The organism is Luteimonas suaedae, from assembly GCF_008312895.1.
Classification (GTDB): Bacteria; Pseudomonadota; Gammaproteobacteria; order Xanthomonadales; family Xanthomonadaceae; genus Luteimonas; species Luteimonas suaedae.
In genome coordinates this window covers 1-204,629 of sequence record NZ_VSSP01000008.1, presented here as the reverse complement: position 1 = coordinate 204,629, position 204,629 = coordinate 1, and the positions used below count along the sequence as shown (strand labels likewise).

The window sequence follows — 204,629 nt, the reverse complement described above, 5'->3', positions numbered from 1 at the left end:
GATTCGTGATTCGTGATTCGTGATTCGTGATTCGTGATTCGTGATTCGTGATTCGTGAAAGGCTGGACGGCCTGTCATCCCGGCACAAGGTGCCGGGATGACGGACTTTGAGTTTTCCCAGAATCCAGGCCCCTCAGAGCCGTTTCCAGATGAACCCTTCGCCGCGGCGGTGGTACACCGCGATCGCGCGCCCGTAGAACTCGCGCTCCGGCACCAGCCCGAAGTAGCGGCCGTCGGCGCTGCGTCCGCGATGATCGCCGAGCACCAGCACCATGCCGTCGGGCACGACCGTCGGCACGATGCCGGGGCCGCCGCCGTGGCGCAGGTCGAGCGCCACCTCGCGCGCACCGAAACGCTCCACGTCGACCAGACCGCCCGGTTGCAGGGCGGCGCCATTGATGCGCAGGCGACCATCGACCAGCTCCACCGTGTCGCCGGCCACCGCCACCACCCGCTTGATCAAACGCGTGCCGTCGGCCGGTGAGTCGAATACCACCACCTCGCCCGGGCGCGGCCCGCCGCGCGGCACCACGTCGAACAGGGTGAAGGGAATCCGCACGCCATAGGCGGTCATGTCCACGGCGACCCGGTCGCCGGGCTGCAGCGTCGGCTGCATCGAACCGCTCGGCACGTGGTAGTGGTTGGCGAACGACGATCGCGCCGCCAGCATCAGTGCCGCGAGCACCAGCAACGGCAACACGTCGGTGCGCAACCGGTCCAGCGTCCTGCGGGTCCTGCTGCGTTCGGGTTCGGCGATCTCCATCGAAGTCTCCATGTGCAGGGAAGCTGCGGCAACCGCCGCGGCAGCTCTTCGGACCGCTGCGCACCGGCGGAGTTCGCGTTCGCGCCGCCCGCCCCCCCGGCGCGGTGACTATTCCACAGCCCGACGCCGTGCCTGCTGCTCGGCCAGGGTGAGGGCGACCCGGTCGCGCAGGTAGGCCGGCTCGACCCGCTCCGGCGCGAGCGTGCGGCCGGCCGCGAACTCCGGCGCCGCGAGTCGCGCGACATCGCCGGCCCGCGGCAACGCGGTGCGATCGATGGCGATCATCCGCGACGCCAGATGCGTGGTCAGCGCTCCCTCGGCGGCGGCGAAGCCGGTACCCACTCCCCACCACCCGGATGCATCGCCGGGCAGCACGACCCCGTCGGGAGCGGCGACCGATTCGGCCGAGAGCGCCGTCAACGCCCCGTCGACACGCCGGAAGGCGCCGCTGTAGACCTCGCCCATGCGCGCGTCGATCGCGGCGAGGATGTGCACGGGTCCCGGCCGGTCGGGCGCCGCCCGCATCGCCAGCGCGGCCAGGGTCGACACCGGCACCACCGGCCGGTCCAGCGCCAGCGCGATCCCCTGCGCCAGCGCGATCGCCAGGCGCACGCCGGTGAAGGCGCCGGGCCCGCGACCGACCGCGATCGCATCGAGCTGGGTGCGGGCGATTCCGGCCTCCGCCAGCAGCGCCTCCGCCCACGGCAGCGCCAGCTCGGCATGCCGTCGCGGCGCGATCTCGAAGCGCTCGCAGAGCTCGCCGTCGCTCCACACGGCGACCGAACACGCTTCGGTGGCGGTTTCGAAGGCAAGCAGCTTCATCGGAAAGACGGTGAGTGGCGCATGGTGGCGGGAAAGCGTAACCGCTTTTTGTCGCCGCCCCGGCACACGTGCCGGCAAGGGCCGTCAGCGCACCAGGCCGATGCCGGCCGTGCGCGAATCGATCTCACCAAAGTCGACCTTGCCCGAAGGACTCTGGTAGCAGGGCGTATTGAAGAAGCCCACGACATACGCGTCCGGTGCCGGTTCGAAGCCCGAGTCCAGCGTGTAGCCGTTGCCGGTCGCCGGATCCGTGGCGGCCAAGTTGACGCCGCCGTTGTCGAGGCGGCGGTAGCGCGTGATCGTCCAGCCGGCGTCGCGCCAGCGCGCGTGCAGGCCATCCAGGATCGCGGCGACATCGTTGCCCGGCGCGACGCCGCGCAGCCCGACCCAGATGTGGTAGATGTCGTCGCGCTGCTCGCCTTCGGTGCCGTCGCAGCGATTGACGCGGATCGAGAACTTCTCGCGGGTGATCGGCAGCGCGCCGAGGAAGGCCTCGACCTCGGGCACGAAATCGCGCGCCGCCTGCTGGCTTTCCTTCAATTCCATGGCGTCCATCTGTACCCCATCGCCAGAGGCGTGACAAGCGGAGGCCAATGCCAGCACGACGGCCGCCAAGGCGATCGTCTTCGATGCCTGCGGGCATCTGTGCGCTACCTGCGGACGTACATGCGTCACACGCAGCACCGTGTCACCCGACGCGCCGCCCCGTCGTCTGGACCTGGTCGTAGTTGCCGGTCAGGATGTAGGCCTGGTTGCGCAGCGCCTCGGTGCCCGGCGTCCAGTACTCGGAATGTCCGGAAGCGCCGTCGGTGGTGATCCGCTGCCCGCCGAAGCTCCAGTCCACCGGGCTGTTGCCATGCACCTCGGTATAGGTGACCGGATCGTTGCTCGCGGCGCCCGCCCAGAAGTGGTTCTCGCTGATGTGCATGTCGCTGACGTCGTCGACCAGTGGGCCGTCGACCCGGAACGGGCCCCAGCCCGGGCGACGCGACTCGTGCTCGTAGCCCATTCCGGGGCTGCCCATGGCGATGACGTCGTTCGCGGCCAGGCCCCTGCCCTCCAGCGCGTCGGCGGTGCCGACGACGGTGGATCCGTACGAGTGCCCGATCACCGTGGTGCGCGCGTCGGGACTGGTGCTGGATTCGCGCAGGCCTTCGGTGAATCCCCTCAGGTCCGCTGCGCCCTCGCGCGCATGGCTGCCCTGGGTGGCGGACAGCAGGTTGTCCGGGGCGTCGTAGCCCAGCCACACGATGGTGGCGGTGTCGCCGGAACCGGGGATCATCTCGGCCTGCGCGCGCAGGTCGTCCATGCGGTCGATGGAGCCGCCGACGTTGCCCAGGTCGGTGCCGGTGCCGGGCACGTAGACCGCGACGTTGTCGGCGCTGTTGGGGTCACCGATGCTGGCGATCACCTTCGCGTCCGGCGAGCCGTTGCGTCCAGGCGCCTCGTAGCCGAGCAGGTAGATGTTCTCGGTGCCCGGATCGCTCCAGGACTGCTCGACGCGGTCCAGCAGCGCCTGGGCGTTCTCGCGGTCGTGGCCGTTGGCCGCGTCTTCGCGCAGGCCCAGCAGGTTGGCCTCGTGCCGGACCTCGGCGGGAAGGCCGTCCATCTTCGCCAGGTTGGCCGGCTGGTACAGGGCATAGGCCTGCTGCTCGCCGGCCGACAATCCGCTCCACCATTCCGCGGCCGCCCGTGCGTCCATGCCCTGCGGCGGCGGCGACGGGCAGTACGGCGGCAACTGGGCCGATGACGGGGCGTTGAGCTGGACGGGACTGTTCATGGACCGCTCCCTGCACACGGACATGGTTGTCCACGGCCCATGCTATACAGCCCGATCCGGCCGCGTCAGCTGGGGTAAACCCTTGATTCCAGGTCCGCGAAAAACGCCTCGACGCGGCCGATCTCGCGCGTGACCGGGAACGGCGGCATCGAGCCCATGAACACCCGGCCATAGCCCTTGTCGGTCAGCCGCGGATCGCACAGCACCAGTACGCCGCGATCGCTCTCGCTGCGGATCAGGCGGCCGACGCCCTGCTTGAGCGCGATCACCGCCTGCGGCAGCTGCTCGTCCGGGAACGGGTTGCCGCCGGCGCGGCGGATCGCCTGCAGCCGCGCCTCGAACACCGGGTCGTCGGGCGCCGCGAACGGCAGCTTGTCGATGATCACCACGCTGAGCGCGGCGCCGACCACGTCCACGCCCTCGCGAAAACTGGCGGCGCCGAGCAGCACGCCGTTGCCGGATTCGCGGAAGCGCTGCAGCAGCACGTGGCGCGGCGCCTCGCCCTGCACGAACAGCGGCCATGGACCACCGCGCAGCAGCGCCGCGGCCTCGCGCAGCGCGCGGTGCGAGGCGAACAACAGGAAGGCGCGGCCGCCGGAGGCGTGCAGCACCGGTAGCACTGCATCGATCACGGCGCCGGTGTAGTCGCGTGCCGACGGCTGCGGCAGCCGCGGTGGCAGGTAGCACAGCGCCTGCGTGTTCCAGTCGAACGGGCTCGGCGCCAGCAGGGTCTCGGGCGCATCCAGCCCCAGGCGCGCGGCAATGTGGTCGAAGCGGCCGTCGACCGCCAGCGTCGCCGAGGTGAACACCCAGGCCGCGCGCGACTGTTCGCGGTGCTGGCGCAGCGGACCGGAGACGTCCAGCGGCGTGCGCTGCAGGCGGAAACCGCGCGGCGACAGCTCGTACCAGCGCACGTCGTCGGCATCCTCCGCCAGGTCGTGCGACGCCGGCGCATCGTCGGCGTCGTCTTCGGCGGCGGCGCCCTCGTCGTCCTGCCACCATCTCGAAAGACGCCTGCAGAACTCCAGCGTGCGCGCATGGCAGGCGTCGAATCCCGGCGCCGCCTCGCGCAGCGGCGCCACCGCCGCGGCGAAATCGCGCAGCGCCGCGGCCAGTGCGGCGAGCGCCTCGTCCACCGCCGCGTCGTTGCGTGCACGGTCGCGGGTGCCGCGCGGCGGCAGCGTTTCCATCGCCGCGCGCAGCCCGCGCACCGCCTGCTCCAGGTCGCGCGCCGGCATCTGCAGCATCGCCAACGATCCCTCGACCTCCTTGCACTCGCCCAGCGCGTCGCGCGCCAGTTCGACCAGCGGGCGGGCGCTCAGTCCCTCGCCGAAGAACTGCGCCGCGAGCTCCGGCAGCTGGTGCGCCTCGTCGACCACGAACGCCTGCGCCCCGGGCAGGATCTCGCCGAAGCCTTCCTGCTTGAGCGCCAGGTCGGCCAGCAACAGGTGATGGTTGACCACCACTAGGTCGGCGGATTGCGCGCGCTGCCGCGCCTGCACCACGAAGCATTCGTTCCAGAACGGGCATTCGCTGCCCAGGCAGTTGTCGACGGTGGAGGTCACCATCGGGATCAGTGGCGAATCGTCCGGCAGCGCTTCCAGCTCGGCCAGGTCGCCCATGCGCGTGCGCCCGGCCCAGGCGACGACGCGCTGGAACAGCGCCACCTGTTCGCGCGAGGCGAACGTTCCGGTCGGCAGCCGCGGCTCGCCCTTGGCGCGCTCGAGCCGGTAGAGGCAGAGATAGTTGGCGCGTCCCTTCAGCAACGCGCTCTTCAGGCCGACGCCGAGCGCGTCGCGCACCCGCGGCAAGTCGCGGTGGTAGAGCTGGTCCTGCAGCGCGCGGGTCCCGGTGGAGACGATGGTCTTCAGGCCCGAGAGCAGCGCCGGCACCAGATAGGCGAAGGTCTTGCCGGTGCCGGTACCGGCCTCGGCCAGCAGCGTGCCGCGCCGGTCGAAGGCGGCGGCGATCGCGACCGACAGCTCTTGCTGCGAGGGCCGCGGCACGAACGCGGCGATCTTGCCCGCCAGCGCGCCGCCCTCGCCCAACGCGGCGCGGCCGGCCCCGGCCAGCGTGTCGTCGGCGACGACCGCTGCTGCGGGATCCGGACTCATGCCACTCGCCCGCGCGACGACGACGGGCGCGGGAGCGCGCTCCCGCCGCGGAGTCGATGCCGCATGCTCAGTACCGCACGGGACCGGCGACCTTGCAGCCGTCGATCTGTTCCCTGGCCGACGCAGCGCCGGCGGCATCCCCGGCACGCAGCCGCAGCTGCTCCAGGGTGGCCCAGTGGCGGCGGCACAGCGGCCCGACCTGTGCGCCGAGCGCATAGGCGCGCTGGGCCAGCTGGTCGGCGGTGTCGTAGTCGCCCAGCAACAATGCGATTTCGGCGCGCTCCTGCAGCAGCGCCGGATCGCCGTCGACGATCTGCAGCGCGCGGTCGAGCGCGGCCGCGGCGCCGGCGTAGTCGCGCTGCGCTTCGAGCCGCGCCGCCTGCTGGCGCAGGTCCTCGACCTGTGGATCGCGCAACGGCTGCACCGCCAGCTCACCCTCGCCATCGCCAGCGGCCGCACGAATGCTGGCGATCATCTGTTCCGCCGGGACCTCCGCCACCCGCGCAGCGGGCGCATCATCCGCAGGCGCACTGGCGCAGGCCGCCAGACCGAGGGCCAACAGGAGCGCTGCCGCGTGCGGCAGCGAGATGACGAGGCGTTTGCTCATGGTTCGTCTTCGGATTGCGGAACGGGCTGGGGTTCTGGTTCGGCGACGGGCGGGGCCTCGGCCGGCGGCTCGCGGTCTCCGAGCCCGAACCAGCGCCGCCAGCCGCGTGCCGGCGCCTGCTGCTGCGCCGGCTGTCCCTGCTGCGGAACCTGCGCGCCCTCGGACTGGCCGTAGGCACTGTAATAGGGATCGGGCTGACCATAGTCGCAGGGCTGGTAAGGCGGCGCGAATCCTTCGACGAAGGGGAAACGACGCGCCTGCGGACATCCGGATTCGGTACTGAAGCCCTGCACCACCCACTGCCAGTCCAGGCCGCCGTCGCCGACCTCGAGCGGCGCGCTGGGCAGCCGCGCGAACAGGTCCGACCAGGCCCGCATCGCGCCGGTGGCGCCGTACAGGCCGGTGGTCTCGTTCTGATCGTTGCCGATCCACACCACCGCCAGATGGTCGCCGGTCCAGCCGGCGAACCAGCTGTCGCGGCCGTCGTTGCTGGTGCCGGTCTTGCCGGCGGGCTTGAGCCGGCCGAGGCCGTCGTTGACCAGCTGGCGGCCGGTGCCGGAGGTCACCGCATGCTGCAGCGCCAGGGTGACCAGGCGCGCGGCCACTGCGTCGCCCTCCTGGGCATCGGCGGGCGTCTGGTCGTAGCGATTGACGGTGCGCCCGTCCGGATCGAGCACGCCGCGCACCAGGCGCAGCGGCTGGATCTCGCCGCCGGAGGCCAGGAACTGGTACAGCTGCGCCATCGCGTACGGGCTCTGGTCGACCGAGCCCAGGATCAGCGACGGATTGGGATTGGCCTCGATTCCGGCGAGCGTGCGCAGCAGGTCCGCCAACCGGCGCGGATCGACCTGCATGCCGATGCGCACCGTGGCCTGGTTGTAGGAGCGCGCCAGCGCGTCGATCAGGCGCACGCTGCCGTGGCTGCGCTTGTCGGAATTGACCGGCGTCCAGCGCTTGCCGTTGGGCAGGGTGACGGTGATCGGCGCATCGTCGACCCAGGTCGCCAGCGAATAGCTGGCCGGCTGCGCCAGCGCCAGCAGGTACACGAACGGCTTGAGCAGCGAGCCAACCGGGCGGTGCGCCTCGATCGCGCGGTTGAAGCCGTGCTGGGTCGGCTCGCGGCTGCCAACGACCGCGACCACCTCGCCGTTGTCGACGTCGGTCAGCACCAGCCCGGCCTGCAGCGGCGGTCCCTTGCCCTTGCTCAGCGCCTCGATGGTGCGCCGCACCGCGCCTTCCGCATAACCCTGCGCCGCAGGCGACATCGCGGTCATCACGCTCAGGCCCGCGCCCTGCAGGGCGTCGGACGGGTAGTCGCGCGCCAGCTGCCGCCGCACCAGGTCGACATAGGCGGGAAAGCGGTTGGCCGCCAGGCTGCCAGGCGAGCTGCTGATGCCCAGCGGCGCGGCGACGGCGCGCTCGAACTCGGCGGCGTCGATCAGGCCGCTCTCGTGCATCTGCGCCAGGGCGAAATCGCGCCGCTGCCTGGCGCGCTCCGGGTGCCGGCGCGGATCGTAGTACGAGGGGCCGCGGATGATCCCCACCAGCAGCGCGATGTGCTCGGTCTCCAGGTCGGCCAGTTGGCGCCCGAACCAAAACTCGGCGCCGGCGGCCACGCCGTGGATCGCCTGCGCGCCGCGCTGGCCCAGGTAGACCTGGTTGAGATAGGCCTCGAGGATGGTGCCCTTGTCGTAGCGCGCCTCGATCAGCAGCGCGTAGAGGATCTCGTTGAACTTGCGCGCATAGGTCTGCTCGCGGCCGATGCCGAGCAGCCCCGAGCGCGCCAGCTGCTGGGTCAGCGTGCTGCCGCCCTGTTTCGCCTCACCGGCGCGCAGGTTGACCCAGGCGGCGCGCAGCATGCCGCTGAGGTCGATGCCGTGGTGGTGGGCGAAATCGCGGTCCTCGACCGCCTGCAGCGCGTCGGTCAGCAGCACCGGCACCTCCTCGATCCGCACCAGCCGCCGCTCTTCCTGCTTCTGGCCGTAGAGGGTGGCGATCCGCGCCGGGTCGAGCCGGGCGCGTTCGACCGGCTTGTCGCTGTCGGCATCGCGCAACCGGGAGATCCGGCCGCCGGACAAGGTGACCTCGAGCCGCGACGGCGCGACGGCACCGTCCACGTCCTGGAAGCCGCGGCTGGCGATCGTCCATTTGCCTTCGCCGCCGGACCAGGTGCCGGCGCGTTCGCCGTCGCCTTCGCGATAGGCGGCCGATTCGAGCTCGACCTGCAGCGTCCGCGCGTCCATCGCCAGCCCCGGCACCAGTTGCAGCGGCCGAGCGTAGACGCGGGTCGGCACCTGCCATTGCAGCTCGCCGAAGTGCCGGCTCACCTGCTGGTTCAGGTACAGGGTATAGGGGATCAGGAAGCCGAGGCCGAGGCCGATCGCCGCCAGTCCCCAGGTGAGGATCCGCCGCCGCCAGTCGGGGCGCACGCGGTCGTCCTGATCGTCTTCGTCGTAATCGATGCGGGCCATGAACCTGGGGTCTAGGGCCCGACGCGACCTGCTCCGCACGGGCGAACGGGATCCGATACGACGCATGCGCGGGATGCGACAATGGGCATTCCCGCGAGTCTAGCGCAGCGGCGCCGGCACGATTGCGCCGCGGGTGGCCGACCATTCAGATTGCGAACGACAGCCGACGCCGTGTTTCCACACCTGATGTATCACTGGCGCCGGTTGCGCGCCCGCCTACACCGGCTGCGCCTGGCGCTGCACGCGCGCGGATGGCGCGGCATGCTGGCGCGGCTGAAGGCGCCACGGACGGTGCCCTCCCCGGTGCCGCGGCCCCAGGGATCGGGGGGGGCAGGTGGCGGGCGCCGCATCCTGTTGATCGACGTTGCCACACCGCGACCCGACCGCGATTCCGGCTCGCTCCGGGCCTTCAACCTGATGCGGCTGCTGCGCGCCGACGGTGACCGGGTCGATTTCCTGCCCGATGACCGCGCCGAGGCCGGCGAACATACGGAGGCCCTGCACGGCCTCGGCGTGACCGTGCATGCAAGCGCCGAGCCCTACCCACACTGGTTCGCGCGCCACCTGCGTGACTACGACGTCCTGATCGTCAGCCGCTATCACCTGGCCGAGTTCCTGATTCCGTTGGCGCGACAGATCGCGCCCGCGCTGCACGTGGTGCTCGATACCGTGGACCTGCACCACCTGCGCGAGGCGCGCGAAGCCGATCTGCATGGCGATCGTCGGCTCAGGCGACTGGCGGCGATCACCCGCAAGCGCGAGCTACAGGCCGCGGCGGCCGCGGACGTGACCTGGGTGGTCAGTCCGGTGGAAGCCGAATTGCTCCGGGGGGCGCTGCCGACCGCACGGGTCGAGGTCCTGCCCAACCTGCACGAGGCCGAGGATGCGCCGGCGCCATTCCTGCGGCGCAGCGGCCTGCTGTTCGTCGGCGGTGCACGGCATCCGCCGAACGTGGACGCGGTGCGCTGGCTGCTGGCCGAGATCTTTCCGCGGGTCCACGCCCAACTGCCCGGCTGTGCGCTGCACATCGTCGGCGAAGGCATGCCCGAAGCCGTGACCGGAAATGCCCCCCTCGTCGACGGCGTGCAACTGCACGGGCACGTGCCCGACCTGGGACCGCTGCTGGCGCAATGCCGGGTGGGCCTGGCACCGCTGCGCTTCGGCGCCGGAGTCAAGGGCAAGATCAACCTGTGCATGGCCGCCGGCATGCCGGTGGTGGCGACCTCGTGCGCCGCCGAGGGCATGCACCTGCGCGACGGCGACGACCTGCTGGTGGCCGACGCCGCCGAGGCGTTCGCCGACGCCGCCGTCCGCCTGCATGGCGATGCGGCGCTGTGGATGCGGCTGGCGCGCGCCGGCAGCGACAACGTGCGTCGGTATTTCTCATTCGAGGCCGCACGCGCCACCATCGCCGCCTCCCTGCCACCCGTCTCCCGCTGATGCGCCTGCTGCTGATCGCCTACGAATTTCCGCCCAGCCCGTCGCCGCAGTCGCTGCGCTGGACCTATCTCGCGCGCGAACTCGCCGCGCTCGGGCACGAGGTGCACGTGCTGGCGCCGGACCTGGGAGGCGAGACGCCCGGACTGCCGGCGTTGCCCGACAGCGTGCGCATACACCGCACCTTTCCGGGGCCGGTGCGGGGCATGCTTGCGTTCATCCGCAAGCGGCGTCGGCGCCAGGCGGTCGCCATCACCACCACCGATCCCGGAACACCGAGCGCGGCCCTGCGTCCTCCGCGCAACTGGAAACAGCAGGTATCCGAGGTGGTGCAGACGGTGGCGCAGCGCATCTGGTTCCCCGATGTCCGCGGCGAATGGCGGTTCTGGGCAGGGCGTGCGCTGGAGCCGCTACTGGACCGAATCGCTCCCGATCTGGTGATCAGTTCGCACGAGCCCGCCACTACGCTCGAACTCGGCTTATCGGCGCAGGCACGGGGCTTCCGCTGGGCAGCCGATCTCGGTGATCCGGTGCTTGCCGGCTATGTCGCGCCGCACTGGCGGCACCGCGCCGAACAACTGGAAAAGATGGTCTGCGATCGCGCCGACCTGGTCACGGTCACCAACGCCGGCGCCGCTGATCTGCTGCGCCAGCGGCACGGCCGTTGCGCGGATATCGGCATACTGCCGCAGGGATTTGACGACCGGCCTCGCGCGCGGGCAACCGCGGCGACTGGCATCTTCGATCGCGACCGGCTCGAACTGCTATACACCGGCAGCTTCTACAGCTTCCGTCGCGCCGATGCACTGATGCGGGCGCTCGATGCGCACCCAATGCTCCGGCTGAGCATCGCCGCGGTGACGGTGCCCGAGGCGGTCGTTGCCGCCGCGAAGGCCACGCCGGAGCGGATCCGCCTACTCGGTTTCCTGCCGCACGACGCGATTCTCGACCTGCAGCGGCAGGCCGACGTGCTGGTCAACATCGCCAATGACGACGCCACCCAGATTCCGGGAAAGTTCTACGAATACCTGGGGGCTGGTCGGCCAATTCTGCACCTGAGCAACGGCGATGATCCGGTCGCCAACACGATCGTGCGCCTGCGCAGCGGCTGGACCTGCGCGAACACGATCGAGAGCATCGGTGCGCAGCTGGCGGTGCTGGCGGAGGCGAAGGCACGGGACCGGCTGGACGAAGGGCTTTCGCTCGGCGCCGACGCTGTCGGCGAATATGGTTGGCGACAGATCGCCGCGCGCCTGGACGGGCTGTTGCGCGGCGTCGCCTCTCCCAGGCAGTAAACCTCGACCTACTCCGCTGCTTCGGCGCCGGCACGCACGGCAATGCCCCGCCGATGCGTCGCGTCTCAATCCCCGGATGCCGAAGCCGCGCGCAGTCGTTCGGCGAACTCCGCCAGCCCGGGCACCGCGGCGTCAACCTCGCGGGCGAAACGCAATGCCGATCGCGCCGGCGGCAGCTCGCCCGCGGCCAGGCGTTCGTCGCCGACCGCGAGCCAGCGCTGCGCCAGGCGCCGCCGCGCCTGCGCCAGGGCATCCTCCTCGTCGGCCAGCGCGGACCGGGCGTCCAGGCACGCGCGGGCGCGGCCGAGACTGTTGTTGCGCAATTCGCGTTCGAAGCAGTCGCGCGCGAACGGCAGCAGCCGGTCGCCGGCCTGCCGCACCCGCGCATCGTCCGGTGCGATGGCGCGCGCCGCGCGCAATTTGTCGTAGGCGCTGTCGCCCGGCGGTGCCAACAGTTCACCCCGCTGTTCGGCTGCGGCGGCCTCGCGCAACAACACCGCGACACGCTGCTGCCGCTGCCGTGACGGCGCGGGCTCCAACTGCGCCTTGAGACGGCGCGACCGCTCGATGCGTTGCGTCGCGGCGCGCACCGCCGCGTGCTCCGGCGCCAGGACCCGGGCCCGCACCAGGGCGGCGTCGGCATCGGCAAAGCGGAAATCGGACGCCAGTCGCTCGGCACGCCGAGCAAGCGCCACGCCGACCTGGACCAGCCCGGCACGGGCATCGGGCGCCTCGGCATCGATGTCCAGCAACTGGCGGTAGCGTTGCTCGGCCGACTCGAGGCGGTTTGCCTCCAGATCCTGGTGGGCGTTGCGCACTGCGGCATCGCGCTCCTCGGCCAGCCGCGCCTCGGTGTCGGGCAGATCGACATGCCCGGGATCGTATTCGCGCGCCACGGCGATCGCCGCGGCCGCCGGCGCGAATTCGCCGCGGCGCAGGCCGGCGCGTGCGTCCTGTAGCAGTTGTCCGATGGCGTCCTCGCGCGCGCGCAGCACATCGTCGTTGCCGGGGTCCAGCTGCAGGATGCGGCGGTACTGGGGCAACGCGGCGTCTTCGGCGCCATGCAGGCGTCCGGCCGCGTGCGCCTGCTGCGCGCGGACCCACATGCGATCGAGCCCGGCATGGGCCGCCTCGCGCACGCGCAGGGCATCGGCGGTGGCCCGGGTCGCCTCGCGCGGCGCCGAGAGTTCACGCGCCAGGCGTAACGCCCGGTGGGCGTCCTCGAAGCGGTTCTGCCGGGTGGCGTTGTCGGCCTGCGCCAGGGCGGCCAGCGCGACCTGCGTCAGTCCCTCGCTCGCCTCGTTGCGGTCGGGTTCCATCGCCAGCGCGGCCTCGTACAGTTCGCGGGCACCGCTGCCGTCCGCCGCGCTCAGGTGGCCGCGCTGCAGCGCGGCAGCTGCCTGCTCGCGCAGCTCTTGGGCGGGCGGCTCCGGCCACAGGCGATCGGCAAGCGGCTCGCGCAACACGAGCAACAGCAGCAGGAAGACGCCCAGCGCCGCCGCCAGCCACGGCCAGTGACGTTGCCATCCGGTCTCGGTGCCACGTCCGCGATGCATGCGGCGCCTGTCGGGGAGCCACGCGCGGAGCTCGCCGAATACCGGCTCACGCCGGCCATCCGGCCGGCGCGCCGGCGTTTCGGCGGGAGCGGGCGGAATCTGCGGATCGTGGTCGCGGCTCACGCACGCAGCATAAGAGAAGACGCGCGGGAATGGCGGTTCGGCGGCGGCGTAACGCCATTTCGCCGCGGATCTATACGGATCAACACCGATAGAACGACGGGAACAGCAACGTGCCGCACCTGGCCTTGATCCGCGTTCATTCGCGCGAAACCGCGGTAAAAACCGCTTCTACCGGCCCGGCTCTGGATCAGGAGCAGTTCGAAACCTAGACACGATAGGCGCGCTCCACCCCGGCGATGCCCTCGATCTTGCCCAGCAGCCGCGACAGCTGGCCGTAGTCCTGCACCCGCAGTTGCAAGCGCAGCCGCATCCGGCCGAGCCCGCGGCCGCCGTCGCTGCTGATCGCCAGCACGTGCGCATCCTCCTGCGCGATCAGGTTGGTCAGGTCCTTGAGCAGGTGCTTGCGGTCGACGCCCTCCACGGTCACGTCGGCGTCGTGGGCGCCGCCGGTCCGCCCCCACTCCACCGGCAGCATGCGCTGCGGCTGGCGCGCCGCCAGGCGCTGCAGCACGGCGCAGTCGGCACGATGCACGCTGACGCCGCGCGAGCGGGTGAGATAGCCGGCGATCGCCTCGCCCGGCAACGGCCGGCAGCAGCGCGCGGTCTGCACCAGCAGGTTGTCGACGCCGACCACGCTGAAGGCCGAGCTCGGCTGCGGCGGCTTGCGCGGCGCCCGCGGCGCGGCGACCGTCGCCGGCTCCGGCGGTGCCGCGTGCTCCAGCAACGCACGCGTGACCTGGTGCGGGCCGACGTCGCCGAGCGCGACCAGCACATGCAGATCGTCGAGCGTGGCGACGCTGAACTTGCGCAGCGCCGGCGCCGGGTCGGCGTGCTGCAATCCCAGCCGCTTGAGTTCGCGATCGAGCAGCTCGCGCCCGGCCTGCAGGTTGCGCTCGCGGTCGAGCTTGTGGAACCAGGTCCGCACCTTGTCGCGCGAGCGGCCGCTGGCGAGATAACCATTAGCGGCGAGCAGCCAGTCGCGGCGCGGCTCGGCGGTCTTGCCGGTGAGGATCTCGACCCGGTCGCCGCTGTGCAGGCGGTGGTCGAGCGGCACGATGCGGCCGTTGACCTTGGCGCCCCGGCAGCGGTGCCCGACCATGGTGTGTACGTGGTAGGCGAAGTCCAGCGGCGTCGCACCGCGCGGCAGGTCGATCACCTCGCCCATCGGGGTGAGCGTGTAGATGCGGTCCTCGACCAGTTCGGTGTCCAGTGCGCCGGCCAGCGCCGCCTCGTCGCCGCCGTCCTGGTGCGACTCCAGCAGCTTGCGCATCCATTCGATCTTGCGCTCCAGCGCGGCATCGCCGCTGCCGCCCTCCTTGTAGCGCCAGTGCGCGGCTACGCCGAGCTCGGCCTGTTGGTGCATCTCGTGGGTGCGGATCTGCACCTCCAACGTTTTGCCCTCGGGGCCGACCACGGCGGTATGCAGTGAGCGATAGTCGTTGCGCTTGGGCCGGGCGATGTAGTCGTCGAATTCGCTCGACACCGGCACCCACAGCGCGTGCACCACGCCCAGCGCTGCGTAGCACGCGGGCACGTCATCCACCAGCACCCGCACCGCGCGTAGGTCGTACAGTTCGCCGAAGGGCACGTCCTTGCGCTGCATCTTCCTGTAGATGCTGTAGATGTGCTTGGGCCGGCCCGCGACCTCAGCCCGTATGCCCTGCGCCGCCAGCACGCGCTCGAGGTCGCGCTTGACCTGCTCGATATAGCCTTCACGGCCGGTGCGCTTGTCATCGAGCAGGCCGGCGATGCGGCGATACGTCTCTGGATCGAGGTGGCGGAAGGCGAGGTCCTCGAGTTCCCACTTCAGCTGCCAGATGCCAAGGCGATTGGCGAGCGGCGCGTGGATGTCGCGGGTCAGTCGCGCCAGCGCCGCCCGCTCTTCGGGTGGCGCCTTCGCCGCCGCGCGCAGGTGCGCCAGCTGCCGTGCCAGCAGGATCGGCACCACGCGCAAGTCGCGCACGATCGCCAGCAGCAGGCGCCGCAGGCCCTCCTGGTTGCCGCGCCCGCCGCGTTCGGCGTGCAGCGCCCAGACCTGGTGGGCGGCGCGCTGGCCATCGAGCAGGGCGGCGATCGCCGGGTGTCGTTGCGACAGGTCCGCCTCGATACGGCTGGCCCAGTCCGGCGCCGCGTACAGGATCGCGGCGGCGATGACCTCGGCATCGGCGTTCAACAACGCCAGCGCCTGCAGCGTGTCGATCAATAGCGGCAACGGCTCGTCCGGCGCGGCCGCCGTCCCGCTGCCCGAGGCGGCACGCGCGAGCAGGTCGCGCAGCACGGGCGTCAGCGCAGCCGTGGCCGGCAACGCGAGCAGGGTCTCCAGCGGAGTGCGGTCGGAGGCCGCCAAGGGTGGTCACGACTATCGGGACAGTGGGTCTACACTACACAAAGTTGTCCAGGCACCCAGAAGCCACCGATACAGTGCGGCTTCCGCTGCCGGCCTAATCAACGATCACCATCACGAGGAATCCATCATGCGCATCCTTCGCCTCCTGTCCGCCGCCGCACTGCTGGCGTGTGCCGCATCCGTCGCCGCACAGCAGCCGCCGCTCGAGCAGCAGATGACGCATCAGGAATTCGTCGACGCCGGCCTGAATAAGCTCAGCTCGCAGGAGCTTGCCGCCCTGAACGCCTGGTTGCAACGCCGCGGCGGAGAAGGCAGCACCGCCGCGATCGAGCAGGCGCGCGAGGAAGGCCGGCGCGAGGCCGCGGAGCAGCAGCAAGGCCGCGGGTTCTTCAGCGGCGGCGACAACGAACCGGTCGAGAGCACCCTCACCGGCGAGTTCCGCGGCTTCGGCAAGGGCAACCGCTATACGCTCGCCAACGGCCAGGTCTGGGAGCAGATCGACGGCGCCAGCCTGGCCGGCGTGCGCAAGACCGATCCCAAGGTGACGGTCCGGCCGGGCATGCTTGGCGCCTGGTGGCTGCAGATCGACGGCTACAACACCCGCGCCAAGGTGCGGCGGATCGAGTGACGCACCGGGCAAATCCTTCCGTTGAGGCGAGCGGAGCACCATCGCCACGGGTGCTGTCCATGAACAGCCGGAGGCGTCTCGTTGATGCCTCGAAAGCCCATGGATCCCGGCTTGTCCAGCCATTCGGCTGTTGAAAACCGCCGGGATGACGACGTGGTGTTTCAACTCGCTGCTCGACCCACCTTCCCCCGCAACTCTGCCAGCCGCCGCGCCAGCTTCTTCGGCGAGACATTGCCACGCGTACCTAGATCCTGTGCGTGCAGCGACACGCGCAGTTCCTCCAGGTCGCGCCGGAACGCCTGCCAGCCCGGTTCGCCGTCTTCGCCTTCGACGGCGGCCTGCTGCAACGCCTCGACGAACGGCTTGAGTTCCAGCATCCGCTGCTGATCGCGCAGCGGATCGCGCAGCGCACGTTCGGCGCGCAACGCCAAGGCCTTGAGATAGCGCGGATACTCGGCCAGCAGCGCCTCTGGCGTATCGCGCAGGAATCCGGGCGGCGCCAGGGCGGCCAGGTGCGCCTGCATGTCGTCGAGGTTGGCGCGCGCCCAGCCCATCAGGCCGGAATCGAGCCGCGCACGGATCTCGGCGATGCGGTCGAGGATCTCCTCGGCCAGCCGCAGCCGCCGCGTCGCCTCGCCGAACAGCGTGCGGGCAATCGCGTCACGGCGCTGCGCGAACGCATCGGCATCGCGGATCGCATCCAGCCCTTCGGCGGTCAACGCCGCCCAGGCGCCATCGACCAGGTCGGCACGCAACAGGTCGCCTTCACGCGCTGCCGTCGCCCGCGGCGCGGTGGACTCGATCGCGACGTACAGCAGCGCGGTCTTCGGCGGCACCGGCAGCTGCTTGCGCGCCTGCCGCAGCTTGCCGTCCAGGGCGATGCGCAGCAGCCGGCACACGCCGGCGGGGTGGCGGCGCCGCGCCTCCACGGGATCGGCATGTACCGCCAGCGACGCGCTGTCGCCTTCGTCGTCCAGCGCCGGGTACGCGGCAACCCCACCCGCGCCCGGTACCGACACCGGGATCGGCGTGTCCGGAAAGTCCTTCAATCCCCGCTGCGCCATGCCTTCGGCCGCGCGCGCGGCGAAGGCACGCGCGGCGCGGTCGCCGAAACGCGTACGCAGTTCGTCCAGGTCGCGCGACTCGGCCAGCACCTGACGTCCGTCGGCATCGAGCAGCCGCAGGTTCATGCGCAGGTGCGGATCGAGCGCCGACTCGTCGAAATCCGTCGCAGTCACCTCCGCGCCGGTCAGCCGCTGCAGGAACCGCGCCAGCGCGCCGGCGAACGCGTCGGCCTCCGGCTGCGGATGCGCTTCGGCGAAGGCGCGGGCGAAATCGGGCGCCGGCACGAAATTGCGCCGCAGCGCCTTGGGCAGCGAGCGGATCATCGCCGCCGCCTTGTCCTCGAAGAAACCCGGCGCCAGCCAGGTGAGTCGCGCCGGGTCCAGTGCATTGAGCAGGTGCAGCGGCACGCTAACGGTCATGCCGTCGTCGGGTGCGCCGGGCTCGAAGCGGTAGCGTACCGCCAGTCGCGCCTCGCCCAGCGCCAGCACCGGCGGGAAGCGCACCGCGTCGCTCTCGTCGCCGACCAGCAGATCCTCGCGCGACCACTCCAGCGCATGCCGTGCCGCCTCCGGCGCCTTCTTCGCCCAGGCATCGAGCGAACGCGCATCGACGATCTCCGCCGGGATGCGCTCGTCGTACCAGCGCAGCATCCACTCCTCGTCGACCACCAGGCCGACGCGCCGCTGCTTGGCTTCTTCCTCGCGCGCGCGCTCGAGCGTGGCCAGGTTGCGCGCCAGGAACGGACTGCGCAGGTTGATCTCGCCGCTGACCAGACCGTCACGCAGGAACAGCGCACGCGCTTCCTGCGGATACAGGCGGCCGTAGTCGACCGGTTTCTTCGGCGCCAGCACCAGGCCGAACAGGCTGACCTGTTCGCTGCCGAGCACCCGCCCCTGCGAACGCGACCAGCGCGGATCGTGATGGCGCCGCGCCAGCAGGTGCGGCAGCTCGGCGATCGCCCATTCGGGCTCGATCGCGGCGTTGGTCAGCGCCCACACCCGCTCGGTCTCGATCAGGGTCGCCGACAGCACCCAGGGCGGCGGCTTGCGCGCCAGCGCCGAGCCTGGGAACAGCTGGAACTTGCGCCCGCGCGGACCGTCGTAGAGACCGCGGTCGGCGCGCTGCCCGAGCTGGGTCGGCAGGCCGGCGATCAGCGCGCGATGCAGGCTGGCATAGGAGGCGGCGCTGCCGATGCCTTCCCCTTGCGTGGAAGGCGGAGCGTTGGCGCTTTGCTCCTGATCCCGGGGTTTCGGCTGCAAATCCCCCCTGCCCCCCTTTTTCATAGGGGGGAGTGCACCTGACTTTTCCTTGGGCGGGGCAGGCAGATGCCGCCGGCCCTTGCCCTGTCTTGGCGGCGGCGGCGGCGACGGACCCACGGCCGTGTTCCAGTCCAGTTCGTCGCACTGCAGCTTGAGCTGCCGGTGCAGCTCGCGCCATTCGCGCATGCGCAGGAAGCCGAGGAAATGCTGTTCGCACCAACGCCGCAGCTGCGACTGGGTCGACTCCTCGTGAGTCTGGCGGTAGGCCTCCCAGAGCTTGAGGATGCCGACGAATTCCGACTTCGGGTCGGCGAATTCGGCGTGTGCGTTGTCGGCGGCGGCGCGCTGGTCCGCAGGCCGTTCGCGCGGGTCCTGGATGCCGAGGAACGACGCGATCGCCAGCATCTCGCGCAGGCAGCCGTGCTGCTGCGCGGCGACCAGCATGCGCGCCAGCTTCACGTCGACCGGCAGCCGCGCCATCGCGCGGCCGGTGGCGGTGAGCCGGCGCTGGTCGTCGACCGCGCCCAGTTCGGTCAGCTGCTGCCAGCCGTCGGCGATCGCGCGCGAATCCGGCGGCTCGACGAACGGGAAGTTCTCGATGACCCGCGCATCGCCGTCCCGCGGCCGCCCGCGCCCACGTTTCGGCGCGGCCGAAAGGCCGCTGCCGATCTCGCTCAGTCCCAGCGTGAGCATGCGCAGGATCACCCCGGCCAGCGCCGCGCGGCGGATCTCCGGGTCGGTGTAGGGCGGGCGCGACTGGAAGTCCGCCTCCGGATAGATCCGGTAGCAGATGCCAGGCGCGATGCGCCCGCAGCGGCCCTTGCGCTGCTCGGCGCTGGCCTGGCTCACCGGCTCGATGTGCAGCCGGTCGAGCTTCTGCCGCGGGCTGTAGCGCTTGACCCGCGCCAGCCCCGGATCGACCACGTAGTGGATCCGCGGCACCGTGAGCGAGGTCTCGGCGACATTGGTGGCCAGCACGATGCGCCGCTGTGGCCCGGGATTGAACACCCGGTCCTGGTCGCGCGCCGACAACCGCGCGTACAGCGGCAGCACCTCGGTGTGGCGGTACTTGCGCCGCTCCAGCGCCCGGTGGGCGTCGCGGATCTCGCGCTCGCCGGGCAGGAACACCAGGGTATCGCCGGTGCCCTTCTCGCGCATGATCTCGTCGCAGGCGGCGGCGATGCCGTCGAGCACGGAAACTGTCCCGGCATCCGGGTTCCTCGATTCCCTTCCGGACGCCTGCTTTCCCCCCCTTTGAAAAAGGGGGGCAGGGGGGATTTGCTCTTGCCCGGCCCGCCCTTCTTCTTCAAAGGAGGAAATGGCATCCCCGCCCAACGGCCGGTAGCGCACCTCCACCGGATGCCCGCGCCCCTCCACGTCCACCACCGGCGCGTCGCCGAAGTGTTTCGAGAACCGCTCGGTATCGATCGTCGCCGAGGTCACGATCACCTTGAGGTCGCGTCGACGCTCCAGCAGGCGCTTCAGATAGCCCAGCAGGAAGTCGATGTTGAGGCTGCGCTCGTGCGCCTCGTCGATGATGATGGTGTCGTAGGCCGAAAGCCAGCGGTCGGAGGCGATCTCGGCCAGCAGGATGCCGTCGGTCATGAACTTCACCACCGTGCGTTCGCTGACCCGGTCGCTGAAGCGCACCTGGTAGCCGACCGCCTCGCCCAGCGGCACCTGCAGTTCCTCGGCCACGCGCCGTGCCACCGCGCGCGCGGCGATCCGCCGCGGTTGGGTGCAGCCGATGGTGCCCGCCGCGCCGCGGCCGGCCGCAAGGCACAGCTTCGGCAGCTGCGTGGTCTTGCCGGAACCGGTCTCGCCGGCGATCACCAGCACCGGATGCGCGCGGATCAGCTCGACGATGCGCTCGGCCTCGGCCGCGATCGGCAACGAGGCGTCCACCTGCGCGGCGGGCAACGCCGCGGCGCGGGCCTCGCGCGCGGCCAACGAGGCCTCCAGCGCGGTCTCGAACGCGGCCTGCGCCGCGATGTCGCCGGGCGCGGCGCGCCAGCGCGACCACAACCCGTGCAGCCGCCCGCGGTCGCGCGACAGCGCGCCGTCGATGGCGCCCCGTGCCCGTGTCAATGCCGCGTTCGCCGCGTGGCCGCTCGAATCCGTCATGGCGCTTGCATATCTTCCCGGAAGTCACATATTCAGAACGAAAGCCGCCCTATTGTGGCGGCAACGTCCCGACAGGAGTCCCGCACATGGCCAAAACCAAGACCAGCAAGCCGAAGAAGAACGCCCGCGCCACTCGCGCGCCAGCCGAGCCCGCGGCCGTGGCATCGCCCGGTCCGCAGTCCAGCGCCCCGGCAATCGATATCGGGATCGGCGATAAGGATCGCAAGCGCATTGCCCAGGGTCTGTCGACGTTCCTGGCCGACGCCTACACCCTGTACCTGAAGACCCACAACTTCCACTGGAACGTCACCGGGCCCATGTTCAACGCCCTGCATGCGATGTTCGAGGAGCAGTACACCGAGCAGTGGAACGCGCTCGACGAGACCGCCGAGCGCATCCGCGCCCTGGGCTACAACGCACCGGGCTCCTACGCCGAGTTCATCGAGCTGTCCTCCATCAAGGAGGAGCCGGGCCTGGAGAAGGCGCCGGAATGGCGCGAGATGGTGCGCCAACTGGTGGTCGGCAACGAGGCCGTCTGCCGCACCGCGCGCAGGGCGCTCAAGACCGCGGACGACGCCGGCGACGATCCCAGCGTCGACCTGCTGACCCAGCGCCTGCAGACCCACGAGAAGTACGCCTGGATGCTGCGTTCGCTGCTGCAGTAAGGCCGCCGGGGCCGGCGGCTGTGCATCTCGTAGGAGCGCGCCATGCGCGCGATGCCCCCGATCCCGACTGCTGCCGCGCGTCCGCTCCCCTGCGCACCCAAGCCGCGCCGGCATCGCGCGCATGGTGCGCTCCTACGGGCTGGCGTAGCCCGCGGAGCTGAGGGGAGCGGGCCACGCCCGCGATGAACGCCTGGCGAGATCTGGCGAAGTTCGGATGCGCAGCGATCGCGCGCATGGCGCGCTCCTGCCGCCGGGGAAATCCTACGGCTCCAGGCGCGGCCGTCCGACACCGCCGTCGGCCGTTTTCCGTTTCGGCGCCCGGGTCACAGCGGCTATCCTGTTCCCATGCAAACCTCCGCACGGGACGCCCTGCAGCGTGTCTTCGGCCACGCCGCCTTTCGCGGCGAGCAGGCCGCCATCGTCGAACATGTCGCCGCCGGCGCCGATGCCCTGGTGCTGATGCCCACCGGCGGCGGCAAGTCGCTGTGCTACCAGCTGCCGGCGCTGCTGCGCGACGGCGTCGGTATCGTGGTCTCGCCGTTGATCGCGCTGATGCAGGACCAGGTCGAGGCGCTGCGCCAGCTCGGCGTGCGCGCGGCATTCCTCAACTCGACGCTCGACGGCGAGACCGCCGCGACGGTGGAGCGGCAGCTGCTGGCCGGCGATCTCGACCTGCTGTACGTCGCCCCCGAGCGCCTGCTGACGCCGCGCTTCCTGTCGCTGCTCGAGCGTGCCTCGCTGGCGTTGTTCGCGATCGACGAGGCGCACTGCGTCTCGCAGTGGGGCCATGACTTCCGCCCTGAATACCGCGAGCTGACGATCCTGCACGAACGCTGGCCGCAGGTGCCGCGGATCGCGCTGACCGCCACCGCCGATCCACCAACCCAGCGCGAGATCGCCGAGCGCCTGCAGCTGGACCGGGCGCGCCGCTTCGTCAGCTCGTTCGACCGGCCGAACATCCGCTATGCGGTGACGCAGAAGGACAACGCCAAGCGCCAGCTGCTGGACTTCGTCGACGCCCACCGCGGCGACGCCGGCATCGTCTACTGCCTGTCGCGGCGCAAGGTGGAGCAGACGGCCGCCTTCCTGGCCGAACACGGCCACACCGCGCTGCCCTACCACGCCGGGATCGACGCCGGCATCCGCGCCGCCAACCAGCGCCGTTTCCTGCGCGAGGAGGGCGTGATCGTGGTCGCCACCATTGCCTTCGGCATGGGTATCGACAAGCCGGACGTACGTTTCGTCGCCCATATCGACCTGCCCAAGTCGATCGAGGGCTACTACCAGGAAACCGGCCGCGCCGGCCGCGACGGCGAGCCGGCCGACGCCTGGATGTGCTACGGCCTCGGCGACCTGGTGCTGCTGCGGCAGATGATCGAACAGTCCGAGTCCGGCGAGGAGCGCAAGCGCCTGGAGCACCGCAAGCTCGACGCCCTGGTCGGCTACTGCGAATCGATGCGCTGCCGCCGCCAGGTGTTGCTGGCGAACTTCGGCGAGGAATACGCACCCGGGGAAAGCGGCGCGAACGGCGCCGGACGGGCCTGCGGCAACTGCGACAACTGCCTGCAGCCGCCGGAGGCCTGGGACGCGACCGAGGCCGCGCAGAAGGCCCTAAGCTGCGTGTACCGCAGCGGCCAGCGCTTCGGCGCCGCGCACGTCATCGACATCCTACGCGGCAGCGACAGCGAGAAGATCCGCCAGTTCGGCCACGACCGGCTCAGCACCTACGGCGTCGGCACCGACCTGGACGCGCGCACCTGGCGCGGGGTGTTCCGGCAACTGGTGGCGCACGGCCTGCTCGAGGTCGATGCCGAGGGCTATGGCGGCCTGCGGCTGACCGAGGCCAGCCGCGCGGTGCTCAAGGGCAGCCAGCCGGTCATGCTGCGCAAGGTGGCCGCCCCCCGCGAGCGCACGCGCGCGCTGCGCACCGCATCGGCGGCGGCCGAGCTCGCACCCGCCGACCTGCCGCTGTTCGAGGCCCTGCGCGAGCTGCGCGCGCAACTGGCGCGCGACCAGAACGTGCCGGCGTACGTGATCTTCCACGACAGCACGCTGCGCGAGATCGCGGCGCGGCGGCCGTCGAGCGAGGACGAGCTCGCCGGCATCGGCGGCATCGGCGCCGGCAAGCTGTCGCGCTACGGCAGCCAGGTGATCGCCACGGTGGCGACGGCGGGTTGATCGACCGCCCCACCGGCGGTCAAAGACAGTTCTTCTCCAAACGGGCGGGCCGACACCGCACGCCTCCGGCGGCCTTCCGTAGGAGCGCGCCATGCGCGCGATGCCGCGGGTATATCCGGCCCCGCGATCGGCGACCCCGCCGCGAGCCGGAAGGCGCGCCAGTGGCCGGAATCCCCTGGCGGCGAAATGCCCGCGGCATCGCGCGCATGGCGCGCTCTTACGGGTTCGTGGCCGGTTCGTCTTCGGCCGGCATCGGCGCATCTGCGTATGTGCCGAAGCCCGGCGGCGCCGGCTCGCGCAGCAGGATCCTGCGCGCGGCGCTTTCCTCGCCGGGCGCCAGCTCCGCCAGCAGCGCAACCTGCCCCGCGACCAGCGAGGCCACCGGTGAGCCGTCGCGGTAGAGCACGCGCGCGCCCGGCAATCGCGGAATCCGGTCGCCGGGCAGCAGCGTGCCGACCAGGTTGAGCGGGTCCATCGCCGACAGGCAGACGAACTCGCCCGCACCTGGCTTCTGCCGGATCCGCCGTAGCAGCCCGATCGCTTCCGGCAATGCGAACTGTTCGCCCGACAGGCCGGCGATGAAGCGCCCGCCGCGAATTTCGCCGCGCGCCTCCAGGCGGCGATAGACGCGCGACAGTTCGCGCCAGGGCGGCAGCCAAGCCGCCTCGCGCTCGAGCAGCCGCCAGCAGACCACGCCGTAGCGGCGCAGCAGCACCCGGGCGACGTGTTCCAGACTCTCGGCGGTCGCGAGCGAAGCGGCGCGGACATCGGCTTCCCCAGCGGACGTATCCACGCCGGCGCGCTGACCGCACGGGGCCCAGCGCCCGGCGTCCTCGATCCCGAACAGCGCCGCACGGCGCCGGCCGCGACCGCGTGCGGACGAACGCTTCGATGCCGGCACCAGCAACGCACGCAGCCCGGCGAAACTGTCGCAGCGCGCGCGGCCGCGGGCGACTAGCTCGGCCAGCGCGTCCTCCAGCTCGGTCTGTAGTAGCCGCGTGCCGGTCGCGATCTCGTCGAAGAACGAGGCGCCGTTGGCGGCCAGGTGGTCGGCGACCCGCTGCGCGCGCGAGGACAGCGCCGCGTCGCCGGCGGAATCCGGCGCCAGCCGCAGCCAGTGCGCGGCCGTGCGCCGCGGCAGCAGCACCACCGGCGTCGTGCGCACCGTTCCGCTGCCGCGCCCGGCACCCGCCTCGGCATCGCTCGCGCGCAGCCGCGTCCACAGGGTGCGGCCGGCGGTGCACAGTTCGTCGAGCCAGGAGATGGAGTAGTCGCGTACGCGCGCCGGCAGCAACTCCGACTCCCAGGCGGCCGCCGGCGCCTCGAAGCCTTCCAGCTGCGACAGCACGCCGGCCAGCGCCTCCGGTCCGCTGGCACGCGCATCACCGGACACGCGCTGCCAGTCGAACAGGAAGCGCAGGAAATCGCGCGTCGGCACCGGCTCGATCTCGCGGCGCAGCCGGCCGAGCGTGTAGCGATGGATGCGCGCCAGCAGGGACCGCTCGCACCACTCGGTCTCCGTGGCGCCGGGGGTGAAGCGGCCCTGCATCGCATAGCCTTCGTTCTGCAGCCGCAGCAGCGCCACGTCGGCGTCGAGCGGCGGCAGCGACAGGCTGCGCGCGAGTTCCGCCGCAGGCGCCGGCCCGAGCCCGGACAGGCGCGCGCGCAGCAGCTCGGTCGCCGCGTCCTCGGCGGCCCAGGGCTGCGCCGCGTACTCCGCCGGCGCCTCGATGCACGGTTGCAGGAACGCCTGCGGGAACAGCGCGCGCAGCTGCGGCAACCGCTCGGCGGCCACCCACAGCTCGCCGCGCCCGGGCGCCGGGCGCAGGCGCGTGGCGCGATGGCCGCGGGCGAGCGTCTCGAGCCAGCCGTCCCAACCGGCATTCGCGGCGGCCTCGTCGGCGCTCACCACGCCCAGGCCCATCAGCGCATCGTGCATCTCGTCGGCACCGCGTACCTCGGGCCAGGCCTGCACGCGCACCTCGGCGATGGCGTCGGCGTCGAGCCGGCCGAGATCGTCGGCGCTTTCCGGATCGGCATAGCGGCGCGTCTGCACCGCCTGGGTGCGGCGCTCCTCCAGCGGCGCGTCGTCGAGGAAGGCGTAGGGCCGCGCGTTGATCGCCTCGGCCGCCAGCGGCGACGGCGCGGCCAGGTCGCAGGCGCGCACCTCCACTTCGCCCGCCTCCATGCGCCGCAGCAGCCGCAGCCAGCCCTGCGCGTCCATCGCCTCGTCCAGGCAGTCGCGCAGCGTCTGCGCCACCAGCGGATGATCCGGCACCTCGCGCTCGCCGACGATGTTCTCCAGGCAGGCCACCTTGTCGGGGAACACGGTGGCCAGGAAGTCCTCCGACTTCATCCGCTGCAGTTGCGGCGGCACCTTGCGCCCGCCCTGGAAGCGCGGCAGCGCCAGCGCGGTGGTCGCGTTCCAGCGCCAGCGCGCGCCGAACAGCGGTGCATCCAGCAGCGCCTGCACCAGGATGTCCAGCGCGGAGGCCGAATGCAGGTACTGCGAGACCTCGATCAGCGGGAAGCTGTGGCTGGTCGACAGCGACAGCACGATCGCGTCCTCGGTGGCCGCCGCCTGCAGCTCGAAGTTGAACTTGCGGCAGAAGCGCTTGCGCAGCGCCAATCCCCAGGCGCGGTTGATGCGGCTGCCGAACGGGGTGTGGATCACCAACTGGGTGCCGCCGGACTCGTCGAAGAAGCGCTCCAGCACGATCCGCGACTGCGTCGGCAGCTCGCCGAGCGCCGCCTGCGCGCTTGCCAGGTAATCGACCAGTTGGCGCGCGGCGTCGGCGTCGAGGCCGAGTTCGTCGCGCAGCCAGGCGATGGCATTGCCGTGGCCAACAGCAAATCCCCCCTGCCCCCCTTTTTCAAAGGGGGGAACAGCAGATGCAGGTGCCTCGGCGGACTCCGCCGGCCGGGGAGCAGCGTGCGGTTCGGCGGATCCCGCCGATTGCGGCGCAACAGACGTTTCAAAGGGCTTCGCCGGATATGGAGCAACATCCGCCAGGGATTTCGCCGGTTCCCGCGATGGCAGCGCCTCACCAGGCGTTGGCGCTTCACGAGGCAGCGCCCCGTCCGTCGCCGGCGACGATTCCGCACCGACGCCCGGCTCCCCCCTTTGAAAAAGGGGGGCTGGGGGGGATTTGCTTTCGGCGCCAACGCCCGGCCCAAGCCGCGCAGCGACCTCCTCGCGCAACCGCGACACCCCGGCCGACAGCTCGTCCGTCCGTCCCGGTGCCTCGCCGATCCAGAACGGAATGCTCGGCGGCAGGCCCTGCGCGTCCTCCACTCGCACCCTCCCCGGCTCCACCCGCAGGATCCGGTAGCTGGCGTTGCCGAGCTGGAAGATGTCGCCGGCCATGCTCTCGACCGCGAAATCCTCGTTCACGGTGCCGATGTTCTGCGCCTCCGGTTCCAGCACCACGGCGTAGTCGCCGGTGTCGGGAATGGTGCCGCCGGACATCACCGCGGTCATGCGCGCGCCCTTGCGCCCGCGCAGCTTGCGATTCACCGCGTCGCGGTGCAGGTAACCGGCGCGCGGGCCGCGACGGCTGCTGTAGCCCTCCGCCAGCATCCGCACCACCGCGTCGAAATCCTCCCGCGCCAGCTGCGCGTACGGCCAGGCGCGGCGCAGCCAGTCGAACAGCGCGTCCTCGTCCCATTCGCGGCTGGCGACCTCGGCGACGATCTGCTGTGCCAGCACGTCCAGCGGCGCCGGCAGGATCCGCAGCGCGTCGAGTTCGCCGCGACGCACGCAGTCCAGCAGCGCGGTGCATTCGACCAGCTCGTCGCGCGTGGCCGGGAACAGCCGCGCCTTCGGTACCCCGCCCACCGTGTGCCCGGAGCGGCCGGCGCGCTGCAGGAAGGTCGCGATCGAGCGTGGCGAACCGAGCTGGCAGACCAGGTCGACGTCGCCGATGTCGATGCCCAGTTCCAGCGACGCCGTCGCCACCAGCACCTTCAGCTCGCCGCGCTTGAGCCGCTGCTCGGCCTCGAGCCGGTGCTCCTTCGCCAGACTGCCGTGGTGCGCGGCCACGTGCTCCTTGCCCAGCAGCTCGCCGAGGTGGCGCGCGGCGCGCTCGGCCATGCGCCGCGTGTTGACGAACACCAGGGTGGTGCGGTGTGCCTCCACCAGTTCGACCACGCGCCGGTACACCTGCTCCCACTGGTCGTTGGACATCACCACCGACAACGGCGTGGGCGGCAGTTCCAATGCCAGGTCGCGCTGGCGGGTGTAGCCGATATCGACGATGGCGCAGTCCGGGGTGCCGTCGGCCGCGACCGCGGCGGCACCGACCAGGAACCGCGCCACCTCGTCGATCGGCTTCTGCGTCGCCGACAGCCCGACCCGTACCAGGCGCCGACCGCACAGCGCTTCCAGCCGCTCCAGCGACAGCGCCAGGTGGCTGCCGCGCTTGTCGTCGGCAACGGCGTGGATCTCGTCCACGATCACCGTGCGCACCGGCGCCAGCATCGCCCGCCCCGACTCCGAGCCGAGCAGTACGTACAGCGATTCGGGCGTGGTCACCAGGATGTGCGGCGGCCTGCGGCGCATGCCGGCGCGTTCGGACTGCGGCGTGTCGCCGGTGCGCACCGCGGTGCGGATCTCGATATCGGGCAGGCCCATCTGGGCCAGTTCGGCACGGATGCCGGCCAGCGGCGCCTCCAGGTTCACGCGGATGTCGTTGGACAGCGCCTTCAGCGGCGACACGTAGACCACCAAGGTCTCGTCCGGAAGCCCTGCCAGCCCCGCGGCCGGCACCTGGTCGCCGAACAGCCCCGGCGCGGTGCCCTGCAGCCCCTGGCGCACCAGGCCGTCGATCGCGGTCATGAACGCGGTCAGTGTCTTGCCCGACCCGGTCGGCGCCGCCACCAGCGTATTGCGGCCGGCGCGGATCGCCGGCCACGCGGCCGCCTGCGCCTCGGTCGGCGCAGGGAACGCGCCGCGGAACCAGGCGGCGACGGCGGGATGGAAGGCGTCGAGGGGCATCGTGAACGGGGGAGAGAGGGAGGGCGGGCAAGAAAGCAATGAGCCTGCGCAACGGGCGTCGCAAGGGATGAGACCGGCCGGCGGTGGGCGGAACCGGGCCGGCACCCATTCGCTGAACGGCACGTCGCGGAGCCCGACAGGCGGCCGTACCGAACCCAATATGCGCCCGCGGATCCCGCGATTCAACGCCGGCCGTCACTCGTGACCGAGCACCCGGTGCGGCTGATAAGGCGCCTCCAGCTCCGCGCGTTCGTCGTCGCCCAGCGACAGCGAGACGGCGGCGACGGCCTGTTCCAGATGCGACAGCTTGGTCGCGCCGATGATCGGCGCCGTCACCCCCGGCTGATGCAGCAGCCAGGCCAGGGCCACCTGCGCCGGCGCCACGCCGCGGCGGGCGGCAACGGCCGCGGCCCGCTCGGCCACCTGGAAGTCGGTCTCGGCGTAGTACATCCCGTGCGCGAGACGATCGCTTTTCGCACGGGCGGTCTCGCCGCCACCGGGCGCACGACCACCGGCGAGAAACCCCCGCGCCAGCGGACTCCACGGCACCACCCCAATCCCTTCCGAGCGGCACAGCGGCAACATCTCGCGCTCCTCCTCGCGATACACCAGGTTGTAGTGGTTCTGCATGGCGACGAACCGCGCCCAGCCATTGCGTTCGGAGAGCGCGAGCGCCTTCATGAACTGCCAGGCGTACATGCTCGATGCGCCGATGTAGCGGACCTTGCCCGCGCGCACCACGTCATTCAGGGTCTCGAGCGTTTCCTCGATCGGCGTTTCGTAGTCCCAGCGGTGCAGCTGGTACAGGTCGATGTAGTCGGTATCCAGCCGGCGCAGCGACGCGTCGACCGCATGCAGGATGTGCTTACGCGACAGCCCGCGATCGTTCGGATCGTCGCTCATCGGGAAGTAGACCTTGGTGGCGATGACCACGTCCTCGCGACGGGCGAAGTCGCGCATGGCGCGCCCCAGGATCTCCTCGCTAATGCCGCGCGAGTACATGTCGGCGGTGTCGAAGTAGTTGATGCCGAGTTCGAGCGCACGACGGATGAACGGCCGGCCCTGTTCCTCGGTCAGGATCCAGTCCTTCGATTCGGGCGAGCCGTAGCTCATGACGCCCAAGCACAGGCGCGAGACCTTGAGGCCGGTACGTCCCAGATTCACGTATTGCATGATGCTCTCCTGGTTAAAGCCATCTGATCGTTCACGCGCGACCGCATGCCCGCGGCTGGCGGTGGAGCGCGATGCCGAAGACGACGAGGGCGACGCCGAATGCCTCGAACGGCGTCGGGATCTGGCGCAGCACGACGATCCCGACCACCACCGCGGTGGCGGGAAGAAGCGCGACGAACAGGGCATAGGTCGCCCGGGGCAGGCGGACCATGGCGAGTTGGTCGAAGACGTAGGGGATGACCGACGAACTGATCCCGACGCCGATGCCCGCGGCCAGCGCGACCGGGTCGCCCAGTGCCGGCGTCGCCGCCATGAACCCGAGCGGCGTGATGACGATGCCGGCGACCAGCAGGGCGGCGCCGAGGCGGTCGATCGGGCTGGTGCCCGGATCCGCACGCGCGACCCGGTGCGCCAGCACGATGTACAGCAGGAACAGGGCGGCATTGGCGAAGGCCCAGGCGAACGCCAGCGGATCGCCCGCGAGCCGCACGTCGGTCAGCAGCCAGACGCCGGCGACCGCGAACAGCAGCGCGGCGACATTGCGGCCCGAGCGACTGCCGGCCAGCGCCAGCACGATCGGGCCGAGGAACTCGATCGCCGCCACCGTCCCGAGCGGCAACCGGTCGATCGCGACGTAGAAGCTGTAGTTCATCAGCGCGAACACCACCCCGAGCGCCACCACCGCGCGTCGCGTGTCGCGACCTGCCGCGAAGAACGACCGCCAGGGCCTGCGCCACAGCGCGAAGACCGCGGCCGCCGAGACGATGCGCAGCCAGGCCACGCCGGCCACCGGCATGCGTGCGAACAGCAGCACGGCGAAGGACGGACCCAGGTAATGGAAGATCGCGCTGCCGACGAAATACGCATGGGCCGGCACCCGATCCGCGAGGCGGCCGGGGCTGGCGACTTCTTTACCATCAAAATACGTCATGGAGGTAAGAATCCTGCGCCGCGATTTCTTACCTGTCAACCTAGTTTTGATGGTAATATCCGGCCATGCACGCCCTGGCCCTGGATCCCGGCGACTATCGCGGCAGCTACAAGCTGGTCGGCGGCCGTCCGTCGCTGGACCTGGTGAACACCGTCAGCTGGCCCGCGACCGGGCACGCCCACGACTGGCTCGATTCCACCGCCAATCTGCAGCGCTGGCTGAAAGCCGTCGGGCTGCCGTCGCCGCCTGCAAGGAACTGCGAACTGCGCACCGCGATCGAGATCCGCGAGATCCTGACGGCGGTATTGCGCCCCCTGGCGCACGGCGAGCCGCCGCCGCGCGGCGCGGTCGAGCGCCTCGACGACCGGGTCGCCGCGGCCGCCGCGCGGCGCACCATCGATCCCGCCACCCTGGCCTGGCACTGGAAGAAGCCTGCGGACACCGCCAACGGCCTCGCACCGGTGCTTCTGGATGCCGCCGACCTGGTCACCGCCGGCGACCGCGAGCGCCTGCGCTTCTGCCCGGCCTGTGAGTGGCTGTTCGAGGACCAGACCCGCAACGGCCGGCGGCGCTGGTGCGACATGGCCGACTGCGGCAGCCGCGACAAGGCGCGCCGCTACTACCGCCGCACGCAGCAGTGAGCCTGTTTCGAAGGGGAAATGTGGGTCGTGTTGGATTCGAACCAACGACCAGCGGATTAAAAGTCCGATGCTCTACCGACTGAGCTAACGACCCGTTGTCGAACGATCAAGCTGCCGCGCACGGCGCGGCGGTCTTGCCCCTCCCGCGAGCGGGAGTGCGCAGTGTCAAGGGCGGCCCGTTGTGTCGCCCGTGCTGCGCAGGCTGCGCATTCTAGCGCAACGCCCCGGCCCGACGCAGGCAGGCACCGCCGGCGTTGTTCAGGCGTAGCGCGTCGGGTCGGCCACGCCGGCGGCGGCGAAGCCTTCGGCGCGCAGGCGGCAGGCATCGCAGCGGCCGCAGGCGCGGCCGTCGGCATCGGCGCGATAGCAGGACACGGTGGCGGCGAAATCCACGCCCAGACGCATGCCCTCGTGCACGATGTCGGCCTTGCCCAGGCGCAGCAGCGGCGCATGCACGCGGATGCCGGCACCCTCCACCCCGGCCTTGGTGGCCAGGTTGGCGAGCCTTTCGAACGCCTCGATGAATTCCGGGCGGCAATCCGGATAACCGGAGTAGTCGACCGCGTTGACGCCGCAGAAGATGTCGGCCGCGCCCAACACCTCGGCCCAGCCCAGCGCCACCGACAGCATGATCGTGTTGCGCGCCGGCACGTAGGTCGCCGGGATTCCCTCGCCGCCCGCCTCCGGCACCTCGATATCCGCAGTGAGCGCCGAGCCGCCGATGCTGCGCAGATCCACCTGCACCGTCTTGTGTTCGGCCGCGTCCAGCGACGCAGCCATGCGCGCCGCAGCGGCCAGCTCCGAGGTATGACGCTGGCCGTAGGCCACGCTCAATGCATGCGCCGCAAAGCCCCGTTCGCGGGCTATCGCCAGGACGACCGCCGAATCCATTCCCCCGGACAGAAGCACGACGGCCTTGGAGCCGTGATTCGTGATTGGTGATTCGTGATTGGTCAAAGCGAGGGCTCGTGATTCGTGATTCGTTAGGCAGGATTCTGGGTTTGGTCGCCGATCTGGGCTCGCGAAAACATGGATCCCGGCCTACGCCGGGATGACGATGATATCGGCACGCTTTTGCGAATCACCAATCACGGCTCTTCTCACCTTCCCGGCTCGTCGTTCCACAGCAGCTTGTGCAACTGCATCTGGAACCGCACCGGCAGGCGGTCGGCGACGATCCAGTCGGCGAGCGCGCGCGCGTCCAGCTGGTCCTTGCTGGGCGAGAACAGCACCTCGCAGCGCGCCGGCAGGTCATGCTCGCGCAGCATCTCTCGGGCCCACTCGTAGTCGGCGCGGCCGCACAGCACGAACTTGACCTGGTCGTGCGCGGTCAGCAGCGGCAGGTTCTCCCAGCGGTTGCGGTGCGCCTCAGCCGAGCCGGGCGTCTTGATGTCGAGCACCCGCGACACCCGGGGATCGACCGCACCGATATCCAGCGCACCGGAGGTTTCCAGCGACACCCGGTAGCCGGCATCGCACAGCCGCCGCAACAGCGCGACGCAGCGCTTCTGCGCCAACGGCTCGCCGCCGGTCACGCAGACGTGGCGCACGTCATGGCCGGCGACCTCGTCGAGGATGGCGTCGATCTCCCACCATTGCCCGCCGTGGAAGGCGTAGGCGGTATCGCAGTACTGGCAGCGCAGCGGGCAGCCGGTCAGGCGCACGAACACGGTCGGCCAGCCGGCGTCGCGCGCCTCACCCTGCAGCGACAGGAAGATCTCGGTGAGCTTGAGCCGGTCCGCCGCCGCGGCGACGGCCGCATCGGAAGAAACGGCGTTCATCGGGGAAATTGTAGGGCGGTGTGCGCTCCGCCGCTCGCGTGGACGCGATCCGGGCTGGAGGCGGGGAAGGGAAATGGAAACGAACGACGCGTGGGAGCGGCTATTTCGGCGCCTGCCCGTTTCTCCGCATTCGTTCTACTCCCGGGGCAGCCGGGGTCGGATCAGATCAGCGCAGCCGGCCCAGCTGGATCGCGCGCAAGCGGTCGTCGGCGGTGCGTGCGGCATCGGTGCCGGGGAATTTCGAGCTCACCTGCGACAGGGTGGATTCGGCCGCGTCGAGCTCCTGCTGGCCGTACTGCGACAAGCCGACCTTGAGCAGGGCGCCCGGCGCCTTGTCGTGGGTCGGATAGCGGTCGATCAGCGCCTGGAACTGCTGCTGCGCCAGTTCGTAGTTCTGGGTGACGTAGTAGCTCTCGCCGAGCCAGTACAGCGCGTTGGGCGCATACGAGCCGCTCGGGTACTGCCGCAGGAAATCCTGGAACAGCTCCGCCGAGCGGGCGTATTCCCCGGAACGCAGCGCGTCGAAGGCGGTTTCGTAGGTGCCGCGCTCGTCGGCGCCCTGGGCGAGCAGGCCGGGATCGCCATGGATCGACGGCGCATCGTCCGCCGGCGGCGGTACCGGCAGCGACGCGCCGGCATCGGCCGCGGGCCCCGCGGCGGGCAGCCCACCGCCCTGCTCCAGCCGGTTGAGCCGGCCGTCGATGTCCAGGTACTGGTCGCGCCCGGCGGCCTTGAGCTGTTCGTTCTGCTGCTGCAGCTCCTCGACCTGCGAGCGCAGCGCAGTCACCTCCCGACGCAGCTGCTCGAGCTGGTTGAGCAGGTCGACATTGCCGCGGTTTCCCGCCGCCTGCTGTTCCAGCGCCGCCACGCGGTCGGCGAGGCTGGCGCGCTGCGCGGAAACGGGTGCGGCGGCCACCAGGGCCGCCGCAACCACGATTGGAGCGATCAATCTACGCATGCGATCCGATCAACGTGCGGTGTAGACGATCTCGACGCGACGATTGCGCGCCCAGCAGTCCTCACTCGACTCGGTGCAGGTCGGGCGCTCTTCGCCGTAGCTGACCACCGTCAATTGCGCACCGTTGCCGCCGTTAGCCTGCAGCGCCGAGGACACCGCGTTGCCGCGACGCTCGCCCAGGCCGAGGTTGTACTCGCGGCTGCCGCGCTCGTCGGCATTGCCTTCCAGGGTGATGCGGGACGACGGACGGTCGCGCAGGTACTTGGCGTGGCAGCCCATGATCGACTGGAACTCCGGACGCAGCGCGTCCTGGTCGAAGTCGAAGTAGACCACGCGCTGGCGCAGGCAGGCATCGCTGTCGAGGTCTTCGGGACCGAAGGCGCCCGAGGTGGGCTGCTGCGGCTGCGTAACGGTGCCGGTGTCGGTGCTCGGCGCCGGCGGCTCTTCCTTGACCTTCTTGGAGCAACCGACGACGGCCACGCACAGCGCGGCGGCGATCAGGACTCGGGTGGTGGTGTTCATCTCGTCGATCCCTAGTAATTGAAAGGGTGGTTCAGGTTGATGGTAACAATGTGCAGACCGCGTCAGCGCTGTTCCCGATAAGGACCCCAAGCCGGCTCCCGCACGTCACCGTCGGCCAGCACGAGGCGCTGACGCACCCGGCCATCCGCGGAAACGGCGTACAACACCCCTCGTCGCCCCTCACGTGCCGCGTACAGGATCATGCTGGCGTTGGGCGCAAAGCTCGGCGATTCGTCGAGTGAGCCCGGCGACAGCGTGGACCAGCGCGGCGAACCGAGACTGCGATCCAGCACCGCAATACGGTACACGTTGCCGGCGCCCTGCGCTACGGCGATCTTCTGGCCGTCGAACGAGACGCTGGGGTCCGAGTTGTAGCTGCCCTGGAAGCTCACCCGGGTGGCGCCGCCGCCGCTGGCCGGCACCTGGTAGATCTGCGGCCGACCGCCACGGTCCGAAGTGAAATAGATGCTGCCGCCATCCGGGCTCCAGGTCGGCGCGGTGTCGATGCCGAAGTGGTTGGTGAGCTGGGTCAGCGCCTTGCTGCCCAGATCCATGACGTAGATCTCGGGATTGCCGCTGCGCGACAGGGTCAGCGCCAGACGGCGGCCGTCCGGGGAGAACGCCGGGCCGCTGTTGATGCCGCGGAAGCTGGACACGAGCTCGCGGCCGCCGGTAGTGACGTCCTGGATGTAGATCGACGAGTTGCCGCGCTCGAAACTGACATAGGCCAGCTTGCTGCCGTCCGGCGACCACGACGGCGACAGCAGCGGTTCGTTGGAGCGGACCACGGTCTGCGGGTTGTAGCCGTCGGAATCGGCGACGATCAGCGCATAACGCGCGCCCTGCCCCACGCCGGTCTGAGTGACATAGGCGATCCGGGTCCAGAACGCACCGCGCACGCCGAGGATCTTCTCGTAGATGGCGTCGGCCATCTGGTGGGCGACGTCGCGCATGGCGCTGGCGCGGCCGGTCATGGCCATGCCGATCAGCCGCTCCTGCTTGGCCACGTCGAACAGCTCGTACTCCACCCGGTAGGCGCCGTCGCCCGCATCGAGCACGCGGCCGATCACCAGGAAGTCCTGCCGCAGCATGCGCCAGGTCGGGTACTGCACCTCGCTGCCGCGCGTGGGGCGCTCGACGATGTCGCGCTCGGGCAAGGTGCGGAACTGGCCGGAACGGTCGAGGTCGGCGCGGATCACCGCGGCCACGTCAGTCTCCGGCGCGCCGGCGGAGCCCTGGTAGGGCATCGGCACCACGGCGATCGGCAGCGCCGAGGCATGGCCGCCGACGATGTCGATCTCGAGCCCTTGTTGTTGCGCCGCAGCAAACAGCGGCAGCGTCAATGCGACCAGGGCGAACAGGATGCGGGCGATTCGTTTCATCGGGTCACCGGTTGGGAGGGCATATGGGGCGCCAGCTTGGCGGTTGCGCGGCGCGGGGAGATGAATGGCGGCGTACTTATCGGTCCTGGGCCGTGAAATTGAGGTTCAAGCGCCGCGCGAAGACCGGCTCGAAGCCGCGATAGGGCAACGGCTCGGCCTTGCGTACCGCCGCCTCGACCGAGCGCCGGCCCAGCGCGTCGTAGGGACAGGACGGATCGAATTCCACGCTCATGACCTGGCCGCCGGGCAGCTGGGTGATGTACAGGCGGCAGCGCTGGCCCAGCTGCACGTTGTCCGGCCGCGACCAGTTGCGGGCGATGGCCTCCTGCAATGCGGCCGCGTAGCGCGCCGCGAGATCGCTGTCGCCGTCCGGCTGGCCGGGCGGCGGCGCCGCGGACTCGGCAGCCTGGTCGGACGCCTGGCGCGCACGGGCGTCGGCGATCTGCTTGAGCTTCTGTTCGGCCAGTTCCGCCTCGCGGCGGATCTTCTCGCGCTCGGCACGCAGCTTCTTCAATTCCTCCTCGCGCTGCTGCTGCGCCAGACGGCGCTTCTGCTCGGCTTCCTCCTGCTGCTTGCGCTCGGTCAGGTCGATCTGCTCCTGGCGCCGGCGCTCTTCCTGCTCGCGCTCGGCGGTGAGTTCCGACTCCGCCTCGCGGCGGGCGGCGTCCTGATCGATCGTGTCCGGCTCGGGCAGTCGTTCCTGCGGCTGCGGCTGCGGCTCGACCGGCGCATCCTCCGGCACCGGCTCAGGCAATTGCTGCGGCAGCGGGACGGCCTCCTCCTCCACCGGCTCGGGTTCGGGCTCCGGCAGCGGCGGTTCGGGCATCGGTTCCGGCGGCGCCTCGAGCGCGCGCCGCTGCGCCGCCGACAGCGCCTCGGGGTCGAACAGTTCGGCGCTGACCGGCGAGCCGTACGCCGGCACTGCGTTGCTGCGGGTCCAGGTCAGCCCGAACACCAGCAACAACAGCAGGACGACGTGCAGCCCCAGCGCAAGGACGACCGCACTGACCGTATCGGCACGGCGTTGCTGCATCAATCACCCGCCTCGAGCGGCCGGCTGAGCAGGCTCACCTTGGTCACGCCGGCTTCGTTGATGATGCCGATCGCATCCATGATCCGCTGGTAGCTGGCGGCGCCGTCACCGCGCACCAGGACCGTGGCCTCCGGATTCTGGCTGTGGATCGCACGCAGGCGCGTCAGCAGGTCTTCGCGGCCGATCGACTGGTTCTGCTGTTCGATCATCAGCGCCATGGCGCCGTCGGGGTAGACGCTCACCACCACCGGATCCTTGGGCGTGGCCACCGAACGCGCATTGGAGTCGGGCAGGTTGACGTCGGTGCCGAGATTGAGCAGCGGCGTGGTGATCATGAAGATGATCAGCAACACCAGCATCACGTCGATGTAGGGCACGACGTTGATCTCGTTCTTGAGCTTGCGGCGCTTGCGGCGGCGCAGGACGGCGGCGGTCATGGCGATCCTCGGGAAGTCTGCGGGGTCAACGCGCGGGACGGCGGCGCGGGGTCACTCGTCGCCGTGCGCCTGGCGCTCCAGGATCGATGAGAACTCCTCGGCGAACGCGTCGTAGCGGCCGGCGATGCGCTCCACCTTGGTGGCGTAGCGGTTGTAGGCCCAGACCGCGGGGATCGCCGCGAACAGGCCCATCGCGGTGGCGATCAACGCCTCGGAGATGCCCGGCGCCACGGTGGCGATGGTGGCCTCGCGCACGTTGGCCAGGCCGTGGAACGAGATCATGATCCCCCAGACCGTGCCGAGCAGGCCGACGTAGGGCGCGATCGAACCGACGTTGGCCAGGAACTCGAGGTTGTGCTCGAGGCCGTCCAGCTCACGGGCGCTGGCCACGCGCATGCCGCGTTGCGCGCCTTCGAGCTGAGCGCGGGTGTCGGGATTGCGGCGCCCGCGCGGGCGCGAGTACTCGCGGAAACCGGACTCGAAGATCGCCTCCAGGCCCTCGATCTCGCGGTTGCGCTCGGTGGACGCGGCATAGAGCTTGGTCATGTCCGCGCCCGACCAGAACCGCTCCTCGAAGCGGTCCGCTTCGCGCGCGGCGCGATCGAGCATGCGCTTCTTGCGGAAGATGATCACCCACGAGGCGACCGAGGCGAACAGCAGCAACAGCATCACCAGCTGCACCGGGATCGACGCATGCAGCACCAGCTGGAGCATGTCGAACTCGTTGCCAAGGGGCGCCGCCGCCGCGGCGCCGGCGTCGTTGGCGAGTTCGGTCGCGCTGGCCGCGGCCTCCTCGGGCAGAGGCTCGACCTGCGTGGCCTGCAGCAACATCGAAAGTGGGGTCATGCATCCGCTCCTGGGTCAGCAATTCGACAATCGCGACCGGTGCCGTGCACCGACCGCCAACGAAACGCCCTGCCCCGCCGCGGCGGAACGGGCACCAATGGAATCTCCGGCCTGGACATCCTTGTTCAGTCCGCCTTGTTCAGTCCGGCAGGACCTGCAGCGACTGCAGCTCCTGGTACAGCGTCGCCGGGATCGCGCGCGGGCGGAACCCGCCGGCGTCCAGCGCGGCCACCCGCACCTCGGCGTCGAGCAGCCGCACGCCGTCGCGCTCGATCGCCTGGTCGATCACCAGGCTGGCGCGCCGGCACTCCCGCAGCGCCACCGAGACCTGCAGCGCATCGTCCAGCCGTGCCGGCTTGCGGAAATCGATCCGCATCGCCCGCACCGCGAACACCAGATCGTGGGACCCGCGCAGAAGTTCCTGACCGTGCCCCAGCGCGCGCAGCCACTCGGTCCGCGCGCGTTCGAGGAACGCCAGGTACTGCGCGTGGTACACCACGCCACCGGCGTCGGTATCTTCCCAATAGACACGTGTCGGCCAACTGAATAGCGTTGAAAGCGGTGATTGGTGATTCGTGATTGGTGATTGGGAGATCAAAAGCGGGGCTCCGGGGGCAATCTAGGCACGTCAGGCATCAGAACAGCTCTTTCGAATCACCAATCACCAATCCCGAATCACCCACCTTGGGCGCCAGCCCAAGGTGCCGATACGCCTTGTGCGAAGCCATGCGTCCGCGCGCGGTGCGCACCAGGAAGCCCTGCTGGATCAGGTACGGCTCGATCACGTCCTCCAGGGTGCCGCGCTCCTCGGAAAGCGCGGCGGCCAGCGAGTCGACGCCGACCGGGCCACCGTCGAAGTTCTCGATGATCAGGTTCAGCAGGCGGCGGTCGAGGTCGTCGAAGCCTTCCGGGTCGACCCTGAGCATCTGCATCGCCGCATGCGCGACTTCGGGGTCGATATGGCCGCCGGCGCGCACCTGGGCATAGTCGCGCACCCGCCGCAGCAGGCGGTTGGCGATGCGCGGGGTGCCGCGCGAGCGCTTCGCGATCTCGCCGGCGCCCTCGGCGGCGCAGTCGATGCCGAGGATCTTCGCCGAGCGGCGCACGATCCGGGTCAGCTCCTCGGTGCTGTAGAACTCCAGCCGCTGCACGATGCCGAAACGGTCGCGCAGCGGCGCGGTCAGCAGCCCGGCGCGGGTGGTGGCGCCGATCAGCGTGAATGGCGGCAGGTCAAGCTTGATCGAGCGCGCCGCCGGACCCTCGCCGATCATGATGTCGATCTGGAAATCCTCCATCGCCGGGTACAGCACTTCCTCAACCACCGGCGAGAGGCGATGGATCTCGTCGATGAACAGCACGTCGTGCGGCTGCAGGTTGGTCAGCAGCGCGGCCAGGTCGCCGGCCTTCTCGATCACCGGGCCGGAGGTGACCCGCAGGCTGACCCCGAGCTCGTTGGCGATGACGTGCGAGAGCGTGGTCTTGCCCAGGCCTGGCGGACCGAAGATCAGCACGTGGTCGAGCGCCTCGGCACGCTGCTTGGCCGCCTCGATGTAGATCGAGAGCTGCTCGCGCACCGGCCGCTGGCCGAGGTAGTCGTCGAGGCGCTTGGGCCGGATCGACGCCTCCACGGCCTCGTCCTCGTGGGTCGCGTCGGCGGCAATGATGCGGTCTTCGCTCATCCGGATATGGTCGCATGAGCGGAACGGGAGCGGTGAGCCGTGGATGCGGGGCTTCTGGCCGCGCGCAGTCGCGACTTCCCGGCGACGGCATGCCGCCGCCACTCTCACAGGGAAGGACCGGATGTGGGAGCGACGGGAGTCGCGACCAGGAACTACCCGCCGCCGGAGCGTTTCCGGCGAGCGCCCTACGCCGCCGGTTCCAGGCCGCAGGCGGCGGCCGCCAGCGCGAAGCTCCGCAGGCGGGCGCCGTGGTCGAAGAGATTGGCGGTGAGCATCAGCTCGTCGGGGCGATGGCGCGCGACGAAGGCGCGGATGCCGTCGCGCACCTGGTCCGGATCGCCGACCACCGCGCAGGCCAGAGACTGCTCGACCATGGCCTTTTCCGCGGGCGTCCAGAACGCCTCGATGTCGTCGATCGGCGGCGGGATCAGGCCAGGCTGGCCGCGGCGCAGGCGCACGAAGCTCTGCTGCTGGGTCGTGAACAGTCGCCTGGCCTCCGCCTGGCCGGGGGCCGCGACCACGTTCAGCGCCAGCATGGCGTGCGGCTGCGCCTGTCGCGGCGAAGGCCGGAACTCGCTCCGGTAGACCGCCAGCGCCTCGTCCATCGCCGCCGGCGCGAAGTGCGAGGCGAACGCGAACGGCAGCCCCAGCGCCGCCGCCAGGCGCGCGCTGAACAGACTCGAGCCCAGCAGCCAGACCGGCACGTCGATGCCGGCGCCCGGGACCGCGCGCACCGGCTGGCCCGGCTGCGCCGGCTCGAAGTAGCGCAGCAGCTCGGCGACGTCGCTCGGGAACGCGTCGGCGCTGTCGAAATAACGCCGCAGCGCCCGCGCCGTGGCCTGGTCGGTGCCAGGCGCGCGGCCGAGCCCGAGGTCGATGCGGTCCGGGTACAGCGACGCCAGCGTGCCGAACTGCTCGGCCACCTGCAGCGGGGCGTGGTTGGGCAGCATGATGCCGCCGGCGCCGACCCGGATCGTGCGCGTGCCGCCGGCGATGTGGGCGATCAGCACCGCGGTCGCGGCGCTGGCGATGCCGGGCATGTTGTGGTGCTCGGCCAGCCAGTAGCGGCGATACCCGAGCCGCTCGGCATGGCGCGCGAGATCGAGCGCGTTGGCGAAGGCGGCGGGGATGTCGCTGCCTTCGACAACCGGCGCGAGATCGAGGATCGAACAGGGAACGGCGGGTTGTGATGCGTGCATGGCGTCCATTCTCATGCGCCCGCCGCCGCAGGTCACGCGCACGGGCGGGACAGTGCGGCCCATACCCGGGCGCCGGCACCGTCGCGGGTGCCGCGCGCGGTCCCATGGCACAATGCGCGCCGCTTCATGCCATCCGTCCGGTGAGGGCATCCATTGCAGCGGCAGGGCATCCAGCATCCGGCACGGCTCGTGCCACTCGCCTTCCTCGGCACGATCCTGGTCGGCACGGTCCTGCTCATGCTGCCGGTGTCGCGCGCCGGCGAGGGCTCGGCGTCGCTGCTGACGGCGCTGTTCACCTCGACCTCCGCGGTCTGCGTCACCGGACTGATCGTCGAGGACACGCCGCTGTACTGGTCGCTGTTCGGCCAGTGGGTGATCCTGGGACTGTTCCAGGTCGGCGGCTTCGGCATCATGACCGGTGCCACCCTGCTCGGCCTGCTGGTCGCCGGTCGCGTAGGTCTGGGCACCCGTTTGCTGGCCCAGGCGGAGACCCGCTGCCTGGGGCTGGGCGACGTGATGGGCGTACTCAGGCTGGTGCTGCTGGTCACGCTCGCCGTCGAATCGCTGACCACCGCCGTGTTGACCCTGCAGCTGCATTTCGGCCACGGCCAGCCGTGGGGCACGGCGTTGTGGAACGGCCTGTTCCAGGCGGTATCCGCGTTCAACAACGCCGGCTTTTCCACCTGGTCCGACAGTCTGATGGGATACGCGGCCGACCCCCTGGTCATCCTGCCGATCACGCTGGCGGTACTCCTGGGCGGGCTGGGATTTCCCGTCGTCTACGAAATGTGGCGGCGGCCGTCCGGATTCCGGCGCTGGTCGGTGCATACCAAGATCACCTTGTTCGGCACCGCCCTGCTGGTCACCGGCGGCGCCCTGCTGATCGGGCTGTACGAGTGGAACAACGCCGCCACCCTCGGCCCGATGGCCGCCGGCGACAAGCTGCTCGGCGCCGTCTTCCATTCGGTGGCCGCCCGCACCGCCGGCTTCAACAGCATCGACACCGGCGCGATGCGCCTGGAAACACAGACGGTGAACTGGGCCCTGATGTTCATCGGCGGCGGCAGCGCCGGCACTGCCGGCGGCATCAAGATCACCACCTTCTTCCTGCTCGGTTTCGCGGTCTGGGCGGAGATCCGCGGCAGCGGCGATACCATCGCCTTCCACCGTCGGATTCCCCATCAGGCGCTGCGTCTGGCGCTGGCCGTGGTACTGATGGCGCTGACCGTCCTCGCCGTCGGCATCCTGGCGCTGCTGAGCGTCACCGACCTGCCCCTGCACGATGTCGTGTTCGAGGCGATCTCCGCGTCGGCCACGGTCGGGCTGTCCACCGGCATCACCGGCGAGCTGCCGCCGGCCGGGCAGGTTATCCTGATCGTGCTGATGTTCGTCGGCCGCGTCGGTTCGGTCACCCTGGCCACCGCACTGGCGCTGCGCAAGCGCCCGCAGCCCTACCGCTACCCCGAGGAGCGCCCCATCGTTGGCTAGACATGTTCCCGGCGACAGCGTGGTCGTCATCGGCCTGGGCCGCTTCGGCAGCGCGGTCGCCGAATCCCTGATCCGTCTCGGCCACGAGGTGCTCGGCATCGACGAGAACGCCGAGATCGTGCAGAAGTGGTCCGAACGCCTGACCCACGTGGTCCAGGCCGATACCACCAGCAGCGAGGCCTTGCGCCAGCTCGGCGTGAAGGACTTCAAGCGCGCGGTGGTCGGCATCGGCACCGACATCGAGGCCAGCGTGCTGACGGTGCTGGCCCTGGAGGAGGTGGGCGTCACCGACATCTGGGCCAAGGCGACCAGCGCCAAGCACGGCAGCATCCTGGAGCGCACCGGCGCGCACCACGTGGTCTATCCGGAAGCGGCGATGGGTGAACGCGTGGCGCACCTGGTCACCGGCAAGATGATGGATTTCCTCGAATTCGACGACGGCTTCGCCATCGCCAAGACCGGCGCGCCGCGCGAGGCGATCGGCAAGACCCTGAGCGAATCGGAACTGCGCACCAAGTACGGCGTCACCGTCGTCGGCTTGAAGCGGACCCGCAACGACTTCACCTACGCCAAGGCCGAGACCATCGTCGAGGACGGCGACATTCTGATCGTCTCCGGCACCACGGAGCGGGTGGAGAAGTTCGCGGCATTGCCTTGAGGCGAGGAGTGAGTGAAGAGGAGTGAGAAATGAGAGAAGAGCGATCGCTCCCACTCACTTCTCACTCCTCGTTTCTCACTCCTAGATTTCGACTTGCGTCCCCAGCTCCACCAGCCGGTTGCCGGGGATGCGGAAGAAGCCCGACGCGGGCGCGGCGTTGCGGTGCATCAGCCCGAATAGCTTCTCGCGCCAGAGCGACATGCCGCGGCGCGCGGTGGCCACTACGGTTTCGCGGCTGGTGAAATAGGTCGTATCCATCGGGTCGACGCAGATGCCGCCCTCGATGTCGCCGGCCTGCATCAGCGCCAGCGGCACGTCCGGGGTCTCCATGAAGCCGAAGCGGATCAGCACCCGGTAGAAGCCTTCGCCGATTCCCTCGATCTTCAGCCGCCTATGCGAGTACGGCACGCTCAGCGTCTCCACCGTCAGGAACACGTTGCGCTCGTGCAGCACCTTGTTGTGCTTGAGGTTGTGCATCAGCGCATGCGGCACCACGTGCTTGTCGCTGGTCAGGAACACGGCGGTGCCGGGCACCCGTACCGGCGGCGCCAGCATCAGGCCGGGCAGGAAGGTGTCCAGGCGGATGCCCTCCTTCTGGATTTCCTCGTGCAACACCGTGCGACCGCGGCGCCAGGTGCGCAGCAGCGTGAACAGGACGATGCCAAGCACCACCGGGAACCAGCCCCCCTGCAATACCTTGGCGACGTTGGCGGTCACGAAGGCGGCATCGATCACCAGGAACAGCACGCACAGCGGCAACACCCAGCGCCGCAGCCGCGGCCACAGCGCGCGCGCGACGATCGCCAGCAGCACGGTGTCGATCAGCATCGTCATCGACACCGAGACGCCATAGGCGGTGGCCAGCGCCGAGGAGCTGCGGAAACCCAGCACCAGCGCCACCACGATCACCATCATCGACCAGTTGATCGCCGGGATGTAGATCTGGCCGATGGTCTCGCGCGACGTGTGGAGGATCTTCATGCGCGGGATGTAGCCCAGCTGCATCGCCTGCCGCGCCACCGAGAAGCCGCCGGTGATCACCGCCTGCGAGGCGATCACCGTCGCCGCGGTGGCCAGGAACAGCATCGGGATGCGCCCCCATTCCGGCACGCCGATGTAGAACGGGTTGCGGATCGCGCTCGGGTCCTCGAGCACCAGCGCGCCCTGTCCGAGATAACTCAGCATCAGCGACGGCAGCACGAAGAAGTACCACGCGTAGCGGATCGGCTTGGCGCCGAAGTGCCCCATGTCGGTATAGATCGCCTCGCCGCCGGTCACCGCCAGGATCACCGCGCCGAGGATGAAGACGCCGCCCCAGGCGTGATCGACGAAGAAGCGCATCGCCCAGATCGGATTGATCGCGTTCAGCACCTCCGGCTCGTGCAGGATGTTGAACACGCCGAGCGCGGCCAGGGTCAGGAACCAGACCGAGGTGACCGGCCCGAACACGCGCCCGACCTTGGCGGTGCCGTAGCGCTGGGTGGCGAACAGGGTGACCAGCACCAGCAGCGAGGCCGGCACGATCCAGTCGTGCAGCTGCGGCGCGATCACCTCCAGGCCCTCGATCGCCGAGAGCACCGAGATCGCCGGGGTGATCACGCCGTCGCCGAAGAACAGCGACGCGCCGAAGATGCCGAAGATGCCCACCAGGTACGCCGATCTGGAGCCCTTGGCCAGCGAACGCTGCGCCAGCGCCATCAACGCCATGATGCCGCCCTCGCCGTCGTTGTCGGCGCGCAGGATGATGGTGACGTACTTGGTGGTCACCACCAGCATCAGCGACCAGAAGATCATCGACAGCACGCCGAGCACGGTGTCGTGGTCGGCGACCAGCCCGTAGTGCGGCGAGAATGCCTCGCGGATGGTGTACAGCGGACTGGTGCCGATGTCGCCGAAGACGACGCCGACGGCGCCCACCGTCAGGCCGAACAGCCCGATGCCGCCGTGGCCATGCGAGTCTCGGCGCACGGAACTTTTGCTCGAACTGGAGGACATTGCGGTCGTTGCGACAGGTGGGGGCTGTCAGCGAAGCGCGGACTTTAACGCTTTTCGGATGATGATTTCAGCTGAATCGCCTTCGGCTGCGGCGGATTTGGCCATTTTCTGCGCCTCGGCCGGCTTGTAACCGAGCTGCTGCAACGCGATGGTCGCCTCCGACAGCGGATCGGCCGGCGATGTCCCGGTGGACATCGCGCCACCGATGCCGGCCAGGTCGGCGGCGCGGTCGCGCAGTTCCACCACCATGCGCTCGGCGGTCTTCTTGCCGATCCCGGGCACCCGCGTCAGCGCGGTCACGTCGCCGGCCTGCACCAGCCGCGCGAACTCGTCGACCGACACCCCCGACAACACCGCCAGCGCGATCTTCGCGCCGATGCCGCTGACCCGCTGCACGTCGCGGAACAGCCGCCGCTCGGCCTCGTGCAGGAAGCCGTACAGCGACACGCTGTCCTCCTTCTGCGCGTAGTGGGTGAACAGCGACACTTCGCGCCCGACCGGCGGAAGATCGTAGAAGGTGCTCATCGGCGCCTCCAGCTCGTAGCCGACGCCGTTGACGTCGACCACCAGCCAGGGTGGCTGTTTGTGGATCAGGGTGCCCCTCAATCGTCCGATCATGGGGTGCGCTCCGGGCACGTGATTGGTGATTGGTGATTGGTGATTCGTGAAAGCCCCACCAGGCGCCGGAGGATACCGCTCTTCCGGATACCGCACTTTCGAATCACGAATGACCAATCACCAATCACGGCGTCCATCACTTGCGGCTCCAGGCTTCGCGTGCGCCTACGCCCAGGCGCCGGGCGCTGGCGCTCACGTGCGCGTGGGTGATCGCGGTGGCCAGTGCGTCGGCGGCATCGGCCTGCAGCTTGCCCTGCAGGCACAGCAGGATGCCGACCATGTGCTGGATCTGCCCCTTGTCGGCGCCGCCGCGGCCGACCACCGCCAGCTTGATTTCCTTGGCGGCGTACTCGTGCACCGGCAGGTCGCGCATCACCGCCGCGCAGATCGCCGCGCCGCGGGCATGGCCCAGCTTGAGCGCCGCATCGGGATTCTTCGCCATGAACACCTGTTCGACGGCGACCTCGTCCGGACGGTAGCGTTCGATCAGCTCGCCCAGGCCTTCGAACAGCAGTTTCAGCCGCCCGGGAAAATCCGCCGCCGACAGCAACTGCACCGGAGCATGGAAGACATGCGTCATCTTCCCGCCCGCATCAACGTCGATGATGCCGACACCGGTGCGCTGCGAACCCGGATCGATGCCGAGGATGCGGGTCATTGCAGGTGATTGGTGATTGGTGATTGGTGATTCGCAAAAGCGCAAAACCGGCCCCGCTCTTGCGAATCACCAATCACGAATCCCGAATCACGGCTCCTAAACATACGCATCCACGCCCAGCTCCGCGTTCGAATACACGTCCTGCACGTCGTCCAGGTCCTCCAGCCAGTCGAGCAGCTTGGCCACCTGTTGCGCGGTCTCGCCCTCCACCGCCACGTCGTTGTCGGCGCGCCAAGTCACCTCGGCCTGGTCCGCGGCCACGCCGGCGGCGGCCATCGCGTCGCGCACCGCCTCGAAGGCCTCGGGCGCGGCCAGCACGTCGATCGAACCGTCCTCCGGATACACCACCACGTCGTCGGCGCCGGCCTCGATCGCCGCCTCGGTGATGCGCTCCTCGTCGGCACCCGGCGGAAAGCTGAGCACGCCGAGCTTGCGGAACAGGAACGCCACCGAGCCGTCGGTGCCGAGGTTGCCGCCGAACTTGCTGAAGGCATGACGCACGTCGGCCACGGTGCGGACCTTGTTGTCGGTCAGGCAGTCGACGAGTACCGCCACCCCGCCCGGCGCATAACCTTCGTAGCGGATCTCCTCGTAGCTCACGCCCTCCAGCTCGCCGGTCGCCTTCTTGATCGCGCGCTCGACGACGTCCTTGGTCATGTTGGCGCCCAGCGCCTTGTCGATCGCCGTGCGCAAGCGCGGATTGGCGCCGGGATCGCCGCCGCCGCCGCGCGCGGCCACCGAGATCTCGCGGATCAGCTTGGTGAACACCTTGCCCCGCTTCGCGTCCTGCGCGTTCTTGCGGTGCTGGATGTTGGCCCATTTGGAATGACCTGCCATGCACGGATCGTCTTGATGGAAAACTGCTACGGATTATAGGCGCTCCTGTCCCGCACCCGGGCGGTGTCGCGGCGGCGCTGCTACTTTCGACACTGGCTGCCATGCCTGTCACTGGCCACCCTTGCCCGTGCCTGCTGCCCTTGCGAGGGCGATCCTCTTCTGGAGTGATGCCGATGAACGCTTTTCCGAGCCGCCCACCATCGCCGCGCGCGCCGCGCGCCATTCTCGCCGCCTGCTTCCTTCTGGCCGCCGGCGCAGGCACCGCTGGCGAGCTGTTCGCACCGGGCGTCGTGTCCGGCCCGTTCAACGAAACATCGGCCACGTTCACGCCCGATGGCGATACGGTCTACTTCACGCGCGGGAACTTTGTCTCCAGCCAGACCACCATCCTTTCCGCCAGACGGGTGCAGGACGGCTACGGCGATGTCCGCGTGGCCCCTTTCTCCGGTATCTGGAAGGATTCCGAGCCGCACGTGTCCCCCGACGGGAAACGCCTGTTCTTCGTCTCCAACCGCCCGGCGACTCCCGGCGGCGACAGCCCGATCGGAACGATGAACGGGCAGACGTTTCCCGGCGCCAACATCTGGTACGTGGACAGGAGCGACGCCGGATGGGGGGAACCGGTGCGCATCGACGGGGAAGTCAACCGAGTGCCGATGGTGTTCAATCCCGCGGTCGCCGCCAACGGCAATCTGTACTTCTCCGCGCACCGCGAAGACACCGACCGCGGCTACCAGATCTACATGGCGCCGTGGACCGGTGACGGATATGGCGCGCCGCAACGGCTCGATATCGGCATCGGCCTCGACGGCAACCACATGGATCCGGCGATCGACCCGCGCGAACGCTTTCTTCTGTTCGCCGGCAACGAAGGCGATTCGCTCGGCGCGGCGGACATCTACATCGTCTTTCGCAACGACGATGCCAGCTGGGGAACGCCGATCCATCTCGGCGCCGAAATCAACAGCCGCTACCTCGAGAATGCGCCGACCCTCGGGCGCGACTTCGGCGAGATCTTCGTCACCAGCATGCGGCCCGCACCGACGACATATCCCATGCCCCGGCGCGATCTGGCGGGACTGCAACACAGCCTCGAAGATCCTCTCAACGGTTCACGCAATCTCTGGCGTTTCGATATTTCCGACCTGCTGCACGGGCATGGCATCCACGACTGAGTGCGGGAACCTGGTGTCGGGCCACCTATGCCCGGAACCGCCCCTCACGCAGGAAGCTTGCGGTGTGCGTGGCCGCCTGGCACGAAAACAGCAAGCCGCTGTGGCTGGCATCCACCACCACGTGGTCGGTCAGCCGGGGGGCGCGGGTCTCGGCGACCGATACGGTGCCGTCGTGCGGTCCGTCGAAGCCGGCGAACAGCGCGCCGAGCCCGCGCGGGATCCGCCCGGCGATCATGCCGACCTCGGTGCCGGGCGGCCAGGCCACGCAGCCGCGTCGCAGGATCGCGCCGCTGCGCCCCATGTACAGCGCCGTCAGCGTCTGCCGCGACAGCGCCGTCGCCGCGCCGCTGCCGCACAGTGGCGTGCCCAGGCAGACGATACGGCCGGACACCGGCTGCGGCGCCTCGGTCAGGGCTTGCAGCGCCAGTAGCCCACCCAGGCTATGGCCGACCAGGTGCGCCGGCCCGCCGTCGTCCAGGCGGGCGGCCAGGCGCCGGACCGAGGCGCCGGGATCGCCGACGATGCTGTGGTAGCCGAACACCTCCGGCGCGAAGCCGGCGCCGCGCAGGCGCGCGGCGAACCAGCGCATGGCCAGACCCGGCATCCACAGGCCGTGCAGCAGGATCACACGGGTGATCTCCGTCCCAGCAATTCGCTTCGCATCGTCGTTCGGCAATCCAGGGCTCCCGGCCACTGCAGGCACGTGCAAAGAAAAGGGCGGCCGGAGCCGCCCTCGTGCGCCTGCCTCAACGGCAAGGATAGATGACGATGCCATGGGGGGCGCCGGCGTCGCCCCAGGTGTAGATGCTGCCGTCGCACTCGATGCGGCCGCCGCCGACGGCATTGCCGCTGCTGTCGTAGCGGGTCCATTCGCCCCACTCCTTGCCCTGGATCGGGAATCGCGCAAACGCGGTCCCGACCACGAACAACACGGCGGCGGCGGCGGCGAACGCGAGCAAGGTCCTGCGGAAACGGATCTTCATGAAGTGCTCCTCCTTGGACTGCGGGCGATCCCCCCGCGGCCAGGCTACGCCGGCGTTGGCGCCGTAAACGTCGAATCGGGTCAAGGTTTGGCGCGTGCATGGTCCGCCCCCTGACGTGTCGATTCCCGCCCCGCCCATTCGTCGATGAGGGTGACCTCCACAGACAGGACAACCGCATGAAACTCTACGGCTTCGGCCCGACCCGCTCACTGCGCGCCCAATGGGCGCTTCGGGAACTGGGCGCCGAGTTCGAATTCATTCCCGTCAACCTGGCCGCGGGCGAAGGGCAGACGCCCGAATTCCTCCGCCTCAACCCCGCCGGAAAACTCCCGGTGCTCGTCGACGGCGACCTGATCCTGACCGAATCCGCCGCCATCGTCTTCTATCTGGCCGAGAAGTATCCCGGGCACGGCCTGCTCCCGTCCGATCTCGAGACGCGCGCGCAGGTCTATCGCTGGGCGCTGTTCGCGATGACGGAGCTGGAGCAGCCGCTCTGGCGCATGGCACGGCACACGTTCCTCTACCCGAAGACAAGCGCCTGCCCGCCGACATCGACCTGGCCCGCGGGGATTTCCGCGACATGGCAGCCGTCCTCGAGCGCCACATGGAAGGCCGCACCTACATCGTCGGCGACACCGTCACCGCCGCCGACTGCGTGACCGCCTACCTGATGGACTGGGCCAACGAGGAGAACCTGCTCGGCGATTTCCCGCGGCTGCGCGCCTACATGGGCCGCATGTACGCACGCCCGACGGCGCCGCAGCGCATCGCGCAGGCGTTCGCGGAGATCCAGGCCGCGTCGGCCTGATATCGCTCCGCGGCCGGCGGAAGCTGGCGGCCAATCAAGGTGCGCGTTGCCTGAGGTGCCGGATGCATTTCCCTCCTCCCTCCGGGGTGAAGGCGTGCGGCTTGCGAGCCATCGACTCGCGCACGCCTGAACGCCCTTGCGCCATGCGCAAGGGCCGGGGCGCGGAGCGAGGTGGCCCGAAGAGCCTGCCCCCGAGTGCTTTAGTCGGGGGCCGGATGAGGTACGGCGAAAGAGTAGAGACCTGAACCGTCGCGACTTCTCCGTACCCTCACCCCAACCGCCGCTCCGCGCCCCGGCCCGCGCCAGCGGCGCGGGCGCTCCACCGCACGCGCGCCAGTGGCGCGCAAGCCGTGCGCTGTCGCCCCGACGGGAGAGGGGCTTCAAAGCCGACTGTGGGAGAAATCAGCCCTTGGGCCGCACCGCGATGTGCACTTCGGCCAGCTGCGCCTCGGGGATTGGCGACGGCGCGCCGGTCATCAGGCACTGGCCGCCGGTGGTCTTGGGAAAGGCGATGACGTCGCGGATCGAGTCGGTGCCGGCCATCAGCGCGGCGATGCGGTCGATGCCGAAGGCGATGCCGCCGTGCGGCGGCGCACCGTACTTCAACGCGTCGAGCAGGAAGCCGAACTTGGCCCGCGCCTCCTCGGCGCCGATGCCGAGCAGTTCGAACACCGCCGACTGCATGCTCGAGCGATGGATGCGGATCGAACCGCCGCCGATCTCGTTGCCGTTGAGCACCATGTCGTAGCCGCGCGAGACCGCGGTGCGCGCATTCGCGCGGAGCTCGGCCTCGTCGTCGACCGCGGGCGCGGTGAACGGGTGATGCAGCGCGACGTGGCGGTTCGCCTCCTCGTCCCATTCGAACATCGGGAAGTCGGTGACCCACAGCGGCCTCCAACCGGCCTCGACCAGGCCGAAGTCACGGCCGGCCTTGAGCCGCACCGCGCCCATGAAGTCGCTGACGGTCGCGTGCCTGCCGGCACCGAAGAACACGAGGTCGCCGTTGCCGGCGCCGACGCGCGCGAGCAGCGAGGCGAACGCCTCGTCGGAAAAGAACTTGGCGATCGGCGACGACACTTCGCCGCTCTCCGACAGCTTGACATAGGCCAGGCCCTTGGCGCCGAACTTGGCCGCGTGCGCGGCGTACTCGTCGATCTGCTTGCGCGACAGCGCCGCGCCGCCCGGCACCCGCAGCGCGCAGACGCGGCCGCCGTCGACACCGGCCCAGTCGGTGAAGACCTTGAACTCCGATCCCTTCACCTCGGGATCGACGTCGACCAGCTCCAGCGCGATGCGCAGGTCCGGCTTGTCGGAACCATAGCGGCGCATCGCCTCGGCCCAGGTCATCCGCGGGAAGACGCCGAGCTCGACCTCCATCACCTCGCGGAACACGTCGCACAGCATCGCCTCGACCGTGTCCTGCACGTCATGCTCGGACACCCAGGCGAACTCCATGTCGAGCTGGGTGAACTCGAGCTGGCGGTCGGCGCGCAGCGCCTCGTCGCGGAAGCAGCGCGCGATCTGGTAGTAGCGGTCGAAGCCGGCCATCATCAGGATCTGCTTGAACAACTGCGGCGACTGCGGCAGCGCGTAGAACTCGCCCGGATGCATGCGCGCCGGCACCAGGAAGTCGCGCGCGCCCTCGGGCGTGGCCTTGGTCAGGATCGGCGTCTCGATGTCCTGGAAGCCGCGCGCATCCAGCCAGCGCCGCAACGCCTGCACCAGGCGGGTGCGGATGCGCAGCTTGGCCTGCATCTGCGGGGTGCGCAGGTCGAGGTAGCGGTACTGCAGGCGGATGTCCTCGCCCGGGTTCTCGTGGGCGTGGAAGGGCAGCGGCTCGGCCTTGTTGAGCACCTCGATGCCACGCGCCACCACCTCGACGCGGCCGTTCGGCAACTTCGGGTTGGGCGACTCGCGCAGCCGCACCTCGCCGGTTACGCGCAGGCAGTCCTCGTAGCCCACGCCGGCCGCGGCGGTGATCACCTCGGCGTTGCCTTCGGTGCCTGCTTCAGGTTCAGCGACGATCTGGACGATGCCCTCGTGGTCGCGCAGGTCGATGAAGCACAGGCCGCCGAGGTCGCGGGCGACGTCGGCCCAGCCGCACAAGGTGACGGTCTGTCCGACCAGCGCCTCGTCGACGAGGCCGCAGTAATGGGTACGCATGGAGACTCCAGGGAGCGAAGGCGGTCCCGCTTTGGGGGCGGGAAACGCGCTATTTTAGCGGCAGGCTGCCGGGCCGCGTCGCCACGACTGCGCCGGTCGCCGCCATCGGAGGGAATCGCCATGCACCGTCTGTCCGGATGTCTCCTGCTCCTGGTCCTGGTGGCATTCGGCGGTTCGCCGCTGCACGCCCAGCCGCAGACCCGCGCCTACGCGCCCGAGAACCTGCGCGAACTGTCGGTCCGCGACCAGGAGCGCGTGATCGCGCTCGAATATTCCGACCAGTCCCGCGGCCGCCGCATTCCCGACGACCAGCTGCGGTTCTACCTCGACCAGGTCAACCGCTCGAACTGGACCTTCAGCCGGATCAAGCAGGACATCGCCCGTTCGCTGGCCGGCACGTCCGGCCCGCGGCCGCCGGTCCGGCCGGGCAACACCATCCGCTGCGAAAGCGACGACGGACGCTCGCGCACCTGCCCGACGCCCTGGCGCGGTCCGTCACGGCTGGTCCGGCAGCTGTCCTCGGCCCCCTGCGTCGAGGGTCGTACCTGGCAGTCGCAGGGCGGCCGCGTCCAGGTCGGCAACGGCTGCCGTGCGGAGTTCGCCGCCGGTGCACAGGTCCGGCCGCCACCGGTGGTCGGCGACCGCGTCACCTGCGCCAGCGAAGGCGGGCGTCACCGCACCTGCCCCTGGAATGCGGCGGCAGGCCAGCCGCGACTGCTGCGACAGCTCTCCAGCCAGCCCTGCGTGCAGGGCCGTACCTGGGGCTACGACCGGCGGGGGCTGTGGGTCGACAACGGTTGCCGGGCCGAGTTCGGCAGCGGTCGGGGTCCGGGACCGCGCCCGCCGACGGACGCCTACAGCGTGACCTGTGCCAGCAAGCACTACCAGCGCACCACCTGCGCCTGGCAGGCCGCGCGCGGCCGCCCGCAGATGATCGAGCAACTGTCGGACGTGTCCTGCGTCCAGGGCCGCTCCTGGGGCTACGACGGCGGCGCGTCGCTGTGGGTCAGCGGTGGCTGCCGCGCCCGGTTCGGCGTCCGCTGAAACGCGAACGCGTCGCCCTGCTCACGGCGCGGCGGCGGGGGCCTGCTTCGGCGCAGGCTTGGCGGCGTCCGGCGCGGGCTTCGCGGCGGCACCGTCGGTCTTTGCCGCGGGCGCCTTGGTGTCCGCTGCCGGGGCCGCTTCCGGCTTGGCCGCGCCCTCTCCGCCTTCGACCAGGTTGCGCTTCTTCTCGCCGTCCTTCTTGAAGTCGGTCTCGTACCAGCCGCTCCCGGACAGGCGGAACGCCGGTGCGGTCAGCTGCCGCTTCACCGCATCGGCGGCGCAGGCGGGGCAGGCGTCGGGATCGGGATCGGCGAGCCTCTGCAGGCGGTCGAAGTCATGGCCGCAGGCGGCGCAGCGGTAGGCGTAGATCGGCATGGCGGTGCACTCGTGGAGTCTGCGCGCATTGTGGGGCCAGCGGCCGGCGAATCAAGCGACCGGCACCCCAAACACCGCCACGCCTCGTAGGAGCGCGCCATGCGCGCGATGCCGCGGGCATTTCGCCGCCCGCGAATTCCGGTGACCGGCGCGCCTGCCGGTCCAGAATCGCGGCGTCCACCGGATCCGGCCGGCACCCGCGGCATCGCGCGCATGGCGCGCTCCTACGGGGGCTCAGTGGCCCCAGGGCGCGGGCGGCGTCTCGACCGGCGTGGTCAGGTCGAACTCCACCTGGAACAGGCGTCCGCCCGGACGGGCGAGCTCGTAGAGGAAACGCCGCTCCGGCTCGATCTCCATCGCCCAGGTGTTGGTGACCGAGGCGCCCAGGCCCTCGCGCTCGAACATGGCGATCGACTCGGCGTCGACCGGGAACTCCTGCCGCTGCGCGGTGCCGGCGCCGGCGGTATCGCCGCCGTACAGCGTCACCGCGTCGTCGCTGCCGTCCTCGTGGCGATGGTCGTGCTTGAGCCGCAGGCCGGTGTCGGTGCGGGTCAGCAGCCAGGTGCGGGATCGGTCCTCGCCGACGTGGAACGGGATCTGCAGCTCGCGGGCCGGGTCGTCGCAGCCGCGCACATGCATGACCAGCGACTTGCCTTCGAAGTCGTCAGGCTCGGGGGATGCCGGTTCATTGGCGACGATGCGACCGGCGAAGGCCTGGCCACAGTGTCGCGCCAGCCTCGCCAGGAAGGCGTCGGGTGGGGCCAGACGGTCCACGGGCGTGGCATCCGCGGCACGGGCGACGGCCGCGTCCGGCATGGCCGGTTGCGGGGCAACTTCTTCGGCAGCGGCATCGGCGCGCGCGGCGGCACCATTGCCGGCGCCGGTCACCACCGTGCAGGCGGAAAGGGCGAGCAGCACCACGGGCAGGGACAGACGGGCCAGGATCTGAGGTTTCCCCTGTTCTCCTGTAATCAGTGCAACGGTTTCGCTGCTTCCCCCCTTTGAAAAAGGGGGGTTGGGGGGATTTGCTCGGTGCCCGGCCAAGCAACAGCAAATCGCTTTGCGATTCCCGGCCCCCGCGCAGCGCGCGGGAGCGCTCAAACCGCCGCAAGCCTGCGGCTTGCAAGCGGCGGCTTTCGCCCCCCTCAATCCCCCTTTTTCAAAAGGGGAAGATAGGTTGCGAGAAATCCGGGGAAACCTCAGGGCCAGGATCGTGTTCATCGCGCCACCGTAGCCGCACGGTGCCGGTGCGGCAAGGCGGCGCCGGGCAGGTCGCGAGTCGAGCACGTCCCTGACCCGCTGGCGGCGGCGGAGTGGCGGATTTCCCGCCGGCGGCCCTCGTAGTTCGGGAGGGGACGGCCATACCGGCCGCCACGACAGGGAGCGCAGATGCCCGAGCCGTCATCCGTCCGGAACGCCCGACGGCTTTCCGTGCCCCGCTGGTTGCTGGTGTTGCTGCTGGCGATGCTGGCAGCACCTGCGGCGTCGGCGGCAGGCTTCCGGGTGGTGCTGGACCCCGCGGTCGCGGACGGGCCGGTCACCGGGCGCCTGATCGTGGCCGTGGCCCGCACCGACCAGCCCGAGCCCAGGCTGGCGATCGGGCTGAACGGCCCGGCCGTGTTCGGGATCGACGTCGAAGGGCTGGCGCCGGGCGCGGAAGTCGCGGTCGGCGCGGACGCCGCCGCCTACCCGCTGCAAAGCCTCGACGCGCTGCCGCCCGGCGACTACCACGTCCAGGCGGTGCTGGTCCGCTACACGCAGCTGGACCGCGCCGACGGACACCGCCTGTGGCTGCCGCTGACCGACCGCCGGGTGCCTTTCCACGCCAAACCCGGGAACCTGTACAGCACGGTCCAGCCGGTCACGCTGGGGCCGGATGCGGCGCCGGTGCCGCTGCGCCTGGCGGCAACGGTGCCGGCGTTGCCAGAGCTCGAGGATACGCCGTGGATCCGCCGGGTCCGCATCCGCAGCGAAGTCCTGAGCGCGTTCTGGGGCGTGCCGATCCACATCGGTGCCAGCGTGCTGCTGCCGCGCGGTTTCGATGAGAACCCGGACGCGCGCTACCCGGTGGTCTACGTCTTCGGCCATGGCGATGCGCCGTTCGGCTTCGACCCCGATCCGGACAGCCACGGCGACGCGGCGGTGGCCCGGGCCCGGGATGCCAACGTCGAAACCGGCTACGAATTCGCCCAGGCCTGGCAGGGCGACGATTTCCCGCGCGTGGTCGCGATCACCTTCGAGCATCCCAGCCCGTACTTCGTCGAGTCCTACGCGGTCGATTCCCCCAACAACGGCCCGTACGGAGAAGCGCTGACCACCGAGATCATGCCCGAGCTGGAGCGCCGCTTCCGCGGCATCGGCCAGCCGCACGCGCGCATCGTCGAAGGCGCCTCCACCGGGGGCTGGGAAGCGCTGGCGCTGCAGCTCCACTACCCCGATTTCTTCGGCGGCGCCTGGGTGTTCAATCCGGACCCGATCGATTTCCGCAACTACCTGCTCAGCGACATCTACGCCGACGAGAACATGTTCAGCGTGCCGGTCAACGACTGGCTGCACACCGAGCGTCCGTTCCGCCGCACCCGCGAAGGCCAGCCGCTGCTGGACATGCGCCACCTGGCGGCGTTCGAAGCGGTGCTGGGCTCGCGCGGCCGCTCCGGCTACCAGCTCGATATCTGGCAGGCCACCCACGGCCCGGCCGGCGAGGACGGCTACCCGCGGCTGCTGTTCGACAAGCGCAGCGGCGCGATCGACCGCGAGGTCGCCGCGTGGATGCGCGACAACGGCTACGACCTGAGCGCGTACGCGCGCGACCACTGGAACCGGCTGGCACCGCGCCTGCGCGGCAAGCTGCACCTGTTCGCCGGCGAGATGGACGACTTCTACCTCAACCTCGCGGTCTACCGCTTCGAGCGGATGCTGCGCGAGGTCGCCGGCGACGACTATCCCGCGCGCTTCGAGTACGGCCGGCCGATGAAGGGCCACAACTGGCACCACACCGACTGGGCCGGCGTGGTGCGCGAAATGGCTACGCACGTCGACGCCAATGCACCCACCGCGCCCGCCCCTGCCGACGCCAACGAAGGACCCTGACATGACGATGACGCCCCGCGACTGGTTGCTGACCACCTGGCTGGTCGCCGTGACCGTACTCTCCGGCTGGGCTGCCTGGGACCGGATTACCGCCCGGCCGGCCGACAAGATCGAGGCCGCTGCGACCGGCGAGTTCGAGGAACTCACCGTGCAACGGCTCAACGTGGTCGAGCCCAATGGCCTCAACCGCCTGGTGATCGCCAACAGCGCGCGTTTTCCGGGGCTGTTCATGGAAGGCACCGAATACCGCCACCACAGCCGCAAGGGCGGCGGGATGCTGTTCTTCAACGACGAAGGCGACGAATCGGGCGGCATGACCTTCGGCAGTGCGAAACAGGACGGCGCCCACTCGGCCTCGGCCGGGCTGTTCTTCGACCAGTACAAGCAGGACCAGACCGTCGGCATGGTCTACAACGAACAGGACGGCCGCCGCGTCGCCGGGCTGCGGGTCTGGGACCGCCCGGACTATTCGATCGGGCCGCTGATGGAAATGAGCGACCGCGCCGCAGGCGCGGAATCCGACGCCGAGCGCGAGGCCATCCGCAAGGAGATGATGGACTACGCGATGGCGCGCGGCGGCGCCGGCGCCGAGCGTCTGTTCGCGGGCAAGACGCTCGAGGACGCGGTGGTGCGCCTGGCCGACCCGGAGGGCCGGCCACGGCTGCAGCTGACGGTCGACGCCAAGGGCGAGCCGCGGGTGGATTTCCTGGCCGCGGACGGCACCGTGCTGCGCAGCATCACCGCGCAGTGAGCCACGACGATCCGCCGCGGAACCGGGCAGCATCCCAGGACGTGATATGAAGCAACGGTGATGGGCAAGCGCAGCGCCAGGGATCCTGTCCGTGGAACATGAGAGCCGCATCCGCTGGTTCGCGCGGGAAGTATTGCCGCACGAAGGCGACGTGCGCCGCTGGCTGTCCGCGCGCATCCGCGGCCTTGCGATGTGCGACCTCGACGAGGTCGTCCAGGAAACCTACGCCCGGCTGTGGGCGGTGAACACGGACGGCATCAACGACGCGCGCGCCTATCTGTTCGTCATCGCCAGGCGCGTGGTCGGCGAGACCGTCAGGAGGTCGCGGATCGTGCCGATCGAGACGGTGGCGGACATCGACGCGCTGCACGTGGCAGACGCCGGACCCACCCCGGAGCGGCGCCTGAGCGGCCGCGAGGAAGTCGAGCGCCTGCACGCGGCGATCGCGGCACTGCCGGCCAAGTGCAGGCAGGCGTTCGTGATGAAGAAATTCGAATCGCTGTCGCAGCGCGAGATCTCGGAACGGATGAACATCTCCGAAAGCACCGTGGAGAAGCACCTGGCCAAGGCCCTGAGAACGATCATGCGGGAAATGAGGAAGACGCCGGCCCTGCCGGCGCGGAGCACTGGAATCGATGAGCGCAGGCAACGACAGCGCTGATATCGACGGCATCGCCGCCGGCTGGGCGGTCCGGGCGTCCGAGGGCGCGCTGGGCGAGCGCGACCGCGGCGAGCTCGAGGCCTGGCTGGCGCGCGATCCGCGCCACCGCGGCGCATTCGTGCGCGCGCAGGCGATCTGGCGCGACCTCGACCGCATCGCCGCGATGGCGAAGGGCGGTGGCGAGGAACCGATTGCACCGCAGCGCCGCGTGCGCATGCGCGTGTTCGCCGTCGCCGCCTCGTTGCTGCTGGCGGTGCTGGCCGGCGGCATCGGCTACGAGCACTATTCCGGCCGCCACGCTGCCGGCGTCGGCCAGATCGTGAGGCTGGCGCTGGACGATGGTTCCGTCGTCGTGCTCAACACCGATTCGGTGATCCGGGTGCGCTACGGCGACGCGCAGCGACGTATCCACCTGCAACGCGGCGAGGCCACCTTCCAGGTCGTCAGCGACCCGGCGCGGCCGTTCGTGGTCGAGGCCGGCGACGTGGCCGCGCGCGCAGTGGGCACCGAGTTCGCGGTACGCCGCCTGGGCGATGCCGTGGCGGTGACGGTGCTCGAGGGCGTGGTCGAGGTCGAACGCCCCGATTCCAGGGGTCTGGAGCGGCCGCGGCGCGCGGCCCGCAACGAGCAGGTGGTGGCCGCGCGCGCCCTGCCGATGATCGAGAACGCACTGACCGCCGAGGAGGTATCGCGCCGCCATTCTTGGCGCGAGGGTTACCTGACCTTCGACGGCGAACCCTTGGAGGCCGCCATCGCCGAGATGAACCGCTACGCCCAGGTCCCGATCCGCATCGCCGACCCGGACCTGGCGGCCGAGCACTTCGTCGGGGTGTTCCGGATCGGCGACACCCGCGCCTTCGCGCGTTCCGCGGCGGCGACCTTCGACGCCCGGGTGGTCGAAGAGCCGGGCGCGATCGTCCTGACCCGCGCGTCCACGCCGCATCGGCAATAGAGGATTCGCCGCGCACGCCCCTCGTACACAGGGAGGCATGCATCGCGCATGCGATACCGGGGAGACGGGGCCGTGAACAGCATCGGATCACGCAGGATTGCGCGGCGCAGCCGGCTGTGGCTCGCCATCGGCCTGGGCTGTGCGCTCGCCACCGCGCCGGTGCTGGCGCAGGCGCAGGCGCAGGCGCGCAAGACGTTCGACCTGCCGCCGCAGGAGGCCGCACAGGCGATCCGCGCGGCCGCGGAGCAGTCGGGCCTGCAGATCATGGCGCCGGAAGGCGACCTGCGCGGGGTGCGCACCGGCGCGGTTCAGGGCGATTTCGAGGCCATCGAGGCGGTGCGGCTGATGTTCGAGGGCACCGGGCTGGAGGTGGTGGCCAGCGGCGAGGACACCGTCACCGTGCGGCGCCCGCGCGCGCCCGCGCCGCGACCCGTGTCGACCGAGGCGCCGCCGCCGACCGACCAGACCGTGGAGCTCGAGCGCATCCAGGTCACCGGCACCCGCATCAACCGCGCCGGTTTCGACACCCTGCAGGCGGCGCTGGTGACCAGTGCCGAGGAGATCGAGCGCCGCGGCTATACCAACATCGGCCAGGCGCTCGAGGACACGCCCGGGTTCGGCCCCTCGGCATCGAGCCCGGTCGGTGCCGCACAGGCGACCCTCGGGATCGCCCAGACCTTCGTCAATTTCTTCGGCCTGGGCTCGCAGCGTACGCTGACCCTGGTCAACGGCAGGCGGTTCGTCTCTTCCAACACCGTTGCCGGCGTCGGCGGGGCGGCCTCGCCCGGCTCGCAGGTGGACCTCAACGTCATCCCTGCGGGCCTGGTCGACCGGGTCGAGACCATCGCCATCGGCGGCGCGCCGGTGTACGGCTCGGACGCGATCGCCGGCACCGTCAACGTGATCCTCAAGGAGGATTTCGAGGGCGCCCAGGCGTCGGTGCAGTACGGCATCACCGACCGCGGCGACGCCGAGAGCTACAGCGTGCGCGGCCTGTTCGGCGGCAACTTCGCCGAGGGCCGCGGCAACGCCGTGATCGGCACCGAGTACCACCGCCAGCATGGCCTGCGCCTGTCCGATCGGATGCCGTTCCGTTACCTGCTGCCGAACCCCGACGATACCGGTCCCGCCGACGGCATCGCCGCGTGGGCGGTGGCCGGCAACCTGCGCTACGCCCTCCTGACCGAAGGTGGGCTGCCCTACGACAATCAGCTGGCGCCGATCCTGGGCTTCGACCTGCCCGGGGCGGTGCTGCCGCCGATCTATACGCGCGGCAACTACATCTACGACTCGAGCGGCACGCCGCTGCAGTTCGGCGCCGACGGCGAACTGGCGCCCTACGTGCCAGGTCGGGCGGTCCAGGAAGCGGTCGGCGCGCCGATCCTGGCCGACGGCGGCGACGGCGTGAATCCCGCCGACCATTTCGGACTGCTGACCCTGAGCGAACGCACCATCTTCAATGCGCTGGGCCATTTCGACATCACGCCGTCGGTGCGGGCTTTCGCCGAGACGACCTACGTGCGCACCGAAGGCGTCGAGCAGAGCGAGCTGTACCAGTTCGCGGCGCCGGTGCTGGGCGGCCCGACGCTCAGGTTCTCCGCGGACAATCCCTACCTGAGCGATCACTCGCGGGCGATCCTGGCCGACAACGGACTGGACGGTTTCAACCTGAGCCGCAACCTCAACGACATCGTCGACCGCACCCCGGGCGAAACCACGCTGGACCTGTATCGTTTCGTCGGCGGACTGAAGGGCGACTTCGCCGCCTTCGACGAGACCTGGTCCTGGGATCTTTCCTACAACTACGGTCGCAGCGAAAGCATCTCGTCCCTGACCTATATCGATCCGGTGCGGCTGCTGCGCGCCATCGACGCGGTGCGCGACGGCAGCGGCAACATCGTCTGCGCCTCCGGTGGCGATTGCGTGCCGATCAACCTATTCGGCGCCGGCAACGCCAGCCTGGAGGCGATCGACTACCTCACCGACCGCGGCCGCGCCACCAGCCTCAACACCCAGAAGGTCCTGACCGGCAACCTGACCGGCGCGCTGCCGATCGGGCTGGCCGAGCCACTGCAGTTCAACCTGGGCGCGGAACGCCGCACCGAGGGCGGCGCGTTCGAGCCCGACGCCACCCTCGAGGCAGGCAACGTGCTGATCGGCAGCGGCTCCGGCAGTTTCGCCGGGATCGACGGCAGCTACCGCACCACCGAGTTCTACGGCGAGCTGGTCGCCCCGCTGATCGCGGAGTCGCAGGCGCTGCGCTTCGCCAAGGCGCTGAGCCTGGAAGCCGCCGCCCGCCACGTCGACAACTCGCTCGCCGGCAGCGACCTCACCTGGTCGGTCGGCGCGCGGTTCGCCCCGCGCCTGTCCGGCTGGGGCGACGGCCTGGTCTTCCGCGGGGTCTATACGCATGCGATCCGCTCGCCGGCGATCACCGAGCTGTTCCTGGGTTCGGCCCCGGTCGCGGGCGCGATCAACGACGTCTGCAACGCGCAGAACTACAACCGCGGCGCCAACCCGGCCGTGCGCGAGGCCAACTGCCGGGCCGCCCTGGCGGCGGTCGGTGTCGACGATCCGGCCGCCTTCGAGTCCACCACCGGCGCGGTCTCGGCGTACGGCACCCGTTCCGGCAACGTCGACCTGATGAACGAGACCGCCGACTCCTGGTCGCTCGGGTTCGTGTACCAGCCGGCCGCCCTGCCCGATTTCCGCCTGGCGATGGACTGGTCCGACATCTCGCTGGAGAACGGCATCCAGAATCTCGGCATCGGCGCGCTGCTGTCGGCCTGCTACGACAGCGTCAACTACCCCAACGAGCCGGCCTGCGCGACCTTCGAGCGGCTGACCGCCGAACAGGCGGCGGCGCAGCCGGGGGCCGTGCGCACCGCCGGCGACATCGCCAACGGCTACCGCACCGGCTTCGTCAACACCTCGACGCTGGACTTCTCCGGGCTGATCGGCGCCGCCGAGTACCGCTTCGACCTCGGCGGCGGCAGCATGCGCATCGGCAGCAAGCTGTCGTACACCCACAAGTACGAACTCGTGGCGCAGCCCGGGGTGCCGGTCCAGGATGCCGTCGGCAGCGTCGGCACGCCCAAGTACCGGGTGAACCTGTCCACCGGCTACAGCCTCGACAAACTCGAGCTGGACCTGCAGGCGCTGTGGACCAGTTCGGTCGTCCGCGACTTGGACGCGACCGAAGAGGACCTCCCGCGCGAGGCCAATGACATCGGCGACTACTGGCGTTTCAACGCCAGCGTCGGCTATTGGCTCGGCGACCACGTCAAGGCACAGCTGGCGGTGAACAACCTGTTCGACCGCAAGGTGCCGTATGCGGCGCAGGTGGGCCGCAATTTCGGCGCCTACGACCCGATCGGCCGCACCTACCTGCTGCGCCTGAGCGCGAGCTTCTGAACGCCCCCGTGCGACCACCCGGCGCGCCGCCCATGGCCGGCCGCCTCCGTGCATCGAGGATCGCCTGTTGAAACATCTGCTCCCCATCGCCCTGCTGTCGCTGACGCTGCTGCCGGCGTGTTCGCCATCGCCCTCGGCCGAGGTCGCCGCCACCGCAGACGCCATCGCGGCGCCGCCGCCGCGCCATGACATCGAGCAGCTGATGGCGTTCGACGAGATCGGCGGGCTGGACTTCTCGCCCGACGGCGCGCGGCTGCTGTTCACCAGCAAGCGCAGCGGGGTGGCCAACCTGTACGTGATGCCGGCGGCCGGCGGCGCCGCCGAAGCGCTGACCGACTCGGACGAGACGGTGATGGCGATCGGCTGGTTTCCCGACGGCGAGCGCGTGCTCTACGCCAGCGACCGCGGCGGCGACGAGCTGTACCACCTCTTCGTCCGCGAGCCGGATGGCGCCACCCGCGACCTGACCCCCGGCGAGCGCCTCAAGGCGCGGTTCATCGCCTGGGCTCCGGACGGCGCGTCGTTCTTCGCCGCCACCAACGAGCGCGATCGGCGCCACTTCGACCTGTACGAGTACTCGACCACGGACTACACGCGCCGGCGACTGTTCACCAATAACGACGCCTACCAGATGCATGCGGTCAGCGGCGACCGCCGCCTGGTGGCGCTGAGCCGGATCCACGACAACGCCCACACCGACTGCTTCGTCTACGAGGTCGACAGCGCGAAGATGCGGCGCCTGAACGAGGCCGGCCGCAGGATCGCCTGCGTGCCGCAGGAATTCTCCCGCGACGGCCGACATCTCTTCCTCACCAGCGACGAAGACCGCGAGTTCAGCCGCCTCGAGCGCCTCGACCTCGAGAGCGGCGAACGCACCCCGGTCCTTGCCGTCGACTGGGACGTCACCGGCGCGCGGCTGTCCTCCGATGGCGAGCGCCTGGCCGCGTTCGTCAACCACGACGCGCGCACCGTGGTCCATCTGTTCGACGCCGAGACCCTGGAGCGGCAGCGGGTACTGGATGCGGCGCCGGCGACGGTCGCTGGGTTCGCGCTGTCCCCCACGGGCGCGATCGCCACGGTCGAGAGCGCGGGCGACATGCCCGGCGACCTGCGCCTGTACCCGGCCGGCGCGGATGCGCCCGTCCGCCTGGTCGATTCGCTACCGCCCGGCATCCCCGCCGGCGACCTGGTGCCAGGGCGGGTGGTGCGCTTCCATTCCCACGACGGGGTGATCGTGCCCGGCATCCTCTACGTGCCCAAGGGCATTGTCGAGGACGAGACGCGCCCGGCCGCGATCTGGGTACACGGCGGGCCGGGCGGCGAGAGCAGGATCGGCTTCAAGCCGATGGTCCAGTACCTGGTCAACCACGGCTACGTGGTCTACGAGATCAACAACCGCGGCTCCTCCGGGTCCGGCAAGACCTTTTACCATCTCGACGACGGCCGCCACGGCGAGGCCGATCTCGACGACGTGGTCGCCTCCCGGCAGATGTTGATCGACACCGGCCTGGTGGATCCGGACCGCATCGCAGTGATGGGCGGCTCCTACGGCGGCTTCATGGCACTGGCGGCGCTGGCGTTCCGGCCCGACGTGTTCGCTGCCGGGGTGAACATCTACGGGGTCTCCAACTGGACGCGGCTGCTGGCCAACACGCCGGACTGGTGGGAGGACCTGCGCCGCCTGCTCAAGAGCGAGATGGGAGACTGGGAAGCCGAGCCGGAGCGCTTCGAGGCGATCTCGCCGGCCTTCCACGCCGGCAACATCCGCAGGCCGCTGCTGGTGCTGCAGGGCGCCAACGATCCGCGGGTGCTGCCGGTGGAGTCGGAGGACATCGTCGAGCGGGTGCGGGCCAACGGCGTGCCGGTCGAATACGTCGTATTTCCCGACGAGGGCCACGGCTTCCGCAAAAAGGCCAACCAGGTCGTGGCTTATCGCACCATCCGCGAGTTCCTCGACCGCCATGTGCGCGACGCGGCGCCCCCGCCGGCTCCGGATCCGCAACCGGCCACGACGGACGGCGAGACCGCAGGACGGCAGTGACCACATCGGGCCCCAACCTCAGCCGCCGCGGCTTTCTCGCCGGGGCCGCCGCGGGCGCCGCGCTTGCGGCGCTGCCCGTACTTGGCGGCGACGGGGCCGAGCCGTCCCGGCGACTGGCCGAACTGTTCGAGCGCAGCTTCGCGCGGCGCCTGCGCCGCAGTCCGCTGCTGCAGGCGTCGTTGGGGCTGCACACCGACCATCACCGCTGGGACGATGTCGGCGCGCAGCACCGGCAGGAGGACATCGACCTGTTGCGCAGTGACCTCTCCGAATTGCGCGCCATCGACCCGGGCGCCCTGCCGCAGGCCGCGTGGCTCGATCATCGCCTGTTCCGCTACGACACCGAGCAGGCGCTGCGCCGGCTGCGCTGGCGCAGCCACCATTACCCGGTCTGCCAGATGCGCGGGCCGCAGCGGATCGTGCCGCAGACCCTGATCGACCGGCACCCCATCGCCAGCCGCGAGGACGCACAGGCCTACATCGAGCGCCTGCGCGGGGTGGACGGCTATCTGCGGCAGGTGGTGGACGGCCTGCGCGAACAGCAGGCGGCCGGCGTCTGCCCGCCCACCTCCACGCTGGCGCCCGTGGTCGATACCTGCACGCGGCTGCTGCGCGGGGCTCCCTTCGACGGCGAGGGCGACAATGCCATCCTCGCCGACTTCGACGCCAAGCTCGCGGCCGCGGGGCTCGAGGGCGCGGATGCGCTGCGGCGCGACGCCGTCGCCGCGATGCAGGACGGCTTCGCCCCCGGCTTCCGCCGGCTCATCGCCTGGCTGCAGGCGGCGCAACGCGACGCTCCGGCGGCCGCCGGCGTCTGGGCGCTGCCGCGAGGCGATGCCTACTACGCGGCGATGCTGCACATCGAATCGACCCTGGCACTCGATCCGGAACGCGTGCACGCCATCGGCCTGGAGGAGACCGCGCGCCTGCACGGCGAGATCCGCGCGCTGGCGCCACGCCTCGGCCATCGCGGCACGCTGCGCGAGCTGATCGACCGGGTACGCGCCGACCCCGATGCCCGCTATCCCGATACCGATGCCGGGCGCAGCGACTACCTGGCCGCCGCCGGAGCGGTCATCGAGGCGGTGTCCGCACGGCTCGACGCGCTGACCGGGTTCCGGCCACCGGCCCGGGTCGAGGTGCGGCGGGTGGAACCATGGCTGGAAGTCTCGGCCGGCATCGCCGGCTATTTCCCGCCGTCGCAGGACGGCGCGCGCCCGGGGATCGTGCGCTACAACCTGCGCGACATGGGCAACCTGCCCCGCCACGAGCTCACCGCCCTCGCCTGCCACGAGGGCGTGCCCGGCCACCACCTCGAGCGTTCGCTGTCCGCCTCGCTGCAGAACCTGCCGGACTTCCGCCGCCACGGCGGCTATACCGCCTTCAGCGAGGGCTGGGCCCTGTACGCCGAACAGCTTCCGCTCGAGCTCGGGCTGTACGAGGACCCGTGGCAGGACTTCGGGCGGCTGTCGAGCGAACTGATGCGTGCCGGCCGGCTGGTAGTCGACACCGGCCTGCATGCACGCCGCTGGAGCCCGGAGCGGACACTGCGCTGGCTGGACGACAACACCTTCGACGCGGCGCCCGCCAACGCCATCGCGGTCCGGCGTTACCTGGTGACCCCGGGCCAGGCCACCGCCTACCAGCTCGGCAAGCGCAGCCTGGTCGAACTGCAGGCGCGGGCGCGACGCGAACTCGGGGCAGACTTCCGGCTGCGCGATTTCAACGATGCGCTGCTGGGCGAGGGTTCACTGCCGTTACCGCTGCTGGGCGAAGTGGTCGATGGGTGGGTCGACCAGCGGCTGCAACAGGGAGATCCAGGATGAATCCAGTCCGGTGCCGGATGCGGTCGGAGTTCCCGCTGCTGTGCTGGCTGGCCGCGCTGCTCGCCGCCGCTACTCTCGACCGCACGGACCTCGACCAGAACATCGCCGTCTGGGCCGCGCTGATATGGCTCGCGGCGGAGACCGGGGCGGACTTCCGCGCCCTCTCCGCCGCGGAGGCCGCCGAATGACGCGCCGCGGGCCCGCTCGTGCGCTAGGGCTCTGGCTCGCGCTAGCAGCCTGCCTGGTGCTCGCCCCCGCCTTCGCCTCGCCGCCGGCGCACGACGGGCCGCGCTACATCCATGCCGGCCGCCTGCTGGCCGATCCGGCCAGCGGCCGGGTGCTGTCGCGGATGACGGTGGTGGTCGAGGACGGGCGGGTCGTCGACCTGCGCGATGGCTTCGTCGGTACGCCAGGCGAAACCATCGACCTGTCCGACCGCTTCGTGCTGCCCGGCCTGATCGACAGCCACGTGCACCTGGGCCACGAGAACGGTCCCGACGACAAGCTGCTGCGCACGGTGCGCAGCGCCGCGGACCTCGCCATCAACGGCGTGCAGTTCGCGCGCCGCACCCTCGATGCCGGGTTCACCACGGTCGCCGACCTCGGCGCCGAGAACGAGGCGATCTTCGCCCTGCGCGATGGCATCGCCGCCGGCAAGCTGCCCGGACCGCGAATCCTCGCCGCCGGCAACGTGCTCAGCCCGCACGGCGGCGAGGGCGACCTGTTCGGCTACCGCGACGACGTCACCCGCGCGCTGCAGCGGCCCAACCTGTGCTCCGGCGCCGGCGACTGCAGGCGTCTGGTGCGCCAGCAGGTCCAGCGCGGCGCCGACCTGATCAAGATCGTCGCCACCGGCGCGGTGCTCTCGGACGCCGATGCCGGCGTCGACCAGCAGTTCACCGACGCCGAGCTGCAGGCCATCGTCGACACCGCGCACGCGCTCGGCCGCCGCGTCACCGCGCATGCGCACGGCACCGCCGGCGTCAACGCGTTCCTGCGCGCCGGCGGCGACGCGATCGAGCACGGCACCTGGCTGGACGACGACTCGGTCGCCTTGTTCAAGCGCAACGGCGCCTGGCTCGTGCCGACGCTGCTGGCCGGCGACACCGTCGCCGGCTGGGCGGCCGACCCCGATTCGTTCCTCGGTCCGGCGGCGAAGGCCAAGGCCGCATCGGTCGGCCCAGCAATGCTGGCGATGGCGCGGCGGGCGCACGCCGCCGGCGTGCCGATCGCCTTCGGCACCGATTCCGGCGTCAGCCGCCACGGCGACAACGCCCGCGAGTTCGGGCTGCTGGTCGCGGCCGGGCTGACCCCGCTGGAGGCGGTCCGCACCGCCACGGTGAACGCCGCCGCGCATCTCGGCCTGGCGGACGAGGTCGGCCGCCTCGCCCCGGGCATGGCCGCCGACCTGGTCGCGGTCGACGGCGATCCGCTGCAGGACGTGACCGTGCTGCGGCGGGTGCGGTTGGTGATGAAGGCCGGCGTCATCCACAAGGACCACTAGGAGGTCACATGCAAGGCTGGGGAATCGTGTTGGCGGCACTGACGCTGGTCGCCGGGCCCGCGCGCGCGGACACCACCGCGCCGGAGATCGCGCCGGCGCACTACACGCTGCAGGCGCGGATCGATGCCGACGGCACGCTGCACGCGCGCGTGGCGATCGAGCTGACGGCCGAGGCGGCCGCCGCGCCGATGTCGTTCCTGCTCGGCGAGCGCTTCGCGATCGATCGCGCCGACGCCGGCACCGGCGGCAATGTGGCGATCGCCGCGACCGACCAGCCGTTCCCCGGCCTGCAGAAGATCACCGCGCAATTCGCCGCGCAGGGTCCGGCGCGCCTGGAGCTGGACTATTCCGGGCCGCTGACCGGAGGACCAAACAGCGTGGCGGCGTTCGCGGAGGACCGGATCGAGCTCTCGGTCGACAACATGTGGTTCCCGGTACGTGAGGACATCAGCCTGCAGTTCACCGTCGACGCCACCTTCCAGGGCATTCCTGCGGACTACGTGGCGGTCTCGCAGGGAACGCTGACACGTGCGGACGACGGTACGGTGCGCATGATCCGCGCGCGGCCGGACATCGACCTGCCGCTGATCGCCGCGCGCGGGCTGCAGCGCGAGACCCTCTCGGGCGCCGAGTTCCACGCCACCGACCCCGACGGCGTGCTCACCGCTCTGTTCCGCAAGCACGCGGCGCAGGCGGGGGAATTCTTCCAGGCCTGGTTCGGCCCGCTGCGCGAGCCGTTCCGCATCGTCTTGCTCTCGCGCGAACAGACCATGAGCTACGTGCGTTCCGGGTACATGGTGCTCTCCGACGGCGGTGCGGCCGGGCGCGAGGCGGCGAAGGAGGATTTCCCCGAGGCCAACCCCGCCCGCCACATCGCCCACGAGTTCGCCCACGCCTGGTGGTCGCCGGCCGATGCGATGAGCGAGCACTACTGGATGTCCGAGTCGGTGGCCGAGTACGCCGCGATCCGCTACGTCGAGGCGACCTTCGGCATCGCCGACGCGCAACGGCTGATCGAGCGCATCCGCGAGCGCGGCGAGGCCGCCGGCCCGGTGATCGGCCACGGCCGCCCGAGCGCCGACCAGCTGTACCGGCGCGGACCGCTGCTGCTGTTCGAACTGGAGGAGGCGGTCGGCCGTGCCGCCCTGGACCGGACACTGGCGACCCTGGGTCGCGACCCGCCGCGCGAGACCGCGCAGTTCCTGCAGGCACTGGCCGCCGAGGCGGGTGCGGACGCCGCGGCCGGTTTCGACGCGGCGCTGCGCCGCGACGGACCGCTCGGCACGGATGACGAAGCGGACGCGGACGTGCCGTAGCGGACGCCGGCCCGTTGGCGACGACGCAGCCGGCGCAGCTTGGCTGCGGTGCCGCGCCAGGTGGTCCTGCGGTCCTCGTGGCGGTGGTGCTTGCGTCGCAGGCCGGTATCGGTGCGGGTCAGCAGCCAGGGCGCGCGGTCGTCGCCGACGTGGAACGGCACCTGCAGTTCGCGCGCGGAAGGGTCGCAGCCGCGCACGTGCATGATCAGCGGCTTGCCCTCGAAGTCGTCCGGGCAGGGGGTGCCGGCTCGTTGGCGACGATGCGGCCGGCGCCAAGACCTGCCTACGATAGGCACCCTTCCACGCACGGACAGCCGACCACATGATCGTCGAGCACATGGATGACCTGAGGATCTACAGGATCGATGCCTTCACCACCGAGCCCGGACAAGGCAATCGCGCCGGCGTGGTCACCAACGCCTCGGGTTTGGACGAGGCCGGCATGCAGGCAATCGCGCACGCACTCGGTCATTCCGAGACCGCATTCGTGCTGCCGCCGCTGGGCGACGATCACGACCTGTACCTGCGCTTCTTCACCCCCAGTCATGAAGTCCCGGTCTGCGGCCACGCCACCGTCGCCGCGCACTACGCGCTGGCGCTGGAGGGCGCACCGGCCGGGGCCCGGCGCCAGCTGACCGGCGCCGGCGTGCAGCTCGTCGACACCCTGCGCGACGGCGACGACACCGTCGTCCGGATCGCCCAGCGCCCGCCCGAATTCGCGCCGCCGCTCGCCCCGGAGCTGGTCCGGCAGGTACTGGCGGCGCTGGGCGTGGACACCGGCGACCTCGACTTTCGCTGTCCGTTGCAGGTCGTCTCCACCGGCCACGGGAAACTGATGATCGGCCTGGAACGCCATGCCCGCCTGCGCGCGCTGCAGCCGGACCTGCCGCGACTGGCGGCGCTGAGCCCGCAGGTGGGCAGCAACGGCTATTTCGTGTTCACGCTCGACACCGCCGACGATGACGACGCCGGCAGCCACGGCCGCATGTTCGCGCCGGCGATCGGGATCGACGAGGACCCGGTCACCGGTAACGCCAACGGGCCGCTCGGCGCCTATCTGGTGCGCTACGGCCTGCTCGCCGCGCGCAACGGTGAGGCGCGCCTCCGTGCACGCCAGCGCGCGGGCGACGGACGCCACGGCCATGTCGACGTCACGGTGCGGGTCGACGACGGCGCGCCCGTCGCCGTGACCATCGAGGGCCGGGCGGTGCTCGGCGAGCGCGACGCGCCGATCGGCACGCCTTCCTAGAGCCGAGCTTGCTCGGCTGCACGCCTTCGCCGAGCGGCACCAGAGACTGCGGCGGGCGCTGGCCATGCGCAGGGAACAGGCGCGCGTCGCGCGTGCCGATGGCGACTCGACATTCGCGTTCCATGCCCGTCATCCCTGTAGGAGGGGCTTCAGCCCCGACCCGCGAAGTCGCGGCAGGCCTCTTGCCGTTGTTTCTCTTCGCAAAGCGCGGCAGCGCGTTCATCATGGTCACCGCCGATGCGTTTGCCTGGCGTGGTCGGGGCTGAAGCCCCTCCTACAAAGGCAGGCGGAGGGCCGGCGTGGCGGCGCTCAGGCGACGTCGGCCCCATACAGCGCCAGCAGCTCGGCTTCGGCCGTCTCCAGCGCCGCGTGCAGGTCGCGCTGGCGCTGGCCCAGCCGGGCGGCACGCGGCGCATCACCGACATAGGCCGCCGGGTCGGCCAGCTCGGCCTCCACCGCGGCGAGTTCCGCCTCCAGTTCGGCGACACGCGCTTCGGCCCGCGCCAGCCGGTGTGGATTGACCTTCGGCTTCGCCGCGGCGGGTTTCGCCGGTGCGGCGGCGGGCGTGGCCGCCACCGCGGATTTCGCACCGCGGTCGTCACCGGGGCGGCTGCGCAGCCAGGCCGCGTAGGCGTCGAGGTCGCCGTCGAACGGTTGCACCACGCCGTCGGCCACGCGCCAGAAGCTGTCGCAGACCAGGCCGATCAGGTGCCGGTCGTGCGAGACCAGCACGATGGCGCCGTCGTAGTCGCTGAGCGCCTCGGCCAGTGCCTCGCGCATGTCGAGGTCGAGGTGGTTGGTGGGCTCGTCGAGCAGCAGCACATTGGGCTTTCGCCAGGCGATCAGCGCCAGCGCCAGCCGCGCGCGTTCGCCGCCCGAGAAGTTGTCGATGCACTCGAAGGCGCGGTCGCCGGGGAAGTTCCACTTGCCGAGGAAGTCGCGGAACGCCTGGACGGCGGTGTCCGGCGCCAGTTCGCGCAGATGGTCGATCGGCGAGGTGCCCGCCTTCAATGCCTCGACGGTGTGCTGGGCGAAGTAGCCGATGCACAGGTCCGGGTGCGCGGCGCGCTCGCCGGCCAGCAGCGGCAGTTCGCCGACCAGCGACTTGACCAGGGTCGACTTGCCGGCGCCGTTGGCGCCGAGCAGGCCGATGCGATCGCCGGGCTCGAGGCCAAAGCCGACGCCGTCGAGGACGACGGCGTCGTGATGGGTGATGGGTGATTGGTGATTCGAAGAAGCAGGAAGCCCTTGCTGTTTCGAATCACCAATCACGAATGACGAATCACCGCCCTTCGCTGCATAGCCGCAACGGGCGCCATTGAGCCGCAGCAGCGCGTGCGGCAGCTTCTGCGGGACGGGCAATTCAATGCGCAGCTCGCGCTCGGCGCGCACCGCCTCGGTCCCGGCCAGCTTGGCCAGCCGCTTGATCCGCGACTGCGCCTGCCGGGCCTTGGTGGCCTGGGCGCGGAAGCGGTCGATGAAGCTCTGCAGGTGCGCGCGCTCGGCCTGCTCCTTCTCGTGCGCGATCTGCTGCTGACGCAGGTGTTCGGAGCGCTGGCGCTCGAACGCGGTGTAGTCGCCGACGTAGAGCTTGGCCTTGCCGTCGTGCAGGTGCAGGGTGTGGGTGGCGACGTTGTCGAGGAACTCGCGGTCATGCGAGATCAGCAGCAGCGTGCCCGGGTACTTCAGCAGCCACTGCTCCAGCCACAGCACCGCGTCCAGGTCGAGATGGTTGGTGGGCTCGTCGAGCAGCAGCAGGTCGCTGGGCATCATCAGCGCCCGCGCCAGGTTCAGGCGCACGCGCCAGCCGCCGGAGAACGCGCTCACCGGCCGCTGATGGGCATCGGCCGTAAAGCCGAGGCCGTGCAGCAGCTTGCCGGCGCGTGCGGTGGCGTCGTAACCGTTGAGTTCGGCCAGGCGATGATGCGCCTCCGCCACCGCCTCCCAGTCCTCGGCGGCGGTGGCCTCGGATTCGGCCCGCAGCGCCGCGGCCACCTCGACGTCGCCGGACAGCACGAAGTCGATGGCCGCATCGGGCAGCGAGGGCGTTTCCTGCGCGACGCTGGCGATGCGCACGCGGTTCGGCACGTCCAGGTCGCCGCGGTCGGCCTCGACCTCGCCGCGGATCGCCGCGAACAGCGACGACTTGCCGGTGCCGTTGCGGCCGACCACGCCGAGCCGCCAGCCCGCGTGCAGGGCCAGGTCGACGTCGGACAGCAGCAGGCGTTCGCCGCGGCGCAGGGCGAAATTACGGAAGGCAATCATGGACCGCCCATTCTATTACGTCCGGCGCGGCGGCACTTCCCTCATGATGCGGCAGCCGCGCCCTGCTCCCTCTCCCCCGCTCGCGGGGGAGAGGGCTGGGGTGAGGGGGCGACGGCGCCGGATGCCGTCGAGAATCTGGAAAGATCGAGTGCTGGAGTATTCAGCGGCCTCGTTCGAATCGACTCGGTAGCCAGGCATCCTCGTCTCCGGCGCTGCCCCTCGCCTTACCCCTCGCTTCGCATCCCGGCCCCATCGACATAGCCGATGGGCGTTCGGCGGGCCACGTGCCAGTGGCGCGCAAGCGGCCCTCCTCACCCCGCAAGCGGGGAGAGGGAGCGGAGCGAGCGTGCGGCCATCACCCGTTCGCCAACACGTGCGCCGTTTCGCGCTGCGGGCCATCCGCCGGGCAGTTGAGGATGTAACCGTTGACCCGTTCAGGCTGAACTGTTACAGCGAGGTGACCCCCCTCCGAAACAACACAATCAGCAAAGGAGCCTCCCCCCTCATGCAACGCCGCCCCCTCGCGCTTGCCCTCGCCCTGGCGCTCGCCTCCCCCGCCGCACTGGCGCAGTCGCCCACCGCGGACGAACCCGCGCCGCGCGATCGCGCCACCACCCTCGACACCCTGATCGTCACCGGCACCCGCGTCGCCGACCGCACGGTCGCCGAGTCCGCGTCGCCGATCGACATCATCTCCCCGGAAACGCTGGAGTCCACCGGCACGGTGGAACTGGCCACCGCGCTGTCGCGGGCGTTGCCTTCGCTCAACTTCCCGCGCCCGGCGATCACCGACGGCACCGACGCGGTGCGACCGGCGCAGCTGCGCGGCCTCGCCCCCGACCAGGTGCTGGTGCTGGTCAATGGCAAGCGCCGCCACACCACCGCGCTGATCAACCTCAACGGCAGCCAGGGCCGCGGCTCCTCGCCGGTCGATCTCAATGCCATCCCGATCGCCGCGATCGAGCGCGTGGAGGTGCTGCGCGACGGCGCTTCGGCGCAGTACGGCTCCGACGCCATCGCCGGCGTCATCAACATCGTGCTCAAGGGCAGCGACGCCGGCGGCAGCATCGCCGCGCGCTACGGCCAGTACAGCGCCGGCGACGGCGAGCAGGTCCAGCTCTCCGGCGACGGCGGCATCGCCCTGGGCGAAGCCGGCTTCCTGCACCTGGCAGCGCAGGCCGGACACCAGGACCAGACCGATCGCGCCAGGCCGTTCCAGGGCACGCCCACGGCGATTTCACCGCCGCTGGGCACGGTGGTGCAGCGTTATGGTGATCCCGAAGTCGACAGCCGCGCGGTTTCCTACAACGCCGAGTTCAGCCCGGCCGAGGGCGTGGTGTTCTACTCCTTCGGCACCTACAGCAAGCGCGACGCGCTCTCCAACGGCTTCTATCGACCCGCGGGCGACAACCGCAACATCCCGGAGATCTATCCCGAGGGCTTCCTGCCGCGGATCCGCAACATTGCCGACGATCGCGCCGGCGTGATCGGCCTGCGCGGCACTACCGCGGGCGGCACCGGGATTGACATCAGCTTCAACCACGGCATCAACCACCTGACCTTCGACGTCGAGAACAGCCTCAACCGCAGCCTTGGTCCGGACACGCCCACCGACTTCCACTCCGGTGCGCTGGAGGTCAGCCAGAACGTGCTCAACCTTGACTTCAACAAAATGCTCGATGTCGGGCTCGAGTATCCGCTGGCGTTCGCCTGGGGCGCTGAATGGCGCGGCGAGAAGTTCAACCAAAGCCCGGGCGATCCTGCCTCCTATGCCGACGGCAACCTGACCTTGCCCGACGGCGGCCGCGCGCCGCCCGGTGCGCAGGTCTTACCGGGGTTCCGCCCGTCGAACGCCGGCCAGCATGATCGTCACAGCTACTCGTTCTACGTCGACGCCGAGGCCGATTTCAGCGACCGCTTCAGTGCCGGTCTGGCGGCGCGCTACGAGAACTACAGCGACTTCGGCAGCACCACCTCGGGCAAGTTGTCGGCGCGTTATGCCTTCAGCGATGCGGTTGCGCTTCGCGGCACCGTCTCGACCGGTTTCCGCGCGCCGTCGCTGCAACAGCAGCACTTCCAGGCCATCTCGACCAACTTCATCGGCGGCGTGCCGTTCGAGGTCAGCACCTTCGCGGTCGACGATCCGGTGGCGATCGCCCTCGGCGCCGAGCCGCTCAAGGCCGAGGAATCGACCAACCTCAGCCTCGGCCTGGTGCTGCAGCCGGCCGAAGCGCTGTACATCACCATCGACGCTTACCAGATCGATATCGACGACCGGATCATCCTGTCGGAGAACCTGGTTGACGACCCCGATAATCCCGACCCGGCCCTGAGGCGGTTGGTCAGCACCTTCCTCGAAGCTCGCGGCATCTTCGGCGTCAACGGCGGCCGCTATTTCACCAATGCCATCGACACCCGCACCCGCGGCGTCGACCTGGTCGGCACCTACCGCTGGACACTGGATGCGGGCAATCTGGATTTCACCGCCGGGTTCAACTACAACGACACCGACATCCAGCGCATCGCCCCCAACCCGCCGGAGCTGGAAACCGGCGATCTCGATCTGAATCGCATCGGCCGTGTCGAGCAGGGCCGGGTCACGGTGGGCGCGCCGTCCGACAAGCTCTTCCTGTCCGGCGTCTGGAACAGCGGGCCGTGGACGCTCTCGGCCGCGGCGACGCGTTACGGCAAGTTCGAGGTCCTCAACAATGATCCCGATCTCGATCAGACCTTCGGCGCCGAGTGGACGCTCGACGTCTCGGCCGCCTACGCCGTCGGCGGCTGGGACTTCACTATCGGCGCCGACAATGTGTTCGATGCCTATCCAGACGAGGTGATCTTCGCCAACTCCAGCGCCGGCCAGCTGCCCTACAGCGCGGCCTCGCCGTTCGGCTTCAACGGCGCCTTCGCCTACGGCAGGGTCGGCTACCGCTGGTAAGCGGCGACCGGCGCGGAGCTGCGACGACGCCCGGATCGATCCGGGCGTCATCTCTTCTGTGCCACCATGTCGCCGTTCCCCCGAGCACGATCCGGCGACGGCATGCCTAACCCCCTCTCCCCCGCTCGCGGGGGAGAGGGCTGGGGTGAGGGGGAAACCGGCGCCGGTCGGCTTCCGGGGGTTGGGTCAACTCGAATGAGGCAGAGACCGCGAATCTCCCGCCACTCGATCTTTCCGGCTCCGGCCTGCATTCGGCTCCGTCGCCCCTTACCCAACCTCTCCCCGCGAGCGGGGGAGAGGAGTTAGCCCTCCGGAGCCCAGATGCCGCACGACATCTCGCTGATCTCCATGCTATGCGTCGGTTTCGTGCTCGCGTTCGTGTTCGGACTGATCGCCCAGCGCCTGCGGCTGTCGCCGCTGGTCGGCTATCTGGTCGCCGGCATCGTCGCCGGCCCGTATACGCCCGGCTTCGTCGCCGACCAGGCGTTGGCGCCGCAGCTGGCGGAGATCGGCGTGATCCTGCTGATGTTCGGCGTCGGCCTGCACTTCTCGTTGCGCGACCTGATGGCGGTGAAGGCGATCGCGCTGCCCGGCGCCATCGCCCAGATCGCGGTCGCCACGCTGCTGGGCCTTGCGCTGGGCGAGTATCTCGGCTGGTCGCACGGCGCGTCGCTGATGTTCGGCCTGGCGCTGTCGGTGGCGAGCACGGTGGTGCTGTTGCGTGCGCTCGAGGATCGGCGCCTGATCGAGAGCGAACGCGGAAGGATCGCGGTCGGCTGGCTGATCGTCGAGGACCTGGCGATGGTGCTGGCGTTGGTGCTGATCCCGGCGCTGTCCGGCGCGCTCGGCGGCCAGGATGCCGACGGCGGCCGCAGTCTCTCCGGCACCTTGCTCGTCACCCTGCTCAAGGTCGGCGCCTTCGTCGCGCTGATGCTGCTGGTCGGGCGCCGGGTGATCCCGTGGATCCTCGAGCGCGTTGCCGGCACCGGCTCGCGCGAGCTGTTCACCCTCGGCGTACTGGCGATCGCGATGGGCGTGGCGTTCGGCGCCGCCGAGCTGTTCGGCGTGTCGTTCGCGCTCGGCGCGTTCTTCGCCGGCATGCTGCTCAACGAGTCGGAGTTCAGCCACAAGGCGGCCGCCGATTCGCTGCCGCTGCGCGACGCGTTCGCGGTGTTGTTCTTCGTTTCGGTCGGCATGCTGTTCGATCCGGCGATCGTGCTCGAGCGTCCGCTGGAAGTGTTCGCGACCTTCCTGATCATCGTGTTCGGCAAGTCGGCGGCGGCGTGGGCGATCGTGCGCCTGTTCGGCAAGCCCAACTCCACCGCCCTGACCATCTCCGCGAGCCTGGCGCAGATCGGCGAGTTCTCCTTCATCCTCGCCGGACTCGGACTGTCGCTGGAGATCCTGCCGGCGGACGGCCACGCCCTGATCATCGCCGGCGCGCTGCTGTCGATCGTGGTCAATCCCTTCATCTTCACCCTGCTCGACCGCTGGCAGGCGCGCGAGGACGCGCGGGCCGCGGCACTGCGTCCGCCCGCGCCCAAGGTGCCGCCGCTGGACGTCGACGGGCACGCCATCCTGATCGGCTACGGCCGCGTCGGCAGCCAGCTGGCCAGCCTGCTGCAGGCGCGCGGCGTGCCGCTGGTGGTGGTCGAGGAGGATGTCGACCTGGTCGCGAAGGCGCGCCAGGCGGGACTGCTTGCCGTTCGCGGCAATGTCGCTTCGGAAGCGGTGATGGCCGAAGCGCTGCCGGCGCGCGCGCGGATGGCGATCTTCGCCATTCCGCGCGCGCTGGAGGCGGGCGAAACCATCGCCCGGCTGCGCCAGATCAATCCGGAACTGAGCATCCTCGCCCGCGCCCACAGCGACGGCGAGGTGAAGCACCTGCTCGCGCACGGCGCCGACGCCGCGGTACTGGCCGAACGCGAACTGGCCTATTCGTTGTCGGAGATGGTGATGTCGACGCCACCGTACCGCCCTGCGCGCGCCGGCGCGACGCCGACACCGACGGCACCGGGCTGAGCACGGAGGAAGATGCGCATCGTCCTGCTCACCGGCGCCGGCATGTCCGCCGAAAGCGGCATTCCGACGTTCCGCGATGCGCTCACCGGCCTATGGGCGCGCTTCGACCCGCAGCGGCTGGCGACGCCGAGCGCCTTCCGGGAGGACCCGGCGCTGGTCTGGGGCTGGTACCGATGGCGCGCCGCGCGCGTGCGGCAGGCGCGCCCCAATGCCGGTCACGACGGCATCGCCGCACTGGAAACGCTCGGGCACGCGGTCACCGTGATCACCCAGAACGTCGACGACCTGCATGAACGCGCCGGCTCCTCACGCGTACTGCATCTGCACGGCCGGCTGTTGTCCTCGCGCTGCTCCGATTGCGGCGCGCGCACCGTTCCGGACCCGATCGTCGCCGCACCGCTACCCACCGACGACGGTGCGCGCGAGGAGCCGCCAGCTTGCGCGCACTGCGACGGCGGCCGGTTGCGCCCGGACGTGGTGTGGTTCGGCGAAGCCCTGCCGGACGACGCCTGGAACGCCGCGCAAGAAGCGATCGCCGCCTGCGACCTGCTGCTGGTGGTCGGCACCTCGGGGCTGGTGCACCCCGCCGCCGCCCTGCCCGCGATCGCGCTGTTGCGGGGCTCGCCGGTGGTTGAGATCAACCCGGACGCCACCGGCCTTTCCACACAGGCCGACGCCGCCTGGCGGTTGCCGGCGAGCCGGGGAATACAGCGGCTGATCGCGCTGTTGCGGGGCTCGCCGCGGGCGGATGCCCGGGAACTCCTGGCGAAACGCCCTTCGTAGGCGCGCACCATGCGCGCGATGCCGCGGGTATCGGCAGGATCCGGTGGAGGCCGCGATTCCGGACCGGCAGGCACGCCGGTCACCGGAATTTGCGGGCGGCGAAACGCCCGCGGTATCGCGCGCATGGCGCGCTCCTACGGCGAAGCCCCGAGCGCTGCATCCAGTGATGCATCGCCTGCCATGCGGATGCCCGGGAACTCCTCGCGGAGAACCGCCCCTTCGTAGGAGCGCGCCATGCGCGCGATGCCTCGGGTATCGGCAGGATCCGATGGATGCCGCGATTCCGGACCGGCACGCGCGCCGGTCACCGGAATTCGTGGGCGGCGAAATGCCCGCGGTATCGCGCGCATGGCGCGCTCCTACGGCGGAGGCCCTGTGCGCTGCGTTTGGCGATCGTCGCCTGCCATGTCGATCCGGAAATCGGGGAAAGCCGGTGCGTTGTGTCTCAACGCTACAGCAGTGATCGCAGGTACGGCGCCAGCTGCGGATGCCGGAACTCGAACCCCGCTTCCGCCAGCCGCTTCGGCAACACCCGTTGCCCGTCGAGCAGCAGCGTCGACATCTCGCCGAAACCGAGTTTCAGCGCCGGCGCCGGCACCGGCAAGAACACCGACTTTCCGACGGCGTGCGCGAGCGCAGCCGTGAATTCCGCGTTGGTGACCGGTGCGGGCGCGGTCAGATTGAAGACGCCGCGCGGCCCCGCGGACGCCGCGTCGTCCAGATGCAGCCCGATCAGGAAACGCACGGCCTTCACCCAGTCCTCGCGCGCGATCCAGCTCAGGACCTGCGTGCCGTCCCCGAGGCGCCCGCCCAGCCCCAGTCGGAACGGCGGCAGCAGCCGCTTGAGCATGCCGCCGTCGGGGTGCAGGACGATGCCGGTGCGCAACAACACCACCGGCACGTCCATCGCCTCCGCCTCGAGCGCGGCCGCCTCCCATTGCGCGCACAGCCGATGCGCGAACTCGTCATGGAAGTCGCTGCTCTCGGTCAAGGGCGTGTCGCCGCGGTCGCCGTACCAGCCGACCGCGGAGCCGCTCAGCAGCACCCTCGGCTTGTCGATGCAGGTGCGCATCCAGTCCAGCAGCGTCCGCGTCGGCCCGAGCCGACTGTCGATCAGTTCGCGCTTGCGCGCCTCGCTCCAGCGCCGGTCGGTGATACCGGCGCCGGCCAGATTGACCACCGCGTCCCAGGCATCCTCGGGGGCGAGCGCGTCGTATCCGCGCACCTCGATGGCGTCCGGTGCGCGTGTCTTGCCCGGCGTGCGCGACAGCCAGGTCACCGCGGCGCCGTCGTGCACGAGCCGTTCGCTCAGCGCCGAGCCGAGGAAGCCGCTACCACCCGCGATCAGCACCCGCATGCGCCACCTCCCGCACCGACAGAATGGAATCCCGCTCATCAGGGTTCGCCAGCCGCGACGCACATTGCAGCAGATCGCCGGTCAACTCGCCGTTACGGCCGATCTTCACATCGGATCACAGCCAGGCCGCCGCCGCCGCGTTAGGCTCGGGCACCATGCTGAGCCTGTTGCGGCCCATCCTGTCCCTGCTGTCCGGCGTCGCCCTGCTGCTGCTCGGCAGCGGCCTGCTCAACACGCTGATTCCGCTGCGCGGCAGCCAGATGGGCTACTCCGACGCGCTGATCGGCGGGCTCACTTCGGCCTACTTCACCGGCTTCTTCCTCGGCACCTTCGCCGCGCCGTCGCTGGTCCGTCGCATCGGCCACATCCGCGCGTTCGCGTTCTACACCGCATGCTGCGCCTGCGGGGTGCTGCTGCATACGCTGAGCGTCGATCCGGTCGTGTGGCTGCTCGCGCGGCTGGTGCTCGGCGCCGCCCTGGTCGGCCTGTACACGGTGATCGAGAGCTGGCTCAACGCACAGACCGAACCGCAGCAGCGCGGACAGGTGTTCGCGATCTACATGGCGGTCAACCTGGGGGCGCTGGCGCTGGCGCAGCAGCTGTTGCACGTCGAGGGCGGCGCGGACTTCACGCTGTTCGTGTTGGCGGCGTTGCTGGTCTGTACCGCCAGCCTGCCGGTGCTGCTGACGCGGCAGGCGCAGCCGCAGCTGCAGCCAACGCCGCGTCTGCAACTGCGGCGGCTGCTTGCCGTGGCGCCCACCGCCGGCGTCGGCGCGCTGTTCTCGGGTCTGGCGATGGGTTCGCTGTGGGGGCTGCTGCCGGTGTACTTCAGCCGCCAGGGCATGGATGCCCCCGAGATCGGCATGTCGATGAGCGTGGTGATCCTGGGCGGCGCCGCTCTGCAATGGCCGCTGGGACGGCTTTCGGACCGCCACGACCGGCGTTTCGCGCTGGCGCTGGCGTGCGCGGCGGCCTGCGTGTTCGCCGTGCTGATCCCGATCCCGATGCCGTTCGCGGGCATGTATTGGGGACTGATCTTTCTCTATGGCGGCATGGCGTTCTCGGCCTATCCGATCCTGGTCGCGCACCTGCTCGACCAGTTGCCTCCCGAGGACGTGCTCGCGGCCAGCAGCAGCGTGCTGCTGATCAACGGCATTGGCGCGGCGCTCGGGCCGCTGGTGGCCGGCCTGCTGATGTCGACGCTGGCGCCGGCCGCGTTGTTTGGCTGGTTCGCACTGCTGCAGGGGAGCCTGGCGGTGTACGCCGGCTATCGCTATCGGGCGCACCGCCTTAGCCATACGCCGGGGGCGCCGTTCTTCGCGATGCTGCGCACGACGCCGGCATCGCTGGGGATGCTGGCGGAACAGCCGGACGCCGGGCCCGGCAGCGACAGCGACAGCGACGCGTCGTCCGCGCAGCGGCCGGAACGATAGCGTATGCGGCTGTCGATCCCATCCGTAGAGCGCAGCTTGTGCGCTGCGTTCGGCTCCGGAGCTAGGAGCAGCCGAGCAAGCTCGGCTCTACGCATTCGGGATCGGAGCGCACGCACTACATTGTCAAGCGCGGCGTTGGAGCAGGCTGCATTGCGCAGCCCTGCTTCCGACATGCATCAGCTCGGGCTTTTCACTCACCATGGACAATCGGATTCGGATCCTTCTCGGTTGTCCGGGCTGTCGACCAGGCAACCCACGCCGTGACAGCCCCGCCACCTACAGGAAGAGGCCATGCCCGTCTCCGCTGCATCCGCTTCACTACGCACGATCGCGATGTTCGAATGGGCCAAGGGAGGCGCCGCCCTGTTGCTGGCGTCCGGACTCCTCGCGCTCGGCCCGGGCAGACTGCACCACGTCCTCGAACACCTCGCAGCCAGGCTTCACATCGGACGTACTCAAGGCCCGTTCGCCTGGATCGATCGGCATGTCGATCACCGGGATCTGGATATCGTTGCGATGCTGTGCGGCCTGTACGCGGCCTTCCGCCTGGTCGAAGGCTGGGGCCTCTGGCGGAACATGGACTGGGCGATCTGGCTGGGCCTGCTTTCGGTCGCTGCCTATCTGCCGCTCGATGTCCTGGCGGCCATCAGGCATCCCGGTATTTCGAGTTCCGCCCTGCTCGTGTTCAACCTGGCGGTTGCCGCAATACTGGCGGTCAGGCTCGAGATCCATCGGCCGGGCACGTGACCGGACAACTGAACCCATGCACGGGAAACCGAAATAGCGCCGGCGTGGCGGCCCTGGTCGGTTTCAAGCCTTGCGGAACACCAGCCTTCCGCCCTCGGCCTCGACCGCGACCGTATCGCCGCTGCCGAACCCGCCGGACAGGATCTGCTGCGCCAGCGGGTTCTCCAGCTGCTGCTGGATCGCGCGCTTGAGCGGCCGCGCGCCGTAGACCGGGTCGAAACCGACGTTGCCGAGCAGCTCCAGGGCCTGCTCCGAGATATCGAGGCGGATGCCACGCTCGCCCAGGCGCTTTTCCAGCCCGCGCATCTGGATCCGCGCGATCGCCTTGATCTGCGGCTTGTCGAGCGGGTGGAACACGACGATGTCGTCGAGCCGGTTGATGAACTCCGGGCGGAAATGCGACTGCACCACGCCGAGCACGGCAGCCTTCATCTGCGTGTACGCCTCCGGGCTGTCGTCGCCGCCCATCTCCTGGATCATCTGGCTGCCGAGATTGGAGGTCATCACGATCACGGTGTTGCGGAAGTCGACCGTGCGGCCCTGGCCGTCGGTCAGGCGGCCGTCGTCGAGCACCTGCAACAGGATGTTGAACACGTCCGGGTGCGCCTTCTCCACCTCGTCGAGCAGGATCACGCTGTACGGCCGCCGCCGCACCGCCTCGGTGAGATACCCGCCTTCCTCGTAGCCGACGTAGCCCGGCGGCGCGCCGACCAGGCGGCTGACAGCGTGCTTCTCCATGAATTCGCTCATGTCGATGCGCACCATGGCGTCGTTGCTGTCGAACAGGAACTCCGCCAGGGACTTGCACAGCTCGGTCTTGCCCACGCCGGTCGGACCGAGGAACAGGAACGAGCCGCTGGGACGGTCCGGATCCGACAGCCCGGCGCGCGAACGCCGCACCGCATCCGAGACGGCCTTGATCGCCTCGTCCTGGCCGACCACGCGCCCGTGCAGGGCCTCCTCCATCTTCAGCAGCTTGTCGCGCTCGCCTTCGAGCATTTTCGAAACCGGGATGCCGGTCCAGCGCGCGACCACCTCGGCGATCTCCTCGGCGGTGACCTTGTCCTGCAGCAGGGTGAAGCCCTGGGTCTCGGCCTCCTGCGCGGCGGCCAGCTGCTTCTCCAGTTCCGGCAGGCGGCCGTACTGGATCTCGCTCATCTTCGTGTAGTCCTGCTTGCGCTGCGCGGCCTCCAGTTCCAGGCGCGCCTGCTCGATCTGCTCCTTGAGCTTCGTCGCACCCTGCACGGTGGCCTTCTCGGCCTTCCACACTTCTTCCAGGTCGTTGTACTCGCGTTCCAGCGCCTCGATCTCGGTTTCCAGGTCGGACAGGCGCTGCTTCGACTCAGCGTCCTTCTCCTTCTTCAGCGCCTCGCGCTGGATCTTGAGCTGGATCAGGCGACGCTCCTTGCGGTCGAGCTCCTCCGGCTTGGAGTCGATCTCCATGCGGATGCGGCTTGCGGCCTCGTCCATCAGGTCGATGGCCTTGTCCGGCAGCTGGCGGTCGGCGATGTAGCGGTGGCTCAGGGTGGCCGCGGCGACGATCGCCGGATCGGTGATCTCGACCCCGTGGTGCACGGCGTACTTCTCCTTGAGTCCGCGCAGGATGGCAATGGTGTCCTCCACGCTCGGCTCGCCGACGAACACCTTCTGGAAGCGGCGCTCCAGGGCCGCGTCCTTCTCGACGTACTTGCGGTACTCGTCGAGCGTGGTCGCGCCGATGCAGTGCAGCTCGCCCCGCGCGAGGGCGGGTTTCAGCATGTTGCCGGCGTCCATCGAGCCTTCGGCCTTGCCGGCGCCGACCACGGTGTGCAGTTCGTCGATGAACAGGATGATCTGGCCCTCGTTCTTGGCCAGGTCGCTGAGCACCGCCTTCAGGCGCTCCTCGAACTCGCCGCGGAACTTGGCGCCGGCGATCAGCGCGCCCATGTCCAGCGACAGCACGCGCTTGCCGCGCAGGCCCTCGGGCACTTCACCATTCACGATGCGCTGCGCCATGCCTTCCACGATCGCGGTCTTGCCCACGCCGGGCTCGCCGATCAGCACCGGATTGTTCTTGGTGCGCCGCTGCAGCACCTGCACGGTGCGGCGGATCTCCTCGTCGCGGCCGATCACCGGGTCGAGCTTGCCGCTCTCGGCGCGCGCGGTCAGGTCGATGGTGTACTTCTCCAGCGCCTGCCGCGCTTCCTCGGCGTTCTCGTCCTGCACCTTCTCGCCGCCGCGCATGGCGTCGATCGCCGCGCCCAGCCGGGTCTTGTCGGCGCCTGCCGCCTGCAGCGCCCGGCCCGCCTCGCCGCGGTCCTCGAGTGCGGCCAGCAGGAACAGCTCCGAGGCGATGTAGGCGTCGCCGCGCTGCTGCGCCAGCTTGTCGGTGACGTTGAGCAGGCGGCCCAGGTCGTTGCCGACCGAGATGTTGCCGGCCTGGCCGGACACCTTCGGCAGCTTCTCCAGAATCTCGCCCAGGCGCTCGCGCAGCAGCGGCACGTTGACCCCGGCCTGCGACAGCAGCGGCCGGGTGCCGCCGCCGGACTGGTCCAGCAGCGCCACCAGCAGGTGCACCGGTTCGATCAGGTTGTTGTCGCGCCCGACCGCCAGCGACTGCGCATCGGCGATCGCCTGCTGGAAGCGCGAGGTGAGCTTGTCCATCCGCATTGGCTGATTCTCCAGCTCGGAGCCGGGTCAAGGTCCCGGCAATGTCCTGCAGATGCGGGCCAGACAGGGCGGAATCAAGGCGCCGATGGTGATGACTGCCGCGCGACGGCGCCGTTGCGAATCCCGAATCACGAATCCCCAATCCCGGCTTTCAAGCCAGCGGCGCTGGCTGGATGATCTCGACCCAGTAGCCGTCCGGGTCCTTGATGAAGGCGATGCTCTTCATGCTGCCGTCGCTCAGGCGCTTCTGGAACGGCACCTGCAACGCCTCGAAGCGTGCGCAGGCGGCGCGGATGTCCGGCACGCTGACGCAGATGTGGCCGAACCCGCGCGGTTCGCGGTTGCCGTCGTGGTAGACCGGCCCGGGCTCGGACTCGGTGCCGTGGTTGTGGGTCAGCTCCAGCACCCCGCGCTGGCGCGCCAGCCACTGTCGGCGCGCCTCGTCGCCGTCGGGAATGTCGTCGCCGTCTTCGGCCAGCACCAGGAAATACAACGAGAACTTCGCCTGCTCGAAATCCACCTTGCGCACCAGCGTGAAGCCCAGCACGCGGGTGTAGAAATCCAGCGAGGCCTGCGGATCCTTGATCCGCAGCATGGTGTGATTGAAGACGAAATCGCGGGTCGCGGCGTCGCGGATGGCGGCGACGCCCGGAACGGCGGCGAGTTCGCCGCGGGTCTGTGCGGTCATGGGATCGGCTCCGGTCGTGGGACCGGCATTATCGGCGAGTCCGGCGTATCGGCGTCGTCGTCCGGGAGCAGCCAGCCCTCGTAGCGCACCACCCGGCCGATCAGCGGCAGCACCGCCTCGACCAGGAACTCGTAGCGCCCCTCGTGCTCGCGTTCGCAGCAGCCGACCTCGGCGAACAGCCACGACGGCAACGGCAGGATGCCGAACAGGCGCACCCCTGCCGTGTTCCAGAACAGCATGCCGTCGTTGACGTGCAGCAGGAAACGGAACTGCAACGGCCCACGACGCTCCAGCAGCCGACCGCCACGCGCGCGCAGCTGCGAGGACATGCGCATGCCGGCGAAATCACGATGCCAGCGCTCGCCTGCGGTATCGGCGATGAACTCGACGGTCACCGGCACGTCGTTGCCCGCACGCGGCAGCCCGGCGATCCGTGCACACAGGCGCGCCAGCGGGTTGCTGCCGCCGTCGATCGTGGCACGCCCGGCCATGCGCCGGCGGCCATGGCTCGAATGCAGCAGGCGCACCGCATCCGGCAACGTGTAGAACGGCGCGCCGAGCAGGGTCTGGAACAGCGTCGGGGACATCGCGGAACCTGGTGGCGTGCGGGCGCGCAGCATAGCGCCTGCTCAGCGCGCCGGGGAACGCGGGGGCTGCAACGCCAGCAGGCCCAGCACCACCGCCAGCGCGGCGTAGGCGCCGGCGAACTGCCAGGCGATGGTGCGGCGCAGGCCCTCGAGCTCCCACGGCAGGTAGATGGCGCCATGCGGATGCGCCGAGTGGATGATGCCGAACGCAGTCAGCGCCGCGGCCAGCAGCAGGCAGCTGACCGCACGCCACGGGCGGGCGTCGATCATCGCCACCAGCGTGGTCGCCCACAGCATCGCGGTGATGATGAAGCCGTTGCCGAGCACCACGATCGTCGCCAGCTCCGGCAGGCCGTGGCCGTCGGCCGAGGCGTACAGTTCGGCCAACCGCTCCGGCGCGATCCAGGCCGGATTGCCGAACTTGATCGTCAGCAGGTAGGCCACCGCCGGCAGGAACGCCAGCGCCACCGCGATCGCGTGCTCGCGGCGGGTGCTGTGGAAGGCCTGTACCGAGATGTCGACACCGACGTAGACGATGATCGGCGCCAGCACCGCCAGCGGCAGCCACTGCACCAGCCCCGAGACGATGCCGAGCATGCCGCCCAGGCCGATGAACAAGCCGGTCAGCAGCGTGTAGCCGCTGCGCGCGCCCATGTGCTTGTAGGCCGGTTGGCCGATATACGGCGTGGTCTGCGCCACGCCGCCGCAGACGCCGGCGACCAGCGTCGACACCGCCTCGACCAGCAGCACGTCGCGGGTGCGATAGTCGTCGCCGGCCGCACGCGCGCTTTCACTGACATTGATGCCACCGACCACCATCAGCAGGCCGAACGGCAGCAGCAGCGACAGGTAAGGCACAGCCGCCGGCAGGCCGTCGAGGAAGCCGAGCGTCGGCCACGGCAGTACCGGCGCCAGCGGCAACGGCTGCGGCAGCGCGAACCCCGGCAGCACGCCGGCCAGGCCGAGCCCGTAATAGAGCGCCAGGCCGACCAGGAACGCGAACAGCACGCCCGGAATCCGCAGCGGCAGCCGTCCTTTTGCGACCAGCGCATACAGCAGCAGGCCCAGGGTGACCAGGCCGACCACCGGCGAGCGTAGCGTCTCGACCAGCGGCAGGAAGCCCAGCAGCACCAGCGCCGCACCGCCGATCGAGCCCAGCAGCGCCGCCCGCGGCACCCAGCGGGTGATCGCGTCGCCGGCGAAGGACAGGACGAGCTTCAGCGCGCCCATGATCACCAGCGAGGCCATGCCCAGCTGCCAGGTGGCGATGCCGGCCGCCTGCGGATCGAGCCCCTGCGCGCGCATTCCGGTGAACGCCGGCCCGAGCACCAGCAGCGCCATGCCGATGCTGGTCGGCGCATCGAGGCCGAGCGGCATCGCGGTCACGTCGTCGCGCCCGCTGCGCGCCGCCAGCCGCCGCGCCATCCACGTGTACAGCAGGTTGCCGACCAGCACCCCGAAAGCCGTGCCCGGAAACGTCCGCCCGAACACGACTTCCGCCGGCACCCCGAAGATGCCGACCAGCGCCGCGGCGATGAAGCCGAGGATCGACAGGTTGTCGACCACCAGGCCGAAGAAGCCGTTGAGGTCGCCGGGGACGAACCAGCGGGGTTTGCTCATGCGCGAACCAGATTGGCTCCCTCTCCCCCGCTTGCGGGGGAGAGGGTTGGGGTGAGGGGGAGTGACCGGAGCCGGAGCGAACAAAATAAGCCGACGCATCGAGCGCCGGAACACCGAAGACCTCCTTCTTCGGACCCGACCCGGTGGCCAAGTGCCGGCGGCTTCGGCTGTACCCCCTCACCCCAGCCCTCTCCCCCGCTCGCGGGGGAGAGGGAGCAGAGCGAGGCGCTGGCCACGCCGAGCAAGAGAGACACGTGCCGTGCTCTCAAAACCGCGCGGTGAACTCCACCCCGTAGGTCCGCGGCTCGTTGAGGAATCCAGTGAGATTATTGAAATCGATCGCCCCGACCACGCGCGTGGTGTCGGTGATGTTGCGCCCGAACAGCGCCACCTCGTAGTCGCCGTAGTTCCAGTTGTAGCCCGCGCGCAGGCCGCCCTCGAGCAGCGACTTGCTGCGGAACTCCACCGACTCGTACAGGAAGAAGTTCACCGCGCTGCGGTAGGCCCAGTCGGTGTAGACGAAGAACTCGCCCTCGCCCACCGGCACGCCGTAGCGTGCGGTGAGCGTGTGTACCCACTCGGGCGCCTGCGGCAGCGGGTTGCCGTCGATCAGCACCGTGCCGGGCCGATCCGGATCGGGACTGGCCGGATCGATGACCGTGCAGCCGCCGCCGCAGGGCGCGACCGCCAGGTCCGGATCGTCGATCTCGGTGTCGTTGTAGCTGCTACCCAGGGTGACCAGCAGGTTGTCGGTGACGTAGGCCTCCAGGTCGAGTTCGAAACCCTGGCCGCGGGTCTTGTCGGCGTTGAGCAGGATCGCCTCGTTGCGCGCGCCGCCCACGGCGATGATCTGCTGGTCGTCGACGTCGTAGCGGAACAGGTTGAAGCCGATCCGCGCGCGGCGGTCCCACAGGTCAGCCTTGACGCCGGCCTCGAACGAGATCGCCTCCTCGGAATCGGCCACCGACGGCTGCGGTACCGCCTGGAACAGCAGCCGCGCCTGGATCGACGGCGCGCGGAAGCCCTTGGCCACGCGCCCGTAGAAGTTGACGTCGTCGTTCATCGCGAACACGCCGCTCAGGTCCCAGCTGACGTCGCTGGCGTCGGTGCGGACCGGGAACGGCCCGGCCGGATCGCCGCCGGTGGCGCTTTCGATGATGCGCGCGCTGAAGTCCTTTTCGTCCTCGGTATAGCGCACGCCGCCGCGCAGCTTGAAGCGCTCGGTGAGGTCGAAATCGCCGGAGGCGAACACCGCCCAGGCCTTGTTGCGCTGCGTCTGCTGCGCCCAGCCGTTGCGCACGCCGCCGGCCAGGGTGTCGTAGTTGAAGCTGTCGATGGTGATGTCTTCGTCGAACCAGAACAGCCCGGCCTGCCAGTCGAGGCGGCCCCACTCGTTGGACTCGACGCGGAACTCCTGGGTGATCTGGCGGTGGTCGGGCAGGCCGTCGGCCGATTCGGACGGGAACCGGGCGCCGACCAGCGGCGGGCCGATGTCGAGCCCATCGGACGGGTCGAAGTCGAAGCTGTAGACGGAGCCGCCGTCGATGTCGCCGCGATTGAGCGACTCGGCGCTCTCGTAGCCGGTGATCGAATGCAGCGTCACCCGGTCCAGGTCCCAGCGCAGGCGCGCGCTGCCGCCCCAGGTCTCCAGGTCGGAGAAGTTGGCGCCGTCGGTGGAGACCGTCTCGCGATCGAAGCCCGGCACCAGGTCGTTGCTGCCCGGCGCGATGATGTTGGCGCGGAACAGCCGCGCGGTGCCGTTCATGTGCCGCTTGTGCAGGTTGAACAGTCCTTCGAAGCCATCGCCCTCGTACAGGAACTGCACCCGTGCGGCGGACTCGTCGTAGCCCTCGAAACCGTCGTTGGGACCGTCGAAGGCGTTGTCCACCCAGTCGTCGCGGCGCTGGTACAGCGCCGAAGCGCGCGCCGACCAGCGCTCGGTCAGCGGACCGCCGTAGGCGCCCTCGAAATTGAACAGGCCGTCGTTGCCGACCGAGACCTGCGCATAGCCGCCGGCCTCCTGCGACGGCTTGGCCGACTCGAACTTGACCACGCCGGCCGGGGTGTTGCGGCCGAACAGCGTGCCCTGCGGCCCGCGCAGCACTTCCACGCGCTCCAGGTCGAACACCGGGAAGCCCTTCAGCAGCGGGCTTTCCTGCACCACTTCGTCGTAGACCAGCGAGACCGGCTGCGAGGCGTTGAGGTCGAAATCGGTATTACCGAGGCCGCGGATGTAGAAGCGCGGGAACGCGCGGCCGTAGGAGGACTCGATGTTGAGGCTGGGCACGCGCCCGGACAGGAAGCGGATATCGCCGCCGCCCGAGCCGAACACGTCGAGCTTCTCGCCGGACACCGCGGTGATCGATACCGGCACGTCCTGGATGTTCTCCACGCGGCGCTGCGCGGTGACCTCGACGGCATCGAGCGTGGTCGCCGACGGCGGTTGCGCGGAATCGTCCTGCGGCGACTGCGCCAGGACCGGCGACGCCAGCGCCAGCGCGACCGCAGCGGTCAGCAGGCGTGACAGGGGAAGGGTGGCATTGCACGACTCGGGCATGGGCATGACGGTGGTCATCCGGTGGCGTGAAGGGGCGGAGCACAGGCATGTTGCAGTACAGCAACACTCCGGGCAAATGATCATGACAGGGCGAGATCGGGAGACCCAGGCCCGGAAGGCTCAGTCGCCCACCCCGCCTCCGGCATGGGCTCGAGGCCGAGGCCTGCGCACCGGCCTGGGACGCCGGCGCCGGCTTCGCCTTGACGAAGTGCGATGGCCTCTGCCCGTCATCCCGGCGCAGGCGGCGATCCCGTTCGGCTTCGCCGTACGTTTCCGGGCACTGGATCCCGGCTTGCGCCGGGATGACGGACAAGAGCGCACGGCTCCTTATGCGGATGCGGATGCGGATGCGGATGCGGATGCGGATCCGGGTTCGGGTTCGGGTTCGGGTTCGGGTTCGGGTTCGGGTTCGGATCCGGGTTCGGGGTTCGGGTTCGGGTTCGGGTTCGGGTCCGGGTGCGAGTCCGGATCGGAACTTTCCTCGCACTTCCCGGCGCTTGTCTCCCCCCTTTGAAAAAGGGGGATTGAGGGGGATTTGCTGTTGCTGTTGTTTGGCCAAGCGTCGAGCAAACTCCTCCCCTCCTCTTTTTTCAAAAGGGGGGTGAGCAAGCCGAACCAGCGGACGCCAAATCCGAACCTGCGGATCCCAACTCGAAAGTCTTCACCCGACTTCGGCACAATGGGGCGATGGCAGCCGCGACCCCCACCCGTCCGCCGCCGCCGATGCTCGAGGACGATTGCGCATTGTTCCTGGACGTCGACGGTACCCTGCTCGACTTTGCACTCGACCCCGCGGAGGTCGCGGTGCCGCCACCGCTACGCGCCATCCTGCAGGCGCTGGCCGGCCGCCTGGACGGCGCGGTGGCGTTGGTCAGCGGACGGCCGCTGGCCACGATCGACGCCCTGTTCGCGCCGCTGAAGCTCCCCGTCGCCGGCATGCACGGGCTCGAGCGCCGCAATGGCGGGCGCCAGGCAAAAAAGACGCCGCGCCCGCCCGAGGCCCTGCTCCGCGTGCGCGGCGAGGCCGAAAGCCTGACCCACCGCTACCCCGGCACCATGGTCGAGGACAAGGGCACCGGAATCAGCCTGCACTGGCGCCGCGCGCCGCAACACGCGCCGGCGATGCGCGCCTTCGCCGAGGCTGCGCTGCCGCGACTGCCCGGCTACCGGCTGCAGCACGGCGACCACGTGGTGGAACTGCGCCCCGGTGGCGCCGACAAGGGCGACGCCATCGCCGCGTTCCTCGACGAGACGCCGTTCCGCGGCCGCCGTCCGGTGTTCGTCGGCGACGACCTCACCGACGAGCACGGGTTCGCGGTCGTCAACGCCCGCGGCGGTACCAGCGTGCTGGTCGGCGAGCGCGAACCCAGCGCGGCGCACTACTGGCTGCCCGATACCACCGCGGTCTACGCCTGGCTCGAATCCAACCACAGGACCCTGACGGAATGACGCAAGCGACACTCGACCTCGGCGTGATCGGCAACGGCAGCTTCGGCGCCCTCATCGACGACCGCGCGCGCGTGGTCTGGAGCTGCCTGCCCGCCTTCGACGGCGATCCCGCGTTCTGCGCCCTGCTCTCGCCGCGCGACCACGACGGCGGCGACTTCAGCATCGAGCTCGAGGACTTCGAACGCAGCGAACAGGCCTATCTCACCAACACCGCGATCCTGCGCACGGTGCTGTACGACCGCCACGGCGGCGCGGTGGAGATCATCGACTTTGCCCCGCGCTGGCGCCAGAACGACCGGTTCTACCGGCCGGTTTCGATCATGCGCAAGGTCTCGCCGCTGACCGGCAATCCGCGTATCCGCGTGCGCCTGCGGCCGCTGGCCGATTGGGGCGCGCGCCTGCCCGAGGTCACCTGGGGGAGCAACCACATCCGCTACCTGCTGCCCGGCTTCATCCTGCGCCTGACCACCGACGCGCCGGTGCGCTTCGTGCACGAGGAGATCCCGTTCGTGCTCAGCCATTCCGTGCACCTGCTGCTGGGCGCAGACGAGTCCTTGACACGGCCGCTGGCACTGTTCATGCACGAGGCACAGGAACGCACTACGCACTACTGGCGTGAATGGGTGCGCTACCTGTCGATTCCGCTGGAATGGCAGGAGGCGGTGATCCGCAGCGCGATCACGCTGAAGCTGTGCCAGTACGAGGACAGCGGCGCGATCATCGCCGCGATGACCAGTTCGATCCCGGAGGCGCCGCACACGCCACGCAACTGGGACTATCGCTACTGCTGGTTGCGCGACGCGGCGTTCGTGGTACGGGCGCTCAACCGCCTTGGCGCGACCCGCAGCATGGAGGAGTTCTTGCGCTACATCTTCAACATCGCCACACACGATGGCAGCCTGCAGCCGCTGTACGGGATCGACTTCGCCGAAAAGCTCGAGGAGCATGAGGTCGAGAGCCTGCGCGGCTATCGCGAGATGGGGCCGGTGCGGCGCGGCAACCTGGCCTGGGTGCAGAAGCAGCACGACATCTACGGCAGCGTGGTGCTGGCCTCCACGCAGCTGTTCTTCGACCTGCGCCTGGCCGACCCGGGCGATGCCGATACGTTCCGCAAGCTGGAGCCACTGGGCGAGCACGCATTCGCGCTGCACGACGAACCGGACTCGGGCCTGTGGGAGTTCCGCGGCCGCGCCGAGGTGCACACCTACACTGGCGCGATGTGCTGGGCGGCCTGCGATCGGCTGGCCAAGATCGCCGCGCAGCTCGGCCTCGAGGACCGCAACGCCTACTGGCGCGGGCGCGCAGACACCATCCGCGAACGCGTGCTGACCGAGTCGTGGAACAGCGAGCTCAACCACTTCACCGACACCTTCGGCGGCCACCGAATCGATGCCTCGCTGCTGCTGCTTTCGGACATCGGGTTCATCGACGCCGACGACCCACGCTTCGTCGCCACCGTGGAAGCCATCGGCCGTGATCTCAAGCGCGGCGACGGCCTGTTCCGCTACATCGCACCGGACGACTTCGGCTCGCCCGAGACCAGCTTCACCATCTGCACGTTCTGGTACATCGACGCGCTGGCGGCGATCGGCCGCCACGACGAGGCGCGCGAGCTGTTCGAGCGCATCCTCGCGCGTCGCAATCCACTCGGATTGTTGTCGGAGGATCTGTCGTTCGAGGACGGCGAGGCCTGGGGCAACTTCCCGCAGACCTATTCGCACGTCGGCCTGATCATCGCCGCGATGCGGCTGTCGCGCAGCTGGCAGCACGCTTCATGAGCCGGCTGGTGGTCGTCTCCAACCGCGTCGCGGTGCCGGGCGAGAGCCGCGCCGGCGGGCTGGCGGTGGCGCTGGAGGCGGCGCTCGAGGAGCACGGCGGGCTCTGGTTCGGCTGGAGCGGCAAGACCTCGCGCGAGGGCAGCGGCCAGCTGCACGAGCAGCGCGGAGGCGACATCCGCTATCTCACCGTAGATCTCAGCCGCACCGACCTGGACGCGTACTACAACGGCTTCGCCAACCGCACGCTGTGGCCGCTGCTGCATTTCCGCCTCGACCTGGTCGACTACGACCGCAAGACCCGCGAAGGCTACGCCCGGGTCAACGCGCTGTTCGCCGAGAAACTGGCGCCGCTGCTGAAGGACGACGACCTCGTCTGGATCCACGACTATCACCTGATCCCGCTGGCCTCGATGCTGCGTGAACGCGGGATCGGTTGCCGCATCGGCTTCTTCCTGCACGTGCCGATGCCGTCCTCGGACCTGCTGGCGGCGATGCCCAACCATTCGCGGCTGTTCTCGTCGCTGTACGCCTACGACCTGGTCGGCTTCCAGACCCGGCGCGACGTCGAGCGCTTCCAGGATTACGTGCGCCTGTTCGGCGGCGGCAAGGTACTTCGCGACGGCATGCTGCAGGCGCCGGGTGGGCGCCGGTTCCGCGCGGCGGCGTTCCCGATCAGCATCGACACCGAGAGGATCGCCAGGCAGTCGGCGGCGGCGGTCAACAAGACCGGCATCCGCGGCCTGCGCGCCAGCCTCGATCGCCGCGACCTGGCGATCGGCGTCGACCGGCTCGATTATTCCAAGGGACTTCCGGAGCGCTTCCGCGGTTTCGAGCGCTACCTCGATCGCCACCGCGACCAGAAAGGCAGCCTGACCTACCTGCAGATCGCGCCGGTCTCGCGCGGCGACGTCAGCGAATATCGCAAGCTGCGCAGCGAGCTGGAGCAGATCTCCGGGCACATCAACGGCGCGCATGCGCAGCCGGACTGGACCCCGTTGCGCTACGTCAACCGCAACTTCGCCCACGGCACGCTGACCGGTTTCTACCGCATGGCGCGGGTCGGCCTGGTCACGCCGCTGCGCGACGGCATGAACCTGGTTGCCAAGGAGTTCGTGGCGGCGCAGGACCCGGAGGATCCCGGCGTGCTGGTGCTGTCGCTGCTGGCCGGCGCCGCCTACGAGCTGAAGGAAGCGCTGCTGGTCAACCCGCACGACTACGACGGCGTCGCCGACGCGATCGCCATCGCCGCGACCATGTCGCTGGACAAGCGCAAGGAGCGCTGGCACGCGATGATGGAACACCTGCGCAAGCACGACATCGGCTACTGGCGGCGCAGCTACCTGGAAGCCCTGGAAACGGCCTGACGCCAGACGAGGCGCCCGCTGCTTCCCGCTTCCCGCTTCCCGCTTCCGAGCATCGCGCTACAGCCCCGATTTCCGCTCCCTCCCCTCTCTCCCTTCTCCCGCCTGCGGGAGAAGGTGGCGCGAAGCGCCGGATGAGGGCGCTCTTGGGCGCGTTCGCGCCCATCGCCCATTCGCCCCGGATCAAGTCCGGGGCTGGCTTTTCGCGCCGCTCCCCGTTTGCGGGAACGGCCGGCGTGGGGGCCGACGGAGCTGGCGCAGCGGATGTCCGGCAGCGGACACGAGTGGAAAGCGCATCCCGGTGTAGCACCGCCAATCCCGACGCATCCTTCGCCGCTCCGCTCATGCCCTATCCCGACCTTCCCGCGCAAGCGGGGAAAGCGGAAACCAGATGCCTTCGGAGCGGCGGGCAGGTGTCCCCTGACAAACGCCCTGCTCTTTGTCACGCCTTGATCTCGACACCGTCCCTTCTCCCGCTTGCGGGAGAAGGTGCCCCGTAGGGGCGGATGAGGGCGCGGCGAAGCCGCAAAATATCGGCCATCGCGGCTCCGCCGCACCCTCACCCCAACCCCTCTCCCGCAAGCGGGAGAGGGGCTTAAAGCCGACGGCCGGAAAGGTCGAACCTTGATGGTCCCCCGGGCCAAGCCGGGGTTTGCTTAAAATCAGGCCCGGTACACCACCGTCGCCATGCGCCCGGTGCGGGTATCCCGGCGATACGAGAAGAACCGGTTCGGGTCCGAGATCGTGCACAGGCCGCCGCCATGGACATCGCCGTCCGCGAGGCCGGCGCTGGCCAGGCGCATCCGCGCCAGTGCGTACAGGTCCGCACGCCAGTGACCGGGCCGCGTCGATGTAAAGGCGACTCCGGCACCCGCATCGTGTGCGACGAACGCCTCGCGCACCCCGGCATCGACCTCATACGCCTGCGGCCCCGCGGCCGGGCCGAGCCAGGCGACGAGGTCGCCGGGGCGGGCGTGCATCGCGGCCACCGTCCGCTCCAGCACGCCGGCGGCCAGGCCGCGCCAGCCGGCATGGGCCGCGGCGATCGCGCTGCCGTCCTTCGCGGCAAGGACCACCGGCAGGCAGTCGGCGGTCAGGACCGCCAGCACCACGCCGGGCTCCGAGGTGACGGACGCATCGGCCTCCGGCTCGTCGCCGGCTGCGGGCTCCGGCCCGGCCCCGGCGACAACGGGATCGTCCGACGCGGCCGCATCGAAGCGGCAGACGGCCGTGCCATGCACCTGACGCAACCAGTGCGGCGCCGACGGCAAGCCGAAGCGCGCCACCAGGGCGTCGCGATTGCGCTGCACCGCGCCGGCATCGTCGCCGGAGCGCACACCGAGATTGAAGCTGTCGAACGGCGGCCGCGACACGCCGGCGCCATGACGCAACGTGGTGAACGCGACCACGCCCGGTGGCGCCGGCCACTCCGCGTGCAGCGCGGCGTTCATGCGCGCGCCACCGGCGGCGAATGGCGCGCCCGCGGGTGCCGAACGGCGCCGGCGCGTGTGCGCACCCGGCAGCGGTCGTCCCGACGCGACCGGTCCGGCGTCACCGCCCGGTTCCGGCGTGCGCCTTGGTGTCTTCGCGCAGCTGCCGCATCAGCGTCTGTATGTCCTCCGGTACCGGCGCGTCGACGCGCAACGGCTCGTCGCTGCGCGGATGCACGAACTCCAGCGTCTCGGCATGCAGCGCCTGGCGGCGGAATCCGCGCAGCGCAGCCGCCAGTTCCGCGGTGGCCGCCTTCGGCAGCTTCAGCGCGCCGCCGTACAGCGGATCGCCGATGATCGGGTGGCGCAGATGCTGCATGTGCACCCGGATCTGGTGGGTACGGCCGGTCTCGAGCCGGCACTCGAGCGCGGTATGCGCGCGGAACCGTTCGCGCACGCGGAAATGGGTGACGGCGTCGCGGCCACCTTCGCGCACCGCCATCCGCAGGCGGTCGCGCGAGTGGCGGTCGATCGGGGCGTCGGCGGTCCCGCCACTGACCAAGGCACCGACCACGACCGCGAGGTACTGGCGGTGCACCTTGCGCGCGGACAGCTGCGCGACCAGCGCGGCGTGCGCCTGCACGGTGCGCGCCACCACCATCACGCCCGAGGTGTCCTTGTCGAGCCGGTGCACGATGCCGGCGCGCGGCAGCGCCGACAGCGCTGGATCGCGGTGCAGCAACGCATTGACCAAGGTGCCGCTGCGGTTGCCGGCGCCCGGGTGCACCACCATGCCGGCGGGCTTGTCGATCACCAGCACCTCGGCGTCCTCGTGCAGCACGGTCAGCGCGATGTCCTCGGGGGCATCGTGGGTCCGCTCCTCCAGCACCACGTCCAGGGTGACGGTCTCGCCGCCGGCCACCGGGTCGCGAGGCCGCACCTGGCGGCCGTCGAGCAGGGCGTCGCCGGCCTTGATCCATCCGGACAGCCGCGAGCGGGAGAACTCCGGGAACAGCTCGGCCAGCGCCGCATCGAAGCGGCGGCCGGCCAGCGTTTCCGGCATGCGCAGGCTGCGCGGGATGCTGTCGTCGGGATCGGGATCGGTCATGGATGGCCTCGGTTCAGCCGCGGTCGTCGGGCCGGCGACCCGGACTGCTATTATCGGCCCTTCGTGCCGCTCACGCCCAACGCCCCATGACCCAAACCCGCTCCCTGCTGCGCACCGCGCTGATCCTGTCGCTGCTGGCCGCCTTCGTCGCGTCCGGCTGCTCGCGCCTGCGCGGCGACAAGACCGACGTCGACGAGGGCGTTCCGGTCGAGGAGCTGTACGAGAAGGGGCACCAGTCCATGCGCTACGGCAACTGGAGCAGCGCAGCCACGACCTTCCGCCGCCTGGTGGCGCAATACCCGTACGGCCCCTACACCGAGCAGGCGTTGATCGAGACCGCCTACGCGCACTACAAGTCCGGCAACAACGAGGAGGCGATCTCCAGCATCGACCGCTTCCTGCGCACCTACCCCACGCATCGCAACACCGCCTATATGTACTACCTGCGCGGCCTGGTGAACTCCAACCGCGACACCGTGTTCCTGCAGCGGGTGTGGTCGCTCGACGCCAGCCGCCGCGACCTGGCCACGCCGAACCAGGCCTATGCCGACTTCAACATCGTCGCCGAACGCTTCCCCAACAGCCGCTACGCCGAGGACGCGCGCCTGCGCATGGCGGCGCTGCGCAACATGTTCGCCCGCCACGAAATAGAGACCGCCCTGTACTACCTGCGCCGCGGCGCCTGGGTGGCCGCCAGCAAGCGTGCGACCTACGTGCTCGAGACCTATCCGCAAAGCATGTACCAGAACGACGCGGTGGCGGTGATGGCCGAGGCGTACACGCGGCTGGGCAACGAGACGCTGGCCGCCGACGCCCGCCGCGTGCTGGAGCTCAACGAGCCCGACCACCCGTGGCTGAGCGGTGGCTGGCCCGACTATCCGTGGGCGATCCGCAAGCTGAATCCGTTCGCCGGCGAGAAGTCCCCGCTGCGCGAGGAATGATCCGGGGCCGGGTGCGCGGGACTCGCGCGAACCGGCAGCCCCGAAATTCGCCGGCATCGCGCGCATGGCGCGCTCCTGTGAAGGAAGCCGTCTTCGCGATCGTTGTGTTCCTGCCGGGCGCGCGTCCTTTGTCAGCTGCGTCGCATGCGCGGAAGCCCGCCCCCCCCGTAGGAGCGCGCCATGCGCGCGATACCGGCGCGCTCGGGGCCCCTGCTGCGCCGCGGGCAATCCCGCGCGCTATTGCCCTTCCCAGTCGAACCCGGACAGCTGCGCCAGCTCCTCCGGCTCCAGCACGCCGGTGTGCTGCAGGCCGTGGATGACCCAGGTCGGATAGGACGACACCCCGGCGGCGACGCACTCGCGTGCGACCGCGCCGCCGCGCCCCTGCGGGCTGCACTCGACGTACGGCAGGCGGTCGGCCGAGGCGCCGAACAGGCGGGTCTGACGACGGCAGTTGCCGCACCAGGAGGCGCCGTAGTACTTCGCGTCGATCGCCTCCAGGTGGGTCACCAGCGCGGCGACGCGCGGATTTTCCGGGCGCCGGTCGAGCACGCCGCTGGCCGCCACCTCCAGCACCGCAACCAGGCCGAGCGCCAGCAGCCCGCCGCCGAGCCACCAGCTGCGCCAGTCCTGCTCCGGCATCGCCGGCCTGCACAGGTGTACCCGCGCGAAGATCGCCGCCATCGTCGCCAGCGAAGCCAGGCACCAGCCACAGGTCGCCTGCAGCGAAACCAGCGCGGCGACGGTCAGGTACACGCTCACCGCCAGGCCCAGCAGTGACAGGCGCGACAGCCGACGCCAGCGCCGCGACAGCGAGCGGCCGGTCGCCGCGACAAGCGCGATCAGCGCGTACATCGCGAATCCCCACAGCGCCAGCGGCAGGCCGAACAGCGTCGACCAGCGGCTCTCGGCGATCACGTCGCAGCCGCCGCCCTCGGCACAGAACGCCGGTGCCGCACTGCTCCAGGCGGCAACGGTCAGATAGCCGGTCAGCAACAGACCGAACACGGCGAGCACGAGCACCCATGCCTCCGGCTTCAGCCGCGGCGGACGCGCCCGTGACTGGGCGCCCGATGCCGCGGCGGTGACTGCCGCCGGTCGTTGCTGGGGCTGCTTGCGCTTCTTCTTCGCCATGTGATGTGTACCGAGAATCGTGATCGGTCGATTCTACTCGTGCTGATCCCTTCTCCCCTTGGGGTGAAGGCATACAGCCTGCGAACCGTTGGCTCGCGCACGCGCGGAGGACGGGCGATGCGTCATTGCGGACGACGATGGTGGGCCAAGGCCCACCCTATACCCGCATAGGGTGGGCCTTGGCCCACCGCAAGGCGCCGCTCAGCCGGCGTAGCCATTGCTGATCGGATAGCGCCGTTCGCGCCCGAACGCGCGGCGCGACACCTTCGGCCCGGGCGCGGCCTGGTGCCGTTTCCATTCGCTGATGCATACCAGCCGCAGCACGTGATCGACGGTTTCGGCGGCGAAGCCGGCGGCGACGATCTCCTCGCGCGACTGCTCGCCGTCGACATAACGCGCCAGGATGCCGTCGAGCACGTCGTACGGCGGCAGCGAGTCCTGGTCCTTCTGGTTGGCGCGCAGTTCCGCCGACGGCGGCCGCGCGATCACCGCCGGCGGGATCACCGGGGCACCGGCCACGGTGTTGCGCCACTTCGCCATCGCGAACACCTCGGTCTTGTACAGGTCCTTGATCGGCGCGTAGCCGCCGCACATGTCGCCATAGATCGTGGCGTAGCCGACTGCATACTCGCTCTTGTTGCCGGTGGTCAGCAGCAGGCCGCCGAACTTGTTGGACAACGCCATCAGCAGCGCGCCGCGGGTGCGCGACTGCAGGTTCTCCTCGGTGGTATCGACCGGGACGTCGCCGAAGGTCTCCGACAGGGTATCGAGGAAGCCCTGGAACGGCGCCTCGATCGGCAGCGTCAGCAACCGCACGCCCAGCGCCCGGCACTGCTCGTCGGCCAGGTCGTTGCTCAGATCAGCGGTGTAGCGCGACGGCATCCGCACCGCGTTCACGTTCTCCGCGCCCAGCGCGTCGACCGCGATCGCCAGCACCACCGACGAGTCGATGCCGCCGGACAGGCCCAACCAGACCTTCGAAAACCCGTTCTTGAAGCAGTAGTCGCGCACGCCGCGGACCACCGCGCGCCATGCCAGCGCGTCGCGGCCACCGTCGGTCTCCAGCGGCCATTGCACCGCGGTGAGCTCGCGCGATTGCGCGTGGTAGTCGGCCACCAGCCAGTGCTCCTCGAACGCGCGCGCGGCATGGTGGACCTTGCCGCTGGCGTCGGCCAGCACCGAGCTGCCGTCGAACACCAGCGCGTCCTGGCCGCCGACCACGTTGAGATAGGCCAGCGCCACGCCGTTCTCGCGCACGCGCTCGGCCAGCAGCGCATCGCGCTGCGCGTGCTTGCCGCGCTCGAACGGCGAGGCGTTCGGCACCAGCACCAGCTCCGCGCCCACCCGTGCCGTATCGGCCAGCGGTTCCGGGAACCACAGATCCTCGCAGATCACCAGCCCGACCTGCACGCCGCCGACCTCGAACACGCACGACTCGCCGTCCGGATCGACGTGGAAATAGCGGCGTTCGTCGAACACGTTGTAGTTCGGCAGCTCGCGCTTGCGATAGGTGGCGGCGACCTTGCCGTCGCGCAGCACGCTGGCCGAGTTGTACAGCACGCTGCCGGCCGACTCCGGCCAGCCGACCACCGCCACGATCCCCTGCGCCTGCGCGGCGATGGCGTGCAGCGCCTGCTCGCAGTCGGCCAGGAACGACGGCCGCATCAACAGGTCCTCGGGCGGGTAGCCGCTCACCGCCAGTTCCGGGAACAGCACGATGTCGGCGCCGTACTCCTCGCGCGCCTCGACGATCATCAGCCCGATCCGCTCGGCGTTGCGGGCCACGGCGCCGACCGGGAAGTCGAACTGGGCCAAGGCGATGCGCAGGGGTTTGGTCATGGAATCTCGCTGGTTGTCGCGCCTCTCCCACTCGGGAGGGGGCAGTGGAGGAAACGCGCTACATGCGCGCCGATCGTCCGGGATCCCGCCACATGCGGGTCAGGCCCGCATTGTTCCAGAAACGCGATGGGACGGTGCGTATCGCCTCGAATTCCCACCAACCCTGCTCTCCAGATCCATGTCCGAGCCCGAGTCGTGTCGGGAGCCAGTCGCGCCAAGCCGAGCCGGCGCCTTCGGCTTTAGCCCCTCTCCCGTTTACGGGAGAGGGGTTGGGGTGAGGGTACGCGCGTCAAGCGCGTGACAGATGGCCGCCAGCACGTCATCCCGGCGCAGCAGCACGTCATGATTCCAGAAGCGCAGCACCTCGTAGCCATAGGCTTGCAGGTAACGCGTACGCGTGGCATCCGTGAAGGAGTTCGCGTGCTGACCGCCATCGAGCTCCACGATTACGCCGGCTTCCAGACAGACGAAGTCGGCGACGTAGGGCCCGATCGGATGCTGGCGCCGAAACTTCCATGTCACCAGCGCGCGATTGCGCAAGTAACGCCACAGCAGGCACTCGGCGTCGGTCATGCCGCGCCGCAGTGTTCGTGCGAAGCGCGTTTTGGCGCCTGCGCGCATCCTTGAATTTCCCGCCTTGATCCCGCTGCAGCTCGGGGCTTCGGGAGTGATGTGCCATCGGTAAAGTCCGATCTTTCCGTCGGCCCTCACCCCAACCCCTCTCCCGTAAACGAGAGAGGGGCTAAAGCAGCGCGGCTGACTTGTAGTGCTCAACACGGGCGCCGGACCGGAACAGGAGCCACGAAAAAGCCGCCCGAAGGCGGCTGTTTCGTGATGCATGTGGATCGTGGATCGGCGGACGATCCGCCGCCTGACTTAGCCGTTCAACCGCTTCGCCAGCGCCGCGCCCAGATCACCCGGGGACTTCACCGTGGTGACGCCGGCCTTCTCCAGCGCCTCGAACTTGCCCTCGGCCGTGCCCGCGCCGCCGGAGGCGATCGCGCCGGCATGGCCCATGCGCTTGCCCTTCGGCGCCGAGGCGCCGGCGATGAAGCCGACCACCGGCTTGGTGACGTACTCGCTGATGAACTCGGCCGCTTCCTCTTCCGCGCTGCCGCCGATCTCGCCGACCAGGATGATGCCTTCGGTCTGCGCGTCGTCCTGGAACAGCTTCAGGCAGTCGATGAAGCTCAGGCCGTTGATCGGGTCGCCGCCGATGCCGATCACCGTCGACTGGCCGAGGCCGGCGTCGGTGGTCTGCTTCACGGCCTCGTAGGTCAGCGTGCCCGAGCGCGACACGATCGCAACCTTGCCGGGCTTGTGGATGTGGCCCGGCATGATGCCGATCTTGCACTCGCCCGGGGTGATGATGCCGGGGCAGTTCGGCCCCACCAGCACGACATCGTCGTAGCCCTTGAGCACGTTCTTGACCCGCAGCATGTCGAGCACCGGAATGCCTTCGGTGATACACACGATCACCCGGATGCCGGCGTCGGCGGCCTCCAGGATCGCGTCGGCCGCGAACGGCGGCGGCACGTAGATCACCGACGCGTCGGCGCCGGTCTCGGTGACGGCCTCGGCGACGGTGTTGAAGACCGGCAGGCCCAAGTGCTCGCTGCCGCCCTTGCCCGGGGTCACGCCGCCGACGACCTTGGTGCCGTAGTCGAGCATCTGTTCGGCGTGGAAGGTGCCCTGCTGGCCGGTGAAGCCCTGCACGATGACCTTGGTGTTCTTGTTGACCAAAACGCTCATGGAATTCGAATCCTTGGTGGTTTGGCCCCTCTCCCGCTTGCGGGAGAGGGGTTGGGGTGAGGGCGGCTCTCGGCGAGAAACCAAGGCGCCCACATCCGCCCTTCGGGCACCTTCTCCCGCAAGCGGGAGAAGGGCAAAAAAGCCATGCGGGGTCAGGCGGCCTTGGCGGCTTCGACCGCCTTCTTCGCGCCGTCGTTGATGTCGTCTGCCGGGGTGATGGCCAGGCCGGAGTTCTTCAGCAGCGCCTTGCCGGCCTCCACGTTGGTCCCCTCCAGGCGCACGACCACCGGCACCTTGACGTCGACTTCCTTGACCGCGGCGATGATGCCCTCGGCGATCATGTCGCAGCGCACGATGCCGCCGAAGATGTTGACGAAGATCGCCCTGACGTCGGCGTCGCTCAGGATCAGCTTGAACGCCTCGGTCACGCGCTCCTTGTTGGCGCCGCCGCCGACGTCGAGGAAGTTCGCCGGCTCGCCGCCTTCCAGCTTGATCACGTCCATGGTCGCCATCGCCAGGCCGGCGCCGTTGACCATGCAGCCGATGTTGCCGTCCATGGTCACGTAGTTCAGGTCGTGCTGGCTGGCGGCGACCTCGGTCGCGTCCTCCTGGCGGATGTCGCGCATCGCCACCAGGTCGGCGTGGCGGAAGGCGGCGTTGTCGTCGGAATTCATCTTGCCGTCGAGCACGGCCAGCTCGCCGGATTTCAGGATCGCCAGCGGGTTCAGCTCCACCAGCGACAGGTCCTTCTCGTTGAACAGCTTGAACAGGCCCATCATGATCTTCGTCAGCTGGTTGACCTGCTTGCCGGTCAGGCCCAGCGCGAAGCCGAGCTCGCGGCACTGGTAGGGCTGCAGGCCCTGCACGAAGTTGATGTTGAGGGTCTGGATCGCATCGGGGTTCTCCTCGGCGGTCTTCTCGATCTCCACGCCGCCCTCGCTGGAGGCGATGAAGGTCACCGACTGGGTGCCGCGGTCGACCAGCACCGACAGGTACAGCTCCTGGGCGATGTCGGTGGCCTGGGTGACCAGCACCGTGTCCACCGGCAAGGCCACGCCGGCCGACTGGTAGGTTTCCATCTTCGTGCCGAGCATCGCCTTGGCGGCGTCGCGCACGGCGTCGAGCGTCTTGCACAGCTTCACGCCGCCGGCCTTGCCGCGACCGCCGGCGTGGATCTGCGCCTTGACCACCCAGAAGTCGCCGCCGATCGTCTTGGCGACGTCGACCGCCTCGTCCGCGGTGCGCGCGACGCGCCCGGCGGGTACCGCGATGCCGTAGTCGGCAAAAAGCTGTTTCGCCTGATATTCGTGGAAATTCATGTGGGGTCCATGCGTGGGAGGGTCGTGAGCACACCGGCACGGCCCTGGGGCGGCCGGAATGCCTCGCCGCGCACGGTCGATCGCGGCACGAGGCCGGCGAAGGGCGCGGACGGCCCGCTATTCTCGCCCATGCAGCCATCGCGGGCAAAATCGACTTTGGTCGCGGCCGATGATGGCCCGCCAATCCGTAGGAGCGCCCCATGGGCGCGATACCGCGCCAGGCAGTCGTTTCCGCTGCGATGAGAGATGGGCCGTCGCCACGGGTTTCGCCAATGAATCGCCGGCGCTTCAAGCTTTTATGGTGGTTCGCCCATTGCGAGAGGCTCGGCTGCCTATTTGCACCGCCCGTGGCGACGGGGCTGATCTCACCGCAACGGAAACGACTGCCTGGCGCGGCCTTATACTCGCCGACATCCGTTTTTCACCGGTCCGCCGCTTGTTCGCGACCCCCACCCGCCCCGTCTATACCGACCGCGTGCTGCGCCGCGAGCTGCACCTGTTCGCGCTGTACCGCATCCTCGAGGCCAGCCTGCTGGCACTGATGGTGTTCAGCCCGGCCGGGGCGCTGATCGGCGAGCCGCACGACCCCCTGCTGGCGCGCGCGATCTGCATCGCCTACCTGCCAGCCTCGCTGGCCCTGTTCCATTGGTCGCGGCGCTCGGACACCAATATGTCGGAACAGGCGCTGATCGGCGCCCTGCTCGATATCGCCGTGGCGACGCTGGCGGTGCATGCGTTGCCCACCGCCGGGCCCGGCGTAGCGCTGATGCTGCTGGTCAACCTGGGCGCCGCGGCGCTGTTTCTGCGGCTGCGGCTGGGGCTGTTCACCGCCGCGGTCGCGGCGCTGGCGATGCTGGCCGAGTACGTCTGGTCGTATCTAGACGAAAGCAGCGTCCGGGGCCCGCTGGCGGAAGTGCTGATGTTCACCGTCAGCTTCTTCGCCATCGTCACCCTGACCGACCTGCTCGGCCGGCGCCTGCGCGAGAGCCAGGCGCTGGCCGAGCGTCGCGGCCTGGAGGCCGAGAGCCTGGCCGGCGTCAACGAGCTGATCATCCGCCGCATGCGCACCGGGGTGCTGATGGTCGACGGCACCCGCTACATCCGCCTGGCCAACGAGGCCGCGCTGCAGCTGTTCGGCCACGCCGACCGCCTCGAGGGCCACGCGCTGTCGGAACTGTCGCCGGAATTGGCCGCGCGCCTGGACCACTGGCTGCGCAGTGGCGACAGCGACGAGACCCCGCTGCTGTACGGCGCCGAACAGCTCGAGATCCAGCCGCGCTTCGCCCGCTTGCTGGCCGGTGGCAACACCGTGCTGGTGTTCCTCGACGATGCCTCGCTGGTCTCGCGCCGCGCCGAGTCGCTGACCCTGTCGGCGATGGGCCGGTTCTCGGCCAGCCTCGCGCACGAGATCCGCAACCCGCTGGCGGCGATCAGCTACTCGGTGCAGTTGCTGGAGGAGTCCGGGGACCTGCCCGACAGCGACCGTCGCCTGGTGCAGATCATCCATCAGCAGTGCCAGCGCACCAACGGCATCGTCGAGAGCGTGCTGGGGCTGGCACGGCGTGAACGCGCCATCACCGAGCAGTTCGACCTGGTGGACTTCGTGCGCCGCTTCATCGACGAGTACCGCCAGATCATGCCGGACGAGAACGGCGTTCTGCGCAGCGGCGGGCGCGAGCGGCCACTGCCGGGTCTGTTCGACCGCAAGCACCTGCACCAGGTGCTGACGGTGCTGGTGCAGAACGCGATCAACTACGGCCGCATGCCGGGCGAGTCGGCGCGGATCACCCTGTCGGTGGTGGAACGCGATGGACGGCCGGCGATCGAGGTCAGCGACCGCGGCCCGGGCGTCCCCGACGCCGTGGCACCGCAGCTCGGGCGCCCCTTCTTCACCACTTCCGAACACGGCACCGGCCTGGGCCTGTACATCGCCCGCGAGCTGTGCCGCGCCAACGGCGCCAGCCTCGACTACGTGTCGGTCCCCGCCGGCGGCGCCTGCTTCCGCATCGTACTGTCCGGCCGCAACCCCCTGCTCTCCGCCTGAGCGCCCGCACCCGAGCTGCGTCGTAGGAGCGCGCCATGCGCGCGATGCCGCGGACACGTCGTCGCCACCGGGTCCCATCCACCGGCGCGCCTCCCGGCCCGGCATCGCGTCATCCACCGAATCCTGCCGACACCCGCGGCATCGCGCCTATGAGGCGCTCCTACGACCCATGAGCTGGCACGCCGAAGCGCCTGCGACCGGGGCACACGCCGGCGTAGGAGCGCGCCATGCGCGCGATGCCGCGGGCACGTCGTCGCCACCGGATCCCGTCCACCGACGCGCCTCCCGGTTCAACATCGCGGCATCCACCGAATCCTGCCGACACCCGCGGCATCGCGCCTATGAGGCGCTCCTACGTGGACCGGCACGCCGAACCACCCGCGAGATCCGGCACCACATCCGGTATCGCGCGATGCCGACACCCTTCGACGATCACGCCGCTCCAAACCATGCCGACGACCCGCTCTCGGGCCAATCGCACGCCGGCAATGCGCCCAAAACGACGCCAATCCACCCGCCACTCCTGCCCAAAACCACCCGAACTGGCCGTTTTCCGCCACCCAACGCGTGCTCTGAGGCACAATAGCCACAGTCCGCAAGAGCCTGCCCATGAGCGACAATCGCAGCGTCCTGATCGTCGACGACGAGCACGACATCCGGGAATTGCTGGTGCTGACCCTGGGCCGCATGGGCCTGCGCACCGATACCGCCGCCAATCTCAATGCCGCCCGGCAGATGCTCGGCACCGTCGCCTACGACCTGTGCCTGACTGACATGCGCCTGCCCGACGGCTCCGGCCTGGAGCTGGTGAGCGAGATCTCCACCCGCTTCCCCAACACCCCGGTGGCGGTGATCACCGCCTACGGCAACGTCGAGGCCGCGGTGGAGGCGCTCAAGGCCGGCGCCTTCGATTTCGTCAGCAAGCCGGTCGACATCCACATGCTGCGCGGCCTGGTCAAGCAGGCGCTGGAGCTCAACGAGCGCGGCCGCACACAGACAGATGACGCCGGCCGCCTGTTCGGCGAGTCCGAAGCCATGGTCGGCCTGCGCCGCACAATCGCCAAGGTCGCGCGCAGCCAGGCGCCGGTGCACATCAGCGGCGAGTCCGGCACCGGCAAGGAGCTGGTGGCCCGCACCATCCACGCCCAGGGCTCGCGCGCCGGCGGGCCGTTCATCCCGGTCAACTGCGGCGCGATTCCCACCGAGCTGATGGAAAGCGAGTTCTTCGGCCACAAGAAGGGCAGCTTCACCGGCGCCCACGCCGACAAGCCGGGCCTGTTCCAGGCGGCCGACGGCGGCACCCTGTTCCTGGACGAAGTGGCCGAGCTGCCGCTGGCGATGCAGGTCAAGCTGCTGCGCGCGATCCAGGAGAAGACCGTGCGCCCGGTGGGCGCCTCGGCCGAGGTGACCGTCGACGTACGCATCCTCTCCGCCACCCACAAGGACCTGGCGCAGCTGGTCGACTTGGGCAGCTTCCGCCACGACCTGTATTACCGCATCAACGTCATCGGCCTGCACGTACCGCCGCTGCGCGAACGCACCGGCGACCTGCCGCTGCTCTCCACCGCGATCCTGAAGCGCCTGGCCCAGGCCATGCACCGGCCGGCGCCGGAACTGTCCGCCGACGCCCTGGACACGCTGGAGGCCTACGCCTTCCCCGGCAACGTGCGCGAGTTGGAGAACATCCTCGAACGCGCACTGGCGATGGCCGACGGCGACAACATCGAGGCCGACGACCTGCAACTGCCGCGCGGCGCGAGCGCCCACGCCCAAGGCGCGCCCAAGCCGCCGCCGGACCCGCGCACCATGAGCCCCTACGACACCGCCTCCAGCGCCCTGCCCTCGTACATCGAGGAGATCGAACGCGCCGCCATCCAGCAGGCGCTGCAGGAGAACCGCTACAACAAGACCAAGACCGCCAGCGCCTTGGGCATCACCTTCCGCGCGCTGCGCTACAAGCTGAAGAAGCTCGGGATCGAGTAGCACCTGGACAGATCCGCCTCCGTAGGAGCGCGCCATGCGCGCGATACCCGCACGCTCAAACGCTTCCATCATTCCCATCACCGGCGCACCCGACACTCGCGCAACCCGGCGCTCAGCCGATCGACCGTCGCGAAATCCGTCACGCTTTACTCAAATCTAGGGTCGGCCCCATCTCCATAAAGTGTCACCTCCCGCAATGAAGTGACACAAATGGTCACGAACCGTTCGCCGCCAGCAGGTGCTTTTGTGACTGCGCCGAAATCGCCCCCATGACCGCCCCCACAATGTCCGTCTTGGCACGCATCCTGCGTACACTCTTGCTGCACGTGCGGCGTCGCACGGCAGCCCAACGGACCCGGCGCCAGCCGACCACGCGGCACGTGAAGTTCAAACCACTCCTAGGGGATACACCATGAAAAAGCAGCAAGGCTTTACCCTGATCGAACTGATGATCGTCGTCGCGATCATCGCCATCCTGGCGGCCATTGCGCTGCCGGCATACCAGAACTACGTCGCCAAGTCGCAGGCCACTGCCGGTCTGGCCGACATCCGAGGTGGCGTGACCGCTTACGAGGAAGGCATCCAGTCCGGCCGCTCGGGGACCCCGAATCTGGAAGCCATTGGTCTATCGGACTCGACGCCTCGCTGTGGCATCACGATCCCCAGCCCATCGTGGACGGCAGCGCGCGACCAGAGCATCGTGTGTACGCTGAAGGGCAACCCGAACGTCGTCGGCAGAACGATCACTCTGACCCGCAACGGCTCCGGCCAGTGGCCCTGCACCGTCTCTAATGATCTTGATGATAATCATACGCCGGGTGGCTGCGAATAATCGATCGCACCACAGGCTTGAAGGGACAGCTGTCCCTGACTAGAGGTATAAGGAGCCCCGCTTCGGCGGGGCTCCTTACATTGAACGTTCCAAACGTCAGGTCCGCACAGGGGGCCGTCATGCCTAAATCAAACGGATTCACCTTGATCGAGTTGATGGTCGTGGTCGCCATCATCGCTATCCTGGCGGCGATCGCACTGCCGGCGTATCAGAACTACACCATCCGCGGCCAACTTACTGGGGCACTGGCAGACATTAACAGTGGGCGTAGCATGTTCGAGTCCAAGTTGATCGCCGATAACATCACTAGCTTCGACCCCTCCGCCATCGGGCTGGCTACCAGTACGCCCCGCTGTAGCAGCATCAATCTTGCCTCAGGTCCGACTGGGCATATCGAGTGCATCGTGCGCGGCGCGCCGCCAATCAACGGTGATGCGCTACGCATCACGCGGGCAGCATCGGGATCCTGGACCTGCAGTACCGCGCCTGATACGCCAGATGCCTATAGACCGAACCACTGCAACTGACGCAGCGCACATTGACAATGATAGCGGTAGATCTCTCGCCTTAGACGTAGTCAGTGCGTCGCGATCCGGACACCTCTAGAAAACGGATACGCAATGAAGCCGATCCACCGAACCCCGCTGTGGGCCGCCCTCCTGCTGCTCGTTACTGTGGCCGTGTACTGGCCCGGACTATCCGGGGGCTTCATCTTCGACGACATCTCGACCATCGTCGACAACGAACGTGTGCACGCTACGACCCTTGATGCCGAATCGCTGATCCGCGCGGCTCGGTCGTTCGAACCCGGCGGCACACTGGGCAGCCGACCGATCGCGATGTCCAGCTTCGCTGTCGACTATGTCTTCGGTGAGCTGGACCCCTGGGGATACAAGCTGGTCGGCCTGCTGGTCCATCTGGCCAATACGCTGCTGATCTTCATGCTGGTGCGGCGCTTGCTATCACTCCCTTCGGTAGGGGGGGAGGCTTGGGCAGTTGCAGCAAGCGGGGCCGTTGCGCTGCTGTGGGCCATCCATCCCCTGCAGGTTTCCACGGTGCTGTACGTGGTCCAGCGCATGGAGACGCTCTCCCTGACGTTCGTGTTATTGGCCCTACTCGCCTACCTGCGCGGGCGCAACCTGCAACAACAGGGACGGCGGGCGTGGCCTTGGTTGCTGGCCTGCCTGCCACTGGTGGGACTGGGCATGGCGGCAAAAGAGTCCGCCATTCTGTTCCCGGGCTATGCACTGGGACTGGAACTGACGGTATTGGGCTTTGCCGCCACCAGCGCCCGCACTGCTCGGGCATGGCGTTGGAGCTATGCCTTGGCCGTCGCCGCCGCCGCGGCAACTTTCCTGCTCCTGATCGTGCCGCAATATTGGTCGGACGGCTATCTGACCCGCAACTTCGGCACGACCGAGCGCCTGCTCACGCAGCTACGGGTATTGCCCATGTACCTGGGCCAGATCCTACTGCCGTTGCCTGGCAGCATGCCGTTCTACTACGACCACCTTGCCCCGTCGCGCGGCCTGCTGGAACCTGCCACCACTTTGCTCGGCGGCTTGCTGCTGACCGCGCTACTGTTAAGCGCGCTCGCACTGCGCCGTCGCGTGCCTCTCTTCGCACTGGGTGTGCTGTGGTTCTTCGCCGCACACGCCTTGACCAGCAATGTGGTGGCGCTGGAGCTGGTATTCGAGCATCGCAATTACTTCGCCCTTCTCGGCGTGCTACTGGCGCTAACCGACCTGGTCCGCCGAATCCCGATGCGAGATAGTCCGACATTGAAGTACATAGCCGTTGCCGCCGTCATTGCCGGCTTCGGAGTCCTGGCAGTGATCCGTGCCAGCATCTGGGGCGACCCATTCCTACTGGCAACCGACCTTGCGTCCAAGAACCCGGAATCCGGCCGAGCCAGCGCCGATCTGGCCGCGGCCTACCTGGAAATGACCGACGGCCATCAGAACTCTCCATTCAACGATTTCGCCATGCGGGAGTTCGAACGCGGATCGCTGCTGCCGGGCGCCTCGATCGTCAGCGACCAGGGCCTGATCCTGACTGCCGCCCAGGCGGGCCGGCCGATCAAGGATGAATGGTGGCTGCGGCTGATCGACAAGGTGAAGCACGGCACACTGAGCCCCGAAACAACTGGCGCGCTGTTCGGACTGCTGCAGAACCGCTACAAGGACGTTCCACTCAATGACGACCACCTGATCGATGCGTTCCTGGCGTTGTTCTCCCGCGCCAGCCTGCCTCCCTACAGCTATACCCAATTCGGCGACTATGTACTTGTCAAGGTGGGCGACGAGCAACTTGCCGACCAGGTATTTGCGTTGGCGATGGAACGCAGCCAGGCACACCCGGATTACGCACGGAAGATCGTGCAGGTCTTGCGCAGCGAAGGGCATCTTCGGCAGGCACGCGTTGCACTGGACCGCGCGCACGAGCTCGGAATGCTTATGGAAATAAGCCGAGATGATCTGGATGTTGACGATCAAGCAAACTAGCCCGGAACGAATCTAGCAGTCGAAAGTCGTCGGCCACCAGCTAGGACCCCGAGCCCCATAAGACACCCCGCCAGTAGCTGCCACTAGCATCCGGCATTGGCTTGCTCGGATCTTACGCAAGAAAGCTAATGCCGACCTCACTCGGGAATTCGATGCTGAACCGCCCCGACCTTTCCCCGGATGTCCAGGAGCGGGCAGTACGGCTGGTGCTGGAGCAGCAGGCTGAGCACGGTTCGCATCAACAAGTCTCTGAAATTCTCGGGACGGTTCATCTTCAAGAACCACGAAGCAGGCCAACGAATAAGTTCAATGCGAAGCATAAAGAGTCGCTTCCAATGCCCGTTCGAGTTGCTCTGCAATTGAGTCCCAGGTCCTGGCCAATGACATCTTGGCAGGGCGAGGATCAGAGAGCTGGGAGGCGATGCGCCCCGCAAGCGCAGCACCGTCACCTGGTGGATAGAGTTTGTCCGCCTCGTCCGACAGCAATCGCGCAGCCTCGCCGACTTCAGCTGCAACAAACGGCAAACTGCAAGACACCATCTCGACGAGCTTCTGCGGGTGGCAAGATCGGCCGAAAGCAGTATCTCGATTGCAGACCACACCAACGTCTAGCGCACGCATCAATAGTGGCATTTGAGCATGCGGCAGCAAACCAAGGTCGAAAGCCCCTTGCGGGATTGCCTTCGCCACAGAATGGCTTCGTGGGCCTGCAACAACGAGCCGCAGTTCGGAGTCACGTGCATGCAAACGGCGAAATGCATCAAAAAGATCGGCGATACCGCGCGAAGCGTAGAGGGCGCCAGCCGTTCCTATGAGACGTCCGGATGCCGGCAGCCCGAGCATTCTTCGGGCCTCAGTCTGCTGGACAACAGGCGCAAAGTCATTCGGTACGCCGTTGCAGACCACCTCGATCACAGGTGGCACCTTGCCTCTGCCGGGCAGAACGTCGGCCAAGCTTTGGCTGACCGCGGTCAGCGCCTGCGCTTGACTGCAGGCACGGCGAAGAGCTCCACGAAGCCCTGGTGAACGGGTCAGGCCGAAAGCTTCATAATCGTCGTAAAGGTCGAGTATCACCGGCACTCCGAGTCGCTTTGCAAGTCGCACACCTGCCACGAGGTGGAGAGCATCGGAACTCGCCCAGATTACATTTGGCCGCCAAGCCAGCGCCTCTGAATGCTGCATTTTCGTTATCAGCGGGAGCCAAGGCAAGGCATCCACAGATCGCCAACGCACGCCACGTTCCTCTCGCACCAGCGCGCCCCTCGTGCGATAGGATGTTGCAACTACAGCAACCGACGCGCCGCGTGCTGCCAACGCTACGGGCAGTTCGAACAGGCGGCCGTAGCGGTCGTCAAGAAGATCCTTCCCGGTGTACTGCCGCTTGCAGAGCACAAGCACGCGCATCAGCGACTTTCCACTCCCCGCATGACGCCACGGATCAGCTCCAGATTGGCTGTGGCGACCTGCTCGATCCGGAATCGCCGCTCTACAATGTTGCGCGCCAGGCGCCCTCGCGCGAGTATTTCATCGTCAGTCGCCATGAGCATCGCATCGAAGCAGGCCGCCAATGATGCTTCGTCATCTGGCTCGCAAACCCATCCCGCCCCCTCGGCGACCACAGCATCAATTCCTCCGCAGCGCGTGCAGAGCACCGGAAGCCCGGCCTCCATGGCTTCAAGAGCCGCGTTTGACATGCCTTCATAGCGCGAAGGAAGCAGAAACACGTCCACTCCGATCAAAAGCTCACGTACGTGTTTGGCTTCCACTGCACCCAGGAATCGCACGACGTCTTGCAAGCCCAAGGCGCGCATCTGCTGCTCAAGTACCGACCGAAGAACGCCTTCGCCTACGAGATCGACATGGAAGCGCGCACGACCTGATCGAAAACGGGCCAATACAGGCAGCAGAAGATCCAGACCCTTCTGGTATTCGAATCGTCCAGTCCACAACAAGCGCCTGGCGGGAGCAACCGATTTACGCAGCACTGGCGCTTGCACGGAAATGCCATTAGGAATGATGCTACGAGGCGCATTCAAGAGACCGAGTGCATCGAGATCTTCCGCAATGTCGGCATTAATCAGGTTGATTGCACTAATTCGCCTATCGAGTAGCCTGACCCATAGTCGCCACCCAGGAATGGAACGGAGAAACGCGGCGTCGCCGTTGCCACGGGCATTGATCGGTACCGCGATGATCGGCCATGGGCAGACGCCAATCGTTGCCAGTATGCATACGCCAACCAGACCATCACCCATGCCACGACAATAGACAGCGTCAAAGTCGCGGCGACGCCGTAGCACAAGGCGGGTCAGCGACAGGAGATAGGAGAGCGCACGACCCGTTCGCCCCCCCATGGTCCAAGTGTGGATTCGGTGTGTTCGTACGCGTGCGGTACCCAGCACCTGCTCACCCTTCGGAATGCGATGTCCAGCCACTTCGACCTTTATCCCGGCCGCGCACCATGCTTCGACCAACCTGGCGACTTGGTTCTCGGCTCCGCCCAGCACATGCGGTGGCAGGTTGCCGATCACGAGTAGGCGCAGCGGAGCCTCAGCCATAGCGCAGGCTCCAAGTTCGATACATCAATAAGGCCCATAGTGCATAGCCATGGTCTGCATGCCGTGAGAGATGCTCACTCAGGCAGCGCTCGACTGCAGCCGCATCGAGCATGGGGTCGGCCGCTATAGCCGATGGCGACAGCAGATCCTGCGCCCACGTACGTAGCGGACCACGTAGCCATGACGAAATCGGCACGTCGAAACCCTGCTTCCGCCTGCTGGCGAGCCCTTGCGGCAACTGGCGCTCGGCCAATTTGCGCAGCATACGTTTGCCAACACCACCCTTGGCGTGCCACGCGGGCGGCAGACGCCAAGCAAGCTCTAACAACCGATGGTCCAGCAACGGCACTCGCAGCTCCAGCCCGGCCGCCATACTGGCTCGGTCGAGCTTGACGTGGATACCTTCCGGCAGCGACAAGGCCTGGTCGACGAAGCGCATCCGCGCACCGAACTCGCGTAGTCGTGGCGGCGACCGCGGCCAAGTGAAGCCCGGCACGCGATTTGGCGGCGCCCCGGGCAGCGCACCCGGAAAGCCCAACAGGCGGCGATAGTAGTCATCAAAATCCCCACCACCCAGGCGCCCGGCTTGCCGGCGGAGTCGCTCGGCGATTGCGCCCGTGCCTGTGATCCCTGCGAGACCACGCGCACTACCGGCCATACCCCTGCGCAGTGCCTCGGGCCAATGACCGATTCGAGCCCAGAGTCGCTCACCATCCAAGTAGCGCTGGTAGCCATGGAAGAGTTCATCGCCGCCGTCACCGGTCAGCACAACCGTAACCTGGCCGCGCGCGGCATCGGCGACCAACAAGGCCGGCAACTGAGCCGCGTCGGCAAAAGGCTCGTCATAAACCTCTGGCAAACGCTCGACGAGCTCCAGCGCCGAACCTGATGGCAGCGGCAGAACTTCGTGGCGCGTACCTAGGTACAGCGCGGTTTCGCTCGCGTGCTCGGCCTCGTTGATACCAGCTTCCTCGAAGCAGACGGTGAAAGTACGTACGGAAGAAGAAGCCTGCCGCGCCATGCTTGCAACGACCAGACTCGAGTCGATACCACCCGAGAGCAATGCCCCGACAGGCACATCTGCGACCATCCGCATCGCGACAGCCTCGTCGAGCAAGTTCTGAATGGCTTCGAGCGCCGCCACCTCGCTCTCCCGCCATAGATCGTCGAGAGAGGCATCAACAATCTCTTCTAGCCGCCAGTAGCGCTTTATCATCGCCGCGAAATCCCCGGCATCCGGCGGCGATGCAGCATCCCTGAGCACGAACCGGACCAAACTGGCAGCCGGTAGCTTGAACACACCCGGATGGATGCTGAGCGGTGCAGGCACATAGCCAAGCGACAGCATCAGCGACATCGCGCCAGGATCTACCGCGTGTTGCCAAGCCGGATGGCGGCGTAGCGCCTTGAGTTCAGAGGCGAATACGAGGTCGCCGCCCAGCCAACCGACATATAGCGGCTTTTCGCCAGTGCGATCGCGCGCCAACCACAACTCCTGCCTTCGAACATCCCAGGCAGCTAATGCAAACATGCCGTTGCAGCGTTGCAGCGCGGCTTCAAATCCCCAGTGCGCAATAGCTTCCAACAGTACTTCGGTGTCGGAATGGCCGCGCCAGCCACCGATCCCGTCGCCCTCAAGAGTCAAGCGAATCGCGCGATGGTTGTAAATTTCACCGTTGAAAACCAGTATCCAGCGACCATCCTTGGATACCATAGGCTGTGCACCCGCGGCAGACAGATCGACGATCGCCAGGCGACGGTGTACTAAACCCAATGGGCCCTGTGGATTCCAAAGCCCCTCGTCGTCGGGACCGCGATGACGCAAGGACTCCCCCATGGCCGCCAACAGCGCGCTTCGTTCTTCGTTCCATGGCCCCAATATTCCGGCCAGCCCGCACATCAGGTCGGTACCCACGTCGGTGTCACGCGATTCTCAAGCACGACTAGCGCTACATCCGGGAGAGTACGGCCGGCATGCCTAGTGCGGTGCATCTGCTGCCAGATCTCCTGGGGCAAGCGCCATGGTCTGCGAGCGAGGAAGGACGCGAGACGCGTCGCTTTTCGCCATCGTCCATGCGTGCCAAAGGTGGGCATTGCCTGCAACGCCAAGCTTCGCGCGACGCGCTTCACCAATCGCTCGGCCGTGGGTAGCTCCATATGCAGTTGCATGTCGAGGCGCATCGCCAAGACTTCCAAGGCCCGTAAATTCCAACGCGTCAGGTGGTGGGGCGGCGCGTTGAACGGATCAGTCCAGGCATGCTCATAGCTCATGGGAGTCAGCGGAACAGAGAAAAAGAGCCGCCCACCTTCCCTCAACAAACCCTGCGCTTGCTGCAACAAGCCCACAGGATCATTTACATGCTCGACAACGTGCCAAAAGGTGATAGCGTCCACGCCATCTGTCAGCAGGCTCTGCACCTCATTGAACCCTCCCAGAACAACTTCGTGTCCATGACGCCTCGCCTCTTGCACTGCATCGCGATTGTGATCGACACCGATGGTCCGGAGGCCCTGTACGCCGCGAAGTGAGGAAAGGAAACGGCCATCTCCGCAGCCCACGTCCAGCAGAACGCGAGTACCTTGCGCTAGTGGAGTGTCGTCGCCCAACAGCTTCCGACATGCCTCCCACTCCCAGCGCCACACGGGATAGTCGAAGCCCGAGCGAGTGAGCCACTCGTAGAAGGCCGAGCCGGGCTCGGACATCGGCATGGCAAATTCGAGCCCACAATCCCGACAGCGATAGAGGTCGGGCACATTCTTCATCACATCACGAACACCAGTACGACCGAGAGCACGCTCGAGCGCATCTGCAGTCGCTTCTCGATCCCCCGACACAAGCAGGACAGCGTCTTGTTCACAGACAACACATTTCCTGTCAGTGCTCATGTAGGCTTCCTGCACGAGGCTTCAACCCCGTTGCCGCCGTGGCTGACCTCGATCTCCTCCGCACCCAACGAGACGAGGAACCGACGGATCTCGGCGGCCGTGCGCCGATGCTTGTATACATCGGTCATCGCGTCATGGGTATCGAGCAGCATCCATTCGTAGTACATCTCGCGGTCGCGCAAGCCGAAGTGCGGATAGTAGTTGACGATCGGATTGAGACGGCTCAACACGAACTGGATCCAGCGCGACTTCCTGAAGCGCCAGACCAGCGGGAACCAAAAGTCAACAACGTGCTTGACTGCCTCGAACTGCCGCCCCTTCGGCACACGGAGGAAATACCAACGGTAAGCCATACCCGCTACGCCTAGCGGAGGAGGAAGATAGTTGCGTATCTTTCGTCGATAGTGGTCGAATACCAGCCGCCCGCCAGGACGCACGCGCGACCACAGCGCACGCAATGTCTCCTCGGGGTCGGGAGTGTGCTGAACGACGCCGAGGCAAACCACGAGGTCGTAGACAGCCTCGGGGAAGGGCATTCGACGAATATCTGCCTGAACGATGCTCAGCCCGGAATTCTTTCCATTGTTCGTCGCATTCGCAGCGACGGCGCCGGAGTAGTCGAAAGAATCAACCGTGGCGCCATGGGCGAGCAACACTTCAGTGAACCGCCCTGCACCGGAGCCCGCCTCGAGTACCAGCTGACCTTGAAGGCAAGCGAGGTCGGCGCGCAGGCAACGGGCAAGACGGCTGGCCGACAATGGAATGCCCGTCGCCGAATCCAGCTGAGTCCGCGGGAATCGCACCCACTGCTCGCCGAAAGCCCGTGCGTAGTTGTCATCGGACACGAAGCGAGGGATACCATCCACTATTTGGTAACGGGTCCCATCCTCGGCAATGAAGGCGCCTTCCTCCCAAATCAGAGGACCCCCGTCATCTGGAGCAACGAGGCGGGGGCAGCGGTAATTCATTCTGCAATCCTGCGGGCAGTTGAGCATGTTTTGCTAGCTGTAGTAGACGTCGGCCTGAGCACGAACACCCGGCACGATGAACCAAGCCAACGAGCGAAGCACGCACGCGCAGGAATCGACAAACGTTCGGCGCAAATCATGCTGCCGGTATAGAACAGGCCAACTGGGCGCACCACTTGGACTGCAAAACCTGCGTCGGTGAAAACCTTTCGCCACCATCGTGCCGAGAAATACCAAGCCTCGGTGAGTGCTGAGCCACGTTCACCATGGCGAGAAGGCCACAGAATGGAAGGAGCGGAACCGGCTGACGGATGGTCAGGATGCGCAGTCACGTACCGTGCGGCATCGCTGCGCAGGCGCTGGACTACCCGCATGGCCAGCCAAGGATAATGGCTGAGGTGTGTCCACCAGCGCCAGGCGGGAGTAGGAAGAACATGTACGGCTAGCCCATCGGGCGTCAACACACGAAATGTCTCGGCTAGCAGTTGCGATAGGTCCTGCACGTGCTCAAGTACGTTCGAGCTGAACACTACATCTACGCTGGCGTCGTCTAGCGGCAAGTTGCGTCCGTCGTAGTCGATGATCGGGTAGAGACGATCATTGACGTATGCACTGCCGGGCAAATCGACAGCCGTGACTTCGAAGCCCAACGACGCCAGGCGCGCCGCCTGGCGCCCGGTGCCCGCCCCGATATCGAGCAGGCGCAGCTTCGCATCGCCCACCTGACCTCGACGCAAGTCACCCAGAATCTGGTGGAGTTCGAAGTCACGCACGGCGTGAAGGTGATGCAGGCTCATGGAATGGCTTCCAAGGTCCTTCTTCCGGCAACAAGAATGCGGCCCCAGACTATCGTCACCAGCATCCCTTCGGCGACAACGAGCGCTGCCGCGGCTCCCGCGACACCGTAGGCTGGAATCCAGAGGATCATCAGCATCAGGACAGCCATCATCGCAGCAAGCTCGCTCCAGAACCGCCAACGTTTCCAGCCGAAGCCGAGCAGCACATTGCTTCCAAGAGAACGCAGGCAATAAGCGGGAACCCAGAAAGCCAGTAGATGCAGGGCTGCGACCGACTCCCGAAACACCTCACCCAGCAGAAGCGGGACCAAATCAGCCCCATACCATAGAATCACCCCGGCGATCATTCCATAGGAAGCTACCGTGAGTGCCAATGTGCCCACCATGCGCACGGGGAACCGGCTGCCGCCTCCCGCGCTGAAAAGCCGCGGCATCACCGCAGTGACCAGGGCCTCCACCGGCAGGGCAACGAGATTCGCAAACCGATGCGCAGCGGTGTATTCACCTGCAAGACCAGCACCACCGACGCGCAACGCCACGGCCTTGTCGATCGACCCGAGGGCCAGCCCACTCGCCCAGACCGAGGAGAACCCTAGACCCGTAACCAAGTCGTTCCGGGACACGACCGCCTCCGCCGGTGGCGGCATTAACCGAAGCTGGCATCTCCGCAGGACGAGTCCTGCTGCGACTGCCGTCGCGGCGAGATGAAGCAGCGCATACATTTGAAGGCCATTTTCGACGGGCAACGCTGTAGCGATGCCGGCCGCAATCACTCTCGCGATTGATAAGACCACTGGAGCAGCGGCAGCCTGTGCGACCTGGCGCCGGCTTGCATATGCAAAGGCCGCATGGGTGATAAATGGCGCCATCAGCAGCTCTGCCGCGGCCACTGCCATCAGCAACAGCCATGGCAAATTAGGAAAGAGGAGCCATCCAGTCGCCAGGAACAGCAGTGACAACCCAATGCCGCTCCAGCCCAAGACGCGTAGTGCCTGTCTCCAGCGTAGGCCGAACATGGCGGGGTCGCGCGCCGTGTCCTGGTACATGCGTAACCCGAGTCCCAATCCGGCCAAACCGCTGAAGGCTAGCGCCAGTCCGGCAATCCCCGAAAAGCTACCGTAACCCTCAGCACCAAGAAAGCGCGCGAGCAATACTACCCAAACCAGCTGGGTAGTCAGTCGCGCCACATTCCATCCAAAGACTGCGATTGTCTGTGCCGCCAGCTGCCCTAGTCCAAAGCGCGCAAGAACGCGCCGGACCCGTGAATCGTTCTCCGAACGCGTCATCGGGCATCCCATAGGGCGGGGAGCTTGGCGTCACCTGCTTCGACCGCCAAGGGAAGAACCCATAACCGATAGATCAAAGTTGGGTAAATTCCGCCCATCAGCACATGCATTCTCTCCGGCACATGTCTCAGCAGCAATCGCCAGATAAGTGCTTGCGGCCTCTCAATCTCGAAAGTTGCCCGCAAGGCTTCATAATGTACCTGTTCAAAACGGAACCCGGCCGCTGAGAGTCGCCGCTCAAGGTCACGACGCGACAGCGGGCGACAATCGTAGAGCGCGCCCCTACCCCACAGGCGCAGCCATGCCGAACGCCACCGCTCCGGCCACCAACTCAGAAAAGCCAAGCGGTAGTGGGGCTCGACCAGCATCCAACGGTTAGGCACCGCAAGATAACCAGCGCCGTTGGGGCGCATCACCCGGCGCAACTCCGCCAAGTGTTCGGCCTGCTCCGCATCATCGCCAACATGTTCTATGACGTGATTGCTCAGCACGATGTCAAACGCATCATCTGCGAACGGTAAGCGTGTACCTGTTACCTGAGTAAAGCGATACCCTTCATAGACTAGACGGCTATCGACCACATCCACCGCCTCAACCTCAAAGCCCCCCTCCGGATGCGTGCCGAAATAGTGACTGATGCCGCCGGAGCCTGTACCCACCTCAAGCAGGCGCAGCGGGCCAGATCGCGCGTCAAGGCCTAGCAGGCGTTCAACCTTGCGAGCCTTCCATTGGCGTGAAGGCAAATCCAGTACCGCGTGCGGCTTACGGACAGTGTCTTCAGGCATCAAGAGCCTCCAGCAGATCCCACAACCTCTGCCCGAAGACGGGCCATGCCTTACCGGCCGCGAATTCACGGCACGCAACACGCTGATTGATCGTTCTTCCGTCCTCGAGCGCCCGCACCACTGCCATCGCGAAGGCTCGGGAATCCTCTGCCGGAATCAGCCAGCCGCTCCGTCCTTCCGCGATCGCATCAGGAACACCACCCACCGCATACGCCACGGTCGGCAAGCCATGAGCCGCAGCTTCAAGGGCAACCATGCCAAAGCCCTCTACGTCACCCGGAATCGCGCGTACGGGGAATACGTGCAGGTCTGCCTCTTCGTAAGCCGAACGCAAGGCGGACTCATCGCAACGACCGAGCACGCGGACGTGATCCTGCAAGCCGGCACGTGCAGCAGCAGCCTCGATCCGATCGCCCTCGCCGCCCTGCCCACCATGCAAAGCATCGACGGCATCCCCACCGATCACCGCCAGTACCACATCGGGACAAGCCGCAACAACCGCCTTCATGGCACCCTCAATGAACTCGACCAAGCCCTTGCGAGGAGTGAGTCGTCCCACCGACAGCAAAATGCGCTGCCCATCGAGGCCGAGGCTCCGCTTCCATCCTAGCGTTATCGGCAATGCCAAATCTGGCTGCACGTCGACACCAGGGTGCAAAACCATCACCTTGGCGGGATCCACTCCCCGCTTGATGGCCAAGACGCGCGTACTGGAACTGTTGGCGAGCACTAGGTGGGCAGCACGGATGGCCGGAAGCCAGAGACGGCGGTAGACGGGGTGCGCGGCCACCAGATCGAGCCCATGAACGTAGACGACGCTGCGCCCGCCAGCAAGGAGTGCCGCCAACCAAGCAAAGGGGGCCGTCAATCCACTCCCTGCAAGGACGATGCGCGGTCGATACCTCCAAGTGATGACGAGGCAACGGCCCAAGGCTCCCAGCCCAAAACGCCATAGCGGCCGGACTGGCGTCTCCATGACCTCCACCGTGGCAGGAAGGACCACCGACGCGCCCAACGGGGCAACAAGTTGTACCTGCGTTCGTTCGGCAAGCGACAGCAACATCCGGTGATTCAGTCGCTCCATGCCGCCTACCAGAGGCGGGAAGTTCCGCGTTACCAGCAGGATAGGCCGCACTTCACGAGCCGGCACTTGACTCACTCCCGTTCGCGCTCCCTGCGTGCTGCCAAGTATGTCAGGCCGGTAATCTGCTCCGACACCAAGCCAATCAGGAACACGATCACCGTCGCGCTGAACAACAAGGTGCTCATGTTGGTGAGGCGCCCCATCGTAACAAACGTCCAAGCGTAATAGCCCAACCCCGTTAGGAAAAAGCCGGCAGCCACCGGAACGAACAGCTTCAGTGGCGAATACAGCGTGGCAATCTTGAAAATTATCAGCAGGAAGCGTATGCCATCGCGTATGGGCTTGATGTGGCTCCTACCGATACGCTTGGCCACCGGGATAGGCTCGAAAATCACGCCATAGGCGCTGCGGAAGAAGGCCATGGTGCTGGTGGTGGGGTAGGAAAATCCGTTGGGCAACAGGTGCAGGAACTCTCGAAATTTGGATGCCCGCACTGCACGGAAGCCGGATGTCAAGTCCTTCACATCAAACCCCGTCATCCGGCTGGCCAGCCAATTGTAAAAGGCATTGGCCACTCCACGGCTCACACCGGCGTGGCCGTTCCAGTCGCGGGCGCCGACCACCATGTCGTAGCCCTGCTCCAGTCGCGCCAGCAGGCGTGGGATGCTGGCCGGGTCATGTTGGCCGTCGGCGTCCATGAAGATCAGGATGTCGCCGCTGGCGGCGCGGGCGCCGCGCTTGATGGCCGCACCGTTACCCATGGAGTACGGTGAGGACAGCACCTTGGCGCCCAGTTCCTTGGCCACTTCCGCGGTGGCGTCGGTGGAGCCGTCGTCAACGACGATGATTTCCGCCTCGGGCACCAGCGCGCGTAGGCTGGGCAACGTGCGGCGCAGGCCTTCGGCCTCGTTCTTGGCAGGCAGGATGACGGATATGTGCATAGGACTCCCCTGGCGCACAGGGTAGCCGGAAGGGGCTTGGGCGGGGAAGCTTCGATGCCAGGGTCGAAAGGAACGGGAACCGGTGCCCGATCGCGTGTTGACGTGGGGCACGGTTCCGGCCGTGGTGGCGCTGGAAGTTTCGGGCGCCGGGTCGGACGCCGGTATCGCGCGCATGGCGCGCTCCTTGTACGTTGGCTTCGGTTCCCAGATTGGCTATACCGACCACCGGTTTCCGGGGAAGCCGTTCGCTCCTTGAGGCAGTTGGTCTGACCTCGTCCGTAGAGCGGCTCCCCGCCCCATTCGCAGAGCACGAAGAGTGTCCCGGGCCGTTGAGCCAGCGTGACAAGGGTACGCCGCGATCAGTGCGGGGTCGGGGAGCCTGGGAACCGATCCTAGCCCACGATTTCAGGAGTGCAAGCCCATGGCGCAACGTGCCATTCCGGCCGAGCTGGCGTTCGATATCGGCGCCGGCAAACATGCCTTTGCCTTTGCCTTCGCGTGCGCAGCGCAGTCCGAGCAGGGCGAGGTCCGCAACGATCCCGACGAACTGCGCACCTTCCTCACCGCGCGCCTGCGCTGCGGCCGTCCGCTGCGCGTGCTGGTCGAAGCCACCGGAATCTACTACCTGGACCTGGCCCTGCTCGCCGTTGAGCTCGGCGCCGAGGTCATGGTCGTCAACCCCAAGGCCGCCCACAACTTCGCCAAGGCCCTGCAGCGGCGCAACAAGACCGACCGCCTGGATGCGGCCATGTTGCTGCAGTTCCTTCAGCGCATGCCGTTTACGCCGTGGACGCCGCCGGCACGGGTACGGCTGGAACTACGCCACTACGGCCGCTACCTGACCCAGCTCACCGAGGATGGCACCGCCGCCAAGAACCGGCTGCATGCCCTGACCAGCACCCAGGCCAGCCCCAAGGCGCTGCGCCAGGACCTCCAGCGCGCCCTGGCCAGCCTCGAGCAGCGGATCGCCCGGATCCGCCAGCAGGCCCTCGCGCTGATCCAGACCGATGCCGAGCTCCACGCCGCCTTCCGGGCCTGACCACCATCGTCGGGGTCGCCGACATCAGCGCCGCGGCCCTGCTCAGCGAACTGGCCGTGCTGCCCGGCGACCTGAGCAGCCGGGCCTGTGTCTGCCATGCCGGCCTGGATGTCCGCCTCCATCAATCCGGCACCAGCGTGCTCCAGGCGCCGCGCATCTCCAAACACGGCAACAAGTACCTGCGCCGGGCCCTGTTCCTGCCCGCGCTGGCCGCAGTCCAGCACGATCCCCATGCCAAGGCCTTCAAACAGCGCCTGCTCGCGCGCGGCAAGCAAAAGATGCAAGCCAACGTCGCGGTCATGCGCAAGCTGCTGACCGCCGCCTGGGCCCTTGTCCGCTATCCGGACGTCTATGACGGCGCCAAGCTCTATCTCACCCCCAAGGAGGCTTGACATCGAACAGAGTGTCTACGGGTCACGGTCTGGCCTATTCAACGTGGATCTGGCGTTGTTGCGGTAAAGTCGGGCGACTTTAGGGAGAACCTGACCGATGAACGCCGTTGCGTCCGCAAACCTGGTAGGCATCACCGGCATCGCCCGGCGCCTGGTGCTGGACGGCGCCCTGGACGACACCGTCGCCCGCGAGGCGCTGGACAAAGCCACCGCCGCGCGCAAGCCGATCGCCGGTTGGCTGCGCGAGCACAAGCTGGTGTCGGCGGCGCAGCTGGCCGCTGCGAACTCGCTCGAGTTCGGCATGCCGGTGTTCGACCCCGCCACCATGGACGCCAGCCAGGGCGCGGTGAGGCTGGTCAAGGAAGAGCTGCTGCGCAAGCACTGCGTGCTGCCGCTGTTCAAGCGCGGCGGCAAGCTGTTCGTGGGCACCGCCGACCCCACCAACACCCATGCCCTGGACGAGGTGAAGTTCCATACCAACCTGGTAGTGGAGCCGATCCTGGTCGACGAGGACACGCTCAAGCGTACGCTGGAGGTCTGGCTGGAAGTCCACGACAGCTTCGGCGATGCCCTGGAGGATGCCGACGGCCTGGAAGGCCTGGACGTGGGCACCGACGAGATCGCTACCGAGGGCGGCAGCGACGTCAAGGGCGACGACACCCCCGTGGTGAAGTTCGTCAACAAGGTGCTGGTGGAAGCGATCAAGAAGGGCGCCTCGGACATCCATTTCGAGCCGTACGAAACCGATTACCGGGTGCGCCTGCGCATCGACGGTATTCTCAAGCCCACGGCGAAGATGCCGGTCAAGCTCAACCAGCGCATCACCGCCCGCCTGAAGGTGATGGCACAGCTGGATATCGCCGAGAAGCGGGTGCCGCAGGACGGGCGCATCAAGCTGAACCTGTCCAAGTCCAAGCAGATCGACTTCCGAGTCAGCACCCTGCCTACCCTGTTCGGCGAGAAGGTGGTGCTGCGCATCCTCGACGCCGGCGCGGCCAAGCTGGGAATCGACAAGCTGGGCTATGAGGAGAACCAGAAGGCGCTTTTTCTGGAGGCCATCCAGAAGCCATACGGCATGGTACTGGTGACCGGCCCCACCGGCTCGGGCAAGACGGTGTCGCTGTACACGGCACTGAACATCCTCAACGACGACCTGCGCAACATCTCCGCCGTCGAGGACCCGGTGGAGATCCGCATGCCGGGCGTCAACCAGGTGCAGATGAACGTGAAGCGCGGCATGACTTTCGCCGCCGCGCTGCGCAGCTTCCTGCGCCAGGATCCGGACGTGATCATGGTCGGCGAGATCCGTGACCTGGAGACCGCCGAGATCGCGATCAAGGCGGCGCAGACCGGCCACATGGTGCTGTCGACGCTGCACACCAATGATGCGCCGCAGACCATCTCGCGCCTGATGAACATGGGCATCGCGCCGTACAACATCACCAGCTCGGTGACGCTGGTGATCGCCCAGCGCCTGGCGCGGCGCCTGTGCGACCGCTGCAAGAAGGTGGTGGAACTGCCGGACGTGGCGCTGCTGGCCGAAGGCTATACCGCCGACGAGGTGCATGCCGGCATCAAGATCTACGAGGCGGTGGGCTGCGATGAATGCACCAACGGCTACAAGGGGCGCACCGGCATCTACCAGGTGATGCCGATGAGCGACGAGATCCAGGAAATCGTGCTGCAGGGCGGCAATGCGATGCAGATCGCCGAGGTGGCGGAGCGGGCTGGGATCAACGACCTGCGCAAATCGGCGCTGCTGAAGGCGAAGATGGGGGTGACCAGCCTGGCGGAGATCAACCGGGTGACCAAGGACTGACCTGCCCGCATCCTCAAAACCCCCGGCACCGGGGGTCCCAGCCTCCAATTTGGATGCCAGCCGCGCCGGCATCGCGCCCATGGGGCGCTCCTACGGAGGGGGCAACCGGGAGTGGAGGCTCAAACCCTGCCGGCCGTCACAAACGCAAATTTCACATTCGCCCGCAACCGGCTACCATGCGGGATCATCACCGGCCCGGGGAGGCCGGGCCAGGGGAGCTCAGAGATGGCCGTGACTCGTACCGCCGCCAAGACTGCCGCGCGCAAGGGGGCCAAGCCCGCCAACGCGCGCCAGGGCGTGACCCTCGACACCTTCGTTTGGGAGGGTACCGACAAGCGCGGCACCAAGATGAAGGGCGAGCAGCCGGCGAAGAACGCCAACATGCTGCGCGCCGAGCTGCGCAAGCAGGGCATCAACCCCACCTTGGTCAAGACCAAATCCAAGCCGCTGTTCGGCAGCGCCGGGCGCAAGATCACGCCGAAGGAGATCGCGGTCTTCAGCCGTCAGATCGCCACCATGATCAAGTCCGGCGTGCCGATTGTGCAGGCGCTGGAAATCATCGGCAACGGACACAAGAACCCGAAGATGGCGTCGATGGTCAATGCCATCCGCACCGACATCGAGAACGGCACCTCCTTCGCCGAAGCGCTGGGCCAGTTTCCTGTCCAGTTCGACGAGCTGACCCGCAATCTGGTGAAGGTTGGCGAGGCGGCGGGTGTGCTGGAGACGGTGCTCGACACCATCGCTACATATAAGGAGAACATCGAAAGCCTGAAAGGCAAGATCAAGAAGGCTATGTTCTATCCGGCCGTGGTGATCGCGGTGGCGATCCTGGTCAGCGCGGTCCTGCTGATCTTCGTGGTGCCGCAGTTCGAGCAGGTCTTCGTCGGGTTCGGCGCCGACCTACCGGCATTCACCCAGTTGATCGTTGCCGCCAGCCGCTTCATGGTGTCCTACTGGTGGATACTGCTGTTGATCGCCGTGGTTGCGATCTTCGGCTTTATCTTCATGTACAAGCGCTCGCTTCCGCTGCAGCACTTTGTCGACCGAATGTTGCTCAAGATCCCGGTACTCGGTGTCATCCTGCACAACTCGGCGATCGCACGCTTCGCACGCACCCTCGCCACCACCTTCAAGGCCGGCGTGCCGCTGGTCGAGGCGCTGGAATCGGTCGCGGGTGCCACCGGCAACTCCGTCTACGAAAAGGCCACCCTGCGCATCCGCGACGACGTCTCCGTGGGCTATCAGATGAACATGGCGATGAAGCAGGTGAACCTGTTCCCGCACATGGTGATCCAGATGACCGCGATCGGCGAAGAGGCCGGCGCGTTGGACGCGATGCTGTTCAAGGTCGCCGAGTTCTACGAGGAAGAGGTGAACAATGCAGTGGATGCGCTGTCGAGCCTGATCGAGCCGATGGTCATGATCTTCATCGGTATTCTCGTGGGTGCGATGGTGATCGGCATGTACCTGCCGATCTTCAAGCTCGCCGCCGTGGTTTGACGGGACAGATCCGCTAGATGGCATTTCTCGACCAGCACCCCGGCCTCGGTTTTCCGGCCGCGGCCGGACTCGGGCTGCTGGTGGGCAGCTTCCTCAACGTGGTGATCCTGCGCCTGCCCAAGCGGCTGGAGTGGGAGTGGAAGCGCGACTCGCGCGAGATCCTGGAGGAGCCCGAGCTGTACGATCCGCCGCCGCCGGGGATCGTGGTGGAGCGCTCGCACTGCCCGCACTGCGGCCACCAGCTGTCCTGGTACGAGAACATCCCGGTGTTCAGCTGGCTGGCGCTGCGCGGCAAGTGCCGCCATTGCAAGGCGCCGATCTCGATCCAGTACCCGCTGGTCGAGCTGCTGACGATGCTGCTGGTGGTGGCCTGCGTGTGGCGGTTCGGGTTCGGCTGGCAGGGATTCGGGGCGATCGTGCTGACGTGCTTTTTGATCGCGCTGTCGGGCATCGACCTGCGGACTCATCTGCTGCCGGATCAGTTGACGCTGCCGCTCATGTGGCTGGGCCTGATCGCCGCGGCCGACAATCTGTACATGCCGGCCAAGCCGGCGCTGCTGGGTGCGGTGGCCGGCTACGTGAGCCTGTGGTCGGTGTGGTGGCTGTTCAAACAGCTCACCGGCAAGGAAGGCATGGGCCACGGCGATTTCAAGCTGCTGGCGGCGCTGGGGGCCTGGTGTGGGCTGACTGGAATCCTGCCGATCATCCTGCTGTCGGCAGTCAGCGGCGCGATCCTCGGCTCGATCTGGCTGGCGATGAAGGGCCGCGACCGCGCCACGCCGATCCCGTTCGGGCCGTTCCTGGCGATCGCCGGCTGGGTGGTCTTCATGTGGGGCGGCGACCTGATGGCGCTGTACCTGCGTTACAGCGGGCTGTCGCTGTAGGAGCGCGCCATGCGCGCGATGCCGCGGGCATGGCGCCGCCCGCGAACTCCGGTGACCGGCGCGCGCCTGCCGGTCCGAGATCGCGGCATCCATCGGATCCGGCCGGCACCCGCGGCATCGCGCGCATGGCGCGCTCCGACGGCGGGACGTACCGCGCCGATTATCACGTGCAAGAGGGTGCACCGCCTTCCGTCGCGCGGCGATGCCGGTTACAAAGGGCCATGAGCGATTACATCATCGGGCTGACGGGGGGCGTGGCTTCCGGCAAGAGCGAGGTCACGCGGCGCTTCGAGGCGCGCGGGGTGACGGTGGCGGATGCCGACATCGCCGCGCGCGAGGCGGTGGCCGTCGGCAGCGAGGGATTGGCGGAGGTGGCGGCGGCGTTCGGGCCGGACGTGCTCGACGCGAGCGGCGCGCTCGACCGCGCCGCGATGCGGCGCCGGGTGTTCATGGACGACGCCGAGCGCCGCAGGCTGGAGGCGATCGTGCACCCGCTCGTGCGAGCCGCCCTGCGCGCGACCTGCGAGGCGGCGCCTGGGCCGTATGCAATCGCCGCGATTCCGCTGCTGGCCGAGAGCGGTGGACGAGCGGCCTATCCCTGGCTGCAGCGGATTCTGGTGGTGGACGTGCCGGTGGAGATGCAGCACGAACGGCTGTTGCGGCGCGACGGCATCGACGACGCGCTGGCGACGCGGATGATCGAGGTGCAGGCGACCCGGCGCGAACGGCTGGCGCTGGCCGACGACGCCATCTTCAACGACGGCCCGCTGGAGATGCTGGACAAGCATGTGGCAGCGCTGGATCGACGCTACCGCGTGCTTGCCATCGTGCACGCGTAAGCGCGGCCATGCCACCAATGCTGGGACCCGTGATTCATACCGGATTGCACCGGACCGGATTGCACCGGCGTTGCGATCGCGCAGGTGTCGCGCGAGCGGAGCGTCTGCCTTCGTAGGAGCGCGCCATGCGCGCGATGCCGTGGGTGCCGGCAAGATCCGGCGGATGCCGCGATTCCGGACCGGCAGGCGTGCCGGTCACCGGAATTCGCGGGCGGCGAAACAGCCGCGGCATCGCGCGCATGGCGCGCTCCTACGAGAGAGGGCGATCATGGGAGGGGCGATCGCGAGCTACAGCCAGATCGCGTTCCAGAAGGGATAGTCGCCGGCCTTGCGCGCCAGCCCGGCACGGATCGGATTGGCGACGATGTAGCGCGCCGTCGCGCGCAGGTCCTCGTCGCCGCGCAGGGCGTGGTCGTGGTAGGCCCGGCTCCAGACTGGGCCGGTGCGGCCGAGGGTGCGATTGATCCTGCGTGCGCTGCCCGATTTCAAGGTCGAGATCGTGGCGCCCAGCGAGCGTTGCCCGTCCAGTTGCAGCAGGCAATGGACGTGATCGGGCATGACGACCCAGGCCAGCATCCGCGCGCCCTTGGTCAGGACCGGATCGTGGAGGCAGGCCGCCGCCGCGCAGGCGGCATCGAATTCCTGGAACAGCGGGGTTCGCTGCTGCGTGGTCAGGGTCAGGTGGTAGGCCCGGCCGGGGGCGGAGATGCGGCCGGTGCGAAGTGCCGCATGACCACGACGGGGGGTTTGCGAGAGCGAAGAGGAGGTAGGCATGGGCAGATCGTCGAACACGACGTCGCCCTGCGGAATCCGACATTCCTCCGCTGGCCTGTCGGAGAACGCCCTGCCCTGCCGTAGGAGCGCGCCAAGCGCGCGATGCCGCGGGTGCCGGCAGGATCCGGCGGATGCCGCGATTCCGGACCGGCAGGCACGCCGGTCACCGGAGTTCGCGGGCGGCGAAACGGCCGCGGCATCGCGCGCATGGCACGCTCCTACGGAGGTGCGGACCGTGGCGAGGTCAAGACGCAGGCCAGAGGGCGCGAATGGCGGCGACGCCCTGGGCGCCGTGGCGGCGGGCCTCGGCGATATCGTCGGGGCCGAGGCCGCCGATGGCGTAGATCGGCAGCGAGACGGTTTCGCGCAGGGCGGCGAATCGCGCCCAACCGAGGCCGGGCTCGCCGGGATGGGTCGGCGTGGGCGCAAGCGGGCCGAGCAGGGCGAAGTCGCAACCGAGGCGCTCGGCGTGGCGCAGTTGGTCCAGGTCGTGGCAGGACGCCGCCAGCGGCCGGTCCACGGGGAGCGGCCTTTCGTCGAGGGCGGCCAGCTGCGCGGCGCGCAGATGCAGGCCGGCGCCGGTAGCACGGGCGAGCTCGGGATCGGCACCGACCAGCGCTTCGGCACCAACGGCGCGGCAGCGCTCCACGGCGCCGGCGATCAGGCGTTCGCGGCGACTGCGTTCGATGCCGGGCAGGCGCAGGTGCATGCGGCGGATGCCGGAGGCCAGGGCGTGTTCGATGGCCTGCAGCCAGGCGCGATCGTCGGCGCCCGGTCCTGGAGTGACGAGATAGCGATCGGGCCGGGTGAGCGCCGCGACCACCGGCCGATCGGCCGGCGGCATGGCATAGCTGGCGAGCTTGTGCTGCGGCACCCAGGCCAAGGCCTGGCCCTCGTGGCCGCGCGGCGTGCCGCGCCAGGCGGTGACGTGGCGGACGTCCAGGCGCAGGCGCTTGTGCGGATAGGCCTGGGAGACGGCGATCAACGGGGCGCCGACCGTGATCTCGATCCCCAGCTCCTCGCGCAGCTCGCGCACCAGCGCCTGCTCGGGTGATTCGCCGGGTTCGCGCTTGCCGCCGGGAAATTCCCACAGGCCGGCGAGATCGCGGCCCTCGGTCCGCCGCGCGAGCAGTACGCGGCCGCCGGGGTCGGTGATGGCGGCAGCGACGACTTCGACGACGTGATCACTCACGCCCTGCCCCGCCGGCGGATCAGGCGCGTGCACGCGTGTCGTCCAGGTACCGGGTGCGGCCGGGGAACACTGCAAAAGCCACCCTCAGGTGCCTGCGGGGGCGCGGGCCTCGCGCGCATGGCGCGCTCCTACGGAGTACGGCCTCGGGTGTGGGAGCGGGCCGTGCCCGCGATGCCGGCGCGGGTGGATGCGTGCGCGAATCGGATTCGACGTACTTGCGGGGGCGCGGGCTTCGCGCGCATGGCGCGCTCCTACGGGGTGCGGCCACGGGTGTGGGAGCACGCCGTGCCGGCGCGGTCGGATGCGCGGGCGAATCGGGTTCGCACCGTCTGCGGGGGTGCGGGCTTCGCGCCCATGGGGCGCTCCTACGAAGGCGCGGGCTGGTGCGCGAAGCCGCGTCGCGCGATTCGGCGGTCGCTTGCCCTGTGTAGGAGCGCGCCGTGCGCGCGATGCCGACGCGTTCCGGGGCCGGGCCAATATCGGATCTGCATGTCCCGCGGTATCGCGCGCACGGCGCGCTCCTACGGGGCGTTGCCGGTGGGCCGACGGCATTGGTCAGGACAGCTGCCCATGGCAGTGCTTGTACTTCTTGCCGCTGCCGCAGGGGCACGGGTCGTTGCGGCCGACCTTGGCGCCGTCGCGGACAATCGGCATCTGCGGGCGCGGGCCGTCGCGCTGGTAGTCCGGCTCGGCGGCTTCCTCGTCGGCGCCGTAGCCGCCGGCGTCGGCGTGCTGGAACTGCGCTTGGTTGAGCTTGGCCTCGATCTGGCGCCGCTCCTCGGCCTCCAGCGCGGCGACTTCGGCCTCGCTGCGGATGCGCACGCGCGCCAGCAGGGTGATCACCTCGTGCTTGACCTTGTCGAGCATGTCCGAGAACAGCGCGAACGCCTCGCGCTTGTACTCCTGCTTCGGCTGCTTCTGCGCGTAGCCGCGCAGGTGGATGCCCTGGCGCAGGTAGTCCATCCGCCCCAGGTGCTCCTTCCAGTTCTGGTCGAGCACGTTGAGCATGATGTGCTTTTCCAGCATGCGCATGGTCTCGGGGCCGACCTGCGCCTCCTTGTCCGCGAACAGGCGGTCGGCCGATTCCTGCACGTGCACGGCGATGCCTTCGGCGTCGAGTTCCTTCTTCTCCTGCACCAGGCGCTGCAGTTCCATGCGCAGGCCGAACTCCTGTTCCAGCGCGGCCTCCAGTCCCGGCAGGTCCCATTGCTCGTCGACCGATTCCGGCGGCACGTGGCGCGCGACCAGTTCGGCAACCACGTCGCCGCGGATGCCGTCGATGTTTTCCTGCACGCTGTCGGCCTCGAGCAACTCGTCGCGCTGGCCGTAGATCACTTTGCGCTGGTCGTTGTTGACGTCGTCGAAGTCGAGCAGGTTCTTGCGGATGTCGAAGTTGTGCGCCTCCACCTTGCGCTGCGCGTTGGCGATCTGCTTGGTCACCAGCGGGCTTTCGATGATGTCGTCTTCCTGCAGGCCCATGCGCGCCATCACCCGCTGCACCCAGTCGGCGGCGAAGATGCGCATCAGGTTGTCTTCCAGCGACAGGTAGAAGCGCGAGGAACCGGGGTCGCCCTGGCGGCCGGAACGGCCGCGCAGCTGGTTGTCGATGCGCCGCGACTCGTGGCGCTCGGTGCCGATGATGTGCAGGCCGCCGGCGGCCTTGACCTGGTCGTGGCGCTGCTGCCAGTCGGCACGCACCTTCGCCTTCTGTTCGTCGGTGGCGTCCTCGCCCAGCTCCGTCAGCTCGGCCTCGAGCGCACCGCCGAGCACGATGTCGGTGCCGCGGCCGGCCATGTTGGTGGCGATGGTGACCGCGCCGGGGCGGCCGGCATGGGCGATGATCTGCGCCTCGCGCTCGTGCTGCTTGGCGTTGAGCACCTCGTGCGGGATGCCCTCCTCGCGCAGCTGGTTGGACAGCAGCTCGGAGACCTCGATCGAGGTGGTGCCGACCAGCACCGGCTGGCCCTTCTCGTGGCACTCACGGATCTCGCGGGCGACGGCGCGGTACTTGCCGGCGCGGTTGAGGAACACCGCGTCGGGGTGGTCCTTGCGCACCATCGGCCGGTGGGTGGGGATGACCACCACCTCCAGGCTGTAGATGCTCTGGAACTCGAAGGCCTCGGTGTCGGCAGTGCCGGTCATGCCGGCAAGCTTGCCGTACATGCGGAACAGGTTCTGGAAGGTGATGCTGGCCAGCGTCTGGTTCTCACGCTGCACCGGCACGCCTTCCTTGGCCTCGACCGCCTGGTGCAGGCCGTCGGACCAGCGGCGCCCGGCCAGGGTGCGGCCGGTGAACTCGTCGACGATGATCACCTCGCCGTCGCGCACGATGTAGTCGACGTCGCGCTGGTAGATCGCGTGCGCGCGCATCGCCGCGTTGAGGTGATGCACGACGTGGATGTTCTGCGGGTCGTACAGGCTCTCGTCCGCATCGAGGATGCCGGCCTTGCGCAGCAGGTCCTCGGCATGCTCCTGCCCGGCCTCGGACAGGTGCACCTGCTTGCCCTTCTCGTCGACCCAGAAGTCGCCGACGCCGTCCTCGACCTCCTGGCGCTTGAGCGTGGGCACGATGCGGTTGACCTTGATGTACAGCTCCGGCGACTCGTCGGCCGGGCCGGAGATGATCAGCGGCGTGCGCGCCTCGTCGATCAGGATCGAGTCCACTTCGTCGACGATCGCGTAGTTCAGCCCGCGCTGGTAGCGGTCGCCCTTGGCCAGCGCCATGTTGTCGCGCAGGTAGTCGAAGCCGAACTCGTTGTTGGTGCCGTAGGTGATGTCGGCGCCGTAGGCGGCGTGCTTGTCCGAATGCGGCATGCCGGGAAATACCACCCCGACCGACAGGCCGAGCCACTCGTACAGCTTGCCCATCCAGGCCGCGTCGCGGCGCGCCAGGTAGTCGTTGACGGTGACCACGTGCACGCCCTTGCCTTCCAGCGCGTTGAGGTACACCGGCAGCGTGGCGACCAGGGTCTTACCCTCGCCGGTGCGCATCTCGGCGATCTTGCCCATGTGCAGCACCATGCCGCCGATCAGCTGCACGTCGTAGTGGCGCATGCCGAGCACGCGCTGCGAGGCCTCGCGGCAGACGGCGAAAGCCTCGGGCAGCAGCTTGTCCAGCGACTCGCCGTCGGCGACGCGCTGCTTGAATTCGGGGGTCTTGGCCTGCAGCTCGGCGTCCGACAGGGCCTGCATCTGCGCTTCCAGGGCGTTGACCTTGGCGGCGATCTTTTCGAGCTGTTTGACGAGGCGTTCGTTGCGGCTGCCGAAGACGCTGGTGAGCAGGCGATTGAGCATGGGTTTACCGGAAGTCGGAGATCGGGAGCGCGGGACGCCTGGCCCCGGCAACGAAAAAAGGGCGCCGGGCGCCCTTTTTGGCAACGCGCATTGTAGCGTGGGGATGGCCGTGGCGCCTTTCAAGATGACCGGGAGGGCCGGCCTCCGTAGGAGCGCGCCATGCGCGCGATGCCGCGGGTGTGTCCGGTATCGGTGGCCCATCGCGAACCGGAAGGCGCACCGGCGGCCTGGATCCGGCGGCGGTGAAATGCCCGCGGCATCGCGCGCATGGCGCGCTCCTACGGCAGGTGCGGGTCTCGCACGGCCATCGCACGGGCCGGAAGGCGCCGCGACGCCCCGACGGGGGCGAGTCCGTCCGATTACGGGAGCGGATCAGCCGCGGGTTACGCCCATGTCACCAAGGAACTTGCGCGGATTGACCACGCGGCCGTTCTCCCAGACCTCGAAATGAACGTGCGCGCCGGTCGAGCGGCCGGTGGAGCCGGCCCTGGCGATCTGCTGGCCGACGCGGACCAGATCCCCCACCTTCACCGTGTTGCGCGAGTTGTGCGCGTAGCGGGTGACGTAACCGTTGCCGTGATCGACCTCGACCACGTTGCCGTAGCCGCTGCGGTAGCCGGAATAGCTGACCACGCCGTCGGCGACCGTCATCACCGGATCCCCGCTGCGGGCGTCGAAATCGATGCCCTTGTGGAAGGCGCGGCCGCCGTTGAACGGATCGGCGCGGCTGCCGTAGCCGGAGGTGATGTAGCTGCTGGCGACCGGCGAGCGCGAAGGCAGCGCGGCGCGCTCGAGCTGCTGGTCGAACAGCAGTGCCTCGAGCACCGACAGTTGGCGGCCGGATTCGTGCAGTTCCGCGTCCACCGCGTCCATGCCCTCGCGCAGGCCACGCGCCGGCATGTCCTGCACCGGGCCGGGGCCGCCGAGGCCGACCGGCGAGGTAAAGTCGAATTCGCCGTCGCCGAGCTTGCCGACCCGGGTCAACCGCTCGCCGAGCGCATTCAGCCGGTTGGCCTGCGCCTGCAATTCGCCCATGCGCGCGGACAGCGCGTTGACCTCGCGCTGCGCCTCGCGGCGGGTCTGCTCGATGCTGGCGCGCTGCTCGAGCGTCTTCGCGTGCAGGCGCGAGATCTCGCTGGCGCCCATGCTGGCGCCGAACAGCATGCCGGCCACCGCGATCACGGCGGCGGCGGCAAACGGCTTGCGCAGCGCGACGACGCGGATCTGCTGCAACCAGTGCATGATGCGGATCCGCGCCTGATAGGTAATGCTGTGTAGAGTCATGCTTCCGATGTCTGATTCACGATTCAAGCCGCCTGCGGGGACCGCCCGCGCCGCCCCCGCCCAGCCGGCGCTCGACGCGCTGCTGAAAGGTGCTGCCGGCGATCCGCTCCGCCGCGCCCTCTGGCTCGACGCGCTGGATCAACGATTGCGCCCCCTGCTGCCGCCGCCGCTCGCCGCGCATGCGCGGCTGGGCAACGTTGACGGCCGCAGGCTCGTCTACCTCGTCGACGCCCCGGTCTGGCACGCTCGCATGCGGCTGGCCGGCCCGGAACTGCTCGACGGGGCCCGTTCCATCGGGCTGGATGTCACGGAGTTCGTCGTCAAGACCACCCGGCCGATGCCGCGACCTCCCCAGCCCGCATCGACCCCACGTCCGATGTCGGCACGCGCGGATGCAGCGCTGCGCGATGCCATGGCGCTTCTGGCCGGTGACGACCCCGACAAGGGCACCTCCTGAGCCGCCCCTCCCCTGCTCCTAAGCGGAACGCGGTAGCACGAGCGACGGGGCATGCTACCGGGCATACACTCACATCGGGTTAACAGACCGATAACATTTCGACAATAAATTGTTAATTAATGGTTAATTTGCGACGACGGGTTTCACGTTCGCTCATGTTTGTGACCATCGTCGACTTCGGGCCGGTACCGATCGCGGTGGATGCCTGCCGCTACGCCAGTCCGGAGAGGCCCATCCCAGCCTTCCCCGCAAGCGGGAAAGGGGCAAGATCGCCGGAGCCTTCAATCCCGCTCCCATTTACGTGGGAGGGCTGGAGTGGAGGCAGCCGGCACCGCGCATGTGCGGTCTGCCGCGGCGCTTCGAGTGCGAAATGTTGCTTGCCCGCTACGCCGGGCTCCAGACGACCCCGCATCCAACCTTCCCCACAAGCGGGGAAGGAGCAGATCGGCAGTGCCTTCAATCCCTACTTCTCTCTCTCAAGCGGAAAAAGGGGCGGATTGGCTTGTGCGCGATAGCCCGGTGCCCTCTCCCGTCGGTCGGGGAAGCAGCGGACAACGGGCAGGCAAAACTCAAACGGCGGCGGGAGCGCCGTAGACCAGCGGCGCCGGGGCGTCGTCACTGAAGGTGACCTCCTCCCAGGCCGACCGCTCCGCCATCAATGCCCGCGCCAGCTTGTTGTTGAGCGCGTGGCCGGACTTATGGCCTTCGTATGCGCCGAGCACCGGATGCCCGGTGAGGTACAGGTCGCCGATGGCGTCCAGGATCTTGTGGCGCACGAATTCGTTGGCGTAGCGCAGGCCGTCGTCGTTGAGTACCCGGAACTCGTCGAGCACGATCGCGTTGTCCATCGAGCCGCCCAGGCCCAGGTTGCGCTCGCGCATGAACTCCAGGTCGCGCATGAAGCCGAAGGTGCGCGCGCGGCTGACTTCGCGGATGTAGGCCTCGGTGGAGAAATCCACCACCGCGCGCGATTGCGCGGTCGGGATCGCCGGGTGGTCGAATTCGATGGTGAAGCCGAGGCGGAAGCCGTCGTAGGGCTCGAAACGGGCGATCTTGTCGCCGTCGCGTACCTCGACCGGGCGCTTGATGCGGATGAAGCGCTTGGGCGCGTCCTGCAACACGATCCCGGCCGATTGCAGCAGGAACACGAACGGGCCGGACGAGCCGTCCATGATCGGCACCTCGGGCGCCGACAAGTCCACGAACAGATTGTCGATGCCGAGCCCGGCCAGGGCCGACATCAGGTGCTCGACGGTCATCACCTTACCGGCGCCCCGGGTCAGCCCGGTGCAGAGCATGGTCTCGGTCACCAGGTCGGCGCGCGCGGGAATGTCCACCACCGGCTCGAGATCGACGCGGCGGAACACGATGCCGCCGTCCACCGGGGCCGGACGCAGGGTGAGATAGACCTTCTCGCCACTGTGCAGGCCCACGCCGGTGGCGCGGATGATGTTCTTGATGGTGCGTTGCTTGGGCATGGCGGGGCGTCAGAGGGGGTCCGGAAGCCTCGCGACGGCTGGCTGCGCTGGGCCCAACGGGTGGCAGGTTAGCACGCGCGGCTGAACCTGAACGGAAGTGGCGGTGATGGCCGCGGAGCACGCGTACCGCGATTCAGGGGCCCGTCGCTGGCGGCACGGATCCGATATGCGGCCGACGGGGCCGGGCGCAACGGGTTGCGACAGCTGGAATGGCGGCGCTGCAGGACGAAAAGTCCACCGGGCCGGCACGGGCCCGGTGGCAAGAGGACATGCCGGTGCGCACGGACGCACCTGCACGGATATCGCGCCGCGGAACAGCGTTGGGTGCATCGGACCGGCGCGGCGCCGGCGACCGATGCGGACATCGCCCGTCCCGCGGGAGTACGGCTCAATCCACCTGGCGACGCAGGGTGAGGCGGTGCGCTTGCGAGGCACTGCCTCGCGCACTGCCGAACGCCCGGCCATGGATGGCCGGGCCGGACATTCCGTCCCCACCAGGACTCGCCATGGACTGCCGCGACCTCACCCGGCTCAATCCGCCTGGCGACGCAGGAACGCGGGAATGTCCAGGTAGCTGCTGTCGCTGCCGAAATCGGCGACGTCCGGCTTGGCCGCCGGCTCCTCGCTGCGGCCGCGCAGGCTCGAGGCGATGCTCGGCGCCTGCGAACCGCCGCTGACGGCGTCGTCGATCGGCAGTCCGGTGGTGCCGTCGCGCTTGGCCTGGGTATGGATCAGCTGCACCTGCGGGCGCCGTGCCGGCTCCGGGCTGTAGTCGCGATCGCCGCCGCGCAGGCTCTGCCGCGCTGCCACGCGGTTGAGGCCAGTTGCGACCACGGTGACACGCACCTCGTCCTGCATGTCCTGGTCGAGCACGGTGCCGATGACGATGGTGGCGTCCTCGCTGGCGAAGTTTTCCACCGTGCGGCCGACCTCGTCGAATTCCGACATGGTGAAGTCGGGACCGGCGGTGATGTTGACCAGGATGCCGTTGGCGCCGGCCAGGTTGACGTCGTCGAGCAGCGGGTTCTGGATCGCAGATTCGGCGGCGGCCTGCGCGCGGTCGTCGCCGCGGGCGGTGCCGGTGCCCATCATCGCCAGGCCCATCTCGCTCATGACGGTGCGCACGTCGGCGAAGTCGACGTTGATCAGGCCCGGGCGCACGATCAGGTCGGCGATGCCCTGCACCGCGCCGAGCAGCACGTCGTTGGCGGCGCGGAACGCCTGGATCATGGTGGCGTTGCGGCCGAGCACCGAGATCAGCTTCTCGTTGGGGATGGTGATCAGCGAGTCGCAGTGCTGCGACAGGTCCTCGATGCCCTTGAGCGCCACCTGCATGCGGCGGCGGCCCTCGAACGGGAACGGCTTGGTGACCACCGCGACAGTCAGGATGCCCATCTCCTTGGCCAGCTGCGCCACCACCGGCGCCGCGCCGGTGCCGGTGCCGCCGCCCATGCCAGCGGTGATAAACACCATGTCGGCGCCCTGCAGCGCGTCCATGATGATCTCGCGGTCCTCGAGCGCGGCTTGGCGGCCGACTTCCGGATTCGCGCCCGCGCCCAGCCCCTTGGTGACGTTGCCACCGAGCTGCAGCTGCAGCTTGGCGCCGCAGTTCTTGATCGCCTGCGCGTCGGTGTTGGCGGTGATGAACTCCACCCCGTCGACGCTGCTGTTGACCATGTGTCCGACGGCGTTGCCGCCGCCTCCGCCCACGCCGATCACCTTGATGACGGCGTTGGGCGCCATCTTTTCTACCAGTTCGAAATGTGCCATGTCCGTGTCCTCGTTGTAAGAGCCGTGATTGGTGATTCGTGATTGGTGATTCGGGGAAGCCATGCCCCGGATCCCGTGCCACGTCCCGCACCGGCGTTATTTGGTTTTCTAGTTGCCTTGTCGCAATCGGTTCGTCTTTCGCCTGCCGCGTCCTACAAACCCCCGTTCCAATTCCTTCCGGTGGTACGTCGACTCGTGCTCCGCTCTTTCGAATCACCAACACGAATCACGAATCACCGGGCGAGTTCGTCAGAACTCGCCCCTGTACCAATCCTTCAACTTCTTGAAGAAATTCCCCGCACGTCCGGCCGGGATCACCGGACGGCGCGGATGCTCGATCTGGCTGCCCATCAGCAGCAGGCCGACGCCGGTGGCGTGCACCGGGTTGCCGACCACTTCGCCCAGGCCGGTGACGTGCTGCGGAATGCCCACGCGCACCGGCATCTGCAGCATTTCCTCGGCCAGCTCGACCACGCCTTCCATCTTCGCGGCGCCGCCGGTGAGCACCATGCCGGCGCGCACGTGCTGCTCGAAGCCCGAGCGGCGCAGTTCCGCCTGCACCATCTCGAAGATCTCCTCGTAGCGCGCCTGCACCGCCTGCGCCAGCGACTGCCGCGGCAGCCGCCGCGGCGGGCGGTCGCCGACGCTCGGCACCTGGATCGACTCCTCGCTGGTCGCCAGCTGCGCCAGCGCGCAGGCGTAGCGCACCTTGATCTGCTCGGCCTCGGGCGTGGGCGTGCGCAGCATGTGCGCGATGTCTTCGGTGACCTTGTCGCCGGCGATCGGCAGGCTCGCGGTGTGGCAGATCGCGCCCTGCACGAACACCGCCAGGTCGGTGGTACCGGCGCCGAGGTCGACCAGCGCCACGCCGAGTTCGCGCTCGTCGCTGGTCAGCACCGCGGTGCTCGAGGCCAGCGACGACAGCACCAGGTCGTCGATCTGCAGCCCGCAGCGTTGCACGCACTTGCTGATGTTGGCCGCGGCCGACTGCGCGCACACCACCAGGTGCGCATGCACCTCCAGGCGCACGCCGGTCATGCCGACCGGATTGCGGATGCCTTCCTGCGAATCGTCGAGCACGTACTCGCGCGGGATCGCGTGCAGGATGCGCTGGTCGGCCGGGATCGCCACCGCCTTGGCGGCCTCGAGCACCCGGTCCAGGTCGGCCCAGGTGACCTCGCTGTCGCGGATCGGGACGATGCCGGGCGAGTTCTTGCACTGCACGTGGTTGCCGGAGATCGAGGCGTAGACCGATCGGATCTCGCAGCCGGCCATCAGCTCGGCCTCCTCGATCGCGCGCTGGATCGACTGCACGGTCGACTCGATGTCGACCACCACGCCGCGCTTGAGACCGCGCGATTCGTGCGAGCCGATGCCGATCACCTCGATGGGGTTGCCCGGCGAATACTCGCCGACCAGCGCCACCACCTTGGAGGTGCCGATGTCGAGTCCGACGATGAGGGCTTTGTCGCCTTTTCGGTTCATGTGTTTGGGCCGGGATTCATGATTCGTGATTCGTGATTCGCAAAAGCGGGGAATGGGAAATCGAGAGTGGAGAGTCGGGGCGGCCGCAACCGGCTTCCGGCGCCAAACGAATTCGTGGCTACGACGAACACTGCCGGCGTGCCGGTGCCGGCATTTGCCCCTGCCGTTTCCGATTCCCGATTCCCGATTCCCGGCTCTTCGCCCCACTCGAGGGCGAAGCCGTTGGTGTAGCGGAGGTCGGCGCGCTGCAGTCGCGATGTCTTCTGTTGCAGCAGCTGCGGCAGCAGGCGCGCGAAGCGTTCCAGGCGCGTGCGTGCCTGCTGGCTGCCGACCGTGACCTCGGTGCCGTTGGACAGCGTCAGCGACCAGCTGCCGCGCTCGTCCAGCGCCAGCCGCCGCACCTGGTAGCCAGCCGGGGTGAACAGCACCCGCGCCTCGTTGTACAGCGCGACTACTTCGCTCACGCGCGCGTCGGGCCCGTGCAGCAGCGGCAGCTGCGGAGGCGGATCGATCCCTGCGATCGGGAACAGCCGTCCCTGCTCCGACAGCAACCGGTCCTCGCCCCAGCGCGCGAACGGCCGGTGCTCGACGATCCGCACCTCGACCACGTCCGGCCAGCGCTTGCGCACCTCGGCGCGCTCCACCCACGGCAGCCGCGCCACCGCCGCCTGCGCGTCGCTCAGGCGCATGGCGAAGAAACCGTGACGCGCGAATGGCAGCACCGCCTCGCGCAGCGCCCGGTCCTCGACGCGCTCGACCTGGCCAACCACGCGCAGGGTGCGCAGCGGCCAGCGCTCGCTGCCGATCCAGCCCTGCAGCACCGCCACCACTGGCAGCGCGACGAGTGCCAGCGCCAAGGTCCACGCGATGATTCGCAGCAGGGCGGTCATTCGCTTGCTCCTTCGGAGCCGGTAATCGGGAATCGGGAATCGGGAATGGCGAAAGGCGGGAATCGGGACAGCGACCGCTCGCATCCGATGTCCGACAGGCACGCCAATGCAGAAGCAAACGCCACAGACCCGCGACCTTTCGCTTCTGCGATTCCCGATTCCCGATTCCCGACTCCCGGCCTCACAACGTCGTCTCCAGGATTCGCCAGCACAGTTCCTCCATGTCCATGCCGGCCTGCGCCGCGGCCTTGGGCACCAGTGAATGGGTGGTCATGCCGGGGGCGGTGTTGACCTCGAGCAGGAAGCATTCGCCGCTGTCGCGATCGCGCATCAGGTCCACGCGGCCCCAGCCGGCGCAGCCGGCGGCGACGAACGCGTCGACCGAGAGCCGGCCGATCCGCGCCTCGTCGTCGCCGGTCAGGCCCGGGCACAGGTATTGGGTGTCCTCGGCGACGTACTTGGCGTGGTAGTCGTACCAGGCGCCCTTGGGCACGATGCGGATCGATGGCAGCGCATGCACCGCGCCGCCGATGTCCAGGATGCCGACGGTCAGTTCGTCGCCCTCGATCATCCGTTCCATCAGCAACTCGCCGGGATAACGCGCGGCAAGCTCGACCGCGGCGTCGAGCCCGGCGTCGTCGAATACGCGGCTGACGCCGACGCTGGAGCCTTCCTGCGATGGCTTGACGATCACCGGCAACCCCAGCGCGCGCGCGGCGGCATGGACATCGCCGCCCTTGTGCAGGCGCGTGTAGCCCGGCGTCGGCAGGCCGAGGCTCAGCCACACCTGCTTGGTGCGGATCTTGTCCATCGCCAGCGCCGAACCGAGCACGCCGGAGCCGGTGTACGGCACTCCGAGCGCCTCCATCAGGCCCTGCACGACGCCGTCCTCGCCGCCGCCGTGCTGGCCGTGGAGGATGTTGAACACGCGATCGAACTCGCCGCCGGCCAGCGCCTTCGCCAGGGCCGGAATACCGTCCACCGCGTACGCGTCGACCCCGCGGGCGCGCAGCGCCGTGAGCACGCCGGCGCCGGAATCCAGCGAGACCTCGCGCTCGGACGAACTGCCGCCCATCAGCACGGCGACGCGGCCGAACACCGCCGGGTCGGAATGGCGCGCGGGCGCGAGCAGGCTCATGCCGCCGCCTCCTCGAAACCGTCGGCGGCCAGCTGTTGCACCACCTGGCCGATGTCGCCGGCGCCCATCATCAGCAGCAGGTCGCCGTCCTCGAGCACGTCGGGCAGGATCCGCGGCAGGTCCTGGGCGCTGGCGACCAGCACCGGATCGATGCGTCCGCGCGCGCGGATCGCGCGTGCCAGCGCCTTGGCGTCGGCGTTGGCGATCGGCGCCTCGCCGGCGGCGTAGACCTCGGTCAGCACCAGCGCATCGACTTCCGACAGCACCCCGGCGAAGTCGTCCAGCAGGTCGCGGGTACGGCTGTAGCGGTGCGGCTGGAAGGCCACCACCAGGCGCCGGTCGGGCCAGCCGCCGCGCGCGGCCTCGAACACCGCCTTCAGTTCCTTGGGGTGATGGCCGTAGTCGTCGACCAGTTGCACCGTCGCGCCCTGCGCGGTGCGCAGCTCGGCCAGCAGGTTGAAGCGGCGGCCGATGCCGGCGAACTTCTGCAGCGCGGCGGCGATCGCCTCCGGCGCCACGCCCAGCTGCCAGGCCACCGAGGCGGCGGCCAGCGCATTCTGCACGTTGTGGCGGCCGGGCAGCGCCAGCGACACCGGCGTGCGCGAGCCGTCCGGCAGGCGCAGCACGAAACGCATGCGCGGGCCGTCCTGGTCGACGTCCTCGGCGCGCACGTCGGCCTTGGGATCGAAGCCGTAGGTGGTGACGTGACGCGGCGTTTGCGTCGCCAGCTGCGCGACTTCGGCATCGTCGATGCACAGCACCGCCAGCCCGTAGAACGGCAACCGGTGCAGGAACTCGGAGAACGCCGCCTGCACCCGGGCGAAATCGCCGCCGTAGTTTTCCAGATGATCGGCGTCGATGTTGGTGACGATGGCGATCAGCGGGTTCAGGCGCAGGAAGCTGCCATCGCTCTCGTCGGCCTCGGCCACCAGCCAGTCGCTGCCGCCCAGGCGCGCGTTGGCGCCGGCGGCGAGCAGCTGGCCGCCTATGACGAACGTCGGATCCAGCCCGCCCTCGGCCAGCACGCTGGCCAACAGCGAGGTGGTGGTGGTCTTGCCGTGGGTGCCGGCCACCGCGATGCCGCGGCGAAAGCGCATCAGCTCGGCCAGCATCTCCGCACGTGGCACCACCGGGATGCGCTGCGAACGCGCCTCCAGAAGTTCCGGGTTGTCGGGCTTGATCGCGCTGGACACCACCACGCAATCGGTGCCGAGCACGTTGGCGGCCGCGTGTCCGCGATGCACGGCGATGCCGAGCGACTGCAGCCGGCGGGTGACGGCGTTGTCGGCCAGGTCGGAGCCGGACACCTCGTAGCCGAGCGTGCACAGCACTTCCGCGATGCCGCTCATGCCGGCACCACCGACGCCGACGAAGTGCACGCGCGAGAACGCGCGGGCGAAATCTGCCGTGGACAACGCATGGGCCTCGAGCAGGCGTCGGATCATGCGGTCTTCCCCAGGGTCGGCTCGATCCGCTGGCGCAGGCGGCTGGTGCCGCGCACCGCACCGACGGCCGGAACAGGCGCCTGTGTCGTGCGGGACGCATCGACGACCGGCGGCTGCGCCGCCTCCCCGCGCAGCCGCGCCACCTGGCGCTGGGCGCGATCGAGTTCGTAGGAGACCCGCAACAGCACGCCGACCGCAGCGCAGGTCATCAGCACGCTGGAGCCGCCGTAGGACACCAGCGGCAGGGTCAGGCCCTTGGTCGGCAGCAGGCCGAGGTTGACGCCGATCGAGACCAGGCTCTGCAACGCGATCCACAACGCCACGCCGAACGCGCAGTAGCCGGCGAAGTGGCGCCGCATCTCCACGCACTTCAGTCCGATCCAGAACGCGCGCCCGCACAACAGCGCGTACAGGCCGATCACCAGGCAGACGCCGAAGAAGCCCAACTCCTCGCCGATCACCGCCAGGATGAAGTCGGTATGCGCCTCCGGCAGGTACGACAGCTTCTGCACCGAGGCGCCGAGCCCGACGCCGAACCATTCGCCGCGGCCGACCGCCATCAGCGCGTTCGCCAGCTGGTAGCCGCTGTTGAACGGATCGGCGAACGGATCCATGAACGAGGTCAGCCGGCGCATGCGGTACGGCTCGGCGATGGCGACGACCGCCAGCAGCGGCAGCACCACCATCACCGGCGCCGCCATCCGCGGCATGTGCACGCCGCCGAGCACCAGCATGCCGGCGGTGATCGCCAGGATCAGCGCCAGCGAGCCGAAGTCCGGCTGCAGCACCAGCAGCGCCATCAGCCCGATCGCCACGCCCAGCGGCTTGAGCATCGCGCCCCAGGTGGCGTTGACCTCGTCGCGGAACCGCACCAGGTAGCTCGCCAGCCAGACGATGTACATCAGCTTCACCGCTTCGACCGTCTGGAAGCCGGAGACGCCGAGATTGATCCAGCGCTGCGCGCCGTTGACGCTCTTGCCCAGGCCGGGAATGAACACCGCCAGCAGCAGCCCGAAGCACAGCAGCAGCAGCAGGCGATCGAAGCGCTCGATGCTCTTGAGCTCGGTGCGCATCAGCCACACGCACAGGCCGATGCCGACCGCCAGGAACACCAGATGGCGCATCAGGAAATAGAACGGCCCCACCGCCAGGTCCTCGCCGATGGCGATCGAGCTCGACGCCACCATCACCACGCCCAGCGTCGCCAGGGCGATGGCGGCGCCGAGCAGCCACGGGTCGAAGCGGCCGTGGATGGCGTCGAGTCGGGTGGCCTGGCGCGGCGTGCCGTCCATCAGCGCACCTTCAACGTGGCCAGGCCGACCAGCACCAGGATCACCGAGATGATCCAGAAGCGCACGATCACCCGCGGCTCGGGCCAGCCCTTGAGTTCGAAGTGGTGGTGGATCGGCGCCATCCGGAACACGCGCCGGCCGGTAAGCTTGAACGATGCCACCTGGATCATCACCGACAGCGTCTCGATGACGAAGATCCCGCCCATGATCACCAGCACCAGTTCCTGGCGCACGATCACCGCGATCGCGCCGAGCGCGGCGCCCAGCGCCAGCGCGCCGATGTCGCCCATGAACACCATCGCCGGATAGGTGTTGAACCACAGGAAGCCGAGTCCGGCGCCCGCGATCGCGGCGCAGATGATCACCAGCTCGCCGGCACCGGGGATGCGCGGGATCTGCAGGTACTCGGAGAATTCGGCGTGGCCGGAGGCGTAGGCGAACACGCCCAGCGCGCACGCCACCAGCACCGTCGGCATGATCGCCAGCCCGTCGAGGCCGTCGGTGAGGTTGACCGCGTTGGAGAAGCCGACGATCCAGAAGTAGGCGATGGCGACGAAGCTCACCCCCACCAGCGGCAACGCGATCGCCTTGAACAGCGGAATGTAGAACGTGGTCGCGGCCGGCACGTCGGCGCTGTAGAACAGGAACAGGCCGGCGGCCAGGCCGAACAGCGACTGCAGCAGGTACTTCCAGCGCGACTTCAGGCCGTTGGGATCGCGCTTGACGATCTTGATCCAGTCGTCGTACCAGCCGATCGCGCCGAACGCCAGCATCACCGCCAGCACCACCCATACGTACTTGTTGCGCAGGTCGCCCCACAGCAGCACCGCGGCCAGCACCGCGATCAGGATCAGCGCACCGCCCATGGTCGGCGTGCCGGCCTTGGAGAAATGCGTCTGCGGGCCGTCCTGGCGGATCGGCTGGCCGCCCTTGTACTGCGCCAGCCTGCGGATCAGCGCCGGGCCCCACCACAGCGACAGGAACAGCGACGTCAACGCGGCGAGGATGCCGCGGAAGGTCAGATAGTTGAACAGGGAGAAGAAGTTCTCCAGACCCTGCAGCCAGCGCGCGAGCTCAAGCAGCATCGGCGGGTTCCTCCCCTGGGGTGTGTTCGTCGGCCAGCAACGCGGAGACGATCCGCTCCATCGCGCTGCTGCGCGATCCCTTCACCAGCACGCGCACGCGAGCCGGCGCCTCGACGGCGGCGAGATCGGCGCGCAGCGCTTCGGCCAGTGCCGCGTGCGTGTCGAAGCGGCGCGCGCCCTCGCCGAAGGCATCCGCCGCGGCCGCGCTCAGCTGCCCGAGCGCGTACAGCCGCGCGATGCCGGCGCGTCCGGCGCGGCGGCCGATCTCGGCGTGCAGCGCTTCGGCGTCGGCGCCCAGCTCACCCATGTCGCCGAGCACCAGCCAGTGGTCGCCTTCGCGGGCGGCGGCAAGGATATCGATCGCGGCCGCAAGCGAGCCGGGATTGGCGTTGTAGCTGTCGTCGATCAGTAGCGCACCGTTGCGCAGGCGATGACGCACCAGGCGGCCCGCCACCGGCCGCGCCTCGGACAGGCCGGCGGCGATGGTCGCCGCGTCCAGGCCGGCGGCGCCGACCGCGAGCGCCGCCGCGGCCAGGGCGTTGCGCACGTTGTGGCGGCCGGGCAGCGGCAGCGTGACCTCGGCCTCGCCACCGGGCACGACCAGCACGAAACGCGCGCCGTCATCGCCCAGGCGCACCTCGCGCGCGGTGACCTCGGCACCGGCCTCCAGCCCGAAGCGGATCAGGCGGCGGCCGTGTGCGCGCTCGGCGAAGTACTGCGCGAAGGCATCGTCGGCGTTGATCACCGCGACCCCGTCGACCGGCAGCGCATCGTAGATCGCCGCCTTGGTGTCGGCCACGCCGAGCAGGCTGCCCATGCGCTGCAGGTGGGCCGGCGCGATGTTGTTGACCACGGCCACGCGTGGCCGCGCGATCGCGGTCAGCCAGGCGATGTCGCCGGGCTTGCCGGCGCCCATCTCGTAGATCGCGTACTCGGCGTCTTCCGGCGCGTCGATCACCGCCAGCGGCAGCCCGATCTCGTTGTTGCGGTTGCCGGGATTGGCATAGGCCTTGCCCGCGCGCTGCAGGATCGGCAGCAGCATCTGCTTGACCCCGGTCTTGCCGTTGCTGCCGGTGATCGCGACCACGCGCACGGAGCGCGTGTGCTGCATGGCCGCCGCGAACGCGGCCAGCGCCTGGCGGGTGTCGGCCACCACGATCTGCGGCAGGTCGATCGCGGCCGGGCGCGACACCAGCGCCGCGCGCGCGCCCAGTTCCGCGGCGGCGTCGACGTGGTCGTTGCCGTCGAACTGCTCGCCCGCCAGGGCGACGAACAACGCGGCGCGGCCGTCGCTGGCGTCGAACTGGCGGGTGTCGGTCTCGATCGCATCGATCAGCACGTCGCCGGCGCCCTGGCCGGCCTGCAGGCGGCCGTGGGTCCATTGCGCGATCCGCGACAGCGGCAACGGGTTCATGCCCTGCCCTCCAGCGCCGTGCGTGCGATCGCGGCATCGTCGAACGGATGGCGCACGCCGCCGATCTCCTGGTAGGGCTCATGGCCCTTGCCGGCGACCAGCACGATGTCGCCGGCGCCGGCCTCGCCGATGGCGCGCGTGATCGCGCGCACGCGGTCGCGCTGCACGACGACCGCGGCCGGATCGGCGAAGCCCGGCAGGATGTCGGCGACGATGGCGTCGCCGTCCTCGCGGCGCGGATTGTCGTCGGTGACGATCACCCGGTCGGCGCCGGCCTCGGCGATCGCCGCCATCTGCGGCCGCTTGCCGCGGTCGCGCTCGCCCCCGCAGCCGAACACGCAGACGATGCGGCCGCGCGCATGCGCGCGCAGGCTGGCCAGCGCCTGTTCCAGCGCGTCCGGCGTATGCGCGTAATCGATGACCACCAGCGGTGCATCACCGCTGCCGCCGAGCCGGTTCATGCGCCCGGCCACCGGCTGCAGCCGCGACAGCGCGTCGGCGATGTCGGCCGGGGCCTCGCCCAGCGCATGCAGGGTGCCGGCGACGGCAAGCAGGTTGTCGACGTTGAAGCGCCCGAGCAGCGGCGAGCGCACCGGGCGCACGGTGTCGCCGATATGCAGCTCGAAGGCAATGCCTTCGCCGTCTAGCACCACATTGCCGGCCCGCACCACCGCCGCGGCATCGCCGCGCGCGCTGACGCCGATCGTCCGCGGCGCCTTGACCTTCTCTGCCGAAGTGTTTTTTGCTCCCTCTCCCCCGCTTGCGGGGGAGAGGGTTGGGGTGAGGGGGGCTCTTGCCGGCGACTCATCAAAAGCAAAGGCACTCGCGCCTTCGGCGCTTCGCCCCCTCACCCCAGCCCTCTCCCCCGCGAGCGGGGGAGAGGGAGCTGAATTTTCGGCTCGCGCGGGAGCGGAGGTCGTCAGCCGCGCGTGCAGCGCACGGCCAAAGTCGTTGTCGAGATTGATCACCGCCGCCCGCAGACCGGGCCAGGCGAACAGCCGCGCCTTGGCGGCGCCATAGGCATCCATGTCACCGTGGTAGTCGAGATGGTCGCGGGTGAGGTTGGTGAACACCCCGACCCGGAAGTGCACGCCGTCGACCCGCCCCTGGTCGAGCGCGTGCGAGCTGATCTCCATCGCCACCGCGGTCGCGCCGGCATCGCGCAGCCGTGCCAGCAGCGCATGCATCTGCACCACCTGTGGCGTGGTGAAGCCGGTCGCCTCGACTTCGCCGTGCAGCCCGGCGCCGAGCGTACCGATGCTGCCGGCGCGCTGGCCGCGCAGCGTCCAGGCCTGCGCCAGCAATTGCACGGTTGAGGTCTTGCCGTTGGTGCCGGTGACGCCGACGGTGGTCATCGCCGCCGAGGGCGCGCCATACAGCCGATCGGCCATCGCGCCCATGCGCGTGCGCAGCGCCGGCACCGCGATGGCGTCGGCGGGCGGGGGCGCATCGTCCGGCGCCGGCGGCTCGAACAGGATCGCGCGCGCACCGGCCGCCCGCGCCTGCGCGACGAAGCGCAGGCCATGGCTGCCGAAGCCTGGGATCGCGAGGAAGGCATCGCCCTCGCGCACTTCGCGGCTGTCCTGCGCCAATCCGCTCACGGTCAGCGCCGGCGGCACCGCGGCGACGTCGGGGAGCAGATCGGCCAGGCGCATGGCGGCGCTCATCGCGCACCTCCCGCGGAAGAAGCCGGGAATCGGGAATCGGGAATCGGGAATCGGGCGAGCGCTTCAGCGCGCACCGCCGGCTCGGTGCCGGGATGCGACGCGGGTGCCCCCGCTTCTGTTCTTGTTCTTGCTTTATCGACTCCCGACTCCCGATTCCCCATTCCCAGCCTTTCCCCGGTCTGCGCCGTCAGCCAGGTCTCGATGTCGTCGGGCGGCACGTCCATCAGCCGCAACGCCCCTTCCATGACGCTCTTGAATACCGGCGCCGCCACCCAGCCGCCGCCGTAGGTGGAGCCGCCGCCCGACGTATCCGGATCGTCGATCACCACCACCATGGAAAAGCGTGGGTTCTCCACCGGCACCAGCCCGGCGAAGAAGGCGACATAGCGGCGCGCATACCCGCCGCCACTGGCCTTGCGCGCGGTACCGGTCTTGCCGGCGACGTGGTAGCCGAGGACCGCGGCGCGGGTCGCGGTGCCACCCGGCTCGGTGACGGTCTGCATCATCGAGACGATCTGCTGCGCGATCGCCGGATCGAGCACCTGGCGCGGTTCGTTGTGCTGGCCCTTGACGAAGGTCGGCGCGAGCGCGCGGCCGCCATTGCCGAGCGCGGCGTAGGCGACGGCGATCTGCAGCGGCGTCGCCGACAGTCCGTAGCCATAGGACATGCCCTGCTTGGTGGTGCCGCTCCAGCCCTCGGGCTCGGGAAACAGGCCCGAGGCCTCGCCGGGGAAGCCGCTGTGGGTGCTGGTGCCGTAGCCGAACCGGCGCAGGAACTCGTAGAACTGCCGGTTGGGCAACATCGCCGCCAGCTTGGAGACGCCGACGTTGGAGCTCTTGGTGATCACGCCGGTGACGTCGAGCACGCCGTAATTGCGGAAATCGCTGGTGCGGTAGCGTCCGTTCGGAATCCACCCGGGATTGGTATCCACCCGCGTCTGCGGGGTCACCACGCCGGCCTCGAGCGCGGCGGCCACGGTCAGCGGCTTCATCGTCGAGCCCGGCTCGATCAGGTCGGTGACGGCGCGGTTGCGGCGCGCGTCGCGATCGCCGCCCGAGACCACGTGCGGGTTGTAGGTCGGCAGGTTGGCCATCGCCAGCACCTCGCCGGTGGCGACGTCGAGCACCACCACGGAACCGGCGCTGGCGCCGGCACTGGCCAGCGCACTGCGCAGCTCGCGATGGGCCAGGAACTGGATGCGCCGGTCGATGCTCAGCGTCAGGTCCTTGCCGGGTTCCGCCGGGCGCACCAGGTCGACGTTCTCGACGATGCGGCCGCGACGGTCACGGATGACCTTCTGCGCGCCGGGATTGCCACGCAGCCAGTCGTCGAACGCCAGTTCGATGCCTTCCTGGCCACGGTCGTCGATGTTGGTGAAGCCGAGCACGTGCGCCAGCGCCTCGCCCTGCGGGTAGAAGCGACGGAACTCGCGCTGGCTGAACACCCCGGGGACGCCCAGCGCCAGCACCTTCTTCGCCACGGCGGGGTGGATCCGGCGCTGCCCTGGCAGGTACATGAATTCCTTGCCGGCGCGCTGGGTCACGCTGCGCGCGAGCGCCTCCTCCTGCACGCCGATCGCGTCGGCCAGTTCGGCGATGCGCCCGGGATGCTTGACCAGTTCCTGCGGATTGGCCCACAACGAGGCCACCGGCGTGGAAATCGCCAGCGGCTCGCCGTTGCGGTCGGTGATCATGCCGCGCGAGGTCGCGATCGGCAGTTCGCGCAGGAAGCGCGAATCCGCCTTCTGCTGGTAGAAGGCGTTGTCGATCAGCTGCAGGTCGACCGCGCGCCCGACCAGCACCACCGAGCACAGGCCGAGCGCGCCGGCGACCAGCGCCAGCCGCCCACGCAGGTTGAACTGCGCGCGGGTGCGCGGCCGCTTGGCGGTGCCGCCCGGGGTGCGCTTGAACTTCATGGACCGGTCGCCTTCATGGCCGGATCACCACGATGTCCGCGGTCTCGGGGAACTTCATGCCCAGCCGCTGGCGTGCCACCTGGTCGATGCGGTTGCTCTCGGCCCAGGTCGCCTGCTCCAGCTGCAGCCGGCCGAAGTCGATGTTGAGCTCATCGCGGGCGCGCTCGAGCCGGGTCAGCTCGACGAACAGCTGGCGGTGCTGGTGGCGCGCATGCACCACGCCGATCGCGGTGATCACGTTGGCCAGGAGCAGCACGACCAGGACGATGCGGGCGATCATGGCCGCAGCTCCGCTGCGGCCGGGATTGATGATTGGTGATTCGTGATTCGCAAGAGCGAAGCCGGGCCCCGCCCGTTCGGCTCTCCGTTGGCGACGTTGCCGCTTTCATCGAATCCCGAATCACCAATCCCGAATCCCGGCTTCTCAGCCACCCGCAGCACCGCGCTGCGGGCACGCGGGTTGGCGGCGATCTCCGCGGCGTCGGCCTTCCGCGCGCCGCCGATCGCGTGCAGCGTCGGCTCGAAATCCTCCACCGCCGGCAGCCTGCGGTTGCCGGGCGGCGCCTTGGCGCGACCGACGATGAAGCGCTTGACGATCCGGTCCTCGAGCGAGTGGAAGCTGATCACCGCCAGCCGCCCGCCGGGCCTGAGCGCCGCGTGCGCGGCTTCGAGCCCGAGTTCGAGATCGGCCAGCTCGCGGTTGACGTGGATGCGGATTGCCTGGAAGGAGCGCGTAGCCGGATGGATCTCCTGCCGCCCACGCGGCACCACCGCGGCGATCAGTTCGGCCAGTTGCGCGGTCCGCGTCAGCGGCGCCTCGCCGCGGCGGGCGACGATGGCGCGGGCGATGCGCCGGCTCATGCGCTCCTCGCCGTAGGTCCACAGCACGTCGGCGATGGCGTGCTCGTCGGCGCGCGCCAGCCACTCGGCCGCGCTTTCGCCGGCGTCCGGGTCCATGCGCATGTCGAGCGGGCCGTCCTTGCCGAAGCTGAAGCCGCGTTCGGCGACGTCGAGCTGCGGCGACGAGACACCCAGGTCGAACAGCACGCCGTCCAGACCAGCGCGTGCAAGATCCCAGTCGGCCAGCGCGGCGAAGCTGCCGCGGCGGATCGCCACGCGCGGATCGGCGCCGAACTCGCGCTCGGCGACCGTGATCGCGTCGGGATCCTTGTCCATCAGCAGCAACCGGCCTCCCGCGCCCAGGCGCTCCAGCACCCGGCGGGCATGGCCGCCGCGGCCGAACGTGCCGTCCAGATAGGCTCCGTCCTCGATCACCCGCAGCGCCTCCACGACCTGCGCGACCATCACAGGAAGGTGGCCGGACCGGGCGTCCGCGCCACCCACGCTCACAACCTCAGCTCGAGCATGTGCTCGCTCAGATCCTCGTCAGAGATCGTCTGCCGGATCTGCGCGTGATGCGCCTGCTCGCTCCACAACTCGAATTTGTCGCCCATGCCCAGCAGCACGGCCTTCTTCTCGATGCCGACCGCGCTGCGGTGGCTGGCCGGAATGCCGATGCGGCTGCTGCCGTCGAGCTCGACCGGCGCCGCCGAGCCGACCAGGTTGCGCTGCATGCGGCGGTGCGCCGACAGCGTACCGGGCAGGGCGTTGACCGCGTCACGCACGCGTTCCCACTCCTTTTCCGGGTACAGGAACAGGCAGCCGGACTCGAACGGGTTGTAGGTGATGACCAGGCGGTTTTCGCACGCGCGCGCGATCAGGTCCCGGTAGGCAGTCGGGATCGCCAGCCGGCCCTTGTCGTCGATGGTGATGGCGGTCTCGCCCTGGAACACAACAGTCCTGCCCGGTATGCCCGTCTGCGGCGGGCTTCAATGCCGCGGAATACCACCAGTTTCCCGGTAATCCCACGCCTCGCCACCTTATGACCCGTCCTGTGGGTTGTCAACAACTTTACCGGCAGATTTTCACCAATCAGGTCAATGACTTGCGGACAACTTCAGAGACTTGTTCAAGCTTTATCCACAAGCTGCTGTTTCGTCTCAAATTTTGAGACAGCGCACATTCTCCGGCAGCGCGAGACGCCGTTCAGGCTCGCGTAAAGGGGGTGTGAAGGAAGGCGGGCCGCCACCGCCGAGGGCGGCTACGATCGATTTGCCGCCCGCCAACCCGGCCGCTCTCGTAGGAGCGCATGCGCGCGATGCCGCGGGTGTCGGCAGGATCCGGTGGATGCCGCGACTCTGGACCGGCAGGCGCGCACGCCACCGGAATTTGCGGGCGGCGCGGCGATGCCCGCGGCATCGCGCGCATGGCGCGCTCCTACGGAGGAGGTGCCCTCGACATCGATCGCGGGGCGACAGCGGGGAGTCCCCGAGCTTCGGAAGCGGGCCCGATGTTCAATGCACGAACTGGTTTTCCTGGGCGAAGGCCAGGAAAAGTGGCGGAGCCGGCCGATAAGCCGGGTTCTGTCGTGGACAGTCATTCCTCTAGGCGCAGCGTCACCGCTACGCTCGAGCAGCCTACCCGGACCCGACGCGGGCCACGTCATGAGGTCCCTATTTGGCCTTGCTCCCGGTGGGGTTTGCCGTACCGGTCCGTTGCCGGACTCGCGGTGCGCTCTTACCGCACCATTTCACCCTTACCTGATCCCTTGCGGGCCATCGGCGGTATCTTTCTGTTGCACTATCCGTCGGCTCGCGCCGCCCAGGCGTTACCTGGCACCGTGCCCTGTGGAGCCCGGACTTTCCTCGGCACCCGCGACCATCGAAATGGGCGCGGATGACGCGACTGTCTGGCCGGCTCCGCCGCGATCCATTCTACGGGAAGCCCGACCCCGGGAATGAACGGACCCGGCAAGCCATTCCCTCCCCCCCCTCCCCCGTTCCTCAGCTCCTCGCCCTACCCGCCGTACAGCGCGCGGCGCGGGGCGCCGGTGAGTTCCGCCGCCAGTTTGGCCGCCGTGGAAGGCGGCAGGTGGGCACTGAGCGTGGCATAGGTGCGCCGGCCTTCGGCCAGGCGCGCATCGACATCGTCGCCGGCGCCCTGCACCAGGATCACGAACTCGCCGCGACGCTGGTTGGGATCCGCGGCGATGGCCTCGGCCAGCCGGTCGAGGCTGCCGTCGAGCACGGTCTCGAACAGCTTGGTCAGTTCGCGTGCCAGCACCGCCGGCCGCTCGCCGCCGAACGCCTCGCGCAGGGCATCGAGCGATTCGGCGATCCGGTGCGCGGACTCGTAGAAGATCAGCGTGCGGGTCTCGCCCGCGAGCCGCGCCAGGCGTTCGCGGCGCGCGGCCGCCTTCGCCGGCAGGAAGCCTTCGAACGCAAACCGGTCGCTCGCCAGCCCCGCCACGCTCAGCGCCGCGACCAGCGCGCTGGGCCCTGGCACCGGGCTGACCCGCACCCCGGCCTCGCGCGCGGCGCGTACCAGCCGGTAGCCGGGATCGCTGACCAGCGGCGTGCCGGCGTCGCTGACCAGCGCCAGCGAGTCGCCCGCCCGCAGCCGCGCCACCAGGCGGCCGGCCTGCCGGTCCTCGTTGTGCTCGTGCAGGGCCAGCAGTGGCGTTTCGATGCCGAAATGGGCCAGCAGCTGGCGGCTGTGGCGGGTGTCCTCGGCGCAGACCGCGTCGACCGCGCGCAGGATTTGCTGCGCACGCGGCGACAGATCGCCGAGATTGCCGATCGGGGTGGCCACGACGTGCAGCGTTCCGGCGGTGGATTCGGGCTCGGGCATCGTCTATCCGCGGTGGGGCGTTAGAATCCTAGCCGTTCTTCACCACGGACAGGCACCCATGCGCCCATCGCCGAACCGGATCTTCCTGCTGCTGGCCACGCTCCTGTTGCTGGCGGGCTGCGCCTCGGTGCAGGTCACCGGCCCGAGCCAGGCGGCGGCCCCGGCCAGCCCCGAACTGGCGACCGCGGCGCAGCTGGCCCGCGACCACGTCGCGCTCAGCGGCCAGGCGCGCGTCGACAGCGCGCGCGAGATCGAACGCCTGCTGGCGACGGTCGATGACGACACCTTGGCACGCGCGGCCGCCGCGCTGCCCGAGGGCGATCCGTTGTACAGCTTCGCCGGTCGCGCCCTGCTCGCCCGCAACCTGCCGCTGCCGCGACCGTTCGACCTCGCCACGCTGTGGAACGTGCACGCCGGCAACCGCCCCGCCGCCGATCGCGACGGCTACCGCCCGCCGTTGAAACTGGCGGTGCTGCTGCCCCTGTCCGGCAACCTGGCCACCGCCGCGGCGCCGGTGCGCGACGGCCTGCTGGCCGGCTATTACGGCGAGCACCGGCAGCGCCCGGAAATGGTGTTCTACGACACCGCAGGAACCGCCGGCGGCGCCAACGCCGCCTACGAGCGCGCGGTGGGCGAAGGCGCCGACTACGTGCTCGGGCCGCTGGGGCGCGACGAAGTCGCAGCGGTGCTGGCGAATCCGGCGCTGCTGCAGGTGCCGGTGCTGGCGCTCAATCGCGCCGGCGAGGATGCGCCGACCGGCAGCTTCAGTTTCGCGCTGGCGCCGGAGGACGACGGCATCGCCGCAGCCGACTACCTGCTCGCCCGCAACGTGCAACGGGTGATGGTGCTCAACGGTGGCGACGACAACGCCCGTCGCAGCGTCGACGCCTTCCGCCGCCAACTGGAGGCCGGCGGCGGCACGGTCAGCGACATGTTCGTGGTCACCGGCGAAACGCCGGCGGACATGACCGAGACCTTCCGCAACGCGATGCTCAAGCCCGACGGCGCCGAGGCGGTCTTCCTGGCGCTGCGCGGCCCACAGGCGCGGGCAATCGCACCGCAGCTGGTGGCTGCCGGCTACGCCACCCGTCCGCGTGTGGGCACCTCGCAGCTGTACGGCAGCGGCAAGAACGAGGATGACGCCGCGCTCGACGGCATCGTGTTCCCGACCGAGCGCTGGACCGCGACCGGGGTGGCCGGCCTGCCGATGGCCTCGACCGTGGCCAGCGCGCTGCCGACCGCGCGCGGTCCGGCGGCGCGGCTGTTCGCCTTCGGCTACGACGCCTGGATGCTGACCGCGTTCATGGAGCGCCTGGTCACCGGCACCGACGCCGAACTGCGCGGCGCCACCGGCACCCTGCGCATCGACGGCTTCGGCAACGTACTGCGCACGCCGGCCTGGGCCACATTCAGCGGCGGCCACGTGGTGCCGCTGGGCGCCAGCGGCGGTTGAGCACGACCCGCGCACGCGGCGACGCCGTCGAGCGTGCCGCGCGCGCGCATCTGCTGGCCGCCGGCCTGCGCGAGGTCGCGGCGAACGCGAACTTCCGTTTCGGCGAACTCGACCTGGTCATGCTCGATCGGAGCGGGGGCGAACGGAACGGGCGCGAACGGAACGGGCGCGACGGCGAGGTCGTCGTCTTCGTCGAGGTGCGCTACCGGCGTTCGGCCGCCTTCGGCGGCGGTGCGGTTTCGGTCACCGCAGGCAAACGGCGGCGGATCGTGCGCGCAGCACAGGCGTTCCTGCTCGGGCATCGCGCGCTCGCCGATGCGCCATGCCGCTTCGACGTGATCGAGGCCGACGGCGATCCCGCCTCGCCGCGGCTCAACTGGATCCGCGACGCCTTCCGCGCCGACGATACATAGGCGCGCGCCATGCGCGCGATGCCGCGGGTGCCGGCAGGATCCGGTGGATGCCGCGATCCTGGACCGGCAAGCGCGCCGGTCACCGGAATTCGCGGGCTGCGCCATGCCCGCGGCATCGCGCGCACGGCGCGCGCCTACGGGAAGGCACGTCGGCGGCTCGTACAATCGCTGACATGATCACCTTGCCCGCGCCTCTCGAACGCGAACTCTCAGACCTGCTCGGCGACGGCTGGCGCACTGACGGCGATACCCGCACCGCCCATGCCGGCGACGGCTCGCGGCGGGTGGCGATGCCGCTCGGCGTGGCGATGCCGGCCGATCGCGACCAAGTCGCCGCGCTGGTGCGCGCCTGTCGCCGCCATCGCGTGCCGCTGGTCGCCCGTGGCGCCGCCACCAGCAGTACCGGCGCGGCGCTGGCCGGCGACGCGATCGCGGTCTCGTTCGCGCGCATGGACCGCATCGTCGGGATCCGCTCCGACGATCGCGTCGCGATCGTCGAGCCCGGCGTGATCAACGGTGCCCTGCAGCGGGCGCTCGCGACGCACGGGCTGTTCTGGCCGCCGGACCCGGCCAGCGCCGACGACTGCACCGTCGGCGGCAACCTCGCCTGCAACGCCGGCGGCCCGCACGCGGTGAAATACGGCGCCACCCGCGACAACGTGCTCGGCCTGGTCGCGGTGACCGGCAACGGCGACATCGTCCGCGTCGGCAGCGCCACCAGCAAGGACGCCACCGGCTACGACCTCACCCACCTGATCGTTGGCAGCGAAGGCACGCTGGCGCTGATCGTCGAGGCGACGCTGAAGCTGGCGCCGCTGCCGGCGGCGCGCGCCAGCCTGCGCGCACTCTACGCCGACGCGGCGGCGGCGGCGGCCGCGGTGGCGCGGATCATGGCGCAGCCGGTGGCGCCGTCGATGCTGGAGTTCATGGACGCCGCCTGCATCCGCCTGGCGCGCGAGGTCGGCGGCGCCGACATCGCCGAGGCCGGCGCGCTGTTGATGATCGAGGCCGACGGCGACGTCGACACGCTGCCGTTCGCACTCGCGGCACTGGAGCGCGCCGCACGTGGCGATGGCCTGCTCGCGCTCGACACTGCCCCGGACCCGGCCGCGGGCGAGCGCCTGTGGGCGGCGCGCAAGTCGCTGTCGCACGCACAGCGCGCGATCGCCCCGGCCAAGCTCAACGAGGACGTGGTGGTGCCGGTGTCGCGGATTCCGGCGCTGGTCGCCGGGATCGAGGCGCTGTCGCGCGAGTTCGACATTCCGATCATCGCCTTCGGCCACGCCGGCAACGGCAACCTGCACGCCAACATCCTCTACGACCCGGACGATGCCGGCCAGGACGCGCGCGCGCATGCGGCGCTGCCGCGGCTGTTCGCGCTGACGCTGTCGCTCGGCGGCACGCTCTCGGGCGAACACGGCATCGGCGTCGCCAAGCGCGCGCTCATGGCGCAGGCATTCGATGCGCCGACGCTCGCGGCGATGCGCGCGGTGAAGGCGGCATTCGATCCGGACGGGATCCTCAATCCCGGCAAGGTGCTGCCGGCAGCCTGACCGCCGCGGTCTGTCGTAGGAGCGCGCCATGCGCGCGATGCCGCGGGTGCCGGCAGGATCCGGTGGATGCCGTGATCCTGGACCGGCAGGCGCGCCGGGCACCGGAACTCGCGGGCGGCGCCATGCCCGCGGCATCGCGCGCATGGCGCGCTCCTACGGCGGGGTGCTGCCACCGCGCATTCGTGTCGCACCGCGCGTATCTCCCGCCGGCCTTGCGCGACCGCACCGCAGCCGCTCACGACACGTGCAACCGGCATTGGTACCTTTGCGGGCATGACCGATCGCGCAAGTTCCGACCCCGACGATTTCGATGCCCCGACCGAAGCACAGCTGCGCGCGGCCGGCGGCCTGAAGTGGACCACCTATCCGGACTGCATCGGCGCGTTCGTCGCCGAGATGGATTTCGGCACCGCGCCGCCGGTGCGTACCGCGCTGCGGGCCATGCTGGACCGCCAGCAGTTCGGCTATCTCACCTTCCCGCTGCTGGACGAGTTGGCCGAGGCCTGCGCGCACTGGCACGCGCAGCGCTACGGCTGGGCGCTCGATCCGCGGCGCGTGCAGCCGCTTCCGGACGTGCTGACCGGGCTGGAGCTGGCGCTGCGGCATCTGCTGCCCGCGGGCGCCGCGGTGGCGTTGCCGACGCCGAACTACATGCCGTTCCTGCCACTGCTGCGGATGCTCGGACACCGCGTGATCCAGGTGCCGATGCTGCGCACGGCGGACAGCTGGCGCTTCGACTACGCCGCGCTGGACGCCGCCTTCGCCGACGGCGCGCGGCTGGCGATCCTGTGCAACCCGCACAACCCGATCGGACGGGTGTTCGCGCGCGAGGAACTCGAGCGCTTCTGCGAGGTGGTCGCGCGCCACGACGGCCGCGTGTTCTGCGACGAGATCCACGCCCCGCTGGTGTTCGCGCCGCACCGCCATCTGCCTTACGCCACGCTCGGCGAGCAGGCCGCGGCGCAGGCGATCACCGCCACCTCCGCCTCCAAGGGCTGGAACCTGCCCGGATTGAAGTGCGCGCAGCTGATCCTGAGCAACGACGACGACCTGCGGCAGTGGCGGCGGTTGGCGCCACTGGCCGGGCACGCCACCGCCACCCCCGGCGTGATCGCCAACATCGCCGCCTATCGCGAAGGCGGTCCATGGCTGGACGGCGTGGTGGACTACCTGCGGGGCAACCGCGCATGCATGATGCAGCTGCTGCGCGAACGGCTGCCGCGGGCCGACTGTGTCGAGCCGGAGGGCACCTACCTGGCGTGGCTGGACTGCCGCCGGCTGCAGCTGCCCGAGGCGCCGCATCTGTTCTTCCGCCACCAGGCGGGGGTGGCGCTGACCGACGGTGGTGAATGCGGCGAGGCCGGTGCCGGCCACGTGCGGACCAACTTTGCGATGCCGCGGCCGATCCTGGAACGGGCGATCACGCGGATGGCCGAAGCGGTTGCGGCGATTGCCACCTGAGAACGGCGTTACCGGCGTTCAACCCGCGAAGTGCGCGTAGCCGGTACGGCCAGGGCGCCAGGTCCGTCCTTCGCCGTCGCAGGCGCGCACCCCGCCAGCGGCGACGATGCGTCCAATGCGGGTGACGGCGACAGCCGCCTCGAGGCCGATGCGTGCCACCGCGTCGCGCATGTCCTGCGGCGCGGTGAAACACAGTTCGTAATCGTCGCCGCCGGTCGCCTGCAGCTCGCGTCGGACCTCCCCGGCGAAACGCTTGCACAACGCATCCGATGCCGGCAACGCATCGACCTGCACCTCGGCGCCGACGCGGCTGGCGGCGCAGACATGGCCGAGGTCGGCCAGCAGCCCATCGGAGACATCGATGCAGGCATGGGCGACACCGGCCAGGGCGGCACCGACGGCCAGGCGCGGCTGCGGCCGGTCGAGGCGCCGGCGCAGCCATGTCGACGCGCCGGCGGCGGCGGCGCCCGCTTCCGTTCGATGCCCGTCCGCGGATTCCGCCGCCGCCAGCAAGGCCAGCGCGGCCGCGGCATCGCCCAGGCTGCCGGTGACCCAGACATCGTCGTCGACGCGGGCGCCGTCGCGGTGCAGGGCGCGGCCCGGCTCGACCAGGCCGTGCGCAGTGACGCAGACCGACAGCGGCCCGCGCGTGGTGTCGCCGCCGACCAGGGCGACGCCGTGCTGCGCGGCGAGTGCCAGGAAGCCGTCGAGGAAGCCGTCGATCCAGTCGACATCGGCTTGCGGCAACGACAGCGACAACGTGCACCAGGCCGGCTGCGCGGCCATCGCCGCCAGGTCCGACAGGTTCACCGCCAGCGCCTTCCAGCCGAGATCGGCTGCGGCGGTGGTGGCGGGAAAGTGCACGCCGGCATTGAGCGTGTCGGTGGCGACGACCAGATGCCTGCCCTCGGGCACCCGCAGGATCGCGGCGTCGTCGCCGATGCCGAGCACGACGTCGTCGCGCTGCCCGGCGCGGGCGCGGATGCGGGCGATCAGGTCGAATTCCATTGGAGCTAGGAGTGAGTGGAGAGTAGTGAGAAACGAGTAAGGGCTAAACGGCGCCCGCTGTTCCGGCGCGATGGCCGCCAGTTGCACCGGTTCCGCGGCGGAAGCGCCTTTCACTCATTTCTCACTCCTCTCCACTCACTCCTCGCCTTTCAACGGCGCGCCATTCGGCGCAGGCGCGATCGAGCACCCCGTTGACGTAGGTATGGCCGTGCTCGGAGCCGAAACGCTTGACCGTCTTCAGCGCCTCGTCGATGACCACGCGATAGGGCACGTCGAGACGGTGCTGCAGTTCATAGGCGGCGATGCGCAGCATGGCGCGCTCGATCTGGTCGACCTCCTCGACGTCACGGTCGAGGAACGGTTGCAGCGATGCATCGAGCGCGGCGCGCTGCGTCAGCACGCCGCGCACCAGGTCCTCGAAGTACTCCAGATCCGCGACTTCGTGCGCCTGCTCGTGCGCAAACTGGGCGATGACGTCCTGCGCGGTGCCGCCCGACAGCTGCCAGGCGTAGACCGCCTGCAGCGCGCGTCGGCGCGCGCGGGTGCGCAGCGCCGGATCGATGCCGCCCTTGCGGTGCGGCCGGTTCCCGCGTCCCGGGTCCGTCACGGCAGTTTCCCCAGTAGCTCGGCCATCTCGATCGCCACCAGCGCGGCTTCCTCGCCCTTGTTGCCGTGGCTGCCGCCGGCGCGGCGCTCGGCGTCTTCGAATCGGTCGACCGCGAGCACGCCGTTGGCGATCGGGACGCCGGAATCCAGGGCGACGCGCATCAGCCCGTCGGAGCAGCCGTCGGCGACCTGCTCGTAATGGCGGGTGTCGCCGCGCACCACGCAGCCGAGCGCGACGATGGCGCGATGACCACCGGCGGCCGCCACCCGCGCTGCGGCCGCCGGGATTTCCCAGGCGCCGGGCACGCGGACGACGTCGATCGCATCCTCCGCCACGCCGTTGTCGGCGAAGGCCTTGCGCGCGCCGGCGACCAGGGTGTCGCTGATGCGCGGGTTCCAGCGGCTGGCGATGATCGCGAAGCGCGTGCCGTCTATGGCGCGCAGGTCGCCTTCGTAGTGGGTCATGCTGAGGGGATTCGAACAGGGGCGGCCAGTTTAGCGCGCCTGCCTGCGAGCGGGTTGCCACCGCAATGCCGTAGAGCGGAGCTTGCTCCGCTACGCGGGCTCCGGAGCCTGGAGCAGCGGAGCAAGCTCCGCTCTACGGGGCTGGCGAAGAGCATCTGGGCATCACGGCTCGACGTATTCCACCGCCTCGAGCCCGAAGCCGGCCAGCCCGACCTGCTTGCGCGGGGTGCCGAGCACGCGCAGGCGGCCGAAGCCGAGGTCGGCCAGGATCTGGCTGCCGGTGCCGTTGCGGCGCCATTCCGCCAGTGCGCCGGCGCGCGTGGGCGCGGCGATACCTTCACCCGGCGCCTGGCGGATGCGCGCCAGCAGCGCGTCGGCATCCGTGCGTTCCTCGAGCAGCACCAATGCGCCCGTCGGTTCCCGGGCCAGCCGTGCGAGCACGTCGGCGGTCGCCGGGCCGAAGTCGTCGCGACGCCAATGCAGGGCGTCGGCCAACGGATTCAGCGGCTGCACCCGCACCAGCGCCGGGACTGCGGGATCGGGCGTGCCATGCACCAGCGCCAGATGCAGGCCCTGGCTGAGGCGGTCGCGGTAGGTCACCAGCCGGAACCGGCCGTGCACGGTGTCGATCGCGCGCTCGTCGACGCGCTCGATGGTGTGCTCGGTCTCCAGCCGGTGGCGGATCAGGTCCTCGATCGAGCCGATCTTCAGGCCATGTTCGCGCGCGAACGCCTCCAGCTGCGGGCGGCGCGCCATGCTGCCGTCGGGATTGAGGATCTCCACCAGTACGCCGGCTGGCTCCAGCCCCGCCAGCAATGCCAGGTCCGCCGCCGCCTCGGTGTGACCCGCGCGGCTGAGGACGCCCCCGGGCTGCGCCTGCAGCGGGAAGATGTGGCCGGGCTGCGACAGGTCCCGCGGCCGCGCGTCCGGGCGCACCGCGGTGCGGATGGTGTGGGCGCGGTCGTAGGCGGAGATGCCGGTGGTCACGCCCTCGGCGGCCTCGATGCTGACGGTGAAGTTGGTGCCGTGGGCGGAGGTGTTGTCACGCACCATCGGCGGTAGCCCGAGCTGCGCGCAGCGCTCGCGCGTGAGCGACAGGCACACCAGGCCACGCGCGTGGGTAACCATGAAGTTGATGTCCGACGGCCTCACCAGCTCGGCCGCCATGATCAGGTCACCTTCGTTCTCGCGATCCTCATCGTCGACGATGACGACCATGCGACCGGCGCGGATTTCTTCAAGCAGTTCGGGGATCGGGGAGAAGGGCATGAAGTCAGGGACCAGGAAGTTGGGAGTCGGGTTTTGGATCTGGTTCGGGTATCGGATGGCTCTGGAAAACCCGGCTGCTTTTGCTCGTCATCCCTGCGCAAGCTGGGACCCATTTGCGGTTGCTTTCGCGCTCGTGAGGTCAGGGCCAAAGATCAAAATTGATCCCAGCTTGCGCTGGGATGACGGCGACGGCGGCTCAGCGCGCGGCGCCTGCTCCCATCAATCGTTCCACGTAGCGGGCCACCAGGTCGACCTCCAGGTTCACCGCGTCGCCGAGCGCCGTGGACGCGAAAGCGGTGTTGCCGACGGTGTGCGGGATCAGCGCGACCTCGAACCCGGCATCGTCCACCGCATTGACGGTAAGACTGACGCCGTCGACGCAGATCGAACCCTTCTTCGCCACGTAGCGCAGCACGCCGGGCGGCGCGGAAAAGCGCCAGCGCTGCGCGCGCGCGTCCGGTTCGATCCGCTCGACCCGGCCCATACCGTCGACATGGCCGCTGACCAGGTGCCCGCCGAGGCGGTCGTCGGGCCGCATCGCGCGCTCGAGGTTGAGCGCCGCGCCGTCGGCCAGCCCACCCAGCGTGGTCAGGGCCAGGGTTTCATTGGAGGCATCGGCCTGGAACGACGCGGCATCGAACGCGATCACGGTCAGGCAGACGCCGTTGACCGCGATGCTCTCGCCGGTGCGCACGTCGTCGAACGGCAGCGAGCCGACGTCGACGTGCAGGCGCACGTCGCCACCGCGCGGCACGCGCGCGATCAAGCGGCCGACGCCTTCGATGATGCCAGTAAACATCAGCACGCCTCCCGCGCGACGCGATCGCGCAGGACGGTGGACGGGACGGAACGGAACGGTTGGGACATGCACGTTTCCCGCAGTGGAAGCGAAAAACGTCCCGGGCGCGGGACATGCGCGCAGCCGCCGGCCGCGCATGTCGTCTTCTTTCATCCGGACTGTGGGGAACCGCTGTCCGGCGCACCGCGCCGCGCATCGATTCCCGGACCGTCGGCTCCGGCATTGGACCGGATCTGCTGACCCTGGGCGCCCCCGAAGAAACCGCCGCAAGCGCTCGCGGGCTCGCGCGACGGCTTCGCAGAAGCGCCGCGCCTACCGCCGGTGGGGACTTCCACCCCGCCCTGAAGACGTCTGGTTGTGTTCTGGATCACCGGCGAACCGGCACGGGGATTCTACACGCGCCAGGCAGATCTATCCGTCGCGGTGGGAAAAGACCGCGCCAGGCAGTCCTCTTCGTCACGAGACAAGGCCATCACCGACAGAGACACGATGTTCCATCGATGGCGGGCCCTGCACCCAGACATCGCGCGAACCAGATTCCCGTAGGAGCGCGCCATGCGCGCGATGCCGCGGGTGTATCCGGCCCCGGCCATCGACGGTCCCGTCGTGCACCGGAGGCATGCCGGTGATCGGAGCTCCAGGGGCCGAGCTGCCCGCGGCATCGCGCGCATGGCGCGCTCCTACGCGGGTTTGCGGCGGGCGTGGACGAACAGGGGCCAGCGCAGGGCGCGCGGGCGGTCCGGATCGCCCCAGGCCGCGGCGATTGCCGGCGCGTTGCGGGACACCGGATCCTCGCCACGCTGTTCGCGATAGCGCTTGGTCGCCGAAAAACTGCCGAAATAGCCCAGCAAGCGCGCCAGCGGCCACTCCGCGGTCATGGCGAACGACGGCGCCTCGACCGCGGCGAACGGCCATTCGAAGCCGGCATAGGCACTGTCGACCAGTGCGCGCTCGGGCGGCCAGCAGGCGGCGATGTCGTCGCGAAAGGCGTCGACCGCGGCGCGGATCGCCGGGTCGGTCTCGATGTCCTGGTAACCCCAGGCCACCAGCAGCCCGCCCGGCCGCAGCACCCGCGCGCACTCGGCGAAGAACGCCGCGCGGTCGAACCAGTGCAATGCCTGCGCCACGCAAACCGCGTCCACGGAAGCATCCGCCAGGCTGCAGCGCTCGCCGGGCTCGATCGCGAAATGCACGTTCTCCGGCGCGTGCGCCTGCGCGATCTGCGCGGCGCTGGGGTCGCTGGCATGGACTTGCGCGAAACACGTCGCCAGGCTGCGGCTGGCTTGGCCACTGCCGCAGCCGGCTTCCCAGGCCAGGCCGCGCGCGGGCGCGGCCACGGCGATCCAGTCGAACAGCGCCTCCGGATATTCCGGCCGCGCCTGCGCGTACTCCGCCGCAACCGCGGAGAAATGATCCTGAAATGCCGTCTTGTCCGTCATGCCCGCCTCGCCAGCGCCAAAGCCCGTCCCCGCCCCATAGAGCGGAACTCGCTCCGCTGCTCCCGGCTCCGGAGCCCCGCAGCCCGCAGCCCGCAGCCAAGCAAGCTCGGCTCTACGAGGCGGGCCGCAGCAGCAGCCGCAGATCGTCGCCGACCACGCGCGTCTCGATCACGCGCAGCTGGAACCGCTGCGCCATTTCTTCAATGCGCAGTCCCGCGAACAGCGGCCGCGCGCGATCGCCGAGCAGCACCGGGGCGACGTACAGCAGCAGCTCGTCCACCAGGCCCGCGGACAGGAACGCGCCGGCCAGGGTCGCGCCGGTCTCGACGTGGACCTCGTTGATCTCGCGCTCGGCCAGCAGCTTCAGCACTGCCTCCAGGTCGAGATTGCCGTCGCGGGTGACGACCGCCGCACGCGCCGCGTCGAGTTCGCGCGGCGGCTTCACGTTGGGCGCGTGCAGGTACAGGGTCGGCGCATCGCCTTCGCGTACGCGGCCGCGGGCGACGGTGGCCAGGCCCGGATCCAGCACCACGCGCAGCGGCGGCACGAACTCCGCGCCATCGGGCAGGCGCACGGTCAACCGCGGATCGTCGGCGAGGATGGTCCCGGCGCCGGACAGGATCGCGCCGCTGCGCGCGCGCCAGCGGTGCACGTCGGCGCGGGCGCCCTCGCCGGTGATCCATTGCGAATCGCCATTGGCCAACGCGGTGCGGCCGTCCAGGCTCATCGCCAGCTTCACCCGCAGCCACGGCCGGCCGCGCTCGATCCGCGACAGGAATCCGCAGTTGAGCGCGCGCGCCTGCTCCTCCATCAGCCCCGAGACGGCGTCGATTCCGGCGGCACGCAGCCGTTCGAAACCCTTGCCGTCGACCTGCGGAAACGGATCGCGCATCGCGGCCACCACCCGCGCCACGCCTGCGGCGACCAATGCATCGGCGCAGGGTCCGGTGCTGCCGGTATGCGCGCACGGCTCCAAGGTGACGTAGGCGGTGGCGCCGTGCGCGCGCTCGCCCGCCGCTTGCAGCGCCAGCACCTCCGCGTGCGGTCCGCCCTTGCGCTGGTGCCAGCCTTCGCCGACGACCTCGTCGCCACGCGCCAGCACGCAACCGACCATCGGATTGGGCTTGGTCGTCCAGGCGCCGCGCTCGGCCAGCCGCAGCGCGCGGGCCATCATGGCGTGGTCGGTGGCTGAAAAGCCGTGATTCGTGATTCGTGATTCGTGATTCGTGTCGCCGCTCATCATCGCTTGCGGCCCTTGCCGGTGCCCTTGTCGAACGGCACCACGTCGCCTGTCAGCAGCGGCAGCTGGCCTTCGCCGGGCAGGTCGCGCTCGAGCCGGTCGAGTTCCTCGCGGAAGTCGGCGACGTCCTCGAACGAGCGGTACACCGAGGCGAAGCGCACGAAGCCGACGTGGTCGAGCTTGCGTAGCTCGGCGATGACGAACTCGCCCACCCACCGCGAGGAGATCTCGCGCTCGGTGGTCATGCGCAGCTGGTGCACCACCGCGCGCACCGCCGCCTCGATCTGCTCCTCCGACACCGGCCGCTTGTGCAGCGCGCGGTCGAAGCCCAGGCGCAGCTTGCGCGCGTCGAAAGATTCGCGACGGCCGTCGCCCTTGATGATCACCGGCAGCTTGAGCTCGATCGTCTCGAGGGTGGAGAACCGCTCACCACAGGCCTCGCACTCGCGCCGGCGACGGATCGTCGCACCGTCCTCGGAAACGCGCGAGTCGATGACGCGGGTGTCTACGTGCTGGCAGAAAGGACAATGCATAAAGCAGGAAATAGTGGTGAGGAGTGAGGAACGAGTGGAGCGGCTCTTCCTCGTTTCTCACTTCTATCCACTCACTCCTTGCTCGTAGACGGGATACTCGCGGCACTGGGCGGTGACTTTTTCGCGGACGGCGGCGATCACGGCTTCGTCTTCGGGGGCGTCGAGTACGTCGCACATCCAGCCGGCTAGGTCGATGCAATCGCGCTCGCCGTAGCCGCGCGTGGTCACCGCGGGGGTACCGATGCGCAGGCCGGAGGTGACGAAGGGCTTCTGCGGGTCGTTCGGCACGGCGTTCTTGTTGACGGTGATGTGCGCCTTGCCGAGCGCCGCTTCCGCGGCCTTGCCGGTGATGCCCTTGCCGATCATGTCGACCAGCATCAGGTGATTACGGGTACCGCCGGACACGATCTTGTAGCCGCGCGCGACGATCGTCTCCGCCATCGCCTGGGCGTTCTTCACCACCTGCTGCTGGTAGGTCTTGAATTCCGGTTCCAGCGCTTCCTTGAACGCGACCGCCTTGGCGGCGATGACGTGCATCAGCGGGCCGCCCTGGATGCCGGGGAAGACGATCGACTGCAGCTTCTTCTCGATCTCCTCGCCGGCGCCGCTGGCGACGATGATGCCGCCGCGCGGGCCGCGCAGGGTCTTGTGGGTGGTCGAGGTGACCACGTGCGCGTGCGGCAGCGGGCTCGGGTAGACGCCGGCGGCGATCAGCCCCGCCACGTGCGCCATGTCGACGAACAGGATCGCGTCGATCTTGTCGGCGATGGCGCGGAAGCGCGCCCAGTCGACCACCTGCGAGTAGGCGCTGAACCCGGCGACCACCATCTTCGGCCGATGCTCGACGGCGAGGCGCTCGACTTCGTCGTAGTCGATCAGGCCTTCGTCGTTCACGCCGTACTGGACCGCGTTGAACAGCTTGCCCGAGGCGTTGACCTTGGCGCCGTGGGTGAGATGGCCGCCGTGGGCCAGCGACATGCCGAGTATGGTGTCGCCCGGCTTGAGCAGGGCGAAGTACACGGCCTGGTTGGCCTGCGAGCCCGAATGCGGCTGCACGTTGGCGTAGTCGGCACCGAACAGTTGCTTGACCCGGTCGATCGCCAGCTGCTCGGCGACGTCGACGTACTCGCAGCCGCCGTAATAGCGCTTGCGCGGATAGCCTTCGGCGTACTTGTTGGTCAGCACGCTGCCCTGGGCCTCGAGCACGCGCGGGCTGGCGTAGTTCTCCGAGGCGATCAACTCGACATGATCCTCCTGGCGACGGCGCTCGTCGGCGATCGCCGCGGCCAGTTCAGGGTCGTAACCTTCGATGCGGGCATCACGCGGGAACATTCCGGCTCCAGGGGGTTCGGCAGGCGCCGATTGTACCGTCCGCCACGCTGCGGGCGGGCTTGGGCGATTGTGGGGAAGCCCAGCCTCCCGTGACCGGCCGCGGCGGGCCATCGGGCGGGGTGGCCCCGCAAGTCGCTCCCCGATACTCGCTTGGTTGCGGCGCCACCCCACCCGATGGTCGAACTTCACCGCTGCTGGCTGCAACGGCAACAGCAACAGCATTGGCGGACGCACCGGCCCTGCTTTTCCGCCAGCTCGCGGCGAACTCGGGAGCGGGCCGCGGGATGCGCGCCAACCAAGCGAGTATCGGGGAGCGACTTGGCGTGGATCCCGCGGCCCGCCCCGCGACACCGGCTCGTCGCTTTCTACGCGGCACAAAGGCTGAATTCCAGCCAGCGGCGGGCCATCGGGCGGGGTGGCCCCGCAAGTCGCTCCCCGATACTCGCTTGGTTGCGGCGCCACCCCGCCCGATGGTCGAAGTTCACCGCTACCGGTCGCAACGGCAACAGCAACAGCATTGGCGGACCACCGCGCCCTGCTTTTCCACCAGTTCGCGGCGAGGTGGGGAGCGGGCCGCGGGATTCGTGCCAACCAAGCGAGTATCGGGGAGCGACTTGGCGCGGATCCCGCGGCCCGCCCCCGTGACCCGGCTTTTCGCTTTCCGACGCGCGCAAGAAGGCTGAATTCCAGCCAGCGCGCACCGCGACATTCGCGCGCAGGGGCAGCCTGGCCGCGGCGGGCCCGGTATAATCGCCGGTATCCCCGTACCCCACCCGCCCCGCGTGCCGATGCCGCGCGGTGGACTTCGTTGCACCGGAGCCTCCATGTCGCAATACATCTACACCATGAACGGCGTCAGCAAGACCGTGCCGCCGAAGCGCCAGATCATCAAGGACATCTCGCTGTCGTTCTTCCCCGGCGCCAAGATCGGCCTGCTGGGCCTGAACGGCGCCGGCAAGTCGACGGTGCTCAGGATCATGGCCGGCGTCGACACCGACTACTCCGGCGAGGCGCGCCCGCAGCCCGGCATCAAGGTCGGCTATCTGGCGCAGGAACCGGAGCTGGATCCGGAGAAGACCGTGCGCGAGGCGGTGGAGGAAGGCGTGGGCGAGATCCTGCAGGCGCAGGCCGAGCTGGACAAGGTCTATGCCGCCTACGCCGAGGAAGGCGCCGACTTCGACAAGCTCGCCGCACAGCAGCAGAAGCTGGAGGCGATCCTCGCCTCCGGCGACGCGCACCTGCTGGAGCAGCAGCTGGAAGTGGCCGCCGACGCCCTGCGCATCCCGCCGTGGGACGCCAAGATCGGCCCGCTGTCGGGCGGCGAGAAGCGCCGCGTGGCGCTGTGCCGCCTGCTGCTGTCGAAGCCCGACATGCTGCTGCTCGACGAGCCCACCAACCATCTCGATGCCGAGTCGGTGGAGTGGCTGGAGGAATTCCTGGCCCGCTACTCCGGCACCGTGGTAGCCGTCACCCATGACCGCTACTTCCTCGACAACGCCGCCGAGTGGATCCTCGAACTCGACCGCGGCCGCGGCATCCCGTGGAAGGGCAACTACAGCGACTGGCTGGTGCAGAAGGAAGACCGCCTAAAGCGCGAGGAATCGCAGGAGAAGGCGCGGCAGAAGGCGATCGCCCGCGAGCTGGAGTGGGCGCGCAGCAACGCCAAGGGCGGCCGCTCCAAGGGCAAGGCGCGCCTGGCCCGGATCGAGGAGCTGCAGTCGGTCGACTACCAGCGCCGCAACGAGACCAACGAGATCTTCATCCCGCCGGGCGAGCGCCTGGGCAACTCGGTGATGGAGTTCAAGGGCGTCACCAAGTCGTTCGGCGACCGCCTGCTGATCGACGACCTCAGCTTCATCGTGCCGCCGGGCGCGATCGTCGGCATCATCGGTCCCAACGGCGCCGGCAAGTCGACCCTGTTCCGGATGATCATCGGCCAGGAGCAGCCGGACCAGGGCGAGATCGTCACCGGGCCGACCGTCAAGCTGGCCTACGTCGACCAGAGCCGCGAGGCGCTGACCGGCAACCACAACGTGTTCCAGGAGGTCAGCGGCGGCGCCGACATCCTCAACATCAACGGCATCGAGATCCAGTCGCGCGCCTACATCGGCCGCTTCAACTTCAAGGGCCAGGACCAGCAAAAGCTGGTCGGCAATCTCTCGGGCGGCGAACGCGGCCGCCTGCACCTGGCCAAGACCCTGCTGCAGGGCGGCAACGTGCTGCTGCTCGACGAGCCGTCCAACGACCTCGACATCGAGACCCTGCGCGCGCTCGAGGACGCGCTGCTGGAATTCCCGGGCAACGTGTTCGTGATCAGCCATGACCGCTGGTTCCTGGACCGCATCGCCACCCATATCCTCGCCTTCGAGGGCGACAGCCACGTCGAGTTCTTCCAGGGCAACTACCGCGAATACGAGGAAGACAAGAAGCGCCGGCTGGGCGAGGAAGGTGCCAAGCCGCATCGCCTGCGGTTCAAGGCGTTGAAGTGACGGACTGGCCCGCGCGCGCAGCGCGCGGCTTTGCCAGTCCGTCATCCCGGCGAAGGCCGGGATCCAGGCCCATGGCCGCAAAACGGCCATGGCTTTGCCAAATCGTCATCCCGGCATGCTCTTGGCCGGGATCCAGGGACTTGGATCTTGATTTTGACTTTAGATGTTGCCTGTAGAGTCAACGTCCTTGGATGACCAGCCCTTCGGGCTGTTGAAAAGCACCTCCCGCCTTCGCGGGGATGACGAGCCGAGGGGAGATGTGATCCTCATGAACTTCATCAGCGCCCTGAAGACCCGCTGGCAACACGCCAACTCCCTCGTCTGCGTCGGCCTCGACCCCGAGCCATCACGCTTCCCGTCGAAGTTCGCCAACGACCCGGACGCGGTGTTCAACTTCTGCCGCGACATCGCCGATGCCACCGCCGAACACACCTGCGCCTTCAAGCCACAGATCGCTCACTTCGCCGCCCTCGGCGCCGAAGACGCCCTCGCCCGCCTGATCGCGCACATCCATGCCGCGCATCCCGGCATCCCGGTGATCCTCGATGCCAAGCGCGGCGACATCGGCAGCACCGCACAGCACTACGCCGCCGAGGCCTTCGACCGCTACCGCGCCGACGCGGTCACCGCCAACCCGTACCTTGGTCGCGACTCGCTGCAGCCGTTCCTGGATCGCGCCGACAAGGGCGTTGTGATCCTGTGCCGGACCTCGAACCCGGGCGCCGGCGACCTGCAGGACCTCGTCGTTTCCGCTGGCGGCCGCACCGATCGCCCGCTGTACCAGCACGTCGCCGAAACGATCGCGCGCGAGTGGAACGGCAACGGCAACTGCGCCTTGGTGGTCGGCGCGACCTGGCCGGAGCAGTTGCGCGAGGTGCGTGCGATCGTCGGCGATCTGCCGTTGCTGGTGCCGGGCGTCGGCGCGCAGGGCGGCGACGTCGAGGCGGTGGTACGCAATGCGAAGACCGCCGACGGCACCGGCCTGATCGTCAGCAGCTCGCGCGCAGTGCTGTATGCATCCAGCGGTGGCGACTATGCCGAAGCGGCCGCCGCCGCGGCCGGCGAGCTGCGCGAGACGATCAACCGCTACCGCTGACGCGCTCACCGCCTCTTCGCACCAACCGCCGCATCCCCAGGTGCCCGATGGCGGCGACAAAGAATCGCGGGAGGCTCCGGCGGGATCGAAGGCGATTCCGGGTGCGTCCAACTACGCCGGCATCGCGCACGGCGCGCTCCTACGGAACGCCCGCCCCCGTAGGAGCGGCCCATGGCCGCGATGCCGCGGGAGGCTCCGATCGGATCGGCGGCGATTCCGTGCACGTCCGGCCATGCCGGCATCGCGCGCATGGCGCGCTCCTACGAAATCGCCTCGTGTGCATTGCCTCGACCGGTTGTCACGGCACCACGTCGATAAAGGTATTGATCGACAGCCGCCCGGCCAACGGGTCGGCCGGCGGTACGCGGCCGTCGTCGATGTTGCCCGAATGCAGCGAATTGCGCCGGTAGACCACCATCCGGTTGAACACGCCTTCCACCCGCTCGATCTGCTCGAACAGGGCGGTGTCGCCGGCGATGTAGCCGGCGGATGGGGCGTCGTTGCTGCGGCTTTCGCCCTCCAGGCAGCGGAAGTACGCCTCGCGACGCTCCGCATCGACGTACTCGAACCCGGTTTGACGGTGGCGATAGAAGGCGGTGCCGCCCCAGTCGCCGTGGAACAGGTAGTGCACCGTCGCCAGGCCGTTGCCCGATACCGAATCGATGTGCGGGATCCGCTGCAGGAACGCCAGCTGTTGCGGCGGCAGGGTCACCAGCGAGTAGTGCGCCATCGGGAACACGAACCTGCCCGGTGCCAGCCCGAACTCCGGCAGCAGCGGCGTCAACATCTCCTGCAGGAAGGCCTCGTACGACAGCGGCGCACGGGCGCGGATGCCGGGAAACATGCTGTGCTGGCCGGTGTAATGGCGGCCGGCGGCCTTGCGCACCAGCCGCTGCGGGTCGGCGACGACATTGTCGATGATCAGCAGCGGGGCCTGCTCGGCTCCGATCGCGCGCCGCTCGACGCGCAGGTCCGGATGCGATTCCAGGATCATGCTGCGCGCGGTCCGCTCAGGCGCCGGCCAGCGCCGGCATCGGTGCGCGGCGCAGGCTCCATACCGACGGATCGGCCGGGCAGTAGCGCTCGATGAACTCCCCGTGGGACGGCATCGCCTCCACCGCCCGGTTGATCGGCTGGCGCACGGCATCGAACAGCCGCGTCAGATCCGCATCGCCCAGCCCCCGCGTCAGCGGATGGTGGTCGCGCGGCACCACGCCCTGCCCCAGCATCACGTGGGTCCACGAATCCAGCCGGAACAGCTCATCCTCGCCCTGCCAGGCGTAGGCGCTGTCGCGGAACACCTGGATGCGCCGCGCCAACTCGTCGGGCAGGCGCATCTCGCGGCATTCGCGCCACAGCGGTTCGTCGCGCTGATTGAGGTGGTAATGCATGATGACGAAGTCGCGCACGTGCTCCAGTTCCGCGCGGCTGACGTCGTTGTAGCGGTCCACCATCGATTCGTCGATGCCGGCGTGCGGGAACATCTGCACCAGTCGGGTCACCGCGCTGAGAGTCAGGTGGATGCTGGTCGACTCCAGCGGCTCGATGAAGCTGCTGGCCAGGCCCAACGAGACCACGTTCTTGTTCCAGACCTTGCGCCGGCGGCCGGTGCGGAACGGCACGACCCACGGCTCGCGCACCACCGGCACATTGCCGTTGGCGGCCGCCAGCTTCGCCGCGGCCTCGTCGTCGGACATGTGCGCGCTGGAGAACACCCAGCCGCAGCCGACCCGGTGCTGCAGGGCGATGTGCCAGCGCCAGCCCGCCTCGTGGGCAATCGCGCGGGTGTAGGGCACCGGCGGCTCGACCGATTCGATCTGCATGGCCACCGCACGGTCGCACGGCAACCAGTTGTTCCAGTCCTCGTAGCCGGTCTTGAGCGTCTGTTCGATCAGCAGGCCGCGGAAACCGGTGCAGTCGATAAACAGGTCGCCCTCGACCACCTGCCCGTCCTCCAGTACCAGCGACTGAACATAGCCGTTGCCCGGGTCCTGGCGCACCTCGCGGATCTTGCCCTCCACGCGAGTCAAGCCGCGGCCCTCGCACTTGCGGCGCAGGAACGCAGCGTACAACGCCGCATCGAAATGGTAGGCGTAGCTGACGTCGGCGCGCTCCAGCGCGGCCGGCTTGACCCAGCGCATGGACCATTGCTGGGCGCCGGCACCGGCCTGGTCGAACAGGGCGAAGCGATCGGCCCGCGAGGCGACCGTCTCCAGGCAGAAATCGCCCAGTTCGGACTTCATGCCGCGACGCAGGCTGTCCAGCCAGAACTGGTGAAAGTCGCACGACCAGGTGTTCATCCCGGTGGTGCCGAACGGATGGAAGTAACGGTCGCCCGGACGCTTCCAGTTCTCGAAGGAGATGGACAGCTTGAAGCTGCCGGCGACCGAACTGAGGAACTCGCGCTCGTCGATCTGCAGCAGGCGGTGGAAGGTGCGTATCGTCGGGATCGTCGACTCGCCCACACCGACCGTGCCGATCTGTTCGGATTCGACCAGGGTGATGTCGAGCAGGTCGCGGAACTGGTGGGTGAGCGCACAAGCGGCCACCCAGCCCGCGGTGCCGCCGCCGGCGATGACGACCTTGCGTATCCTGTTCTCGCTCACGTTGTTCCCCTTAAGTGACGTGATTGGTGATTCGTGATTGGTGATTCGCAAGAGCAAAAACGGCCGTAGCCTTCTGCGAATCGCCAATCACCAATCACGAATCACCGATTAAGCTTGTCCATCAGCATCGCCCGCAGCTGTCGCGCCATCGTCTCGTCGACCGGCCCGAGCACGCCACGCGCTTGCTCCGGCAGGTGCGCGCCCGCCGCGTCTGCAGGGCCGAATATGTAGTGTTCGAACACCTGTTTCCAGGCCTGCTTCTCCCGCTCCGGGCGATCGCGGATCGTCCACAGCGCGTGATAGAGCGCGTGCATCGGGGTCGGGATGTGCGCCGGCATGCTGCTCCACCAGTAGTTGACCAGCACGGTGAATGGGTCCAGTCCCTGCACGTGGTGCCACCACATGCTGGGGATGAATATCGCATCGCCCGGCTCCAGCAGCGCCGCCTGCCCCGCCGCCAGCGCTTCGCGGAAGCGCGGGTGGCGCTCGAAATCAGGCTCGGCGAAATCGACCACGCTGACCGCCTGCCCACCGGGCGTGGGTTCCAGCGGGCCGGGGTAGAGGTTGCCGATCTGGTTGGGCGGGAACAGGGTGAATCGGCGCCGGCCGACGGCGACGCAGGCGATGTTGTTCGGCGCGTCGTAGTGGCAGGACGCGGTCACCCGGTTGCCGATCCAGATGCTCGGCGGCGCGTCCACGCCGTGGGCGGCGAAATCCAGGTCGTTGGCCTGGCGCAGCCCCGGCAACACGCTGTCCACCGGCAGAGAGGCGACGTAGTACGTCGGCGGGCGCGGCTCGTCCAGGAGCGAGGCCAGCTCGTCCAGCACCTGGTCCAGTCCGTTGCGGCGGACCTCGCAGTTCAGCCGGGTGAAGTCTTGCCGATAGAAGGGCCGGCCGGCGGTCTCCGGCTCGCCCCAGTTGTACTGCACCGGCCGGCCGTTGTAATGCGAGCGCAGCAGGTCCATCGCCACCCGCGGCGATTCCAGGCCCGCGCGCACCAGGCTCCAGTCGCGCGCCAGTCCGCGCAACACCACCGGCTCGCCTGCGGCCAGCAGTTCGTCGAGTGGCAGCGCGTCCGGCCCGCCGGCCTCGCGTTCGCGGACATGGGCCGTGACCCGGCCGCCGATGGCCGCGCTTGCACCACCACTGTCCGTGACGACCGCGCTGGTGACACCCGTGCTTGTGACACCCATGCTCATGGCGCCCATGCTACTACTCGGGCCGCCTCAGCCCGCATTCACCGTCGGCCCGGATTCGGCCTGCAGGCGCAGGCGGCGCTGCTTTTCGGCGATCAGCCGGCGCATGTTGTGCATCGAGGCCAGCACGAGAAAGGCGCCTTCAAGGAAGCCCCAGCGGTGCAGGGCAAGCAGTTTGTCGGCCTCCAGCGCGGCCAGCCGTTCGCGGTCGATGCCGTACAACCCGGTCAGGTCCACGCCGTGCTCGGCATCCAGCTTGACCTCCAGCTTGACCGGCTGGATCAGGCCCATCGACTCAAACGCGGCGAACATCGCCTTGCCGCCTTCGACGCCGTCGTGGATACCGCCCAGCACGGTGGTGATGTGCTGCAGGTAGGGACTGTGCCCGCCCTGCGGGAGGAATACCGGCTCGCCCTCCTCGAAACTGATTCGCGGATGGTCGAGGTCGACATGGATCACCGGCTTCTTGTGCAGCTCGCCCTCGTCCCACTGCTCCTGGAAGCCGATCAGGAACGGTCCCCTGGCAACATAGCCGGGCAGGTAGGACGCATTCCAGTGATCTCCCTGCAGGAACAGGTTCTCCTGCTTGTCGAAGCCGAGCATGGCCACCGACTGGTATTCGCCGCCTTCCCGCTCCTTGCGGAAGAAGATGGGATATTCACGTTGCAGTTCCGCGTACTCGGTCGGGAACGCAGGCACCATGCCGACCTGGTCGCCGAACTCGCGGCCGAAACGCGTGACCACGCGCAGTTCCTTGTGCGCCACGTTGTTGAGCAACTCGTATCGTGCCATTTCGATTCCGTCGAGAGAGCGGACGCACGGCCCCGCCCACGATGCCAGATATTCCGGAATGGCGCAGACATCGCAAGGCGAGCCCTTGCGTTCCGCAGTGGGGAATTCGATGCCCGGCATGGCCGGGCCCCGATTCCCTTCCCGGCCATCCGGGGAGGACGACCGGTACCGCCGCTTCCACTGCGGCGGTACCGGCCCATGCCCGCACACTGGCCTGGGCGGGATCAGAACTTGTAGCGGAGACCCATCATGTAGCGCGGCGACTGATCCACCAGACGGACCATCTGGTTGTGCGATCGGGCGCTCCAGCGGACGTCCTCGCCGGTCAGGTTGATCGCTTCCAGCAACACCGAGAGGTTGTCGCTGAAGTCGTACGACACGGAAAGGTCGATCTGGTGGTACTCCTCGACGAAGTATGGATTGCGGTTGTTGGCGTTCTGGTTCGCCGCCAGCAGGTACTCGTCGCGCCAGTTCCAGGCCAGGCGGGCCGACCAGCCGTACTTTTCGTACATCAGCACGGCATTGGCGGTGTCGCTCAGGCCCGTCAGTGCGAACACGTCCGTGCCAGGGTCGGCCGCACGGTCGATCCCCACGTCGCCTTTGACGATGGTGTAGTTGGCCAGGATGCCGAAGCCGCTGTCGCCAAAGAAATACTGCCCGCCGATCTCCCAGCCATCGAGCGTGGCCTCGCGCTGGTTCGCCGGGCGATTGACGTCATACATGTACAGCGGGTCGTCGGCTTCGCCGAAGATGTCGAAACGGCTTTCCATGCTGATCTGCTGGGTATTGCTGCCGTCGTAGGCCGCCAGGCCGCCAGTCGCCGCTTCGTTGCGCAGCATCGCCAACGCGGTGAACAACGTGGTGTAGTTGCCGGCGCAGCCTTCGCTCGCGTTGTTGCCGGCCGCGTTCACCTGGTCGATACATGCCTGGCTTTCGATGAACGCCAGTGCCGCCTGTGCGTCAGGCCCGGAGGTCGGGTCGGTGATGCCGTACAGGTTCTCGCGCACCACCGTGTTGCCGATGAAGTTGTCGACCTTCTTGCGCCAGTAGGTCACGCCGATGAAGCTGGACGGCGCGAAGTACCACTCGGCGCCGAGGTCGAAGTTCTTCGACTCCAGCGGCGACAGCGTCGGGGTCTGCGCGCTGCCGGTCGCGCGGAACTGCTCGCCGAACAGGACCGAGCCGCTGGGACCGCCCGCGGTGGGACCCGCGTACAGATTGCCGTACGGCGGGCGGGCTATGGTCTTGCTCGCCGATACGCGGCCCTTGATGTCGTCGGTCAGGTCAATGCTGAAGTCGAGGTTCGGCAGCAGGTAGTTGTAGCTGTGTTCCTCGGAGAACGGCATCGCTTCATCCGAGAAAACGTAGCCGAAGTCGTTGTTGGACATCCAGTTGATGGCGCTGGGCACCTGGATGACCGAAGTCGAGGTCAGATCGGTCTTCTCGTAACGCAGGCCGACGACGGCATTGGCCGGCATGCTGCCGAGCGTGAAGTCCTGGTCCCATTGGACGTAGACCGCGTTCGTCTTTTCTTCGACCAGGTTGTCGTTGTCATAGGTCGTGCGCACACGGGAGCTGATGCTGTCGCAATCCGGCCACACCGCCGGCGCGGTGCCGTTGGCGCACGCATTCTCCGCCCACTGCGCCAGCGCGCTGGCGTCGCCCCACCACGCCCCCGTGGGCGAGCCGTTGGCGCTGAAGTCATTGAACAGTCCGCCGATGTTGATCGTCCTCAGCAGCTCGGCCATGCCCGGCGCCTGGCCGACGTCGTCCACGCCCCAGTTGCCCAGGGTCATCAGGTGGCCATGACCGTCCACGGTCAGGCGCCGCATCGACACATCCGAGGACTCGATGCCGAACTGGAAGCGGCCACTGTCGAAAAACAGTTCACCGTCGATGCGCGCCTGCTTGACCTCGGAGTCCTGGCGGGTCGACCAGATGCGCATGATCTGGGTGCCCAATTGCTCCGGGGGGAAGTCCGGATTGAGCACGCCATTGGTGTTGGCCACCGCGTCGGCGGTGCTCGGGAAGAGCGTGCGCGCCATGATCGGCAGGCCGCTGTTGAACCAGTACTCCTGTGTCCAGTTGTTGGTCTCGCGATTCGGGGCGAGCCCCGCGAGGCTGAAGGCGGTGGAGCTGCCGCCGGTGACCGGATCGTTCGGGCGGCTGTCGACCTTGGTGTTGTGCGCATCGAAGGTCAGGTTGAAGCGGTCGTTGACGTCCCAGCGCGCGTTGAAGCCCAGCGACCCCAGCTTGTACTTCTGTTCGTCGCGCTGCTGCTCGAAGCCGAAATCCTTGGCGCTGCCGGTGATGTCACGGATGTAGACCGGCGTGGCGACCTGGTCGTTCCCGTCGAAGGTGACATGGCTGAGGCTGTTCTGCAGCCACATGGTCTGCTCGCCGCGGAACTGGGAAATCTCGTTGGTCGAGTAGGTGTAGTCCAGGGTGAAGGTGAAGGCGTCGGTCGGGGCGAACTGCAGCACCGCCTGGCCGTTGACGCGCTCGCGCTCGAAGTCTGAGAACGCATAGCGCAGGTCGTTTGGCATGCTGTAGAGCTGGCCGATCTCCGGCGCGTTCTCGACGACGGCACCCGGGCGCAGCTTGCCGTCGGCGCCGGTCCAGCGGGCGACGTTCCAGCCATTCTCGGTCGCCTGCACCGAGCCGCCGTGACGCTTCTGGTAGCTGCCGTTCACGCCGATGCCCCAGGTCTTGTCCGGATTGGTGTAGCTGAAGATGCCGGACAGCTCGGGGGTGGCGCCGTTGTGGAACAGCGCCGACTCGTCCATCACGGCCTTGGCGCCGACATTCGCGACCACGCCATCGTGGTTGAAAGGGCGGTCGGTCAGGATGTCGATGGTGGCGCCGATGCCGCCGCTTGGCGTGTGGGCGCGGCCGGTCTTGTACACGGTGACGCCACTGATCGCATCGGAGGCCAGCTGCGCGAAGTTGAAGCCACGCGTGCCGGCGCCGACGCCACCGATTTCCAGGCCGCCGCTGCTGAAGCCGTCGGCGCCTGGGATCTGGCGGCCGTTGAGCGTGATGAGGTTGTATTCGGGACCGAAGCCGCGCGCGGTGACCGTCGCGCCCTCGCCGTCGCGGCGCTCGATCGAGATGCCGGTGATGCGCTGCAACGATTCGGCGAGATTGGTGTCCGGAAACTTGCCGATGTCCTCGGCACTGATCGCGTCGACGATGCCGGTGGCGTCGCGCTTGATGTTCATGGCGTGCTCGAGGCTGTTGCGGATGCCGACGACGGTCACCGCATCGAGCGTGGTCGCATCCGGTTCGCTCCGTGCCTGCGCGTCCTGGATGCCCTGGGTGTCCTGGGGTTCCTGCGCGAAGGCGGGATTGATGATGATCGCGCCGCCGACGATGGTGAACAGAGCCTTCGACTTGAATCGCTTGAACTTGTCGTCATTCATGGGCGTGCCTGATTCCTGGCTGATGGATGGATGGGTGTGCGCATCGAGTGCCCGCTTTTGCGGCGACCTTTCAGCGGCACCGACTGCCGGATCCGGGATCCCGGCAAATCGCATCGCTGGTCTTGAGATACCGACGCATCGCGACTGCCCCGGGGGCGCAGCGGCGCACTGACCGCGAACTCACGAGAGACGCGGGAGCGGATGCGGGTCGATCGAAGGTCCGGCCGCGCCGAACCGGCCAGTCGGTGGATCGGGCATGGCGTTGCGCCGCCTCGGCTTCGGACGTCCATGCCGGCCCGGCGTCGCAGCCGACGGGCCGGGTTCGAGCCATTCTTGTCGTAGGTATTGCATCGTCTCCCTCCTTTTTGCGTCGAACCGGATCCCGTGGCCCGGCCCTGATAGCGCTGTCAATTACGTGCGGAAGCCCCCTTCGGATCATGTTCGCCAAGCGTCCGACCGCCTCGCCCGCGGGCGGCGCCGATCCTCAGGCGCAGGCCGGAACGCGCGCCGCGCCGGCCGCGCGCTGGCACCGGACAATGTTGCCCCGGGCCGGGCCGACCCCATTGCCCGAACCCTCGTCCGCGTCGGACCGCGTCGATTCCCTCGCGCACTTCCTGGACATGCCTCCCTCCTTGAACCGGGCAGACGTCGCATCGCTCATACCGATGATGACAACGCTGCCAAGTGTTACCGCTAACACTTCTCTTTTTGTTTGTCCAGAATGAGCCGCCGCGACCGCCGTTCGGTTACAGACGCAACGGCCTCGCACCGCCGACCCGTCGCTGCAACGCAGGCGTCGAGCGCCCGAAATCCCCCGGCGAGCGCCGGTTAGCGGCGGCCGGCTGCACGGGCGCAAAGCTCGTAACGGCGCCATTGATACCGGTAGCATCGAAACCCACCGCAGCGCACGGCGGGGCGGCGGCCAGAGTCAGGCCGCCGCTTCGACGGGCCGGCCTTGCCGGCGCTGCCGATAACGGGCCCGGAGCCGGATGTTGTGCGTTGCACCACCATTTTCCGCGTAAGTTCGGCCACGCAGCGCGCCCCTGCCCGGCGCCATCGGACGGCCTCGCTGACGCCGTTCGCCGTCATGCGGGCATCGCCCGCGCCACGTGCTTCTAAGGAGCGATGGCGCGGCCGACGGCACGCAGGACCGCGAACGGGAAGCGGAGCCAGATCATCGCGTAGACCCCGACGCGCACCGGCAACCCGCGTCGCGGCGCCTCGAACTTGCGGAAGTAGCGCGCCAGGCCACGGTGCTTGTGCCATTCGACGAACAGCGGCCGGGAACCGCTGGAGACGCCGCGCACGTGCAGCACGCGGACGTCATTGGCGACGGCGACATGCGCGCCGGCCCGGCGGGCGCGCCGGCACAGGTCAAGGTCTTCGGCATGCAGGCGATAGTCCTCGTCGAAACCGCCGATGCGCTCGAACAGCGCGCGCGGCAGCAGCATCAGCGCACCCGAGACCGCGTCGACCGGCTGCAACGGTTGCGCCGGATCCACCGCAACATCGAGCGCGCGTGCCGAAGCGGTCAGCAGCATGGCACCGAAATCGGGATCGCGGCGGCGCGCGGCGCCGTCGCGCATGCCGGCCTCGTCGACCAGGTCGGCGCCCAGCAGGGCCTCGCCCGCGGACGCCTGCGCATGCACGCGCAGGCGCGCCAGCGCATCAGGAGCCGGCAGGCAGTCGGGATTGACGAAGGCGAGCCACGGCGCATCGCAGGCGCGCGCACCCTGGTTGCAGGCCACGCCGAAGCCCGGATTGTCGGGATTGGCGATGAAGCGCAGGCGCGGGTCGGCGGCGGCATGACGCTGCACGATCGCCAGGGTGCCATCGCGGGAATCGTTGTCGACCACGCGGATCTGGACCACGCCGTCGGCCGCGCGCAGCCGTTGCAGGCAGTCGTCGATGGTCGAGGCGCTGCGGTAGGTGACGACGACGGCGGCAATGCCGTCGCGGGCCGGAACACTCATGGTCGGCGCCTCATCGCCTACGCGGTTCCGCGGGCGTGGTGGCGACGGCGCCGTCGTCCGGGCCGGTGGATGGCGGCGGTTCCTGTCGGGCTGCGGCCACCGCACACGACGTCTTCGACGGGGTATCGCGCGCGTCCGGCGCGGAGGGAAACAGCTCATGCTGCGGCGGACGTGTCTCCAGCCGCGCGCAGTCGCGCGACAGCTGCTCACGACAGTCACCCAGCGGATCGCGCATCAGGAAATTCGCCAGCCGTGCATGCCAGTCCGGCCAGCGTGCGGCCAGCGCCTCCATGTCGCCCTCGCCCGGGCCGCCCTCGCCGCCACGGGCGACGAACGCGGTCTCGCACAACGCGTTGCGCCAGCCCAGGCCGGACAGGCGCAGCGACAGGTCGATCAGCGCCGCGTACCACGACACGTAGCTGCTGGCGTCCAGGCCGCCGGCCTTGCGCCGGGCACTGCCGCGCAGCAGCACGGCGTGTCCGACCGCCGCCGGCAGTTCCGGATGCAGCGGCGGCAGCGCATCGCAGGCGCGGGCGAGGCGGTCGAGATCCTCCGGGATCGGCGAGATCTCGCCGATCCGCGGCCAAGCCGCGCTCTCGCCGGCATTGCACCAGGGCGTGGCGGTGGCGATCGAGGCGTCGCGGGCGAAGCAGGCGACCAGCGCCGCGGCCCAGCCCGGCGCCGGAATCGCGTCGGGTGCGAGCACCAGCACGTCGGCATCGCCGCAGGCGGTCAGTGCCTCGTCCAGGTGCGCGACCTCGCCGATGCCGCGCTGGCGCCGACTGTAGTCGGCACGCAACGGCGTGCTCGCCAGCCAGCGCTCGACGATCGCCAGTCCGCGTGGCCCGGCGCGGGCGTCGTCGGCGAGCCAGACGCGAGTGCCGACCGGGGTGCCGGCATCGAGCGCCGCCAGGCAGGCATCGAGCGCGTCGTCGTCGGCGCCGAGCGGCAGCAGTACGACCGGCAGGTCAGCCATGCGCCGGTGCGTCCGTGCTCATTCGGAGCTCGCTGCCGCCTCGGCCGCACGTTTCGCTTCGGCCGCCTCCTTCTTGTGCAGCGGCTCCATGACGCGGAAGCGGCGGCTGTACTCGTCGGTCAATCGGCGCGCCTCCATCGGGCTGCGTACGATCGTCGGCGTCAGCAGGATGATCACCTCGTTACGATTATTCACGCGTCCTTTCTGTCCGAACAGACCGCCGATGATCGGAATCCGGCTCAGGCCGGGCACACCCAATGAGGTGTTGGTATTGCCGTCGCTGATGAGGCCCGCCAACATCACGGTCTCGCCGGTCTGCACCGCCGCCTCGGTCTTGAGGTAGCGGGTGTCGATGCGCACGTTGCCGTTTTCATCGGGATCCGTAAGCGGGGAACTCACTTCCTGTGCGATGTCCAGGAACACCATGCCGTCTTGGGTCACGCGTGGGCGCACCTTGAGGATGATGCCGGTGTCGAGGTATTGCACCTGGCTGATTGCATTGTTGCTGCCAGCGACAGGGTTGATCGACACCGACGACACCGGGATTCGGCTGCCGACGTTGAACTCGGCCTCGGCATTGTTGCGGACGAAGACCGAGGGCGTCTGCAGCAGACGCAAATCGGTCACGTCATCGAGGGCCGTGATGATCGCAGCCGCATCGTTCTTGAACAGCGTCCAGGAGAGACCCCCTCCGCTGACGCCACCGATGCTTCCCGCCAACGTGCTCCAGCTTCTCGGCAGCGACGGATTGTCGCGCAGGCTCAGACTGGGCAAACCGTTGTCAGTCGCCGCGCGCTCGATGTACCAGTTGACGCCATAGCGCAGCTCGTCGGTCAGCGCGACTTCGACCACCTGCGCCTCGATGTGCACCTGCATCGGCATCACGTCGAGGCGCTCGACCACTTCGCGGATCGATTTCCACGCTTGCGCGGTGGAGCGCACCAGCAGGGTATTGGTCTCCTCGACCGCCGACACGCCGACCTGGTTGCCGTCGACCTCGAGGGTGACGCTGCCCGAGCCGGGGCCGCTGTCGCCGAGTTGCAGCTGACCGCCGCTGCTGCCGCCGCCGGCCGTTCCGCCACCGCGGCTTTGGCTGCGGCTGCGGCTTCCGCTCCCGTTGCCACTGTCGCCGCCGATCGGGACCGTGCTGTCGCGCCCGCTGACGCCGCTGCCGCGCACCTGGGTCGACTCCAGGCCCGGCATCAGCGAGGCGCTGCCGCCGCCGCTGCGGCTGCCACCGCCGGCACCGAACACCTCGGCCAGACGGTCAGCCAGGTCGAGGGCCTTGACGTATTTCAGTTCGTAGGAATACAGCTTCGCCTCGCCGCCGGCGCTGTCGATGCGCTCGAGCCAGCGCTGGATCTCGTCCAGGTAGGCCGGCTGTGCGGTGATCACCATCACCGCGTTGGCGCCCTCCAGCGGCATGAAGCGGAACATGCCGGCCACCGGCGAGCCGCTGTCCTCGCCGAACACCTTCTCCAGGTCGCCAACCACCTGCGTGGCGCTGCCTGAGTCGATCGGGAACACGCCGACCGACATGCCGGCCAGCCAGTCGACGTCGAAGATCTCGATCGTGCGCAGGTAGTTCTCGAGCTCGGAGCGGCTGCCGGAGATGGTGATCACGTTGCGCGCGTTGTCGACGCCGACGATCGCGTCGGGGCGCGCGAAGGGCTCCAGCACCTTCTCCATCTCGGTGGCCGAGATGTAGCGCAGCTGCACGGTGCGCGCCTCGAAGCCGCGGGCGCCGGTGGCGGTGCCGGTGCGCGGCGCCACCGTGCCGGTCGCCACCGCGCCGTCGGCGGGCACGATGTTGTAGCGGCCGTCGCTGTAGATCATGCGCGCGTTGTTCCAGCCCAGCACCATCTCCAGCAGGCTCAGCGCCTGCGCCGGGCTGACCGGCTTGGGGGTGCCCAGGGTCACCGTGCCCTGCACCTCCGGCGCGATCACGTAGTTCTGCCCGAGCATGTCGCCGAGGATCGCCTTGACCACCGCATGCACCGACTCGCCCTCGAAATTGAACTGGGCCGAGCCGCTGGTGCCGCCGATGCCGGGCGGCGGCGAGGCCGCCGCGCTCTGGTTGATCACCTGGCCGGTGCCGCGGCGGATCTGCGGCTGTGGCAGGCCGTCGTCTTCCAGCGGCTCGGCCTGCACGCCATCGGGCGGCGAACGCGTCAGATCGCCCTCGCGGCGCACGTCCGGTACCGGCACCGTGGCACAGGCGGCGAGCAGAGTGGCGAGGAGAGCGGCGGTCGCCGCCTTGATCGGACTGGGAAGCTTCATTGCATGCACTCTACGGGTTCTGCTGCTGACCTGCCGGCGATGACTGCTGCGCCTCCTGGCGCAGCCGCGCGCGGCGGGCTTCGATGCGTTGGCGGATCGCGTCGGCCTGTGCGGCCGGGGTGATCTCCTGGGCTTCGGCGGCTGTTTCGGCTTCGGCGGCGGCGGTTTCGGCGGCAGCGACGGCGGCGCCGGATTGCGGCTGCGGTGGCGGCACCTGGCGCGCCGGTGTGACGGGCGGCGGCGGCGGCAGGCGCCGCGCCTGGCGATCGTCGCTGCGCGTGAACGGCGTCGGCGGCTGTCCGCCGACGCCGTCGAATACGCGCAACTCCAGCGTGCGCTCACCTTCGGGGCCGGCGAACACCGCGCTGCGCGGCGCGACCGAGAGCAGCGACCATGCCGGCGCGGTGCGCGGCGACTCTCCGACCTTCACCCGCAGCGGCTCGCCGCCCTCGCGCGGCTGCACGATCGCCATCTGCAGGTTCGGCGTGATCAGCACGCTGGTGAGCACGACATCGAACTCGCCGGGGCCCTCCTCGCCTTCGGCCTGCGGCTCGAGGAAGAACGGGCGGTGACGACGGTCGCTGGCGAACAGCGGGCGCTCGCCGATCTCGGTGTATTGCGACAACGGCCCGAGACGCTCCTCGGCACCGGCGCTGCCCTGCGGCAGCGGCTGCAGCAGGGCCGGATCCTCCGGCAACGGCTGGACCCGGCCGCCGAGGCCGAACAGCGCCAACAGCCAGACGCAGACTGCCCACAATGCGATCGCCGCCAGCAACCGCGTGCGGGCGCCGGCGGTATCAGCGTGCATCGGCACCTCCCGGCAACGGCTGCAGATAGCCGTAGAGGTCGAAGCTCACGTCCAGGCCGAGGCCCTGGTCCGCCTGCTCGGCGGCCATGTAATGCGCCTGCGACAGGATATTGAGGTTGTCGACGAACAACCGCGGCGAGCCGCTCTCCAACGCGTGCAGCACCGCCGCCAGTTCCGGGCTGCCGCAGCGGATGCGCGCCTGCACCACCACCCGCGGGAACCGCTGCTGACGCACGTCGCTGAGCGGCGAGCGGTTGATGATCGCGCAGCTGCGGTTGCCCGGGCTGGCTTCGAGCACCGCGGTCTCCAGCCGTTGCACCAGCGCGGCGGTGGCCAGTTCCGGGCTGCGCTCGGGCAGGAAGCCTGGCAGCCGCGCCACCTGCTCCTGGAAGGCTTCGGTCCGCTCGCGCAGCTGCGGCGCCTGCGACAGCACCATGCGCGCGCGCAGGTCGCGCTGCTGCAGCGTGTCGATGCGCTCGCCGAGTTGCAGCATCGGCCGCGTCCACCAGGGATGGATCAGTACCAGATAGGCCAGCGCCAGCAGCGCCAGCAGGATCGCCAGCGCCAGCCAGCGCTCGCGGTCAGCGATCGCCTTGCGCATCGGCACCTCCCGTCTCCGCCGCCCCGCCGCCAGCCGGCGCCGCAGGCGGTGCGGCCACGGCGACCTCGGCGGTCAGGGTGAAGCGGTCGCGGCGGCTGCGCGGGTCGGGCTGCAGGGCGCCGGTCAGCGCCGGCGAACGCCACAACGCCGAATCCTCCAGTTGCCCGATCAGCGCCGAGGCCTCGTTGCTGAGCCCGATCAGCAGCAGGCGTTCGTTCTCGATCGCCAGCTTCTCCAGGTAGGTGTTGTCGGGCAGGCGCCGGCTCAGCTCGTCCAGCAATTCGACCATGGTCGGGCGTGCGGCGCGCATGTCCTCGAGATAGCGCATGCCTTCGATCAGGTCGTCCAGTTGCTGGCGTTGCGCCGACGCGGCCCGCGCCTGCTCGATCCGCGGCTGCGACGCCTGCGCGAAGGCCTCGGCGGCGGCGCGGCGGTTCTCGAGGACCTGCCACAGCCCGGCCGCCACCGCGATCACGGCGACCGCGGCCAAAGCGAGATTCCAGCGCTGCCACGGGTCGACCCGGCGATGACGGCGGGCCTCCGGCAGCAGATTGATGCCGAGGGTTTCGCCGCGGCCGTCGTCGAGGTCGGCTCCGGCCAGTCCGTCGGCGAGCGGGCCGAGCGCGGCAAGCGCGGCCTCCAGCGCGGCCCGCGGCACGACCACCAGTTCGACATCGAGCTGGCCGTCGTCGCGCCGGCCGAGCAGGCGCGCATCGAAGCAGACCTCGGCCGCGGCGAACGGGGTCTGCCGATCGATCTCGAACCCGAGCACTTCGCGCAGCCGGTCGGCGGCCGCGACCGGCAGCGCCATGCGCCGGCGCAGCCCGGCCGACGCCGGCAGCAGCAGCCAGCGTGGCAGTTCGGCGGCTTGCGGCCGCAGCACGCGGCCCAACACATCCCCGTCCGGCGGTAGTGCCGGCCACGGCAGGATGCCGAGCACGCGCAACTGCCCGCCGCGCTCCAGGATCACCGCCAGCTCGGCGCCTTCGCGGCGCAGCAGCAGCCGCTGCTCCACCAGTCCCAGCAGTTCCCGCACCCGCAGCGGCAGCCAGCTCAGCAGCGCCCGCGTCCACCACGACCAGAAGCCGTGCATGCCTGGACGCAGCCGCCCGCCGACGCGCCCGAAACGCTGCCGGATCGAAGGTCGCGCAGCGATGTCGTCGGCGTCAGCCATCAGGTGCCGAGGTCCCCTCCTTCCAGCGTAACGGCGTGTAGACCGCTCCCGGCAGACCATTGCTGCCCACGCGCACCACCGCCTGCAAGACCGCATCGCGGCCGTCCGGCAGCCGCGCGCGACTGTCGATACTATACGTGCCGGTCCCGCCTCCCACGAGATCCGGCTCGAGTTGCGGGCGCGGCGTTTCGCCGCGCTGGGCAAGGATCGGCGCCGCGTCGACACCCATCGCCTGCAGCACCTCGGCGCCGGCGAAGCGCTGGTCGGGCATCGGCATGCCGCTGTGCACCGTCACATGCTCGGCCATGGCGGCGTACAGGTCCGCGGTCATGCCCAGCACCAGTTCCAGTTCGGCGACGCTCTCGAATGGCGCGTCCTTGGCGCCGTACGGCCGCCCGGCAGCGGCATACTGCGGATCCTCGGCCGCGCCCTGCGGCTGGCCGAGGTCATCGGCATCGCGCCAGTCCATGATCGCGCCGGCCAGTGCTTCGGCCTGGCCCGGCTCGGCGCCGGCGACCCGCAACAGCGCCGACAGCAGCGGCTGGTCGGCCGCGTTCAAGTCGACCTTGCCGCTCTCGTCGACGATCCGCACCCGCAGTGGCGCGCCGGCGAACGTCCAGACGTACTCGCGACCATCGGGCAGCCAGGCCGTGGCCGGATTCTGGTCGGTCAGGCGCCCCATCGCGTACTCCAGCCCGGCGCGCGCGGCCTGGTCGCCGGCCACGCCGCGATGCAGCACGCGGCCCTGCATGTGCTCGATCCGTGCCGTCAGCGCGAACGCGCCGACCAGCGCCGTCAGCAGCGCGATCAGCCAAAGCACCAGCAGCAGCGCAGCGCCGCGAGCGTGCGCCGTGGCCGGCGCGGTGCGCCTCATGGCGCCAACTCCTGCAAGGCGCCGTCGGCGACTTGGCCGCTGCCCTGCGGCAGCGCGACCACCAGCACCGGCCAGGCGCCGTCGCGCTCGCTTTCCACTTCCACCCGCACCTGCACCGGCAGTTGCTGGCTGGCGGTCCAGGCATCCAGCCAGCCGGTCAGGCGGCCGTCCTGGTTCAGCCCGCGATAGCTGAAGCGCACGCCGGACAGGCCGGTCGCCAACGGCTCGGGCGGACGCGGTTCGCGCTCCTCCACGGTCTCGCCGGCCAGCACCGTGGCGAAGGCGACCTGCAGGCGCAGGCCTTCGTCGTCCCGGCCGACGCCGATTTCGTGCAGCGCCGGGCCGCCGCGGCCGAGGTAGTTCGGCAGGTCGGCGACAAAGCGCATCCGCCGCGCTTCGCCGAGGAAGCGGACCGGGGCACCGGTTCGCTCGTCGGCGGCAAACGCAATCGGCTGCGCCGAGACCAGCCGCCGGCGCAGGAAACCCTCGGCGGCGCGGATGCGCTCGCTGCGCTGCGCCAGGTCGTCGCCGCGCTCGACGGTCACGGATGCGGCGCGCAGGGTGGCGAACGCCAGTGCCAGGCCCGCGGCCAGCAGCACCGTCGCCAGCAGGATTTCGATCAACGTGAATCCGCGCTGCCGTCCACCGCGTTGCCGTCCACCCGCCGAACTGGTCCGAATGATGGCGTCGCCACGACTGACGCCGCGCTGCCACGCTCCTGCCGCCCCCGCGCCAACGAGGCCGTCGCCACGGCCGACGTCAATGAATCGCCGGCAGGAACCGCGTTTCCACTGCGCGCCGCGCCGCGTCACAGCGTCAACCCGGCATCGGAATCAGCCTGCACCAGTCGCAGCGACTGCACCTGCAGGCGCTCGCGCGCGCCGCCCTGCCCCCACGCCACCGTCAGCTGCAGCGCCAGCATCTGCGGCGCGAACGGATCGGCGGTCGCTGCCGGCGGCAACGCCGGATCGATGTATGGCGCGACCTCCAGCACCCAGCGGTAGCGGCCATCGTCGAACGTGCCGTCGCTGCGTCCGGGCTGCAGCACCTCGCCCACTCCCACCTGCGCCAGCAATGATTGCGCATGCAGCGCCGCACGCCCGGCATCCGCCGACCAGCGCACCTGGCGGGTGGCGCCGGACAGCGTACCCAGCAGCAACGTCAGCGCCAGTGCCAGTACCGCGAATGCGACCAGCACCTCGATCAGGGTGTATCCGCGCTGCGAGCGCGCTTCTGGCCGGCGGCATGGAGCTCCGCTCCCATACCGCGGCACGGGCCGCCAAGAGCGTGCCGTCGGCTGCTTTTCCCCGCTGCCGGCGTTTCCTTGAAAGGGACTTCGGTTGCGACGGCTCATTGCGGGGACGCCCCCCTGTGCAGCCGCACCTCGCCGGTCAGCCACGCCACGTCGACGTTCCAGGCCGCGTCGCCGGAGCGCAGCTGCACGCGCCCACCGGTGGAGGCGCCGTCGTCGAAGAACACGATCGCACCCTGGTCCGCGCGCGGTTGCACCTCGCGGGCGCCGGTGAAGACGATCTCGAGTGCGTCCGGAACGGTGCCGTAGCGCCCGGCCGGCCCCTGCCAGGTGTGGCCGACGGGGTCGATCACGAACCGCTGCGGCGCCCCGGTCGCTAGCGCATGCGCACGGGTGAAGCGGAGGTTCGCCGCGAGTTCCTTGGCACTGGACCGCAGCTGCAGGCGCTCGACGCCGCCGCTGAGCACGCCGACGGCAAGCACGCTGGCGACTGCGATCAGCGCGACCACCATCAGCACTTCCAGCAGCGAAAAGCCGCGACTCCTGGCGACACGAACCGGCATCTGGCGCCGCGACACCCCATGCAATGGAAACAGCCTCGGAATTTAGCACTCCGGCGTGCACCTGCCGACCGGAAAAAATGCTTCTGCTCCGATCTCCGGGACGGTAGTGGGGTTTTTCGCGTCCTTCCTCGAAGGCAGGGCCTCGAAAGCGAGCGGTTCGGCTTTTGATCGATCTGCCTGTCTTCTCCCTTCATGGAGAAAGCATCGCTTCGCAGAGGCGACTCCACACGCTCTCCCGGAAACAGAAGGCGAGCAAAAAAATGCGGTGCGGCCCGACGGAATCGAGCCGCACCGCAACCGGAAACGGTTACTGGAACAGCCCCAGCACGCTCAGGTTGGTAAACGCGTAGTCGCCGACCACCAGCAAGTAGTAGCTGCCCTCGGCCGGATGGGTGATCACCACCGCTTCGCTGTTGCCGGGCCGGCTCGATGCGCGATCGTGGGTCTGAGCGGTCGGCACCCGGCCACGGGAGACGTACAGCGAGACGTCGCCACTGCCGCCGTAGCTGCGCAGGTTGAGACTGCGCGTACCGGCCGGGACTTCGATCCTGAACAGCAGCTGCGCGCCGCCGCCGCCGATCAGCCCGTTGACGGGAACCCGGTTGACCAGCGGCGCCGCCTCGGGGCCGCATTCCTCGACCTGCGGGTCGCAGGGCTCGGCGAGCGCCGTCTCGAGCGCGGCGACGGCATCGACGATGCCTGCGCCGATCGGCGTGCCGGTCGGGATCGCCACCGGGAACGGGCGCGCACTGCCCCGCAACAGCTGCTCCAGCGCCTGCGGAGCCAGCGGGGTCTCGACCGCGCTCTGCACCAGCGCCGCCACGCCGGCGACATGCGGTGCGGCCATCGAGGTGCCGGTCATGCCGACGTAGGCCGGCTCGCCCGGGACCGTCTCGCCGTCGTTCCAGGACTGCCAGACATACCCGCCCGGATTGCCGTCGACACCACCACCGCCGCCCGGCGCCGACAGGTCGACCGTGCCGCCGTAGTTGGAATAGCCGGCGATTCCGCCGTTGATGCGGTTGGCGCCCACCGTGATCACGTTGTCGCAGCTGGCCGGGGAGAAATTGGCAGCGTCGGCAGCCGAGTTGCCGGCAGCCACCACCACCGTGGTGCCGCGCGCCACCGCACCATCGATCGCGCTCTGCATTGCCGCGCCGCAGCTGCCGCCGCCGCCCAGGCTCATGTTGATCACTTCCGCCGGGTTCTCGTTGTCCGGCACCCCGTCCACGCTGCCTCCGGACGCCCAGACCACGGCATCGGCGATGTCGGAGGTGTAGCCGCCGCAGCGGCCGAGCACGCGGACCGGCAATACCTTGGCGTCGAAGGCCACGCCGACCATGCCGATGCCGTTGTTGCCGAGTTCGGCGACGGTGCCGGAGACGTGCGTGCCGTGCCAGCTGCTGGGCTGCGCCGGCGAGCCGGCGTAGCACTCGCCCGCCTCCGGGTTCCAATCGCCATGGTCCTGCGCGCCGGGAACGCGCTCGTCGGTCTCGCGCCGGGACACGAAGCTGTCGGTGATGAAGTCGTAGCCTTCGAGCACGTTGTCGTCGAGATCGGGATGCGCGGTGATGCCGGTGTCCAGCACCGCCACCACCACGCCGTCGCCGGCTGACACATCCCAGGCCGACGGTGCGCGGATGCCGCCATCGTTGTCCTTCAGGTGCCACTGGTACTGGTCGTAGTACTGGTCGTCCGGCGCCAGCGCCGGCGTGGCGATGCCGGTGTGCTGCAGGCGGAGATCCGCCTCGACGTACACCACCGCTGGATCGGCGGCGATCTCGCGCATCAACGCCTCGCCTTCGGCGTGATCCAGCGCATGTGCGAACCGGATCACATCCGCGCCGATCGCCAGCGTGCGCACGTGGCTCGGCTGCAGGCCGGTCCGCGCGCGCGTCACTCGCTGCGGCAGCGCACGGGCCGCCGCGGACTCGATCGCGCGCAGCTTGGCCGGCACGTCGCGGCGTTCCGCGCTGCCGTCGCGGTACTTCACGATCAGCCGATGCAGTCGCGCGCCGTCGGCCTGTGCTGCAGGCGGTCCGACGACATCGAGATCACCGGCGTGCGCGGCATGCACCGACGCCGTCCCCAGGACCGTCATTACCATCGCGCTCAGCGCGCGGATGCGCATGGCGTGTTTTTTTTTGCTCACAATGAACCCCTCGGTTGAAATTGACTTGTACCGTCGATGCCGTTGCCGCCACCGTCCGGATGACTGCCCTCACGGAAGCGCGCTTCCGCCCCTGTCCGGTGCCGTCCGCCGCGGAGATCCGTCGGCGGACGGAGATCCTGCTTCCGCGCTCAGAGATCGATGCCGAATCCGACGCCGGCGGACCGGTCGTCGCCGCTGAACGCGCCGCCCAGGCTGAAGGACGCGCGATCGCCAAGCTGTTTCGAGTAACCGATCGACAGCGCGTTCTCGCCGTTCTGCCAACCCGCGCCCACCGCGACCCGCCCCCGCGGACTGCGGCTGCCGGCGGCATTGGTCGACATGTTCATCATCGCCGCGCTCATCGCGCCCATGCGGTCGATGCGGCGGTCCTGCCGTCCGAGCCGGTGCCAGACGTCGTCGCTGAGCTGTTCGAACTGGCTGCCGAGCGCCTCGACGCGGCTGTCCGTGTAGGCGTTCGCCGACGACAGCGTCCGCGTCGCGGTGCTGTCGGCATAGGCATTGGCGGACGCCACCGCCTGCGCATCGCCGGCCTGCACCTGGCCGACGTTGGCCGCATCGGTCGCCGCGCTGCCGGCGGCGACGTTGCTGACCTTGCGCTCGCTGCCAGCGCTGCCGACCGACACGGTCCCGGCCTCGTCCGCCACCGAGCCCTGCCCGATTGCGACTGCACCGTCGGCCGTGACCGATGCGCCCTGGCCGAGCGCGGTGCCGGAGGACGCGGTGACCTGCGCGTCGGCGCCGACCGCCACCGCGTCGGTCGCCTGCGCTGAAACCGCCGCGTTGCTGCCCACGGCTGTGCTGTTTTCCGCCGCCACCGTGGCGCCGCTGCCGACGGCGGTATCGTTGCCGTCGACGGCAACGCTGCCCTCGCCGATCGCGAGGCCGTCGCCGGCGCCCATCGCCGGTCCCTGGCCGCCACCGCCGCCGTTGCCCGCGCCCTGCTCGAGCTGGCTGACGCGGCCGTTGAGCCCGGACAGGGCGCCGTCGAGCGCACCCATCGCATCGCCGACGCTGTAGTAGCTGCCGCCCTGAACGACATAGGTCGGCGTCATCAGCATGCCGTCGGCACCGAGCGCGGCACCGCCGCCGAATGCGGTGGCCACCGAATCCAGTTGCGCGACGTTGACCGCGTCGCCCGCCTGCGTTCCCGCGGCAAGATTGCGGATACGGGTGCCGTCCTCGCCGGCCAGGGTGACCGAGTCCCTGCGCTCGCCGTCGTCGTAGCGCACCGCGGTCGTGCCGATGTCGCCGATGTCGCCCAGGTCGGCGATGACGGCATCGAGCTGCCCCTTGTTCACCGCATCGGTCGCCTCGGTGCCCGCCGCGACATTGGTGATCTGACGATCGATCGCCGCGTGCACGGTGCCGCCGGCATCGGTCCATGCCTGCGCCGCGCCGACCGATACGGCGTCGGCGCGATCAGCCAGTGACCCTTCGCCGAGGGCGACGCTGCCGCTTGCCTCCTCCGTGGTCCAAGCGTTGGCGCCGAGCACGAGGGCGCGGTCGGCCTGTGCGAAGCTGTTGAAGCCGAGCGAGGTGGCGGATCCGCCGATCGCCCAGCTCTCGGCGCCCACGGCGGTGGTGTAGTCGCCGACCAGGTCGCTGTCCCAGTACGAGCCGGCGTAGGCGCCCGCACCTAGGGCCGTGCTGTATGCGCCGGTCGCGCCGGCCGCGCTGAACGAACCTTCGGAGAACCCGCCCAGGGCCGTACTGTACCGGCCGGAGGCGGACGCGTTCTGCCCGACCGCGGTGCCGGACGTGCTGACCAGGACGCTCTCGCCGGTGTCCTCGTCGATCCCCCAGTAGCCCGACATCGCACCGGCGCCGATCGCGACGCCGCCGTCGCCTGCGGTCGCGCCCGCGCCGGTCGCCGTCGCGTCGAACCCGGCCGCGTACGCGCCCGAACCGACCGCCGTGGCTTGCCAGCCGGACGCGGTGGCGAGCCCGCCGATCGCGGTCGAGAACGGCGCGTCCGCCAGCGCAAGCCCGCCGATCGCCGCGGCAAAGAAGCCGTTGTTTTCTGCGCCCGCGCCGATGGAGACGGCGAGCGAGCCGTTCGAGATGGCATCCGCGCCGAGCGCGATCGCGCTGCCGCCATTGGCCTGGGCACCGTTGCCGCCGGCGAAGCTCGATTCGCCCCCGGCCAGCGCGTTGGTGCCGATCGCGCTGCTGCCGGCGCCCGCGGCGATGGCGCCGTAGCCGCTGGCGGTGCTGAAGTCGCCGAGCGCGTTGGTGCCGCTGCCGATCGCCGATGCACCCTCGCCCAGCGCCAGGCTGCCGCTGCCCACCGCGGTGGCGTAGTCGCCATCGGCATAGCTGCCGGCGCCGAACGCGGCACCGTCCATGCCGTTGGCGACGCTGTTGGCGCCCGCCGCGGTCGCCTGTTCGCCGAGCGCCAGCGCATCGTCGCTGCCGTCGCCGGCGCCGTCGGCGGCAAAGTAGTGGTTGGCGTCCCCGATGCCGTCGGCCAGCGCATCCAGTTGCGCCTTGTTCACCGCGTCGGTGGTCTCGGTGCCGGCGGCAACGTTGGTGATCTGGCGGGTGGTCCCGCTCGACTCGTTCCCCACCGACACCGTGTTGTCGCGCGTGGTGATCGAATCGGCGCCGAGCGCGACCGAGTTTTCGCTCATCGCCAGCGCGGCCGGACCGAGCGCGACCGAATTGTCGGTCCACGTCTGCGCGAACGAACCGGCGGCAAGCGAATTCACGCCACCGGCAGATGCGCCGCTGCCAAGCGCCACGCTGCTGTCCGCCTGGGCATTGGCGCCGGCACCGACCGCGACGCTGTTGGCGCCCCAGGCCCCTGTGTTCTGCTCGATGCAGGCGAAGCCCAGGCAGGTCATGGTGGTACCGAGCGCAACCGCGCTGGAGCCACCGGCCTGGGTCAGCGTGCCGACGGCGACCGCGTCCTGTCCCGAGGCGCCGGCCATGCCGCCGAGCGCGACGCTTCGGAAGCCGCCCTCGCCCCAGGGATTGGTCTGGATGCCGATGGCGATCGAGGATTCGCCGTCGGCGCGGGCATCGGTGCCCAGCGCCAACGAGAAGTCGCCCAGCGCCTGCGCGCCGACGCCATACGCACTGGAGGCGAATCCGGTGGCATTGCTCGCCACGCCCGTGGCGGTGGCGTAGTCGGACGCCGCACTGCCGGCGCCGATCGCGGTACCGGCCATCCCCGAGGCCATGCTGCCGCCGCCCACGGCGACCGCATCGTCGCTCAGTGCCTGGCTGTCGCCGCCGAGGGCAACCGAACGTTCGCCGCCGGCAAGGCTGCCATAGCCATTGGCCACGCTGTCGCCGCCCAGCGCATTGGCGCCGGTGCCGATGGCCGTCGCGCCGGCGCCCAGCGCCAGGCTGTTGCTGCCCAGCGCCGTCGAATCGTCCCCGTCGGCATAGCTCTGGTAGCCGTAGGCGCTGCTTTCCGAGCCGTTGGCCACGCTGTTGGCGCCGGTGGCGGTGGCGCCTTCGCCCGCGGCAAGACTGCCGGCGCCGCCGGCGGTCGCCCTCGCTGCGAGCGCCTGCGCGCGCTGGCCGACGGCCTGTGCGCCGTTTCCGCTGGCGGCCGCCTGGCTGCCGACCGCGATCGCACCAGCGCCTTCGGCGAAGGTCGCTTCGCCGACGCCGGGGCGGCCATCGCCGTTCAGATCGGTCCAGGCCGCGCCGCCGACCGCGATCGCCCCGTCGCCGGTCGCCGCTGCATTGTGTCCCGTGGCCACGGCGTGCGCGCCTTCGGCCAAGCTGTTGCCGCCGATGCCGATCGCGCCACCGCCGAGTGCGGTGCTGAAGGCGCCGATGCCCACCGCATTCTCACCGACCGCATGACTGTAGCCGCCGACCGCAACGCCGAAATCGCCGCCCATCGCACGCGAGCTCGCACCCAGGGCGACACCGGCCTCGCCGTTGGCCCCGGCACCGAAGCCGCCGACCAGGCTGCCGGGCCCGTAGGCCTGCGCATTGCCGCCGATCGCGGTCGAGCCCATGCCGGCGGCGACGCTGAGCGCGCCGATCGCGGTCGCCGCCTGCTCGGCGCTGGCCTCGGCGGCAGCGCCCACGGCGGTGTTGCCGAAGCCCTCGGCATAGGCGCCCTGCCCGATCGCCGCACTGGCGTCGCCGAACGCCGCGGCACCCTGGCCGAAGGCGCTAGCGCCGATGCCGGCGGCGATGCTTTCCGCGCCGACCGCAGTCGTGGCGTTGGCGACCGCCCCGCTGTTGCGGCCGATCGCGATCGCGCCGTCGCCTTCGATGACCGCATCGTCGCTGCCGTCACCGCTGCCGTCGGCCTTGAAATACGCGGCGCTCGCCGCCTCGGCGGTGCCGATCCGGCCGTCCTCGCGTTCGCATCCGTCCGCGGGCGCATCGACAGTCGGATCGGTGCAACCCGCATCCTCTTCGTCGGATCCGGCGGCCAGTGCGACGGGCGCCGCCAGGACCAGACTCAGCGACAGGATCGCCGTGCCCGACAACGTGCGGCGACGACGGCCGCGCCGCGGCGACTTGCCCTTGGCCGTGGCCAGCTCGGAGGCCACCACCATCGCCTGCAGCGCGCTGTTCCACACCTTGCTGTAAATCCTGTTCATCTGAACCCTCGCCTGAAATGAAATGAGCCGGACGAAACCGGGCAGCGGCCTGACGCCGCCTCCCGCAACGCGGATGACGTGAGTGCTGATCGCGCTATGGCGCACGCCTAGCCGGCGTCCGCATGGCTGCCGCACTTCCCACTCCGGCCCCGCAAGCCTGCGGGGACCGGGCGAACCTAAGACGGTGATGTGCGCCTTGTCACGCACGGGTTCTCGCCGAATAATCACGGAATTCTCACCGTCTCCGGCGGAGCGGCGCGATCCGCTCCACGGCGGCGCCGCAGTCGGACACTCCATGTGGAACCGCATTTCAAGCTGGCTGCAGCGCGCGCCCGTCAGCGACGCCGTCGACCGGCGCAACGCCCCGGTCATGCAGTTGCTGCTGCTGCTCTACGGCGTCGCATTGCCGGTGAACTGGGCGTGGCATCTGGCTTCGCGGCCGATTCCGGAAGGCTGGACCATCGTGCTGGTGCTCGACCTGATCACGGCGGCACTGGCATTGTGCAGCGTGGTCCTGATCCGGCGCGGCAGCTTCCGGCTCGCGATCAAGCTATTCGTCGGCGCGTTGCTCGCGTCGCTGACACTGGCCTATCACAGGCTGGGCGCGCAGGCGCAGCTGATCGACCAGGTCTCGGTGATCCTGACGTTGGTGATCAGCGGCCTGGTACTGGGACGGCGTGCGTTGTGGACCGTGTTCGGCCTGTTGCTGGTCGTATTCGCGATCGGCTTCATCGCCGACATCAACAACACCGAACAGACAGCGCAATGGATCCGTAATTCGCTGCGCAATGCGCCATCGCTGGTGTTGAGCTACCTGCTCATCACCATCCTGCTGGACCGAACGCTCACCGCGCTGCGCGAGAGCCTGGCCGAATCCAACGCGCGCCGGCAGGAGCTGCAGTTGGAGATGGTCGAACGCGAGCGCACCCAGGCGCAACTCGTCCACGCCCAGAAGATGGAAGCCAGCGGGCGGCTCGCCAGCGGCGTGGCCCACGATTTCAACCACATCCTCGACGTCATCCTCGGCTTCTCGGCCCAGCGCCATCGCCTGCCGGAAGACGTTGGACTGGCGGGGCAGAACGCGGCATTGGCCGATTCGCTCGAAGGCGTGGAGATCGCGGCGCGACGGGGTACCGCGATCACCCGCAAGCTGCTCAGCTTCAGCCGCAAGGACGCACCACGCCCGGAGGTGTTCGACGTCGGCCACGCGCTGCGGGAACTGCAGCCGATGCTGCGGCAGCTGTTCCCGCCCGACGTCCGGTTCGCGCTGGAGGGCGACGCGGACCCGGCGCCGGTCCGCATGGACCGCAGCGGGTTCGACCTGATGATCCTCAACATCGCCGCCAATGCGCGCGATGCGATGCCGGCGCAGGGGCGGTTCCGAATCCGGATCGCGCGCACCGCCGGCGACCGGATCACAATCGCCCTGAGCGACAACGGAGAGGGCATGCACGCGGCGGTCATGGCGCGCATCTTCGAACCGTTCTTCAGCACCAAGTCCGCCGCCGAGGGCACCGGCTTGGGGCTGGCGGTGATCCGTGACCTGGTCCAGGCCGCCGGCGGGTCCATCTCGGTGGACAGCGCACCGGGCGCAGGCACGACGTTCACCATCGCTCTACCGCAGGTGCGCACCGAGACTTCCGGCGCCGGCGTGATGCCCGAGACGGGAATTGCCGGCACCGCGCTGCCCGAGGCGGCCGTCCGCGGGCCGCCGGCACGCTAGCGCTTCCCGCTGTCGCCAACCGCGCCGTTGGCGGCGAGCACGTAACCTTCGCCGTGCACGGCATTCAAGGGCAAGGGTTCGCCACAGGCGTCGGCCACCTTGCGTCGCAACCGGTAGATCAACGAGTCGAGCCGATGGGTATCGAAGTCGTAGACGTTACTGGTGAGTTCGGCGATCAGCGTGTTGCGCGTGACCAGTCGTCCCGGAGCCTCCGTCAATCGCGCCATTACCCGGCGTTCGGTGCGGGTCAAGGGGACACTGCGCCCGGCGGGCGACAGCAGGCACCAGCCACCGGTGTCCAGGCGCCAGCGCCCGTGTCCGGTCGGCTCGACGCCGCCTTGCGGCCCGAGCCGTCGCGCCAAGCTGTAGAGCGTCGCCGCCAGCAATTCCAGCTCGACCGGCTTGGACAGGTAGGCGTCGGCGCCCTCGCTGAGCCCGCGCACGCGATCCGGGGTTTCCCGGCGCCCGGTCAGCATGACGATGCCGACGCCCGGATCACGTTTGCGCAACCGCCGGGCGACGCTGTAGCCGTCATCGTCCGGCAGGCCGACGTCGAGCACGACGATGTCTGCACCGTCCGCTTGCAGGCAGGCCTCCAACTCCGCGGCCCGCTCCAGGCCTCGCACAGTGAACCCGTAGCCGGCCAACCCGGGGATCAGAATTCGGTCGCGCAGCAGCGCGTCATCCTCGAGCAGGACGATCCGCAGCGCGTTTCCGGGCTCGGCCTGGCGGCCCACCCAATCACCCCTTCGGCCCTCTTCGGTCATGCGGGCATCTTACCGCCGCCGCATCTTCGGGCGCCGGAGGCCGGACAGGGCCGGGCCCCGCACCGCTGGGACGCCTTTTAGCCACCCTTTCCCCGGCACCGGAACCGGATGACGGCCGGGCTCCGACCGAATTCCTCCGGCGTCGCAGCGCCTACTCGTAACGAATGTCGGCGTCGACGCTGTCGCCGCCGGGGCTGCGGTCGGCGCCGTAGCTGACGATGTCGAACGGCCCGGCTTCGCCCGGCACCCGATATTCGAACGGGGTACCCCAGGGATCACTGAGCTCGGCCTCCTTGGCATATGGGCCGAGCCAGCCGCCGACGCCGCCGGGCTGCACCACCAGGTCGTTGAGGCTGTTGGGCAGGGTGCCGGTGTCCATCTCGTAGCCTTGCACCTTCTCCGCCAGGGTCTGCACCTGGGCCTTGGCCAGGTTGACCCGGGCGCGATCGCCGCCGCCGAGGATGCGGGTCGCGGCGAAGGCGACGATGCCGCCGATCAGCACCACCACCAGGATGATTTCGATCAGGCTGAAGCCGCGCTGCAGCGACCCCACCGATCCCGCGCGAATGATGCCGTCGCCACGGCTGACGCTAATGAATCGCCGGCGTTCATCGCTTTGTACCCATCGCGAACGCCCGTTTGAATCGCCCCCCGGCCACGCACCATGCGCCGGGAAGGAAGAACGCCCAGAAGAACGCCGACAAAAACGATAAGAATTCATGCAATCAGCCTATGACATTGGTGAGATCGTAGATCGGAATCAGCACGGCCAGGATCACCACCATGACGATACCCGCCAGCAGCAGCGTGATCACCGGGACCAGCGCCGCCAGCATGCGGTCCAGCGCCTGCGCGGTTTCCTGTTCGAAAGTATCGGCGGTCTTGAGCAGCATTGTGTCGAGCGCGCCCGACTCCTCGCCCACCTGGATCATCTGCAGCGCCAGCCGCGGAAAGCGCTTGCCGCGCGCCAGCGCAGCCGACAACCCGACGCCGCCCTTGACCTCTTCGGCTGCAGCTTCAACATCGGCCGCGAGCGCGCGATTCCCGAGCACGTTGCGGCCGATGCCGAGCGCGGCCAGCAACGGCACGCCGTTGCGCAGCAGGGTGCCGAGCGTGCGCGCCAGGCGCGCCGTCTCCAGCCGCGCGACCAGCGAACCGAAGAAGCGGGTCCCGAGCAGCCACTGGTCGAACTGGGCGCGGAACGCCGGATCGCGCAGCTTGCGGTCGAACCACCACAGCGCCAGCGCCGGAACCACCAGCAGCAGGATCCACCAGTCGCGCACGAACAGGCCGATGCCGAGCACGATCTGCGAGAACAGCGGCAGTTCGGCATCGAGGCTGTCGTACATCGCGCCGAACTGCGGCACCACGTAGCCGAGCAGGAACAGCAGCGACAGCCCGACCATCGCCAGCAGGATGATCGGATAGATCAATGCATTGATCACGCGCCCGCGCAGTGCGCGGCTGCGCTCGAGGTAGTCCGCCAGTCGCTGCAGCGTCTCGTGCAGGCTGCCGCCGGCCTCGCCGGCGCGCACCATGTTCACGTACAGGCGCGAGAAGGTGCCGTGCTGGCGTTCCAGCGCCACCGACAGCGGACTGCCGCCGCGCACCGCATCACGGATGTCGGTGATGGTGCGCTTGGCGGCGACGTCCTCCGGCAGGTCCAGCAGTATGGTCAGGCCGCGGTCCAGCGGCTGCCCGGCGGCGAGCAGCGTCGCCAGCTGCTGGGTGAACTGCACCAGGCGCTGGCCCGAGAAGGGCTTGGGCTTGAACAGCGATTTCCAGGCCGACTCCGCCCCGACCTCGCTCGCCAGCCGCGCCTCCACCGGCAGATGTCCCTGTTCCTGCAGCCGCTGCACCACTTCGCCGTCGCTGGCGGCCTCCATCTGGCCGTCGAGCGTCTCGCCGCGGGTGTTGAGGGCCTTGTAGCGGTAGAGAGGCATCAGGGCTTGGAATGGGGAGTCGAGAAAGGGGAATGGATAAAGACGGAATGCCGTGGACCAGGAACGGGCACCCCGGTGTCACAGGACGCTTCCCCGATTCCCGATTCCCGATTCCCGACTCCCGGCCTCACGCGTCCTCCGTCACCCGCAGCACTTCCTCGATCGTAGTGACGCCTGCGAGGGCCTTGATGATGCCGTCCTCGTACATCGTGCGCATGCCGGCGTCGCGGGCGATGCGCTCCAGCTCGCCCATCCCGGCGTGGCGCATCACCGCGCGGCGCAGCTCGTCGTTCATGACCAGGAACTCCATGATCGTGGTACGGCCGAGATAGCCGGTGGGCGCGGCCTCCGAGCCGCGCGGGCGGTACAGGAAGATCTCGCCGTGCGGCTGGTGGCGGCGCAGGCCGAACTTCTCGATCTCCTCGGGCGAGGCCGGGTACTTCTCGGCATGCGCCGGCTCCAGTCGGCGCACCAGGCGCTGCGCGAGGATGCCGTTGATGGTCGAGGTGAGCAGGTAGTCCTCGACACCCATGTCGAGCATGCGGGCGATGCCACCGGCAGCGCTGTTGGTGTGCAGCGTGCTCAACACCAGGTGGCCGGTGAGGGCGGACTGGATCGCGATGCGCGCGGTCTCCAGATCGCGCATCTCGCCGATCATGATGATGTCCGGGTCCTGGCGCACGATGCTGCGCAGCGCGTGGGCGAAGTCGAGGCCGATCTGCGGCTTGGCCTGGATCTGGTTGATGCCCTCGATCTGGTACTCGACCGGATCCTCGACGGTGATGATCTTGACGTCGGCGGTATTGAGCTTGCTCAGCGCCGTGTACAGCGTGGTGGTCTTGCCCGAGCCGGTGGGGCCGGTGACCAGCAGGATACCGTGCGGCTGTTCCAGCACGCGCTGGAACTGCGGCAGGAACTCGTCGGTGAAGCCGAGGCGATGGAAGTCGAATACCACCGTCTCGCGGTCGAGCAGACGCATGACCACGGACTCGCCGTGCGCGGTCGGCACGGTCGACACGCGCAGGTCGAGCTCCTTGCCCTGCACCCGCAGCATGATGCGGCCGTCCTGCGGCAGCCGGCGCTCGGCAATGTTGAGCTTGGCCATGATCTTGACGCGACTGATCACCGCCGCGGTCAGGTTGGACGGCGGGCTCTCACCCTCCTCCAGCACGCCGTCGATGCGGTAGCGCACCTTCAGCCGGTTCTCGAACGGCTCGATGTGGATGTCGGAGGCGCGCAGCTCCACCGCGCGCTGGATCACCAGGTTGACCAGGCGGATGACCGGCGCCTCCGAGGCGAGATCGCGCAGGTGTTCGACGTCGTCGACGTCGCCACCGCCCTCGCCGTCCGCGGTCTCGACGATCGCGCCCATCGCACTGCGGCCCTGGCCGTACCAGCGCTCCACCAGATCGTCGATCTCGGAGCGCACGCCGACCAGCGGCTGCACCGGGAGACCGGTCGCCAGACGCACCGCGTCGACGGCGTAGGCGTCGTGCGGATCGGCCATCCATACCGCGAGACGCCCCTCGCGCTCGCCCAGTGGGCAGAGATGAAATTGCCGGAGAAAGCGCGCCGACAGCGGCTGCGCATCCTCGACGAGTTCCGGTGGATTCTCGGGGAGTTCCTTGACCGACAGCAGCGGCAGGTCGAGCACCTCGGCGCAGGTCTCGGCGTGGTCGCGTTCGGAGACCAGTCCGAGGCGGCCGAGCAGGGCGAGCAGGCTGCCGCCGGCCTCGGCATGCAGGCGACGCGCGCGCCCGAGGTCGGTCTCCTTCAGTCGGCCCTTGTCCAGCAGTCTGGCGATCAGGCGTTCCTCCGGCGCTACGCCGTCGGGCGTGGACTCGCCGGGGGCTTCAAGCATCGCGTTCACGTGGTGCGGGCCCATGTCTCGTTCTGCGGTCAGAGGCCGACTGTAGCAGTTCGATTGGGGCCTCGCAGTGGCGCCGTCTTCCCTGAAAGAAGTCCGTGCGGCAGGCGATCATGGAGTGCTGTCGCACGTCGGACACGGCCGTCGGACCGCTGCCGGTTCCGTTCATCTTCCCCCTCCGGCGTCGCGCCTCGTTCTTCCTCGGTGCATGGCGGCAAACCCGACCGGCACGCCCGGTTTTCTCCAACGATTTCCCAATAAAGAAACCCCGGCCGAAGCCGGGGTTCCTGGGACACACGAAGATCGCGAGGATCAGTTG

153 protein-coding genes, 1 tRNA gene, 1 other RNA gene, 6 pseudogenes and 1 riboswitch are annotated in these 204,629 nt (G+C 69.1%); of the genes and pseudogenes, 52 read left to right on the top strand and 109 right to left on the bottom strand.

All coding sequences use genetic code 11. The annotated features are described in order from the left end of the window. Positions 1–133: 133 nt before the first annotated feature. From lepB to mrcB, 7 genes are all read right to left on the bottom strand, one after another. Positions 134–763: a signal peptidase I gene (gene lepB / locus FXO19_RS13290; protein ID WP_149195589.1), complete on the bottom strand. Its 630-nt coding sequence runs from the start codon at positions 761–763 to the stop codon at positions 134–136. 108 nt (positions 764–871) lie between these two features. Beyond that, entirely contained in the window at positions 872–1,585 is a 714-nt protein-coding gene (tsaB, locus tag FXO19_RS13285) for a tRNA (adenosine(37)-N6)-threonylcarbamoyltransferase complex dimerization subunit type 1 TsaB (RefSeq protein WP_149195588.1), read from the bottom strand. An 84-nt stretch (positions 1,586–1,669) separates the two neighbouring features. Beyond that, positions 1,670–2,131, bottom strand: coding sequence for a hypothetical protein (locus FXO19_RS13280; protein ID WP_149195587.1), 462 nt, complete (start codon positions 2,129–2,131; stop codon positions 1,670–1,672). 142 nt (positions 2,132–2,273) lie between these two features. After that, positions 2,274–3,365 carry an alpha/beta hydrolase gene (locus FXO19_RS13275; protein ID WP_187775780.1) on the bottom strand — a complete coding sequence of 364 codons (1,092 nt, stop codon included), beginning with the start codon at positions 3,363–3,365 and terminating at the stop codon, positions 2,274–2,276. A 65-nt stretch (positions 3,366–3,430) separates the two neighbouring features. After that, on the bottom strand, positions 3,431–5,479 hold the full coding sequence (gene yoaA / locus FXO19_RS13270) for a DNA repair helicase YoaA (RefSeq protein WP_149195585.1): 2,049 nt from the start codon (positions 5,477–5,479) through the stop codon (positions 3,431–3,433). A gap of 67 nt (positions 5,480–5,546) precedes the next feature. After that, complete coding sequence (locus tag FXO19_RS13265; protein ID WP_149195584.1) at positions 5,547–6,086, bottom strand: hypothetical protein; 540 nt, start codon at positions 6,084–6,086, stop codon at positions 5,547–5,549. Next, entirely contained in the window at positions 6,083–8,557 is a 2,475-nt protein-coding gene (mrcB, locus tag FXO19_RS13260; RefSeq protein WP_149195583.1) for a penicillin-binding protein 1B, read from the bottom strand. Before mrcB ends, FXO19_RS13265 begins: the two co-directional genes overlap by 4 nt. Before the next feature lie 171 nt (positions 8,558–8,728). Here mrcB and FXO19_RS13255 point away from each other — a divergent pair, with 171 nt between their 5' ends. Then, entirely contained in the window at positions 8,729–9,997 is a 1,269-nt protein-coding gene (locus FXO19_RS13255; RefSeq protein ID WP_187775779.1) for a glycosyltransferase, read from the top strand. Next, positions 9,997–11,289 carry a glycosyltransferase family protein gene (locus FXO19_RS13250; RefSeq protein ID WP_149195581.1) on the top strand — a complete coding sequence of 431 codons (1,293 nt, stop codon included), beginning with the start codon at positions 9,997–9,999 and terminating at the stop codon, positions 11,287–11,289. The genes FXO19_RS13255 and FXO19_RS13250 overlap by 1 nt, the downstream gene beginning before the upstream one ends. A gap of 65 nt (positions 11,290–11,354) precedes the next feature. Here FXO19_RS13250 and FXO19_RS13245 read toward each other — a convergent pair whose 3' ends face one another. Beyond that, positions 11,355–12,845, bottom strand: coding sequence for a hypothetical protein (locus FXO19_RS13245; protein ID WP_149195580.1), 1,491 nt, complete (start codon positions 12,843–12,845; stop codon positions 11,355–11,357). A 328-nt stretch (positions 12,846–13,173) separates the two neighbouring features. Next, positions 13,174–15,315 carry a RelA/SpoT family protein gene (locus FXO19_RS13240; protein ID WP_149195579.1) on the bottom strand — a complete coding sequence of 714 codons (2,142 nt, stop codon included), beginning with the start codon at positions 15,313–15,315 and terminating at the stop codon, positions 13,174–13,176. Positions 15,316–15,442: 127 nt separating this feature from the next. Here FXO19_RS13240 and FXO19_RS13235 point away from each other — a divergent pair, with 127 nt between their 5' ends. After that, positions 15,443–15,943: a hypothetical protein gene (locus tag FXO19_RS13235; protein ID WP_149195578.1), complete on the top strand. Its 501-nt coding sequence runs from the start codon at positions 15,443–15,445 to the stop codon at positions 15,941–15,943. Positions 15,944–16,104: 161 nt separating this feature from the next. Here FXO19_RS13235 and FXO19_RS13230 read toward each other — a convergent pair whose 3' ends face one another. Further along, positions 16,105–20,391 (bottom strand): DUF3418 domain-containing protein, encoded by a 4,287-nt coding sequence (locus FXO19_RS13230; protein ID WP_149195577.1) that lies wholly within the window; start codon positions 20,389–20,391, stop codon positions 16,105–16,107. Positions 20,392–20,477: 86 nt separating this feature from the next. On the opposite strand from FXO19_RS13230, the gene FXO19_RS13225 reads away from it, so the two are divergent. Together FXO19_RS13225 and recQ are read left to right on the top strand one after the other, a co-directional pair. Beyond that, a complete protein-coding gene (locus FXO19_RS13225; RefSeq protein ID WP_149195576.1) occupies positions 20,478–21,056 on the top strand; it encodes a Dps family protein in 579 nt (192 codons plus the stop codon). 345 nt (positions 21,057–21,401) lie between these two features. After that, positions 21,402–23,234: a DNA helicase RecQ gene (recQ, locus tag FXO19_RS13220; RefSeq protein ID WP_149195575.1), complete on the top strand. Its 1,833-nt coding sequence runs from the start codon at positions 21,402–21,404 to the stop codon at positions 23,232–23,234. Positions 23,235–23,451: 217 nt separating this feature from the next. On the opposite strand, the pseudogene FXO19_RS19755 reads toward recQ, so the two are convergent. From FXO19_RS19755 to FXO19_RS13205, 4 genes and pseudogenes are all read right to left on the bottom strand, one after another. Further along, positions 23,452–26,067 (bottom strand): annotated as a pseudogene (locus FXO19_RS19755) (Lhr family helicase); the annotation flags it as partial. Positions 26,068–26,409: 342 nt separating this feature from the next. Then, positions 26,410–28,230, bottom strand: a pseudogene (locus tag FXO19_RS19750) (DEAD/DEAH box helicase); the annotation flags it as partial. A 195-nt stretch (positions 28,231–28,425) separates the two neighbouring features. Further along, complete coding sequence (locus FXO19_RS13210) at positions 28,426–29,403, bottom strand: aldo/keto reductase (RefSeq protein ID WP_149195573.1); 978 nt, start codon at positions 29,401–29,403, stop codon at positions 28,426–28,428. A 31-nt stretch (positions 29,404–29,434) separates the two neighbouring features. Then, positions 29,435–30,334, bottom strand: coding sequence for an EamA family transporter (locus FXO19_RS13205; RefSeq protein WP_149195572.1), 900 nt, complete (start codon positions 30,332–30,334; stop codon positions 29,435–29,437). 65 nt (positions 30,335–30,399) lie between these two features. Here FXO19_RS13205 and FXO19_RS13200 point away from each other — a divergent pair, with 65 nt between their 5' ends. After that, positions 30,400–30,975 carry a CGNR zinc finger domain-containing protein gene (locus FXO19_RS13200; protein ID WP_149195571.1) on the top strand — a complete coding sequence of 192 codons (576 nt, stop codon included), beginning with the start codon at positions 30,400–30,402 and terminating at the stop codon, positions 30,973–30,975. Between the two features lie 21 nt (positions 30,976–30,996). Here FXO19_RS13200 and FXO19_RS13195 read toward each other — a convergent pair. From FXO19_RS13195 to FXO19_RS13140, 12 genes are all read right to left on the bottom strand, one after another. After that, positions 30,997–31,069, bottom strand: a tRNA-Lys gene (locus FXO19_RS13195). Between the two features lie 164 nt (positions 31,070–31,233). Further along, positions 31,234–31,911 carry a 7-cyano-7-deazaguanine synthase QueC gene (queC, locus tag FXO19_RS13190; protein ID WP_255516418.1) on the bottom strand — a complete coding sequence of 226 codons (678 nt, stop codon included), beginning with the start codon at positions 31,909–31,911 and terminating at the stop codon, positions 31,234–31,236. A 164-nt stretch (positions 31,912–32,075) separates the two neighbouring features. Further along, the gene (queE, locus tag FXO19_RS13185) at positions 32,076–32,756 is read right to left on the bottom strand and encodes a 7-carboxy-7-deazaguanine synthase QueE (RefSeq protein WP_149195569.1); all 681 of its coding nucleotides are present in this window, start codon (positions 32,754–32,756) and stop codon (positions 32,076–32,078) included. A gap of 166 nt (positions 32,757–32,922) precedes the next feature. Next, positions 32,923–33,714, bottom strand: coding sequence for a tol-pal system protein YbgF (gene ybgF, locus FXO19_RS13180; protein WP_187775778.1), 792 nt, complete (start codon positions 33,712–33,714; stop codon positions 32,923–32,925). A gap of 9 nt (positions 33,715–33,723) precedes the next feature. Then, positions 33,724–34,236 (bottom strand): peptidoglycan-associated lipoprotein Pal, encoded by a 513-nt coding sequence (gene pal, locus FXO19_RS13175; RefSeq protein ID WP_149195568.1) that lies wholly within the window; start codon positions 34,234–34,236, stop codon positions 33,724–33,726. Between the two features lie 62 nt (positions 34,237–34,298). Continuing rightward, positions 34,299–35,618 carry a Tol-Pal system beta propeller repeat protein TolB gene (gene tolB / locus FXO19_RS13170; protein WP_149195567.1) on the bottom strand — a complete coding sequence of 440 codons (1,320 nt, stop codon included), beginning with the start codon at positions 35,616–35,618 and terminating at the stop codon, positions 34,299–34,301. A gap of 76 nt (positions 35,619–35,694) precedes the next feature. After that, positions 35,695–36,651, bottom strand: coding sequence for a cell envelope integrity protein TolA (tolA, locus tag FXO19_RS13165; RefSeq protein WP_149195566.1), 957 nt, complete (start codon positions 36,649–36,651; stop codon positions 35,695–35,697). After that, on the bottom strand, positions 36,651–37,088 hold the full coding sequence (gene tolR / locus FXO19_RS13160; RefSeq protein ID WP_149195565.1) for a protein TolR: 438 nt from the start codon (positions 37,086–37,088) through the stop codon (positions 36,651–36,653). Before tolR ends, tolA begins: the two co-directional genes overlap by 1 nt. 51 nt (positions 37,089–37,139) lie before the next feature. Then, the gene (gene tolQ, locus FXO19_RS13155; protein WP_425481478.1) at positions 37,140–37,802 is read right to left on the bottom strand and encodes a protein TolQ; all 663 of its coding nucleotides are present in this window, start codon (positions 37,800–37,802) and stop codon (positions 37,140–37,142) included. Positions 37,803–38,073: 271 nt separating this feature from the next. Further along, positions 38,074–38,532, bottom strand: coding sequence for a tol-pal system-associated acyl-CoA thioesterase (gene ybgC, locus FXO19_RS13150; protein WP_149195563.1), 459 nt, complete (start codon positions 38,530–38,532; stop codon positions 38,074–38,076). A gap of 37 nt (positions 38,533–38,569) precedes the next feature. After that, the gene (gene ruvB, locus FXO19_RS13145) at positions 38,570–39,613 is read right to left on the bottom strand and encodes a Holliday junction branch migration DNA helicase RuvB (protein ID WP_149195562.1); all 1,044 of its coding nucleotides are present in this window, start codon (positions 39,611–39,613) and stop codon (positions 38,570–38,572) included. Between the two features lie 185 nt (positions 39,614–39,798). After that, complete coding sequence (locus FXO19_RS13140) at positions 39,799–40,812, bottom strand: LLM class flavin-dependent oxidoreductase (RefSeq protein ID WP_149195561.1); 1,014 nt, start codon at positions 40,810–40,812, stop codon at positions 39,799–39,801. A 189-nt stretch (positions 40,813–41,001) separates the two neighbouring features. Between FXO19_RS13140 and FXO19_RS13135 the strand changes: the two genes are divergently transcribed. Together FXO19_RS13135 and FXO19_RS13130 are read left to right on the top strand one after the other, a co-directional pair. Beyond that, complete coding sequence (locus FXO19_RS13135; RefSeq protein WP_223115503.1) at positions 41,002–42,300, top strand: TrkH family potassium uptake protein; 1,299 nt, start codon at positions 41,002–41,004, stop codon at positions 42,298–42,300. Continuing rightward, positions 42,293–42,958, top strand: a complete 666-nt coding sequence (locus tag FXO19_RS13130; RefSeq protein ID WP_149195559.1) for a potassium channel family protein — start codon at positions 42,293–42,295, stop codon at positions 42,956–42,958. Before FXO19_RS13135 ends, FXO19_RS13130 begins: the two co-directional genes overlap by 8 nt. Positions 42,959–43,039: 81 nt before the next feature. Here FXO19_RS13130 and FXO19_RS13125 read toward each other — a convergent pair whose 3' ends face one another. The 4 genes from FXO19_RS13125 to FXO19_RS13110 form a co-directional block, all read right to left on the bottom strand. Next, positions 43,040–44,953, bottom strand: a complete 1,914-nt coding sequence (locus FXO19_RS13125) for a potassium transporter Kup (RefSeq protein ID WP_149195558.1) — start codon at positions 44,951–44,953, stop codon at positions 43,040–43,042. Positions 44,954–44,980: 27 nt separating this feature from the next. Next, complete coding sequence (gene ruvA / locus FXO19_RS13120; protein WP_149195557.1) at positions 44,981–45,571, bottom strand: Holliday junction branch migration protein RuvA; 591 nt, start codon at positions 45,569–45,571, stop codon at positions 44,981–44,983. A gap of 136 nt (positions 45,572–45,707) precedes the next feature. After that, positions 45,708–46,229, bottom strand: a complete 522-nt coding sequence (gene ruvC / locus FXO19_RS13115) for a crossover junction endodeoxyribonuclease RuvC (RefSeq protein ID WP_149195556.1) — start codon at positions 46,227–46,229, stop codon at positions 45,708–45,710. A gap of 96 nt (positions 46,230–46,325) precedes the next feature. After that, positions 46,326–47,066 (bottom strand): YebC/PmpR family DNA-binding transcriptional regulator, encoded by a 741-nt coding sequence (locus FXO19_RS13110; RefSeq protein WP_149195555.1) that lies wholly within the window; start codon positions 47,064–47,066, stop codon positions 46,326–46,328. A gap of 173 nt (positions 47,067–47,239) precedes the next feature. Between FXO19_RS13110 and FXO19_RS13105 the strand changes: the two genes are divergently transcribed. Next, the gene (locus FXO19_RS13105; RefSeq protein ID WP_149195554.1) at positions 47,240–48,241 is read left to right on the top strand and encodes a TolB family protein; all 1,002 of its coding nucleotides are present in this window, start codon (positions 47,240–47,242) and stop codon (positions 48,239–48,241) included. Between the two features lie 25 nt (positions 48,242–48,266). Here the strand turns inward: FXO19_RS13105 and FXO19_RS13100 are convergent, their stop codons facing one another. After that, on the bottom strand, positions 48,267–48,866 hold the full coding sequence (locus tag FXO19_RS13100; RefSeq protein WP_425481477.1) for an esterase/lipase family protein: 600 nt from the start codon (positions 48,864–48,866) through the stop codon (positions 48,267–48,269). 121 nt (positions 48,867–48,987) lie between these two features. Further along, a complete protein-coding gene (locus tag FXO19_RS13095; RefSeq protein ID WP_149195552.1) occupies positions 48,988–49,224 on the bottom strand; it encodes a DUF6289 family protein in 237 nt (78 codons plus the stop codon). A gap of 176 nt (positions 49,225–49,400) precedes the next feature. On the opposite strand from FXO19_RS13095, the gene FXO19_RS13090 reads away from it, so the two are divergent. Together FXO19_RS13090 and FXO19_RS19435 are read left to right on the top strand one after the other, a co-directional pair. Continuing rightward, positions 49,401–49,883 carry a glutathione S-transferase family protein gene (locus tag FXO19_RS13090; RefSeq protein ID WP_223115502.1) on the top strand — a complete coding sequence of 161 codons (483 nt, stop codon included), beginning with the start codon at positions 49,401–49,403 and terminating at the stop codon, positions 49,881–49,883. Continuing rightward, positions 49,829–50,032 carry a glutathione binding-like protein gene (locus FXO19_RS19435; protein WP_255516413.1) on the top strand — a complete coding sequence of 68 codons (204 nt, stop codon included), beginning with the start codon at positions 49,829–49,831 and terminating at the stop codon, positions 50,030–50,032. Before FXO19_RS13090 ends, FXO19_RS19435 begins: the two co-directional genes overlap by 55 nt. 402 nt (positions 50,033–50,434) lie before the next feature. On the opposite strand, the gene aspS is transcribed toward FXO19_RS19435, so the two are convergent. Next, positions 50,435–52,195 carry an aspartate--tRNA ligase gene (gene aspS, locus FXO19_RS13085; RefSeq protein WP_149195551.1) on the bottom strand — a complete coding sequence of 587 codons (1,761 nt, stop codon included), beginning with the start codon at positions 52,193–52,195 and terminating at the stop codon, positions 50,435–50,437. 120 nt (positions 52,196–52,315) lie between these two features. Here aspS and FXO19_RS13080 point away from each other — a divergent pair, with 120 nt between their 5' ends. Next, positions 52,316–53,239 carry a DUF3011 domain-containing protein gene (locus FXO19_RS13080; RefSeq protein ID WP_149195550.1) on the top strand — a complete coding sequence of 308 codons (924 nt, stop codon included), beginning with the start codon at positions 52,316–52,318 and terminating at the stop codon, positions 53,237–53,239. A gap of 21 nt (positions 53,240–53,260) precedes the next feature. On the opposite strand, the gene FXO19_RS13075 is transcribed toward FXO19_RS13080, so the two are convergent. Together FXO19_RS13075 and FXO19_RS13070 are read right to left on the bottom strand one after the other, a co-directional pair. Beyond that, positions 53,261–53,614 (bottom strand): FmdB family zinc ribbon protein, encoded by a 354-nt coding sequence (locus tag FXO19_RS13075; RefSeq protein WP_149195549.1) that lies wholly within the window; start codon positions 53,612–53,614, stop codon positions 53,261–53,263. 234 nt (positions 53,615–53,848) lie between these two features. After that, positions 53,849–54,430, bottom strand: a complete 582-nt coding sequence (locus FXO19_RS13070) for a hypothetical protein (RefSeq protein WP_255516417.1) — start codon at positions 54,428–54,430, stop codon at positions 53,849–53,851. Between the two features lie 615 nt (positions 54,431–55,045). Between FXO19_RS13070 and FXO19_RS13065 the strand changes: the two genes are divergently transcribed. The 12 genes and pseudogenes from FXO19_RS13065 to FXO19_RS13015 all read left to right on the top strand — a co-directional run bounded on the left by FXO19_RS13065 (position 55,046) and on the right by FXO19_RS13015 (position 70,418). Beyond that, a complete protein-coding gene (locus tag FXO19_RS13065) occupies positions 55,046–56,704 on the top strand; it encodes an alpha/beta hydrolase-fold protein (RefSeq protein ID WP_149195548.1) in 1,659 nt (552 codons plus the stop codon). 1 nt (position 56,705) lies between these two features. Further along, positions 56,706–57,455 (top strand): hypothetical protein, encoded by a 750-nt coding sequence (locus tag FXO19_RS13060; RefSeq protein WP_149195547.1) that lies wholly within the window; start codon positions 56,706–56,708, stop codon positions 57,453–57,455. 91 nt (positions 57,456–57,546) lie between these two features. After that, on the top strand, positions 57,547–58,116 hold the full coding sequence (locus tag FXO19_RS13055; protein ID WP_149195546.1) for an RNA polymerase sigma factor: 570 nt from the start codon (positions 57,547–57,549) through the stop codon (positions 58,114–58,116). Beyond that, positions 58,091–59,068, top strand: coding sequence for a FecR family protein (locus FXO19_RS13050; protein WP_149195545.1), 978 nt, complete (start codon positions 58,091–58,093; stop codon positions 59,066–59,068). Before FXO19_RS13055 ends, FXO19_RS13050 begins: the two co-directional genes overlap by 26 nt. A gap of 48 nt (positions 59,069–59,116) precedes the next feature. Next, positions 59,117–59,950, top strand: a pseudogene (locus FXO19_RS19845) (TonB-dependent receptor plug domain-containing protein); the annotation flags it as partial. A gap of 522 nt (positions 59,951–60,472) precedes the next feature. Beyond that, positions 60,473–62,482 (top strand): TonB-dependent receptor domain-containing protein, encoded by a 2,010-nt coding sequence (locus tag FXO19_RS19840; RefSeq protein WP_425481476.1) that lies wholly within the window; start codon positions 60,473–60,475, stop codon positions 62,480–62,482. Positions 62,483–62,549: 67 nt separating this feature from the next. Then, complete coding sequence (locus FXO19_RS13040) at positions 62,550–64,523, top strand: S9 family peptidase (protein ID WP_149195543.1); 1,974 nt, start codon at positions 62,550–62,552, stop codon at positions 64,521–64,523. Then, complete coding sequence (locus FXO19_RS13035; RefSeq protein ID WP_187775777.1) at positions 64,520–66,349, top strand: DUF885 domain-containing protein; 1,830 nt, start codon at positions 64,520–64,522, stop codon at positions 66,347–66,349. Before FXO19_RS13040 ends, FXO19_RS13035 begins: the two co-directional genes overlap by 4 nt. Next, positions 66,346–66,537: a hypothetical protein gene (locus tag FXO19_RS13030; protein WP_149195541.1), complete on the top strand. Its 192-nt coding sequence runs from the start codon at positions 66,346–66,348 to the stop codon at positions 66,535–66,537. Before FXO19_RS13035 ends, FXO19_RS13030 begins: the two co-directional genes overlap by 4 nt. A gap of 56 nt (positions 66,538–66,593) precedes the next feature. After that, the gene (locus FXO19_RS13025) at positions 66,594–67,853 is read left to right on the top strand and encodes a metal-dependent hydrolase family protein (RefSeq protein WP_223115500.1); all 1,260 of its coding nucleotides are present in this window, start codon (positions 66,594–66,596) and stop codon (positions 67,851–67,853) included. 8 nt (positions 67,854–67,861) lie between these two features. Continuing rightward, positions 67,862–69,169: a gluzincin family metallopeptidase gene (locus tag FXO19_RS19290; RefSeq protein WP_187775776.1), complete on the top strand. Its 1,308-nt coding sequence runs from the start codon at positions 67,862–67,864 to the stop codon at positions 69,167–69,169. 337 nt (positions 69,170–69,506) lie between these two features. Next, positions 69,507–70,418 (top strand): PhzF family phenazine biosynthesis isomerase, encoded by a 912-nt coding sequence (locus FXO19_RS13015; RefSeq protein ID WP_149195538.1) that lies wholly within the window; start codon positions 69,507–69,509, stop codon positions 70,416–70,418. A gap of 309 nt (positions 70,419–70,727) precedes the next feature. Here the strand turns inward: FXO19_RS13015 and FXO19_RS13010 are convergent, their stop codons facing one another. Further along, on the bottom strand, positions 70,728–72,683 hold the full coding sequence (locus FXO19_RS13010) for an ABC-F family ATP-binding cassette domain-containing protein (RefSeq protein ID WP_149195537.1): 1,956 nt from the start codon (positions 72,681–72,683) through the stop codon (positions 70,728–70,730). A gap of 505 nt (positions 72,684–73,188) precedes the next feature. Here FXO19_RS13010 and FXO19_RS13005 point away from each other — a divergent pair. The 3 genes from FXO19_RS13005 (at position 73,189) to FXO19_RS12995 (ending at position 78,426) form a co-directional block, all read left to right on the top strand. Beyond that, positions 73,189–75,621, top strand: a complete 2,433-nt coding sequence (locus tag FXO19_RS13005; RefSeq protein WP_149195536.1) for a TonB-dependent receptor plug domain-containing protein — start codon at positions 73,189–73,191, stop codon at positions 75,619–75,621. Positions 75,622–75,942: 321 nt separating this feature from the next. Next, positions 75,943–77,643, top strand: coding sequence for a YbaL family putative K(+) efflux transporter (ybaL, locus tag FXO19_RS13000; RefSeq protein WP_149195535.1), 1,701 nt, complete (start codon positions 75,943–75,945; stop codon positions 77,641–77,643). Positions 77,644–77,655: 12 nt separating this feature from the next. Next, positions 77,656–78,426, top strand: coding sequence for an SIR2 family NAD-dependent protein deacylase (locus FXO19_RS12995; RefSeq protein WP_149195534.1), 771 nt, complete (start codon positions 77,656–77,658; stop codon positions 78,424–78,426). A gap of 451 nt (positions 78,427–78,877) precedes the next feature. Here the strand turns inward: FXO19_RS12995 and FXO19_RS12990 are convergent, their stop codons facing one another. Continuing rightward, positions 78,878–79,783: a TIGR01777 family oxidoreductase gene (locus FXO19_RS12990; RefSeq protein ID WP_149195533.1), complete on the bottom strand. Its 906-nt coding sequence runs from the start codon at positions 79,781–79,783 to the stop codon at positions 78,878–78,880. Positions 79,784–79,938: 155 nt separating this feature from the next. Between FXO19_RS12990 and FXO19_RS12985 the strand changes: the two genes are divergently transcribed. Then, positions 79,939–81,216, top strand: coding sequence for an MFS transporter (locus FXO19_RS12985; protein ID WP_149195532.1), 1,278 nt, complete (start codon positions 79,939–79,941; stop codon positions 81,214–81,216). Between the two features lie 291 nt (positions 81,217–81,507). Further along, positions 81,508–81,963: a DUF2127 domain-containing protein gene (locus tag FXO19_RS12980; RefSeq protein ID WP_149195531.1), complete on the top strand. Its 456-nt coding sequence runs from the start codon at positions 81,508–81,510 to the stop codon at positions 81,961–81,963. A gap of 63 nt (positions 81,964–82,026) precedes the next feature. Here FXO19_RS12980 and clpB read toward each other — a convergent pair whose 3' ends face one another. From clpB to FXO19_RS12955, 5 genes are all read right to left on the bottom strand, one after another. Further along, positions 82,027–84,612: an ATP-dependent chaperone ClpB gene (gene clpB / locus FXO19_RS12975; protein WP_149195530.1), complete on the bottom strand. Its 2,586-nt coding sequence runs from the start codon at positions 84,610–84,612 to the stop codon at positions 82,027–82,029. Between the two features lie 151 nt (positions 84,613–84,763). After that, entirely contained in the window at positions 84,764–85,300 is a 537-nt protein-coding gene (gloA, locus tag FXO19_RS12970; protein ID WP_149195529.1) for a lactoylglutathione lyase, read from the bottom strand. Beyond that, on the bottom strand, positions 85,297–85,887 hold the full coding sequence (locus FXO19_RS12965) for a DUF4166 domain-containing protein (RefSeq protein ID WP_255516412.1): 591 nt from the start codon (positions 85,885–85,887) through the stop codon (positions 85,297–85,299). The genes gloA and FXO19_RS12965 overlap by 4 nt, the downstream gene beginning before the upstream one ends. A gap of 42 nt (positions 85,888–85,929) precedes the next feature. Beyond that, positions 85,930–87,507 (bottom strand): SulP family inorganic anion transporter, encoded by a 1,578-nt coding sequence (locus FXO19_RS12960; RefSeq protein WP_149195527.1) that lies wholly within the window; start codon positions 87,505–87,507, stop codon positions 85,930–85,932. A gap of 265 nt (positions 87,508–87,772) precedes the next feature. Beyond that, complete coding sequence (locus tag FXO19_RS12955) at positions 87,773–90,070, bottom strand: TonB-dependent receptor (protein WP_187775775.1); 2,298 nt, start codon at positions 90,068–90,070, stop codon at positions 87,773–87,775. A 681-nt stretch (positions 90,071–90,751) separates the two neighbouring features. Between FXO19_RS12955 and otsB the strand changes: the two genes are divergently transcribed. The 3 genes from otsB to otsA are packed head-to-tail and all read left to right on the top strand — an operon-like array spanning position 90,752 to position 94,655. After that, complete coding sequence (gene otsB / locus FXO19_RS12945; RefSeq protein WP_149195526.1) at positions 90,752–91,513, top strand: trehalose-phosphatase; 762 nt, start codon at positions 90,752–90,754, stop codon at positions 91,511–91,513. Next, positions 91,510–93,291 carry a glycoside hydrolase family 15 protein gene (locus FXO19_RS12940; protein WP_149195525.1) on the top strand — a complete coding sequence of 594 codons (1,782 nt, stop codon included), beginning with the start codon at positions 91,510–91,512 and terminating at the stop codon, positions 93,289–93,291. The genes otsB and FXO19_RS12940 overlap by 4 nt, the downstream gene beginning before the upstream one ends. Beyond that, positions 93,288–94,655 carry an alpha,alpha-trehalose-phosphate synthase (UDP-forming) gene (gene otsA / locus FXO19_RS12935; RefSeq protein ID WP_149195524.1) on the top strand — a complete coding sequence of 456 codons (1,368 nt, stop codon included), beginning with the start codon at positions 93,288–93,290 and terminating at the stop codon, positions 94,653–94,655. The genes FXO19_RS12940 and otsA overlap by 4 nt, the downstream gene beginning before the upstream one ends. A 659-nt stretch (positions 94,656–95,314) precedes the next feature. Here otsA and pgeF read toward each other — a convergent pair. After that, positions 95,315–96,103, bottom strand: coding sequence for a peptidoglycan editing factor PgeF (gene pgeF / locus FXO19_RS12930; RefSeq protein ID WP_149195523.1), 789 nt, complete (start codon positions 96,101–96,103; stop codon positions 95,315–95,317). Between the two features lie 100 nt (positions 96,104–96,203). Further along, on the bottom strand, positions 96,204–97,190 hold the full coding sequence (gene rluD, locus FXO19_RS12925) for a 23S rRNA pseudouridine(1911/1915/1917) synthase RluD (protein WP_149195522.1): 987 nt from the start codon (positions 97,188–97,190) through the stop codon (positions 96,204–96,206). Between the two features lie 86 nt (positions 97,191–97,276). Between rluD and FXO19_RS12920 the strand changes: the two genes are divergently transcribed. Beyond that, complete coding sequence (locus tag FXO19_RS12920; RefSeq protein WP_149195521.1) at positions 97,277–98,131, top strand: outer membrane protein assembly factor BamD; 855 nt, start codon at positions 97,277–97,279, stop codon at positions 98,129–98,131. A gap of 237 nt (positions 98,132–98,368) precedes the next feature. Here the strand turns inward: FXO19_RS12920 and FXO19_RS12915 are convergent, their stop codons facing one another. The 5 genes from FXO19_RS12915 to sucC form a co-directional block, all read right to left on the bottom strand. After that, positions 98,369–99,265, bottom strand: a complete 897-nt coding sequence (locus FXO19_RS12915) for a vitamin K epoxide reductase family protein (protein WP_149195520.1) — start codon at positions 99,263–99,265, stop codon at positions 98,369–98,371. Between the two features lie 201 nt (positions 99,266–99,466). Then, entirely contained in the window at positions 99,467–101,104 is a 1,638-nt protein-coding gene (locus tag FXO19_RS12910) for an NAD+ synthase (protein WP_149195519.1), read from the bottom strand. 255 nt (positions 101,105–101,359) lie between these two features. Then, complete coding sequence (locus FXO19_RS12905) at positions 101,360–101,725, bottom strand: endonuclease domain-containing protein (RefSeq protein WP_149195518.1); 366 nt, start codon at positions 101,723–101,725, stop codon at positions 101,360–101,362. A 255-nt stretch (positions 101,726–101,980) separates the two neighbouring features. Next, a complete protein-coding gene (sucD, locus tag FXO19_RS12900) occupies positions 101,981–102,856 on the bottom strand; it encodes a succinate--CoA ligase subunit alpha (protein ID WP_149195517.1) in 876 nt (291 codons plus the stop codon). A gap of 152 nt (positions 102,857–103,008) precedes the next feature. Further along, the gene (sucC, locus tag FXO19_RS12895; RefSeq protein WP_149195516.1) at positions 103,009–104,175 is read right to left on the bottom strand and encodes an ADP-forming succinate--CoA ligase subunit beta; all 1,167 of its coding nucleotides are present in this window, start codon (positions 104,173–104,175) and stop codon (positions 103,009–103,011) included. Positions 104,176–104,611: 436 nt separating this feature from the next. Here sucC and FXO19_RS12890 point away from each other — a divergent pair, with 436 nt between their 5' ends. The 5 genes from FXO19_RS12890 to FXO19_RS12870 all read left to right on the top strand — a co-directional run bounded on the left by FXO19_RS12890 (position 104,612) and on the right by FXO19_RS12870 (position 111,538). Beyond that, positions 104,612–106,219, top strand: a complete 1,608-nt coding sequence (locus FXO19_RS12890; RefSeq protein ID WP_255516411.1) for a sensor histidine kinase — start codon at positions 104,612–104,614, stop codon at positions 106,217–106,219. A gap of 609 nt (positions 106,220–106,828) precedes the next feature. Continuing rightward, positions 106,829–108,202 (top strand): sigma-54-dependent transcriptional regulator, encoded by a 1,374-nt coding sequence (locus tag FXO19_RS12885; protein WP_149195514.1) that lies wholly within the window; start codon positions 106,829–106,831, stop codon positions 108,200–108,202. A gap of 412 nt (positions 108,203–108,614) precedes the next feature. Beyond that, complete coding sequence (locus FXO19_RS12880) at positions 108,615–109,034, top strand: pilin (protein ID WP_149195513.1); 420 nt, start codon at positions 108,615–108,617, stop codon at positions 109,032–109,034. A 119-nt stretch (positions 109,035–109,153) separates the two neighbouring features. Beyond that, complete coding sequence (locus FXO19_RS12875) at positions 109,154–109,561, top strand: pilin (RefSeq protein WP_149195512.1); 408 nt, start codon at positions 109,154–109,156, stop codon at positions 109,559–109,561. Between the two features lie 93 nt (positions 109,562–109,654). After that, complete coding sequence (locus tag FXO19_RS12870; protein WP_149195511.1) at positions 109,655–111,538, top strand: glycosyltransferase family protein; 1,884 nt, start codon at positions 109,655–109,657, stop codon at positions 111,536–111,538. A 306-nt stretch (positions 111,539–111,844) separates the two neighbouring features. Here the strand turns inward: FXO19_RS12870 and FXO19_RS12865 are convergent, their stop codons facing one another. The 10 genes from FXO19_RS12865 to FXO19_RS12820 form a co-directional block, all read right to left on the bottom strand. Further along, entirely contained in the window at positions 111,845–112,942 is a 1,098-nt protein-coding gene (locus FXO19_RS12865; protein WP_149195510.1) for a glycosyltransferase family 4 protein, read from the bottom strand. Beyond that, positions 112,942–114,096 carry a glycosyltransferase family 4 protein gene (locus tag FXO19_RS12860; RefSeq protein ID WP_149195509.1) on the bottom strand — a complete coding sequence of 385 codons (1,155 nt, stop codon included), beginning with the start codon at positions 114,094–114,096 and terminating at the stop codon, positions 112,942–112,944. The genes FXO19_RS12865 and FXO19_RS12860 overlap by 1 nt, the downstream gene beginning before the upstream one ends. Continuing rightward, positions 114,089–116,011: an asparagine synthase (glutamine-hydrolyzing) gene (gene asnB, locus FXO19_RS12855; protein WP_149195508.1), complete on the bottom strand. Its 1,923-nt coding sequence runs from the start codon at positions 116,009–116,011 to the stop codon at positions 114,089–114,091. The genes FXO19_RS12860 and asnB overlap by 8 nt, the downstream gene beginning before the upstream one ends. Further along, the gene (locus tag FXO19_RS12850) at positions 115,996–116,982 is read right to left on the bottom strand and encodes a class I SAM-dependent methyltransferase (RefSeq protein WP_149195507.1); all 987 of its coding nucleotides are present in this window, start codon (positions 116,980–116,982) and stop codon (positions 115,996–115,998) included. Before FXO19_RS12850 ends, asnB begins: the two co-directional genes overlap by 16 nt. Then, positions 116,979–117,950, bottom strand: a complete 972-nt coding sequence (locus FXO19_RS12845) for a class I SAM-dependent methyltransferase (RefSeq protein WP_187775774.1) — start codon at positions 117,948–117,950, stop codon at positions 116,979–116,981. Before FXO19_RS12845 ends, FXO19_RS12850 begins: the two co-directional genes overlap by 4 nt. Continuing rightward, entirely contained in the window at positions 117,947–118,747 is an 801-nt protein-coding gene (locus tag FXO19_RS12840) for a class I SAM-dependent methyltransferase (RefSeq protein ID WP_149195505.1), read from the bottom strand. The genes FXO19_RS12845 and FXO19_RS12840 overlap by 4 nt, the downstream gene beginning before the upstream one ends. Beyond that, positions 118,744–120,033, bottom strand: a complete 1,290-nt coding sequence (locus FXO19_RS12835) for a lipopolysaccharide biosynthesis protein (RefSeq protein WP_187775773.1) — start codon at positions 120,031–120,033, stop codon at positions 118,744–118,746. Before FXO19_RS12835 ends, FXO19_RS12840 begins: the two co-directional genes overlap by 4 nt. Continuing rightward, positions 120,030–120,818, bottom strand: coding sequence for a class I SAM-dependent methyltransferase (locus tag FXO19_RS12830; protein ID WP_149195503.1), 789 nt, complete (start codon positions 120,816–120,818; stop codon positions 120,030–120,032). Before FXO19_RS12830 ends, FXO19_RS12835 begins: the two co-directional genes overlap by 4 nt. Further along, positions 120,811–121,902, bottom strand: coding sequence for a glycosyltransferase family 4 protein (locus FXO19_RS12825; protein ID WP_149195502.1), 1,092 nt, complete (start codon positions 121,900–121,902; stop codon positions 120,811–120,813). The genes FXO19_RS12830 and FXO19_RS12825 overlap by 8 nt, the downstream gene beginning before the upstream one ends. Before the next feature lie 71 nt (positions 121,903–121,973). Continuing rightward, positions 121,974–122,843 (bottom strand): glycosyltransferase family 2 protein, encoded by an 870-nt coding sequence (locus FXO19_RS12820; protein WP_149195501.1) that lies wholly within the window; start codon positions 122,841–122,843, stop codon positions 121,974–121,976. 421 nt (positions 122,844–123,264) lie between these two features. Here FXO19_RS12820 and FXO19_RS12815 point away from each other — a divergent pair, with 421 nt between their 5' ends. The 6 genes from FXO19_RS12815 to coaE all read left to right on the top strand — a co-directional run bounded on the left by FXO19_RS12815 (position 123,265) and on the right by coaE (position 129,319). Beyond that, positions 123,265–123,882: an IS110 family transposase gene (locus FXO19_RS12815; RefSeq protein ID WP_149195500.1), complete on the top strand. Its 618-nt coding sequence runs from the start codon at positions 123,265–123,267 to the stop codon at positions 123,880–123,882. A gap of 56 nt (positions 123,883–123,938) precedes the next feature. Further along, a complete protein-coding gene (locus FXO19_RS19285; RefSeq protein ID WP_187775783.1) occupies positions 123,939–124,274 on the top strand; it encodes a transposase in 336 nt (111 codons plus the stop codon). A 97-nt stretch (positions 124,275–124,371) separates the two neighbouring features. Continuing rightward, entirely contained in the window at positions 124,372–126,093 is a 1,722-nt protein-coding gene (gene pilB, locus FXO19_RS12805; protein ID WP_149195498.1) for a type IV-A pilus assembly ATPase PilB, read from the top strand. Positions 126,094–126,318: 225 nt separating this feature from the next. After that, positions 126,319–127,596, top strand: a complete 1,278-nt coding sequence (locus FXO19_RS12800) for a type II secretion system F family protein (RefSeq protein ID WP_149195596.1) — start codon at positions 126,319–126,321, stop codon at positions 127,594–127,596. Between the two features lie 17 nt (positions 127,597–127,613). Further along, the gene (locus FXO19_RS12795) at positions 127,614–128,480 is read left to right on the top strand and encodes a prepilin peptidase (protein WP_149195497.1); all 867 of its coding nucleotides are present in this window, start codon (positions 127,614–127,616) and stop codon (positions 128,478–128,480) included. 221 nt (positions 128,481–128,701) lie between these two features. Then, positions 128,702–129,319 carry a dephospho-CoA kinase gene (gene coaE, locus FXO19_RS12790; RefSeq protein ID WP_149195595.1) on the top strand — a complete coding sequence of 206 codons (618 nt, stop codon included), beginning with the start codon at positions 128,702–128,704 and terminating at the stop codon, positions 129,317–129,319. A gap of 288 nt (positions 129,320–129,607) precedes the next feature. On the opposite strand, the gene FXO19_RS12785 is transcribed toward coaE, so the two are convergent. The 4 genes from FXO19_RS12785 to FXO19_RS12770 all read right to left on the bottom strand — a co-directional run bounded on the left by FXO19_RS12785 (position 129,608) and on the right by FXO19_RS12770 (position 135,863). Continuing rightward, positions 129,608–130,111: an REP-associated tyrosine transposase gene (locus FXO19_RS12785; RefSeq protein ID WP_317133788.1), complete on the bottom strand. Its 504-nt coding sequence runs from the start codon at positions 130,109–130,111 to the stop codon at positions 129,608–129,610. Between the two features lie 226 nt (positions 130,112–130,337). Then, positions 130,338–131,285, bottom strand: coding sequence for a Nudix family hydrolase (locus tag FXO19_RS12780; protein WP_149195496.1), 948 nt, complete (start codon positions 131,283–131,285; stop codon positions 130,338–130,340). Positions 131,286–131,840: 555 nt separating this feature from the next. Continuing rightward, entirely contained in the window at positions 131,841–134,579 is a 2,739-nt protein-coding gene (gene secA, locus FXO19_RS12775) for a preprotein translocase subunit SecA (RefSeq protein WP_149195495.1), read from the bottom strand. A gap of 372 nt (positions 134,580–134,951) precedes the next feature. Continuing rightward, entirely contained in the window at positions 134,952–135,863 is a 912-nt protein-coding gene (locus FXO19_RS12770; RefSeq protein ID WP_149195494.1) for a M23 family metallopeptidase, read from the bottom strand. 7 nt (positions 135,864–135,870) lie between these two features. On the opposite strand from FXO19_RS12770, the gene FXO19_RS12765 reads away from it, so the two are divergent. Beyond that, positions 135,871–136,320, top strand: coding sequence for a DciA family protein (locus FXO19_RS12765; protein WP_149195493.1), 450 nt, complete (start codon positions 135,871–135,873; stop codon positions 136,318–136,320). A gap of 569 nt (positions 136,321–136,889) precedes the next feature. Here the strand turns inward: FXO19_RS12765 and lpxC are convergent. The 16 genes and pseudogenes from lpxC to rsmI form a co-directional block, all read right to left on the bottom strand. Next, the gene (gene lpxC / locus FXO19_RS12760; protein WP_149195492.1) at positions 136,890–137,798 is read right to left on the bottom strand and encodes a UDP-3-O-acyl-N-acetylglucosamine deacetylase; all 909 of its coding nucleotides are present in this window, start codon (positions 137,796–137,798) and stop codon (positions 136,890–136,892) included. 786 nt (positions 137,799–138,584) lie between these two features. Beyond that, positions 138,585–139,568: pseudogene (gene ftsZ / locus FXO19_RS12755) on the bottom strand (cell division protein FtsZ); the annotation flags it as partial. Positions 139,569–139,817: 249 nt separating this feature from the next. Next, entirely contained in the window at positions 139,818–141,053 is a 1,236-nt protein-coding gene (gene ftsA, locus FXO19_RS12750) for a cell division protein FtsA (protein WP_149195490.1), read from the bottom strand. Further along, positions 141,050–141,943 carry a cell division protein FtsQ/DivIB gene (locus FXO19_RS12745; RefSeq protein ID WP_149195489.1) on the bottom strand — a complete coding sequence of 298 codons (894 nt, stop codon included), beginning with the start codon at positions 141,941–141,943 and terminating at the stop codon, positions 141,050–141,052. Before FXO19_RS12745 ends, ftsA begins: the two co-directional genes overlap by 4 nt. Positions 141,944–142,124: 181 nt before the next feature. Continuing rightward, complete coding sequence (locus FXO19_RS12740) at positions 142,125–143,081, bottom strand: D-alanine--D-alanine ligase (protein WP_149195488.1); 957 nt, start codon at positions 143,079–143,081, stop codon at positions 142,125–142,127. After that, on the bottom strand, positions 143,078–144,526 hold the full coding sequence (gene murC, locus FXO19_RS12735) for a UDP-N-acetylmuramate--L-alanine ligase (protein ID WP_149195487.1): 1,449 nt from the start codon (positions 144,524–144,526) through the stop codon (positions 143,078–143,080). The genes FXO19_RS12740 and murC overlap by 4 nt, the downstream gene beginning before the upstream one ends. Continuing rightward, positions 144,523–145,818 carry a putative lipid II flippase FtsW gene (ftsW, locus tag FXO19_RS12730; protein ID WP_149195486.1) on the bottom strand — a complete coding sequence of 432 codons (1,296 nt, stop codon included), beginning with the start codon at positions 145,816–145,818 and terminating at the stop codon, positions 144,523–144,525. Before ftsW ends, murC begins: the two co-directional genes overlap by 4 nt. Beyond that, complete coding sequence (gene mraY / locus FXO19_RS12725) at positions 145,818–146,903, bottom strand: phospho-N-acetylmuramoyl-pentapeptide-transferase (protein WP_149195485.1); 1,086 nt, start codon at positions 146,901–146,903, stop codon at positions 145,818–145,820. The genes ftsW and mraY overlap by 1 nt, the downstream gene beginning before the upstream one ends. Further along, positions 146,893–148,317: a UDP-N-acetylmuramoyl-tripeptide--D-alanyl-D-alanine ligase gene (locus FXO19_RS12720; RefSeq protein WP_149195484.1), complete on the bottom strand. Its 1,425-nt coding sequence runs from the start codon at positions 148,315–148,317 to the stop codon at positions 146,893–146,895. Before FXO19_RS12720 ends, mraY begins: the two co-directional genes overlap by 11 nt. Continuing rightward, the gene (locus FXO19_RS19605; protein WP_255516410.1) at positions 148,314–149,984 is read right to left on the bottom strand and encodes a Mur ligase family protein; all 1,671 of its coding nucleotides are present in this window, start codon (positions 149,982–149,984) and stop codon (positions 148,314–148,316) included. The genes FXO19_RS12720 and FXO19_RS19605 overlap by 4 nt, the downstream gene beginning before the upstream one ends. Continuing rightward, the gene (locus FXO19_RS12710; RefSeq protein WP_149195483.1) at positions 149,981–151,900 is read right to left on the bottom strand and encodes a peptidoglycan D,D-transpeptidase FtsI family protein; all 1,920 of its coding nucleotides are present in this window, start codon (positions 151,898–151,900) and stop codon (positions 149,981–149,983) included. Before FXO19_RS12710 ends, FXO19_RS19605 begins: the two co-directional genes overlap by 4 nt. A 13-nt stretch (positions 151,901–151,913) precedes the next feature. After that, the gene (gene ftsL, locus FXO19_RS12705; RefSeq protein WP_425481474.1) at positions 151,914–152,180 is read right to left on the bottom strand and encodes a cell division protein FtsL; all 267 of its coding nucleotides are present in this window, start codon (positions 152,178–152,180) and stop codon (positions 151,914–151,916) included. Beyond that, positions 152,177–153,250, bottom strand: coding sequence for a 16S rRNA (cytosine(1402)-N(4))-methyltransferase RsmH (gene rsmH, locus FXO19_RS12700; RefSeq protein ID WP_255516409.1), 1,074 nt, complete (start codon positions 153,248–153,250; stop codon positions 152,177–152,179). Before rsmH ends, ftsL begins: the two co-directional genes overlap by 4 nt. Beyond that, complete coding sequence (gene mraZ, locus FXO19_RS12695) at positions 153,247–153,693, bottom strand: division/cell wall cluster transcriptional repressor MraZ (RefSeq protein ID WP_149195481.1); 447 nt, start codon at positions 153,691–153,693, stop codon at positions 153,247–153,249. The genes rsmH and mraZ overlap by 4 nt, the downstream gene beginning before the upstream one ends. A gap of 603 nt (positions 153,694–154,296) precedes the next feature. Beyond that, positions 154,297–154,661: RNase P RNA component class A (gene rnpB, locus FXO19_RS12690), an RNA gene on the bottom strand. A 95-nt stretch (positions 154,662–154,756) separates the two neighbouring features. After that, a complete protein-coding gene (gene rsmI, locus FXO19_RS12685; protein WP_149195480.1) occupies positions 154,757–155,590 on the bottom strand; it encodes a 16S rRNA (cytidine(1402)-2'-O)-methyltransferase in 834 nt (277 codons plus the stop codon). A 67-nt stretch (positions 155,591–155,657) separates the two neighbouring features. Here rsmI and FXO19_RS12680 point away from each other — a divergent pair. The 4 genes and pseudogenes from FXO19_RS12680 to FXO19_RS12665 all read left to right on the top strand — a co-directional run. Then, a pseudogene (locus FXO19_RS12680) lies at positions 155,658–157,043 on the top strand (penicillin-binding protein activator); the annotation flags it as partial. Beyond that, positions 157,040–157,456 carry a YraN family protein gene (locus tag FXO19_RS12675; protein WP_255516408.1) on the top strand — a complete coding sequence of 139 codons (417 nt, stop codon included), beginning with the start codon at positions 157,040–157,042 and terminating at the stop codon, positions 157,454–157,456. The pseudogene FXO19_RS12680 and the gene FXO19_RS12675, both read left to right, overlap by 4 nt. 173 nt (positions 157,457–157,629) lie before the next feature. Further along, entirely contained in the window at positions 157,630–159,009 is a 1,380-nt protein-coding gene (locus FXO19_RS12670) for an FAD-binding oxidoreductase (RefSeq protein ID WP_149195477.1), read from the top strand. Between the two features lie 273 nt (positions 159,010–159,282). Beyond that, positions 159,283–160,470, top strand: coding sequence for a MalY/PatB family protein (locus FXO19_RS12665; RefSeq protein WP_149195476.1), 1,188 nt, complete (start codon positions 159,283–159,285; stop codon positions 160,468–160,470). An 18-nt stretch (positions 160,471–160,488) separates the two neighbouring features. Here FXO19_RS12665 and thiL read toward each other — a convergent pair whose 3' ends face one another. From thiL to glyA, 9 genes are all read right to left on the bottom strand, one after another. After that, positions 160,489–161,478, bottom strand: coding sequence for a thiamine-phosphate kinase (thiL, locus tag FXO19_RS12660; RefSeq protein WP_149195475.1), 990 nt, complete (start codon positions 161,476–161,478; stop codon positions 160,489–160,491). 121 nt (positions 161,479–161,599) lie between these two features. Continuing rightward, positions 161,600–162,085 (bottom strand): transcription antitermination factor NusB, encoded by a 486-nt coding sequence (gene nusB, locus FXO19_RS12655; RefSeq protein ID WP_149195474.1) that lies wholly within the window; start codon positions 162,083–162,085, stop codon positions 161,600–161,602. Continuing rightward, positions 162,082–162,549 carry a 6,7-dimethyl-8-ribityllumazine synthase gene (ribH, locus tag FXO19_RS12650; protein ID WP_149195473.1) on the bottom strand — a complete coding sequence of 156 codons (468 nt, stop codon included), beginning with the start codon at positions 162,547–162,549 and terminating at the stop codon, positions 162,082–162,084. Before ribH ends, nusB begins: the two co-directional genes overlap by 4 nt. A gap of 162 nt (positions 162,550–162,711) precedes the next feature. After that, positions 162,712–163,818 carry a 3,4-dihydroxy-2-butanone-4-phosphate synthase gene (gene ribB, locus FXO19_RS12645; RefSeq protein ID WP_149195472.1) on the bottom strand — a complete coding sequence of 369 codons (1,107 nt, stop codon included), beginning with the start codon at positions 163,816–163,818 and terminating at the stop codon, positions 162,712–162,714. 196 nt (positions 163,819–164,014) lie between these two features. Then, the gene (locus FXO19_RS12640; RefSeq protein WP_149195471.1) at positions 164,015–164,617 is read right to left on the bottom strand and encodes a riboflavin synthase; all 603 of its coding nucleotides are present in this window, start codon (positions 164,615–164,617) and stop codon (positions 164,015–164,017) included. A 137-nt stretch (positions 164,618–164,754) separates the two neighbouring features. Next, positions 164,755–164,970, bottom strand: a riboswitch (FMN riboswitch). 327 nt (positions 164,971–165,297) lie between these two features. Beyond that, complete coding sequence (locus tag FXO19_RS12635) at positions 165,298–166,056, bottom strand: class I SAM-dependent methyltransferase (RefSeq protein WP_149195470.1); 759 nt, start codon at positions 166,054–166,056, stop codon at positions 165,298–165,300. Positions 166,057–166,168: 112 nt separating this feature from the next. Beyond that, complete coding sequence (ribD, locus tag FXO19_RS12630) at positions 166,169–167,299, bottom strand: bifunctional diaminohydroxyphosphoribosylaminopyrimidine deaminase/5-amino-6-(5-phosphoribosylamino)uracil reductase RibD (RefSeq protein ID WP_425481473.1); 1,131 nt, start codon at positions 167,297–167,299, stop codon at positions 166,169–166,171. Continuing rightward, positions 167,296–167,829: a transcriptional regulator NrdR gene (gene nrdR, locus FXO19_RS12625; RefSeq protein WP_149195468.1), complete on the bottom strand. Its 534-nt coding sequence runs from the start codon at positions 167,827–167,829 to the stop codon at positions 167,296–167,298. The genes ribD and nrdR overlap by 4 nt, the downstream gene beginning before the upstream one ends. A 63-nt stretch (positions 167,830–167,892) precedes the next feature. Further along, positions 167,893–169,161: a serine hydroxymethyltransferase gene (gene glyA / locus FXO19_RS12620; RefSeq protein ID WP_149195467.1), complete on the bottom strand. Its 1,269-nt coding sequence runs from the start codon at positions 169,159–169,161 to the stop codon at positions 167,893–167,895. An 824-nt stretch (positions 169,162–169,985) separates the two neighbouring features. Here glyA and ettA point away from each other — a divergent pair. Further along, positions 169,986–171,650, top strand: coding sequence for an energy-dependent translational throttle protein EttA (ettA, locus tag FXO19_RS12615; protein WP_149195466.1), 1,665 nt, complete (start codon positions 169,986–169,988; stop codon positions 171,648–171,650). A gap of 268 nt (positions 171,651–171,918) precedes the next feature. Continuing rightward, the gene (gene pyrF, locus FXO19_RS12610; RefSeq protein WP_149195465.1) at positions 171,919–172,746 is read left to right on the top strand and encodes an orotidine-5'-phosphate decarboxylase; all 828 of its coding nucleotides are present in this window, start codon (positions 171,919–171,921) and stop codon (positions 172,744–172,746) included. Between the two features lie 298 nt (positions 172,747–173,044). On the opposite strand, the gene FXO19_RS12605 is transcribed toward pyrF, so the two are convergent. The 17 genes and pseudogenes from FXO19_RS12605 to FXO19_RS12525 form a co-directional block, all read right to left on the bottom strand. After that, complete coding sequence (locus tag FXO19_RS12605) at positions 173,045–173,740, bottom strand: DUF6445 family protein (protein ID WP_149195464.1); 696 nt, start codon at positions 173,738–173,740, stop codon at positions 173,045–173,047. A gap of 16 nt (positions 173,741–173,756) precedes the next feature. Then, entirely contained in the window at positions 173,757–175,352 is a 1,596-nt protein-coding gene (locus FXO19_RS12600; protein WP_149195463.1) for a tryptophan halogenase family protein, read from the bottom strand. 101 nt (positions 175,353–175,453) lie between these two features. After that, a complete protein-coding gene (locus FXO19_RS12595) occupies positions 175,454–176,545 on the bottom strand; it encodes a cupin-like domain-containing protein (protein ID WP_149195591.1) in 1,092 nt (363 codons plus the stop codon). 33 nt (positions 176,546–176,578) lie between these two features. Further along, a complete protein-coding gene (locus FXO19_RS12590; protein ID WP_149195462.1) occupies positions 176,579–177,340 on the bottom strand; it encodes a SapC family protein in 762 nt (253 codons plus the stop codon). Positions 177,341–177,564: 224 nt separating this feature from the next. Further along, the gene (locus FXO19_RS12585; RefSeq protein WP_149195461.1) at positions 177,565–180,762 is read right to left on the bottom strand and encodes a TonB-dependent receptor; all 3,198 of its coding nucleotides are present in this window, start codon (positions 180,760–180,762) and stop codon (positions 177,565–177,567) included. Positions 180,763–181,877: 1,115 nt separating this feature from the next. Beyond that, positions 181,878–182,735 (bottom strand): glycosyltransferase family 2 protein, encoded by an 858-nt coding sequence (locus tag FXO19_RS12580; protein WP_149195460.1) that lies wholly within the window; start codon positions 182,733–182,735, stop codon positions 181,878–181,880. Between the two features lie 148 nt (positions 182,736–182,883). Further along, positions 182,884–183,711, bottom strand: a pseudogene (locus FXO19_RS12575) (glycosyltransferase family 2 protein); the annotation flags it as partial. A gap of 18 nt (positions 183,712–183,729) precedes the next feature. Next, positions 183,730–185,991: a type II secretion system secretin GspD gene (gspD, locus tag FXO19_RS12570; protein WP_149195459.1), complete on the bottom strand. Its 2,262-nt coding sequence runs from the start codon at positions 185,989–185,991 to the stop codon at positions 183,730–183,732. 10 nt (positions 185,992–186,001) lie between these two features. Continuing rightward, complete coding sequence (locus FXO19_RS12565; protein ID WP_149195458.1) at positions 186,002–186,799, bottom strand: general secretion pathway protein GspN; 798 nt, start codon at positions 186,797–186,799, stop codon at positions 186,002–186,004. Next, on the bottom strand, positions 186,789–187,400 hold the full coding sequence (gspM, locus tag FXO19_RS12560; RefSeq protein ID WP_149195457.1) for a type II secretion system protein GspM: 612 nt from the start codon (positions 187,398–187,400) through the stop codon (positions 186,789–186,791). Before gspM ends, FXO19_RS12565 begins: the two co-directional genes overlap by 11 nt. Beyond that, positions 187,381–188,574, bottom strand: a complete 1,194-nt coding sequence (locus FXO19_RS12555) for a PilN domain-containing protein (protein WP_149195456.1) — start codon at positions 188,572–188,574, stop codon at positions 187,381–187,383. Before FXO19_RS12555 ends, gspM begins: the two co-directional genes overlap by 20 nt. Then, positions 188,567–189,448, bottom strand: a complete 882-nt coding sequence (locus FXO19_RS12550) for a type II secretion system minor pseudopilin (protein WP_149195455.1) — start codon at positions 189,446–189,448, stop codon at positions 188,567–188,569. Before FXO19_RS12550 ends, FXO19_RS12555 begins: the two co-directional genes overlap by 8 nt. Further along, a complete protein-coding gene (locus FXO19_RS12545; RefSeq protein ID WP_149195590.1) occupies positions 189,445–190,128 on the bottom strand; it encodes a prepilin-type N-terminal cleavage/methylation domain-containing protein in 684 nt (227 codons plus the stop codon). Before FXO19_RS12545 ends, FXO19_RS12550 begins: the two co-directional genes overlap by 4 nt. A gap of 128 nt (positions 190,129–190,256) precedes the next feature. Further along, positions 190,257–190,721 (bottom strand): type II secretion system protein XpsI, encoded by a 465-nt coding sequence (gene xpsI, locus FXO19_RS12540; protein WP_255516406.1) that lies wholly within the window; start codon positions 190,719–190,721, stop codon positions 190,257–190,259. A gap of 77 nt (positions 190,722–190,798) precedes the next feature. Then, positions 190,799–191,263, bottom strand: a complete 465-nt coding sequence (gene xpsH, locus FXO19_RS12535) for a type II secretion system protein XpsH (RefSeq protein WP_149195453.1) — start codon at positions 191,261–191,263, stop codon at positions 190,799–190,801. A gap of 307 nt (positions 191,264–191,570) precedes the next feature. After that, entirely contained in the window at positions 191,571–193,394 is a 1,824-nt protein-coding gene (locus tag FXO19_RS12530) for a S8 family peptidase (protein WP_149195452.1), read from the bottom strand. A 170-nt stretch (positions 193,395–193,564) separates the two neighbouring features. Then, a complete protein-coding gene (locus tag FXO19_RS12525) occupies positions 193,565–198,010 on the bottom strand; it encodes an ESPR-type extended signal peptide-containing protein (RefSeq protein WP_187775772.1) in 4,446 nt (1,481 codons plus the stop codon). 295 nt (positions 198,011–198,305) lie between these two features. On the opposite strand from FXO19_RS12525, the gene FXO19_RS12520 reads away from it, so the two are divergent. After that, entirely contained in the window at positions 198,306–199,733 is a 1,428-nt protein-coding gene (locus tag FXO19_RS12520; protein ID WP_149195450.1) for a sensor histidine kinase, read from the top strand. Here the strand turns inward: FXO19_RS12520 and FXO19_RS12515 are convergent. The 4 genes from FXO19_RS12515 to gspE all read right to left on the bottom strand — a co-directional run bounded on the left by FXO19_RS12515 (position 199,730) and on the right by gspE (position 204,313). Continuing rightward, positions 199,730–200,500 (bottom strand): response regulator transcription factor, encoded by a 771-nt coding sequence (locus FXO19_RS12515; protein WP_149195449.1) that lies wholly within the window; start codon positions 200,498–200,500, stop codon positions 199,730–199,732. The genes FXO19_RS12520 and FXO19_RS12515 overlap by 4 nt on opposite strands. A 151-nt stretch (positions 200,501–200,651) precedes the next feature. Next, on the bottom strand, positions 200,652–201,053 hold the full coding sequence (gspG, locus tag FXO19_RS12510) for a type II secretion system major pseudopilin GspG (RefSeq protein WP_255516405.1): 402 nt from the start codon (positions 201,051–201,053) through the stop codon (positions 200,652–200,654). A 172-nt stretch (positions 201,054–201,225) separates the two neighbouring features. After that, the gene (gene xpsF, locus FXO19_RS12505; protein ID WP_149195447.1) at positions 201,226–202,443 is read right to left on the bottom strand and encodes a type II secretion system protein XpsF; all 1,218 of its coding nucleotides are present in this window, start codon (positions 202,441–202,443) and stop codon (positions 201,226–201,228) included. 127 nt (positions 202,444–202,570) lie between these two features. After that, positions 202,571–204,313: a type II secretion system ATPase GspE gene (gene gspE / locus FXO19_RS12500; protein WP_425481475.1), complete on the bottom strand. Its 1,743-nt coding sequence runs from the start codon at positions 204,311–204,313 to the stop codon at positions 202,571–202,573. Positions 204,314–204,629: the final 316 nt, after the last annotated feature.

Bases quoted from the DNA above. Each gene is read 5' to 3' on its own strand.
- FXO19_RS12965 (WP_255516412.1), bottom strand. From the start codon at position 85,887: ATGTCCCCGACGCTGTTCCAGACCCTGCTCGGCGCGCCGTTCTACACG.
- gspD (WP_149195459.1), bottom strand. From the start codon at position 185,991: ATGAAGCTTCCCAGTCCGATCAAGGCGGCGACCGCCGCTCTCCTCGCC.
- FXO19_RS12580 (WP_149195460.1), bottom strand. From the start codon at position 182,735: ATGAGTGTTCCGGCCCGCGACGGCATTGCCGCCGTCGTCGTCACCTAC.
- FXO19_RS12515 (WP_149195449.1), bottom strand. From the start codon at position 200,500: ATGACCGAAGAGGGCCGAAGGGGTGATTGGGTGGGCCGCCAGGCCGAG.
- glyA (WP_149195467.1), bottom strand. From the start codon at position 169,161: ATGTTCCCGCGTGATGCCCGCATCGAAGGTTACGACCCTGAACTGGCC.
- FXO19_RS12910 (WP_149195519.1), bottom strand. From the start codon at position 101,104: ATGACCAAACCCCTGCGCATCGCCTTGGCCCAGTTCGACTTCCCGGTC.
- FXO19_RS12745 (WP_149195489.1), bottom strand. From the start codon at position 141,943: ATGACCGCCCTGCTGCGAATCATCGCGTGGACCTTGGCGCTGGCACTC.
- yoaA (WP_149195585.1), bottom strand. From the start codon at position 5,479: ATGAGTCCGGATCCCGCAGCAGCGGTCGTCGCCGACGACACGCTGGCC.
- FXO19_RS12830 (WP_149195503.1), bottom strand. From the start codon at position 120,818: ATGCCTGAAGACACTGTCCGTAAGCCGCACGCGGTACTGGATTTGCCT.
- FXO19_RS12915 (WP_149195520.1), bottom strand. From the start codon at position 99,265: ATGGCGAAGAAGAAGCGCAAGCAGCCCCAGCAACGACCGGCGGCAGTC.
- FXO19_RS12795 (WP_149195497.1), top strand. From the start codon at position 127,614: ATGGCATTTCTCGACCAGCACCCCGGCCTCGGTTTTCCGGCCGCGGCC.
- mraY (WP_149195485.1), bottom strand. From the start codon at position 146,903: ATGCTGCTTGAGCTCGCGCGCTGGCTGCAGGGTCTGGAGAACTTCTTC.
- aspS (WP_149195551.1), bottom strand. From the start codon at position 52,195: ATGCGTACCCATTACTGCGGCCTCGTCGACGAGGCGCTGGTCGGACAG.
- FXO19_RS13050 (WP_149195545.1), top strand. From the start codon at position 58,091: ATGAGCGCAGGCAACGACAGCGCTGATATCGACGGCATCGCCGCCGGC.
- otsA (WP_149195524.1), top strand. From the start codon at position 93,288: ATGAGCCGGCTGGTGGTCGTCTCCAACCGCGTCGCGGTGCCGGGCGAG.
- FXO19_RS19605 (WP_255516410.1), bottom strand. From the start codon at position 149,984: ATGAGCGCCGCCATGCGCCTGGCCGATCTGCTCCCCGACGTCGCCGCG.
- otsB (WP_149195526.1), top strand. From the start codon at position 90,752: ATGGCAGCCGCGACCCCCACCCGTCCGCCGCCGCCGATGCTCGAGGAC.
- FXO19_RS12710 (WP_149195483.1), bottom strand. From the start codon at position 151,900: ATGAAGTTCAAGCGCACCCCGGGCGGCACCGCCAAGCGGCCGCGCACC.
- FXO19_RS13070 (WP_255516417.1), bottom strand. From the start codon at position 54,430: ATGCCGGACGCGGCCGTCGCCCGTGCCGCGGATGCCACGCCCGTGGAC.
- FXO19_RS13245 (WP_149195580.1), bottom strand. From the start codon at position 12,845: ATGCATCGCGGACGTGGCACCGAGACCGGATGGCAACGTCACTGGCCG.
- FXO19_RS12880 (WP_149195513.1), top strand. From the start codon at position 108,615: ATGAAAAAGCAGCAAGGCTTTACCCTGATCGAACTGATGATCGTCGTC.
- mrcB (WP_149195583.1), bottom strand. From the start codon at position 8,557: ATGGCCCGCATCGATTACGACGAAGACGATCAGGACGACCGCGTGCGC.
- sucC (WP_149195516.1), bottom strand. From the start codon at position 104,175: ATGAATTTCCACGAATATCAGGCGAAACAGCTTTTTGCCGACTACGGC.
- ftsW (WP_149195486.1), bottom strand. From the start codon at position 145,818: ATGGACGGCACGCCGCGCCAGGCCACCCGACTCGACGCCATCCACGGC.
- FXO19_RS13230 (WP_149195577.1), bottom strand. From the start codon at position 20,391: ATGACGGATTCGAGCGGCCACGCGGCGAACGCGGCATTGACACGGGCA.
- tolR (WP_149195565.1), bottom strand. From the start codon at position 37,088: ATGACCGCCGCCGTCCTGCGCCGCCGCAAGCGCCGCAAGCTCAAGAAC.
- gloA (WP_149195529.1), bottom strand. From the start codon at position 85,300: ATGACCGCACAGACCCGCGGCGAACTCGCCGCCGTTCCGGGCGTCGCC.
- ribB (WP_149195472.1), bottom strand. From the start codon at position 163,818: ATGCCCTTCTCCCCGATCCCCGAACTGCTTGAAGAAATCCGCGCCGGT.
- FXO19_RS12920 (WP_149195521.1), top strand. From the start codon at position 97,277: ATGACCCAAACCCGCTCCCTGCTGCGCACCGCGCTGATCCTGTCGCTG.
- FXO19_RS12875 (WP_149195512.1), top strand. From the start codon at position 109,154: ATGCCTAAATCAAACGGATTCACCTTGATCGAGTTGATGGTCGTGGTC.
- FXO19_RS12840 (WP_149195505.1), bottom strand. From the start codon at position 118,747: ATGAGCCTGCATCACCTTCACGCCGTGCGTGACTTCGAACTCCACCAG.
- FXO19_RS12905 (WP_149195518.1), bottom strand. From the start codon at position 101,725: ATGCGCGCAGGCGCCAAAACGCGCTTCGCACGAACACTGCGGCGCGGC.
- clpB (WP_149195530.1), bottom strand. From the start codon at position 84,612: ATGCGGATGGACAAGCTCACCTCGCGCTTCCAGCAGGCGATCGCCGAT.
- FXO19_RS13275 (WP_187775780.1), bottom strand. From the start codon at position 3,365: ATGAACAGTCCCGTCCAGCTCAACGCCCCGTCATCGGCCCAGTTGCCG.
- FXO19_RS12555 (WP_149195456.1), bottom strand. From the start codon at position 188,574: ATGGCTGACGCCGACGACATCGCTGCGCGACCTTCGATCCGGCAGCGT.
- secA (WP_149195495.1), bottom strand. From the start codon at position 134,579: ATGCTCAATCGCCTGCTCACCAGCGTCTTCGGCAGCCGCAACGAACGC.
- thiL (WP_149195475.1), bottom strand. From the start codon at position 161,478: ATGGAATTCGACCTGATCGCCCGCATCCGCGCCCGCGCCGGGCAGCGC.
- FXO19_RS12835 (WP_187775773.1), bottom strand. From the start codon at position 120,033: ATGACGCGTTCGGAGAACGATTCACGGGTCCGGCGCGTTCTTGCGCGC.
- FXO19_RS12980 (WP_149195531.1), top strand. From the start codon at position 81,508: ATGCCCGTCTCCGCTGCATCCGCTTCACTACGCACGATCGCGATGTTC.
- FXO19_RS12820 (WP_149195501.1), bottom strand. From the start codon at position 122,843: ATGCACATATCCGTCATCCTGCCTGCCAAGAACGAGGCCGAAGGCCTG.
- FXO19_RS13075 (WP_149195549.1), bottom strand. From the start codon at position 53,614: ATGCCGATCTACGCCTACCGCTGCGCCGCCTGCGGCCATGACTTCGAC.
- pal (WP_149195568.1), bottom strand. From the start codon at position 34,236: ATGAACACCACCACCCGAGTCCTGATCGCCGCCGCGCTGTGCGTGGCC.
- FXO19_RS13225 (WP_149195576.1), top strand. From the start codon at position 20,478: ATGGCCAAAACCAAGACCAGCAAGCCGAAGAAGAACGCCCGCGCCACT.
- FXO19_RS13010 (WP_149195537.1), bottom strand. From the start codon at position 72,683: ATGATTGCCTTCCGTAATTTCGCCCTGCGCCGCGGCGAACGCCTGCTG.
- tolB (WP_149195567.1), bottom strand. From the start codon at position 35,618: ATGAAACGAATCGCCCGCATCCTGTTCGCCCTGGTCGCATTGACGCTG.
- FXO19_RS12985 (WP_149195532.1), top strand. From the start codon at position 79,939: ATGCTGAGCCTGTTGCGGCCCATCCTGTCCCTGCTGTCCGGCGTCGCC.
- FXO19_RS12800 (WP_149195596.1), top strand. From the start codon at position 126,319: ATGGCCGTGACTCGTACCGCCGCCAAGACTGCCGCGCGCAAGGGGGCC.
- ybaL (WP_149195535.1), top strand. From the start codon at position 75,943: ATGCCGCACGACATCTCGCTGATCTCCATGCTATGCGTCGGTTTCGTG.
- FXO19_RS13200 (WP_149195571.1), top strand. From the start codon at position 30,400: ATGCACGCCCTGGCCCTGGATCCCGGCGACTATCGCGGCAGCTACAAG.
- FXO19_RS13090 (WP_223115502.1), top strand. From the start codon at position 49,401: ATGAAACTCTACGGCTTCGGCCCGACCCGCTCACTGCGCGCCCAATGG.
- FXO19_RS12585 (WP_149195461.1), bottom strand. From the start codon at position 180,762: ATGAATGACGACAAGTTCAAGCGATTCAAGTCGAAGGCTCTGTTCACC.
- murC (WP_149195487.1), bottom strand. From the start codon at position 144,526: ATGATCCGACGCCTGCTCGAGGCCCATGCGTTGTCCACGGCAGATTTC.
- ribD (WP_425481473.1), bottom strand. From the start codon at position 167,299: ATGATGAGCGGCGACACGAATCACGAATCACGAATCACGAATCACGGC.
- ruvA (WP_149195557.1), bottom strand. From the start codon at position 45,571: ATGATCGGACGATTGAGGGGCACCCTGATCCACAAACAGCCACCCTGG.
- FXO19_RS13080 (WP_149195550.1), top strand. From the start codon at position 52,316: ATGCACCGTCTGTCCGGATGTCTCCTGCTCCTGGTCCTGGTGGCATTC.
- rluD (WP_149195522.1), bottom strand. From the start codon at position 97,190: ATGACCGATCCCGATCCCGACGACAGCATCCCGCGCAGCCTGCGCATG.
- FXO19_RS12640 (WP_149195471.1), bottom strand. From the start codon at position 164,617: ATGTTTACTGGCATCATCGAAGGCGTCGGCCGCTTGATCGCGCGCGTG.
- tolA (WP_149195566.1), bottom strand. From the start codon at position 36,651: ATGCAGCAACGCCGTGCCGATACGGTCAGTGCGGTCGTCCTTGCGCTG.
- ftsL (WP_425481474.1), bottom strand. From the start codon at position 152,180: ATGATCGCCCGCATCGTCCTGGTCGTGCTGCTCCTGGCCAACGTGATC.
- FXO19_RS13205 (WP_149195572.1), bottom strand. From the start codon at position 30,334: ATGACGTATTTTGATGGTAAAGAAGTCGCCAGCCCCGGCCGCCTCGCG.
- FXO19_RS13060 (WP_149195547.1), top strand. From the start codon at position 56,706: ATGACGATGACGCCCCGCGACTGGTTGCTGACCACCTGGCTGGTCGCC.
- sucD (WP_149195517.1), bottom strand. From the start codon at position 102,856: ATGAGCGTTTTGGTCAACAAGAACACCAAGGTCATCGTGCAGGGCTTC.
- lpxC (WP_149195492.1), bottom strand. From the start codon at position 137,798: ATGCCCAAGCAACGCACCATCAAGAACATCATCCGCGCCACCGGCGTG.
- FXO19_RS13210 (WP_149195573.1), bottom strand. From the start codon at position 29,403: ATGCAATACGTGAATCTGGGACGTACCGGCCTCAAGGTCTCGCGCCTG.
- gspM (WP_149195457.1), bottom strand. From the start codon at position 187,400: ATGCGCAAGGCGATCGCTGACCGCGAGCGCTGGCTGGCGCTGGCGATC.
- ribH (WP_149195473.1), bottom strand. From the start codon at position 162,549: ATGACCCACTACGAAGGCGACCTGCGCGCCATAGACGGCACGCGCTTC.
- tsaB (WP_149195588.1), bottom strand. From the start codon at position 1,585: ATGAAGCTGCTTGCCTTCGAAACCGCCACCGAAGCGTGTTCGGTCGCC.
- FXO19_RS12740 (WP_149195488.1), bottom strand. From the start codon at position 143,081: ATGAGCCTGCTCGCGCCCGCGCGCCATTCCGACCCGGCGGTGTTCGGC.
- FXO19_RS19435 (WP_255516413.1), top strand. From the start codon at position 49,829: ATGGAAGGCCGCACCTACATCGTCGGCGACACCGTCACCGCCGCCGAC.
- FXO19_RS12565 (WP_149195458.1), bottom strand. From the start codon at position 186,799: ATGCACGCTGATACCGCCGGCGCCCGCACGCGGTTGCTGGCGGCGATC.
- pilB (WP_149195498.1), top strand. From the start codon at position 124,372: ATGAACGCCGTTGCGTCCGCAAACCTGGTAGGCATCACCGGCATCGCC.
- FXO19_RS12860 (WP_149195509.1), bottom strand. From the start codon at position 114,096: ATGGCTGAGGCTCCGCTGCGCCTACTCGTGATCGGCAACCTGCCACCG.
- ruvC (WP_149195556.1), bottom strand. From the start codon at position 46,229: ATGACCCGCATCCTCGGCATCGATCCGGGTTCGCAGCGCACCGGTGTC.
- FXO19_RS12845 (WP_187775774.1), bottom strand. From the start codon at position 117,950: ATGAATTACCGCTGCCCCCGCCTCGTTGCTCCAGATGACGGGGGTCCT.
- FXO19_RS13250 (WP_149195581.1), top strand. From the start codon at position 9,997: ATGCGCCTGCTGCTGATCGCCTACGAATTTCCGCCCAGCCCGTCGCCG.
- recQ (WP_149195575.1), top strand. From the start codon at position 21,402: ATGCAAACCTCCGCACGGGACGCCCTGCAGCGTGTCTTCGGCCACGCC.
- FXO19_RS12720 (WP_149195484.1), bottom strand. From the start codon at position 148,317: ATGAACCCGTTGCCGCTGTCGCGGATCGCGCAATGGACCCACGGCCGC.
- FXO19_RS12520 (WP_149195450.1), top strand. From the start codon at position 198,306: ATGTGGAACCGCATTTCAAGCTGGCTGCAGCGCGCGCCCGTCAGCGAC.
- FXO19_RS12940 (WP_149195525.1), top strand. From the start codon at position 91,510: ATGACGCAAGCGACACTCGACCTCGGCGTGATCGGCAACGGCAGCTTC.
- FXO19_RS12865 (WP_149195510.1), bottom strand. From the start codon at position 112,942: ATGCGCGTGCTTGTGCTCTGCAAGCGGCAGTACACCGGGAAGGATCTT.
- FXO19_RS13280 (WP_149195587.1), bottom strand. From the start codon at position 2,131: ATGGAATTGAAGGAAAGCCAGCAGGCGGCGCGCGATTTCGTGCCCGAG.
- FXO19_RS12850 (WP_149195507.1), bottom strand. From the start codon at position 116,982: ATGAGCACTGACAGGAAATGTGTTGTCTGTGAACAAGACGCTGTCCTG.
- FXO19_RS12815 (WP_149195500.1), top strand. From the start codon at position 123,265: ATGGCGCAACGTGCCATTCCGGCCGAGCTGGCGTTCGATATCGGCGCC.
- ybgF (WP_187775778.1), bottom strand. From the start codon at position 33,714: ATGCGTAGATTGATCGCTCCAATCGTGGTTGCGGCGGCCCTGGTGGCC.
- FXO19_RS12525 (WP_187775772.1), bottom strand. From the start codon at position 198,010: ATGAACAGGATTTACAGCAAGGTGTGGAACAGCGCGCTGCAGGCGATG.
- FXO19_RS12990 (WP_149195533.1), bottom strand. From the start codon at position 79,783: ATGCGGGTGCTGATCGCGGGTGGTAGCGGCTTCCTCGGCTCGGCGCTG.
- FXO19_RS13140 (WP_149195561.1), bottom strand. From the start codon at position 40,812: ATGCACGCATCACAACCCGCCGTTCCCTGTTCGATCCTCGATCTCGCG.
- FXO19_RS13105 (WP_149195554.1), top strand. From the start codon at position 47,240: ATGAACGCTTTTCCGAGCCGCCCACCATCGCCGCGCGCGCCGCGCGCC.
- tolQ (WP_425481478.1), bottom strand. From the start codon at position 37,802: ATGCTCCAGCTGGTGCTGCATGCGTCGATCCCGGTGCAGCTGGTGATG.
- pyrF (WP_149195465.1), top strand. From the start codon at position 171,919: ATGAACTTCATCAGCGCCCTGAAGACCCGCTGGCAACACGCCAACTCC.
- rsmI (WP_149195480.1), bottom strand. From the start codon at position 155,590: ATGCCCGAGCCCGAATCCACCGCCGGAACGCTGCACGTCGTGGCCACC.
- FXO19_RS12995 (WP_149195534.1), top strand. From the start codon at position 77,656: ATGCGCATCGTCCTGCTCACCGGCGCCGGCATGTCCGCCGAAAGCGGC.
- FXO19_RS12605 (WP_149195464.1), bottom strand. From the start codon at position 173,740: ATGATCCTGGAATCGCATCCGGACCTGCGCGTCGAGCGGCGCGCGATC.
- queE (WP_149195569.1), bottom strand. From the start codon at position 32,756: ATGAACGCCGTTTCTTCCGATGCGGCCGTCGCCGCGGCGGCGGACCGG.
- FXO19_RS13125 (WP_149195558.1), bottom strand. From the start codon at position 44,953: ATGTCCTCCAGTTCGAGCAAAAGTTCCGTGCGCCGAGACTCGCATGGC.
- FXO19_RS13030 (WP_149195541.1), top strand. From the start codon at position 66,346: ATGAATCCAGTCCGGTGCCGGATGCGGTCGGAGTTCCCGCTGCTGTGC.
- ftsA (WP_149195490.1), bottom strand. From the start codon at position 141,053: ATGAACCGAAAAGGCGACAAAGCCCTCATCGTCGGACTCGACATCGGC.
- FXO19_RS13265 (WP_149195584.1), bottom strand. From the start codon at position 6,086: ATGAGCAAACGCCTCGTCATCTCGCTGCCGCACGCGGCAGCGCTCCTG.
- xpsF (WP_149195447.1), bottom strand. From the start codon at position 202,443: ATGCCTCTCTACCGCTACAAGGCCCTCAACACCCGCGGCGAGACGCTC.
- FXO19_RS13005 (WP_149195536.1), top strand. From the start codon at position 73,189: ATGCAACGCCGCCCCCTCGCGCTTGCCCTCGCCCTGGCGCTCGCCTCC.
- FXO19_RS12550 (WP_149195455.1), bottom strand. From the start codon at position 189,448: ATGAGGCGCACCGCGCCGGCCACGGCGCACGCTCGCGGCGCTGCGCTG.
- FXO19_RS13095 (WP_149195552.1), bottom strand. From the start codon at position 49,224: ATGAAGATCCGTTTCCGCAGGACCTTGCTCGCGTTCGCCGCCGCCGCC.
- FXO19_RS12885 (WP_149195514.1), top strand. From the start codon at position 106,829: ATGAGCGACAATCGCAGCGTCCTGATCGTCGACGACGAGCACGACATC.
- FXO19_RS13235 (WP_149195578.1), top strand. From the start codon at position 15,443: ATGCGCATCCTTCGCCTCCTGTCCGCCGCCGCACTGCTGGCGTGTGCC.
- FXO19_RS12665 (WP_149195476.1), top strand. From the start codon at position 159,283: ATGACCGATCGCGCAAGTTCCGACCCCGACGATTTCGATGCCCCGACC.
- FXO19_RS12670 (WP_149195477.1), top strand. From the start codon at position 157,630: ATGATCACCTTGCCCGCGCCTCTCGAACGCGAACTCTCAGACCTGCTC.
- FXO19_RS12530 (WP_149195452.1), bottom strand. From the start codon at position 193,394: ATGCGCATCCGCGCGCTGAGCGCGATGGTAATGACGGTCCTGGGGACG.
- FXO19_RS19290 (WP_187775776.1), top strand. From the start codon at position 67,862: ATGCAAGGCTGGGGAATCGTGTTGGCGGCACTGACGCTGGTCGCCGGG.
- ruvB (WP_149195562.1), bottom strand. From the start codon at position 39,613: ATGAGCGAAGACCGCATCATTGCCGCCGACGCGACCCACGAGGACGAG.
- FXO19_RS13110 (WP_149195555.1), bottom strand. From the start codon at position 47,066: ATGGCAGGTCATTCCAAATGGGCCAACATCCAGCACCGCAAGAACGCG.
- FXO19_RS12635 (WP_149195470.1), bottom strand. From the start codon at position 166,056: ATGACGGACAAGACGGCATTTCAGGATCATTTCTCCGCGGTTGCGGCG.
- xpsH (WP_149195453.1), bottom strand. From the start codon at position 191,263: ATGCCGGTTCGTGTCGCCAGGAGTCGCGGCTTTTCGCTGCTGGAAGTG.
- nrdR (WP_149195468.1), bottom strand. From the start codon at position 167,829: ATGCATTGTCCTTTCTGCCAGCACGTAGACACCCGCGTCATCGACTCG.
- FXO19_RS12770 (WP_149195494.1), bottom strand. From the start codon at position 135,863: ATGACTCTACACAGCATTACCTATCAGGCGCGGATCCGCATCATGCAC.
- FXO19_RS13015 (WP_149195538.1), top strand. From the start codon at position 69,507: ATGGATGACCTGAGGATCTACAGGATCGATGCCTTCACCACCGAGCCC.
- FXO19_RS12870 (WP_149195511.1), top strand. From the start codon at position 109,655: ATGAAGCCGATCCACCGAACCCCGCTGTGGGCCGCCCTCCTGCTGCTC.
- FXO19_RS12955 (WP_187775775.1), bottom strand. From the start codon at position 90,070: ATGCCCATGCCCGAGTCGTGCAATGCCACCCTTCCCCTGTCACGCCTG.
- pgeF (WP_149195523.1), bottom strand. From the start codon at position 96,103: ATGAACGCCGCGCTGCACGCGGAGTGGCCGGCGCCACCGGGCGTGGTC.
- FXO19_RS12825 (WP_149195502.1), bottom strand. From the start codon at position 121,902: ATGGAGCGACTGAATCACCGGATGTTGCTGTCGCTTGCCGAACGAACG.
- FXO19_RS12595 (WP_149195591.1), bottom strand. From the start codon at position 176,545: ATGGGTGTCACAAGCACGGGTGTCACCAGCGCGGTCGTCACGGACAGT.
- lepB (WP_149195589.1), bottom strand. From the start codon at position 763: ATGGAGATCGCCGAACCCGAACGCAGCAGGACCCGCAGGACGCTGGAC.
- FXO19_RS12765 (WP_149195493.1), top strand. From the start codon at position 135,871: ATGTCTGATTCACGATTCAAGCCGCCTGCGGGGACCGCCCGCGCCGCC.
- FXO19_RS12960 (WP_149195527.1), bottom strand. From the start codon at position 87,507: ATGAGCAAACCCCGCTGGTTCGTCCCCGGCGACCTCAACGGCTTCTTC.
- FXO19_RS12590 (WP_149195462.1), bottom strand. From the start codon at position 177,340: ATGGCACGATACGAGTTGCTCAACAACGTGGCGCACAAGGAACTGCGC.
- ettA (WP_149195466.1), top strand. From the start codon at position 169,986: ATGTCGCAATACATCTACACCATGAACGGCGTCAGCAAGACCGTGCCG.
- coaE (WP_149195595.1), top strand. From the start codon at position 128,702: ATGAGCGATTACATCATCGGGCTGACGGGGGGCGTGGCTTCCGGCAAG.